The 170,728-nt window shown below is 71.4% G+C and carries 157 protein-coding genes, 1 tRNA gene and 1 riboswitch (1 of these 159 cut by a window edge); of the genes, 101 read left to right on the plus strand and 57 right to left on the minus strand.

Features of this window, described 5'->3' with window-relative positions:
- The 3 genes in view from BGO45_RS09425 to BGO45_RS09435 are tightly spaced (at most 48 nt apart) and all read right to left on the minus strand, a layout consistent with a single transcriptional unit that may run on beyond the window.
- Positions 1–1,750: the 5' portion of a glycosyltransferase gene (locus BGO45_RS09425; protein ID WP_292693315.1), read on the minus strand. 161 nt of this gene lie to the left of the window's left edge; the window shows 1,750 of its 1,911 coding nt (coding positions 1–1,750); its start codon is at positions 1,748–1,750; the stop codon falls past the left edge of the window.
- A 48-nt stretch (positions 1,751–1,798) separates the two neighbouring features.
- The gene (locus tag BGO45_RS09430; protein WP_292693318.1) at positions 1,799–3,130 is read right to left on the minus strand and encodes an O-antigen ligase; all 1,332 of its coding nucleotides are present in this window, start codon (positions 3,128–3,130) and stop codon (positions 1,799–1,801) included.
- On the minus strand, positions 3,127–4,527 hold the full coding sequence (locus BGO45_RS09435) for an O-antigen ligase (RefSeq protein ID WP_292693321.1): 1,401 nt from the start codon (positions 4,525–4,527) through the stop codon (positions 3,127–3,129). The genes BGO45_RS09430 and BGO45_RS09435 overlap by 4 nt, the downstream gene beginning before the upstream one ends.
- A 63-nt stretch (positions 4,528–4,590) precedes the next feature.
- On the opposite strand from BGO45_RS09435, the gene manA reads away from it, so the two are divergent.
- The 4 genes from manA (at position 4,591) to BGO45_RS09455 (ending at position 10,539) form a co-directional block, all read left to right on the plus strand.
- Complete coding sequence (manA, locus tag BGO45_RS09440) at positions 4,591–5,751, plus strand: mannose-6-phosphate isomerase, class I (protein ID WP_292693324.1); 1,161 nt, start codon at positions 4,591–4,593, stop codon at positions 5,749–5,751.
- 139 nt (positions 5,752–5,890) lie between these two features.
- The gene (locus BGO45_RS09445; protein WP_076491016.1) at positions 5,891–6,214 is read left to right on the plus strand and encodes a WhiB family transcriptional regulator; all 324 of its coding nucleotides are present in this window, start codon (positions 5,891–5,893) and stop codon (positions 6,212–6,214) included.
- A 93-nt stretch (positions 6,215–6,307) separates the two neighbouring features.
- The gene (locus BGO45_RS09450) at positions 6,308–9,145 is read left to right on the plus strand and encodes a glycosyl transferase (RefSeq protein ID WP_292693329.1); all 2,838 of its coding nucleotides are present in this window, start codon (positions 6,308–6,310) and stop codon (positions 9,143–9,145) included.
- Entirely contained in the window at positions 9,142–10,539 is a 1,398-nt protein-coding gene (locus BGO45_RS09455) for a DUF5719 family protein (protein WP_292693332.1), read from the plus strand. The genes BGO45_RS09450 and BGO45_RS09455 overlap by 4 nt, the downstream gene beginning before the upstream one ends.
- A gap of 16 nt (positions 10,540–10,555) precedes the next feature.
- Here BGO45_RS09455 and BGO45_RS09460 read toward each other — a convergent pair whose 3' ends face one another.
- Entirely contained in the window at positions 10,556–10,987 is a 432-nt protein-coding gene (locus BGO45_RS09460; protein ID WP_292693340.1) for a hypothetical protein, read from the minus strand.
- A 102-nt stretch (positions 10,988–11,089) separates the two neighbouring features.
- Here BGO45_RS09460 and BGO45_RS09465 point away from each other — a divergent pair, with 102 nt between their 5' ends.
- Complete coding sequence (locus BGO45_RS09465) at positions 11,090–11,296, plus strand: DUF3499 family protein (RefSeq protein ID WP_022878762.1); 207 nt, start codon at positions 11,090–11,092, stop codon at positions 11,294–11,296.
- A gap of 71 nt (positions 11,297–11,367) precedes the next feature.
- Here the strand turns inward: BGO45_RS09465 and BGO45_RS09470 are convergent, their stop codons facing one another.
- Entirely contained in the window at positions 11,368–12,201 is an 834-nt protein-coding gene (locus tag BGO45_RS09470) for an RDD family protein (RefSeq protein WP_292693349.1), read from the minus strand.
- Between the two features lie 16 nt (positions 12,202–12,217).
- Here BGO45_RS09470 and BGO45_RS09475 point away from each other — a divergent pair, with 16 nt between their 5' ends.
- The 3 genes from BGO45_RS09475 (at position 12,218) to katG (ending at position 16,000) form a co-directional block, all read left to right on the plus strand.
- Entirely contained in the window at positions 12,218–13,213 is a 996-nt protein-coding gene (locus BGO45_RS09475; protein WP_076491010.1) for a stage II sporulation protein M, read from the plus strand.
- 70 nt (positions 13,214–13,283) lie between these two features.
- A complete protein-coding gene (locus BGO45_RS09480; RefSeq protein WP_292693354.1) occupies positions 13,284–13,745 on the plus strand; it encodes a Fur family transcriptional regulator in 462 nt (153 codons plus the stop codon).
- A complete protein-coding gene (gene katG / locus BGO45_RS09485) occupies positions 13,742–16,000 on the plus strand; it encodes a catalase/peroxidase HPI (protein ID WP_292693357.1) in 2,259 nt (752 codons plus the stop codon). The genes BGO45_RS09480 and katG overlap by 4 nt, the downstream gene beginning before the upstream one ends.
- A gap of 178 nt (positions 16,001–16,178) precedes the next feature.
- On the opposite strand, the gene BGO45_RS09490 is transcribed toward katG, so the two are convergent.
- The 8 genes from BGO45_RS09490 to BGO45_RS09525 all read right to left on the minus strand — a co-directional run bounded on the left by BGO45_RS09490 (position 16,179) and on the right by BGO45_RS09525 (position 26,382).
- On the minus strand, positions 16,179–17,138 hold the full coding sequence (locus BGO45_RS09490) for an NAD(P)-dependent oxidoreductase (protein ID WP_292693359.1): 960 nt from the start codon (positions 17,136–17,138) through the stop codon (positions 16,179–16,181).
- On the minus strand, positions 17,135–19,777 hold the full coding sequence (locus tag BGO45_RS09495) for an alpha/beta fold hydrolase (RefSeq protein ID WP_292693362.1): 2,643 nt from the start codon (positions 19,775–19,777) through the stop codon (positions 17,135–17,137). Before BGO45_RS09495 ends, BGO45_RS09490 begins: the two co-directional genes overlap by 4 nt.
- Positions 19,774–20,796: a 3-oxoacyl-ACP synthase III gene (locus BGO45_RS09500; RefSeq protein WP_076491006.1), complete on the minus strand. Its 1,023-nt coding sequence runs from the start codon at positions 20,794–20,796 to the stop codon at positions 19,774–19,776. Before BGO45_RS09500 ends, BGO45_RS09495 begins: the two co-directional genes overlap by 4 nt.
- 145 nt (positions 20,797–20,941) lie before the next feature.
- A complete protein-coding gene (locus BGO45_RS09505; RefSeq protein ID WP_292693365.1) occupies positions 20,942–22,243 on the minus strand; it encodes a DUF58 domain-containing protein in 1,302 nt (433 codons plus the stop codon).
- Positions 22,243–23,172, minus strand: coding sequence for a MoxR family ATPase (locus BGO45_RS09510; protein ID WP_292693730.1), 930 nt, complete (start codon positions 23,170–23,172; stop codon positions 22,243–22,245). The genes BGO45_RS09505 and BGO45_RS09510 overlap by 1 nt, the downstream gene beginning before the upstream one ends.
- Positions 23,173–23,267: 95 nt before the next feature.
- Positions 23,268–24,434, minus strand: coding sequence for a DUF4350 domain-containing protein (locus tag BGO45_RS09515; RefSeq protein ID WP_292693368.1), 1,167 nt, complete (start codon positions 24,432–24,434; stop codon positions 23,268–23,270).
- Positions 24,431–25,102 (minus strand): DUF4129 domain-containing protein, encoded by a 672-nt coding sequence (locus BGO45_RS09520; RefSeq protein ID WP_292693371.1) that lies wholly within the window; start codon positions 25,100–25,102, stop codon positions 24,431–24,433. Before BGO45_RS09520 ends, BGO45_RS09515 begins: the two co-directional genes overlap by 4 nt.
- Positions 25,099–26,382 carry a glycerophosphoryl diester phosphodiesterase membrane domain-containing protein gene (locus BGO45_RS09525; protein ID WP_292693374.1) on the minus strand — a complete coding sequence of 428 codons (1,284 nt, stop codon included), beginning with the start codon at positions 26,380–26,382 and terminating at the stop codon, positions 25,099–25,101. Before BGO45_RS09525 ends, BGO45_RS09520 begins: the two co-directional genes overlap by 4 nt.
- A gap of 160 nt (positions 26,383–26,542) precedes the next feature.
- Here BGO45_RS09525 and mtrA point away from each other — a divergent pair, with 160 nt between their 5' ends.
- The 5 genes from mtrA (at position 26,543) to raiA (ending at position 32,105) form a co-directional block, all read left to right on the plus strand.
- Entirely contained in the window at positions 26,543–27,223 is a 681-nt protein-coding gene (gene mtrA / locus BGO45_RS09530; RefSeq protein ID WP_076491002.1) for an MtrAB system response regulator MtrA, read from the plus strand.
- A 7-nt stretch (positions 27,224–27,230) separates the two neighbouring features.
- Complete coding sequence (gene mtrB, locus BGO45_RS09535) at positions 27,231–28,916, plus strand: MtrAB system histidine kinase MtrB (protein WP_292693378.1); 1,686 nt, start codon at positions 27,231–27,233, stop codon at positions 28,914–28,916.
- Complete coding sequence (locus BGO45_RS09540) at positions 28,913–30,571, plus strand: LpqB family beta-propeller domain-containing protein (RefSeq protein WP_292693381.1); 1,659 nt, start codon at positions 28,913–28,915, stop codon at positions 30,569–30,571. The genes mtrB and BGO45_RS09540 overlap by 4 nt, the downstream gene beginning before the upstream one ends.
- Positions 30,572–30,664: 93 nt before the next feature.
- Complete coding sequence (locus tag BGO45_RS09545) at positions 30,665–31,348, plus strand: ComF family protein (RefSeq protein WP_292693383.1); 684 nt, start codon at positions 30,665–30,667, stop codon at positions 31,346–31,348.
- Between the two features lie 94 nt (positions 31,349–31,442).
- On the plus strand, positions 31,443–32,105 hold the full coding sequence (gene raiA, locus BGO45_RS09550) for a ribosome-associated translation inhibitor RaiA (protein WP_076490998.1): 663 nt from the start codon (positions 31,443–31,445) through the stop codon (positions 32,103–32,105).
- Positions 32,106–32,164: 59 nt separating this feature from the next.
- On the opposite strand, the gene BGO45_RS09555 is transcribed toward raiA, so the two are convergent.
- On the minus strand, positions 32,165–33,475 hold the full coding sequence (locus BGO45_RS09555; protein WP_292693387.1) for a hypothetical protein: 1,311 nt from the start codon (positions 33,473–33,475) through the stop codon (positions 32,165–32,167).
- A 181-nt stretch (positions 33,476–33,656) separates the two neighbouring features.
- On the opposite strand from BGO45_RS09555, the gene secA reads away from it, so the two are divergent.
- Together secA and BGO45_RS09565 are read left to right on the plus strand one after the other, a co-directional pair.
- Entirely contained in the window at positions 33,657–36,458 is a 2,802-nt protein-coding gene (secA, locus tag BGO45_RS09560; RefSeq protein WP_292693733.1) for a preprotein translocase subunit SecA, read from the plus strand.
- 114 nt (positions 36,459–36,572) lie between these two features.
- Positions 36,573–37,799, plus strand: a complete 1,227-nt coding sequence (locus BGO45_RS09565) for a pyridoxal phosphate-dependent aminotransferase (RefSeq protein WP_076490995.1) — start codon at positions 36,573–36,575, stop codon at positions 37,797–37,799.
- Between the two features lie 9 nt (positions 37,800–37,808).
- Here BGO45_RS09565 and BGO45_RS09570 read toward each other — a convergent pair whose 3' ends face one another.
- Complete coding sequence (locus BGO45_RS09570) at positions 37,809–38,240, minus strand: Rv3235 family protein (protein ID WP_292693392.1); 432 nt, start codon at positions 38,238–38,240, stop codon at positions 37,809–37,811.
- A 428-nt stretch (positions 38,241–38,668) separates the two neighbouring features.
- Between BGO45_RS09570 and BGO45_RS09575 the strand changes: the two genes are divergently transcribed.
- Positions 38,669–40,165, plus strand: a complete 1,497-nt coding sequence (locus tag BGO45_RS09575; RefSeq protein ID WP_292693395.1) for a sensor histidine kinase — start codon at positions 38,669–38,671, stop codon at positions 40,163–40,165.
- Positions 40,166–40,317: 152 nt separating this feature from the next.
- Here BGO45_RS09575 and BGO45_RS09580 read toward each other — a convergent pair whose 3' ends face one another.
- Positions 40,318–40,566: a WhiB family transcriptional regulator gene (locus tag BGO45_RS09580; RefSeq protein WP_013583608.1), complete on the minus strand. Its 249-nt coding sequence runs from the start codon at positions 40,564–40,566 to the stop codon at positions 40,318–40,320.
- Between the two features lie 217 nt (positions 40,567–40,783).
- On the opposite strand from BGO45_RS09580, the gene BGO45_RS09585 reads away from it, so the two are divergent.
- Positions 40,784–41,164: a histidine kinase gene (locus BGO45_RS09585; RefSeq protein ID WP_292693434.1), complete on the plus strand. Its 381-nt coding sequence runs from the start codon at positions 40,784–40,786 to the stop codon at positions 41,162–41,164.
- Positions 41,165–41,176: 12 nt separating this feature from the next.
- Here the strand turns inward: BGO45_RS09585 and bcp are convergent, their stop codons facing one another.
- The 3 genes from bcp to aroA are packed head-to-tail and all read right to left on the minus strand — an operon-like array spanning position 41,177 to position 44,055.
- Positions 41,177–41,650 (minus strand): thioredoxin-dependent thiol peroxidase, encoded by a 474-nt coding sequence (gene bcp, locus BGO45_RS09590; RefSeq protein WP_292693437.1) that lies wholly within the window; start codon positions 41,648–41,650, stop codon positions 41,177–41,179.
- Positions 41,647–42,708 (minus strand): ribosome small subunit-dependent GTPase A, encoded by a 1,062-nt coding sequence (rsgA, locus tag BGO45_RS09595; protein WP_292693440.1) that lies wholly within the window; start codon positions 42,706–42,708, stop codon positions 41,647–41,649. The genes bcp and rsgA overlap by 4 nt, the downstream gene beginning before the upstream one ends.
- A 3-nt stretch (positions 42,709–42,711) precedes the next feature.
- Positions 42,712–44,055 carry a 3-phosphoshikimate 1-carboxyvinyltransferase gene (gene aroA / locus BGO45_RS09600; RefSeq protein WP_292693443.1) on the minus strand — a complete coding sequence of 448 codons (1,344 nt, stop codon included), beginning with the start codon at positions 44,053–44,055 and terminating at the stop codon, positions 42,712–42,714.
- Positions 44,056–44,156: 101 nt separating this feature from the next.
- On the opposite strand from aroA, the gene BGO45_RS09605 reads away from it, so the two are divergent.
- Genes BGO45_RS09605 through BGO45_RS09625 form a run of 5 tightly spaced genes read left to right on the plus strand, consistent with a single transcriptional unit; the run spans position 44,157 to position 50,199 of the window.
- Complete coding sequence (locus BGO45_RS09605) at positions 44,157–44,750, plus strand: sigma-70 family RNA polymerase sigma factor (RefSeq protein ID WP_076490988.1); 594 nt, start codon at positions 44,157–44,159, stop codon at positions 44,748–44,750.
- Positions 44,747–44,989: a zf-HC2 domain-containing protein gene (locus tag BGO45_RS09610; RefSeq protein ID WP_076490987.1), complete on the plus strand. Its 243-nt coding sequence runs from the start codon at positions 44,747–44,749 to the stop codon at positions 44,987–44,989. The genes BGO45_RS09605 and BGO45_RS09610 overlap by 4 nt, the downstream gene beginning before the upstream one ends.
- A 48-nt stretch (positions 44,990–45,037) precedes the next feature.
- Positions 45,038–46,336 carry a GNAT family N-acetyltransferase gene (locus BGO45_RS09615; protein ID WP_292693448.1) on the plus strand — a complete coding sequence of 433 codons (1,299 nt, stop codon included), beginning with the start codon at positions 45,038–45,040 and terminating at the stop codon, positions 46,334–46,336.
- A 36-nt stretch (positions 46,337–46,372) separates the two neighbouring features.
- Positions 46,373–48,901, plus strand: coding sequence for a bifunctional lysylphosphatidylglycerol flippase/synthetase MprF (locus tag BGO45_RS09620; protein ID WP_292693451.1), 2,529 nt, complete (start codon positions 46,373–46,375; stop codon positions 48,899–48,901).
- Positions 48,898–50,199, plus strand: a complete 1,302-nt coding sequence (locus BGO45_RS09625; RefSeq protein WP_292693453.1) for an esterase — start codon at positions 48,898–48,900, stop codon at positions 50,197–50,199. The genes BGO45_RS09620 and BGO45_RS09625 overlap by 4 nt, the downstream gene beginning before the upstream one ends.
- Before the next feature lie 66 nt (positions 50,200–50,265).
- Here BGO45_RS09625 and BGO45_RS09630 read toward each other — a convergent pair whose 3' ends face one another.
- Positions 50,266–53,958, minus strand: coding sequence for a multifunctional oxoglutarate decarboxylase/oxoglutarate dehydrogenase thiamine pyrophosphate-binding subunit/dihydrolipoyllysine-residue succinyltransferase subunit (locus BGO45_RS09630; RefSeq protein ID WP_292693455.1), 3,693 nt, complete (start codon positions 53,956–53,958; stop codon positions 50,266–50,268).
- Positions 53,959–54,098: 140 nt separating this feature from the next.
- Between BGO45_RS09630 and BGO45_RS09635 the strand changes: the two genes are divergently transcribed.
- Entirely contained in the window at positions 54,099–55,553 is a 1,455-nt protein-coding gene (locus BGO45_RS09635) for a GuaB1 family IMP dehydrogenase-related protein (protein ID WP_292693460.1), read from the plus strand.
- Here BGO45_RS09635 and BGO45_RS09640 read toward each other — a convergent pair.
- A complete protein-coding gene (locus tag BGO45_RS09640) occupies positions 55,543–56,517 on the minus strand; it encodes a glycoside hydrolase family 76 protein (protein WP_292693463.1) in 975 nt (324 codons plus the stop codon). The genes BGO45_RS09635 and BGO45_RS09640 overlap by 11 nt on opposite strands.
- A gap of 150 nt (positions 56,518–56,667) precedes the next feature.
- Between BGO45_RS09640 and BGO45_RS09645 the strand changes: the two genes are divergently transcribed.
- Complete coding sequence (locus BGO45_RS09645) at positions 56,668–58,011, plus strand: hemolysin family protein (protein WP_292693465.1); 1,344 nt, start codon at positions 56,668–56,670, stop codon at positions 58,009–58,011.
- Positions 58,008–59,069: a hemolysin family protein gene (locus BGO45_RS09650; RefSeq protein ID WP_292693468.1), complete on the plus strand. Its 1,062-nt coding sequence runs from the start codon at positions 58,008–58,010 to the stop codon at positions 59,067–59,069. The genes BGO45_RS09645 and BGO45_RS09650 overlap by 4 nt, the downstream gene beginning before the upstream one ends.
- A 38-nt stretch (positions 59,070–59,107) precedes the next feature.
- On the opposite strand, the gene BGO45_RS09655 is transcribed toward BGO45_RS09650, so the two are convergent.
- The gene (locus BGO45_RS09655) at positions 59,108–60,166 is read right to left on the minus strand and encodes an NADH:flavin oxidoreductase/NADH oxidase (protein WP_292693470.1); all 1,059 of its coding nucleotides are present in this window, start codon (positions 60,164–60,166) and stop codon (positions 59,108–59,110) included.
- 29 nt (positions 60,167–60,195) lie between these two features.
- Here BGO45_RS09655 and BGO45_RS09660 point away from each other — a divergent pair, with 29 nt between their 5' ends.
- From BGO45_RS09660 to BGO45_RS09675, 4 genes are all read left to right on the plus strand, one after another.
- On the plus strand, positions 60,196–61,047 hold the full coding sequence (locus BGO45_RS09660) for an ADP/ATP-dependent (S)-NAD(P)H-hydrate dehydratase (RefSeq protein WP_292693473.1): 852 nt from the start codon (positions 60,196–60,198) through the stop codon (positions 61,045–61,047).
- A 112-nt stretch (positions 61,048–61,159) separates the two neighbouring features.
- Positions 61,160–62,464, plus strand: a complete 1,305-nt coding sequence (locus BGO45_RS09665; RefSeq protein ID WP_292693476.1) for a glycosyltransferase family 87 protein — start codon at positions 61,160–61,162, stop codon at positions 62,462–62,464.
- A 10-nt stretch (positions 62,465–62,474) separates the two neighbouring features.
- Complete coding sequence (locus BGO45_RS09670) at positions 62,475–62,798, plus strand: thiamine-binding protein (RefSeq protein ID WP_292693479.1); 324 nt, start codon at positions 62,475–62,477, stop codon at positions 62,796–62,798.
- A gap of 278 nt (positions 62,799–63,076) precedes the next feature.
- A complete protein-coding gene (locus BGO45_RS09675) occupies positions 63,077–64,357 on the plus strand; it encodes an MFS transporter (RefSeq protein WP_292693482.1) in 1,281 nt (426 codons plus the stop codon).
- A 152-nt stretch (positions 64,358–64,509) separates the two neighbouring features.
- Here BGO45_RS09675 and BGO45_RS09680 read toward each other — a convergent pair whose 3' ends face one another.
- Positions 64,510–65,715, minus strand: coding sequence for a homoserine O-acetyltransferase (locus BGO45_RS09680; protein WP_292693485.1), 1,206 nt, complete (start codon positions 65,713–65,715; stop codon positions 64,510–64,512).
- Between the two features lie 96 nt (positions 65,716–65,811).
- Here BGO45_RS09680 and BGO45_RS09685 point away from each other — a divergent pair, with 96 nt between their 5' ends.
- Positions 65,812–66,507, plus strand: coding sequence for an SDR family NAD(P)-dependent oxidoreductase (locus BGO45_RS09685; RefSeq protein WP_292693488.1), 696 nt, complete (start codon positions 65,812–65,814; stop codon positions 66,505–66,507).
- Positions 66,508–66,667: 160 nt separating this feature from the next.
- On the opposite strand, the gene BGO45_RS09690 is transcribed toward BGO45_RS09685, so the two are convergent.
- Positions 66,668–67,990 (minus strand): bifunctional o-acetylhomoserine/o-acetylserine sulfhydrylase, encoded by a 1,323-nt coding sequence (locus BGO45_RS09690; RefSeq protein WP_076490971.1) that lies wholly within the window; start codon positions 67,988–67,990, stop codon positions 66,668–66,670.
- A gap of 235 nt (positions 67,991–68,225) precedes the next feature.
- Here BGO45_RS09690 and BGO45_RS09695 point away from each other — a divergent pair, with 235 nt between their 5' ends.
- Entirely contained in the window at positions 68,226–69,008 is a 783-nt protein-coding gene (locus BGO45_RS09695; protein ID WP_292693492.1) for an SDR family oxidoreductase, read from the plus strand.
- 9 nt (positions 69,009–69,017) lie between these two features.
- Here the strand turns inward: BGO45_RS09695 and BGO45_RS09700 are convergent, their stop codons facing one another.
- Positions 69,018–70,517, minus strand: a complete 1,500-nt coding sequence (locus tag BGO45_RS09700; RefSeq protein ID WP_292693494.1) for an MFS transporter — start codon at positions 70,515–70,517, stop codon at positions 69,018–69,020.
- Positions 70,518–70,595: 78 nt separating this feature from the next.
- Between BGO45_RS09700 and BGO45_RS09705 the strand changes: the two genes are divergently transcribed.
- The 3 genes from BGO45_RS09705 (at position 70,596) to BGO45_RS09715 (ending at position 72,493) form a co-directional block, all read left to right on the plus strand.
- Complete coding sequence (locus BGO45_RS09705; protein WP_076490969.1) at positions 70,596–71,090, plus strand: phosphoribosyltransferase; 495 nt, start codon at positions 70,596–70,598, stop codon at positions 71,088–71,090.
- The gene (locus BGO45_RS09710; RefSeq protein ID WP_292693499.1) at positions 71,087–71,773 is read left to right on the plus strand and encodes a uracil-DNA glycosylase; all 687 of its coding nucleotides are present in this window, start codon (positions 71,087–71,089) and stop codon (positions 71,771–71,773) included. Before BGO45_RS09705 ends, BGO45_RS09710 begins: the two co-directional genes overlap by 4 nt.
- Before the next feature lie 108 nt (positions 71,774–71,881).
- The gene (locus BGO45_RS09715; protein WP_292693502.1) at positions 71,882–72,493 is read left to right on the plus strand and encodes a GNAT family N-acetyltransferase; all 612 of its coding nucleotides are present in this window, start codon (positions 71,882–71,884) and stop codon (positions 72,491–72,493) included.
- 66 nt (positions 72,494–72,559) lie between these two features.
- Here BGO45_RS09715 and BGO45_RS09720 read toward each other — a convergent pair whose 3' ends face one another.
- The 8 genes from BGO45_RS09720 to BGO45_RS09755 form a co-directional block, all read right to left on the minus strand.
- The gene (locus BGO45_RS09720; RefSeq protein ID WP_292693504.1) at positions 72,560–72,880 is read right to left on the minus strand and encodes a protealysin inhibitor emfourin; all 321 of its coding nucleotides are present in this window, start codon (positions 72,878–72,880) and stop codon (positions 72,560–72,562) included.
- Complete coding sequence (locus tag BGO45_RS09725) at positions 72,867–73,925, minus strand: M4 family metallopeptidase (protein ID WP_292693506.1); 1,059 nt, start codon at positions 73,923–73,925, stop codon at positions 72,867–72,869. The genes BGO45_RS09720 and BGO45_RS09725 overlap by 14 nt, the downstream gene beginning before the upstream one ends.
- 49 nt (positions 73,926–73,974) lie before the next feature.
- Entirely contained in the window at positions 73,975–74,766 is a 792-nt protein-coding gene (locus tag BGO45_RS09730) for an ABC transporter ATP-binding protein (RefSeq protein WP_292693507.1), read from the minus strand.
- On the minus strand, positions 74,763–75,569 hold the full coding sequence (locus BGO45_RS09735) for an ABC transporter ATP-binding protein (protein WP_292693508.1): 807 nt from the start codon (positions 75,567–75,569) through the stop codon (positions 74,763–74,765). The genes BGO45_RS09730 and BGO45_RS09735 overlap by 4 nt, the downstream gene beginning before the upstream one ends.
- Positions 75,566–76,435 carry an ABC transporter permease gene (locus BGO45_RS09740; protein ID WP_292693509.1) on the minus strand — a complete coding sequence of 290 codons (870 nt, stop codon included), beginning with the start codon at positions 76,433–76,435 and terminating at the stop codon, positions 75,566–75,568. The genes BGO45_RS09735 and BGO45_RS09740 overlap by 4 nt, the downstream gene beginning before the upstream one ends.
- On the minus strand, positions 76,432–77,382 hold the full coding sequence (locus BGO45_RS09745; protein WP_292693510.1) for an ABC transporter permease: 951 nt from the start codon (positions 77,380–77,382) through the stop codon (positions 76,432–76,434). The genes BGO45_RS09740 and BGO45_RS09745 overlap by 4 nt, the downstream gene beginning before the upstream one ends.
- Positions 77,379–78,890: an ABC transporter substrate-binding protein gene (locus BGO45_RS09750; protein ID WP_292693512.1), complete on the minus strand. Its 1,512-nt coding sequence runs from the start codon at positions 78,888–78,890 to the stop codon at positions 77,379–77,381. The genes BGO45_RS09745 and BGO45_RS09750 overlap by 4 nt, the downstream gene beginning before the upstream one ends.
- A 136-nt stretch (positions 78,891–79,026) precedes the next feature.
- The gene (locus tag BGO45_RS09755) at positions 79,027–79,944 is read right to left on the minus strand and encodes an alpha/beta hydrolase (RefSeq protein ID WP_292693514.1); all 918 of its coding nucleotides are present in this window, start codon (positions 79,942–79,944) and stop codon (positions 79,027–79,029) included.
- A gap of 106 nt (positions 79,945–80,050) precedes the next feature.
- On the opposite strand from BGO45_RS09755, the gene BGO45_RS09760 reads away from it, so the two are divergent.
- The 3 genes from BGO45_RS09760 (at position 80,051) to BGO45_RS09770 (ending at position 81,824) form a co-directional block, all read left to right on the plus strand.
- Complete coding sequence (locus BGO45_RS09760; RefSeq protein ID WP_292693516.1) at positions 80,051–80,584, plus strand: carboxymuconolactone decarboxylase family protein; 534 nt, start codon at positions 80,051–80,053, stop codon at positions 80,582–80,584.
- Positions 80,581–81,291 carry a tyrosine-protein phosphatase gene (locus tag BGO45_RS09765; RefSeq protein ID WP_292693518.1) on the plus strand — a complete coding sequence of 237 codons (711 nt, stop codon included), beginning with the start codon at positions 80,581–80,583 and terminating at the stop codon, positions 81,289–81,291. Before BGO45_RS09760 ends, BGO45_RS09765 begins: the two co-directional genes overlap by 4 nt.
- Positions 81,292–81,359: 68 nt before the next feature.
- The gene (locus BGO45_RS09770; protein WP_292693520.1) at positions 81,360–81,824 is read left to right on the plus strand and encodes an SIP domain-containing protein; all 465 of its coding nucleotides are present in this window, start codon (positions 81,360–81,362) and stop codon (positions 81,822–81,824) included.
- 7 nt (positions 81,825–81,831) lie between these two features.
- Here BGO45_RS09770 and BGO45_RS09775 read toward each other — a convergent pair whose 3' ends face one another.
- The 4 genes from BGO45_RS09775 to BGO45_RS09790 all read right to left on the minus strand — a co-directional run bounded on the left by BGO45_RS09775 (position 81,832) and on the right by BGO45_RS09790 (position 86,044).
- Positions 81,832–82,287, minus strand: coding sequence for a Fe-S oxidoreductase (locus BGO45_RS09775; protein WP_076490956.1), 456 nt, complete (start codon positions 82,285–82,287; stop codon positions 81,832–81,834).
- Positions 82,284–83,096, minus strand: a complete 813-nt coding sequence (locus tag BGO45_RS09780) for an arginase family protein (protein WP_292693523.1) — start codon at positions 83,094–83,096, stop codon at positions 82,284–82,286. Before BGO45_RS09780 ends, BGO45_RS09775 begins: the two co-directional genes overlap by 4 nt.
- Positions 83,097–83,155: 59 nt before the next feature.
- The gene (locus BGO45_RS09785; RefSeq protein ID WP_076490954.1) at positions 83,156–83,908 is read right to left on the minus strand and encodes a PspA/IM30 family protein; all 753 of its coding nucleotides are present in this window, start codon (positions 83,906–83,908) and stop codon (positions 83,156–83,158) included.
- A gap of 90 nt (positions 83,909–83,998) precedes the next feature.
- Positions 83,999–86,044 (minus strand): TPM domain-containing protein, encoded by a 2,046-nt coding sequence (locus BGO45_RS09790; RefSeq protein ID WP_292693526.1) that lies wholly within the window; start codon positions 86,042–86,044, stop codon positions 83,999–84,001.
- A gap of 123 nt (positions 86,045–86,167) precedes the next feature.
- Between BGO45_RS09790 and BGO45_RS09795 the strand changes: the two genes are divergently transcribed.
- The 8 genes from BGO45_RS09795 to BGO45_RS09830 all read left to right on the plus strand — a co-directional run bounded on the left by BGO45_RS09795 (position 86,168) and on the right by BGO45_RS09830 (position 94,052).
- Entirely contained in the window at positions 86,168–87,001 is an 834-nt protein-coding gene (locus BGO45_RS09795; protein ID WP_292693528.1) for a DUF3097 domain-containing protein, read from the plus strand.
- A 107-nt stretch (positions 87,002–87,108) separates the two neighbouring features.
- Positions 87,109–87,831 (plus strand): tRNA (guanosine(46)-N7)-methyltransferase TrmB, encoded by a 723-nt coding sequence (gene trmB, locus BGO45_RS09800; protein WP_292693531.1) that lies wholly within the window; start codon positions 87,109–87,111, stop codon positions 87,829–87,831.
- Positions 87,828–88,700, plus strand: a complete 873-nt coding sequence (locus BGO45_RS09805; RefSeq protein WP_292693532.1) for a CPBP family intramembrane glutamic endopeptidase — start codon at positions 87,828–87,830, stop codon at positions 88,698–88,700. The genes trmB and BGO45_RS09805 overlap by 4 nt, the downstream gene beginning before the upstream one ends.
- A 56-nt stretch (positions 88,701–88,756) precedes the next feature.
- A riboswitch (guanidine-III (ykkC-III) riboswitch) is annotated at positions 88,757–88,820 on the plus strand.
- Positions 88,821–88,830: 10 nt separating this feature from the next.
- The gene (locus tag BGO45_RS09810) at positions 88,831–89,154 is read left to right on the plus strand and encodes a multidrug efflux SMR transporter (RefSeq protein ID WP_292693736.1); all 324 of its coding nucleotides are present in this window, start codon (positions 88,831–88,833) and stop codon (positions 89,152–89,154) included.
- A 129-nt stretch (positions 89,155–89,283) separates the two neighbouring features.
- Entirely contained in the window at positions 89,284–90,609 is a 1,326-nt protein-coding gene (locus tag BGO45_RS09815) for a hypothetical protein (protein ID WP_292693534.1), read from the plus strand.
- Positions 90,610–90,742: 133 nt separating this feature from the next.
- Positions 90,743–91,924, plus strand: a complete 1,182-nt coding sequence (locus tag BGO45_RS09820; RefSeq protein WP_292693536.1) for a GAF domain-containing sensor histidine kinase — start codon at positions 90,743–90,745, stop codon at positions 91,922–91,924.
- Between the two features lie 152 nt (positions 91,925–92,076).
- The gene (locus BGO45_RS09825) at positions 92,077–92,580 is read left to right on the plus strand and encodes an SRPBCC family protein (RefSeq protein WP_292693539.1); all 504 of its coding nucleotides are present in this window, start codon (positions 92,077–92,079) and stop codon (positions 92,578–92,580) included.
- Positions 92,577–94,052, plus strand: coding sequence for an NAD(P)/FAD-dependent oxidoreductase (locus tag BGO45_RS09830; RefSeq protein ID WP_292693541.1), 1,476 nt, complete (start codon positions 92,577–92,579; stop codon positions 94,050–94,052). The genes BGO45_RS09825 and BGO45_RS09830 overlap by 4 nt, the downstream gene beginning before the upstream one ends.
- A 57-nt stretch (positions 94,053–94,109) precedes the next feature.
- Here BGO45_RS09830 and BGO45_RS09835 read toward each other — a convergent pair whose 3' ends face one another.
- The 3 genes from BGO45_RS09835 to BGO45_RS09845 all read right to left on the minus strand — a co-directional run bounded on the left by BGO45_RS09835 (position 94,110) and on the right by BGO45_RS09845 (position 95,236).
- Positions 94,110–94,262, minus strand: coding sequence for a hypothetical protein (locus BGO45_RS09835; RefSeq protein ID WP_292693544.1), 153 nt, complete (start codon positions 94,260–94,262; stop codon positions 94,110–94,112).
- A gap of 216 nt (positions 94,263–94,478) precedes the next feature.
- Entirely contained in the window at positions 94,479–94,826 is a 348-nt protein-coding gene (locus BGO45_RS09840; protein WP_292693547.1) for a hypothetical protein, read from the minus strand.
- Positions 94,823–95,236: a hypothetical protein gene (locus tag BGO45_RS09845; protein ID WP_366515011.1), complete on the minus strand. Its 414-nt coding sequence runs from the start codon at positions 95,234–95,236 to the stop codon at positions 94,823–94,825. The genes BGO45_RS09840 and BGO45_RS09845 overlap by 4 nt, the downstream gene beginning before the upstream one ends.
- A gap of 76 nt (positions 95,237–95,312) precedes the next feature.
- Here BGO45_RS09845 and BGO45_RS09850 point away from each other — a divergent pair, with 76 nt between their 5' ends.
- The 5 genes from BGO45_RS09850 to BGO45_RS09870 all read left to right on the plus strand — a co-directional run bounded on the left by BGO45_RS09850 (position 95,313) and on the right by BGO45_RS09870 (position 99,837).
- Positions 95,313–95,867 (plus strand): MarR family transcriptional regulator, encoded by a 555-nt coding sequence (locus tag BGO45_RS09850; RefSeq protein ID WP_366515012.1) that lies wholly within the window; start codon positions 95,313–95,315, stop codon positions 95,865–95,867.
- Positions 95,864–96,043: a hypothetical protein gene (locus BGO45_RS09855; RefSeq protein WP_292693549.1), complete on the plus strand. Its 180-nt coding sequence runs from the start codon at positions 95,864–95,866 to the stop codon at positions 96,041–96,043. The genes BGO45_RS09850 and BGO45_RS09855 overlap by 4 nt, the downstream gene beginning before the upstream one ends.
- A 75-nt stretch (positions 96,044–96,118) precedes the next feature.
- Positions 96,119–96,472 carry a hypothetical protein gene (locus BGO45_RS09860; RefSeq protein WP_292693551.1) on the plus strand — a complete coding sequence of 118 codons (354 nt, stop codon included), beginning with the start codon at positions 96,119–96,121 and terminating at the stop codon, positions 96,470–96,472.
- Positions 96,473–96,514: 42 nt separating this feature from the next.
- Positions 96,515–97,147 (plus strand): hypothetical protein, encoded by a 633-nt coding sequence (locus BGO45_RS09865; RefSeq protein WP_292693554.1) that lies wholly within the window; start codon positions 96,515–96,517, stop codon positions 97,145–97,147.
- Positions 97,148–97,389: 242 nt separating this feature from the next.
- Positions 97,390–99,837 carry a bifunctional lysylphosphatidylglycerol flippase/synthetase MprF gene (locus BGO45_RS09870; protein WP_292693556.1) on the plus strand — a complete coding sequence of 816 codons (2,448 nt, stop codon included), beginning with the start codon at positions 97,390–97,392 and terminating at the stop codon, positions 99,835–99,837.
- Between the two features lie 10 nt (positions 99,838–99,847).
- Here the strand turns inward: BGO45_RS09870 and BGO45_RS09875 are convergent, their stop codons facing one another.
- Positions 99,848–100,240, minus strand: a complete 393-nt coding sequence (locus BGO45_RS09875; protein WP_292693559.1) for a DUF5684 domain-containing protein — start codon at positions 100,238–100,240, stop codon at positions 99,848–99,850.
- Positions 100,241–100,345: 105 nt separating this feature from the next.
- On the opposite strand from BGO45_RS09875, the gene BGO45_RS09880 reads away from it, so the two are divergent.
- The 7 genes from BGO45_RS09880 to BGO45_RS09910 all read left to right on the plus strand — a co-directional run bounded on the left by BGO45_RS09880 (position 100,346) and on the right by BGO45_RS09910 (position 104,091).
- The gene (locus tag BGO45_RS09880; protein WP_292693561.1) at positions 100,346–100,786 is read left to right on the plus strand and encodes a hypothetical protein; all 441 of its coding nucleotides are present in this window, start codon (positions 100,346–100,348) and stop codon (positions 100,784–100,786) included.
- Between the two features lie 75 nt (positions 100,787–100,861).
- The gene (locus BGO45_RS09885) at positions 100,862–101,035 is read left to right on the plus strand and encodes a hypothetical protein (protein WP_175611028.1); all 174 of its coding nucleotides are present in this window, start codon (positions 100,862–100,864) and stop codon (positions 101,033–101,035) included.
- Between the two features lie 54 nt (positions 101,036–101,089).
- Positions 101,090–101,165 (plus strand) — tRNA-Arg (locus BGO45_RS09890).
- Between the two features lie 164 nt (positions 101,166–101,329).
- Positions 101,330–101,584, plus strand: a complete 255-nt coding sequence (locus BGO45_RS09895) for a DUF6458 family protein (protein ID WP_076490940.1) — start codon at positions 101,330–101,332, stop codon at positions 101,582–101,584.
- Between the two features lie 37 nt (positions 101,585–101,621).
- Entirely contained in the window at positions 101,622–102,758 is a 1,137-nt protein-coding gene (locus BGO45_RS09900) for a serine/threonine-protein kinase (RefSeq protein WP_292693567.1), read from the plus strand.
- The gene (locus tag BGO45_RS09905; RefSeq protein WP_292693570.1) at positions 102,755–103,237 is read left to right on the plus strand and encodes a hypothetical protein; all 483 of its coding nucleotides are present in this window, start codon (positions 102,755–102,757) and stop codon (positions 103,235–103,237) included. The genes BGO45_RS09900 and BGO45_RS09905 overlap by 4 nt, the downstream gene beginning before the upstream one ends.
- Before the next feature lie 44 nt (positions 103,238–103,281).
- Positions 103,282–104,091 carry a transglutaminase family protein gene (locus BGO45_RS09910; RefSeq protein ID WP_292693573.1) on the plus strand — a complete coding sequence of 270 codons (810 nt, stop codon included), beginning with the start codon at positions 103,282–103,284 and terminating at the stop codon, positions 104,089–104,091.
- 139 nt (positions 104,092–104,230) lie between these two features.
- On the opposite strand, the gene BGO45_RS09915 is transcribed toward BGO45_RS09910, so the two are convergent.
- Entirely contained in the window at positions 104,231–104,764 is a 534-nt protein-coding gene (locus tag BGO45_RS09915; RefSeq protein WP_292693576.1) for a hypothetical protein, read from the minus strand.
- Positions 104,765–104,902: 138 nt separating this feature from the next.
- On the opposite strand from BGO45_RS09915, the gene BGO45_RS09920 reads away from it, so the two are divergent.
- The 9 genes from BGO45_RS09920 (at position 104,903) to BGO45_RS09960 (ending at position 116,776) form a co-directional block, all read left to right on the plus strand.
- The gene (locus BGO45_RS09920; RefSeq protein WP_292693580.1) at positions 104,903–106,567 is read left to right on the plus strand and encodes an arginine--tRNA ligase; all 1,665 of its coding nucleotides are present in this window, start codon (positions 104,903–104,905) and stop codon (positions 106,565–106,567) included.
- A 2-nt stretch (positions 106,568–106,569) separates the two neighbouring features.
- On the plus strand, positions 106,570–107,340 hold the full coding sequence (locus BGO45_RS09925; RefSeq protein WP_292693583.1) for a DUF2993 domain-containing protein: 771 nt from the start codon (positions 106,570–106,572) through the stop codon (positions 107,338–107,340).
- Positions 107,341–107,487: 147 nt separating this feature from the next.
- Positions 107,488–108,918, plus strand: a complete 1,431-nt coding sequence (lysA, locus tag BGO45_RS09930; RefSeq protein ID WP_292693585.1) for a diaminopimelate decarboxylase — start codon at positions 107,488–107,490, stop codon at positions 108,916–108,918.
- Positions 108,915–110,246 carry a homoserine dehydrogenase gene (locus BGO45_RS09935; RefSeq protein WP_076490933.1) on the plus strand — a complete coding sequence of 444 codons (1,332 nt, stop codon included), beginning with the start codon at positions 108,915–108,917 and terminating at the stop codon, positions 110,244–110,246. Before lysA ends, BGO45_RS09935 begins: the two co-directional genes overlap by 4 nt.
- Position 110,247: 1 nt before the next feature.
- Entirely contained in the window at positions 110,248–111,330 is a 1,083-nt protein-coding gene (gene thrC, locus BGO45_RS09940; protein WP_292693590.1) for a threonine synthase, read from the plus strand.
- Positions 111,327–112,259: a homoserine kinase gene (gene thrB, locus BGO45_RS09945; protein WP_076490931.1), complete on the plus strand. Its 933-nt coding sequence runs from the start codon at positions 111,327–111,329 to the stop codon at positions 112,257–112,259. Before thrC ends, thrB begins: the two co-directional genes overlap by 4 nt.
- A 152-nt stretch (positions 112,260–112,411) precedes the next feature.
- Complete coding sequence (gene rho / locus BGO45_RS09950) at positions 112,412–114,481, plus strand: transcription termination factor Rho (RefSeq protein WP_292693593.1); 2,070 nt, start codon at positions 112,412–112,414, stop codon at positions 114,479–114,481.
- A gap of 18 nt (positions 114,482–114,499) precedes the next feature.
- Positions 114,500–115,576 carry a peptide chain release factor 1 gene (gene prfA / locus BGO45_RS09955; protein ID WP_292693745.1) on the plus strand — a complete coding sequence of 359 codons (1,077 nt, stop codon included), beginning with the start codon at positions 114,500–114,502 and terminating at the stop codon, positions 115,574–115,576.
- A 258-nt stretch (positions 115,577–115,834) separates the two neighbouring features.
- Entirely contained in the window at positions 115,835–116,776 is a 942-nt protein-coding gene (locus BGO45_RS09960) for a hypothetical protein (RefSeq protein ID WP_292693596.1), read from the plus strand.
- 94 nt (positions 116,777–116,870) lie between these two features.
- Here BGO45_RS09960 and BGO45_RS09965 read toward each other — a convergent pair whose 3' ends face one another.
- A complete protein-coding gene (locus tag BGO45_RS09965) occupies positions 116,871–118,274 on the minus strand; it encodes an amidase (protein ID WP_292693599.1) in 1,404 nt (467 codons plus the stop codon).
- Between the two features lie 39 nt (positions 118,275–118,313).
- Between BGO45_RS09965 and BGO45_RS09970 the strand changes: the two genes are divergently transcribed.
- Positions 118,314–118,718, plus strand: a complete 405-nt coding sequence (locus BGO45_RS09970) for a phage holin family protein (RefSeq protein ID WP_076490927.1) — start codon at positions 118,314–118,316, stop codon at positions 118,716–118,718.
- A gap of 6 nt (positions 118,719–118,724) precedes the next feature.
- Here the strand turns inward: BGO45_RS09970 and epsC are convergent, their stop codons facing one another.
- Together epsC and cysK are read right to left on the minus strand one after the other, a co-directional pair.
- Positions 118,725–119,294 (minus strand): serine O-acetyltransferase EpsC, encoded by a 570-nt coding sequence (epsC, locus tag BGO45_RS09975; RefSeq protein WP_292693603.1) that lies wholly within the window; start codon positions 119,292–119,294, stop codon positions 118,725–118,727.
- Position 119,295: 1 nt separating this feature from the next.
- Entirely contained in the window at positions 119,296–120,234 is a 939-nt protein-coding gene (gene cysK, locus BGO45_RS09980; protein ID WP_076490925.1) for a cysteine synthase A, read from the minus strand.
- A 98-nt stretch (positions 120,235–120,332) separates the two neighbouring features.
- Here cysK and prmC point away from each other — a divergent pair, with 98 nt between their 5' ends.
- The 16 genes from prmC (at position 120,333) to BGO45_RS10060 (ending at position 134,825) form a co-directional block, all read left to right on the plus strand.
- Entirely contained in the window at positions 120,333–121,217 is an 885-nt protein-coding gene (gene prmC / locus BGO45_RS09985; RefSeq protein ID WP_292693607.1) for a peptide chain release factor N(5)-glutamine methyltransferase, read from the plus strand.
- Between the two features lie 39 nt (positions 121,218–121,256).
- A complete protein-coding gene (locus tag BGO45_RS09990) occupies positions 121,257–121,997 on the plus strand; it encodes an L-threonylcarbamoyladenylate synthase (protein WP_292693610.1) in 741 nt (246 codons plus the stop codon).
- On the plus strand, positions 121,994–123,169 hold the full coding sequence (locus tag BGO45_RS09995) for an MraY family glycosyltransferase (protein WP_076490922.1): 1,176 nt from the start codon (positions 121,994–121,996) through the stop codon (positions 123,167–123,169). Before BGO45_RS09990 ends, BGO45_RS09995 begins: the two co-directional genes overlap by 4 nt.
- Positions 123,166–123,654, plus strand: a complete 489-nt coding sequence (locus BGO45_RS10000; RefSeq protein WP_076490921.1) for a hypothetical protein — start codon at positions 123,166–123,168, stop codon at positions 123,652–123,654. Before BGO45_RS09995 ends, BGO45_RS10000 begins: the two co-directional genes overlap by 4 nt.
- A 234-nt stretch (positions 123,655–123,888) precedes the next feature.
- Positions 123,889–124,680, plus strand: coding sequence for a F0F1 ATP synthase subunit A (gene atpB, locus BGO45_RS10005; RefSeq protein ID WP_076491882.1), 792 nt, complete (start codon positions 123,889–123,891; stop codon positions 124,678–124,680).
- Positions 124,681–124,725: 45 nt separating this feature from the next.
- Entirely contained in the window at positions 124,726–124,959 is a 234-nt protein-coding gene (gene atpE / locus BGO45_RS10010; RefSeq protein ID WP_043360904.1) for a F0F1 ATP synthase subunit C, read from the plus strand.
- A 34-nt stretch (positions 124,960–124,993) separates the two neighbouring features.
- Entirely contained in the window at positions 124,994–125,554 is a 561-nt protein-coding gene (locus tag BGO45_RS10015; protein ID WP_076490920.1) for a F0F1 ATP synthase subunit B, read from the plus strand.
- Entirely contained in the window at positions 125,554–126,345 is a 792-nt protein-coding gene (locus BGO45_RS10020) for a F0F1 ATP synthase subunit delta (protein ID WP_292693629.1), read from the plus strand. The genes BGO45_RS10015 and BGO45_RS10020 overlap by 1 nt, the downstream gene beginning before the upstream one ends.
- A gap of 61 nt (positions 126,346–126,406) precedes the next feature.
- On the plus strand, positions 126,407–128,038 hold the full coding sequence (gene atpA, locus BGO45_RS10025; RefSeq protein ID WP_292693632.1) for a F0F1 ATP synthase subunit alpha: 1,632 nt from the start codon (positions 126,407–126,409) through the stop codon (positions 128,036–128,038).
- Between the two features lie 24 nt (positions 128,039–128,062).
- Complete coding sequence (locus BGO45_RS10030; RefSeq protein ID WP_076490917.1) at positions 128,063–128,962, plus strand: F0F1 ATP synthase subunit gamma; 900 nt, start codon at positions 128,063–128,065, stop codon at positions 128,960–128,962.
- A 22-nt stretch (positions 128,963–128,984) separates the two neighbouring features.
- A complete protein-coding gene (gene atpD / locus BGO45_RS10035; protein WP_076490916.1) occupies positions 128,985–130,433 on the plus strand; it encodes a F0F1 ATP synthase subunit beta in 1,449 nt (482 codons plus the stop codon).
- Position 130,434: 1 nt separating this feature from the next.
- Positions 130,435–130,692: a F0F1 ATP synthase subunit epsilon gene (locus tag BGO45_RS10040; protein ID WP_292693638.1), complete on the plus strand. Its 258-nt coding sequence runs from the start codon at positions 130,435–130,437 to the stop codon at positions 130,690–130,692.
- Positions 130,693–130,758: 66 nt separating this feature from the next.
- On the plus strand, positions 130,759–131,508 hold the full coding sequence (locus BGO45_RS10045) for a peroxide stress protein YaaA (protein WP_292693641.1): 750 nt from the start codon (positions 130,759–130,761) through the stop codon (positions 131,506–131,508).
- Between the two features lie 120 nt (positions 131,509–131,628).
- A complete protein-coding gene (locus tag BGO45_RS10050; RefSeq protein ID WP_292693644.1) occupies positions 131,629–132,306 on the plus strand; it encodes a DUF5684 domain-containing protein in 678 nt (225 codons plus the stop codon).
- Positions 132,307–132,473: 167 nt separating this feature from the next.
- The gene (locus tag BGO45_RS10055) at positions 132,474–133,247 is read left to right on the plus strand and encodes a protein phosphatase 2C domain-containing protein (RefSeq protein WP_292693646.1); all 774 of its coding nucleotides are present in this window, start codon (positions 132,474–132,476) and stop codon (positions 133,245–133,247) included.
- A gap of 45 nt (positions 133,248–133,292) precedes the next feature.
- Entirely contained in the window at positions 133,293–134,825 is a 1,533-nt protein-coding gene (locus BGO45_RS10060) for an APC family permease (RefSeq protein WP_292693648.1), read from the plus strand.
- Positions 134,826–134,901: 76 nt separating this feature from the next.
- Here the strand turns inward: BGO45_RS10060 and BGO45_RS10065 are convergent, their stop codons facing one another.
- A complete protein-coding gene (locus tag BGO45_RS10065; RefSeq protein WP_292693650.1) occupies positions 134,902–135,885 on the minus strand; it encodes an asparaginase in 984 nt (327 codons plus the stop codon).
- A 55-nt stretch (positions 135,886–135,940) separates the two neighbouring features.
- On the opposite strand from BGO45_RS10065, the gene BGO45_RS10070 reads away from it, so the two are divergent.
- The gene (locus BGO45_RS10070) at positions 135,941–136,411 is read left to right on the plus strand and encodes an OsmC family protein (RefSeq protein ID WP_292693652.1); all 471 of its coding nucleotides are present in this window, start codon (positions 135,941–135,943) and stop codon (positions 136,409–136,411) included.
- Between the two features lie 28 nt (positions 136,412–136,439).
- Positions 136,440–136,919, plus strand: coding sequence for a hypothetical protein (locus BGO45_RS10075; protein ID WP_076490908.1), 480 nt, complete (start codon positions 136,440–136,442; stop codon positions 136,917–136,919).
- 88 nt (positions 136,920–137,007) lie between these two features.
- On the opposite strand, the gene glpK is transcribed toward BGO45_RS10075, so the two are convergent.
- The 3 genes from glpK to BGO45_RS10090 all read right to left on the minus strand — a co-directional run bounded on the left by glpK (position 137,008) and on the right by BGO45_RS10090 (position 141,200).
- The gene (gene glpK / locus BGO45_RS10080) at positions 137,008–138,519 is read right to left on the minus strand and encodes a glycerol kinase GlpK (RefSeq protein ID WP_292693656.1); all 1,512 of its coding nucleotides are present in this window, start codon (positions 138,517–138,519) and stop codon (positions 137,008–137,010) included.
- An 86-nt stretch (positions 138,520–138,605) separates the two neighbouring features.
- The gene (locus tag BGO45_RS10085) at positions 138,606–139,361 is read right to left on the minus strand and encodes an MIP/aquaporin family protein (RefSeq protein WP_292693750.1); all 756 of its coding nucleotides are present in this window, start codon (positions 139,359–139,361) and stop codon (positions 138,606–138,608) included.
- Between the two features lie 120 nt (positions 139,362–139,481).
- Entirely contained in the window at positions 139,482–141,200 is a 1,719-nt protein-coding gene (locus BGO45_RS10090; RefSeq protein ID WP_292693659.1) for a glycerol-3-phosphate dehydrogenase/oxidase, read from the minus strand.
- Positions 141,201–141,310: 110 nt separating this feature from the next.
- Here BGO45_RS10090 and BGO45_RS10095 point away from each other — a divergent pair, with 110 nt between their 5' ends.
- On the plus strand, positions 141,311–142,276 hold the full coding sequence (locus tag BGO45_RS10095) for a sugar-binding transcriptional regulator (RefSeq protein ID WP_022878079.1): 966 nt from the start codon (positions 141,311–141,313) through the stop codon (positions 142,274–142,276).
- Between the two features lie 14 nt (positions 142,277–142,290).
- Here the strand turns inward: BGO45_RS10095 and dhaM are convergent, their stop codons facing one another.
- The 4 genes from dhaM to BGO45_RS10115 all read right to left on the minus strand — a co-directional run bounded on the left by dhaM (position 142,291) and on the right by BGO45_RS10115 (position 145,469).
- On the minus strand, positions 142,291–143,016 hold the full coding sequence (dhaM, locus tag BGO45_RS10100; protein WP_292693665.1) for a dihydroxyacetone kinase phosphoryl donor subunit DhaM: 726 nt from the start codon (positions 143,014–143,016) through the stop codon (positions 142,291–142,293).
- Positions 143,013–143,648, minus strand: a complete 636-nt coding sequence (gene dhaL, locus BGO45_RS10105) for a dihydroxyacetone kinase subunit DhaL (protein ID WP_292693667.1) — start codon at positions 143,646–143,648, stop codon at positions 143,013–143,015. The genes dhaM and dhaL overlap by 4 nt, the downstream gene beginning before the upstream one ends.
- Positions 143,645–144,640, minus strand: a complete 996-nt coding sequence (gene dhaK / locus BGO45_RS10110) for a dihydroxyacetone kinase subunit DhaK (RefSeq protein WP_076490904.1) — start codon at positions 144,638–144,640, stop codon at positions 143,645–143,647. Before dhaK ends, dhaL begins: the two co-directional genes overlap by 4 nt.
- Before the next feature lie 127 nt (positions 144,641–144,767).
- Positions 144,768–145,469: a 1-acyl-sn-glycerol-3-phosphate acyltransferase gene (locus tag BGO45_RS10115; protein ID WP_254845552.1), complete on the minus strand. Its 702-nt coding sequence runs from the start codon at positions 145,467–145,469 to the stop codon at positions 144,768–144,770.
- 158 nt (positions 145,470–145,627) lie between these two features.
- Here BGO45_RS10115 and BGO45_RS10120 point away from each other — a divergent pair, with 158 nt between their 5' ends.
- Both BGO45_RS10120 and dxr read left to right on the plus strand, forming a co-directional pair.
- On the plus strand, positions 145,628–146,593 hold the full coding sequence (locus BGO45_RS10120; protein WP_292693671.1) for an FKBP-type peptidyl-prolyl cis-trans isomerase: 966 nt from the start codon (positions 145,628–145,630) through the stop codon (positions 146,591–146,593).
- 9 nt (positions 146,594–146,602) lie between these two features.
- The gene (dxr, locus tag BGO45_RS10125; RefSeq protein WP_292693674.1) at positions 146,603–147,685 is read left to right on the plus strand and encodes a 1-deoxy-D-xylulose-5-phosphate reductoisomerase; all 1,083 of its coding nucleotides are present in this window, start codon (positions 146,603–146,605) and stop codon (positions 147,683–147,685) included.
- Positions 147,686–147,736: 51 nt separating this feature from the next.
- Here dxr and BGO45_RS10130 read toward each other — a convergent pair whose 3' ends face one another.
- Positions 147,737–149,395, minus strand: coding sequence for a Mur ligase family protein (locus BGO45_RS10130; protein ID WP_292693677.1), 1,659 nt, complete (start codon positions 149,393–149,395; stop codon positions 147,737–147,739).
- Positions 149,396–149,482: 87 nt separating this feature from the next.
- Between BGO45_RS10130 and BGO45_RS10135 the strand changes: the two genes are divergently transcribed.
- On the plus strand, positions 149,483–150,799 hold the full coding sequence (locus BGO45_RS10135) for an RIP metalloprotease (protein WP_292693679.1): 1,317 nt from the start codon (positions 149,483–149,485) through the stop codon (positions 150,797–150,799).
- A gap of 62 nt (positions 150,800–150,861) precedes the next feature.
- Here the strand turns inward: BGO45_RS10135 and BGO45_RS10140 are convergent, their stop codons facing one another.
- On the minus strand, positions 150,862–152,763 hold the full coding sequence (locus tag BGO45_RS10140) for a chorismate-binding protein (RefSeq protein WP_292693682.1): 1,902 nt from the start codon (positions 152,761–152,763) through the stop codon (positions 150,862–150,864).
- 204 nt (positions 152,764–152,967) lie between these two features.
- On the opposite strand from BGO45_RS10140, the gene ispG reads away from it, so the two are divergent.
- Complete coding sequence (gene ispG / locus BGO45_RS10145) at positions 152,968–154,119, plus strand: flavodoxin-dependent (E)-4-hydroxy-3-methylbut-2-enyl-diphosphate synthase (protein ID WP_187288855.1); 1,152 nt, start codon at positions 152,968–152,970, stop codon at positions 154,117–154,119.
- Positions 154,120–154,185: 66 nt separating this feature from the next.
- A complete protein-coding gene (locus tag BGO45_RS10150) occupies positions 154,186–155,379 on the plus strand; it encodes a benzoate/H(+) symporter BenE family transporter (RefSeq protein WP_292693689.1) in 1,194 nt (397 codons plus the stop codon).
- 6 nt (positions 155,380–155,385) lie between these two features.
- Here BGO45_RS10150 and pcp read toward each other — a convergent pair whose 3' ends face one another.
- Positions 155,386–156,024: a pyroglutamyl-peptidase I gene (gene pcp, locus BGO45_RS10155; RefSeq protein WP_292693691.1), complete on the minus strand. Its 639-nt coding sequence runs from the start codon at positions 156,022–156,024 to the stop codon at positions 155,386–155,388.
- Positions 156,021–156,845, minus strand: coding sequence for an NADH:ubiquinone oxidoreductase subunit 4 (chain M) (locus tag BGO45_RS10160; RefSeq protein ID WP_292693694.1), 825 nt, complete (start codon positions 156,843–156,845; stop codon positions 156,021–156,023). Before BGO45_RS10160 ends, pcp begins: the two co-directional genes overlap by 4 nt.
- A gap of 105 nt (positions 156,846–156,950) precedes the next feature.
- On the opposite strand from BGO45_RS10160, the gene BGO45_RS10165 reads away from it, so the two are divergent.
- From BGO45_RS10165 to infB, 10 genes are all read left to right on the plus strand, one after another.
- Positions 156,951–157,481, plus strand: a complete 531-nt coding sequence (locus BGO45_RS10165; protein WP_292693696.1) for a sigma-70 family RNA polymerase sigma factor — start codon at positions 156,951–156,953, stop codon at positions 157,479–157,481.
- Positions 157,478–158,581 (plus strand): hypothetical protein, encoded by a 1,104-nt coding sequence (locus BGO45_RS10170; protein ID WP_292693699.1) that lies wholly within the window; start codon positions 157,478–157,480, stop codon positions 158,579–158,581. Before BGO45_RS10165 ends, BGO45_RS10170 begins: the two co-directional genes overlap by 4 nt.
- 33 nt (positions 158,582–158,614) lie before the next feature.
- Positions 158,615–160,411 (plus strand): proline--tRNA ligase, encoded by a 1,797-nt coding sequence (locus BGO45_RS10175; protein ID WP_292693755.1) that lies wholly within the window; start codon positions 158,615–158,617, stop codon positions 160,409–160,411.
- Positions 160,412–160,586: 175 nt separating this feature from the next.
- Positions 160,587–161,408, plus strand: a complete 822-nt coding sequence (locus tag BGO45_RS10180; RefSeq protein ID WP_292693701.1) for an aldo/keto reductase — start codon at positions 160,587–160,589, stop codon at positions 161,406–161,408.
- A gap of 37 nt (positions 161,409–161,445) precedes the next feature.
- Positions 161,446–163,284: an alpha/beta fold hydrolase gene (locus tag BGO45_RS10185; protein ID WP_292693704.1), complete on the plus strand. Its 1,839-nt coding sequence runs from the start codon at positions 161,446–161,448 to the stop codon at positions 163,282–163,284.
- Positions 163,285–163,382: 98 nt separating this feature from the next.
- Positions 163,383–165,887, plus strand: coding sequence for a glycogen/starch/alpha-glucan phosphorylase (locus BGO45_RS10190; protein ID WP_292693706.1), 2,505 nt, complete (start codon positions 163,383–163,385; stop codon positions 165,885–165,887).
- Positions 165,888–166,029: 142 nt separating this feature from the next.
- Positions 166,030–166,671: an HD domain-containing protein gene (locus BGO45_RS10195; RefSeq protein ID WP_292693708.1), complete on the plus strand. Its 642-nt coding sequence runs from the start codon at positions 166,030–166,032 to the stop codon at positions 166,669–166,671.
- Between the two features lie 51 nt (positions 166,672–166,722).
- Positions 166,723–167,712 (plus strand): transcription termination factor NusA, encoded by a 990-nt coding sequence (gene nusA / locus BGO45_RS10200; protein WP_292693711.1) that lies wholly within the window; start codon positions 166,723–166,725, stop codon positions 167,710–167,712.
- Between the two features lie 33 nt (positions 167,713–167,745).
- A complete protein-coding gene (locus BGO45_RS10205) occupies positions 167,746–167,997 on the plus strand; it encodes a YlxR family protein (protein ID WP_292693714.1) in 252 nt (83 codons plus the stop codon).
- A 93-nt stretch (positions 167,998–168,090) separates the two neighbouring features.
- Positions 168,091–170,728, plus strand: a 2,638-nt coding sequence (gene infB / locus BGO45_RS10210) for a translation initiation factor IF-2 (RefSeq protein WP_292693716.1), incomplete at its 3' end; no start/stop codon positions are given.

Genomic DNA, 170,728 nt, shown 5'->3' on the forward strand with positions numbered 1-170,728 from the left:
TGTAGATGTTCTTGCCCGATCCGTCGGCGGCGCTCACGAGGGCACTGTCGTACAGCGGCACGCGCCACCAGTGCGCGTCGCCCTTGCCGAACTCCACCTCGGGCTGGGCGACGTTCTCGGGACGCGGGGAGTGGAACCAGTGCGAGATCAAGGTGCGGACGGTGAAGGTGCGCAGCGCGATACCCGTCGGGCTGTCGAACTCGTTCTTCTTGAGTCGCTTGAAGACCTGCCGGCCGCGGCGGGACCGCAACGGCACCCCGGAGTCCTTGTGGATGCGGGTCTCGGGGTGCTTCTGGGCGATCAGGCGCGCCTCGGGCATCGCCCGATCCAACGTCTGGCGCATGTGCGCGGGGCCGGACAGGATGTCGCGCAGCGCCCGGTGACGCAGCTCGACGGGGTAGTACTGCATCATCATCAGGTGCTTCAGGTCGACCCGGCGGCTGTGGCGGATCAGGGTGCCCCCGAGCGGTGACTGCGAGTGCAGCAGCGCCGCGACGATCCGGTTGCGGGCGTGGAAGTAGGCCTGCCAGTCGATCGAATCGTCCTTGCCGACCCACGAGACGTGCCACAGCGCGACACCGGGCATCGACACGGTCGGGTAGCCGGCATCCCGGGCCCGGACGCAGAACTCCGCGTCGTCCCACTTGATGAACGCCGGGAGCGACAGGCCGATCTCGCGCAGGATGCTGGTGGGGATCAGGCACATCCACCAGCCGTTGTAGTCGGCGTCGAGCCGCATGTGGAGCATCGGCGTCTGGCGGAGGTTCGCGACGCTGAAGTCGTGGGGGAGACGCTCCTGGAACAGCGCACGCCACATGAACGGGGCGTCGTCGACGACCTCGGCCCACGCGTGGAGCTTGGGGCGGTCGAGCAGGTCGAACATGTGGGCGCCGACGATCGTCGGGACCGACGCGTAGCGTCCGAAGACCACCGAACGGCGGATCGACTCGGGCTCGATGCGCACGTCGTCGTCGAGGAGCTGGACGAAGTCGCTCTCGGGGCGAGCGAGGGTCTCGACCATCGCGCGGGCGAAGCCGCCGGAGCCGCCGAGATTGGGCTGTCGCACGATCTGCAGGGTCTCGCCCAGGCGCTCGGCGACCGCCGGGAACGCGGTCTGGTCGGCCACGAGGTCGGTGCCCTGGTCGATGAGGAACACGCGGTCCACGACATCGAGCACATCGGGGGCGTCCGCGAGGGCGGTCAGCGTCGTGACGCAGTAGTCGGGCTTGTTGTAGGTCGTGATCCCGATGCTGGCCTTGCCCGCGCGCACCGGCTCCTGCTCGGTGGTCCAGTCGGCGCCCTCGAACATCGCGTCCGTGCGGTCGGCGGCGACGTCGAACCAGATCCACCCGCCGTCGCTGTACTGGTCGAGCACGAGGTCGAACGACGTCGCGGCGTCGCCGCGGACCTCGCGGGTCTCGATCCGCTGCTTCGTGCCCGCTCCGTTCGAGCGGTACACCAGGATCGTGGCATCCCCGGACGTGCGAACGGTCAGCCGCACCTCGCGCACGGCGGTCCAGTGCTGCCAGTACGACGCCGGGAACGCGTTGAAGTACGTCCCGAAAGACACGCGGCGACCGGCGACGATGCGGGCGCGGTGGCGATCGAGGATGTTGCTGAGCTGCGCGACGTTGGTGACCCGCACCGGCTCCTCGTCGATCGTGGACCAGGTCTCGGGATCGACATACAGGGGGAGGAGGTCCGGATCGCGGTCGAGCGGGAGCACCGCGTTCTGCAGGGTGTACGTCACGAAGGGATCTTTCGTCGGAGGCGCAGGCCGTCGCGGCCAGCCCGCAGTCTACCCGCCGCTCTCGCGCCCGCCCTGAGTGGACGCCGGGCCGCCGAAGGGCTCGGAGCGACGCTCCAGGCGCTCGCGCCAGGAGCGCGACTGGCCGGCGCGGACCGCGCACAGGACGAGGAGCAGCAGGCCCGGCCCCGACAGCACCGAACTCTCGAACAGGGACACCGTCAGCAGGACCACGAGCGTCAACGGGGCCCAGGTGTGAACGACAGAGCGGCGCTCGCCGGCGACGAGCCAGCTTCGCGCGATAGCGAGGGCGCAGAGGGAGAGGAAGACCACGAGGCCCACCCACCCGAGCTGCAGGAGGACGTCGAGAGGGGCGTTCAACGCCGAGGCGTGTTGCTGGCCGAGGGTGAAGTTGGGCGTGCTGAAGGGTGCCTCGGCGGGATCCCAGGGGCCGAACCACCCGAATCCCATGACGGGCCGATCGTCGGAAAGTCGGAGGATCTCGCCCCACAGGTCGGTGCGCAGCGTCAGTTCGGCGCGGCCGTCGAGCGCGGCGGCGATCGCGAGGCGCTGCGCCCAGGCGACGGCCGAGAGGACGGCGACCGACAGTCCGAGCCCGACCTGGGCCGCCCGGCGTCGGCGCGGGGGGAGCGCCCGCACGAGGGCGAGCGCCGCGGCCGCGAGCGCCGTCACCACCGCGACGATCAGGACGGTCGGCGAGCCGCTCAGCACGGCCAGCAGCGCCGCGAGGATCACCGAGGCCGCCGCGGTCGCGGGCCGGACGGAGCGGGTGCGCCATTCCACCAGGAACGTCAGCAGGGCGACGACCGTCACGACGCCCAGATCGTTGCGGCTGCCGAAGAGACCCTGCACGGGGCCGAGTCGCGCGATGTCGCCACGGATGCCGAGGAAAGGGATGGGAGTGTCCCACAGGATGCCGCTGAGGATCTCGAGAACCAGGGAAGCCGCCAACAGCCAGCGCAGGACGTCCCCCAGTGCGCGCACGCTCTGATGCGCGTCGCGCACGTGCCCGACGACGATGCCGAGGAACGAGACGCCGAGGAGGGAAGCCCACCCGGTGCCACTGCGGAGCGCGTCCGTGCTCCACAGGATGCTCGCGCCGGCCCACACGACGAACAGCACGAGGGTCGTCGGCGCCAGGTGCAGGATCTCGACCTCGCGCCGCCGGGCGACGAGCATCGCCCCGCCGAGGAGGCAGAGGCCGGTGAGGATCGTGGCGTACGTGACGTCCCCCGCGGCGCCGCGGATCGCCGATCCGCCGAACGTCGCGACGAACACCGCGAGCGCGAATGCCCGCGCGAGTTCCGCCGAGGCCAGGAGGGTCCGCGGGTCCGGCCGCATCGCGGGCGGTGCGTCGCTCACGACCCCGATCTCTGGAACTCGCCGCGTTCGATGGCGATGCTCTGTTCGGCCGGGCCGACCCCCAGCAGGGGAGACTGCTTGATCTTCGACCCGAAGAGCACCACCAGCATCCAACCCCACAGCAGGAGGGGAGTCGACTCGGTGAGGCCCTGCACGACCAGGAGGGCTCCCACCAGCGTCGGGAGCAGCGTGAGGGGGGAGTACGGCCGGTCGGCGCGCAGGTCCCATCGCGGGCGGTCCACGGCGAAGAACCACGATCGCCACACGTAGGCGAGGAACACCAGGGCGAGCAGCACGACGCCGACCCCGCCGAGCTGGAAGTAGGCGTCGAGCCACATGCTGTGGGCCTGGATCACGGTCTGCCCGTGATCCACGATCCATCCGTCGATGAGCGGCTCGGACGAGATCCAGGGCGTGGAGAACCCCCACCCGAGGAACGGATGCTGATCGGCCCGCGCCAGCACGTCGGCCCAGATCCCCTCACGCCCGGTGAGATCGGCGTCGCGGCCGAGCGCGCCGAACACGCCGTCGCGGCCGAACCACAGTGCGGCTCCGCCGCCGAGTCCCACGATCGCGTACAGCACGTACCAGCGGGTGCGCTCGCCCGGACGACCCGCCGTGCGCATGACCAGCACCGTTGCGAGCACGAGCACGACGAACGCCGCGGCGATCACGGTGGTGGCGGAGCCGGCCCGGATGAAGAGGAAGGCGGCGACCGCGATCCAGCCCCAGAGCAGCGAGCGGCGCGGGGCCCGCGCGGCGTAGCGGATGGCGAACACGATGATCGCGAGGAGCATCGCCGCACCCAGCAGGTTGGCGTTGCCGAAGATGCCCTGGATGCGACCCCCGTCGAAGAGGTTGTCGCGGGACCAGTAGACGATGGGATCCATCCGGCCGGAGGGCGACTGGAAGCCGGGCAGGATCGGACCCCGGACGAAGATCGAGACGGCGAGCTCGAACAGCAGCGACAGCCCCACGACCCACTTGGCGGCCGAGGCGACGGCACCCACGACGTCGCGCCAGGTCAGCACGGCGCCGATGAACAGCCCCTGGAAGGTGGTCACCGCCAGCAGCAGCCAGGTGAGCACGGATGCCGCGGGCCAGGCGCTCCACAGGATCGACAGTCCCGCCCACGCGACGTAGCCGAACGCCAGGAACGGCAGACGCCGCACCGCGACCGGAGGGCGGACGACGATCCAGACGACGGTCGACACCAGCGCGGAGGCGACCGCGAGGATGCCCGTGACCGTGGAGCCGACGGCGTTGATCACGCCGACGCCGCCCAGGGCGAGGAACAGCACGAAGACGCACCAGGCGCGGAGGAGGAGGTGCCCGGTGGTCTCCCGCGGGGGAGGGGTCGGCAGCGCCGAGACCGGGTGACTGGTGTACATCGCCATCGTGCCCTCAGGCTACCGCCCGCGCGCACGGGAGCCGAGGGCGTCGCCGCTAGGCTGACGCCCGTGCTGATCGAGATCTCGAACACCCCCCGCGACTACGCCTGGGGCAGCTCCACGCTCATCGCCGGCCTCGAGGGGCGGACGCCGTCGGGCTCCCCGGAGGCCGAAGTGTGGTTCGGGGACCACCCGGGGTCCCCGGCGCTCGTGCACGACGGTTCCGACCGGACACTGGATGCCTGGCTGGGCGCGCACGCGGACGACTCGGGCGTCCCCGCTCGTCTGCCGTATCTGCTGAAGCTGCTGGCCGCGGGGGGACCGCTGTCGATCCAGGTGCATCCGTCGAAGGACCAGGCGGCCCGGGGCTTCGCTCGCGAAGAGGCCGCGGGCGTGCCGCGCGACGCCGGCCACCGCAACTACAAGGACGACAATCACAAACCCGAGGTCATCGTCGCTCTGAGCGACACGTTCACCGCGCTCGCGGGACTGCGCGACATCGAGGCGACGCGTCGTCTGATCGCCGCGCTCGGCACGGGCGAGGGCGTGCGGACCCTCGGGGGGTTGTTGGATGCCGATGACCCGGCCGCAGCTCTCCGGGCGGCGATCGCGTGGGTGCTCGACGAGGCCGACGCCGCCTCGATCGAGCAGATCGTCGGCGCCGCGGCATCCGCCCGGTCCGAGGAGTTCGCGGGCGAGCTCCGTCTGACGCGCACGCTCGAGGCCGCCTACCCCGGTGACCCGGGCATCGTCGTCGCGCTTCTGATGAACCTCGTCGAGCTGCGGCGCGGCGAGGCGATCTTCGTCCCGGCCGGCGTCTTGCACGCCTATGTCGCGGGGCTCGGCGTGGAGATCATGGCGGCCAGCGACAACGTGTTGCGGGGCGGTCTGACCACGAAGCACATCGACGTGCCGGAGCTTCTCGCGCTCGTCGACTTCCGCCCCGCGGCTCCGCCCGTGCTCGCCCCCCGCCGGGGCGAGGCGGGGGCGGAGCTCTTCGCCCCCGGCATCCCGGACTTCTCCCTCGCCCACGTGCCCGGCGACGCCGCGGGGGCCGTGGAGCTCGCCGGCGTCTCGATCGCCCTGGCGGTCGCGGGGGAGGCTGTCGTCACGGGTGCCTCGGGGACGAGCATCGCACTGACCCCGGGGCGCGCGGCGGTCATCACCCCCGACGAGTCGCCGTTGTCGGTCGAGGGTGGCGAGCTCTTCGTCGCGATGCCCGGGGAGTGACGCGACACGCCGACGGTGCGTCGTGAAGGTTCACCTCGCCCTTGAGGGTTTACGATCCGCGACTTGACCAATCGGAATGACACGGGTGTAATTACTCGTACGCGCCAGCGTCAGGGGATCGAACGAGGGGGAGGACGAGATGGCGACATCGCAGTACCGGTCCGGTGTCCCGGAGAACTGGTTCGTCGACCCGGTCGACCTGGGGGTCCCGGGCGTCCGTCGCGACATCGACGCCCCTGAGGAGAACACCCTCGCGTGGCAGACCGACGCGCTGTGCTCGCAGACCGATCCCGAAGCCTTCTTCCCGGAGAAGGGCGGATCGACGCGGGATGCCAAGCGCATCTGCACCTCCTGCGACGTGAAGTCCGAGTGCCTCGAGTACGCCCTGCAGAACGACGAGCGTTTCGGCATCTGGGGCGGTCTGAGCGAACGCGAACGTCGCAAGCTGAAGCGTCGCGCCTGAGGCCCGGCGCCCGCGCTGCGGTTCCTGAGGGATCCGTCGCGAACCGGCGCGGCGTACGACAACCCGGAGCACCCCGCCTAGGCTGACCACGCCATGCCCGCCCGTGTACACGCCGTCCTCGTGGTCCGCCCCGAAGGACGCATCCCCGCAGCCCCCCACCTCACGCGTACCCTCGAGGCGCTGGCCGCTCAGACGCGCCCCGTGGACGCGCTCACGATCGTGCTGTGCGGGAACGACCCCGCCCTGACCCGCATCGCCGCCGCCTCCGGTGCCGAGGGCGTCATCACGGCTTCCGCGGGAACGACCTTCGCGGCCGCGACCGCCCTCGCGACCCCGCGGTTGACGGGGGATGCGGTCTGGCTCCTCGCCCAGGACACCGCTCCCGACCCCGACGCGCTCCTCCGGCTCGCCGGTGCGCTCGAACTCTCGTCCTCGCTCGCAGTGGCGGCGCCCAAGCTCGTCGCCTGGGACGACCCGGCCGAGATCGTCTCGCTCGGGGTCAGCATGACGAGGTACGGCCGCACGGTCGAGCTCGCCGCCGGCGAACTGGACCAGGGCCAGCGCGACGGCGACGCGGACGTGCTGGGGGCGGACGTGCGCGGAATGCTCGTGCACCGGGAGTCGTGGCGCGCGCTCGGCGGGCTCGACGCCGCGCTCGGGGGCGCCGACGAGGGACTCGACCTCGCCGTGCGTGCCCGGCTCGCCGCCGACCGTGTCTCGCTCGTCCCCGCGGCGCGCGTCGCCGTCGCCGGAGACGGCGTCGCCGCCATGGCGCGCGGGCGCAAGCGCGCGCGGCGCCGGGCGTTCGCCGAGCGCACCGCCCAGCTGCACCGCCGTCTGGCGTACGCCCCCGCGCCCGCCGTCGTGCTGCACTGGCTCTCGTTCCTGCCGCTCGCGCTGTGGCGCAGCGTCGTCCACCTGGTGGGCAAGGTCCCGCACAAGGTCCTCCCCGAGTGGGGTGCGACGCTCCTGGTGATGGCGCGGATGGCCGCGGTCGCCCGCGCGCGGCGCCGCATCCGGACCGCCCGCACGGTGGGATGGTCCCGCATCGCCCCCCTCCGCGTCTCGCGGTCGGAGATGCGGCTGCGATGGGACGGCGACGCCGCCGAGAGCGACGCCCCGGTGCGGTCGGAGCTGCGCTTCTTCGTCGGCGGCGGTGCGTGGGTGGTCCTCGGCGCGCTGGCCGTCTCCGCACTGCTCTTCGCCCCTCTGCTCGCGTGGCCCGTCCTCGGTGGCGGGGGGCTGGCCCCGCTGCGCGCGACCGTCGCGGGGCTCTGGCAGGACGCCGCGTGGGGCGCACGCCCGCTGGGCCTCGACGTCGTGGGCCCCGCCGATCCCTTCTCCGCACTGCTCGCCCTCATCGGATCGCTGTCTCCCGCGGAGCCCTCCCGCGCGCTCGTCGTGCTGTGGATCCTCGCCCTCCCGCTCGCCGTCCTGGGCGGCTGGTTCGCGGCGACGCGCGTCACCGAATCGTCGCTGCTGCGCATCACCGCGGCGATCGCCTGGGCGCTCGCCCCCGCCTTCCTCGCCGCCCTGGTCGAAGGGCGCCCGGCGGCGCTCCTGCTCCACCTGCTGCTGCCGTGGCTCTTCTTCGCCGCGAGCGTGGCCCACCGGTCGTGGGCGCCCGCCGGGGCGGCATCCATTCTTCTCGTGGCCGTCCTCGCATGCGCCCCGTCGCTCGCCCCGGCGGTCGCGGTGCTGTGGTCGGCCGCGCTCGTGGTCGTCGCGCTGGTCGCGCCCCGGGGCATCGCCCGGGTGGTGTGGCTCGTGGTGCCGTCGATCGTGGTGTTCGCGCCGCTCGTCTGGACGCAGGTGCGGCTCGGCAACCCGTGGGGGCTGCTCGCCGACCCGGGCGTCCCGTTCGCGGGGGACGAGGCCACCGCCGACCCACTCGGTCGTCTGCTGCTCGCGGCCGGGTTCCCCACCTCCGACCCGGGAGGATGGACGGCCCTCACCGGAGGTCCGGTGTGGTGGATCGTGCTGCTCGCCGCGCCGCTCGCGGTCCTGGCGCTGCTGGCGGCCCTCACACCGCGGTGGCTGACCGCCGCCGGGCTGCTCCTCATCGCCGCGACGGGCCTGGCCACGGCGTTCGCGGCCGTCGGTGTGGCCGTGTCGTTCGATCACGCGACGCCCATCCCGCTCTGGCCCGGCTCGGGTTTGAGTCTGGCCTGGCTCGGTGTGGTCGGGGCGGCTGTCGTCGCGCTGGACGCGGGCGTCACCGCGCGCGTCCGAGTGCTCCGCCCCATCGGCGCCCTGGTGACCCTCGTCGCATTGACCGTCGCCGTCGCACCGTCGCTGACCGCCATGACGTCCGACGTTCCGCGCGCCGTGCTGACCAACGGCCCCGCATCGACGCTCCCCGCCTTCGTCGCCGCGGAGGGTCGGGGGTCGACGTCCGTGGGGACGATCGTGCTGGACCCCCGCGCGGACGGCCTGCGCGTCGACGTCGTCTGGGGAGGCAGCGCCACGCTCGGCGGGCAGAGCACCCTGGATGCCACGCGCACCGAGGCGCGCCCCGCCGATCAGGAGTTGGCATCCCTCGCCGCCGACCTCGTCACGCCCTCCTCCGAGGATGCGGTGGGCGCCCTGGCGGCACGCGGCATCGGTTTCGTCCTGCTCGAACCCGGGCCGGGAGGGGAGGACGACGTGATCCGCGGAGCCCGCCTGACGGCGGCGACATCGCTCGACCAGCGCGACTCGCTCGACGCGGTGGGAGCCACGGCGCGCGGCGACCTGTGGCGGGTCACCGCCGGCGTGCAGCCCCGCGCCGCGCTCGACGGCACCCAGGCCCGACTGCAGCAGCTCGTCGCGGCAGGGTGGATCGGCGTGCTCGTCGTCGCCGCGCTCCTCGCCGTCCCGACCGCCGCGTCGCGTCGCGTCGCGCGTCGCACCCCGCGCACCGTCGGCTTCGTCCGGGGAGGTACCCGATGAGCGATCGTCGTCTGGTTCGTGCGGCCACCACCGGCGCCCGCGTCCTCGTGGGGGGCGCCGTGGCCGCGGCGGTCGTCGTCGGGACGATCGCCGGGATCGCCGCGCCGTGGCCGGGTCTCGTCGCCGATCCGGTCCGCGTGGAGGTCACGCCCGCCCCGTCGGACACCGTGCTCGCGTGCGACGGCCCGGTGTTCGCGCTCGGGCGCACGGCCGAGTCGGCCGGCGCGGTCAGCGTCGCCGCCCCGCAGACCACCGTGTCGGGTCCGGACACCTCCGCGGCGGAGACCTCCGCCCTCTCGGGAGCGACCGCGGACGGATCGGGGGATGCCACGGTGTTCCGTGCTCCGCCGCGCGACCGCACCGCGACGGCGTACGCCGCAGCGGGCTCGGCGACGGTCGCGTCGCCCGACCTCATCGGCTTCAGCGCTTCGGCCTGCCGGCCGCCGCTCGCGGAGTCGTGGCTCGTCGCCGGTGCGAGCACGACCGGCGCGAACGACCTCGTGGTCCTCGGCAACCCGGGCGACGTCGCCGCCACCGTGCAGCTGACCGTGTACGGCGCGCAGGGCGTATCCGCCCCGGCATCCGGTGCGGGGATCGTGGTTCCCGCCGGCGGTCAGCGCGTGATCCCCCTCGCGGGCCTCCTTCTGGGCGAGGAGAGCCCGGTGGTCCGCGTCGTCGCCACGGGGGCGCCGGTGCGGGCGTCGCTGCAGGCGGGCCTCACACGCGTGCTGCTCCCCGGGGGGAGCGATCAGGCCGCTCCGCTCGCCCAGGCGTCCACGTCGCTCGTGATCCCCGGCGTCCAGGTCGTGACGGCATCGGCCGGGGACGCCGGGACGGTGCTGCGGCTCCTCGCGCCCGGGTCCGCCACGTCGGCGACCGTGACGATCACCCCGGTGGGCAGCGGCACGCCCGCGGAGAATCCGCGTACCCTCGACCTCCCCGCCGGGACCCCCACGTCCCTCGACCTCTCGAGCCTGGCACCCGGCGCGTACACCGTCTCGATCGACGCCGCCCAGCCGGTCGTCGGGGGCGTGTGGTCGACGACCGGTTTCGGGGCGGGCGCCGACTTCGCCTGGTATGCACCCGCCCCGAGCTTCGGGTCATCCGGTCTCGTGGCGGTCGCGCCGGGGGCGGGCGCTGCGCTCGTCGTCGCGACGGATGCCGCGCGAGGACCCGCCTCGGTCACGCTGACGCCCCCAGCCGGCGGCGCCCCGGTGACCGTGACGGTGCCGGCGGGCGGATCCGCGACGGTGCCGGTGGGCGCGGGGGTCTACGAGCTCAGCCCGGACCGTCCGGTCCACGCCGCGGTGTCCTACGCGGCACCGGGTGCGCTCGCCGGATATCCGCTGTGGCCGGCCGACGCGGCCGCGGGGGCCTTGACGGTCCTGCCCTGACCCGGGGCCGCCGGGCTCAGAAGAAGCGGAAGCGCTCGGGCCCGAGGTCCCACGGATCGCGATCGAGATACTCGGCGGCCGCGCGGAACACGGCGCCCTCGATCATCATGCGGCGGTGCAGATCGTCGTCGATGTGGGGATGTCCGAGACGCTCGATCGGCACCCGGTAGAGGATGATGCGTTTCTGCTCGCGCAGCACCTGCCACCGCGGGATCGCGCCGGTGGCGGCGGGCGGCATGATGCCGATCTCGAAGGACACATCGCGCAGGTCGCTCCACGCGGAGCGCAGGAATTCGGCGGCCGTGCTCACCGCGATGTCGAAGCGCTCGATGCGGGTGTCCAGCGGAGGCAGCGGCGGCCGGACGACGGGGCTGCGGTTCTCCCGACCGTGACGGCCGTGGCGCGAGGGGCGCGCGACCGGACGGGCCTCACGGGTTCGACGACGCATGCGCCCATCCTACGTTCGGCGTGGCGACGGGTCGGCCGCGCTCGGCCGTGCCGCGGCGCGGCGTCGCCGGCCCGGGCGGGCGTCGGCCTAGGCTGACCGGCGATGCGCGACAGACTCTGCTCGAAGGTGGGATGCGCCCGCGAGGCGATGAGCACCCTCACCTACGACTACGGCGACCAGATGGCCGCCCTCGGACCCCTCGGCCGTGCGGGCGACCCGCACGCCCATGACCTGTGCGCGCTGCACGCCGACCGCCTGTCGGTCCCGCGCGGATGGGTCGTCGTGCGGCACGAGACGCTGCGCGCCTGACCCCGCCGGGAGGCGCGAGTCGCCCACGATTCGTCGCCTGATCCCGTCGCGAGGCGACGGATCCCGGCGACTCACGCGCGTTCGGTGAGGGATGCCGCGCGCTCGTTCTCGAGCACCAGAGCGCGGTACTCGCGCTCGCGGCGCACCGCGGCCGCCGCCCGCACGAACGTCTCCGGGTCGGCGGCGGGGATCGGCGCGACGTAGGGCGTCACCGCTTCGGCGAGACCCGCCGCGACGCGTGCCCGCGCGGTCGGCTCGAGGGCCTCGGCGCCGCGGACGAACTGCGCCATGCGCGCGGCGAGGCGGTCGGGCAGACGGGAGACGTCGGCGACCGCGGCCCAGCCCTCCATTCCCGGCGGCACGCCGGGCGCCGCCGCGGGCAGTGGACGGGCGCGGGTGCGTTCGCACGCCGTCCCCGCCAACAGGTCGCCCAGGCGCTGGGCGCGCGGGGTGAACATCCCGACGATCGCGGCGATGCCGCCGAGCGTGAACCACAGCTCCAGCACGCCCACGAGCGCGCGGATGAACGCCTGCCGGAACCCGGCCGCTCCGCCGTCGACGCGGACGACGCGACCGCCGACCGCCCAGCGGCCGAGGCTGCGCCCGCGCGAGAGGGTCTCGACGGCCGTCGGGACCACGACCATCACGACGACGAGGAGGGTGATCAGTCCGATGCGGAAGGCGGAGTCGGGGATCGTGCCCCCCGCCACGAGCACGGAGAGGAACAGCGAGCCCCCGATCAGCAGGGCGATCCCCGCGACCATGTCGATGAGGCATCCCACCGCCCGGAGGAAGAAGCCGAGCGGCTGAACATCCAGCGCGACGGCCTCTCCGGTGAGCGTCTCGTCGGCGTCGAGGTGCGCGCGCGAGATCCGGGTCGCGGGGAGGGGCGCGGGGGAGGCCATGCGTACAGTTGACCACATGGACCTCGACGCCCTCACGGCGGCCCGTCGGCAGGAATGGGCGCGGCTCGACGAGCTGGGGCGCACGCGGCGGCTGAGCGGCCCGGAGGTCGACGAGCTCGTCACCCGCTATCGCGCGGCCTCGGCGGACCTCGCCGACATCAAGACCTCCGCCGGACGGACGCCCCAGGGCGACCACGTGTCGATCCTCCTCGCCCGCACCCGGCTGCGGCTCACCGGGGTCCGCGAGAACGTGCTCCGCCAGGCGCCCCGGTTCTTCCTGCAGCAGCTGCCCGCCGCGCTGTACCGCGTCCGGTGGACGACGCTGGCCGTCGCGGTGGCCTTCGTCGTGGTGGCCACGCTCGTCGCGGTGTGGATCTCGTCGGATCCCCGCGCCGTCGCGGCTCTCGGCGCGCGCAGCGAGCTGCAGAACTACGCCGACGAGCAGTTCGTGCAGTACTACCGCGAGAACCCGAACGCGATCTTCGCCGGAACGGTGTGGACGAACAACGCGTGGATCGCGGCGCAGTGCGTGCTGTTCGGCGTCACGGGCTTCTGGCCGCTGATGGTCCTGATGCAGAACGCCGTCGGCGTGGGCTCCTCGGCGGCCATCATGGTCGCGTTCGACCGCGCCGACGTGTTCTTCCAGTTCATCCTCCCGCACGGTCTGCTCGAGCTCACGGCGATCTTCGTCGCCGGCGCGGCCGGGCTCCACATCTTCTGGGCGTGGGTCGCGCCGGGCCGCCGGACGCGATCCGCGGCCCTCGCGGCGGAGGGGCGATCGCTCGCGACGGTCGCGGTGGGCCTCGTGTTCGCGCTCGGGCTCTCGGGTCTGGTGGAGGGCTTCGTGACGCCCTCGACGCTGCCGTGGCAGGTGAAGATCGCGATCGGCGCGGCGGCCCTCGGCCTCTTCCTCGCGTACATGCTCGTGTGGGGGCGTCGGGCGTTCCGCTCGGGCGAGACCGGTGACGTCACCGAGTACGAGGCCGGCACTCCGACGTTGACGTCGGGCTGAGGCATCCGCGATTCCGGACGTTCCCCGGCGCGTCATTTTTGATTCACTCAAAAATACGTAGGGTGGAACCATGCTCGACGATCGGACGGATGTCACCGCGGACGCGCTCCTGCGCGGCGCGGGGCTGCGGGTCACCGCGACCCGTGTGGCGGTGCTGGGAGCGCTGCGCTCCGGACCGCACGCCACCGCCGACGACGTCTTCGACGCCATCCGGGGGACGCTCCCGGGCACCAGCATGCAGTCGGTGTACAACGCCCTCGGCGATCTCGCCGACGCGGGGTTGGCTCGCCGCATCGAGCCGGCCGGGCACCCCGGCATGTTCGAGCTGCGGGTCGGGGACAACCACCACCACGTCGTGTGCACCGGCTGCGGCCGGGTGGACGACGTGGACTGCGTCGTGGGCGAGGCCCCCTGCCTGCACGTGCCCGAGGGCAGCGGTTTCCTCATCGAGACCGCCGAGGTGACGTTCTGGGGCGTCTGCCCCGATTGTCGAGCGACGTCCGAAGCCGAAAAACCGAGAGGATCCCGATGAGCGACGCTCTGAACGGGTGCCCCGTCTTCCACGATGGTGCCGCCCCCGACGACAACCGACTGCCGGTGGGCGAAGCACCCGCCGACAGCGAGCCGGCCGGCGCCCTGCCCCACCCGACCCGCGGGTCGGCCAACCGCGTGTGGTGGCCCGACAGTCTGAACGTGAAGATCCTCGCGAAGAACAACGAGAAGCGCGACCCGCTGGGCGGCGACTTCGACTACCGCGCCGCGTTCGAGACCCTCGACCTGGATGCCGTGAAGAAGGACATCCAGGAGGCGCTCACCACCTCGCAGGACTGGTGGCCCGCGGACTTCGGCCACTACGGCCCCCTCATCATCCGCATGGCGTGGCACAGCGCGGGCACGTACCGCGTGACCGACGGCCGCGGCGGTGCGGGCGCCGGCATGCAGCGGTTCGCGCCGCTGAACAGCTGGCCCGACAACGTCAACCTCGACAAGGCCCGACGTCTGCTGTGGCCCATCAAGAAGAAGTACGGCCAGGCGATCTCGTGGGCCGACCTCATGATCCTCGCCGGCAACGTCGCGCTGGAGGACATGGGCTTCCCGACGTTCGGCTTCGCCGGTGGGCGCGCCGACGTGTGGGAGCCCGACGACGACGTGTACTGGGGCCCCGAGACCACCTGGCTCGGCGACGAGCGCTACACCGGCACGCGCGATCTCGAGAAGCCGCTCGCGGCCGTGCAGATGGGCCTCATCTACGTCAACCCCGAGGGCCCGAACGGCAACCCCGACCCGCAGCTGTCGGCGCACGACATCCGCGAGACGTTCGGCCGCATGGCCATGAACGACGAGGAGACGGTCGCGCTGATCGCCGGTGGACACACCTTCGGCAAGACCCACGGGGCCGCGTCCGACAGCCACGTGGGTCCCAACCCCGAGGCCGGCGACATCGAGGACCAGGGCTTCGGCTGGAAGAGCGACTTCGGCTCCGGCAAGGGCGACGACACGATCTCGAGCGGCCTCGAGGTGACGTGGACCTACCACCCCACCCGCTGGGACAACGAGTTCTTCCACATCCTGTTCGCCTACGAGTGGGAGCTGTTCCAGAGCCCGGCCGGCGCCCACCAGTGGCGTCCGAAGAACGGCGCCGGCGCCGACATGGTTCCGCTCGCCCACTCCGAGGGGCGCCGCGAGCCGCGCATGCTGACGAGCGACCTCGCCCTCCGCGTCGACCCGGCGTACGAGAAGATCTCGCGCCGCTTCGCCGAAGACCCCGCGGCCTTCCAGGATGCCTTCGCCCGCGCGTGGTTCAAGCTGACCCACCGCGACATGGGCCCGCGTGCCCGGTACCTGGGCCCCGAGGTGCCCGCCGAGGTGCTCGACTGGCAGGACCCCGTGCCCGCCGTCGACCACCCGCTCATCGACGCGGCCGACGCCGCGGCGCTGAAGCAGCAGATCCTCGACAGCGGACTCTCGGTGCAGCAGCTCGTGACCACGACGTGGGCCGCGGCGTCGACCTTCCGCGGCAGCGACAAGCGCGGCGGTGTCAACGGCGCGCGGATCCGCCTCGAGCCGCAGAAGAGCTGGACGGTCAACAACCCCGAGCAGCTGGCATCCGTGCTCTCGGTCCTCGAGAACATCAAGGCCGAGTTCGACGCGCAGGCGGCGGACGGCAAGAAGGTCTCGATCGCCGACCTCATCGTGCTGGCCGGCAACGCCGGTGTCGAGCAGGCCGCCCGCGCGGGCGGTGTCGAGGTCGAGGTGCCCTTCACCCCGGGCCGCACCGACGCGACGCAGGAGCAGACCGACGTCGACTCGTTCCGGTGGCTCGAGCCGGCGGCCGACGGCTTCCGCAACTACGCCTCGCGCGAGTCGCGGCTGCCCGCCGAGTACCTGCTGCTCGACAAGGCCAACCTGCTCACGCTCACGGCGCCCGAGACGACGGTGCTCGTCGGCGGTCTCCGCGCGATCGGCGCGAACTGGGACGGCTCGGACTGGGGCGTGTTCACCGCGACTCCGGGCGCGCTCACCAACGACGTGTTCGTGAACCTCCTCGACCTCGGCACGACGTGGAAGCCGCTGGACGCCGGCAAGCACGCGTTCGAGGGCACCAAGGACGGATCGGGCGAGAAGGTCGGCATCGGTACCCGTGTCGACCTGGTGTTCGGCTCGAACTCGGAGCTCCGCGCGCTCGCCGAGGTCTACGCCTCGGACGACGCGAAGGAGAAGTTCGTGCACGACTTCGTCGCCGCATGGCGCAAGGTGACCGAGCTGGACCGGTTCGATCTGGTCTGAGCCCTGGCATCCCGAAGGCCCGTCCCCCCGCGGGGCGGGCCTTCTGCCGTGTTCGGCGCCGCGTGTGCGCGATGCCGCCCCTGCTGCGCGCTGCGGCGCGCAGCAGGGGCGGTGCGGCGCGCAGCAGGGGCGGTGCGGCGCGCCGCAGGGCCGGCGCCGGGGAGCCGGGGTGCCGGGCTCAGGCGCGGGAGAGGCGGCGGAGGCCCTCGTCGAGCGAGACGGCGGGCGTCCAACGCAGGTCGCGGCGGATCTCGGTCTGATCGAACCAGTGCGCGGTGGAGAGCTGCTCGGCGAGGAAGCGGGTCATGGGCGGTTCGTCGGCGCCCGGACGGACGGCCCAGACCCGCTCGACGAGTCCTCCGGCAGCGCGCGCCACGCCGGCGGGGACGCTGAACCGCGGCGGTCGTACGCCCGACGCGCGGCAGATCCCGGCGAGCAGGTCGCCCACGGGGCGCGGTTCGCCGTTCGTGAGCACATAGGCGCGGCCGCTGACGTCGTCGACGCGCTCCAGCGCGGCCACGATCCCGGATGCCGCGTTGTCGACGTACGTCGAGTCGATCAGCGCCGTGCCGCCGTTGAGCAGCGGCAACCGCCCTCGGCGCGCGCGGTCCACCACGCGGGCGATGAGCTGCGTGTCGCCGGGGCCCCACACGAGATGCGGGCGGATCGCGACGAGGGATGCCGACTCCCCGGCGCGGGAGAGGGCGAGGAGCTCGGCCTCCGCCTTGGTGCGGGCGTACTCGCCGCGGGCGCCGACGGGATCGGCGGGCTCGGCCCCGACCCCGGCCAGGGCATGCCCGGCGTGCGCGACCGACGGAGACGACACGTGCACGGTCCGCGTGACCCCCGCCGCGGCGGCGGCATCGAGCAGCGTCCGGGTGCCCTCGACGTTGACGGCGCGGAACTCGCCCGGGTCGCCCGCGAGCGACACCTTCGCCGCCAGATGCACGATCGCGTCGACGCCCTCGACGGCGGCAGCCGTGGCATCCGGGTCGGTCACCGATCCGAGGCGGTCGTCCGCACCGGGCACGCCGGACGGTCGCCGCTGCAGCGTTCTGACGTCGTGGCCGGCGTCTTGCAGCGCCCGGACGACCGCGCGCCCGAGGAAGCCGGACGCCCCGGTGGCGAGGACCTTCACGGCGCCGTCGGCCGCTCGCCCGCGAGCACCCGCCCGGCCCAGGCCGCGAGGCGCGAGCGGTCGATCTTGGAGTTGTGTCGGATGTCGGTCGGGAGCGCCGGCACCACGAGCACGGCCGCGATCGGCGAAGCCGTCGCCGCGCGCACGACCTCGGTCAGACCCGCGGATGCCACGCCCGCGCGCCGTACTCCCGGATCGCGTTCGACCACCACCGCGATGACCTGCCGCCCGACCGGTCCCACGCCGACGGCCGCCGCGCGCACCACGCCGGGAACCGCCTCGACGTCCTGCTCGATGCCGACCGGCGTGACCGGACCTTCGGCTGTCGTGATGACGTGGGGGAGCCGCCCCTCGATCCACAGGCGTCCGTCGGCGTCGAGATGCCCCACGTCGCCGGTGCGGTGCCAGCGGCCGCGGAGATCGCCCAGGTCGCGCGTCGCCTCGCGGTCGGTGAGGTGAAGTCGGAAGTAGCCGCGCTTGAGGTGCGGCGCGCTGATCACGACCTCGCCCGTGACTCCGGCGTCGGTCGTGGGGATGCCGGTGGCGCGGCCGTCCGCGTCGAGCGGCGCGATGCGCACCCGTCCGCGGCCGATGGGCGCCCCCACACAGACGCCGCGATCGCCGGAGGCGTCGGCCTTCTCGATCTCGGGCAGTGTGACGTCCGCGACGAGGAGGCACTCGGTCATGCCGTATGGCGTGTGCGCCGTCGCGTTCGGCATGAGCTGCTGCGCTCGCTGCAGCAGGGCGGTGCCCACCGGCGCTCCGGTCGAGAGGAAAGTGCGGACGCGGTCGAGCGCCGCGCGATCGTCGGACGCCAGCTCGCCGGCGGTCGCGACGACATTGCGGACGGCGGCGGGCGAGAGGAAGACGATCCCCGCATCCGACGCGCGCACCGCCGCGGCCACGGCGGACGCCGTGAGCGTGCGCGGTGCGGACACATCCATGTCGGGGGTGGCCGAGCGCGTGCCGAGCGCGGGACCCAGCAGAGCGAAGGGCGCGAAACCCGTGACGAGCCCCGTGTCCGGACCGACGTCGAAGTGCTCGGCGAGGGCGTCCCGCAGCGACGAGAGCTGGCGGTGCGTGTAGACGACGCCCTTCGCCGGTCCCGTCGAGCCGGAGGTGAAGAGGACCGCGGCGTCCGCGTCCGCGTCCGGAGGGACGGGCAGCGTCCGGCCGCGCCCCGCCCGGGCGATGTCGGCGAGGCTCGCGTCGACCCCGAGGGCGCGCATCGCGGCGGCGGGGAGAGCCGCGGTCGACACCCGACGGCCCGGCCAGCCGAGAGCGCGCGCGGCGGCGAGCCCGGCGACCTCGCCGATGACGACGTCGGGCACGGTCCCGCGGACGGCGCGGGAGAGACCCCGGATGCCGAGCCCCCGGTCGGCCACGACGACCACGGCGCCGATGCGCAGGCACGCGTACAGCACCGCGGTGAGCGTGGGACCCGGGGGGACGAGGAGGGAGACGCGGTCGCCCGCGCGGATGCCGAGGGCGTCCAGGCCCGCGGCGAGCTCGTCGACCCGTTCGGCGAGCTGCCGCCAGCTCACCCGCAGCGGGGTCCCGGCGGAACCCGTGGCCATGTCGATGACCGCGACGTCGTCGTCCGCGCGGCGCGCGTCGAGGGCCGCCCACAGGGGAGCGGGGGCGGGGGTGTCGTCCGCGGGCGCGGGCGTGCCGGCATCCGGAGCGCTCTGCGCGGCGAGCCAGTCGAGCACCGCCTCGGCGTACGGACGCTCCTCGGCCATCAGGTGACCGGCGCCCTCGTAGCGGTGGACGTCGGCGTGCGGCAGTCGGTCGACGAGGTCGTCGAGATGCGCCTCGAGGAACACGGGGTCCTTCGGGCCGCGCAGCAGCAGGGCCGGGACCTCGAGCTCGCGGAGGCCCGCGGAGAGCGCGCGCAGCGCCGGGGTGCTCTCGTCCGCGGCGGTGGCGGGGATGTCGGCGACGAACCCGCCGATCCCGCGGCGGCGCGCGGCCGTGGCGTACGGCGTGCGGAACGCCGCGCGTACCGCCGGGTCGAGGTCGGCGAGGGCCAGGGTCGTGTCGAGGAACGCGGTCGTCCCGGTCGTGCCCGCGGCGAGCACGCCGCGCGCGGTCGCCACGCGCAGGGGGAACGGCAGCGGCGCGTCCTCGGCGTGATGCACCGCGGTGTTCAACGCGATGACGGCGGCGAGCCGCTCGCGGTTCTGCACGGCCCATCCGAGCGAGACCGGCCCGCCCCAGTCGTGCCCGATGGTCACGATCGGATCAGGGATGCCGAGGGCGTCGACGAGGCCGCCGAGATCGGTGATGCGCTGCGCCAGCGTCCGGCGCAGGTCGGTGCGCTCGGAGAAGCCCATCTCGAGCTGGTCGACCGCGACGACGCGCCACGCGGGAGCGCCCGCCACGGCGCGGGCGAGCGACGCGTTCACGAGCGCGCGCCACAGGTACGACCAGGTCGGGTTGCCGTGGACGGCGACGATCGTGCCGACGGGGGTGACGCCGCGAGCGGTGAGCGCGGGACCGGTGTCCAGGACGTGCCATGTGCGGCGGCGACCGGCATCCGCGTCGGCGCCGTCGACCTCGACGAGGCGGGAGAGGGCGGGGTCGAGACCGGGAAGACCCGCCGGGGGAAGGGTCGCGGACAGGTCCGTGATCGTCACCAGGCCAGCTCCAGCATCCCGGTGTTCAGCCCGGAGCCCACTCCCATCAGCAGGACGCGGTCGCCGCGGCGCAGGGTCTTCTGCTCGTCGGCCAGGGTGATCGGGATGGAGGCGGGTCCCACGTTCCCCAGGTGGGGGTAGGTGACCGGGACCCGGCCGCGGTCGAGCTTCGCGGCGCGGACGATCGCGGAGGTGTGCACCGACGAGACCTGGTGGGTGATGTAGCGGTCCATGCCCGTCCACGAGAACTCTTCCCGGGCTTCCTTCCACGCCGAGACCACGAGGTCGAGGCCGCCCTTGAGCAGCGCCTTCGCGTCGGTGAACATGCCGTCGACGCTGCCGACGCAGAGGTCGTAGAACTGGGTGGCGGCGCGCGTGACGCCCCCGACGATCCGGTGGCCCTCGGGGTGGTCGCTCGCGCGGCCGAGCACCGCGGCCGCGGCGCCGGAGCCGAGCGTCAGCGACGCGAACTCCTGCATGAACGCGTCGCGGTCGAGGTCTTCGCGCACGAGCCGGTTGATCGTGTTGACCTGGATCTCGTCGGCGTCCTCGCCGTTGACGATGAGGGCGTACTTCACCTGACCCGACTGGATCATGCCCGCCGCGAGACTCATGCCGTTGATGAAGCCGAGGCAGGCGTTGGCCACGTCGAAGTTGATCGCCGAGCTCGGCAGCCCGAGGCCGTGGTGCAGGCGCACCGCGACCGAGGGCTCGAGGTGCTTGCGCGTCACCGAGGTGTTGATGATGAGTCCGACCTCGCTCGGGTCGACGCCCGCCTCGGCGAGCGCCTGCTTGCCGGCGGCGATCGTCGCCTCGTCGGACGACTCGCCCTCGGCCCAGTTGCGGCGCTCCACCACTCCGGCCACGCGGCGCAGGAGTCCCGGCTTCAGCTTCAGCCGCGACAGAGCGGGCGCCAGCCTCTCTTCGATGTCGTCGGAGGTGGTCACGCGGCTGGGCAGCACGCTGGCCACCGAGACGAGGGCCACATCGTCGAAGCGAGTGGTGGCGTTTCCTGGCAAGAGAGCTCCCGCATCCTGTGCGTAGACGGCCGAGCCGCGCGCGGAGGGACACGCCGGCGGCTGGAAGGGTACCCCCCAGGATAAGCCGCGACGTATGCGACCGGCTGCATGGGGAGTGTGAGAGGGGGGCCGTGCCACCGGGTGCTCAGAGGCGCCCGGCCGCCTTGAGCACGAGATAGCGGTCGGCGACCAGCGGCGGCAGGTCGTCGGCCGACGCCGAGATCGCATCGCCGCCGGCCCGTTCGACGGCCTCCCGCACGCGATCGGCGTCTGATCGGGCGCGCTCGACGGCGGCCGCGGCGTAGACGGCGGCGGCGTCGTCGAGCTCGGGGGCGTCGCCGGGGCCGTCCGTGGCCGTCGCGACGAGCAGACGCGAACGTGCCGCCACGGCGGGCAGCGACGCGAGGAACGCGCGCGCGGCCTCCGGATCGTCCGCGGCCGTCAACAGCACGACGAGGGCCGGGCGCTGCGTGAACCCGCGCACCTGGGTGAAGGCGGCATCCCAGTCGGTGTCGATGAGCTGCGGTTCGACGGAGGCCATCGCGTCGACGAGCGCGGGAAGCAGCCCCGCGCCGTCGACGCGCGTGACGCGCGCCCGGGTCACCCGATCGAACATCAGCAGGTGCACGTGGTCGCCCGCCCGTGCCGCCAGGGCGGAGAGGAGCAGGGCCGACTCCATCGCGGCATCGAGCCGGGTGCCGTCGCCCACCCGCGCCGCGGCGGTCCGGCCGGTGTCGACGACGATGACGACGTGTCGATCGCGTTCGGGGCGCCAGGTGCGCAGCATCGTCGTTCCCGCGCGGGCCGTGGCGCGCCAATCGATCGAACGCACATCGTCGCCGCGCACGTATTCGCGCAGGCTGTCGAACTCGGTGCCGGGACCGCGCACCTGCAGGGTCGTGTTGCCGTCGAGTTCGCGCAGACGCGCGAGGCGCGACGGCAGGTGGCGTCGCGACGTGAACGGGGGGAGCACGCGGAGTCCGGCCGCGGACGGGATCGTCGCCTGCCGCCCGGCGAGGCGCAGCGGCCCGTCCGAGCGCACGACCACGAACTCGCTGCGAAGCTCGCCGCGCCGGCGCGGCAGGAGCGGCAGGGGAGCGCCGCGTCGTTCCCCCGGCGGCACGACGAAGCGCAGCCGCTCCGGGGGGACGCCCGCGGTGGGCTGCCACGCGTCGCGCACCTGGGCGCGGAGCAGGCGACGGCCGAGGTTGCGCACCCGCAGTTCCCCCGCGACCGGCTCGTCGCGCAGGGCGCGTTCGGGCAGCCGCCGGCTGATCTCGACCGTCCGGGGACTCGCGGCGAGCAGCATGTCGACGGCGGCCAGCCCCGCGCACAGCCCGAGCCAGCCGCCCACCACGGCCCACGGCTCGGCCCCGGCGGAGGAGAGCAGGACCAGGGGGACGACGCCGAGCGCGACGAGCAGGGCCAGGCGGCCGGTGACGTGCATCAGAGCGGAACGCGGGTCTGCTGCAGGACCGAGGTGAGGACGGCATCCACCGAGACCCCTTCGATCTCGGCTTCGGGTCGCAGCCGGATGCGGTGCCGCCAGACGGGCACGAGCATCGTCTGCACGTGGTCGGGGGTGATGGCGGGGTAGCCGCCGAGCCACGCCCACGCCTTCGCCGCCGCGAGCAGACCGGTGGACGCGCGCGGGCTCACGCCCAGCAGCACGGACGGGCTCTGCCGGGTCGCCCGGGCGAGGTCGACGACGTAGCCGAGCACGTCGTCGGCGACGGCGACGGATGCCGCCGCGCGCTGCGCCGCGAGGATCTCGGGCGCCGTGACGACGGCATCCACCCCGGCGTCGGCGAGGCGCCGCGGGTCGAACCCGCCCGCGTGGCGGCGCAGGACGTCGACCTCGGCGTCACGGTCGGGGAGATCGACCACCAGCTTGAGGAGGAAGCGGTCGAGCTGGGCCTCGGGCAGCGTGTAGGTGCCCTCGTGTTCGACGGGGTTCTGCGTGGCCGCGACGAGGAACGGATCCGGCAGCGGTCGGCTGACGCCGTCGGACGAGACCTGGCGCTCCTCCATGGCTTCCAGGAGCGCGGCCTGCGTCTTCGGGGGTGTGCGGTTGATCTCGTCGGCGAGGAGCACGTGCGTGAACACCGGGCCGGCGCGGAACTCGAACTCGCCCGAGCGTGCGTCGTAGACGAGAGAACCCGTGACGTCGCCCGGCATGAGGTCGGGGGTGAACTGCACCCGTCGCGTGTCGAGCCCGAGCGCCCGGCTGAACGACCGCACCAGCAGCGTCTTGGCGACGCCCGGCACGCCCTCGAGCAGCACGTGGCCGCGCGCGAGGAGGGCGATGAGCAGCCCCGTGATGGTGCCGTCCTGGCCGACGACGGCCTTGCCCACCTCGGTGCGGACGCGGTGCATCGCCTGACGCAGCGCGGCGTCGTCGGCGTCCGCTCGAGCGGGCGCCGGTGTCGGGGCCGCGGTGGGGTGGTCGGGGGAGCCGAGAGGACTGTCGGTCATCGGGAGGTCCTTTCCGTTCGAAGGGTCGCGCGGACGCTCGTCTCGAGATCGCGCAGTCGATCGCTGGCCGCGACGAGCTCGCGGTCGGTGCGGGGGAGGTCGTCGATCAGGATGCCGTGCACGACCGCCCGGTCGGTTCCGAGCCGTTCCGCCACCGCGTCGGCGATCTGCTCCGCCGGCGTGCGCGCCGGCAGACCGAGCAGTCGCACCAGTCGGCGGCGGGCGGCACGGCGCAACTCGTCGAGTGCGTGCGCGGCGTCGCCGGAGGCGGCGTAGAGCCGGGCCCGTCCCTCGGTGGTCTCGTTCGCGCGCACCGTGACGGGCAGGCGTTCGGTCACGAGCGGGCCGAATCGGCGCCCGCGCCACACCGCGGCCGTGAGTCCGGCGATCAGCAGCAGCGCCATCGCCGGCGTCACCCACCCCGGGGTGAGGTCGCCGATCGTGGGGACGGCGCTGCCGGTGTCGGCGTCGGCGAGGGACGGCACATACCAGACGAGGGTCGCGTTGCGCCCGAGCAGCCCGAGGGCGAGGGCGGCGTCGCCGTCGAGCGGAAGGGCGCGGTTCGTGAGGACGGACAGCCCGTCGACCGCCGTGATCGACCGGCCACCGTCCTCGTGGACGAGGACGCCGAATCCGCCCTCCGCCGGGTAGCACCCGGTCACGCCGTCACCGGGTGCGTACAGCTCGCCCACATGGGCGGGGCCGGCCGCACGGGGTGCGGGAAGATCGCACATCGGGTCGACGGAGCGGTCGTCCACGACGTCGCCCAGCGTGGATCCGTTCAGCAGGACCTCGAGCGTCCGGGAGCGCGGCTCGACGAGCACGACATCGCTCGCCTTCGCCGTGAGACGCCGGAGCGTCGCGTCGGTGAGCATCGGCGCGTCGCGCAGGACGAGCGTGCTCGGCGCGGTGTCCAGGGCGCGTTCGGTGGCGGCGAGGTCGCGTGCGACGACGACCCGCACCCCCTGCTGCTCGAGGACGCGGACGACCGCGCGGGTGCCGTCCGGGGCGGGGGAATCGGGGTCGAGCGCATCGCGCGGCGTCCACTCGCCGGACACCAGCGTCGTGCCGAACAGCCCGACCACGGCGAGGCCGGCGACGAAAGCGATCCAGCCGACCGCGGTCCGGCGGCGGCGGGTCGTCGGCGCGGCGAGCGACGTCACGGCGCGACCGCCCCGGCATCCGGGAGTCCGACACGGGCGCGCACCGCGGTCTCGTCGAGGCGGCGGACGAGGGCGTAGGCGTCGGCCGTGCCGGGGCGTCCGAGATAGCGCACGTCATCGAACACGGAGGCCGCCGCGAGTGCGGGGCCCTCGAGAGAGGGGAGCGTCGCCCCGGCGGTTCGGGCGAAGGCGCGGGCGGTGGCTCCCGGCGGCGGGTCGACGATGCCGCGCTCGGACAGTCCGCGCGCGAACGAGCGGAAGCGGAGGACGATCGCGGCGTCCCAGTCGCCGCGGTCGGCCGCTGCGGCCGCGTCGGCGCGGAGCTCGTCGGCCGAGCGCCCGTCGTCGTCGTCGAAGAGGGCACGGGCGGCCGGGTGGGCGCGGGCGGTGCGACGGGGGCGGCCCCAGATCAGCAGTCCGACGACGATGGCGGCGACGGCGAGGACGGCCAGCACGACGAAGGCCCACGGGCCCCAATCGCCCGACACCGGTGCGGTGAACAGTCGCTGCAGGAAGTCGAGGACGGCCCGTGCCGCCCGGTCGAACGGTGTCGGCTCGGCCGCGCGGTAGATCGGGTCGGCGAGCTCGCGCTCGGCCCACTCCCGCGCCTCGTCGGCGTCGGGGAGCAGCGGAACGGCGCCGACCAGCGCCCGGAGGGCCGTGATCACGAACCCGCGGGCGGGGCGCCGGGGGCGGCCCAGGCGGTCGGGTCGGACGGTGGGGTCGCCGGCGCGGGCTGCGGGGTCGGTGCCGGCTGCGGCGCCGGTGCCGCGGTGGGTGCGGGATACGCCGCGGGGGACGGAGCCGGCGCCGCGGTCGGTACGGGCCACGCCGCGCCCGGGCCGCCGGCCGCGGGCTGTGCGGGCCAGGCCGCCGCCGGCGGCGCCCCCCACGCCGGGGCGGGCGCGAACCTGCGGCCGATGCCGGCACGGTACGGGTCGGCCTGCTCCGTCGCTCCCGCGTCGCGCGCCTCGACGTAGGTGGAGAGATCGTGGTCGAGGCCCTCCACGCGCATGCGCGCGTCGACGTACACCAGCACGGCCGAGGTCGATTGCACCACCACGGCGATGCACTGGACCAGCAGGATGCCGATCTGCCCGACGAACTGGATCACCACGAAGGCCACGAGCGCGCTCGGGTTCTCGGCTCCGGTCGGCGCGACGATCGCGGAGATCCCGCTCGAGAGCAGGCTCAGGGGGATCGAGATGACCTGGGCGACGAAGCCGAACGCGAGCGAGATGATCACGATCACGCCGAACGTCGACCAGAACCGCCGCCGCGTGAGCACCCACGACCGCGCGATGGCGCGTCGGATGCCGACCCCCTCGAGGATCATCGCGGAGGGGACGAGGAAGAGCTTGGTCGAGAGCCAGGCGTAGAGGGGGATGAGGCCGAGGGCGAACAGCACGCCCAGCACGATGCCGAGCGGGAGGACCGCCAGACCCACGAGGACCGCGATCCCGCCCAGCACCGCGAGGACGGTGACCGAGGCCAGAAGAGTGAGCAGCGCGTACCCGATCAGCCGGAGGAAGACGGGGCGCACCCGCCTCCAGGCCTCGCGCAGCGTCGGCTTCTCGGCGACGACCGCCGAGGCGACCTCGGTCACGACGACCGCCTGCACGAGGATGCCGAGCGCCCCGGCCAGGGCCCCGAGCACCAGGGCGGCGACGCCGGTCAGGGCGATGGACCCGGTCAGGACGGCGTCGAACGCGTCGCTGCCCTCCACGAGGGTGTCCAGGCGCGAGAAGCTCGCGATCGCCACGGCCGCGATGGCCGCCGTCACGACGACGTAGGCGACGGTCTGCACGATGAGGGCGAAACCCAGCAGGACGCGGGGGTTGTGGCGCAGCGCCACGAAGGAGCGCCCGAGGATGGTGCCGAATCCGTAGGGATGCAGCGGCACGATCCCGGCGCGCGAGGCCGGCGTCCAGGCGGGGTACGCGGTCACGATGACGCCTCCTCGGCGGTCGGCTGTGTCCTCATCGTGTCACACACCCCGGACAGGCTCGGCCTCATCGCGGGCACGTCGACTACGCTCGGGGTGATGCGCCCCACCCGCGGCGCGTTACCCGTTCCCGAACGGGGCCGAGACGGAAGACGTACACCCGATGACTTCACGGATCCTGGTTGTCGACGACGACACCGCGCTCGCCGAGATGATCGGCATCGTGCTGCGCACCGAGGGATTCGAGACCGTGTTCTGCGCCGACGGCGCGCAGGCGGTCGACGCGTGGCGCACCGAGCGCCCCGACCTGATCCTTCTGGACCTCATGCTGCCCGGTGTCGACGGGATCGAGATCTGCACCCGCGTCCGCGCGGAGTCCGGCATCCCGATCATCATGCTGACCGCCCGCACCGACACCGCCGATGTCGTGAAGGGGCTCGAGTCCGGCGCCGACGACTACATCGTCAAGCCGTTCAACCCGAAAGAGCTCGTCGCCCGCATCCGCACGCGGCTGCGTCCGGCGCAGGCCCCGGCCGACGAGATGCTGCGGATCGGCGACCTCGTCGTCGACGTCGCCGCACACGAGGTCCGCCGCGGCGACAGCCCCATCGCGCTGACCCCGCTCGAGTTCGAGCTCCTCGTGGCCCTCGCCGAGAAGCCGCAGCAGGTCTTCTCCCGCGAGATGCTCCTCGAGCAGGTGTGGGGGTACCACTACAAAGCCGACACGCGTCTGGTCAACGTCCACGTCCAGCGCCTGCGCGCCAAGATCGAGGCCGATCCCGACAACCCGCGCATCGTGACCACCGTGCGCGGGGTGGGCTATCGCGCCGGCGCGGTGGCTTGAGGCCCTCATGACGGGCGCGGTGCGCACGCTCCCGATCACCCGGGTGAGGCGGCCGATCGACTGGCGCGGCCTCCGCGACCGTCTGGCGACGCTCTGGCGTCGCTCCCTGCGGTTCCGCACGATCGTGATCGCCGTCGCGCTGACGGCCGCGACGATCCTCGTCACCTGCGTGGCGATGGCGCTCGTCATCCAGAACGAACTGTTCACCGCCCGCAAGGACCAGGTGCTCCTCGAAGCGCAGCGTGCGACCGCCGCGGCGCAGGCGACCCTGGATGCCGCGGTGGACTCCACCGACCCGGCCGCGGCGCAGACGCTGATGAACGGCATCGCCACGCGCCTGTCGCAGCAGTCCTCGAGCGACCTCATCGCGCTCTACCGCATCGGGCCGCCCTCCCCGCTGGCGCCGCAGCCGTTCATCTCCCCGGCGTTCGACTCCGCCATCGTCACCGACGCCCTGCGGACGCAGGTCCAGTCCAATCCCGATCTGCAGTGGTGGCAGTCGGTGGCGTTGCCGTCCGACGCGGGGCGCGACGTCCCCGGCATCCTGGTCGGTCATCAGCTGCGTTTCCCCGCGCAGGACGGCGTCGACTACTACGAGCTCTACATGGGGTACGACCTCACCAGTGCCGCCCAGACGCTCGCGTTCGTGCAGGTGCTGCTGTGGGTGGTCGGTCTGGTGCTCGTCGTGCTGATCGGCGCCATCGCCTGGGTGGTGCTCCGATCGGTGACGACCCCGATCGCGGATGCCGCCGAGACCAGCGCCAAACTGGCGGCGGGCGACCTGGGGGTGCGGCTGCCCGTCCGCGGAGAGGACGAGCTGGCCACGCTGAACCGCTCGTTCAATGCGATGGCTGACAGCATCGAGTCCCAGATCAAGGAGTTGGCCGACCTCTCGCTCGTGCAGCAGAGGTTCGTCTCCGATGTCTCGCACGAGCTGCGGACGCCCCTGACGACGATCCGCCTCGCCGCCGACATGATCAACGACCAGCGGGCGGAGTTCGAGCCGACCACGGCGCGTGCCGCCGAGCTGCTGCACGCCCAGGTGCAGCGGTTCGAAGTGCTCCTCACCGACCTCCTCGAGATCAGCCGGTACGACGCCGGCTCGGTGCAGCTCGAGCTCGAGCCCACGAGCATGGCGCACCTGGCCGAGGACGTCATCGCGTCGATGGAGCAGCTCGCCCACCAGCACGGCAGCGACGTGCGTCTCGTCGCGCCCGGCGGATACACCCCCATCGACATGGACGGGCGGCGCGTGCGCCGGATCGTGCGCAATCTCCTCGGCAACGCGATCGAGCACGGGGAGGGGCGGCCGATCGTCGTCTCCGTCGACAGCGACCGGGATGCCGTGGCCCTCAGCGTCCGCGATTTCGGTCTCGGGATGCGGGCCGACGACGTGGAGCGCGTGTTCGACCGCTTCTGGCGCGCGGACCCTTCGCGCGTGCGGACGATCGGCGGCACGGGGCTCGGGCTCTCCATCGCGCTGGGCGACGCGCGGCTGCACGGCGGCACGCTGTCGGTGTGGTCCGAGCTGGGCCACGGCTCGAACTTCCTGCTCACCCTCCCGCGCGACGGGCGTCCGCTCGGCGGATCGCCGCTGCCGCTCGTCCCGGACGACGAGCAGGGCGGCGCACTCGAAGCGCTGGGGCTGACCCAGCCGATCTCGCTCGGACGGACGGGGAGGACGCCGTCGTGAAACGCGCATTCGCGGGCCTGAGTCTGCTTCTCGTCCTGGTCCTCTCCGCCTGCACCGGGCTGCCGACGACCGGGTACGTCAACCCGGGCCGGGGACCGGAGGTCGACCAGACCCAGCAGTTCGCCTTCGTGCCGGACGGTCCGCTGGAAGACGCATCGCCCTCCGAGATCGTGGAGGGCTTCCTGCGCGCGGGATCGGGCCCCGCCGACGACTGGGCCACGGCGAAGCTCTTCCTCGCCCCCGGCACCCAGTGGGACCCGCGCGCCCGCGTGACGATCGACCGTCTCGCCGACCGGCGCGCGACGGCCGTCCCCGATGGGACGAGCGTGGGCGTGCAGCTCTCGACGATCGCCGGGGTGGATGCCGACGGCGCCTACTCCCCGGCGGTGAGCGGCGCCACCGAGACCCTCTCGTTCACCCTGGCGCGCGTCGACGACCAGTGGCGGATCACATCCGCGCCCGACGGCGTCGTGCTGTACGAGGAGGTCTTCCCGACCGTCTACCAGGCGGCATCCGTGGCGTACTTCGATCCCACGTGGAGCTACATCGTCCCCGACGTCCGATGGTTCCCGCGCCCGCTCGTGGCCAGTCGCGTCACGACCGCCCTCGTCGACGGGCAGCCCAGCGCGTGGCTCGCGGGCGCCGTGAAGAGCGCGTTCCCCGACGAGCTCTCGCTGGTGGGGCGTTCGGTGACCCTGTCCGCGAGCGGCGTCGCGCAGGTGCAACTGCCCCAGGCGGCACTGAGTCTGGATCGCACCACCCTCGACCGCATGCAGACGCAGTTGACCCGCAGCCTCGTCACGGCCGGGATCAGCGAGGTGCAGATGACGGTCGACGGGACTCCCATCGCCGCGAGCGAGCTGCCGGTGAAGGTCACCCGGGTCGATCCGTCGCCGGCCGTGCTCACCGCGGACGGGACCTTCGGGGTGCTCAACGGTGAGACCGTCGACACGATCCCCACGCTCTCGGATGCGGTGGAGTCGCTGGCGCCGACGAGTGTCGAGCTCGAAGCCGACCGCAGTCTCGCCGCGGTCCTGACGCAGCAGGGGGCGGTCGCCAGCGCGCTCGCCGACGGAGGCACCTTCCTCCTCGACGACCGCGCGGGTCTGCTGCCGCCGTCGATCGATGCCGTGGGGGAGATCTGGAGCGTTCCGCGCTCGTCGCCGTCGCAGTTGCGCGCGTACACGCCGCAAGGGGTTCCGCGCGAGATCGGCAACGCGTGGCCGGATGCCTCCGAGGTGGTGTCGTTCCAGATCTCGCGCGACGGCACACGTGTCGCGGCGGTCGTGACCGTCGCGGGGGTCCGAGAGGTGTGGCTCGCGGGCATCGTGCGCGAGGGCAACGCGGTCAGCCTCGGCCCCCCGCACGTCCTGTCGTTCTCGGAACCGGGTGCGTTCGATCTCGCCTGGCTCGACGACACGGTCGTCGGGGTGCTGACCTCCGTCGACGGGGCGGCACGACTCGATGAGCTCAGCGTCGGCGGTCGGGGCACCGTGGGATCCGTCCCCGAGAGCGCGAAGGCGATCTCCGGGGGCAGCGCGAGCGTGCGCATCCTCGACGACTCCGGCCGCCTGTTCAGCCGCCGCGGCAGCTCGTGGACCCTCGTGGCCACCGACATCCGCGTGCTGGCGGTGCAGCAGGGCACCACGTCCTGACCCCTCCTCCCCGGGGTGGCGCGACGGCGGCCTGGTCCACGGACCGCGACACCGGGTCGGCGGGCGGATGCCGCGCTGCTCCACGCTTCCGTCATGGCTTCCTCTTCTCCGACGGTGTGGCGGCGTGCGATCCGCGGCGCCGTCGGCGACGCGCTCGCGTTCTGGTTCCCGGTGGCGTGCGCGGGGTGCGGCGCGCTCGACGTCGACATCTGCGAGGGATGCCTCGCCGCCCTCGTCCCGCGCGTCGTGAGGCGTCGTCTCCGCGCCGATGTGGAGGTCTTCAGCGCGCTGGAGTTCGACGGCGTCGCCGCGCGCGTCATCCGCGCGATGAAGTCCGACGGGCGCACGGGCCTCGCCCGCGCCCTCGGTCCCGCTCTCGCGGCGGCTCTGGCGGCGGCTCCGGCGGACGCGACCGTGACGACCGTCCCCGCGTCCCGCGCGGCCGACCGGCGCCGGGGATACCGCCCCGTCGACCTCCTCGTGCGCAGCGCCGGAGCGCGGGCCGTGCCGCTGCTGCGGATGCGCCGCCGCTCCGCCGATCAGCGCGGTCTCACCCGTTCGGCACGGCAGGCCAACGTGGCCGGGCTGTTCGTCGCGCGCACCCCTCCTGCCGGGCCGGTCGTCGTGGTCGACGACGTCCTCACCACCGGCGCCACTCTCGGGGACGCGGTGTCGGCCCTGCGTGCGGCCGGAGCGCGCGACATCGTCGCGGTCGCGCTCGCGCACACGCCGCGACGCAGCGGATCCTCACGTGAATCCGAGGTGATTGACACGTGACAGGTCGGTGTCCATCCGACTACCGTGGGAGGGACTGAAGGCGACGGCTGTTCCGCCCTTAGACCGGGCGGAACCCGGAACAAGGAGGTCACGGATGGACACCAGCATCGTCGGCGTGGGAGTCGGTATCACCGATCGATTCCGCTCGGTGGTCGAAGAGAAGGTCAGCCGGATCGAGCACCTCGCGCCCCGCGCGAACACGCTCGAAGTCAAGGTGACGCATCGCTCCTATCGCAACGGCCGGATGGAGGACGATACCGTCGAGCTCACCCTCGATGGAAAGGGTCCCGTCGTCCGGGCGGAAGCGACCGACACCGACAAGTTCGCCGCTCTCGATCTGGCGGTCGACAAGATCTCCGAGCAGGTGCGCCGCGCGAAGCAGAAGCGCGTCGACGCCCGAAACCACCCGCGCGGGGCGAAGTTCGAGAAGGGGACGGGCGAACTCGCGGGCATCGACGTCGAGCCCGCCTCCGTCGACGTCCTGCGTGCCGTGGCGACGGGTTCCGTGCCCGTGCAGGCGGAGTCCGCAGAAGAAGCGGAGTACTGCCCGGTCGTCATCCGGCAGAAGGAGTTCGGCGCCGAGTGGATGACGGTCGAGGACGCCGTCGACCGGATGGAGCTCGTCGGCCACGACTTCTTCCTCTTCATCGACGCGCGCACCGACCACCCGAGCGTCGTCTACCGCCGCAAGGGCTGGGACTACGGCGTCATCGCGCTGGGCACCCAGGCCTCACCGGAGGTCGCGGTCGCGTCCTGACCATCGACGAAGAAGGGGCCCCGTCCATCGGACGGGGCCCCTTCTTCGTTCACGACGGATCAGCCGTCGAAGATGTCGCCCAGCAGCGAGCCGATGACGAGGCCGCCGAGCATGCCGCCGACCATGTTGCCGCCGCTCATCCCGCCGCCGCGACCGTAGCCGCCGCGGCCGTACCCGTTGCCGCCCCAGTCGTCGGGGCGGGACTGTTCGATGTCGCGCTGGGCCAGCTGCAGCGACTCGGACGCCAGGGCCCCGGCGCGCCGTGCCGTGGCGAGCGCGGTCTCTCTCTGGTCGTCGGCGATCGGTCCTAGGGGGAGACCGGCGCGCAGCCGCTCGGCCTCGACGAACCGCGTGCGCGCGTCCGCGCCGATCCATCCGCGGTGTCCCGTGATGAGGCCGCGGGCCACGGCGAGCTGGCGGTCGGCGTCGTCGATGGCGTGCTCGACCTGCTCCTGCGAGGGAACGGGTCGGGCCGCGCGCTCGCGGGCGAGATCCAGGTCGGCATTGGCTTGACGCAGCGAGGAAAGCGAGCTGAACGGGTCGGTGCGGGCGCCCGCCGCGGGCAGGGCGTGCAGCTCGCGCTCGAGCGTCGCCATGGCCTGGAGCACGGCCGGCGTCTGCGCACCTCGACGGGCATCGATCAGGTCGCCCCGGGAGTCGTCGATCACGGCCGCGAGCGTCGACTCGGCGCGCAGGGCCTCGATCTCGAAGGTGTCGACGGCGTCCAGGAGCGATTCGGCGCGCCGCACCGCCTCGGTCGCGGCTTCGAGCGCGACGGACGCCTGCTCGCGCTGACCGGCCTCTCGACGGCGCTCCGAGACGCCGGCGGTGTGCACCGCGAAGTCGAGGAGTTGTTGGACCTCTTCGGGGTTCCCGGCGATCTGCTGGAGCGCCGAGGGGCTGTACCGCTGGGCCAGCCGCTCGACGATCTCTCGGGCGTGGGGGACACGCTCGGCCAGACGGTCGCGGTCCGCGCGCACGCGGGCGAGCGTCTCGGGTGCGCGTCGTACCGCATCGATCTTGGGCTGCAGGACGAGAGTGCGTTCTTCGAGGAGATCTTCGGCCCACTCCGACAGCTGGATGATGCGGGCATTGCGCGTCCGCAGCTCATCCTTGGTGTCGGGGATCTCGTCGTGGTTGAGCTGGTGCAGCTGGAACGCCTCGGCCAGGTGCACCTTCACCGACTGCAGGGCCGCCGCCAGGTCTTCCGTGGCCTTGTCTCCGAGTTCGGCGCGCGCGAAGTCCAGCTCGTCCGAGGTCAGCCGCACGCGTTCGTCGGCGGCGACGATGGCGAGTTCGGCGCGGCGTGCCAGATCGGCATCCGCGGCGTCCTGCTCTTCGCGCTTCCTCTTACCCCAGAAACCGGCCATGCCTCGATCCTAAGCGGGGCTCTTCGGAGCGAGCCGGGTGTTCGCTACGGGCGCGCACGGCGAGCAGGAAAGCCAGCGGGCTCGCAGGTCACGAACGGATAACACCGATAACATGACCGTGTATGCCTGTGCGCAGGCCGGCGTCCACGAGGGCGCCGCACCCGATAGATGGAGATGCTTCGTGGCCAATCCGCTCGAGAAACTGCTGCGCGCCGGAGAGGGGCGCATCCTCCGCCGACTGCAGGGCGTCGTGAAGGCGACCGGTGCCCTCGAAGAGGACTACGAGCAGCTCACCGACGAGGAGCTGCGCAACGAGACGGTCGAACTGCGTGCGCGGTACGAAGCCGGCGAGACCCTCGACCAGCTCATGCCCGAAGCGTTCGCCGCCGTCCGCGAGGCGGCCAAGCGCACGCTCGGTCAGCGTCCCTACGACGTGCAGATCATGGGCGGCGCAGCCCTGCACCTCGGCAACATCGCCGAGATGAAGACCGGTGAGGGCAAGACCCTGACCGCGGCCCTGCCGGCCTACCTCAACGCGATCGCCGGCAAGGGCGTCCATGTCATCACGGTGAACGACTTCCTCGCGAGCTACCAGTCCGAGCTCATGGGCCGCGTGTACCGCGCCCTCGGCATGACGACCGGCACCGTGGTCTCGGGGCAGACGCCCGAGGTGCGCCGCGAGCAGTACGAGGCCGACATCAGCTACGGCACGAACAACGAGTTCGGCTTCGACTACCTGCGCGACAACATGGCGTGGCGCAAGGAGGACCTCGTGCAGCGCGGTCACTTCTTCGCCATCGTCGACGAGGTCGACTCGATCCTCATCGACGAGGCCCGCACGCCGCTCATCATCTCGGGCCCCGCGTCGGGCGAGGCCAACCGTTGGTTCACCGAGTTCGCCAAGCTCGCCCGCACGCTCGAGGCCGGTGTCGACTACGAGGTCGACGAGAAGAAGCGCACGATCGGTGTGCTCGAGCCCGGCATCGAGAAGGTCGAGGACTACCTCGGCATCGACAACCTGTACGAGTCGGCGAACACCCCGCTCATCTCGTTCCTCAACAACTCGATCAAGGCGATCGCGCTGTTCAAGCGAGACACCGACTACGTCGTGATGAACGACGAGGTCATGATCGTCGACGAGCACACGGGCCGCATCCTCGTGGGGCGCCGCTACAACGAGGGCATCCACCAGGCGATCGAGGCGAAGGAGAGCGTCCCGGTCAAGGCCGAGAACCAGACCCTCGCCACCGTCACGCTGCAGAACTACTTCCGCCTGTACGAGAAGCTCTCGGGGATGACCGGTACCGCCGAGACCGAGGCGGCCGAGTTCATGTCGACGTACAAGCTCGGCGTCGTGCCGATCCCGACGAACAAGCCGATGATCCGCAAGGACCAGCCCGACCTCGTCTACAAGAACGAGACGGCGAAGTTCGCGCAGGTCGTGGAGGACATCGCTGAGCGTCACGAGAAGGGCCAGCCGGTCCTCGTCGGCACCACGAGCGTCGAGAAGAGCGAGTACCTGTCGCGGTTGCTGTCGAAGAAGGGCATCCGCCACGAGGTGCTGAACGCGAAGAACCACGCGCGCGAGGCCGAGATCGTCGCCCGCGCCGGACGCCTCGGCGCCGTCACCGTCGCGACCAACATGGCCGGCCGCGGCACCGACATCATGCTCGGCGGCAACGCCGAGTTCCTGGCCGTGTCCGAGATGAAGGCCAAGGGGCTCGACCCGGTCGAGACGCCCGAGGCCTACGAGGCGGAGTGGGACTCGGTGTACACCGCCGTCCGCGACACCGTCGCCGAAGAGGCCGCGAAGGTGACCGAGGCCGGCGGCCTCTACGTGCTCGGCACCGAGCGCCACGAGTCGCGTCGCATCGACAACCAGCTGCGCGGTCGTTCGGGCCGTCAGGGCGACCCCGGCGAGAGCCGCTTCTACCTGTCGCTGACCGACGACCTCATGCGCCTGTTCCAGTCGGGGGCCGCCGAGGCGATCCTCGCGCGCACGAACTTCCCCGACGATGTCGCGATCGAGTCGGGTCTGGTCTCGCGCGCGATCAAGAGCGCCCAGTCGCAGGTCGAGGCCCGCAACGCCGAGATGCGCAAGAACGTGCTCAAGTACGACGACGTCCTCAACCGTCAGCGCGAGGCGATCTACGCCGACCGCCGTCACATGCTGCAGGGCGACGACATCGCCGACCGCGTGCAGCACTTCATCGAGGACGCGATCACGGCCATCATCGACGACCACACCGGCAGCGGGCACACCGAGTCGTGGGACTTCGATGCGCTGTGGACCGAGCTGAAGACCCTGTACCCCGTCAGCGTCACGATCGACGAGGTCGTCGCCGAAGCCGGCGGGAACAAGGGTCGCATCACCCCCGAGGGGCTCAAGCGCGAGATCATCTCCGACGCCCGCATCGCGTACGAGAACCGCGAGCAGACGCTCGGCGCCCCGGCGCTGCGCGAACTCGAGCGTCGCGTCGTGCTGCAGGTGCTCGACCGTCGCTGGCGCGAGCACCTCTACGAGATGGACTACCTGAAGGACGGCATCGGCCTGCGCGCCATGGCCCAGCGCGACCCGCTGATCGAGTACCAGCGCGAGGGCTACCAGATGTTCCAGTCGATGATGGGGCAGATCAAGGAGGAGTCAGCCGGCTTCCTCTACAACCTCGAGGTCGAGGTCCGGAAGGGCGACGGCGAAGAGGGCGCTCAGGTCGAGGCGAAGGGCCTGGCCCCCGCAGCGGTCGAGGGTCAGCGCCTGGAGTACTCCGCGGCGAACGACGCCGGCGAAGTCGAGGTGCGCAACGACCGCGGTCAGGTGCAGCAGGCGGCGACGAACCGTCTGCGCCAGGCCGGCCAGGCGGCGGCCCCCGCGGCCGAGGCCGCGCCCTCGGGTCCGCGCGGCGCCTTCGGGCAGCGCACAGCGGCAGCCGAACCCGCCGCGAACAACCGCGCCGATCGCCGCGCCGCCGGCAAGAAGAAGTAGCACGACCCCCATGGATGGCGTGTCCTCGCCGCCGCGCGGGGGCACGGCATCCATGCGTCGGGGCAGGCCACGGGTGGGTGATTGGCCGGTTCGGCCCGGGGATATCCTGAGGCGATGAGCCCGCTGCGCCCCCTCGATCAGTCGTCGAAGCTGAAGGACGTCCTCTACGAGATCCGCGGGGAGGCCCTCGTCGAGGCCGATCGACTCGAGGCCGAGGGGCACTCGATCCTCAAGCTCAACACGGGGAACCCGGCGATCTTCGGGTTCGAGGCGCCGCATCAGATCGTGCGCGACATGATCGCGTCGGTGCCGCACGCCCACGGGTACAGCGACAGCCGTGGCATCCTGTCCGCCCGCCGGGCCGTCGTGTCGCGGTACGAGCAGGAGCCTGGATTCCCGCACGTCGACCCCGACCACGTGTACCTCGGCAACGGGGTGTCCGAGCTGATCACGATGACCATGCAGGCGCTGCTCGACGAGGGCGACGAGGTCCTCATCCCCGCTCCGGACTATCCGCTGTGGACGGCGATGACGAGCCTGGGCGGCGGCACGCCGGTCCACTACATCTGCGACGAGTCGCGGGAGTGGCAGCCGGACCTCGAGGACATCCGCTCGAAGATCACGCCGCGCACCAAGGCGATCGTCGTGATCAACCCGAACAACCCCACCGGCGCGGTGTATTCGCGTGAGGTGCTCGACGGGCTCGCCGACATCGCCCGCGAGCACTCGCTGCTGGTGCTCGCCGACGAGATCTACGACCGGATCGTGTTCGACGACGCGGTGCACATCCCGATGGCCACGGTCGCGCCGGATCTGCTCGTACTGACCTTCAACGGCCTGTCCAAGACGTATCGCGTCGCCGGGTACCGGTCGGGCTGGCTCGTGATCACGGGGCCCAAGGAGCACGCCGAGGGGTTCCTGCACGGCATCAACCTGCTGGCATCCACGCGTCTGTGTCCGAACGTGCCGGCGCAGTTCGCCGTCCAGGCGGCGCTGTCGGGCGTGCAGTCCATCGACGCGCTGATCGCGCCGACGGGACGCCTGCACGAGCAGCGGGATGCCGCATGGCAGGGCCTCGAAGCGATCCCGGGCGTCTCGTGCGTCATGCCCCGCGGTGCGCTGTACGCCTTCCCCCGGTTCGACCCGGAGGTGTACGAGATCCCCGACGACGCGCAGTTCGTGCGCGACTTCCTCATCGCGGAGCACGTCCTGCTCGTGCAGGGTTCGGGCTTCAACTGGCCGACGACCGACCACGTGCGCATCGTGACGCTCCCCGAGGCCCGGGTGATCTCGGATGCCATCGAGCGTCTGGGCAACTTCCTCGCGTCGTGGCGGCCCTGAGGCGCCGCGTCACAGCAGTGCGAGGGCGGTGACGCGCCAGCGGCCGTCCAGACCTTCGATGCGGAGGGCGATGGCGCGCGTGCGCGTCCGCGCCGCGGCGATCACAGTGGCTTCGACGACCCCGTCGGCGGGGGAGGAGAGGTGTACGGACCGGATCTCGTGAACGTCGCGCGGTACGGGCATGCGCCGTGCGCTGCGCGCCCGGGCGGCGAGACCCGCGCGGACCACGACGGCGCGGTAGACGTCCTCCGTCGTCCACCTCGCGAGTTGCTCCGCCTCGCGGACGCCGGCGAAGACCTCGAGTGCTCCGCGCACGACGTTCCGGACGAAGATCTCCGCCGAGGGGAGGTGCGCGGCGGATGTGCGCTGCGGGGCGAAGAACGCATCGGTTCGGACAGCGGCTGAGGCGTGCTCCGAGCCGCGGAGGAGGGGAGCGGACATTGTGGGGGGACTTCCGTGTCTCGTATGTGCCAGGGGGTGTGGCACGACGGTAGGAGGTCCCGGACGGGGAGGCGAACCGCGCGCGGAGCGACGGAGAGGACGCTGCGAGGGTGAGGAGCGGGCGATTCCCGGGCCCGGATGCGGTCGTCGTCACGAGCGCGCCCCCGGCCGGAAGGTCGTTCCCGCGGAGGTGCGCGATCGATTCCGGCGCGCGAAAGGGGCGGGGGGTGACGGGGCCTCGAGCGCGCGATCATCATGTCCCCCGAGTTGCCGGGATCGCGGGTTCACCCGCGGTCTTCACCCGCGCGCGCCGCGGTCGCGACCCCGAGCCGCGTTCGCGGGGACGCCGGGACGGGGATCACGCGCGGGTATCCCGCCCTCGGCCCGGCGGGCCCGGACCACGGGGGTCGGCGGCCTAGGCTGAGGGGGTGTCGACACTCAGCGAACTCGTCTACGCCCAGGGCCGCTCCAGTGAGGCCGACGTCGAGTGGCTGCATCGGCTCGCCGGCGACGGCCAGCTGCTCGCCGACCTCGCCTTCGCCGACATCGTGATCTGGGTGCCGACCCCCGACGACTCTTTCGTCGCCGTCGCACACACCCGACCCGGAGGAGCGGCGACGCTGTTCTACCGCGACATCGTCGGCGACCGGGTGCGTCCGCAGTGGCGCACGCAGGTGCGCGAGGCGTTCCAGAGCGGACGCATCGTCGACTCGGCATCCCCCGACTGGTTCGAGGAGACGCCGACGCGGGTGCGCGCGGTGCCGATCGTGCGCACGCTCGCGCGCGACGGGCAGGCCGAGGTCACCGTGGGCGTCCTCACCCGTCACACCAACCTCGGCGAGACGCGGACGCCCTCGCGTCAGCAGATCACCTTCAACGATTGCGCCGACGATCTGTTCGGCATGATCGCCTCCGGCGAGTTCCCCGACCTGAAGGCCCCGACCTCCCCGCGACGTGGTGCGCCGCGCGCCTCCGACGGCCTCATCCGGCTCGACGTCGACGGCATCACGACGTTCGCCAGCCCCAACGCGCTCTCCGCGTTCAACCGCATGGGCTTCGACGACGAGCTCGAAGGGGAGTCCCTCGCCGAGGTCACCGAGCGCATCCTCCCCGCCAAGCGGCAGGACGTCGACGAGTCGCTCCCCATCGTGGTGACCGGACGCGCCCCATGGCGCGCCGACATCGAGGCGCGGGGCGTGCAGGTGTCGCTGCGCACCATTCCCCTCCGCGACCGTGGAACGCGCATCGGCGCGATCGTCCTCAGCCGCGACGTGACCGAGATCCGGCACCAGGAGCAGGAGCTCATCACCAAGGACGCCACGATCCGCGAGATCCACCACCGCGTCAAGAACAACCTCCAGACCGTGGCATCCCTCCTTCGCATCCAGGCGCGGCGGACGCATTCCGACGAAGCCCGGGATGCCTTGACCCAGGCCATGCGACGGGTGTCGGCGATCGCGGTGGTCCACGACACGCTGTCGGAGGGGCTCGCCCAGAACGTCGACTTCGACGACGTGTTCGCCCGCGTGCTGAAGCTCGTCGCCGAGGTCGCCGCCGCCCCCAACACCCGGGCGCGGACCCGCAGCACCGGGCGCTTCGGCACGCTGCCGAGCGAGTACGCCACGCCCCTCGCGCTCGCGCTGACCGAGCTCGTGACCAACGCCGTCGAGCACGGGCTCGCGGGTCAGGAGGGCGACGTCGAGATCGCCGCGGAACGCGGGGACGAGATGCTCGAGGTGCGCGTGCGCGACACCGGCGTGGGGCTGCCGGAGGGACAGGTGGGCCGGGGTCTGGGCACGCAGATCGTCCGCACGCTCATCCAGGGCGAACTCGGGGGAACCATCGACTGGCACACCCTGATGGGCAGCGGTACCGAGGTCACGATCGAGATTCCTCTGCGCTACATCGACCGCGTCACCGCCTGACCGCGGCGCACCCTCCGCGATCGGCGCGGACTCAGCCCGCCTTGGCCGGTGGACGCTGATTCTGCGCGGATCGCTGAGCGGGCGCCGCACCCGGCCGAGGGAACGAAGAAGCCCACCCCCGCGGGGGTGGGCTTCTCGACGGCGATGCGGTGTCAGGACGCGCGGCGGGCGCGCGCGGCGCGGCGCTTGAGCGCGCGGCGCTCGTCTTCGGAGAGACCGCCCCACACGCCCGAATCCTGGCCGGACTCGAGGGCGTACTGCAGGCAGACCTCGGTGACGGTGCAACGCGCGCAGACCGACTTCGCCTTCTCGATCTGGTCGACCGCGGGGCCGGTGTTGCCCACGGGGAAGAACAGTTCGGGGTCGACGGTCAGGCAGGCTGCTTTGTCGCGCCAATCCATAGGGGTGCTCCTTGTTGCAGAAAAATATTCGTTGGCGGGCACCGGGGTTCGGGTCCGGTACCCTGGTGGGATACGCGAGCGATTGCTCGCCCCACTTCGCTGTGGGAGCACACGGCTTTTTCCATGGTCCCACAGCGCTTCCGGCCGATCAAGAGGTAACCGGCAGGTTTCCAGGTTGCAACGCCGGGGAAACACTCGTCGGGAAGGATCGCGGGTCATGCCGGTTCGTCATCTGGCCGCGTTCGTCCTCGGGCTCGAAGCCATCGGCGTGCTGGCGCTCGCCGGCTGGCAGGTCGTCGCGCTCGTCGGCGGAGACACCGACTCGGTCGTGAGCTCGGTGGCCCTCATCGTGCTCACCGTGATCGGAGCCGCGATCATCGGCGCGTTCGCCGTCGCGACCGCCCGAGAGGTCTCGGCCGGTCGCTCGGGCGGCATCGTCACGCAGCTGCTGATCCTGTCGGTGGCGATCGGCGCGGTGACGGGGGAGTGGGCGGCACCCGGGATCGCGCTGCTCATCGCGGCGCCCGCGGTCGTGGGGCTGATCCTGTTGATCCTCGCCGTGCGGGCGTCCGCGCCGCCCCGCCGCGACGACGGCTGAGCGCGGACCGGATCAGGCGGTCGCGAGCCCCAGCGACTTGCGCAGGCGCGCGACGTGACCGGTCGCCTTGACGTTGTACTGCGCCTCGACGATGCGACCCTCCTCGTCGATCACGAAGGTCGAACGCAGCACACCGGTGACGGTCTTGCCGTAGTTCTGCTTCTCGCCCCACGCGCCGTACGCCTCGTGCACCGCGTGGTCGGGGTCGCTCAGCAGCGGGAACGTCAGGCCGTCGCTGTCGCGGAACGCCCGCAGCTTCTCGGGGGTGTCACGCGAGACGCCGAGCACGGTGTAGCCCGCGCCCTGGAGCGAGGCGAGACTGTCGCGGAAGTCGCACGCCTGCGTCGTGCACCCGGGCGTCTGCGCCGCGGGGTAGAAGTTCACGATCACGCGGCGACCGCGGAAGTCGCTGAGCGAGACGGGGTGCTCGTCCTGGTCGAGCAGGGTGAAATCGGGAGCGGCCTGGCCGGCTTCGAGAGTCGTCACCCCTCCAGCCTAGAACGCTCGATCGACTGGAAGGTGGTGAGCAGACGCTGCAGCGAGTCCAGGCGCGCCGCGGCGCCCGGACCCAGACGACCGGATGCCACGGCCTCCACGATCGCGCAGTCGGGGGCGTCGGGCAGGTGGGTGCAGCCGCGCGGGCACTCCTCGGCGATCTCGGCGAGGTCGGTGAAGGCCGCGAGGACGTTCGCGGGGTCGACGTGCCCGAGTCCGAACGAGCGGACGCCGGGGGTGTCGATGACCCAGCCGGATCCGGCGGGCCCGCGATAGCGCAGCGACACCGCGGACGAGGACGTGTGGCGACCGCGCCCCGTGACCTCGTTGACGTGCCCGATGGCGCGCTCCGAACCGGTGAGGGCGTTCACGAGCGTCGACTTGCCGACGCCCGAGTGGCCGACGAACACGGTCGAATGCCCCGCGAGGGCCTCGCCGATCCGATCGAGCGGCATGGCCTCGCGGCCACTCGTGAACACCCGCAGGTCGACGCCGGCGAAGTGCGAGAGGAACTCGCTCGGATCGGCGAGGTCGGTCTTGGTCACCACGAGCATCGGACGGATGCCGGCATCCAGCGCCGCCACGAGGTAGCGGTCGACGAGGCGCTCGCGCGGTTCGGGGTCGGCCGCGGCGACGACGATGAGCATCTGGTCGGCGTTGGCCACGATGACGCGCTCGACCTGGTCGGTGTCGTCGGCGCTGCGCCGCAGCAGCGACGTGCGCTCCTCGATCCCGACGATGCGGCCGAGCGTCCCCTCGCCACCGGAGAGGTCTCCGACGACGCGGGCGCGGTCGCCGTTGACGATGGGCTGCTTGCGGAGCTCGCGGGCGCGGGTCGCGAGGACCCGTCGTTCGTCGGGGCCGCCCTCGTCGATGAGCACCGTGTAGCGGCCGCGGTCCACGCCCAGCACGCGGGCGATCCGAGCGTCGGCGTGCGCGGGACGGCGTTTGGTCCGCGGGCGGTTCGCCTTCGGATTCGGGCGGACCCGGACCGACGACTCGTCGTATTCGAGGTCGTCGTCGTCGGCTGCGTCGTCGAGCCAGCTCACGCGTCAGTCCGTGGCATCCGGATCCAGCATCGTCGCCCACAGCGCCGCGAACTGCGGCAGGGTCTTCGCGGTCGTGCCGATGTCGTCGATGACGACGCCGGGGACGCGCAGACCGATCAGGGCTCCGGTCGTGGCCATGCGGTGGTCGTGGTGCGCCTTCCACTCGCCGCCGCGGAGCGGAGCCGGGACGATGCGGATGCCGTCCTCCAGCTCGTGCGCCTCGCCGCCGATCGCCCGGAGGTTGCCGACCAGGGCCGCGATGCGGTCGGTCTCGTGCCCGCGGATGTGCCCGATGCCGTGCAGCGTGGTCGGACCGTCGGCGAACGCCGCGAGGCCGAAGATCGTCGGGGCCAGTTCGCCCGCGGCCGACAGGTCGAGCTCGGCGCCCAGGATGGCGTCGCCCGCCGTGACGGTGAGCGTGCCGCCGCGGCGGCTCACGCGTGCGCCCATCTCGCCGAGGATCTCGGGGAGCAGTGCGCCGGGCTGCGTGCTGTGGGCCGGCCACCCCGTCACCGACACGGATCCGCCGGTGACGATGGCCGCGGCCAGGAACGGTGCCGCGTTGGACAGGTCGGGCTCGATCGCGACGTCCTTCGCGCGGATCGGACCGGCCGGAACGATCCATTCGCCGACCGCGGGGCGTTCGACGTGCACGCCGCGGTGGGCGAGGGCCTCCACCGTCATGTCGATGTGGGGCACGCTCGGCAGTCGCGACCCGACGTGGCGGAGGTGCAGTCCGACGTCGAAACGGGGGGCCGCCAGGAGCAGTCCGGAGACGAACTGGCTGGACTGGCTGGCATCGATCTCGACCTCGCCGCCGCGCACGTGTCCGTGCCCGCGGACGGTGAAGGGGAGCGTCCAGTTGCCCCCGTCGTCGATGTCGACGCCCACCTCGCGCAGGGCGGAGATCATGGCGCCCATGGGGCGATGCAGCGCGCTCTCGTGGGCCGTGACGAGCACGTCGCCGCGGGCCAGCCCGGCGACCGGCGTCACGAACCGCATGACGGTGCCGGCCTGCCCGCAGTCGACGGTGGTGGCGCCGGCGAACGACGACGGCGGGATCACCCGCAGGTCGGGGCCGAACGGCGACCCCTCGTCGATCTCCTCGATCTGGACGCCGAGCGTGCGCAGCGCGTCGATCATGCGCGCGGAGTCGTCGGAGTGCAGCGGGGCGTGCAGCACGCCGGGTCCGTCGGCCAGGGCGGCGAGGACCAGTTCGCGGTTGGTGAGGGACTTCGACCCGGGCACGGTGACCGTGGCATCCACCGCGGTGTCCGCCACGGGCGCAGCCCAGGCGCCGCGCGGCGCGGCGGTCGGGGAGAGGGGGGAATACCCGTGGTCGCTCATCGGTTCCTACCCTACTGAAAGGGGGACGACACGTGACCGCACTTCTCCAGCGCCCGGCGCTGCGATGGCCCGAACATACGCTCGACGTAGACTTGCCACCGATGGATGACACGGCAGATGCGACGGAGCCTCGCGCGCAGTTCGAAGAGCAGGCTCTGCCCTTCATGGACCAGCTCTATGCGGCGGCCATGCGCATGACGCGCAACCCGGCCGACGCGGCCGACCTCGTGCAGGAGACCTTCGTCAAGGCCTTCGGATCGTGGTCGACCTTCACGCAGGGCACGAACCTGAAGGCCTGGCTCTACCGCATCCTGACGAACACGTACATCAACACGTACCGCAAGAAGCAGCGCGAGCCGTACCAGAGCGCCATCGACGACCTCGAGGACTGGCAGCTCGGCGGCGCCGAGTCGACCACGGCCACGAGCGCCCGCTCGGCCGAGGCCGAAGCGATCGACCACATGCCCGCGTCCGTCGTCAAGGACGCGCTGCAGTCGATCCCCGAGGATTTCCGGATGGCGGTGTACCTCGCCGACGTCGAGGGCTTCGCCTACCAGGAGATCGCCGACATCATGAAGACACCGATCGGCACGGTCATGAGCCGTCTGCACCGCGGCAGGCGGCTGCTGCGTGACCTGCTGTCGGACTACGCGAAGGAGCGCGGCATCCAGGCCGCGACGGGAGTGAAGAAATGAGCGACTGCGGCTGCGAGAAGGCACGGCGCGACCTGGAGGAGTACCTCCGGAACGAAGTGTGCAAGACCGAGCAGAACGACATCCGCGAGCACCTCGAGAACTGCCCCGGATGCCAGGACGAGGCGCTCGTGGCACGCACCCTCACCGAGGTCGTGGCGCGGGCGTGCAAAGAGACCGCTCCCGACGAACTGCGCGACCAGGTGCTCGCACGGCTGCGCGCCGTGCAGGCCACGCACTGATCCCGCGTCGTCCGGCGCCGGAGCGCGTGCGTCCGTAGGCTGGGGTCCATGGCCCCATCGCAGACCTCGACCCTTCCCCTGGACGCCGAATCCTCGGCTGCGCTGGCCCGGACCGGGCTCGAGTACGCCCTCGTCGACCCCGACGGAGACGGGTTCGCGTCGTTCCTGTCCTCGGTGGCGCGCGGATTCCTCGGTGAGGAGCCGACACCCGAGCAGGTCGAGAGTTCGCGCTCGGCCCTGCGGACCCGCCGGCTCACGGGGGTGTTCGACCGGGCCGGAGACCAGCCCGACGTCCCCGTCGCGACCGTGGACTCCTGGGTCAGCGAGCTGACGGTGTCGCCCGAGCGCACCCTCCCGATCTGGTCGATCAGCGCCGTGACCGTCGCCCCCACCCACCGTCGGCGCGGCATCGCGACCGCGATGCTCACGGGTGAACTGCGCACGGCCGCCGCGGCCGGCTACGCGCTCGCCGGACTCACGGTCACCGAGGCGACGATCTACGGTCGCTGGGGGTTCTCGCCGGCCGCGTGGGCGTCCGACGTCGTGGTCGACACGCGTCGCGCGCGCTGGACGGGTCCCGTCGCCCCGGGCCGCCTCGACTTCGTCCCCAAGGAGAGCCTGCCGGAGCGGATCACCGCGGTGCACGAGCGGATGCGCGTGCGCCGGCCGGGCGCCGTCCCCGGGTGGGAGGGCCGCTGGCGCGGAATCGCCGGGCTCACCCCCGAGGCGCCGGATGCCAAGAAGGTCCGCGCCGTGGCGTACCGCGACCCCGCGGGGGTGGAGCGCGGCATCCTGGTCTACACGATCGCCGAGCGTGAGGAGTTCACGGCGCACGAGCTGCAGATCCGGGCGCTCTTCGCCGACGGAGACGACGCGCTCGCCGCCCTGTGGCGATTCGCCCTCGAGCACGACCTCGTCGGGCGGGTGACCGCCGAGCTGCAGCCGGCCGTGCCCCCGGTCCAGTGGATGGTCTCCGACCGGCGCGCGGTCACCGCGACGCTCACCGACCACCACTGGCTGCGGGTTCTGGACGTGCCGGGTGCTCTGGCATCCCGTCGCTATTCCGGCCCCCTCGACCTCGTCTTCGGAGTGAGCGACCCGCTCGGGTTCGCCGAAGGCGCCTGGCGGGTCCGCATCGACGGGTCGGGAGAGGCCGTCGTGGACCGCGTCGAGGCCGAGCCGGACGTGCGGATGCCCGTGGGGTCGCTGGCGTCGCTCCTCCTCGGGGGAGTGCGCGCGACCGAGCTCGCCACGGCCGGGCTCGTGCACGGCGCGGCCGCGCACCTCGGTGCCGTCGACGGGGCGTTCGCGCCGGCCGCGGCGCCGCTCCTGGACATCTGGTACTGAGTGTCGTCCACAGAGTCGCCGAGTAGCATCCCGCCGATGTCCGACGCCGCGCCCCCCTCCGCACCCGCCGCTCCGCGGCGTGCGCGGCGTGCCCGGGAGCGGGTCGGCGCGCTGTCGCGCGCGGCCCGTCGCTTCGTCGCGACGCATCCGGTCTCGGTCGCTCTGATGGTCGTCATCCTCTCGACGGCGGCGCTGACCGGCACCCTCTGGGGCGAGGATGCCTCGATCTGGGGCGCCGGCCCCCTCGCGACGTTCGCGGCGGGCCGGTGGTGGACGCTGCTCACCGCTCTCGTGATCCCCGACTCCACGATCGACGCGGTCGTCTCGGCCTCCCTCGCGATCTCGGTGCTCGCGTACGCGGAGCGCCTGCTCGGGTCGCGGCGGACCGCGCTGCTCCTGGGCGTCCTCGGCTTGGCGGGTCTGTTGACGGGCATCGGCTTCCACGCCGCCGCCTGGGCCCTGACCGACCTGCGTCCGGTCGTGGCCGCCGAGGTGCCCGTCCTGGATCCGACCACGCCGATCGCCGGCGTCGTCCTGGCGGCGACGGCCTTCGCGCCGACTCTCTGGCGCCGGCGCGTGCGCCTCGTCGGTTTCGCGGTCCTCGCGCTCTTCGCGCTCTACGCCGGCGACGCCGACTCGTGGTACCGCCTGAGCGCCGCGGTCATCGGTCTCGGGGTCGGCGAAGTGCTCGCCCGAGGACGGGAGCGCCGCGCGTGGCACCGCAGTTCCACGCGCGAGACGCGGACCCTGCTCGCGCTCGTCGTCGCCGTCGTCGGGAGCGGGCCACTGGTCGCCCTCATCAGCGGCGGGGGGCGCGGCCCGCTCTCGCTCGTCGTCGACGCCTACACGCAGTACGACGACGAACTGCTGGCGCGGTGCGCGCGGGTGTCGTCGTCGGTGTGCGACGAGCAGCTCGCCCTGCTGATGACACGGGGACTCGGGCCGGCACTCCTGGCCGTGACCCCCCTCGTGCTGATGCTGGTGGCCGCGTGGGGACTGCGTCTCGGGCGTCGTTCCGCTCTCTTCCTCGCGGTGTTCACGCTGGTGGCGACCGCCGTCATCCCCGTGATCTCGCTGCTCGACGGGCGGCTGCTCATCGATCCGTGGGTCGACGGCAGCGGCGCCGAGTACGTGCTGTGGGCGGTGGCGACGGTGGTCATCCCCCTCGCGCTCGCCGTGGTCCTCGTCACCGCGCGCGGCCGTTTCTCGGTACGGGCGACGCCGCGCGCAGCCCGCACCGTCGGCGCGGTGATCGGCGTCGCCTTCGTCGCCTGCGCGACCACGTTCTTCGCGATCGAGGCGCTGGGGCGTCGCTCCTTCGACCGTGACCCCTCGGTCGGCGACCTCGTGCTCCTCACTCTCCGACGGTTCCTGCCGCCGGCGTACACGAACCCGGCGGGGGTGGCGACCTTCCCCCACCACGGGCCGGCGCTGTTCGCCTACCAGTGGGTGGGCGTGCTGTTCTGGGCCGTGGTGATCGCCGCGATCCTCTGGCTGTTCCGCCGCGTGCAGCGCCCCGACGCCGGTGACGCCCGCCTCTATCGCGAGCTGCTGCGCCGGGGCGGCGACACCCTCGGATTCCTCGGCACGTGGGCCGGCAACCGGCACTGGTACTCCGACGACCGCGACTGCGCCGTGGCGTACCGGCTGGTGGGCGACGTCGCGCTCGCGGTGGCGGACCCCCTCGCGCCCGAGGGGCGCCGGCCCGAGACGCTGCGGTCGTTCTCGGACTATTGCGTGGAGCATGGGTGGATTCCGGCCTTCTACAGCGTCCACGAGGACACCGCCGCCGATCTGGAAGCCCTCGGGTGGCGTCATGTCCCGGTCGGCGTGGAGACCGTGATGGATCTCGCCGGCCTGTCCTTCGCGGGGAAGGCCTGGCAGAAGGTGCGACAGCCGCTGACACGCGCCGAGCGCGAGGGGTACACCGCGGTCTGGACCCGATGGCGTGAGCTCACCGTCGTCCAGGCCTCTCAGGTGGTCGCGATCGACGAGGAATGGGTCGCCGACCGTGCCCTCCCCGAGATGGGATTCACGCTGGGTTCGCTCGACGAACTGCGCGACCGCGACGTCCGCCTGCTCCTCGCGGTGGGTCCCGACGGCCGCATCGAGGCGGTCACGAGCTGGATGCCGAGCTGGACCGACGGCGCGGTCACCGGGTGGACGCTGGACTTCATGCGTCGCCGGACCGACGGCCCCAACGGCATGATGGAGTTCCTCATCGCCAAGGCGGCGCTGCAGCTGCAGGAGGAGGGGGCGTCGGTGCTCAGCTTGTCCGGTGCTCCGCTGGCCGAAGCTCCGGACGCGGCGGCGGACGGCGACCCGTCGGCTCTGCGGGCGCTGCTGCGATGGCTCGCGGAGGTGCTCGAACCCGCGTACGGATTCGCGTCGCTGTTCCGGTTCAAGGGCAAGTTCCGCCCCCGCTACCGGGAACTCGCACTGGCGTACCGCGACCCGCTGCACCTCCCGGCGATCGGGGCGGCGGTAGGACGCGCCTACCTTCCCGATGCGTCGCGCCGGGAGATCGTGGCCCTGGCCCGATCGGCCTGGGGAGGTCGTCGATGAACCGCTTCTTCCTGTCGTTCGAGCTCATCGATTCGCCGCTGCTGCTCATCAGTGCCCTGATCGCCGCGGTCGGTGTCGTCGCGGTCCTGTTCTGGCCCCCGCGCCATCTCCTCCGGGCTCTTCTCATCGGCGTCTCGGCGGGGCTGGTCACCTACATCGTGGTCCACATCCTCGAAGGCGGTGACGTCTTCCAGGGGCCGCTCCCCGTGCACGCGGCCACATGGGCCTCCGCCGGCGTCGCCGCGGCGGCCGTGGGCGTCGTGGGGATCTGCAGCCGTCCCTGGGGGCGGCGCATCGTCGGCGTCATCACCGTGCTCGCGTCGCTGTTCGCCGCCGCGCTGGGAGTGAACGCGTCCTACGGCGTGACGCACAACCTCGCCGCGATCCTGGGCGTGCAGGCGCTCGATCCCGCGACCCTTCCACGGCAGGATGCCACGGCCGGTGACCCGGCCACCCTCTACCAGACCTGGCAGCCGCCGGCCGACATGCCCGCGAAGGGGACGGTGAGCGCCCTCACCGGCAGCACCAAGATCCCCACGGGGCAGTACGCCGCACGGGACGCCTCTCTGTACCTTCCGCCGGCCGCGCAGGTCGCCAACCCGCCGGCGCTGCCCCTCCTCGTGTTCATGATGGGTCAGCCCGGTTCGCCGGATCCGACGGCGCTGGCGAAGGCCCTCGACGCCTTCGCGGCCGCGAACAGGGGCCTCGCGCCCATCGCGATCGTCGTCGATCAGCTCACCGCCCCCGACCGCGACCCCACGTGCGTGGACTCGGCCAAGTACGGCGCCGTCGCCACCTACATCAACCAGCTCGTTCCGCAGTGGGCAGAGAAGAACCTCAACATCGTCACCGACCACCGGTACTGGGTCATCGGGGGCTTCTCCAACGGCGGGTCCTGCGCAGCCATGTACGGCGCGAAGTATCCCGGAACCTGGGGGCAGATGCTCGACGTGATGGGCAACGAGTTCCCGGGGTCCGAACACGTCGCCCAGACCGTGGCGGACGTGTACGGCGGCGATGCCGCGGCCTTCCAGGCGAACAAGCCGTCGGTCATCATGGGCGCCGCCGCCCCGGACACCTACGCCGGACACACCGCGATCTTCACCTGGGGGAGCCTCGACACCACGTACGGACCCGGCCAGCTCGCGAACTCCCAAGCGGCTCAGGCGGCGGGATTCACCGTCCTGACCCACATCGTCGACGGAGCGGGTCACACCGGAGAGGCGCTCGACAAGAGCCTCGCCTTCGCGATCCCGGCGCTCGCTCCGGTCCTCGGCCTCGCCGCACCGGCATCCTGAACCTCCCCGACGCACAACGCGGAAGGGGCCCGGTCGATCGACCGGGCCCCTTCCTCGTGTCGCGGGTCAGCGCGCGAGCGCCGCCTTCATGATCTCGGCGTGCTCGTTCGCGTGGACCTTCGGCGAACCCGTCGCCGTCGAGGCCGCGGCAGCCCGGGAGATGACGCGGATGCCACGCCCGCCCAGCTGGTCGGCGACCTCGAGAGCGATGAAGGGCCAGGCACCCTGGTTCTCGGGCTCGTCCTGCACCCACACCAGTTCGGCGTCGGGGTAATTCTCCAGCACACGGTTCAGCTCTTCGACGGGAGCCGGGTAGTACTGCTCGAGACGCACCAGGGCGATCTCGGGGTTGGGGTTCTTCTCGAGCTCCGCCCGCAGATCCCAGTGGATCTTGCCCGCGTGCAGGAGCACGCGCTTCACGGCGCCGGCGTCGAGGCCGCGGTCGTCGTCCAGCACCGGTTCGAACCGGCCCTCGAGGAAGTCCTCCACCGGGCTCGTGGCACCGCGCAGGCGCAGCATGGCCTTCGGCGTGAAGACGATCAGCGGGCGGCGCGGGCGCTGGTAGGCCTGACGGCGCAGGAGGTGGAAGTACGACGCGGGGGTCGACGGTCGCGCCACGATCATGTTGTCCTGCGCGCACATCTGCAGGTAGCGCTCGATGCGGGCCGACGAGTGGTCGGGTCCCTGACCCTCGTAGCCGTGGGGGAGCAGCAGCACGACGCTCGACTGCTGCGCCCACTTCTGGTCGGCCGACGAGATGAACTCGTCGATGACCGACTGAGCGCCGTTCGCGAAGTCGCCGAACTGCGCCTCCCAGAGCACCAGCGCGTCGGCGCGCTCGACCGAGTATCCGTACTCGAACGCCATCGCCGCGTACTCGCTGAGGAGGGAGTCGTAGATCCAGAAGCGGCCCTGGTTCTCGCTGAGGTTGGCCAGCGGCAGCCACTCCTGGCCGTTGTCGCGGTCGTGCAGCACCGCGTGACGCTGCACGAACGTACCGCGACGCGAGTCCTGCCCGGCGAAACGGACCGGAGTGCCCTCCATCAGCACGGAGCCGAAGGCGAGCAGTTCGCCGAAGGCCCAGTCGATGTTGCCGTTGCGGCTCATGTCGAAACGCTTGTCGAGCAGCTGCTGCAGCTTGTTGTGCACGGTGAAGCCGTCGGGCTTGTTGACGAAGGCGTCGCCGATGTGGTGCACGACCTCGCGGGAGACGCCGGTGGTCTCGGGCGCGCCCACGACCGGCTCGTCGGAGGCGTCGGCCGTCACGACCGGGTTGGTGCCCGTCTCCGCGGCGTGCGTGTCGGCGAAGGCGACCTCGAGACGGTTCTGGAAGTCCTGCTTCGCCTGGTCGTACTCGTCTTCGGTGATGTCGCCGCGGCCGACGAGCGACTCGGTGTACAGGCGCCGCACCGAGCGCTTGGCCTCGATGAGGTTCGTCATCAGAGGCTGCGTCATCGACGGGTCGTCGCCCTCGTTGTGACCGCGTCGGCGGTAGCAGACGAGATCGATGACGATGTCGCGGTGGAACTCCTCGCGGTAGAGGAACGCCAGGTCGGCGGCGCGGACGACGGCCTCGGGGTCGTCGCCGTTGACGTGCAGGATCGGAGCCTGGATCGTCTTGGCGACATCGGTCGCGTAGACCGAGGTGCGCGCGTCGGTCGGGGTGGTGGTGAAGCCCACCTGGTTGTTGACCACGACGTGGATCGTGCCGCCGGTGCGGTAGCCGCGCAGCTGCGACATCTGCAGCGTCTCGACGACGACGCCCTGCCCCGCGAACGCGGCGTCGCCGTGCACGAGGATCGGGAGCCACGAGAACGTGCCGATGGGCTTGCGGTCCTGCTTGGCGCGGACGATGCCCTCGAGCACGCCGTCGACGGTCTCGAGGTGCGACGGGTTCGCGGCGAGGTACACCGGCAGCTCGTCACCGGAGTCGCCGATGAACGTGCCCTCGGTGCCGAGGTGGTACTTCACGTCGCCCGAGCCGCGCTTGCTGCCGACGGCGACGGCGCCCTCGAACTCGCGGAACACCTGACCGTAGGTCTTGCCCGCGATGTTGGTGAGCACGTTGAGGCGACCGCGGTGGGCCATACCGATCGCGGCGCCGTCCATACCCGCGGACGCGGCGCCCTGGAGGATCTGGTCCAGCAGCGGGATGAGCGACTCGCCGCCCTCGAGGCTGAAGCGCTTCTGCCCGACGTACTTGGTCTGCAGGAACGTCTCGAAGGCCTCGGCCTGGTTCAGCTTCGACAGGATGCGCAGCTGCTCGTCGTGGCCGGGCTTGGTGTACTTGACCTCGACGTTGCGCTGGAACCACTGGCGCTGGGTCGGGTCCTGGATGTGCATGTACTCGACGCCGAGCGTGCGGCAGTAGGAGTCGCGCAGCACGCCGAGGATGTCGCGGAGCTTGGCCACGCGCTTGGCGCCGAGCCCTCCGGTGACGAACTCGCGGTCGAGGTCCCAGAAGGTGAGCCCGTGCGATTCGATCTCGAGGTCGGGGTGCGTGCGCTGGACGTACTCGAGCGGGTCGATGTCGGCCATCAGGTGGCCGCGCACGCGGTACGAGTTGATGAGCTCCTGCACGCGGGCGCTCTTGTCGATGCGCTCGGAGAGGTCGACGCTGATGTCGGCGGCCCAGTGGATCGGGGCGTACGGGATGCGCAGCGCCGCGAAGATGTCGTCGTAGAAGCCGCGCTGACCGATGAGCAGCTCGTGGACCTTCTTCAGGAACTCGCCGGAACCGGCGCCCTGGATGACGCGGTGGTCGTAGGTGCTGGTGAGGGTGATCGTCTTGCCGATCGCCAGTTCGTTGAGCGTCTTCTCGCTCGCGCCCTGGAACTCCGCGGGGTACTCCAGCGCACCGGCGCCGATGATGGCGCCCTGGCCGCGCATGAGGCGGGGGACCGAGTGCACGGTGCCGATGCCGCCGGGGTTCGTCAACGAGATCGTCGTGCCCTGGAAGTCGCCCGGCGTGAGCTTGTTCGAACGCGCGCGGCGGACGAGGTCTTCGTAGGAGGCGAGGAATTCGCCGAACGACAGCGTGTCGGCGCGCTTGATGCTGGGAACGAGGAGCGCACGCGAGCCGTCGGGCTTGGGCATGTCGATCGCGATGCCGAGGTTGATGTGCGCGGGCGCCACGACCGAGGGCTTGCCGTCGATCTCGGCGTAGTAGACGTTCTGGCTCGGGAACTCCTTCAGCGCCTGGATGAGCGCCCACCCGATGAGGTGCGTGAAGCTGACCTTGCCGCCGCGCGTGCGCGACATGTGGTTGTTGATGACGATGCGGTTGTCGATCATCAGCTTGGCCGGGATCGTGCGCACGCTCGTCGCGGTGGGAACCGTGAGCGAGTCGTCCATGTTGCTCGCGAGCGCCTTCGGCATGCCCTTGAGGACGGTGACCCGATCCTCTTCGGTGCTCTCCGCGCCGGAGGAGGGCACCGCGTTGGGTGCCTGGGCGGGGATCGGCTGAGGCTTCGCGGGCTTCGCGGTCGTGCGGGCCACGGGCGCCTGGCCGACCACCGGGATGGGTGCCGTCACGGGCTTCGGCTCCGTCGGCGCGGCCTGCGCGGAGGGGGAGGGCGGCGGGGCGGCCGCGGCGGATCCGTCGACGACCGGGTGGTACGCCTCCAGGATCGGCCACCAGGCCTTGTCTACGGAGTGCTTGTCGACTTTGAACTGTTCGTAGAGCTCGTCCACGAGCCACTCGTTCGCGCCGAACTCGCCCTCGCTCGAAGTACCGACGCCCGTCACCTGGCTCGACACAGTCGATCGCCTGCTTTCCTCGATGAAGATTCCTGTGGATGCACGCAGTCGTCCTCGTTGCGCACTCTCTCCAGCCTAGCCGAGGATCCTGGGCGCCCTCGGGGGTCTTGCCATTGATCGGATGTGGTGAGGTGGATGCCATGGAGTTCTCCGGTGCACAGCCCGATGTCGACCTGACCTACTCGGACGTCTTCCTGGTCCCGCGCCATTCCGAGGTCGGCAGCCGGCTCGGAGTGGACCTCGCGCCCGGCGACGGGAGCGGGGCGACCCTTCCGCTGGTGGCCTCGAACATGAACTCCGTCACGGGGCCGCGGCTCGCGGCGACGCTCGCGCGGCGCGGCGGTCTCGGTGTGCTGCCGCAGGACATGCCGCTGCCGCGCCTGGTGGAGGCCGTGGAGTGGGTCAAGGCGCAACCGGTCCGGTGGGACGCGGCCCTGGTGTTCCCGCCGTCCGCGACGGTGGCGGAGGCGCGCCTCGTGCTCCCCGCGGTTCCCGGGCGCGGCATCGTGGTGGCGGAGCAGCGCGAGGGCGGCGACGTGCCCCTCGACGGCTACCGCGGGATCGTCCCGGCTCCGCGCCTGGCGACGGCGCTCCCGGATGCCACCCTCGGCGACATCGCCCGCACCGACGTCCCGCTGGTGGAGGTCGAGCGCATCGGCGACCCGCACGAGGTCTTCGCCCTCGTCGGTACGGCCGACATCGTCCCGGTCGTGGACGGCGATCGCATCGTCGGCACCCTCTCGGCACGCAGCTCCTTGCGCGACTCCGTCTACCGCCCGGGAGTCGATGCGGACGGTCGGCTCATCGTCGCCGCCGCCGTCGGGATCAACGGCGACGTCTCGGGCAAGGCGCGCGCACTCGCCGCGGCGGGGGTCGACGTCCTCGTCGTGGACACCGCCCACGGGCATCAGGAGCAGATGCTGCGGGCGCTCCGCGAGGTCGCGGCGCTCGACCTCGGGCTCCCGATCGCGGCGGGCAACATCGTGACCGCCGAGGGCGTGCGCGACCTGACGGCGGCGGGAGCCTCGATCCTGAAGGTCGGCGTGGGCCCCGGCGCGATGTGCACGACGCGCATGATGACCGCCGTCGGACGCCCCCAGTTCTCGGCCGTGCTCGAAACGGCCGAGGCCGCGCGCGCGGTCGGCGCCCACGTGTGGGCCGACGGCGGTGTGCGCTACCCGCGCGACGTCGCTCTGGCGCTCGCCGCGGGGGCGGCGTCGGTGATGATCGGCTCCTGGTTCGCCGGCACCATCGAGTCCCCGGGGCGGCTCCGCACCGACGAGGACGGGCGCATCTACAAGGAATCGTGGGGCATGGCCTCCACCAAGGCGGTGCAGGGCCGCTTCCAGGGGCTCGACGCCTTCGAACGCGCCCGCAAGGAACTCTTCGCCGAGGGCATCTCGTCGTCGCGCATCTACCTCGACCCGCAGCGTCCCGGAGTCGAAGACCTGCTCGACATGATCACGTCCGGTGTGCGGTCGTCCTTCACCTACGCGGGAGCGGCGACGGTGGGCCAGTTCCACGAACGCGCCCGGGTCGGACTGCAGTCGGCCGCCGGCTACGAGGAGGGCAAGGCGCTGCCGGTCAGCTGGTGAGGCCCGCCGAGGCCGTGACGTCGGCCTCGAACGTGATCCACGCCCCCACCTGGACCGAAAGGTCCCGATCGTCCCCGGAGGGGAGCGCGGGCCGGCGCGGGTCGGCCGGGGAGAACCCGCCGCGCCGCATCTCCCACAGCGCGTCGGCGTTGCGACGGATCAGGCGGCGCGCGCGGTCGGCGTCCTCCCCGTCGAGCCGGGCCGCGGCGAGACCGAGGTAGCGGGCCAGGATGCCGGCGAACAGGCCGCCGTCTCCGCCTCCCGCGGCGGGGAACAGGCCGTCGTCGGGCGCGCACCAGCGCTCGACCGCGCGCACCATGGCCCCGGCGCGTTCCGGGTCGTCGAGCGCGAGGGCGGCCCCGATCGCGACGCCCTGGTTGTACGTCCACAGGTCGGGACGGACCACGCCGTGCTCGATGCCGTCGCGGACGAGCCCCGTCGCCGAATCGTCGAGGACCGCGGCGATCCACGTCGCCAGCCGGTCCGCGAGATCGCGGTGGCGGCTGGGGGCGAGCACGATCGCCGCCGGTCCGTTCGCGGGGGCGTTGAACAGATCGCTGCGCGTGCGCCAGGGGAGCGCCCCCACCGTGGGATCGACGGCTCCGGCGAGCAGTCGCGCGATGCGCGCGCGGGCGCGGCCGTGCGGACGCGTCTCGGCCAGGGCGAGCCCCATCCACGCGATGTCGTCGTAGAACGGGGTGATCCAGGTCCCCGCGGTGCGCAGGGTGACTCCCCGGAGGAGACCGGCGATCCGTCGACGCCGGGTGCTCGACGGGCGATGCCGCTCGGCCTCGGCCAGCACGTGGACGAGATGCGCGTGCCACCAGTAGTGCCAGGTGCGGGCGCCGTCGCCGTCCGTCGCGGCGTGGGCCCACGCGACCGGGCCGTACCGGTGCACGTAGGCGGCGATCACCGCGTCCTCGGCGGCCGCGGCGCGTTGCTGCGCCGGGAGGGTGGCATCCATCCCCCCATCCTGGAGGGTCGGAACGGATGCCGTCGGGCCGGTGCCCGTGGGCGCGCGAGGCCCTAGAATCGGGGGCACGATGGACGACCCTCCCAGTTGTAGACCCGAGCCCCGACGACCCTCTCCCGCGCCGAGCGGGGGTGACGCGTGATGGACTACGTCATGTTGGGCGTGGGGCTGCTTCTCACGGTGGGCACCGGACTCTTCGTCGCGAGCGAGTTCGCGCTGGTCAACCTGGACCGCGCCGACCTCGAGTCGCGACGCGAGGCGGGCGAGACCCGGCTGTCGCTGACGATCGACGCCCTGCGGATCACCTCGACCCACCTCTCGAGCGCCCAACTGGGGATCACCCTGACGACGCTCCTCACGGGGTACACGATGGAGCCGGCCATCTCGAACCTCCTGCGGCCGGTGTTCCTCTCGTGGTCGATCCCCGAGGCCGTGGTCGGTCCGGTCGCGGCCGTCCTCGGCATCGCGATCGCGACGATCCTGTCGATGATCCTCGGCGAGCTCGTCCCGAAGAACTTCGCCCTCGCGGTGCCGCGTCAGGCGGCCAAACTCGTCATGCCCTTCCAGGTGGCCTTCACGATGGTGTTCCGCCCCGCGGTCGCCGTCCTCAACGGCAGCGCCAACGGTGTGCTGCGGGCGGTCGGCGTGGAGCCCAAGGAGGAGCTGTCCGGCGCGCGCACGGCCGAGGAGCTGTCGAGCCTCGTCCGGCGCTCCGCCAGCGCCGGCATGCTCGAGAAGGACACCGCCTCGCTCCTCGATCGCAGCCTCACCTTCGCCCGGCTGAGCGCCGCCGACGTCATGACGCCCCGGCCGAGCGTGCACGCGCTCGCCGCGGGCGAGCCCACCGACGCCGTCATCCAGCTCGCGCGCCGGACCGGGCACAGCCGCTTCCCCGTCTACGACGAGTCGATGGACGACATCATCGGCGTCGTGCACCTCAAGGCCGCGGTGGGCGTGCCCCGCGATCGCCGCGGAGACGTCCCCGTGGCCGCCCTCGCGACCGAACCGCTCCGCGTGCCCGAGACGGTCCACCTCGACACCCTCGTGGCGGAGCTCCGTTCGCGGGGCTACCAGATGGCGATCGTCGTCGACGAGTACGGCGGCACCGCGGGCGTGGTGACGCTCGAGGACCTGGTCGAGGAGATCGTCGGCGAGGTGCTGGACGAGCACGACCGCTCGCGCGCGGGCGTCGTGCGCACCGCGGCCTCCCTCACCTTCCCCGGCGATCTGCGCCCCGACGAGCTCCTCGACCGCGCCGGGGTGCGCGTTCCTGAGGGTGACGTCTACGACACCGTCGGCGGATTCCTCATGGCCGAGCTCGAGCGCATCCCGAAGGCCGGCGACACCGTCGAGATCGAGGAGGGGCTCCTGACCGTGCAGCGCATGGACGGGCGCCGCGTCGACCGCGTGCAGTTCACGCCCGCGCCCGCCGAGGAGGACGTCGACGACCTCGTGCGCGCCGCCAAGGGAGGTGACCAGCGATGAGCGACTGGGCCGGAATCGCGTGGCTGGTGGTGCTACTCGCCGCCAACGCCTTCTTCGTCGGGTCGGAGTTCGCCGTCATCTCGGCGCGCCGATCGCAGGTCGAGCCCCTCGCCGAGCGCGGCTCGCGATCGGCCAAGACCGCGCTGTACGCCATGGAGCACGCGACGCTCATGCTCGCGACGTGTCAGCTCGGCATCACGATCTGCTCGCTGCTGATCCTGAACGTCTCCGAGCCGGCGATCCACCACCTCATCGCCGAACCGCTGGGGCTGACGGGGCTCTCCGAGGCGGCGGTCGACGTGGCGGGCTTCATCGTCGCGCTGCTGCTGGTGTCGTATCTGCACGTCGTGTTCGGCGAGATGGTGCCGAAGAACCTCGCGTTCTCGCTGCCCGACCGTGCCGTGTTGATGCTCGCTCCGCCGCTCGTGGCGGTGTCGAAGGCGTTCTATCCGATCATCGTCGCGCTGAACTGGACGGCGAACCACATCGTCCGCCTGTTCCGGGTCGAGCCGAAGGACGAGGCGACCTCGACCTACACGCTCGACGAGGTCGCCACGATCGTGAACCAGTCGCGCCGCGAGGGCGTGCTCGACGACGCGGCCGGCACGGTGACGGCGGTCGTGGAGTTCACCGAGAAGAAGGCCGCCGACATCGCGGTGCCGATGGCCGACCTCGTCACGCTCCCCGAGACGACGACGCCCGCCGAGATCGAACGGGCCGTCGCCCTGCACGGGTACTCGCGCTATGTGATCGTCGATCCGCACGGACACCCGACCGGATACGTCCACCTCAAGGACGTCCTCCGCGTCGCCGAGGGACCGGAGGACGAAGCCCGCATGGCGCGGCCCATCCCGACCAAGCGCATCCACCACATGGTGTCGGTGCTGGAGTCGACGGACCTGGAGGACGCGCTCGCGCTCATGCGGCGCTCGGGCCGGCACCTCGCGCAGGTGCGCGACGAGAGCGGCGACGTGCGCGCCGTGCTGTTCCTCGAGGACGTCATCGAGGAGCTCGTGGGCGAAGTGCAGGATGCCACGGCCCGCCGTCGGTTCGTCTGACGGCGGGGCGCGGCATCCGGGTCGCTGAGTAGGCGCGCTCAGTACGCCCGCAGGTACTGCGCCGGGGCGGGGACCTCGGCACCGAGCTCGACCGCGGCGCGGAGCGCGTAGTGCGGGTCGCGCAGCCATTCGCGGGCGGAGAGCACCGCGTCGGCGCGCCCCTCCGCGATGACCGAATCCGCCAGGCGGGCATCGTCGATCATGCCGACGGCGGCGACCAGGATGCCGGTCTCCCGGCGCACCTTCTCCGCCAGCGGCACCTGGTATCCCGGGCCGGGCTGGATGCTCTGGTGCGGCACGAGCCCGCCGCTGGAGACGTCGACGAGGTCGGTGCCCGCCGCAGCGACGCGCGAGGCCGCGCGGACGGTGTCGTCGATGTCCCAGCCGCCGTCCGCGGCGTCCGTGCCCGAGAACCGCACGAACACCGCCGCGTCGGGCGCGGCCTCACGCACCGCCGCGGTCACGCGCTCGAGCAGGCGCACGCGTCCGTCGAACGACCCGCTGTACTCGTCGTCTCGGTGGTTGCTCAGCGGCGAGAGGAACTGGTGCAGCAGGTAGCCGTGGGCGGCATGGATCTCGAGCACCTCGAAGCCGGCCGCGACCGCGCGGCGGGCGGCATCCGCGAAATCGGACACGACCTTCTCGATGCCCGCTGCGTCGAGCTCTCGGGGCTCGGTGAAGCCGGGGTAGGCGATCGCCGACGGGGCGACGGTCGTCCAGCCGCCGTCCTCGACGGCCACGGATCCCCGGCCCCCGGTCAGCGGCGACGTGGTCGACGCCTTGCGTCCCGCGTGACCGAGCTGCACGCCCGCGACCGCACCGCGCGCGCGGATCGCGGCGACGATCGGCGTCCAGGCCTCGACCTGCGCGTCGTTCCACAGCCCGACATCGTCGGGGGAGATGCGACCCTCCGGTGAGACCGCGGTGGCCTCGGCGATCACGAGGCCGGCGCCACCGGCGGCGAACTGGGCGAGGTGCACGTGGTGCCAGTCGTTCGGGATGCCGTCGACGGCGCTGTACTGGCACATGGGCGAGACCCACAGGCGGTTGCGCATCTCGATACCGCGGACGGTCAGGGGAGTGAAGAGGGTGCTCACATCGACCTCTCTCGTTCTAGGGTGACGCCATGACGGCGAGGGACTGGACGGGGCACGAAGCGGCCCGCACACTTCGGAGGCCAACCGGCGCCGACGACAAGTATTCCCGCGGGGTCGTGGGGCTGCGCACCGGATCGACCCGGTACCCCGGGGCCGCGGTGCTCGGTGTCGAAGCCGCCTGGCGCACCGGGACCGGCATGGTGCGCTACCTCGGCCCCGCGCGGGCGCAGGACCTGGTGCTGCAGCGACGGCCCGAGACCGTGACCGCGGACGGCCGGGTGCAGGCGTGGGTCATCGGATCGGGCACGGATGCCGCCGAGCGCGACGCCGCGGAGACGGCGGCACTCCGCGGCATCCTGTCCGGCGGCGTGCCGGTCGTGGCGGACGCCGGGGCGCTCGATCTCGTCCCGGCGGCGTCGGCCCCGGTGATCGTGACGCCGCATTCGCGGGAACTGGCGAAGCTCCGCGCGGCGCTGGGGCTCGACGCCGTGGACGCCGCCGATGACGACGAGCGCGAGCGGGTGGCGGCCGAGACCGCCGAGGCGCTCGGCGCGGTCGTCCTGTCCAAGGGCGCCGTGACGATCGTCGCGGCGCCGGGCGGGTGGGCGCGGCGCATCTCGACGGGCACGCCGTGGTTGGCGACCGCCGGCACGGGCGACGTCCTGGGCGGGGTGCTGGGCGCGGTCGTCGCCGGGGCGGCCGCGGCGGGGCACACGGCCCTCGAGGACCTGGCGGCCTGCGCCGCCACGGCCGCCTGGGTGCACGGCGCCGCCGGCACCGCTGCGGCCGACCGGCACGGGCGCTCCGGCGGTCCGATCACCGCCCTCGACGTCGCGGAGGCGGTGCCGGGGGTGATCGCCGTCGCCCTCGCCGCCGGCTGAGGGACTCGATCGCATAACGGTTGCCGGGATCGTGCCCGCGGGGCGGGGTGTGCGGGCGGTCGACGGCATCCGGCGTCCGGGGCGCTCAGGCACGCCCGCTTAGGATGATCCGGTGGTGAGGCGTGTCGTCGTTCTGTTGCTGGCGTTCGTCGCCGTCCATGTGACCGTGGGGGTCCTCGGCTTCCAACAGCCCAACGAGCCCATGGGTGACGTGTATCTGGTGTACGAACCGTGGTCGCGCTGCGCCCTGTTCGGCGGTGTGGACGTGTCGTCCTGCACCCGGTCGGTCGGGTGGGAGTGGCCCGGCATCACCGAGAAGTGGATCTACCCCCAGCTCGCCTTCCTGCCGATGACGTTCGCGTGGCTGTTCGCCTGGGCCATCTCGTACACCCCGGCGTGGGCGCTCACCGTCTCGCTCGCCAACCTCGTCGCCTTCGTGGTGCTCGTGGGCTCCGGCCGTTCGCGCGGCCGCGTCCTCGCCGCCTGGTTCTGGCTCGCCGCGATCCTGCTCATCGGGCCCGTGGGGATCTACCGCATCGACGGCATCACCGTCCCGTTCGCGATCCTCGGCGGCATCTGGCTCGTGCGCCGACCGTTCGTGGCATCCGTGCTGCTCTCGATCTCGATCTGGATGAAGGTGTGGCCCGCGGCGATCCTGGCGGCCGGCGTCGTCGCCGTACGTCGTCGGTTGGCGTTGGTGTGGGGTGCGATCGCGGTCTCGCTCGCGACGATCATCCCGGTGGTCGCGCTCGGCGGCGCGCCGTACGTCTTCGGTTTCGTCGGGGACCAGACCTCCCGCGGCATCCAGATGGAGGCCCCGGTCGGCGGGCTGTACATGTTCCTCGCCTCGTTCTACGTCCCCGGCTCCGAGGTGTACTACGACGGCACCGTGCTGACCTTCCAGGTGACCGGTCCGGGCGCCGACGTCGTCATCGCCGCGATGACGCCGATCATGCTGCTGGTGATGCTCGCCGTGCTGATCGTCGGGGCCCGGAAGATGTGGCTCGGCGCGACGTTCCTGCGCGTGTTCCCGCCGCTGGCTCTGGCGCTGGTCACGGCGTTCATCGCGCTCAACAAGGTCGGGTCGCCGCAGTACTATGTGTGGCTCTTCCCCCCGGTGGTCATCGGGCTCCTCCTGGACCGGCGCCGTTGGTACGGCTTCGCCGCGCTGACCCTCGTGATCGCGGGCGTGACGCAGTGGGTATACCCGCTCGTCTACGACGGGCTCATGGCCACCCACCCGGCCCCCTTCCCGGTGTTCCTGCTCGAGGTGCGCAACCTCCTCGGTCTCGTGCTGATGGTCTGGGCCATCGTCCGCGTCCTTCGGGCGCCCACGCACCGCGTCGCGCGCCCCGCCGACCTGCGCGAGTGGGTGCTCGGGCGGCGCTCCGTTCCGTCCCGCGCCGTCGCGAAGTAGCCTCTCTCGCATGCTCATCGCTTTCTCGGTCGCCCCCTCCGGCGTCGGCACCGCTTCCGCGGAGGACGCCGACGGATCCGTGCACGACGCCGTCGCCGCCGCGGTGGCGGTCGTCCGCGCCTCCGGGCTTCCCCACCGCACGACCTCGATGTTCACCGAGGTCGAGGGGGAGTGGGACGAGGTGTTCGACGTCGTGAAGCGCGCGACGGACGCGGTCATGCCCTACGGCTCCCGCGTCTCGCTCGTGCTGAAGGCCGACATCCGCCCCGGGCGCACGGGCGAGATCGACGGCAAGATCGAGCGCCTCGAGCGCGCGATCGACGACGCGTCCTGAGGACACCGGGCTCCGCCGGGTAGGGCCGTGTCCCGGCGGGTCGTATCCGTCCGGCGCTGCGCCCTGGCATCCCGCCGCGGGCTGTGCGCCGGGCCGCGCCGGTGTCGCGTCCGTCCGGCGCTGCGCCCTGGCATCCCGATAAACGCGATTCACGACGAGACACGCGCTCTCCCGTCGTTTCTGGCCGTGGGTGGCGTTTATCGCCGCACTCGGGAGCCCGACACGCGGTGCGCCGAATCGATTCGCCACGGCCGGGCGCGGGCGACTACCATCGCGGAGTGACCTCTTCGACGACCTCGAAGGGCGCGGCGAAGCGGGCGCTCCTTTCTCTCGCCATCGGCAGCTTCGGTATCGGCATGACGGAATTCGTCGTGATGGGCCTCCTGCCCAACATCGCGCGCGACCTCCTTCCCTCCGCCTGGGCGGCGTCCCCCGATGACGCCATCGCGCAGGCGGGGTGGCTCGTCTCGCTCTACGCCCTCGGCGTGGTCGTCGGCGCGCCGACGATCGCCGGGTCGGTGGCCCGGTTCCCGCGGCACCGCGTGATGATCGTGCTCGCCGCCGCCCTCGCCTTCTTCACCCTGCTCACGGTGATCGCCCCGACGTTCGAGTTGGTCGCGGCATCCCGCTTCCTCGCCGGGCTCCCGCACGGCGCGTACTTCGGCATCGGCGCACTCGTCGCCGCCGACGCGCTGGGCCCCGGCAACCGCGCCAAGGGCGTGGCGTTCGTCCTCACCGGTCTCACGATCGCCAACGTCGTCGGCGTACCGCTGGGCACGCTCCTGGGCCAGCAGGTCGGGTGGCGCGCCGCGTTCGCGGTGGTCGCCGGCATCTTCCTGCTCGCGACGCTCTGCATCGCGTTGTTCGTCCCCGCCCATCCCGGGATGCCGGGGCGCCGGCTCCGCGACGAGCTCCGGGTCTTCCGCCTGGGCCAGGTCTGGTTCGCGCTCGGCATCGGCGCGATCGGGTTCGGCGGCTTCTTCGCGATGTACAGCTACATCGCGCCCATGGTCACCGAGGTCGCCGGTCAGCCGGAGTGGGTCGTCTCGCTCGTCCTGGTCATCGTCGGTCTGGGGATGACTTTCGGCAACGTGATCGGCGGGAGCCTGGCCGACAGAGACCTGCGCTTCTGGCTGCGCGTCGGTCTGATCTCGCTCGGCGTCGCATCCGTGGGCCTCGCCCTCACGGCCGGGTGGGTGGTGAGCCTCGTGGCTTTCGCTTTTCTCGTCGCGTTCTGCGGCTCGGCGCTGAGCCCCGCGATCCAGACGCGCCTCATGGACGTGGCGGAGGACAACCAGTCGATCGCCGCGGCCCTCAACCACTCGTCGCTGAACATCGGCAACAGCCTCGGGGCGTTCCTCGGCGGTCTCGTCATCGCCGCGGGGTTCGGGCTCGTCGCGCCCGCGTGGGTCGGTGCCGTGCTGGCGCTCGCCGGCCTGGTCGTCGCGATCATCTCGTACCGCGTGGAGGACCGCAGCGGTCGTCACGCCGCGCACCGGATGCCGGCGGCCGAGGCCGCGACCACCGCCATCACGGGATCGATCCCGACGCAGGGCTGAATCCGCACGCCGTCTCGCGCGGTGTCCGGCGCGCGGCGCCGTCCTCGGTGTCCAGGACACGCGGATGCCACGGGCTCGCGCCCGCGTGTTGTGGACACTCAGCGGATGGGGCCGGCGCGTGCCGAGGAGCGCCGCGTCCGCGGCATCCCCGGTCAGTCGGCGAAGAGCCGCCGCAGGTGGTGGTCGACCGCGGCGGTCTCGATGAGGAACCCGTCGTGCCCGAAGTCGCTCGTGAGGACCACGGCCTGGTCTCCGTCGAGCGTGTTCGGGATGCCGCGGGCGATGCGGTGCTGCCCGTCCACCGGGAACAACCGGTCGGTGTCGACCCCGAGCACCAGGGTCGTGGCCGTGACGCGGCGGAGCGCGTCCTCGACGCCGTCGCGGTCGCGCCCGACGTCGTGCGAGTTCATCGCCTCGACCAGGGTGAGGTAGCTGTTCGCGTCGAAGCGTCGCGTGAACTTGTTGCCGTGGAAGTCGAGGTAGGACTCGACGGCGAACCGCCCGCCGTGCCCGAGGGGGCTGACGCCCGACTGCCACGAGCGCTGGAACCGCTGATTGAGCTCGGTGGGGCTGCGGTAGTTCAGCAGCGCCATGCGCCGCGCCAGGGCGAGACCGCGGTGCGGGCCGTCGCCGTCCGCGGCGTCGTAGAACGCGCCGCCCGCGAACCGCGGATCCATCCGGATCGTGTCGGCCTGCACGGTGTTGAGCGCGATCTGGTCGGCGGTCGTGATCGGCGGCGACGACAGGATCGCCGCGCGCGCGACTCGATCGGGATGACCGACCGCCCATTCCAGCGCGTGCATCCCGCCCATCGAGCCGCCGACGACCGCGGCCCAACGCTGGATTCCCAGCGCGTCCGCCAGGAGCGCCTGCGCCCCCACCTGGTCACGGATCGTCAGGTACGGGAAGCGCGCGGCCCACTCGTAGCCGTCGGGCGCGATGCTCGCCGGTCCCGTCGAGCCCTGGCATCCTCCGAGCATGTTCGGGGCGACCACGAACCAGCGGTCGGTGTCGATCGCCGCCCCCGGTCCGACGAGGTCGCCCCACCAGCCCGCGGTGGGGTGGCCGGGACCGGCCGAGCCGCGCACGTGGCTGTCGCCGGTGAGGGCGTGGAGGATCAGGACCGCGTTGTCGCGTGCGGGGGAGAGCACACCCCACGTCTCGTAGGCCAGGCGGAAGCCGGGGAGGCTCTGACCGTTCTCGGTGCGGAACTCCCCGAACGCCGCGAAGCGCCGCTCGCCCACGGGGTCGCCGTCGCGCCAGGCGCCGGTCGCGGGCGGCCGCCCGAGGAGGGAGCGGGCGTCGGCCTCCGTGATCGGCGCCGACGGCACCGTGTCTTCGGAGATCTGCCAGTCCATGGCATCCATTCTCCCGGGTCGGGGACGGCGCATACCGACTGTTACGTGCTTGTCCAGCCCCGGCTTGCGTCCCCTGCCGGCGGAGACAATCCCGGCATGGCGAACTTCCTCCTCATCGCGGCCTCGAGCGACATCGGCGCCGCAACCGCTCGGCGTCTGCGCGACGCCGGCCACCGCGTGATCACGACCGCACGCGACACGTCGGTGATCGAGCCCGACATGATCCTGGATGCCACCGACTTCGACGCCGTCGACCGGGCGGTGGCGGAGGCGGGCGACCTGGACGGCATCGCGGTGTTCGCGGGGTCGATGCTGCTCAAGCCCGCGCACCTGACCTCGCGCGAGCAGTTCGACGACATCGTCGCCGCCTCGCTCACGACGTCCTTCGCTGCGGTGCGGGCGGCGGGGAAGCATCTCCGCGGAGGGTCCGTCGTCCTCACGTCGTCGGCCGCGGCGCTGGCGGGGCTGTCGAACCACGACGCCATCGCGGCGGCGAAGGCCGGGGTCATCGGACTGACCCTCTCGGCGGCGGCGAGCTACGCCGCGCGCGACCTGCGCATCAACGCCGTCGCGCCGGGACTGGTGCAGACGCGGTTGACCGAGGGCCTCACGTCGAGTGAGACGTCGCGCAAGGTGTCCGAGGCGATGCACCCTCTCGGCCGGCTCGGTGAGCCCGACGACGTCGCACGCGCGGTGGAGTTCCTCCTCGACCCGGCCAACGCCTGGATCACCGGCCAGGTGCTCGGCGTCGACGGCGGTCTCGGCAGCCTCCGCCCGCGGCAGAAGGCCTGACCGCGCGAGACCGACGGCGAGCGGAGGAGAAACGCGGAGGGGAGGATGCCCGGGCCGTGCGGCATCCTCCGTTCGCCGGATCTCCTCCCGCGCGTACCCCGCGAGCGAACGCGACGACGCCCCGACCCGGCGGACCGGATCGGGGCGTCGTGGGCGGTGCTCAGGCGCGAGCGGCCTCGGACAGGCGACGCGCGGCGGCGAGGGCCTGGTCGAGGTCGGCCTTGAGGTCGGCGATGTTCTCCAGCCCCACCGACAGGCGCACCAGGCCCGGCGTGACGCCGGAGGTGAGCTGCTGCTCGGGCGTGAGCTGCGAGTGCGTCGTCGAGGCGGGGTGGATGACGAGGGAGCGCACGTCGCCGATGTTGGCCAGGTGGCTGAACAGGTCGAGCGAGTTCACGAACTCGCGCCCGGCCTCGACTCCGCCCTTGAGCTCGAACGACAGCACCGCACCGACGCCCTTCGGGGCGTAGTTGTTGGCGGCGGCGTACCAGGGCGAGGTGGGAAGGCCCGAGTAGTTGACGCTCGCGACGTCGTCGTGCGACTCGAGCCACTCGGCGATCTCCTGCGCGTTCTGCACGTGACGTTCGATGCGCAGCGACAGGGTCTCGAGGCCCTGGATGAGCAGCCACGCGCTCTGCGGCGAGATGGCGGCACCGAGGTCGCGCAGCAGCTGGACGCGGGCCTTGATGATGTACGCCAGCCCATCGCCGACGGCGGTCGTGTACGAAGCGCCGTGGTACGACGGGTCGGGCTCGGTGAGGCCGGGGAACTTCTCGACGTTCTCCGACCACGCGAACTTCCCCCCGTCGACGATGACGCCGCCGATGGTCGTGCCGTGTCCGCCGATGAACTTGGTGGCCGAGTGGATGACGATGTCGGCACCGTGCTCGAAGGGGCGGATCAGGTACGGGGTCGCGATCGTGTTGTCGACGATGAGGGGCACGCCGCTCTCGTGCGCGACGTCGGCCACCGTGCGGATGTCGAGGACGTTGATCTTCGGGTTGCCGATGGTCTCGGCGAAGAAGAGCTTCGTGTTCGGGCGGACCGCCGCGCGCCATGCCTCGGGGTCGTCCTGGTTCTCGACGAAGGTCGTCTCGATGCCGAGCTTGGCGAGGGTGTACTTGAACAGGTTGTACGTGCCGCCGTAGATGGAGCTCGACGAGACGATGTGGTCGCCCGCCTGGGCGATGTTCAGCACCGCGAACGTCTCCGCCGCCTGACCGCTCGCGACCAGGAGGGCTCCGGTGCCCCCCTCCAGCGCGGCGATGCGCTGCTCGACGACGTCCTGCGTGGGGTTCTGGATGCGGGTGTAGATGTTGCCGAACTCGGCCAGCGCGAACAGGTTCGCGGCGTGGTCGGCGTTGTCGAACACGTACGACGTGGTCTGGTAGATCGGCGTCGCACGAGCCTTGGTCACCGGGTCGGGCTGCGCCCCGGTGTGGATCTGCTTGGTTTCGAAACGCCAGTTCTCGGGTGCGGACACGGCTGCTCCTCAAGTTCTCGGGGACCGCGACGGATGCCGTGGCCTGCAGCGAGCGTACGGACGCCCGGTCGGGCCGACAACAGGACGGACACGCGCCGTAACGTGGGCCCGCCGTAACATTCGGCGGGGCCGCCGCGCGATCCCGGGCCGGGGCGGGGTGCCGGGGGTCTCGCGCGTCGTCACACTCCCGACCGTGCCGCGGCCGGTGCCCCCGCCCGCCGGTAGCGTGGATGCCATGACCAGACGTGCGGTGGTGACCGGGGCGAGTTCGGGTATCGGTGAGGCGACGGCGCGGGAACTCCGTGCGCGCGGGTGGGACGTGGTGGGCGTGGCCCGGCGAGCGGAGCGTCTGGCCGCGCTCGAGGCCGAGACCGGGATCGTCGCGCACGTCGCCGACCTCACCGACGGCGACGCCGTCGCGACTCTCGCCTCCTGGCTGGAGGAGACCGGCGGTGTCGACGCGCTCGTCCACGTCGCCGGCGGTGCGCGCGGCACCGACCGCGTCGAGGACGGCGACCCCGACGACTGGCGCTGGATGTTCGAGACCAACGTCCTGTCGTCGCAGCGGCTCGTGGCATCCCTCCTCCCGCTCCTGCGGCGGGCGGCCGCGCGCGCCGGACACGCCGACCTCCTGTTCGTCACATCGACGGCGGCGCAGACGGCCTATCCGGGCGGTGCGGGGTACAACGCGGCCAAGGCGGGGGAGTCGATGCTCGTGGCGGCGCTCCGGCAGGAACTGAACGGCGAGCCGCTGCGCGTCATCGAGATCGCGCCGGGGATGGTCCGGACCGAGGAGTTCACCCTCAACCGACTGGGCGGAGACCGCTCCGGCGCCGACAAGCTGTACGAGGGCGTCGAGGCGCCGCTGCGGGCGGAGGACGTCGCGGATGTCATCGCCTACGCGGTGGACGCGCCCGGCCACGTCAACCTCGACCTGGTGACGTTGCGCCCGGTGGCCCAGTCCGCTCAGCATCTGCTGGCGCGCGGCCCGCTCCGCGTCCGGGACGCGCGGGACTGACCGGGCGCGTCAGGCGACGTCGCCGCGACCCGCTCCGGCCGCGGCCTCTGCTTCGGCGGTGTCGGCGAAGGCGACCTTCGGAACGAACAGCAGCAGCACCGCCGCGACGAACCCGCCCGCCGCGCAGATCGACCACACCGTGATGTACCCCGCCAGCGGTGCCGCGGTGGCGGCCACCGCCGCACCCGCGCCTCCGGCGAGGACGACCCCGAACACCGCGGACGACATCGTGCCGCCGACCGTCTTGGTCGTGTTCGTCAGCGCGGATGCCACACCCGTCTGTCCGCGCGGAGCCGCCGCCGCTGCCGCCGCCGGCATCGCGGCGACGAGCGCGCCCGAGCCGAGGCCGGCGATGGCGAGGCACAGCAGCACCTCCCACAGTTCGGTGTGGAGGGGGACGAGCAGCAGATAGCCGATGCCGACGAGGGCGGCGGCACCGATGAGCACCGCGCGGGGGCTCGCGCGCCGGGACGTCACCGCGAACAGCACCGCACCCACGATCAGCGAGACGAGGTACACGCCGATCACGTTGGAGCGGTCGGTGGCGTCCAGGCCCAGGCCGTAGCCGAGCGAGCGATCCGTGCCGGCGTAGGTCGCGAGGGGGCCCTGCGCGCCGAGCAGGCTGATGCCGACGAGGAACGACGTGACCTGAACGGGCCACATCTCCGGTCGGCGCAGCACTCGGATGTCGACCGCGGGGTCGGGACGGCGCAGTTCGTAGCGTGCGAACACGACGAGCAGGGCCGCGCCGACAACGAGCAGCGGGACGATGACGGCGGGCCCCGGGCCCGCGGGAAGCCGCACGAACGACAGCGCGCCGGTGAGGCACAGCAGGGCGGCGGCGAGCAGCACGAAACCGCCGATGTCCAGCCGTCGGGCCCCCGGCATCCGCTCCGACTCCGGCACCCCGAACCAGATCACCAGGCACACCAGCGTCACCGCGATCGCCGGGATCGTGAGCGACAGCCGCAGGTCACCCCCGGTGGCGGCGAAGAAGCGCCCCGCGGCGAGGGCGCCGAGGATCGCGCCGGCCTGCAGCCCCACGACGAGAAGACCCGCCGCCCGGCGCGTCTGCGAGACGCCGCGGCTCTGCCGCCGACCGCGGTCGAAGATGAGGGCGATCTCCAGCGGGAGCCACACGACGTAGAAGCCCTGGAGCGCCCACGCCAGGAGGAACGTCGGGAAGGAGTCGGCGAACACCAGCCACCAGCTCGCGGCCGCCGTCGCGATCGCCGAGGCGAGCAGGATGCGCTTGTGCCCGAACACGTCGCCGAGCTTGGCGAGGATCGGCAGGACCAGCGCGGAGAGCAGCAGCTGCGCCGCCTCGAACCAGTTGACGTCGGCATCCCGGATGCCGAGGTGCGCGACGATGTCGGGCAGCAGCGGCACGTAGTACCCCTGCAGGATGCCGCTGGCGAGCTCGACCAGCACGAACCACCCGATGAGTCCCGCGGTCACCCCGAGTGCGGACCCGCGCACCCGGCCGACCGCGCCGGAGACGCGCGACATGGCGCGAGGCTAGCACCGCGCGGGGCGGCATCCGGGAGACACCCTAGGGTGAAAGGCACACGAAGAGAGGGGATCCGCGTGGCGGAGACGACCGACGAGCGCGAGCGACTGACCTGGGACGACTTCGGGGACGCGACGCGCGACATCTCCCGCGCGATCGTCGCCGACGGATTCCATCCCGAGGTGGTCGTCGCGATCGCCCGCGGCGGGCTGCTGCCCGGCGGAGCGATCGCCTACGGCCTGGGAGTGAAGAACTGCGGCGCCCTGAACGTCGAGTTCTACACCGGCATCGGGACGGTCTTGGACGCCCCCGAGGTGCTGCCGCCCGCGCTGGACCTGTCGTACCTTTCGGGGCGTCGGGTGCTGCTCGTCGACGACGTCGCCGACAGCGGACGCACGCTCGACCTCGCGGTGAAGCTGCTCGACCGCCACGGGGCGGACGCGCGGTCCGCGGTGATCTACACCAAGCCGACCACGATCATCGCCCCGGACTATTCGTGGAAGGACACCTCGCTCTGGATCGACTTCCCCTGGTCGCACCAGGGATCGGTGCACGAGGAAGACGCCGCGTGACGGCGAAGTCGCTCGCCGAACTCGCCGATGCCGGCCTGATCGACTCCTCGTGGGTCGAGCCGCTGATGCCCGTGGCGGGCGACATCGCTGCGATCGGTGAGCGGCTGCGGGCGGAGGGTCAGCCTTACCTCCCCGCGGGCGACCTCGTGCTGCGGGCGTTCCGTACTCCGATCGACGCGGTGCGCGTGCTCATCGTCGGCCAGGACCCGTACCCGACCCCGGGCCACCCGATCGGACTGTCGTTCGCCGTGGACCCGCACGTGCGCCCGCTGCCGCGGAGCCTGTCGAACATCTATCGCGAACTGTCGGAGGATCTCGGTGTCCCGCCGGCTCCCCACGGTGATCTCTCGCCCTGGGCCGCGCAGGGCGTCATGCTGCTGAACAGGGTCCTCACCGTGGCGCCGGGGGCGCCCGCCTCGCACCGCGGCTGGGGATGGGAACGCGTCACCGAGCACGCGATCCGCCGTCTCGTCGCGCGCGGGACTCCTCTCGTCGCGGTGCTGTGGGGGAGGGATGCCGCGAACCTCACGCCGCTCCTCGGCGACACCGCGATCGTCTCCTCGGCGCATCCCTCGCCGCTCTCGGCGAGCCGCGGGTTCTTCGGCTCCCGCCCGTTCTCCCGCGTGAACGCGCTGCTCGAGGAGCAGGGCGCCGCGCCCGTGGACTGGCGCCTGCCCGCCTGAGCGGTCGGCGGGACGGGAGCTTCCGACAGCGGACGCCGCGATCCGCACCGCGGGACGAGGGCGACGCGGTTACGCGCCGGAAACCGGCGCCCCCGTAGAGTGGCGTCCGTGCTGGAAGAGGAGTACGAGAAGAGCCGCCGACGCTTGCCCGCGCACCTGCGGCGAGCCCCGGAGGTCGAACGGCCGTTCTCGTACGAGATCCGCCCCGCGACCGAGGCCGACATCCCCGACATCCGCGAGATCTACAACTACTACGTGCGCAACTCCGTCGTGACCTTCGACGAGAAGCCGTGGTCGATCGCGAAGTGGCGCGAGAAGTACACGAAGCTCAAGCAGATCGACCTTCCGTTCCTCGTCGCTCAGGCGCCGAGCGGGCAGATCCTCGGCTACGCGCTGGTGCAACCGTGGCAGTCCAAGTCGGCCTATCGCTACACGGTCGAGAACTCGATCTATCTGGGTCAGGCGGCCTCCGGGAAGGGACTCGGACGCGCCCTCCTCGAGGCGCTCATCGACGCGTGCGCGGAGAAGGGGATCCGCGAGATGGTCGCGGCGATCAGCGACAAGGGGGCGGAGGCGTCGATCGCGCTGCACGAGAAGCTCGGCTTCACGGAGGTCGGTCGCATGGGGCGCGTGGGCTTCAAGTTCGGCCGGTGGCTCGGCGTCGTCTACCTCCAGAAGAGCATCCCGTCGAAGAAGAAGCGCCGGAAGCTGTTCGGCTGAGCGAAGGCTCCTCGGGGCGGCGTGCCCGTCAGGCGTGGGGCGCAGCAGCGCGGTGGCCCCGCCGCATCAGTGCGGGCGCGTCGGCGCGGCGGACTGGCGCACCTCGTCGACGAGTTCCCGCCACGGGCCCGCCATCTGCCCGTCGCCGAGCTGTGCACGGTGGGCGGTGGACGCCCCGTCGAGCACTTCGATGCGCCACTGGAACCGGTCGGCGCCTCGAGTGGACGGTGGGGGAGCGTCCCACGGGCAGCTCTCGACGAGCCGACGCCAGTGTGGTCGAAGGTCGGGTTCGGGCTCGGTCCGCCACTGCTTCGTCAGACCGGCGAGGCCGCCCGAGCGCACCACGACGATGACCATACGGTCGTCTGCGGCCTCAGGCTCCGGCATCCTCTGCGACGCCCACCCCGGCCCACGCGGCGCGGACGGCGTCGACCTCCTCCGACTTCTCACCGTACTCCGCGGTCGCGGTGGCGACGGTGGCGGCCGCGAACGCCGCGAAGTCGGCGGTGGGGGACAGCGAGCCGGAGGTCAGCGTCCGGTACCAGATCAGCCCCGCGTGCTCCCACGCGAACCCGCCCAGCCGCTTCGCGACGAGGAAGAACGCGCGGTTCGGGATGCCGGAGTTGATGTGGACGCCGCCGTTGTCGTCGCTGGTCTCGACGTAGTCGCGCAGGTGCCCGGGCTGCGGGTCCTTGCCCAGCACGTCGTCGTCATACGCGGTGCCCGGTGCCGACATCGAGCGCAGGGCCGTGCCCTGCACGGCGTCGGCGAAGATGCCTGCGCCCACGAGCCACGTGGCCTGATCGGCGGTCTGGCCGAGGGCGTGCTGCTCGGCCAGCACCCCGAACACGTCCGACAGCGACTCGTTCAGCGCACCCGACTGGCCGTGGTACTCCAGGCCTCCGGCGGCCTCGGTCACCCCGTGGCCGAGTTCGTGCGCGATGACGCTGAGCGACCGGGTGAACCCGATGAACACGTCGCCGTCGCCGTCGCCGAAGACCATGCGCTCGCCGTTCCAGAACGCGTTGTCGTAGTCTTCGCCGAAGTGGACGGTCGCCAGCAGCGAGCCGCCCGCTCCGTCGATGCCGTCGCGCGCGAAGGCGTCCCAGAAGAAGTCGAACGTCGCGCCGAGCCCGTCGTACGCCTCGTCGACCGAGCGGTCGCCGGTGGCCGCGTCGTCTTCGGTGCGCACGCGGCGACCCGGCAGCCGCTCGGTGTTCGCGGCATCCGAGATCACGCGGTCGGGCGTCGGCGCTGCCTCGGCCACCAGCGCGCCGGCGTCGACCGAGAGACGCAGCCGCGTGCGGACGGGGCGCGCGGGTCGCGGGACGGTGAGGGTCTTGCGTGCGGCGGCGGCCGCGCGCGCGAGGCGTGGATCGTCGGTGGACGCGAGCCGATCCAGGAGGAAGGGGGGAACGATGCCGGGGGTCATGCGGCGAGGCTAACGCGGGCCACCGACACGCGGCATTCCTTGTGAAGAACTACCCGGGCAGCGTCGGGACCGACGCGAGCAGCTGCCGCGTGTAGGCCGCCTGCGGCTGCAGGAGCACCTTCTCGGTGGGCCCCTGCTCGACGACCCGACCATCCTTCATCACGACGACCTCGTCGCACACGTTCTGGACCACGCCGATGTCGTGGGACACGAGCACGAGGGTGAGCTGCTGCTCGGCGCGCAGCTCGGCGAGGAGACGCAGGATCTGCGCGCGCACCGTCACGTCCAGCGCCGACAGGGGTTCGTCGCCGACGAGGATGCGCGGACGGTGCACGATCGCGCGGGCCAGGGCGATGCGCTGACGCTGGCCGCCCGAGAACTGGTGCGGGAAGCGGTCGGCGGCATCCCGGTCCAGGCCGACCTGCTGCAGGACCTCGCGCACCCGCGCGCGCCGATCGCCCTCGATGCCGAGCGCCCACAGCGGTTCCCCGACGATGCGTCCGACGCTCATGCGGGGGTCCAGCGACGCGTACGGGTCCTGGAACACGATCCCGGTGCTCCGCCGCAGCCAGTGCAGCGACCGCGCCGAGCCGCGGGCGTCGACGGCGCGCCCCTCGACCTCGACGGTGCCGCCCGTGGGGATGTCGAGCCCGAGCAGAAGGCGCACGAGGGTGGACTTCCCCGACCCCGACTCGCCGATGATCCCGACCGCCGAGCCCGCCCGGACGGAGAGGTCGACATCCTGCAGCCCCGGGGTGCGCTCGGCGCCGCCGAACCCGCGGGAACGGGGCGTCAGGTAGGTGCGGGAGAGGCCCCGGGCGTGCACGATCACGTCGCTCACGGCGCGTCCTCCTCGTCGCGTCGGACCTCCGGATGCCAGAGCGTCGCGGTCGCGTCCCGCAGCAGCGCCCGCGTGACGGGCGAAGAGGGGGAGCGCAGCAGGTCTCCCACCGCGCCCTCCTCGACGACGCGCCCGTGCTCCAGGACGACCGCGTGGGTCGCGACCTGCGCGAGGACGGCGAGGTCGTGGGTGATGAACACCAGCGACATCCCGGCATCCTGGACCAGAGAGCGCAGGAGCGACAGGACGCCGGCCTGGATCGTCACGTCGAGGGCGGTGGTCGGTTCGTCGGCGATCAACAGTCGGGGACGGCACGCGAGCGCCATCGCGATCGCCACGCGCTGCCGCTGACCGCCGGAGAGCTGGTGCGGGTAGCGGGACACGATCCGCGCGGGATCGGGCAGCGCGACGCGGTCGGCCTCGGCGACGGCGCGTCGGAGCGCCTCACGCCTCGATACGCCCTCGTGGATGCGGATCGACTCGCCGATCTGGCGACCGACGGTGCGGATGGGGTTCAGGGCCGTCCGCGGCTCCTGGAAGACGATGCCGATGTCGTCGCCGCGCAGCCGCGCGAGTTCGCGGTCGGGGAGTCCGAGGATCTCACGGCCGTCCCACCGGATGCTGCCGGTCGCGGTCGCGGCATCCGGGAGAAGTCCCAGGAGAGCGAGCGCCGTCAGGGACTTGCCCGATCCGGACTCGCCGATGATTCCGACACGTGCGCCGTCCGGAACGACGAAGCTCACCCCGTCGACGACCGCTCGACCGCCGATCTCGATGCGCAGGTCCTCCACCTCGAGGCTCACGCGACCACCCCCGGAACGTGCGTGCGCGCCTGAGGTGCCCGCTCGGCGAGCGTCGGGTCGGCCGCTTCCCGCAGCGCGTCACCGAGGAGGTTCAGCCCCAGCACCGTGAGCGTGATCGCGAGGCCCGGCCACACCACCGTCAACGGGTGGACCGAGATGTACGCCTGCAGATCGCTCAGCAGCACGCCCCACGACGGTTGCGTGATCGGAGCGCCGAACCCGAGGTACGACAGCCCCGCTTCGGCGAGCACCGCGACGGCCATGCCCCACGACAGCTGCACGATGAACACCGGCGCGACGTTGGGAAGCAGGTGCCGCCAGAGGTTCTGCGCGGGGGTGAGTCCGCTCGCGCGTCCGGCGAGCACGAAGTCGCTCTGCAGCACCCGCCGGAGCTCCGGCCGCGTCACCCTCGCGATGTTCACGCCGAAGCCGATGCCGACCGACCAGATGACGACGGCCAGGGAGCCGCCCCAGACGGCGCTGATCATCATCGCGATGATCAGGACGGGGAACGCCACCAGGATGTCCACGAGCACCGCGACGCTCTCCCGCACCCAGCGGGCCGTCAGAGCACCGAGGGCGGCGAGGGCGAGACCGAGCAGCGACGCCACGACGCCCGCGCCCACGGCGACGACGAGGGTCGTACGTGCCCCGGCCATGAGCAGACTCAGGATGTCGCGGCCGTTCCCGTCGGTGCCGAGCAGGTGCGGCCACGACGGGTCGCTCCACCGGGCGCGCGCGTCGACGCTCGCGGGGTCGAACGGTGTCCAGACCAGCGACACGAGCGCCGTGAGCGCGATCGCGACGACCACCAGGATGCCGAAGCGCCCCGTGCCGATGCCCCACAGTCGTCGCAGCGTGCTCACGCGGCCTCCCTCTGCCGGGGGTCCAGGAGACGGTGCACGAGGTCGACCAGGAAACCGACGACCAGCACGAAGCCGGTGAGGGCCAGCAGCTCGCCCTGCACCTTCGGCAGATCCCGTGCCGAGACGTCGGCCACGAGCATCCGCCCGATCCCGGGCAGGGTGAACAGCTGCTCGATCACGACCGCGCCGACGATGATGCCGGCGATCTGCAGCCCGAGGACGGTGACGACCGAGAGCCCGACATTGGGCAGACCGTGGAACACGAGCGCCCGTGTGCGGGTGAGCCCCTTCGCGGCGGCGGTACGGACGTAGTCCTGGCCCATCGCCTGCAGCGTCGCGCTGCGGACGAAGCGCAGCAGCATCGCACCCTCGACGACGCCGATGGTGATCGCGGGGAGGATGAGCGCCCGGAATGCGGCGGCGGGGTCGTTCCACCCCGCACGGGGGAAGCCCTGCGGGGGGAGCCAGCCCAGCCACACGGCGAACACGACGACGAGCATCATGCCCGCCCAGACCACCGGGACGGCGGCGACGGCCTGGGCGCCGACGCTCAGGGCCGTGCCGTCGGTGCGCCCGCGCCGGAGCGCGGACAGCACGCCGAAGGGCAGCCCCACCGCGAGGGCCACCGTGAGCGACATCACGGCCAGCGGGACGGTGACCTGGGATTTGTCTGCGAGCTCCGTGCCGACCGAGACGCCGGTGATGAGCGACGTGCCGAGGTCGCCGCGGAGGACGCCGCCGATCCAGTCGCCGTACTGCTGCCAGAGCGGCAGGGTGAGCCCGAGCTTCTCGCGCAGCGCGTCGACCTGCTCGGGCGTCGCCTGCGTCCCCCCGATGAGGAGGGCGACGTCGCCGGGCAGCACCCGCAGCGACGCGAAGATCAGCACGCTCGACACGGCCAGGCCCAGCACGAGAAGGCCCAGCCGTGTCAGCGTGTAGCGGATCACTCCGACGTGACCGTCACGCCGGCCAGGGGCAGGCGCACGTTCAGCGAGTTCTTCGGGAAGTTCGCGACGTTGTCCGCGATCGCCGTGAGCGGCGTCGAGAGGAACAGCCAGTCGGCGGCATCCTCATCGGACACGATGCGCGCGGCCTCGGCGAGATAGTCGGACGACTGCTGTTCGTCGGTGGTCGCCAGCGCCTGCGCGTACAGGCTCTGCACCTGGGGGTTGTCGTAGCCGAAGTAGTACGCCGGGTTGGCGAAGTTGCCGAAGTCGCGCGCCTCGACGTGACGCACGAAGCTGAGGTCGTAGTCGTGGTTGGTGTAGACGTTCTTCAGCCAGGTGGGGAAGTCGACCGAGTTCACTTTGAGCGTCACGCCCACGTCGGCGAACGACGACACGAGGAACGTGGGGATCGAGGACGGATACACGCTCGGGATGGTGAGGGTGAGCGTCAGGTTCTCCGCGCCGGCCTCGGCGAGGAGCTCGCGTGCCCGGTCGGGGTTGTACGAGATGCTGCCGGAGAGGTCTTCGTAGCCCGGGTCGAGCGGCGGGATCGGGCCGGAGAGCGGCTGGCCGGCACCGAGGGTGTCGATGAGCGCCTGATGGTCGATCGACAGGCGCAGCGCCTCGCGCACCCGCTGGTCGGTCAGGGGGGCGCGGGCGTTGTTGAACGCCAGCGTCCCCTTGTCGGTGGTGAGGCCCGACTCGATGTGGAACCCGGCGACGCCGTCGACCTGGCCCTTGAGTTCGGGGTCGATCTCGAGCGCGACGTCCACGTCACCGCTCACCGCGGCGTTGATCGCGGCGCTCTGATCGGGGATGTAGTCGAGCACGACCTCGGCCACGCCCGCCTTCTCTCCCCAGTAGGCGTCGTTGCGCGTGAGAGTCAGGCTCTGGCCGGTGTTCCACGCGGACACCGTGAACGGACCCGTGCCGTTGGTGGCGGTCTCGAAGTTCGTGGTGTCGTTGTTCTTGAAGATCAGACCCGCGCGGCCCGTGAGGGCGAACAGGAAGTCGATGTTCGGCTGCGTGAGCGTGACGACGACCGTGGTCGGATCGGGCGAGCTGATGGATGCCACGCCCGCCAGGTCCGCGCTGTTCTGGATGGTGGCGTCGTCCTTGGCGGTCTGCAGCGAGGTCACCACGTCGTCGGCGGTCATCGCGGTGCCGTCGTGGAAGGTGACGCCCTGGCGCAGCGTGAAGGTGTACGTGAGTCCGTCGGCGGAGATGGTCCAGTCCGTGGCGAGCTCGGGCACGATCGCGTTGCCGTCGTCGCCGTTGCGGGTGACGAGGCCCTGGTACACGTTGTCGACGAGCGCCTGGTCGAGGGCGGCGCCGCTCGTGCGCCGGATGTCGAGGTTGGACGGCTCGAGCGACAGCCGGACGTTCAGGGTCGCGTTCGCGTCGGGCGCGCCGGTCGGGCCGGGCGTGGTCGACGTGCCGGTGCACGAGGTGAACAGGAGTGCTCCGAGGAGGAGGGCGCTCGTGGCGACGGCGGTTCGGCGCAGCATTGCGGGAGTGTCCTTTCGCAAGCCCCACGGCATCCGGGTGCTGTGCTGCCGTGGAGTGGGGTGAGGAAAGCCTACTTTCACCCGGCAGGGGCCACGCCGCGCGTGACACGGAGCGACACCGTCCGGCCGTGGGGCGTCAGACCGCGGTGAGGGTCTCTCGCAGGAGGGCGGCGAGTCCCGCGGGGTCTTCCTCCTGCACGTTGTGGGCGGTCGGAACGACCCGCACGCGTGCGTCCGCGGCTTGACGGACCAGCTCGTCCGCGTCGGCCGCGGTCACGAAACCGCGATCCGCGCGGACGAACAGGATCGGCGCCCGGACGGCGGCGATGTCATCCCACCCGGTCGATGCGAGCACCGCGCGCACGGCATCCGGTGTCGACGTGTCGGCCCCGGCGGCGGCAGCGGCCGCGGCGAGATGCGCGAAGTGGTGCTTCCACTCGACGCGGCCGTCGGGGCGGACACGGGTGTTGAGGAACACGCCGCGTTCGGCGGCGGACCGCGCACCGCCGAGTCCGAACGCCAGGGCCTTGTCGACGAGCTCGTCGCGCGTGGCCCAGTCGGTCGGACCCGCGAAGAACGCCCGCAGCTGCGCCGGGCCGCCACTCGGGTCGATCCCCGGCGTGATGTCGATGATCACGACCCTCTCCACGAGTTCCGGACGGGAGGCCGCGACGGCGGCGGCCGTGAGCCCGCCCAGGGAGTGGCCGACGAGCACCTGGGGCCGATCCGTCCAGGCCTCGAGCGCGGCGGCGACATCCGGCGCGAGGACGCGGCCGACGTAGGCGGCATCGTCCCGCCAGGAGGAGTCGCCGTGGCCGGCGAGATCCACCGCGAGCGCCGGCACCCCCAGGTGGAGCAGCGTGGTGTCCCAGGTGTGCGCGTTCAGCCCGGCGCCGTGCAGGAGCGTCACGCGCGGAGGTTCCTCCCCCCACCGCAGTCCGCTGAGCGTGCGTCCGTCCGGCAGGGTCAGGCCGACGCGCTCGACGCGGGGGACCTCGACGCCGGCGGCGGCGGCCTGAGCGGGCAGGAAGGAGAACTCGTCGGTCTCGGGCATGGTCCCAGCCTGTCACCGGCCACCCCGGGTCACCAGCGCGTGGACTCCGGCGGTCACACCTCGGCCTCCCGGATCCGGGGTCGGGGGTCCGCCGTAGGCTGTCGCCATGGGCGAAGAACGACGTGTTCACCTCTCCAGGAGTGCTCCCGAGGCCTACGCCGCGTTGCGGTCGTTGTCGAAGGTGGTCGGCGGGCTCGCGACGGCGGCCGGCATCGACGCGCGTCTGCGGGAGATCGTGCAGATCCACGCCTCGCAGCTCAACGGCTGCGCGTACTGCGTGCGCGTGCACGTCGACGGGGCGGTGAAGGCGGGGGTGGATGCCGATGTCATCGCGCAGATCGCCACCTGGCGCGAATCGGGCGTCTTCGACGAACGCGAGCGCGCGGCCCTCGAACTGACCGAATCGTTCACGTTCATCCACGACGAGGGCATCCCCGACGAGGTGTACGACCGCGCGGGCGGCATCCTGAGCGAAGAGGAGTACGTCGCCCTCAGCTGGATCCTCGTCGCCATCAACGCGTTCAACCGCGTGGCGATCGCGGGGCGGTACCCGGTCCCGCCCCGTGCCCCGGCAGCGACGCCGGGCGACGCCGCGTCGCCGACGGTCCCCGCCGCCCACGATCACGGGGGCGCCGCGTGAGGTCGCTCGTCTCCGGGGCGACCAACTTCCGCGACGTCGGGGGTCTCCCCGCCGGTGCCGGTCGAAGCCGCGCCGGGGTGCTCTACCGCTCCGGGAACCTCGTGCACGTCGACGACGAGGGCCTGCAGACGATGGACGATCTGGGGCTGCGCCGCATCATCGACCTCCGCGACGACGCCGAGGTGCGCCATGCGCCGAGCCGCGTCGACGGACTCGACGTCGAGGTGCAGCGCGTGCCGCTCTTCCTCGGATCCGTGGAATCCTTCTTCGCGCGCGACGTCAGCCTCGGCGAGCTGTACGCCGAGCTCGTCGAGGGCTCGGCCGCACGCATCGTCGACGCCGTGCGGGGGATCCTCGGCGCGCAGCCGGTCCTCATCCACTGCACCGTCGGCAAGGACCGCACCGGGGTCACCGTCGCCCTCGCGCTCGCCGCGGCCGGAGTCGACCGGGACGCCGTGATCGACGACTACGCCCGCACCGAGGGGCTGCTGCCCGCGGAGCGCAACCGGCAGGTGCTCGCCGGCATCCGGGCGCTGCATCCCGAGAACCGGCACGCCGAGGAGCTCGCCACGCGCTCGCCCGCGCCGGTGATGCGCGGCCTGCTGGAGCGACTCGACGCGGAGTACGGTTCGCCGGCGGACTTCCTGCGCGCCCATGGCCTGACCGACGCCGAACTCGCTCGTCTGCGGGCGGTCCTGATCGAGTAGCCCTCGGCCCATCCAGGGGCGCTACACAGGTTAGGCAACCCTTCATCGCGGGTATAGTGGATGCCATCATGTCCACCTCCGCCGAGCACAACGCCGCCGCCTGCCGCTCTTCGCGCCACACGCGGGTGCAGCACCTCATCACGGCCGACGAGACCTCTCTCGCCGAGCTCGAGGCTCTGCTGTCGACGTTGCCGATCTGCTCGACGGGGCGCCTCTTCGTCGAGGTTCCCGACGCGTCGTGGATCACGCCGATCGCGGCCCCCGCCCGGATGACGGTCACGTGGCTCGACCGCTCCCGCCGGGGCGGCGCCCCCGGCACCGGACGCGCGTGCGCGCCGGGCCAGGCGCTGACGCGCGCGGTCGCGGGATGGGCGGGCGAGATGCTGTGCTGCGACGACGACGCCACCCGCATCTTTCTGCTGGGCTCCTACCTCGGCACCGCGGAGATCGTCGACGACCTGACCTCCCGCCACGGGGTGGACGCGGCGAGCATCCACACGCCCGAGCGCTTCGGGATCACCGCCGCTCGCTGACGCGGCCTCACGCTCCGCGGGGGACGTAGTTCCCCTCGACGAGACCGGCTTCGATCTCGAATCGGTTGCGCAGCGGATCACGGCCCGCAAGGAAGTACAGCAGCGGCATGAGGAAGCCGTAGCGGCGCCACTGGCGCACGTGCACGGCCTCGTGTCCGAGGACCGCGTCGGTGGGGGGAACGTCACCGGTGAGGAAGCAGTCGCCCACGCAGACGCCGCCGCGGGGGAACGCCCACTGCGGGAGTCCGCGGAACACCCAGAGTCCGTTCCGACGCTCGATGCGGCCGGTGCTCCACAGCGAGCCCCACACCCACCCCACGGTGCGGCCGTACCAGAAGCCGACGCGACTGACGGGGGAGTCCAGCAGCACGGACGGGAGGAACCGGTCGATCCGGCGTCCGCGCGCGACCGCCCGATCGGCGCGTTCGCGCCAGCCGTCCGGTGGACGGGGGATCGGGCTCACGCGAGCGCTCCGACCAGGCGCAGGATCGTTCCGAGATCGTCGACGGCCGCGGCCGGCGACGAGGGGGAGAACTCGGTGATCGTGGCGCCCGCGAGGGGGACCCGTTCGCGAAGCCGGCGGACGGATGCCACGACCTCCGCCGCGGCGACACCGAACGGCACGGGGCTGGCGATGCCGCTGATCTCCGACGGGTCGAGGACGTCGAGGTCGATGTGGACGAACACGCGGGAGGCCCCCGTGGCCGCCACCGCCGCGGCGAGTACCTCGGCGTCGGCCAGGTCGCCCGCGCCGATCGTGCGGATGCCGTGCGCCGCGACGACCCGCTCCTCCTCCGCATCCCACGCCCGGGTTCCGGCCAGCACGATGCGGCTCGGGGCGATGCCCGGCGTGAGTCGCACCGTCGGTTCGCCCTCACCGAGGATGCTGCGCAGCACCATCCCTGTGAACGCCCCGCTGGGCGAGGACGCGGCCGTGTTCAGGTCGGGGTGCGCGTCGAGCCAGACGACCGCGAGGTCGTCGCCGGCGATCGCGGAGATGGCGCCGAGCGCGACGCCGCAGTCGCCGCCGATCGTCACGACGGGTTCGTCGGTGCCGCGGACGGCGTCCTCGATGCGGTCGCGCATGCGCACGACGGCACTCAGACGATGGATGCCGCTGCCCTGCGCGTCGCCGGCCTCCGTCGGGGCTTCGAGGGCGATCGTCGCTGCTCGCGGCAGGTCGCCCGCGATCGCTTCCGCGCCGTCGATGAGCTGCATCGCACGCGAGGACGATGACCCCTGCCACTGCGGGGCGATGACGAAACGCGTCATGACATGCCTGTCGGGTGGGGGAGCGCACTGCCCCGAGGGGACGGTGCGCTCCCGGGCGATCAGAGGTCGGGGCTCGGGGCGTCGATCGCGGCGCGCTGCGGGCCGCCGGTCTTCAGCGCGGCCAGCCGCGCCTCGACCTCGGTCAGCTCACCCACGTCTTCGAGCGCGTTGAACTGCGCGTCGATGCTCGACGCCGCCAGTTCCTGCTTGCCGGCGGCGAGGGCCTCTTCCCGACGGATCTTGTCCTCGAAACGTCCGAGCTCGCTGGTCGGGTCGAGGACGTCGATCGACTTCACGGCGTCGTGGACCTTGTTCTGGGCCTCGGCGACCTTGGCGCGGGCGAGCAGCTCGCTGCGCTTCGACTTCAGCTGCTCGAGCTTGGTCTTCATGCCGTTGAGGCCGTCCTTGAGCTTGTCGACGACCTCGGTCTGCGACGCGATCGTGGGCTCCGCGGCCTTCGCCTCGCTCTCCGCCGAGATCTGGCGCTGCAGGGCGATCTTGGCGAGGTTGTCGAACTTGTCGGCCTCGCCGGCGTTGCCGGCGGCGCGCAGTTCGTCGCCCTTGCGGCTGGCGGCGAGGGCCTTGTTGCCCCACTCCGCGGCGGCCTGCACGTCTTCCTGGTGGTCGCGTTCGAGCAGGCGCAGGTTGCCGATGGTCTCGGCGATCGCGGACTCGGCGTCGGCGATCGAGTTGGAGTAATCGCGAACGAGCTGATCGAGCATCTTCTGCGGGTCCTCGGCCTGGTCGAGGAGCGCATTGATGTTCGCGCGGACGAGGGTCGAGATCCGACCGAAGATGGACTGCTTGGCCATGCGGGATTTCCTTCCTGAGGCGACCCTGTCGAGTCTGGTGCCGATTTCTACGAGTTTTCTGTGACGAGCGTCAGGGGCCGGGCGGGGGAGTCAGAAGCGTCCCCCTCCGCGCCGCGAACGGGATCCGGTCGAGGACGAGCCGACCGAGCGTCCGCGGGACCCGACGGACCGCGAACCGCCGCCGCCGCCGAGTCCGCCCATTCCTCCGAGCATGCCCCCGAGGCCTCCGAGCCCACCTCCGCCGAAGCCCCCGCGGGAGCGCGAGCCCCCGCCCAGGAGGGCGTTGACGGCGATGCCCCCGAGGATGGCCCCCATCATGTCGCCGCCGCCGCCCCCGCCGCCCCCGCCGAAGGCGCCGACGTCGTTCTGGGCGAGCGAGGAGGCCTGGCCGGCGAGATCGACCGCGCGCTGGGCCGACGGGAGAGCGGATGCCGGGTCGACCGTGCGCAGCTGTTCGGCTTGCACGAGCGCGGCACCCGCCTCGGCGAGACGCGTACGGGCGGTCGGCCCGACCGCACCGCGGCGTGCCGAGATGAAGTCCTCGGTAGCGGAGACCTGGGCGCGCGCCTGCACCAGCAGGCCGTCCAGCTGTGATGCGGCGCGGCGACGTCTCTCGGCCTCGTCGTGCGCGGCGCTCAGGACCGCGTCGATCGCGGCGTTGCCCTGTTCGAGCGCGGAGAGGGCGCGGAGCGGGGAGGTGCGCGGCGGTGCGAGAGCCGCGCGCCCGGCGTCGAGGTGTGCGCGTGTCGTCGCCACGGCACCCGCGACGCGACCGTCGGGATCGGGCAGTGCCGCGGCGGCGGCGAGGTCGCCCTCGATCTCGGCCACGAGGTCCGCGGCGCGGCGCTCCGCGGCGGCGAGGTCGGCCGTCAGCGACGGGACGGCCGTCTCGAGGCTCTCCGCCTGAGCGACCGCGGCTTCGCCGGCACGGATCGCGACGGCGGCCTCGCCCGAGGCGCCGGCGGCGATCGCCTGATCGGCCGCCGAGAACTGTCGCGCGGCGAGGTCCAGCCGGTCGCGGGCCTGCGCCGGGTTGTCGGCCACGGGGGCGAGGGCGTCGTCGGTGTAGCGCTCGCGGAGAGCGGCGAGATCGCGCTCGGTCCCCTCCAGCGCTCCGGTCGCGGCGGTGTGCCGCTCGCGGGCGCGGGCCACTGCCGCGGGCGCATCGGACTCGAGCGCACGGAGCTGGTCGAACGCGGCCGCCTTGGCATCCAACGATTCGTCCGCCGACGCGCACAGACGCAGGATCTCGGCGTAGCCGGCCCGCCGCTGGTCATCGGTCTCGGGAACGTCGTCGTCGAGCTGCTGCGAGATGGTGAAGGCCCGGTCGAGGTCGGTCTTGGCCTGGGCGAGCGCCTCGGCGAACGGGGCGGCGGTCTCGTCGCCGAACTGCGCGCGCGCGAAGCCGAGTTCCTGCTCACTGGTCTTGATCGCGTCGTCGGTGGCGACGAGCGCGGACCCGGCGCGGCGGGAGAGGTCGTCGATGCTCTCGCCCGGTGCCGGTACGCCCGCGGCGGCGCCGCGTCGACGGCGCAGCCACAGCCACAGCAGACCGCCGCCGAGTGCGAGCACGAGGAACACGACGAGCGCGATGAGGGCCACGTCCGGTCCGGCGCCGGCCGGCTCGCGTGGCGGGGCGGGCTCGGCGGCGCGCGCCGCGGCGGTGATCCCCGTCGCCGCCGCGTCCGCGGCCCCGGCGTAGTCGCCGGCCGACAGGGCGGGTTGCACCCGCTCCTGCTCGATCGCGGCGAGCTGATCCGCGGTCAGCGCACCGTCGTCGACATCGCCCGAGAGGTAGTACGCGCGCCCGTCGACCGACACCGCGAGGAGGTACTGGTGCGGGCCGAGACTGTTGCGGTTGGCGGTCTCGTTGGCCCAGTCCGCGGCCGAGCTCGGCTCGCTGAAGTCGTCGACGAAGACGACCCACATGTCGAGCCCGGTCTGTTCCGACAGGCGGAGCATCCGGGACTGCACCTCGGCCTCTTGCGCGTTGGTCAGCACGTCGGCCTGGTCGAGCACGTAGCTCGAGCCGAGCGACGGGGGAGGCACGGCCCACGCCGGCGCCGCCAGACCGAGGACCGACGCCGCCGCGACCGCCAGGCCCGCCATGATCGCCGCCGTCTTCGGCTTTCGCATGCATTCCCCTTCGGCGCTGAGGCCCCCACTCTATAAAGCCCCCCGGACACGCGGGAAGGCTCGGCGCGTCCGCCCTGAGCGCACGCGCGCGGCGCATAGGCTCGGGCGTTCGGAGGTACCCCCATGGACGATCGCTACGGCACCGATGTGCTCGCCCGCGGCTGGCGCGAGGCCGGCCGCAAGAAGGCGGTCGAGGTCGCGGCATCCGCCGATCTCGTCGTCGAGGTGGCCGGTGACGGATTCTGCGGGGCGGTGACCCGCCTCGACGGCATGAACGTCGAGCTCGAGGACCGCCTCGGCAGACGTCGGCTGTTCCCCCTCGGCGGTGGGTTCCTCCTCGACGGCGAGCCCGTCGTCCTCGTCGCCCCCGCCGCCGCGCCGAAGGGACGCACCCGGACGGCCTCCGGGTCGTTCGCCGCCTCCGACCAGCGTGCCCGCACGGCGCGCGCGAGCCGCATCTTCGTCGAGGGCAAGCACGACGCCGAACTGGTCGAGAAGGTGTGGGGTGCAGACCTCCGGGCCGAGGGCGTCGTGGTCGAGTTCCTCGAGGGCGTCGACCTCCTCGAACAGACCCTGGATGCCGAGCCTCCGACGGCCGAACGGCGGTACGGCGTGCTCGTGGACCACCTCGTGCCGGGCTCCAAGGAGTCGCGCATCGCAGAGAAGATCGCCCGGGGCCGTCACGGAGCCCACGTGCGCATCGTCGGGCATCCGTTCGTGGACGTGTGGCAGTGCGTCACTCCGCGCGCCCTCGGCATCGCCGCGTGGCCGCAGGTCCCGCGCGACATCGAGTGGAAGGTCGGCGTCTGCCGCGCGCTCGGCTGGCCCGCCGAGGAGCAGGCCGACCTCGCCCGCGCCTGGCAGCACATCCTGTCGCGCGTGACCACGTTCCGCGACCTCGAGCCGGCCCTGCTCGGCCGCGTCGAGGAGCTCATCGACTTCGTGACCGTCCCGTGAGCGGCCGCAAACCCCGGGCCCTCTCGCGTGAGGAGACGGAATCCGTCGCTTCCGGCCCCGATGAGCGCCGGAAAGCGACCCCTGACGCGCCGGATAGCCTGGAGGGCATGGATGCCGCCCCCGTCTTCCGCGACAAGCCGGTGTCGTTCGTGCGCCGCAGCGGCCGCATGTCGGAGGCGCAGGACCGCGCGTGGGCCGAGCTCGCGCCGTTCTACCTGCTGCCCGTCGAGCGCGCCGCCGCGGCCACGAGCGTGCGGGCGGGATCGGCGATCGATCCGGCCGAGGTGTACGGGCGCCGCGCGCCGCTGATCGTCGAGATCGGCTCCGGGCAGGGCCACCAGATCGTCGCGGCGGCGTCCTCCGCCCCCGACACCGACTTCCTCGCCGTCGAGGTGTTCACCGCGGGCCTGGCCCGCACCATGCTCGACGCGGACCGCGCCGGCGTCCGCAACCTGCGTCTGGTCGAGGCCAACGCCCCCGAGGTGCTGGAGCACCTGCTGCCCGCGGGCGGCGCCTCCGAGCTGTGGGTGTTCTTCCCCGACCCCTGGCACAAGAAGAAGCACACCAAGCGTCGGCTCGTCGCGCCCGAGTTCGCCCGGATCGCCGCGCAGGCGCTGCGTCCGGGTGGGACGCTCCGACTCGCCACCGACTGGCAGGACTACGCCGATCAGATGCGCGCCGTCCTCGACGCCGCACCCGACTTCGAGCGCGCGTTCGCGGGGGAGTGGGCCGAGCGCTTCGACGGTCGTGTCCTCACCGCCTTCGAGCGCAAGGGCATCCGGGTGGGTCGGGACATCCGCGACCTGACCTACACGCGTCGCACGCCATGACCGCCCACGCCGCCGCACCCGAACGCGTCCGCCGCACCTGGACGCCCGCTCTGGTGCCGGCGGCATCGGTGTGTCTGGCGGCTCCGGTGATCTTCGTCGTCCAGGTCGTGTGGATCGGGTGGATCCTCCTGGCGGTGGCCGTGGCATCCGCGGTCGTCGTCGACCGTCGCGCGGGCGTCCCGATCGTTCCGACGCCGCGCGCGGCTCCCGTCCCCAGCCTGGCTCGGGACGTGTTCCTCCTCGCGCTCGGGCAGGTCGCCGTGAGCCTCATCCCCCTGAAGGCGGAGCTCGACGACGCCGCATTCGTGCGGTTCACCCTGGGGCTCGGCGGCGCGGTCGTCCTGCCCTACGTGATCTCGCGCTTCGTCTTCCGCGACCGGGCCATCCGCTTCCCCTGGCGCGGCGGCGGTCGGTGGGCGTGGTGGCAGTGGGTGTGGCTGGTCGGAGTGATCGTGCTGGGGTGGCTCATCCTGCCGTTCTACTTCGTGACCTCGGGCGTCTACATGAACTGGCCCGTCGTGGACACCCCCGAGCTCATCGGCCGCCTCTTCGTCGGCGTCGGCGCCGTGGGCATCTGGGACGAGCTGTTCTTCGTGTGCACGGTGTTCGTGCTGCTGCGGCGACACTTCCCGGACGTGACGGCCAACGTGCTGCAGGCCATCGTCTTCGTGTCGTTCCTCTGGGAACTCGGGTATCAGGCGTGGGGGCCGGCCCTGACCATCCCGTTCGCGCTCGTGCAGGGATTCCTCTTCCTCCGCACCCGCTCGCTCTGGTACGTGGTCACCGTGCACCTGCTCTTCGACGCCGTGGTCTTCGGCGTCCTGGTGCACGCCCACAACCCCGGCGCCGTCTCGATCTTCCTCGTCTGATCGGATGAACGGATGCCGTGCACGGCCGGTGCACAGGCGCGCTTGCTAGCGTGGCGGACGCGTGCGAACGGCACCACCGGACGAGGGATCAGTACCCGGACTGCGACAAGACTGGCCGATGGAGGTCGTCGTGTCGTGGATCGTTCTGGCCGTCTCGGGCGTCCTGGAAGCGGTGTGGGCCACGGCCCTCGGCCGTTCCGAGGGCTTCACGAAGCTGTGGCCGAGCGTCGTGTTCGCCGTCGCGCTCGTGGCGAGCATGGGCGGGCTCGCGTGGGCGATGAGGGAGATCCCCACGGGGACCGCCTACGTCGTGTGGGTGGGAATCGGTGCGGCACTCACGGTGATCGTCGCGATGATCGGGGGAGCCGAAACCGTGTCGGTGGTGAAGATCCTGCTGATCCTCGTCCTCGTCGGCTGCGTCGTGGGCCTCAAGATCGTCGGTGACGCCCACTGATCAGGGCATTTCCTGAATGTCAACCGGGAAGACCGTTGGCATCCATCCGGTACCATCTGGGCGAATGCACTTGTCCGGGCCGGACACCGTCGTCAGCAGCCCACTTCCTCCCTGTGTGAAAGGTTCCGAGTGAGCGCACCGCCGAGCGAGCTGGTCCCCACGGTACGGCCGGCCCCCACCGACGATCGTCTGGCGCCGCTGCGCGAGCGCGGGCGTCGCCTGCTCGACTCCCGTCCCGGACGGGCACTCCGTCAGTACGGCCGGGATGTCCTGCGCGCCCCGCAGGGCGTGGAGCCGATCGAGCGCGGCGCGTTCACCCGCGTCCTGCTGCTGTGGGCGATCGCCCGCGTGGTGAACTTCGGCCTGCTCTGGGGGTTCTACTCGATCGCCAAGGCGGCGCGCTGGGGCTTCGGACCCGACAGCGAGCGCCTCGGCACGTTCTTCGACTACCTCACCGGGTGGGATGCCGATCGCTACGGCCAGATCGCCGCGCAGGGCTATCCGATGTCGCTGCCCATGAACGTGTCGGGCGACATCCTCCCGAACAACTGGGCGTTCCTCCCGGTCTTCCCGTTCCTCGTGCGCACGCTCTCGGGAGCGACGGGAATCGGCTGGCAGCCCGTCGCCGTCCTGATCAGCCTCGCCGCGAGCCTGGGGGCGACGTGGATGCTGTTCCGCCTGCTGCGCACCGTCACCCGGCCGCGCGCCGCGTGGTGGTCGGTCGTCTTCTTCTCGTTCGCGCCGATGTCGTTCCTCTTCGCTCTCGGCTACAGCGAGGGCCTGTTCATGTTCCTGGTCTTCAGCGGCATGCTCCTCGCCATCAAGCGGAAGTATCTGTGGATCCTGCCGCTCGGAGTGATCGCGGCGTACACGCGGCCGGGCGTGCTCGCCTTCGGCCTGGCGCTCGGCATCCTGTTCCTGGTGCGCTTCTTCCGGCGTCGGGTCGACCCCTTCCCCGTCCGGGAGTGGGCGTCCCTCATGGCGTCCGGGCTCGTCATCGCGGTCGCGGGTCTGTCGTGGAGCCACATCGCCCAGGACGTCACCGGCACCAAGAACGCCTACATCCGGACCGAGCTCGGCTGGTGGCTCGACTACGTCGGCAACGACGAGTTCACGCCGTTCACCCCGTGGTTCCGACAGGCCGGCACGCACCTGGGTGTGGTGGGCATCATCCTCGTCGTCGCACTGATCGTCGCTTTCGCCGCGCTGCTGTGGTCGCGTCCCGTCCGCCGACTCGGCCTCATGGTCGTGGCGTACCTGTTCAGCTACGGCGTGTACATCTTCGCGGTCTTCCTCCCGCAGCAGAGCACCTTCCGCCTTCTCATGCCGATGGCCCCCATCCTCGGCGACGACCGGTTGTCCTCGACGCCGCGCCGTCGCACGGCGATCCTCGTCGGATGCCTGGTCCTGCAGGCGGTGGCGATCCTGCTGCTGTGGACGCGCGGCAATCCGTGATCCGACGGACATCCTGGAGGGGCGGGCACCGGTGTGCTCGCCCCTTCGTCGTTCCGCGGGCCTCACGGGTCCCCGCGACAGCGTCCGACCGGCGGGATAGGCTCGGTCGGGGAGACGATCGCGAGGGGATGCCGTGTCGACAGCTCACGAGGTGACGCGCCGCGACGCCATCGATCGGTACCGCATCGTCGGGGCGCTGCCCGAACCGGATCTCCAGGGGTTGGTCGAGCTGGCGGCGACGATCTGCGGTGTGTCCACCGCCGTCATCAACATCATCGACGACCGTGCGCAGCACCAGGTCGCCGCCGTCGGCGTGCGGGCGGCATCGTGCTCCATCGAGGATTCGATGTGCGCCGCGGTGCTCGTCGAGCCGGGCCGCGTGGTCGTCCCCGACGCGCGCGAGGACCCGCGGTTCCGCGACAACGCGTTCGTCACGGGGGTGGTCGCCTCGGTGCGCTTCTACGCGTCCAGCCCTCTCATCACGCCCTCGGGCGTCGCGATCGGCACCCTGTGCGTCTTCGACGACGAGGTCGGCGAGCTGACGGATGCCACGGCTCACGCCCTCGACCTGCTCGCGCACCAGGTCATCGATGTCCTCGAGCTCCGGCGCGTGAGCCGCGATCTCGCGGAGTCGAACACGCAGCTCGAGCAGTTCGCGACCCAGGTGAGCCACGATCTGAGGAACCCTCTGACGGCCCTGTCGGGCTTCCTCGAACTCGCGGCGGACAGCCCCGAGATGATCGATGCCCCGCGGGCGTCGCGGTCGCTGGCCCGTGCCGAGGCCGCCGCGTCGCGGATGACCTCGATGGTGACGGACCTGCTCGATTTCGCGCGCATGGGGGGAGCGCGACCGCACTTCAGTCGCGTGGACGTCGGCGAGATCGTGGACGAGGTGCTGGAGGACCTGGACGGCGCCGTGGTGGGCGCGGGCGCCGAGGTCGTGGTGGACGCGTCGATGCTCGTCCGCGCCGACGACACCCTCCTGCGCGTCCTCCTGCAGAATCTCATCGCCAACGCGGTGAAGTTCACCGTCGCCGCGGGGCGTGTGCCGCGCGTCTCGGTGACCGTGCGCGAACTTCCGGACGGATGGCGTCTGACGGTGGACGACAACGGCCACCCGGTCGATGCGGAGCTGCGGGATCGCATGTTCGAGCCGATGCAGCGGGGCCATGACGCCGAGGTGCAGGGACTCGGTATCGGATTGGCGACCTGCCGACGTATCGCGCACGCACACGGGGGCCACATCGGCCTCGACGAGTCTCCGGACGGCGGAACGCGCGCCTGGGTGGTGCTCCCCGCGGACGTCGCCGCCTGATCGGCCACGCCCTGGTGCGCCTAACGGTCTCGATGCGCCCGCGCAACCTTCGTGACCGGCGGGTGCACCGACCCGTAGCGTTGTCGGCATCCGGTCGGGAGTCCGGGCGCCCGGCCGAAGCCTCCCCGCCGACGACGAGGAGGTGCTCCCCGATGGCTCGCAACGTGCGACTTCTGCACTGCACACCCGAGGACGTCTTCCGCGTGCTCGCGAACGGGTGGCTGTATCCGCTCTGGGTGGTCGGGGCGTCCCGCATGCGCGACGTGGCCGAGGAATGGCCGCGCGAAGGGGCGGAGTTGCACCACTCGTTCGGGTCGTGGCCCGCTCTCGTCGACGACACCACGGTGATGCGCGTATGGGATCCGCCGCGCCACGCGGTGCTCGAGCCGCATGGCGGTCCGATCGGCATCGCGCGCGTCACCATAGATGTGAAGCCGCGAGGTGAGGCGTGCGTCGTCCGGCTCCAGGAGGAGCCCGTGACCGGGCCGACCACTTTGCTCCCCGACGTGGTGTTCGACGCGATCACACGGTGGCGCAACGCCGAGACCCTGCACCGGCTGGCGTACCTCGCCGAGGGCGGCGCCCCGAGGTCCGGCGGGGGAGCCGCCGCCATCGGCCACGCCTCCACCGCAGAGAAGGAACCGGTCCGGCGATGACCGAGCGATACGACGCGATCGTCGTCGGATCGGGACCCAACGGTCTCGCGGCGGCGGTCACCCTCGCGCGGGCCGGGCTGTCGGTGGCCCTGTACGAGCGACAGCCGTCGCTCGGCGGCGCGGCCTCGACCGGTGAACTCACTCTGCCCGGCTTCCGCCACGATCTTGGATCCGCGGTGCACCCGCTCGCCCTCGAGTCGTGGTTCTTCCGCGAGTTCGGCCTCGAACGCCGGGTGCCGTTCGTCGTTCCGGAGGTCTCGTTCGCGCACCCTCTGGAAGGCGGGCGAGCCGGTCTCGCCTACCGCGACCTGCCCCGCGCGGCGGAGGCGATCGGTCGCGACGGGGCGGCCTACGCCCGCCTGATGGGGCCGCTCGTCGCGCACCTCCGAGGTGTGGCCGACTTCACCGGCAACGCCCTGCTCCGCGTCCCGGGCGACCCCCTCGCCGCGTTCTACTTCGGCATCCGCTCGTTGGAGCAGGGCGGCCCGTGGTGGAACGCGAGGTTCCGCGAGGAGGTCGCTCCCTCGATGATCACCGGGGTGGCGGCGCATTCGATCCTCGCGCAACCGAGCCTCGCCGCCGGAGGTGCCGGCCTGGTGCTGGCCACCTACGCGCACGGACGAGGATGGCCGATCCCCGTCGGGGGCAGTCAGTCGATCGCCGACGCGCTGGCAGCCGACCTGCGCGCTCATGGTGGGGTCGTGCACACGGGCGTCGACGTCACCGACCTCCGTCAGCTCCCTGCCGCCCGCGCCGTGCTCCTGGACGTCACGCCGCGCGCTCTGGTCGGCCTGGTCGGTGACCGGATGCCGGGAGGCTACCGCCGCGCGCTCGAGCGGTTCCGCTACGGCGGGGGAGTGGCCAAGATCGACTTCGCCCTGTCGGATCCTGTGCCGTGGGCCGATCCGGAGGTCGCTCTCTCGGGAACGGTGCACGTGGGCGGCACACGGGCGCAGATCGCCGCCGCGGAGAACGCGGTCGTGCGCGGGGAGCTTCCGCACGCCCCCTATGTCCTGGTGTCGCAGCCCTCGCTGTTCGATCCGACGCGTGCTCCCGAGGGGCGACACGTCCTGTGGGCGTACACCCATGTTCCGGCGGGGAGCCGCGCCGACCGAGAGGCGGCGGTGGTCGCCCAGATCGAACGCTTCGCGCCCGGCTTCCGCGACACGATCCTGGCGACGTCGTCTCGGACTGCGATCGACATCGCGGGGTGGAACCCCAATTTCCCCGGCGGCGACATCTCGGCGGGCGCGCCGTCGCTTCCGCAGTTGATCGGGCGTCCGGTGTACAGCCCCGAACCGTGGCGCACCCCGATCCCCGGAATCTACCTCTGCTCGTCCTCGACGAGCCCCGGCCCCGGTGTGCACGGCCTCGCCGGCTGGCAGGCGGCGCTCAGCGCGTTGCGTCGCGAGTTCGGAACCCGTCTGCGCCCCGACCTCGCCCCGCGTCCCGACCAGATCGCGGCGACCTGATCGGCCCGCGGGCCCACGCGGCGGAACCTGGGGCGGGGAACGCCTCGCGGTGACGACTCAGTCGATCTTGCCCGTGGGGGAGGAATCGGTGTCGGCCGCCTCGTCGGCATCGTGCTGAGCCGCGGCCCCTTCCTCGGGCGATTCCGCCCCTGAGGGCGAGGTGTCGGGAGAATCGTCGTCGGGACGATCGGGTGCGGTGGGATCAGCCATGGGAGGCCCCCTTCGTGAGCGCCGGAGGTCGGCGATCCGGGTGACGCTGTCACACCCCGAGAGCGAAGTCCAGGGGGTGGTCGCAGATGCGTCGTGCGCTCCGCCTCCCCGCCCGACGTCAGATGGGGTGGACGCCGTAACGTTCCGCGAACTCGGCCCGAGCGGCATCCTCCACGTCGTCGGCCTCGTCGCGGAGTTCGACGATCGACACGGCGCTCACAGGTAGGGCGCGAGCGCGCCGGCGGTGAGGGCGAAGGCGAGCGCGGCGGTGCCGGCTGCGGTGGCGAGCACGACCGTCGCGTGTTCGGCGCGGACCCGCCGCGCCGTGTTGGCCGGATCGGCGGTGGACCGCAGGGAGGCTTTGGCGCTCTCGAGCGCGTCGTAGCGGCCGATGGGGACGCCGTGGGCGTCCCGCGAGACGAACCCGCCGGACACGCTGTCCACGCACCCGTAGTACTCGCCGCCCCGGTGGGCGACCCAGAATCCGGAGTCGACCTTGACCCAGAGGACCCGCACGCCGGTGAGCGGCCCGACGGCCGCGGTCGTCGACGAAGGCATGGTCACGCCGCCGTTCGCATCGCCGCGCGGCGCGCGGCGGGGGTGGGGGCAGGGGTGCGAGCCGCGACCGCGGAAGCGGGGATCTCCGCATCGAGCGCGATGACGAGACCGGCGGAGGAGTTGGCCATGTCGGCCATGTCCTTCAGCGTTCGGGCATCCAGCTGCTCGGGTTCCGCGCTGTCGAAGACGAAGCGCAACGGAATCGCGGGCTGCAGCCACAGGGTGGAGCGGCCGGGGGCGCCGTCGACATGGGTCCAGCTCACGGTGAAGCTCTCGCTGCGACGGAGTTTGGTCGCAACGACCACCTTGAGGTGCGAGAGGAGGCGATCGGGGATGCGGACGGGCTCGGGCGTGGTGCCGTAGTAGAGGTGGCCCATGAGGAACTCCCTTCGTCGTGTTAGCTGCTTGATGAACATACTCGGTTAGTAACTAGTTTGTCGAACTATTTGTTTCGTTGTATGATTTCGAGATCGACAGCAAGGGGCGTACACCATGACGGACATGCGTACGGTGTCGCAGAGCCTCTCTCCTGGCGGAGACCGCGACTCGGGCACCTATTGGTACGGAGATGAGCCCGCCGACCGCCGCGTGCGGAGCAAAGCGGTGCTCGAAGCCCTCCGCGTCTACCGGGCCGCCGAACTCGCGATGCGTCGGCGCACCCGCGAGTCGATGTCGATGGGGGAGAACGAGCTCCTCGTCCTGCGCTATCTGCTCCGTGAACCCGGTCGGAAGGTGCGGCCGGGCGAGCTGACCCGCTATCTCGGCCTGTCCACCGCATCGACGACGGCGATCCTCGACCGTCTCGAGCGCTCGGGGCACGTCACTCGAACGGCCAACCCCGACGACCGTCGCAGCATCTTCATCCAGGCCACCGATCGCGCGCACGCGGAGGTGCGTCAGACCCTCGGCAACATGCATGACCGCATGCTCGCCGCCGTCATCGACATGTCGGCGGAAGAGTCCGAGGTCGTGGTGAGGTTCCTGCACCGGATGAGCGACGCGGTGGACGGCGTCGCCGTGGACGCCGGCCCGTCAGCCTCACCGTGATCTACGTGCTCGTCGGCGGACCGCGCGACGGACAGCACGTGGACGACCTCCCACGCGGATACCGCCTCAGCCTCGACGAACCGGCTCCCGCGCGGTTCGCCGAGTTCGACACCGTGCGCGCGGTGTGGTTCGAATTGGATGCCGCGATGTTCCGTTCCGCGCAGCGGCGCGACTGACCCGCGCGTATCCCACCTCCCGCATCGCGCGCAACCCGCCACCCGGTCTCGCCGGCGGCGACCACGCTGGAACGCATGAGATGTGTCACCTACGCCGGAGAGACCGTGATCACCACCGACGACGTCGCGTCGTCGCTCGTGGAGTTGACCGCCGCGGTGGCCAAGGAGGGCCAGGCCGAGGCGGTGAGCATTCCGATCGTCACCGAGGACAAGACGGTCGGGCAGGCCGAACTCGTCATCGGGGTCGGCAACGATGTCCTGTCCGCCCCCGTGGAGTGGACGGGCGAGGAGCCCGACTTCGCCGCGTGGTCGGAGGACCTCCGCAACCACCGCCTCTTCCCGCGCTCGACTCTGCGGGCCGTCGAGCCGACCTCCTCGGGCGACGACGAGCCGATGGACTGGGACTTCGACCAGCCCACTCAGGCGTGACGCTTCTCGAGAGCCGTCGGCGCTCCACGTAGGGTGGAGCGCATGGGGAAGCGGAGCGCGACGTGGCGCGTCGGGGGCATCCTGCTCGGGGTGTGCGGTGTCATCGGACTCGGCGGAGCGCGCACGGTGGGTTCGCCCGTGGTCGCCCAGATCCTGATCGACGGGCTCTGGGCAGTCGGCATCCTGGTGTTCGCCGTCGGCCTCAATCGCGCCGGCAGCGTCGTGGCGCGACGCCCCCTGGGCCTCACCGCCCTGGTCGTGCTGGCCCTCGCGCCGCTGATCGTGAACCTGACCTCCACGCTCACCCCGGTGCAGGTCGTGTCGTCCGAACCCGCCACCGCCTGGCTGGCCTCCGCGGTCAGCGTGACGGCGTCGGCCGTGTCGATCGCCGCGGGCGCGGTCGCAGCGACGCAGATCGCGCGCCTGGGCGCCGTGCCCGCGCGATGGCGGCGGGCCCCTCTCTGGGCGCTGGCGATCAGCGTGGGCTGCGCGGTGCTCGTCCAGGTCGTCTGGGGCGTCCTCGGTGCCGCGGGCGCCGACCAGGGGGTCATCGCGGCCGTCGGAGTGATCGGGTGGATCGGTTATCTCGCCCCGACCCTCGGACTCGGCGTCGTCGCGCTGATCGCGGCCGCGACCGATGATCCCCGCAGCGTGCAGGTGTTCCGCTCCTCCTGAGCCACCCGTCGACAGGCCCCCGCCGCCCAGCGGGGGCGGATACACCCCGGGGTGGATGACGTCCGCCCGGCGGCGAGGAGACGATGAATCGTCGGATCGTTCTCCACGATCGACATTCACCCGATCGGAGCCCCATGCCGCCGACCGCCGTCGTCTCGCCCCCGCCCGTCGGAGACGCGCCCGCCCCGCCCCGCGCTCCGGAGCGCGTCGCCGCGTCGTCCTCCGTGCGACGGACCGTCCGGATGCCACGGGCCAGCATCGCGCTCGCCGCCGTCGTGCTGCTGGCCAGCCTCGCGCAGCTCCGCGGCAGCGTCCTCGTGGGTGACGGACCCTTCGATGTCCGTGAGCTGGCGCGGAGCCTGTTCACGGTCGACCAGCCGATGCTGCTGCCGATCGTGCTCCTTGCGATCCTCGTCGGCGGGGGTCTCGCCGAGCGCGTCCTGGGCCCCGGCCGTCTGCTCGTGGCGTTCATCGGCGGCGGACTCGCGACGTCCGTGGCCGGGTTGGTCATCGGCGCCGTCGAGAGCGTGTTCCTTCCCCGCCTCCCCTTGAACTCCGACGTGTTCACGGGGGCGCCTCCCGTCGCCGCGCTGCTGGTCGTCGCGATGACCGCGAGCGGCTTCGTCGGCGCGCTGTGGCGCCGACGCGTGCGGTGGGCCAGCGCGGTGATCGCCCTCACGCTGTTCCTGTACTCCGCGTCGGCGAGCGATCTCTACACCCTCGTCGCGCTGCCGATCGGACTCGCGCTCGGGCTCCTCCTCGGCGGTCGCCCGGTCACGCTGCGCGTCCACCGGAGCTCGCACCACGAGACCCGCGTCCTGCTGGCGGCCCTGACCGCCGTGACGGCGGTGGGCCCGGTGGTGGCGACGCTGTGGGGCAGTGGCGCCGGGCTGCTCTCGGTCTACGGGTGGCTGTCCTGGGATCCGCTCACGGTGGCGGACGGGCAGGTGTGCGTCGCAGGGTCCGCGTTCCTCGGATGCCCGGCGGGCGGATGGTCGATCGGGCCGCTGCAGGCGAACGCGGGGTGGATCGCCGCGCTCCCGTTGGCCGTGCTGCTCGTGGCATCCTGGGGCATCCTGCGCGGGCGTCGCGGCGCACTCGGCATCGCGATCACGGTGAACCTGCTGGTGTTCGTCGGCATGATGTACGTCTTCGCCGTCACCGAACCCGACACTCTGGCGACGCTGGCGATCACTCGTGACGCGGATGCCGCGTCGGCGTCGTGGCAGATCCTCGTCGGTGTGGCGGTGGGGGCGTGCGTGCCGCTCGCGGTCGCCGTCACGCTCTTCGTCTTCCGCCGCGCCGCGCGGATCGGGTCCGCTCCCGGGGCGCGGTCGTTGTTCCTGGGCACGGTGGGTCTCGCCGGGGTCGGCATGTTCGTCACGGCGCTCGTCGGCACGATGGCGTTCTCGCACCACTTCGCACCGGAGCCGGGCCCTGCGGCGATCCTCCGGGCCACCGTGCTGCGGCTTCTTCCGCCGTCGCTCCTGCCGGCCGAGTCGATCGCCTTCGTCCCGATGACCGGATGGGCGCAGGCGCTGTGGTACCTGCCGTCCACGGTCTTCTGGGCCGTGTGCGTCTTCGCGTCGGTGCGGTTCGTCCTCAGCCCGGGCGCGGCGGCGCATTCCGGAGATCGTTCGCGGGCGCGCGTGGTGCTGGAGCGAGGCGGCGGCGGAACCCTGTCGTTCATGACGACGTGGACCGGCAACGCCTACTGGTTCGCCCCCGACGCCGATGCCGCGATCGCCTACCGCGTCCGCGGTCGCATCGCCGTCACCCTCGGCGGACCGTTCGGACGCGATCGCACCGACCCGCGGGTCGCCCGGGCGTTCGTGGACTTCTGCGGCGAACGAGGCTGGACTCCGGTGTTCTACAGCGTCGACGATGCCGAGAGCGCCACCCTCGACCACCTCGGGTGGAGGAGGACGCAGGTCGCGGAGGAGGCGCACCTCGAGCCCGCGACATGGACCCCCGCGGGCAAGAAGCGTCAGGACGTGCGCACGGCCACCCACCGCGCCGCACGCGAGGGCGTGCGGGCGGTGTGGACCCGGTGGGCCGAGCTGTCGTTCCGCGACCGCGCGCAGATCCGCGAGATCTCCGAGGCCTGGGTCGCCGACAAGACGATCCCCGAGATGGAGTTCACGCTCGGGGGCGTGGAGCAGATGACCGACCCCGCCGTGCGGCTGATGCTCGCGCGCGACGCGCAGGACCGGGTGGTGGCGGTGACGAGCTGGATCCCGGTGTACGCGGCATCCTCGGTGAGCGGATACGCCCTGGACGTGATGCGCCGCCGGCACGACGCGATGAACGGCGTCATGGAATTCGTGATCGGCGCCGTCGTCGAGCAGCTGCGCGCCGAGGGCTGCACGGTGATGAGCCTGTCCGGCTCGCCCCTCGCGTGCCACCGGGACGAGGCGGATGCCGAACCGGATGCCGTGGAGCGCTTCCTCCGTCAGCTCAGCATCCTGTTGGAGCCCGCGTACGGCTTCCGGTCGCTGGCGAACTTCAAGAAGAAGTTCCAGCCGGAGTTCGCCCCGATGTGGATGGTCTACCCCGACCCCGCACAGCTGCCGGCCGTCGGGCTCGCCCTCATGCGCTGCTACGCGCCGGGGTTGACGGTCGCCCGGGCGGCCCGCATCGCCTCCGGGCTGCGCACGTCGGCGCGCGCGAAGGCGGCGACCGCCGGGTGAGGGCGGCGGATCAGATGCGCTCGGGACGGTACTCGTCGCGGCTGAACCCGACGATCAGGTAGCCGACGAACCAGATCCACGCGAGCAGGATCAGGGAGAAGAACCAGCCGTGGCCGAACGCTCGGCCGACACGGATCGAGACGATGATGTGGAAGATGAAGCCGACGATGGGGATGAGGTAGAGCAGCGTCATCCAGCCGGAGTACGCCGCGACCTTGACGAGGAAGATCGTGTTCACGATCGGGATGATCGCGAGCCAGCCGGGGTGCCCGGCCTTCGAGAAGACGCGCCACAGTGCGATCACGCTCAGCACGTACACGGCGAGGCCGATGAGCGACGTGGTCGAGTTCAGCGCGAAGATCGACGTCTGGTCGTAGATGGTGTTCGGCGACGAGGTCAGCATGCCGCTCATCGTAGGGGCAGCGCGGCTCCGGCCGAAGTGCCACGGACCGAGCGGCGGACGTTACGCTCGCGTCATGCCGATGACCGCCGCCTTCCCGGGGATGCCATGACCCGCGACCGCAAGTTCGAGTGGGGTGGCCTCAGCGCGGGGCGGGCCGATTTCGTCACCGCCGCCGAGGCTCTCGCTGTGCTCGAGCAGCTGATCGAGTCGTATTCCGACCTGTCGGCCGAGACCGGGCTCGCCGACGGCGACGCGTTCCTGCGGTTGTCGGCGGGGGACCGGTGGGCGGTGGTCTCGACCCCGGGCACCCGGTGGTTCTCGGTTCGCGTGGAGTCCGGGCACCGCGCGCGTCTCGACGATGCGACCTCCACACGCGACGAGGCGGTGATGCTGCTGGGAACATATGTCGCCGTCGGGGCGGCGTATGTCCGCGGCGAGGCGGTGGTGGACGGTGACCGACGGGTCGTCACGACGCACGGCCGCACGATCTCCCTCACGCGACCGCCGGCGGCCCGCGTGCGCCGGTGGCTGGCGCGAACGCGCTGAAGCGTCCGCCGTCAAGCCTCTCCGGCGCCCGCTGCGGCGCTGAGAGGCTGGGCACTCGCAAGCGAAGGGACGACCATGAGCGATCCGCAGGACAACGCCCCCGCCGACGACGCCGAGAACCTCGGCGACGATCAGACGGTGGCGCCCAGCCAGACCAACGACGTCGACGAGCAGTCGAAGGCGCCCTCCGGGGACGACCCGAACGCCGACCACCAGGCCACCGGCATCGGGGTCATCGGCGACGAATGACCCCGCCTCACCGGTCGGGGGCGCATCCCGCGCGATGCTAACCTTGACCGGTCCGCCTCCGTAGCTCAGGGGATAGAGCGTTGGTTTCCGGTACCAAAGGTCGCAGGTTCGATTCCTGTCGGGGGCACCACCGCAAGGCTCCGATCACTCGTCCACGAGGGTCGGAGCCTTCGTCGTCCGCCCGTCGGTGAGAGGCGAACCGATCGCCGCGACGGCCGCCCCCGCGTTGTCAAGACCTCCCATCGGTTCGGAGGGGGAGTGGCATCCTGACCTCACCCTCCCGAAAGGACTGTCATGAGCATCGGAGCCGGAATCGCGCTGATCGTCATCGGCGCCATCCTCGCGTTCGCCGTGGATCTTCCGAACGACTACGTCGACCTGACGACCATCGGCTACATCATGATGGGCGCGGGTGTGGTCGTCTTCCTCATCGGTCTGGTGCTTCTCGTTCGACGTCGGCAGACCGACACCGTGACCCGCACCGAGGGCGTCGGCGGCGCGCAGGTCACCCGCTCGACCACGCGGTCGTCGAACGACGACCTGGTCTGACATTTCCGCGGGGGGCGTTCGACCCCTGAGGACACGTATGACCGACACCGACACGACGCAACCGGCCGACCCCGCCACAGACGGCCTCTTCGACGGGCGCTACCGACTCGGCCGGGTGCTGGGCACCGGCGGATACGCGCGCGTCTATGAAGCCGTGGACACGTCACTCGGACGCACCGTCGCGCTCAAGGTGATGACCGGTGACGGCGCGGATCCGTCGGATGCCGCCCGCGTGCGGTCCGAGATCCGGCTCCTCGCCTCGCTGTCGCATCCGTCGCTCGTGACCCTCTACGACGCGCGCCTGTCGTCGACACCCACGTATCTCGCGATGGAGCTCATCGCCGGCCCCACGTTGACCGATCTGATCGAACGGGGTCCGATCGCGACCGCCGACGTCGCGCGATACGGCCGCGAGATCGCGGAAGCCCTCTCGGTGGTCCACTCCCGCGGCATCGTGCACCGCGACGTCAAGCCGTCGAACATCCTCCTGCGCCCGCCCGCCCACGCGGGGGAACGGGCGCGGGCGACATTGGCCGACTTCGGGATCGCCGCGCTCGTCGGCGCCACGCGCGTGACGCGGGCGGACACCGTCATCGGAACCGCCGCGTACCTCAGCCCGGAACAGGCGCGCGGGATGCCGGCCGCCCCGGCGAGCGACGTGTACTCCCTCGGGCTCGTGCTGCTCGAGGCCCTCACCGGGAGGCGCCCGTTCGGCGGCCGCACACCGCACGAGGCGCTCGCGGCGCGGCTGGTGTCGCCTCCGGACATCCCCGACGACCTGCCCGGACCCTGGCGTTCCCTCCTTTCGCGCATGACCGCGATCGACCCGGCGGAGAGACCGGATGCGGCGGAGCTCGGCGCTGAGTTCCGCTCGCTCCCCGGGGAGTCCGCGCCGGCCGCTCCGCTCGGTGCGACGGCGCTCATCGCGGGGCCGGCGCCCGACGAACTCACCCGCACGCGCGTGCTCGCTCCCGCGGAGGCGCCGCCGCGGCGTGCGGTCCGCCGTCGCGCGATCATCGCGGCCTCCGTGCTCGCGGCCGTCCTCGTCGTCGGTGGCGTCGCTGCGGCGGTCGGGGTCACCGCCGCGGCTCCGTCGTCCGACCCGTTGCTCCCATCGCTCCCGGCCCCGCTGGACCAGCACGTCGACGACCTGTGGAAGGAAGTGGGCCCGTGAGGCGCCATCGGGGTCTGATCCCCGTCCTCGCGTTGACCGCCGGGCTGGCGCTCGCGGGGTGCACCCCGCAGGCCGCCGCGCCGACCGCCTGGCAGGGCGTCGTGCAGACCCTTGCGAGCCAGGCGTCGGATGGGGACTACGCGTCCGCGACGGCGACGCTGGACCAGCTCGAGGCCGACGTCACCGCGCAGCGTGACGCCGGCGCGATCACGTCGGCCGAGGCGGAGGCGATCCTGTCCCGCATCGCGACCGTCCGAGCCGACCTCGCCTCGCTCGCACCGAGCCCGGAACCGGTGCCCGAGGTCACCCCCGCGCCGACGCAGAGCACGGTGGGCGACGACGGAGCCGTCCCAGACGAGCCTCAGAACCCTGCCGAGCCCGGTGACAAGGGGTCGGGGAACTCCGGCAAGGGCAACGGCGGCAAGGGCAAGGGCGACTCGGCCACGACCCCCGGCGGACCGGGCAAGAAAGACGGATGAGCGAGCCGCGTCCCACCCCTCCGCCGCCGTGCGAGGATTACCCGGTGCCGCGCCGAGTGACCGCTGAACTCGACCTCGATCTGGGGTCCTCCGTCGACCTCATCTTCCAGATCACCGCCGCTCAGGGAGTGCCGCTCGCGAGCGAGCAATTGACCTTCTCGAGTGGCGATCGCGTGTACACGCCGACCGAGATCGTCGACCAGTCCGGCAGTCGCCTGCACCGCCTCTCCGGCGAGCAGGGGCCGCTCTCGGTGCGGTACGAAGCGGTGGTCACCGGGGCGTCGCCCACGCTGCACACGAGCGACCTCGAGACCATCACCTACCTGCGACCCAGCCGATACTGCCAGTCCGACGAGGTGTTCGCCCAGGCGCGCCGGCAGTTCCGCGGGCTCGCCGGAGCCGAGTTGATCGCGGCGGTCTCGACCTTCGTGGCATCCAGCGTCACCTACACGCCCGGGCTCAGCCTCGGCACCGACAGCGCGGTGACGACGCTCATGACCGGCCAGGGCGTGTGCCGTGACTACGCCCACGTCGTGATCGCGCTCCTGAGGGCCATGGACATGCCCGCGCGCTACGCCGCGTGCTACGCGCCCGGACTCGAGCCCATGGACTTCCACGCCGTCGCCGAGGCCTACCTCGACGGCGCCTGGTACGTCATCGACGCGACGCGCCTGTCCGACCGGCGCTCGCTCGTGCGCATCGCGACCGGCCGCGACGCCGCCGACTGCGCGTTCCTCAGCTATCACGGCGGATACGTCGGCCTCGAGCGGATGTATGTCGACGCGGTCCTGGACGACGAGACGACGGATGCCACGACCCCCGACGACCACGAAGCCCTGGTGCAGATCGGCTGAATCCGGGCCGCGGGCAAAGATCACCCGGTGTGCCGGTGAGCCCGCAGCGTACTTCCGATACGCTGAGAGACACGGCGGGCAGTAGCCCTCGGAGCCTGGCAGTCTTCCGGACGGTATGACGAGCCAGGCTCACGTGTTCTTACAGGCGGGTGGTCCTGTGCCGAACTAGCGGTTCAACGCGGCGCACCCAATCTCCGCCTCGGGAATAGCACCAGGCGACAGCATCGCTCACCCACAGGAGCGGATGCTCGTGCGGAGCCGCATGAACGAAGGGAACGATTGCGCTCCTTCGGCGCAGCGTCTCCGTGATGATCCGACGGTCCGCTTTCTCCACCGACGCGTCGCGCTCGACGATGAGACGCGCCGCTCGGGCGCTGACCGCACTCTCCACCAATGCGCTCAAGGTCAACGGGCGCGCAGCCTTGTCCGGGAGGCCCTCCGCGATCCATACGGCGCAACGCACATCGAGTCGTGCCATGCAAGCGAGGAGATGGCGTCGCCGGGAGTCGCTCTCGTTCGTGAAATGGATGCGACGCTGTCCAGGTTTGACGAGTGAGCGAATCGCGCGCTCGCACGCAGGCACGAGCGCCGTCTGGACCCCGGTGCCGACGATGAAGTATCCCCGAGCTTTCGATTCATCGACGTAGATGCGGTCGTCGGCGCGGAATGTCATCGGGTCACCGTAGGGCGCGCTGTGTCGCCGCTCGCGTGGCCCGCGACCCGCGTCTCTCGGGTGACGGACGACCACGAAGCCCTGGTGCAGATCGGCTGAATCCGGGCCGCGGGCGCCTCGGCCTAGAATTGCAGGGTTATGGATCCCGCAGCCCTCTCCGCCGCCCTGCTCGCCGTCATCGCCCCGCTCGCGGAGGCGCGACGCGAGGGTTCGTCCGCGGGGATCACCGCTGCCGACCTCCCTCTCGAGCGGCCGAAGAACCGTGACCACGGCGACTGGGCGTCCAACGCGGCCCTGAAGCTGTCGAAGGTCGTCGGTGCCAACCCGCGCGAGTTCGCCGCCGAGATCGCGGCGGGCCTCGGGAGTGTCGACGGCATCGCGAGCGTCGAGGTCGCCGGACCGGGGTTCATCAACATCCGTCTGGATGCCGCCGCGGCAGGCGCCCTCGCGAAGACGATCGTCGAGCAGGGTGCGGCATTCGGCACGAACGACTCGCAGCGTGGCAACACGATCAACCTCGAGTTCGTCAGCGCGAACCCGACGGGACCGCTGCACATCGGCCACACGCGCTGGGCGGCCCTGGGCGACGCGATCGCCCGCGTGCTGCTGGCCAGCGGGGCCACGCTCGTGCGGGAGTTCTACATCAACGACGCCGGCGCCCAGATGGAGCGCTTCGGCCGTTCGGTCGTCGCCGCGCTCCACGGCGAGCCCACCCCCGACGACGGCTACGGCGGCGCGTACATCGCCGACCTCGCCGAGCGGGTCGCGGCCGCGCGGGCCGACATCCGCGAGCTCGACCGCGCCGAGCAGATCGCGGTCGCGACCGAGCTGGCCTACGGGTTCCAGCTCGGCGAGATCCAGGCCTCGCTCGAGCGCTTCAACGTGCACTTCGACGTGTGGTTCTCCGAGCGCACGCTCCATGCACGCGCGGACGGTCGGCCGAGCCTCGTCGACGAGGCCGTGGACCGCCTCCGCGAGCAGGGACACGTCTTCGACGACGAGGGTGCCGTGTGGGTGCGCACGACCGACTTCGGCGACGACAAAGACCGCGTGATCCGTCGGTCGAACGGCGAGTACACCTACTTCGCCGCGGATGCCGCGTACTACCTCAACAAGGGCGACCGCGGTTTCGCGCACAAGATCTACCTCCTCGGTGCCGATCATCACGGCTACGTCCACCGCCTGAAGGCGCTCGCGGGCGCCGCCGGCGACGACCCCGAGAAGGACATCGAGGTGCTCATCGGGCAGCTCGTGTCGATCAACGGCGCCAAGCTGTCGAAGCGCGCGGGCAACATCATCGAGCTCGACGACCTGCAGGAATGGCTCGGAACCGACGCGCTGCGGTACTCGCTCGCACGGTACCCCGCCGATTCGCCCCTGACGCTCGACCCCGAGATCCTGCAGAAGCGGACCAACGACAACCCCGTCTTCTACGTGCAGTACGCCCACGCGCGCACCCACAACGTCGCGCGCAACGCCGCCGACTCGGGCGTCGACCGGTCGGAGTTCGCTCCCGAGCTGCTCGCGCACGAGACCGAGTCCGCGCTGCTCGGCGCGCTGCAGGAGTATCCGCGCGTGGTGGCCTACGCCGCCGAGGTCCGCGAGCCGCACCGCGTCGCCCGCTACCTCGAGGAACTCGCGGGCCTCTACCACCGGTGGTACGACAACTGCCGCGTGATCCCGCTCGGCGAGGCCCCGGTCGAATCCGTGCACCGCACCCGTCTCTGGCTGAACGACGCGACCGGTCAGGTGCTGCGCAACGGTCTCGACCTTTTGGGCGTCGGCGCTCCGGAGCGCATGTAGCCATGGCGGATGCCACGCGCCCCCGCCGACGCGGCGGACGCACGATCGCGGTCGTGACGATCATCGTCGTCGTGATCGCGGGTCTGCTGGTGGCGGCGGAAGCCATCGCGCGATCGGCGGTCGCGAGCACCGTGCGGTCGCTCGTCGTGCAACAGGTCGGCCTCTCCGCCGACCAGCAGGTCGACGTCGAGGTACCCGGCATCGTGCTGCCCCAGTTGGTGAAGGGCCGCCTCGACCAGGTGGTGGTCTCCGCGGCCGACGTGGCGCTCGGCCCGCTGAACGGCGACGTCCGCGTCGACCTGCAGGATGTTCCCGTCGCGGGCGACGCCCCGGCGGCCGGGGGATCGGCATCCGTGCGTCTGAACCCCGATCAGCTGCGTGGCCTCCTCGCACAGATTCCCGACTTCCCGGCCGACACGGTCGACACCGCCGCACCGGACGTGACGCTGTCGACGCAGTTCTCGGTGTTCGGCGTGTCGATCCCGGTGGGGATCTCCGCAACCCCCGGGGCGGCCGACGGCGACCTCACGCTGACACCCACGTCGTTCGACCTCGGGGGCAACCGTCTCGATGCCGACGCCCTGCGCGGGCAGCTCGGCGGCGTCGCGGACGCGGCGCTGAAGACGTGGAGCCTGTGCATCGCCGACCGCCTCCCCGCCGGTCTGACGCTGGATTCGGTGAGCGTCCAGGGGCAGGACGTGGTGGCGACGTTCGCCATCGACGGTCGACTGCTCAGCGATCCGGCGCTGCAGCAGAACGGCACCTGCGGCTGACCCGGTCGGCCCGGCCGCACCGCATGGGACGGGGGCGGCATATGCCGTGCCCTAGACTGCAAGGACTGCCCGTCGCGTGACGCCCCGCGGGGGCAGGAGCCGTGATCCGCGGCCGTCGCGTCGCCGCAAAACCCGATTGGTTCCTCCGTGTCCGCCTCGCACTCCGCGCTCGTGCCCGAGTGGCTCACCGCCCCGGCCGAAGCGAACGAGCTCGTCGCCTCCGTCTGGCCCGCGTCGGCCCACCGCGTCGATGACGGCTCCGTCGAGATCGGCGGGGCGTCGGTGTTCGATCTGCGCGACCGTTTCGGAACGCCGCTGTACGTCCTCGACGAGGACGAGGTCCGCGCGCACGCCCGTCGCGCCCGCGCCGCGTTCTCCGCGGCGGCTGAGCGGCATGGCATCCGGTCCCGCGTCTACTACGCGGGCAAGGCCTTCCTTTCCACCGAGGTCGTGCGCTGGGTGACCGACGAGGGTCTCTCGGTCGACGTGTGCACGCGCGGAGAGCTCGAGGTCGCGCTGGCCGGCGGCGCGGACCCCACCCGCCTGGGATTCCACGGCAACAACAAGAGCGTCGCCGAGCTCGAGCGCGCCGTCGAGGTCGGCATCGGCTCGGTCGTCGTCGACAGCCCCGTCGAGATCGAGCGTCTCGCCGCGATCGCGGAGCGCCGCGGTGCGGTCCAGTCGGTGCTGGTGCGCGTGCGCACCGGAGTCCATGCCGAGACGCACGCGTTCCTCGCCACCGCCCACGAAGACCAGAAGTTCGGCTTCTCGCTCGAGGGGGCGGCCGAGGCCGTCGCTCGGATCCGCGAGCTGACGAGCCTCCGTTTCGTCGGCCTGCACGCTCACATCGGTTCGCAGATCTTCGACTCCTCTGGCTTCCGCGAGTCGGCCGCCCGTCTGGTCGACCTGCACGCCGAACTCCTCGCCGGGGGAGAGATCCCCGTGCTCAACGTCGGCGGCGGCTTCGGCATCTCGTACACCTCGGTCGACGACCCCCGTCCCATCGAGGAGATCGCCGACGGCATCCTCGACGCCATAGCTGACGAGTGCGCTGTGCGCGGCATCGACATGCCCGACGTCGCGTGCGAGCCCGGTCGGGTCATCGTCGGGCAGGCGGGCATCACGCTCTACGAAGTCGGGACCGTGAAGAAGGTCACCGTCGGGGACGATCTCGAGCGCACCTACGTCAGCGTCGACGGCGGGATGAGCGACAACGCGCGTCCCGCCCTCTACGGCGCCGACTTCTCGGCCCGGATCGTGTCGCGGACGAGCGCCGCGGCTCCCGCTCTCTCGCGGGTCGTGGGACACCACTGCGAGTCGGGGGACATCGTCGTGGATGCCGAGTACCTCCCCTCCGACGTCGTTCCGGGGGATCTCCTCGCGGTTCCGGCGACCGGCGCCTACTGCTTCTCCCTCGCGAGCAACTACAACTACACGCCCCGGCCGCCGGTCGTGGCCGTCCGGGACGGCCGGGCCCGCGTGATCGTCCGCGGCGAGACCATCGACGATCTGCTCGCCCGCGACGTCGGCGTCGCGGCATCCTCCTCGACCGCCACACCCCACGGAGACACCGAATGACCGACTACCGCACGCTGCGCGTCGCGCTGCTGGGCGCCGGTGCCGTCGGCTCGCAGGTCGCCGACCTGCTGCTCAAGCACCGAGCCGAACTCGCCGACCGCGCCGGGGCGAACCTCGAGCTCGCCGGCATCGCCGTCCGGAATCTCGACGGCAAGCGCGACACCGACCTGCCCCGCGAGCTGTTCACAACAGACGCCGAGACCCTCATCAACGGCTCCGACATCGTCATCGAGCTGATGGGGGGCATCGAGCCGGCACGCAGCCAGGTGCTGCAGGCCATCAACTCGGGTGCCGACGTCGTCACCGCCAACAAGGCGCTGCTGGCCACGCACGGCTCGGAGATCTTCGAGGCCGCCGACCAGGTCGGTGCCGAGGTCTACTACGAGGCCGCCGCCGCGGGCGCGATCCCGATCATCCGGCCGCTGCGCGACTCGCTCGCCGGTGACCGGGTCGTGCGCATCATGGGCATCGTCAACGGCACGACGAACTACATCCTCGACCGTATGGACACCGAGGGCGCCGACTTCGGCGACGTCCTCGCCCAGGCTCAGGCCCTCGGCTACGCCGAGGCCGACCCCACCGCCGACGTCGAGGGCTACGACGCCGCGCAGAAGGCCGCGATCCTGGCGAGCCTGGCGTTCCACACGACGGTCCCGCTGGATGCCGTGCACCGTGAGGGCATCACGCAGATCGACGCCGCGATGATCGAGTCCGCACGCCACGCCGGCTACGTGATCAAGCTCCTCGCCGTGTGCGAGCGTCTGGCCGCGGGCGAGGGCGAGTCGACCGAGTCGATCTCGGTGCGCGTCTACCCGGCGCTGGTCGACCGGACGCACCCCCTGGCCAGCGTCCACGGCGCCAACAACGCCGTGTTCGTGCAGGCCGAGGCCGCCGGAGACCTCATGTTCTACGGTGCGGGCGCCGGCGGCGTGCAGACCGCGTCGGCGGTCCTCGGCGACGTCGTCTCGGCCGCCCGTCGGCACATCGCCGGGGGAGTGGGCGTCGGCGAGTCCACGCGCGCCAACCTCCCGACGGTGCCGATCGGCCGCGTCATCACGCGGTACCAGATCACGCTCGAGGTGAACGACCAGCCGGGCGTGCTCGCCACGGTCGCCGGCATCCTCAGCGAGGGTCGGGTGTCGATCGCGACCGTCGAGCAGACCACCATCGAATCGGATGCCGAGAACCCCGCCGCCGGTGGTTCTGCGCGTCTGGTCATCGGAACACATCAGGCCCGTGAGCAAGATCTGAGCGAGACCGTCGAGCGTCTCGCCGCGAGCGGCGTCGTCGAGCGCGTGGTCTCCGTACTGCGTGTGGAAGGGAACTGACATGGCACACGTCTGGCGCGGAGTCCTCCGCGAGTACGCCGACCGTCTGGGCGTCACCGACGCCTCCACCGTCGTGACGCTGGGCGAGGGCGGCACCCCCCTCATCCCCGCTCCGGCTCTGTCGCGCCGCACGGGCGCGGACGTGTGGGTGAAGTTCGAGGGCATGAACCCCACCGGCTCGTTCAAGGACCGCGGCATGACGGTGGCGCTCTCGCGCGCCGTCGAGCACGGCGCGAAGGCCGTCATCTGCGCGTCGACCGGCAACACCTCGGCGTCGGCCGCGGCTTACGCCGCCCACGCCGGCATCACCGCTGCCGTGCTCGTGCCCGAGGGCAAGATCGCGATGGGCAAGCTGAGCCAGGCCGTCGCCCACAACGGTCGCCTCATCCAGATCCGCGGCAATTTCGACGACTGCCTCGAGATCGCGCGCGAGCTCGCCGACCACTACCCGGTGCACCTGGTCAACTCGGTCAACCCCGACCGCATCGAGGGACAGAAGACCGCCGCGTACGAGGTCGTCGAGCAGCTCGGCGACGCTCCCGACTTCCACTTCATCCCCGTGGGCAACGCCGGCAACTACACCGCCTACTCGCGCGGTTACCGCGAAGAGGCCGACCGCGGCGTGTCCACGCGCGTCCCGCGCATGTTCGGCTTCCAGGCGGCCGGTTCCGCGCCGCTCGTGCGCGGCGAGGTCGTGAAGAACCCCGAGACCATCGCCAGCGCGATCCGCATCGGCAACCCCGCCTCCTGGCACCTCGCCCTCGAGGCCCGGGATGCCACCGACGGATGGTTCGGCGCGATCGAGGATGCCGGCATCCTCGAGGCCCAGAAGATCCTCGCCGGCGAGGTGGGCGTCTTCGTCGAGCCCGCCTCGGCGATCAGCGTCGCGGGCCTGCTGGACCGCGCCGAGGCCGGCATCGTGCCCGCGGGCGCCAAGGTCGTGCTGACCGTCACCGGCCACGGCCTGAAGGACCCGCAGTGGGCTCTGCGCAAGGCCGACGGCACCGAGGTGCAGCCGACCGTCGTCGACGCCACCACCTCGGAGGTCGCCTCGGTCCTCGACCTGAAGCCGGTGGCCGAGTGACGACAGCCCTCGGACGCCGGGTCGCGGTCCGCGTCCCGGCGACCAGCGCCAATCTCGGCCCGGGGTTCGACACCCTCGGCCTGGCGTTGAGCGTCTACGACGAGCTCACGGTGGAGGCCCTCGAGCCGGGGCGCCTCGAGATCGAGGTCTCCGGTGAGGGGACGGCCGACGTCCCGCGTGACGCGTCGCACCTGGTGGTGCGTGCGATCGCCCACACGTACGCCTCGGTGGGGCGCGAGCTCCCCGGCTTGCGTCTCGTCGCGCACAACGTCATCCCGCACGGGCGCGGCATGGGCTCCTCCGGTGCGGCGGTCGTCGCCGGCATCCTGGCCGCGAAGGGCCTGCTCGACGGCGAGGTCGCTTTCAGCGACGTCGACCTGCTGCGCCTGGCGACCGAGATGGAAGGTCACCCCGACAACGTCGCCCCGGGGCTGTTCGGCGGCCTCACGATCGCGTGGATGGATGCCACCGGCCCCCAGCACAAGCAGCTCATCGTGCACCGCGGTGTCTCGCCGCTGGTGCTGGTGCCGGGGTTCACGATGTCGACCGCCGTCGCCCGGAGCCTGCAGCCCCTGCAGGTGCCGCGTGAGGACGCCGTCTTCAACGTCTCGCGCTCGGCGCTGCTGATCGCGGCGATGACCCAGAGCCCCGAGCTGCTGATGGCGGCCACCGAAGACAAGCTGCACCAGAACTACCGCGCTCAGGCGATGCCCGAGACCGACCGTCTCGTGCGGGCGCTCCGGGCCGAGGGGTACGCGGCGGTCGTGTCGGGCGCGGGGCCGAGCGTGCTCGTGCTCGCGGACGGCCCGGGTCAACGCGTCGCAGCGGCGGACCTTACCTCATCGATCGTCGACACCCCGTGGCAGGCGCTCATGCTCGCCGTCGACGTCAAGGGTGGTACAGTGAAGCCCGCAGAGGGTTCCGCCTAGCACGCGAATCTGAGCCTCTGCACCACCTGCGAAATCCGCAACACATCGCGAACCCGGTCTCGGCTGCAGTCTCCCGAACCGCTGGTGTCTCTTCGTCTGCGATCTGCATGGCGAAGCGCGATCTGATCACGTTTCATTTCTGAGGAGCACTCGTGGAGTCCATCTCCGAGACCCAGCCCGTCGACGCGCCCGAGGGCGCGGACATCACCCCCGAGGAGCAGTCCGCCGCTCCCGCCGACGAGACGCTGTTCGACACGCCCGCCGACACGGAGGGCGAGGAAGCCCCCGCCGACCCCGCCCCCGAGGCGGAGCCCGCGGCGGAGGAGCCCGCCCCGGTCGCTGACGAGGCATCGGTCGATGCCCCGGCTGAGGCCGCGGCCGAGGAGTCGGCGCCCGCGGACGAGCCGGCGCCCGCCGTCGAGCCGGCCGCCGAAGAGGCCGCCGCCGCACCGGCCGAGGAGCCGGCCGCCGAAGAGGCGCCCGCCAAGCCCGCTCGCGCCCCCCGCAAGCGCGCCCCGCGTCGGGCGAAGAGCGCCCCCGCCGACGAGACGCCGGCCGAGGAGGCAGCGGCACCCGCCGAGGTCGCCGCGCCCGAGGCGGCCGTGGACGCCGCGCCCGAGGCGTCGGCCGAGCCCGCCGCGGCCCCCGCCGACGAGACCCCCGCCGTCGCGGCTGAGACCCCCGAGGCCGGCGCGGACGCGCCCGCCGTGGACGCGGCCGAGCCGAAGACCGAGACCGCCGAGGGCGAGGCGAGCGCCGAGGCCGTGGCATCCGCCCCCGACGGCGAGTCGAGCGAGGAGTCCACCGAGACGCCGTCGCGCAGCCGTAGCCGGAGCCGATCGCGCAACCGCAACCGCAACAAGGCCGAGAACGCCGACGGCGCCGCTCCCGCGGCGAACACGCCGGCCGCCGCCGAAGAGGCCGAGGCGCCCGCGGAGAACGGCTCGCAGGCCCCGCAGCAGAACCAGGCGAACAGCCGCAACCGCCAGCGCAACAAGCGCCGCGGCCAGGGCACCACGGGCGATGAGTTCGAGGGCGAGATCGGCGAAGACGACGTCCTGATCCCGATCGCGGGCATCCTCGACGTCCTCGACAACTACGCGTTCGTCCGTACGACGGGCTACCTGCCCGGCCCGAGCGACGTGTACGTGTCGCTCGGCCAGGTGAAGAAGTACAACCTGCGCAAGGGTGACGCCGTCGTCGGCTCGATCAAGCAGCCGCGTGAGAACGAGCAGTCCAGCCGCCAGAAGTACAACGCCCTGGTCAAGGTCGACTCCATCAACGGCCTTTCCGTCGACGACGCCGCCGGTCGCGTCGAGTTCGGCAAGCTCACCCCGCTGTACCCGCAGGAGCGCCTGCGCATGGAGACGGCGCCCGAGAAGCTCACGCAGCGTCTCATCGACCTGGTCGCCCCGGTCGGCAAGGGCCAGCGCGGTCTGATCGTGGCGCCCCCGAAGGCGGGCAAGACGATCGTGCTGCAGCAGATCGCGAACGCGATCGCGCACAACAACCCCGAGGTCCACCTCATGGTCGTGCTCGTCGACGAGCGCCCCGAAGAGGTCACCGACATGCAGCGCACGGTCAAGGGCGAGGTCATCGCCTCGACCTTCGACCGTCCCGCCGAAGACCACACCACGGTCGCCGAGCTCGCCATCGAGCGTGCCAAGCGTCTCGTCGAGCTCGGTCGCGACGTGGTCGTGCTGCTCGACTCGATCACGCGCCTCGGCCGTGCGTACAACCTGTCGGCACCCACGTCCGGCCGCGTGCTCACCGGTGGGGTCGACGCATCGGCGCTGTACCCGCCCAAGCGCTTCTTCGGCGCCGCGCGCAACATCGAGAACGGTGGATCGCTCACGATCCTGGCGACCGCGCTGGTCGAGACCGGCTCGAAGATGGACGACGTGATCTTCGAGGAGTTCAAGGGCACCGGCAACAGCGAGTTGCGCCTGAGCCGTCAGCTCGCCGACAAGCGGATCTTCCCCGCGGTCGACGTCAACGCGTCCTCGACCCGTCGCGAAGAGATGCTGCTCTCGCCCGACGAGGTCAAGATCACCTGGAAGCTGCGTCGTGCCCTCGCGGGCCTCGACCCGCAGCAGGCCCTCGAGGTCGTGCTCGGCAAGCTCAAGGAGACGCAGTCCAACGTCGAGTTCCTCGTCCAGATGCAGAAGTCGATCCCGGCTCCCGCGCGCGGAGACAACGGGCACGACAACGGCATCCGCTGAGCCGTGTCGGATTCCGGCATCCTCGAGTCCGTCCGCGGACTGCTCGACGAGCACCGGCAGGTCGAGCTCGAGCTGAACGACCCCGCCGTGCACGCCGATGCCGCGCGTGCGAAGCGGGTCAACCGGCGCTACGCCGAGCTGAACCGCATCGTGCACGCCTACGAGGCGTGGCGTTCCGCTGCGGATGACCTGGATGCCGCGCGCGAGCTCGCCCGTGAGGACGAGGCTTTCGCCGAAGAGGTGCCCGCGCTCGAGCAGCGTCTGGATGAGAGTCAGGAGCGGCTGCGCCGCCTGCTGATCCCGCGCGATCCGGACGACGCCCGCGACGTGATCATGGAGATCAAGGCGGGGGAGGGCGGCGCGGAGAGCGCGCTGTTCGCGGCCGATCTGCTGCGGATGTACCTCCAGTACGCGGCATCGATGGGCTGGAAGACGGAGCTGCTCGAGCGCAACGAGTCCGACCTCGGCGGGTACAAGGACGTCCAGGTCGCGATCAAGGGCTCCTCGAGCGACCCCGCGCAGGGCGTGTGGGCGCACCTGAAGTACGAGGGCGGTGTCCATCGCGTGCAGCGCGTGCCGGCGACCGAGTCCCAGGGGCGCATCCACACCTCCACGACCGGTGTGCTGGTCTTCCCCGAGGTCGACGAGCCCGAAGAGGTCGCGATCGACCCGAACGACCTCAAGATCGACGTGTTCCGCTCGTCGGGCCCCGGCGGTCAGTCGGTCAACACGACCGACTCGGCCGTGCGCATCACCCACGTCCCCACCGGCATCGTCGTGTCGATGCAGAACGAGAAGTCGCAGCTGCAGAACCGCGAGGCCGGTATGCGCGTGCTGCGCGCCCGCCTGCTCGCCAAGCAGCAGGAGGAACGCGACGCCGTCGCGGCCGACGCGCGACGCTCGCAGATCCGCGGCATGGATCGTTCGGAGCGCATCCGCACCTACAACTTCCCCGAGAACCGCATCGCCGATCACCGCACCGGATACAAGGCCTACAACCTGGATCAGGTGATGGACGGCGCCCTCGGCCCGATCATCGAGTCGGCGATCACCGCCGACGAGGAAGCGCGTCTCGCCGCTCTCTCCGGCGAGTAACCCGCTCGCCCTCGTCGCGCGCCCGCCCGTCGTGTCCGCTTCCAGCGGTGACTAGCCGCATATGCTCGCGCGGTGATCGTAGCGGCGTACATACGCCCGAAGTCACGGAACCTGCTGCGTGGCAGAGGCCGGTGACTTCGGGGAAAGTCGCGGGTCCACAGCGGCGAGACGAACGTTCGCCCGAAGTCAGCGCCGATCGCGCGGACCGCCTGTGGACAACCTCGACGGGCCGATGCGCGGTATCGGCAGGATGTCGGGATGTCATCGAGCTCCGCCTTCACGACCCGCGACGCTCTCCGAGACGGTTCCACGCGGCGCTTCATCGACTCGCAGGTGTGGTGCCGACCATTCCACGGCGTGCGGATGCCGCTGCCGACCGAACACGGCGAACTCCATCCCGCGGCGCAGCGGGAGCGTCGTATCCGTGAACGCGTCGGCGCGTACCGCACCATCATTGGTCCCGGTGCCTTCTTCTCGCACAGCACGGCCGCGATCCTGTGGGAGATGCCGTTGCCGCCTCTCCCGGACGATGTCATCCATGTCTCCGTCCTCGCTCCGGCATGCGCGCCGGAAGGACGCGGGGTGCGCGGACACCAGCTCAAGCCGGATGGTGTCGCGGTCACGACCGGCGCCGAAGGGCTGTCCCTCACCGACCCGGCCACGACCTGGGCGCTCCTCGGGACGCTTCTCCGACACCCCTACGACCTCGTCGCCGCGGCCGACGCGGTGGTGACGGGCGTGCGCGTGGCCGGTCCTCGGGGGCGAATCGTCCAGGAGCCCCTCGCGACGATCGAGCAGCTACAGATGTCTCTCGACTCGGCGTACAAGCGCCGCGGCATCGTCGCGCTGAGAGACGCTCTCCCTCGCGTTCGAAGCGGTGCGGCGTCCCGCACCGAGTCGTGGACACGTCTCGTCATGGTCGACGGGGGGCTTCCCGAACCCGTCCTGAACCACGACGTATACGACGTGGACGGCTTCGTCGCCTGCGTCGACCTGGCGTATCCGGACCTGCGTGTGGGTGTGGAGTACGAGGGGGACCAGCATCGGACGGATGCCGTGCAGTGGCAACGCGACCTCGAGCGCTACGAACGTCTCGCCGCTGCGGGCTGGCGCATGATACGCGTGACCCGGGAGATGCTGTTCCGGCGCCCCGATCTGCTGGTGAGGCTGGTCACGGACGCACGCTCGCGCGCGCGCTGACTTCGGTCGAATGCGTGCGCGAATCCTTTCCTCGCGTGCATGTTCCCGAAGTCAGCGGGTCCTTCGGGGCCCCGAACCCTGGGAATCCCGCTCGTCACGCGTCCCACACCGGCGGGTGCGGGAGGGGGCCGCGGCGGTCCTCGAGCACCGCCCCGAGCGCGAGCAGGGTCGCCTCGCCGCCGGGACGGCCGATCACCTGCACCGAGACCGGGTGTCCGTTCGCGTCGGTGGTCACGGGGAGCGTGAGAGCGGGGAGCCCCGCCACGTTGACGAAGCTCGAGTACGGTGCGTACTCGACCTGCATCGCGAAGGTCCGCTCGGGATCGTGGCCGGCGTAGGCGCCCACGGGCTGCGGCGCCTGGGCGAGGGCGGGAGTCAGCACCGCGTCGAAAGCCGCGAAGTCGCTGATCGTCCGCCGTTCGAACGCGCGCGCCTCGGCGAGCCCACCGAGCAGATCCCTCGCGGACAGCGCGCGACCCTCCTCGACCAGCCAGGCGGTGAGCGGTTCGACCAGCGCCATGTCCTCCGCGCTCAACGGGATGCGCGCGGCGCTCGCGCGCCAGAGCACGCGGAACAGAGCGGCGTAGCCCACCGGATGCCAGTCGGCATCCGCCACGTCGTGTCCGGCGTCGTCCAGCCAGGCGGCCGCGGTCTCGAACGCCGCCCGCGCGGCCGGATCGAGCACGATGTCCTCGTCGTCGTCCCACGGCGACACGGTCGTCACGCCGATCCGGAGAGTCCGCGATCCGGCGCGGGCGGCGCGGACGAAAGGACCCTGCCCGGGGGCCGCGGTCGCGTAGGAGAACGGCGCGAGTCCCGCCAGCGCGTCCAGCAGCAGGCCCGCGTCCTCCACGCTGCGGGCGAGCGGGCCCGTGACCGACAGGCCGTCAGGGGAGTCGAAGCCCGAGCCGATCGGCAGTCGCCCCCGCGAGGGCTTGAGCCCCACGACGCCGACGGTCGCCGCGGGAATGCGGATGGAGCCGCCGCCGTCGGATCCGACCGCGGCCGGGAGCAGCCCCGCCGCGACGGCGACGGCCGCACCGCCGCTCGAGCCGCCGGCGCCGTTCCCGGTGCTCCAGGGGTCTCGCGCGGGGGCATGGATGAGCGGTTCGGTGAAGCCGGTGAGACCGAACTCGGACGTGCTGGTCTTGCCGAGGCTGACCGCTCCCGCGGCATCCATCGCCTCGGCGAGGGCATCCGACGTCGACGGCACGTGATCGACGCGGGCGCGGGATCCGTAGCGGGTGGGCACGCCCGCCCGCGCGACGAGGTCCTTCTCCGCCGACGGCACGCCCCAGAGCGCACCGTCGGGTCCTCCCGCTTCGAGCGCGGCGGCCCGCCGGAGAGCGGACTCGCCGGTCACCTCGGCGAAGGCGCCGAGATCGACGGCGTGGGCGATGCGATCGAGGTAGTGCGAGGCCAGTTCGACCGGCCCGATGGCGCCCTGCTGCAGCCCCGAGACCTGCGCGACGAGGGACAGATCGTGCGGACGGGTCATTCTCCGAGCCTAGGCCCGACGCTCCGATACCCTCACAGCATGAAGACCCGGTTGCTGCGCGTGCTCGTCTATCTCGCCTCCGCGGCGGCGGGACTCGTGCTCGCCGACCTGTTCGTCGCCGGGTTCCGGATCTCCTGGCTCGACTGGTGGGGCTTCCTCGTGGCCATCGTCGTCTTCGCGATCGTGCAGAGCCTCGCGACGCCCCTCGCCACGAAGCTCGCGACCAAGCGGGCGCCCCTGCTGCTGGGGGGCATCGGGATCATCGCCACGTTCGTCTCGCTCGTCGTCGTGGCGGTGCTGCCGTCGGCGGGAGTCCGCATCACGACGGTCGGCGCATGGGTTCTGGCCCCGCTCGTGGTCTGGATCGTCTCGGCCGTGGTCACCTGGGTTCTCACGGTCGTGCTCATCGACCGGCCCGCGCGGGCCGCCGCGAAGAAGCGCTGACGCGGATCAGATCCAGTATTCGGGGGCGGTGAGCAGCGCTCGGGTGTCGTCGCTCGAGCGGCGGGCCCGCGCCTTGGCCGGGACCCCGACGAGCACGCTCTCGGGCGCCGCGTCGCGGGTGACCACCGCGTTCGCGCCGACCAGGCTGTGGGCGCCGATCGTGATGGGGCCGAGGATCTTCGCCCCGGCACCCACGGCCACCCCGTCGTGCAGGGTCGGGTGGCGCTTGCCGCCCTCGCGCTGACGCCCCCCGAGGGTGACGCCGTGGTAGAGCATGACGTCGTCGCCGACCTCGGCCGTCTCGCCGATCACGACGCCCATGCCGTGGTCGATGAAGAAGCGTCGACCGATCGTCGCGCCGGGGTGGATCTCGATGCCCGTGAGCCACCGCGTGACCTGCGAGATCGCCCGCGCCGGGAATCGCAGGCCGCGCAGCCACAGACGGTGCGCCACGCGGTACGACCACGCGGCGTGCAGGCCGGGGTAGAGCAGCGCGATCTCGAGACCGCCGCGGGCGGCGGGGTCGCGGAACTTCGCCGCGGCGACGTCCTCGCGAAGGCGGGAGACGACTCCCACGTCAGTTGTCGCGCAGGTCTTCGTACAGCGCGGTGGAGAGGTAGCGCTCGCCGTACGACGGGATGATCACGACGATGTTCTTGCCCTCGGCCTCGGGGCGACGCGCGATCTCGAGCGCGGCCCAGATGGCGGCGCCCGAAGACATCCCGACGAGGATGCCGTCCTTGGCCGCCGTCTCGCGCGCCAGGCGGATCGCGTCGTCGAACTCGACGTCGATGACCTCGTCGATGATGTCGCGGTCGAGGATCGCCGGGACGAAGTTCGGGCCGATGCCCTGGATCTTGTGGGGCCCGGGGTGCCCCTTGGTGAGGATGGGGGAGTCCGCCGGCTCGACCGCGACGACCTTCACGCCCGGGACGCGCTCCTTGAGCACCTGACCGACACCGGTGATGGTGCCGCCCGTGCCGATGCCGGCCACGAAGTAGTCGACCTTGCCGTCGGTGTCGCGCAGGATCTCCTCGGCGGTGGTCTTGCGGTGGATGGCCGGGTTCGCCTCGTTCTCGAACTGGCGGGCCCAGACGGCACCGGGGGTCTCGGCGACGATGCGCTTGGCCTCTTCGACGGCGAAGGACATGCCCTTGGTGGGATCGGTGAGCACGAGCTCCGCACCGAAGGCCCGGAGCAGCACGCGGCGCTCCTTCGACATGGACGCGGGCATCGTGAGGATGACCTTGTACCCGCGGGCAGCGCCCACCATCGCCAGGGCGATGCCGGTGTTGCCGCTCGTGGACTCGACGAGAGTGCCGCCCGGCTTCAGCTCACCCGAGGCCTCGGCGGCGTCGACGATGGCGATGCCGAGGCGGTCCTTCACGCTCGAGGCGGGGTTGTAGAACTCGAGCTTGGCCAGGATCTGGCCCCCGGCGCCCTCCGCGACACGGTTGAGGCGCACCAGCGGGGTGTCGCCGAACGCGGAGGTGATGTCGGAGTGGATGCCGGGCATGGCTCGCCTTTCGCCGTCGGTCGGATCGCGACAATCCTAGGTGAGCGGAGACCCCGGCGTCCGTGTGTGACGGCGCGCGACTAGGCTCGGGAGCCGTCATGCCCGAGCCCGTACCCTCCGCCCCGTCCACCGTCGCCGACGTCGTCCGCGCCACCGCTGCGCGCTTCGCCTCCGCGGGCATCCCCGACCCTCACGTGGATGCCGAGCTCCTCGTCGCGCACGTCCTGTCGACGTCGCGCGGGGGAGTCCAGGCCGCGGTCGTCCGCGGCGACCGTCTGTCCGCCGACTCCCAGGCGGCCCTCGCTCCGCTGGTGGACCGGCGATGCTCGCGTGAGCCGCTGCAGCACCTGACCGGGCTCGCGCCGTTCCGCTCGATGGAGCTCGCCGTCGGACTGGGGGTGTTCGTGCCGCGGCCCGAGACCGAGATGGTGGCGCAGCTCGCCATCGACGCCCTGCGCGCGGCGGCATCCGCCTCCCCGGTCGCGGTGGACCTCGGCACCGGGAGCGGAGCGATCGCGCTCGCCATGGCGACGGAGGTTCCACACGCGCGCGTGTTCGCCGCGGAGAACTCCGTCGACGCGTTCATCTGGACGAAGGAGAACCTCGCCCGCATCGGCGCGCCGAACCTGACCCTCGCGTTCATCGACCTCGCCGAGGCGTTCCCGGAACTCGACGGAACGGTCTCGGTGGTGGCATCCAACCCTCCCTACGTCCCGGACGACGCGATCCCGCGCGATCCCGAGGTGCGGCTGTACGACCCGCCGGCGGCGCTCTACGGAGGACCGGACGGTCTGGATGCCGTGCGGGTACTCAGCCGCGTGGGCCTGCGTCTCGCGCACGCCGGCGGCACGATCGTCATCGAGCACGGCGAGTGGCAGGGGGCCGCGATCCGCGAGATCCTCACGGCGGACGGGTGGCGGTCCGCGGCGACCCATCCCGACCTCACGACGCGGGATCGCGCCACGACCGCTCTCCGCCCCTGAGCGTGAACCGGTCCGGGCGTCGGTAGACTGTCGCCCGACATGTCACCCGTCTACGACTGCCGTGACGAGTCGCAGCTGCTCTCCGGGATGCGCCACGCGCGTCAGGCGATCGGCCGAGGCGAACTCGTCGTGCTCCCCACCGACACCGTCTACGGCATCGCCGCGGACGCGTTCAACGCGCGTGCCGTCGCGGGCCTCCTCGAGGCGAAGGGCCGCGGGCGTCAGCAGCCGCCGCCGGTCCTCGTCCCGGGCGTCGGCACCCTGCGCGCCCTGGTCGCGGAGGTCCCCGCCGCCGTCGACGACCTCGTGCACGCCTTCTGGCCCGGCGGCTTGACGATCGTCCTGCCCGCGCAGCCGTCGCTCTCGTGGGACCTCGGCGACACGCACGGCACCGTCGCGGTCCGCATGCCCGCACAGAACCTCACGCTCGAGCTGCTCGAAGAGACCGGTCCGCTCGCGGTCTCCAGCGCCAATCGCACCGGCATGCCCGCCGCGGTCAGCATCGACGAGGCGCGCGACATGCTCGGCGACAGCGTCGCGGTCTATCTCGACGCCGGTCCGAGCGAGTGGGGCTTCGCCTCGACGATCGTGGATGCCACATCCCTCGTGGGCGGATCCGAGCCGCTGGTCCGCGTGCTCCGCGAGGGGACGATCTCGCGGGCGCGTCTGCGCGAGGTCCTCGGCGACGTGCTCGAGCCCGATCCCGAGGAGGGTCCCGCCGGAGACGCCGCGTCGTCGGAGCCGGACACCACCCCGGATGCCGAGGCGCCCGGTCCGTGACCCAGTACCTCCTCACCATCCTGTTCACGGCGGCGGTGACCCTCGCGCTGTCGTGGGTGGTGTGGAAGTTCGCTCTGCGGTTCCGCCTGTATCCCGGCATCCGGGATCGCGACGTGCACACGACGCCCACCCCGCGACTCGGCGGGGTCGCGATGTTCCTCGGAGTCGTCGCCGCCTTCGCGCTGTCGAGCCGGAACCCCTACTTCGCGATCTTCTGGACCGACCCGGTGCCGGTGCTGTCGCTGCTGGGCGCGGTGCTGCTCATCGTGGTCGTCGGAGTCGTCGACGACCTGTGGGACCTCGACTGGATGATCAAACTCGGCGCGCAGTTCATCGCCGCGGGCATCATCGCGTGGTTCGGGCAACTGCAGATCCTGTCGCTGCCGATGGGCGCCCTCACCGTCGGGTCGAGCTGGGTGAGCTTCCTCCTCACCGTCTTCGCCCTGGTCGTGGTCATGAACGCCGTCAACTTCATCGACGGCCTGAACGGTCTGGTGGCGGGCGTCTGCCTCATCGCCAACGGCGTCTTCTTCGCCTACTCGTACCTGCTCGTCCGCGACACCGGGGCGAGCACCTACTTCAACCTGGCATCCTTCATCGCCGCCGTCCTCGTCGGCGCGTGCCTCGGATTCCTGCCGATGAACTGGACGCCGGCGAAGCTGTTCATGGGAGACTCCGGAGCGCTCATGCTCGGTCTGCTGATGGCCAGTTCCGCGGTCGCCATCACGGGGCAGCTCGACCCGGCCGTGCTCGATCCGGAGCAGCTCGGCCGATCTCAGCTGCTCGGTGCGTTCATCCCGATCCTCTTGCCCGTGGTGATCGTGCTGCTGCCGCTGCTCGACTTCGGGCTCGCCGTGATCCGGCGCCAGTGGGCCGGACGTTCCCCGTTCTCACCCGATCGCAAGCACCTCCACCACCGCATGCTCGACATGGGACACAGCGACCGCGATGCGGTGCTGATCTTCTATGCCTGGACGGCCGTGGTGAGCCTGTCGTTCCTCCTGATGTACATCGGCACGCAGCAGAGCTGGCCGGGCGACTACTGGATCGGCATCGGTTTCGGCGCCCTGGGCGTCACGGCCTGCATCGTGTTGACCCTGCTTCCCTCTCACCGCCTCCTGCGTCGGCGCTCCCGCCGCGCGCAGCCCGCTTCCCCGGAGACTTCCTCATGAGCACCGCTTCCCCCGCCGCACGTCGACCGCTCTCGAGCACGCCGATCCTCCGTACGGCGTTGGCCTGGGGCGGCATCGTCACCGCGGTCCTGCTCGTCGTCGGCGCCGTGGTGGGCTTCGCCGTCGCCGGCGCCGGGGGACTGGGCAGTGCTCTGGCGGGCGTGGCGGTGAGCGCCGTCTTCCTCGCGGTGACGGCTTCGAGCATCCTCATCGCCAACCGGTGGTTCGGCGACCCGCTCTACGTGCCGATCTTCTTCGGCATCGTGCTGGGCGGGTGGCTGCTCAAGCTGGTGCTGTTCATCGTCGCGATCGTGATCCTGCGCGGCCAGGGCTGGGTCGACCCGGTGGTGTTCTACGTCGCGCTGGTCGTCAGCGTCATGGCCTCGCTCGCGGTCGATGTCGTGGTGCTGCTGCGTCTGCGCGTGCCCAGCGCGAGCGACGTGACGCTGCCGACGGATCCCGACGAAGGCGACCGCCGCGCCTGAAGGGCCCTATAACCCGAGGTTCGCGGGCGGCGGGCACGATAGTCCGTCGGCGAGACGAACGATCGACCGGCACTCATGGATCAGCCGGGAGTTTGATAGGGTGGGGTAAGTACCCACCCGCGACGGGGACTCTTCCCCAGACTCGCACTTCGGGTGCCATCACCGACCATCGTCGCAACGGTTCATACCGATGCCCCGAAGCTGGAGCCAGCGCTGTCCACTCAAGCTGCGACCCTGATCACGAACTTCGCGTCTGCGGGTGCTGAGTTTCACCCGCCCTCCATCAACGAGTTCTTCCCTGACGCGGTCCTCTTCGAGGGCACGATCTTCGCGATCACTCGCATCAACCTCACGCAGATGCTGGCGACCCTCGCGCTCGTCCTCTTCCTCGTTCTCGGCACCCGCCGGATGAAGGTCGTTCCCGGCCGCTTCCAGAGCATCGCCGAGATGGGTCTCGACTTCGTCCGCGTGAACATCGCCGAAGACATCCTCGGTCGCAAGGACGGCAAGCGGTTCCTGCCGATCCTCACCACGATCTTCTTCATGGTGCTGTTCATGAACATCACCGGTGTGATCCCGGGTCTGAACATCGCCGGCACGAGCGTCATCGCCGTTCCGATGCTCCTGGCGCTCGTCGCGTACGTCACGTTCATCTACGCCGGCATCAAGAAGAGCCCCGGCGGCTTCTTCAAGAACGCGCTGCTGCCCTCGGGTGTGCCGTGGCCGCTGTACATCATCATCGTGCCGCTCGAGTTCCTCTCGACCTTCATCATCCGCCCCGTCACGCTCACCCTGCGTCTGCTGATGAACATGATCGTCGGGCACCTGATGCTGGTCCTCTTCTTCTCAGCCACCCAGTTCTTCGTGATCGGCCTCAGCGGCTGGTGGACGGTCCTGGGCGCGGGTTCGCTCGCCTTCGGCTTCGCCTTCACCCTGTTCGAAATCTTCGTCGCCTTCCTCCAGGCGTACGTCTTCGCGATCCTCACCGCGGTCTACATCCAGCTCGCGGTCGCAGAAGAGCACTGAGCGGCCCGGCGCACGCCGAGCCACCCAACCGAAAGGAAAAAACCCGTGGACGCAACTACGGTTCTCGCCCAGGTCACCGGTAACGTCGCCACGATCGGCTACGGCCTCGCGGCCATCGGCCCCGCCATCGGCGTGGGCATCGTCGTCGGCAAGACGATCGAGGGCGTCGCCCGTCAGCCCGAGCTCGCGGGCCGCCTGCAGGTCCTGATGTTCATCGGTATCGCCTTCACCGAGGCGCTCGCCTTCATCGGTATCGCGACCGGCTTCATCTTCACCTGATCCGGCCGCTCTCGACTCACTGTAAGGAGACAGGATGCTGAACGCTCTTGTCACGCTCGCCGCGGAGCCCGCGGCGGAGGAAGCGCACAACCCGCTCTTCCCCGCCGTCTACGACATCGTCTGGTCGCTCGTCTGCTTCGTCGTCATCCTCGTCGTGGTCTGGCGGGTCGCCCTGCCCCGCATGGCGAAGCTCCTCGACGAGCGCAGTGCCGCCATCGAGGGCAACATCGCGAAGGCCGACGAGGCGCAGCGTCAGGCCGAGGCCGCGCTGGAGCAGTACACCGCGCAGCTCGCCGAGGCCCGCAAGGAAGCCGGCGAGATCCGCGAGGCCGCCCGCGAGGACGGCAAGAAGATCGTCGCCGAGGCGAAGGATGCCGCGTCGTCCGAGGCCGCGCGCCTCACCGCAGCCGCGCACGCGCAGATCGAGGCCGAGCGTCAGTCGACGCTGGTGTCGCTGCGCGCCGAGGTGGGCACCCTCGCGGTCGACCTCGCCGGCAACGTCATCGGGGAGACCCTCTCCGACGACGCCCGCGCGCAGGCCGTCGTCGATCGCTTCCTCGCCGAGCTCGAGGCATCCGAGAAGGCGGCTCAGTAATGGGCAGCGCGACCACTCAGGCGCGGACCGCGACGGCGGAGGCGCTCACGACCGCCTCCGGCGTCGACCTCGACGTCGCCCGCGAGCTGTTCGCGGCCGTCGGCGCCGTGAACGGGTCGGCGCAGCTGAGCGGCGCGCTCTCCGATTCGTCGGCGCCCGCCGCCGCGCGCGGCGCGCTGGTGACGGCCGTCTTCGGCTCCACGTACCGTGAGGCGACCGTCTCGCTGCTGCGCCGTGCGGCGGAGCAGCGGTGGTCGACCGCGGCGGAGTTCGTGGACGGGCTCGAGGAGCTGGCCGTGCGTGCCGCCACCGTCGCCGATGCGTCGGCGGACATCGAGGGCGAGCTGTTCCAGTTCTCTCGCACCGTCGCTTCGAACGGCGAGCTGGAGCTCGCGCTGGGCGGTCGCCTCGGCGACGCGTCGGGCAAGGCGTCGCTCGTCTCGACGCTGCTCGACGGCCGCGCGAGCGCCCCGACCGCGCTGATCGTGTCGTCGCTCGTGCAGAATTCGCGCGGTCGTCGCGTCCGCTCGCTCCTGCGCCGCGCCGAGTCGATCGTGGCCGACCAGCGGTCGAGCATCGTGGCCACGGTCTACGCTGCGGCAGCCCTGAACGGCGAGCAGCAGACGCGACTCCAGAACGCGCTCCGTGCGCGCTACGGGTCGGCGGTCACCCTGAACACCGTGATCGACCCGACCGTGGTCGGTGGACTGCGCGTGCAGGTCGCCGACGACGTCATCGACGCGAGCGTGTCCGCACGTCTCGCCGACCTTCGCCAGCGCATCGCCGGCTAAGACTTTCCCGCCCGAGCGGGTGGAGATCTGGGGGCTTGCGCCCCACGAACGAAGGAAGACAATGGCAGAACTCTCTATCAGCCCCGACGTCATCCGTGACGCGCTGAAGGACTTCGTCAACGCCTACGAGCCGACGGGCGCGGGTGCGACCGAGGTCGGCACCGTCGTCGACGCGGCCGACGGCATCGCCCACGTCGAGGGACTGCCCGGCGTCATGGCGAACGAACTCATCCGCTTCGCGGACGGCACGCTGGGCCTGGCCCAGAACCTCGACGAGCACGAGGTCGGCGTGGTCGTCCTCGGCGAGTTCTCCGGCATCGAAGAGGGCCAGAGCGTCACCCGCACCGGCGAGGTCCTCTCGGTCGGCGTGGGCGACGGCTACCTGGGTCGCGTCGTCGACCCGCTCGGCAACCCGATCGACGGTCTCGGCGAGATCGCGACCGAGGGTCGTCGTGCCCTCGAGCTCCAGGCGCCCGGCGTCATGCAGCGCAAGAGCGTGCACGAGCCGCTGCAGACCGGCATCAAGGCCATCGACGCGATGATCCCCGTCGGGCGCGGCCAGCGTCAGCTGATCATCGGCGACCGCCAGACCGGTAAGACGGCCATCGCGATCGACACGATCATCAACCAGAAGGCCAACTGGGAGTCGGGCGACGTCAACAAGCAGGTCCGCTGCATCTACGTCGCCATCGGCCAGAAGGGCTCCACGATCGCTTCGGTCAAGGGCGCCCTCGAGGAGGCCGGCGCGATGGAGTACACCACCATCGTCGCGGCCCCCGCCTCCGACCCCGCCGGCTTCAAGTACCTCGCGCCGTACACGGGTTCGGCGATCGGCCAGCACTGGATGTACGGCGGCAAGCACGTCCTGATCATCTTCGACGACCTGTCGAAGCAGGCCGAGGCCTACCGTGCCGTTTCGCTCCTCCTGCGTCGCCCGCCGGGCCGCGAGGCGTACCCCGGCGACGTCTTCTACCTCCACTCGCGTCTGCTCGAGCGTTGCGCGAAGCTGTCCGACGAGCTCGGTGCCGGTTCGATGACGGGTCTTCCCATCATCGAGACCAAGGCCAACGACGTCTCGGCGTACATCCCGACGAACGTGATCTCGATCACCGACGGCCAGATCTTCCTCCAGTCTGACCTCTTCAACGCCAACCAGCGTCCCGCGGTCGACGTGGGTATCTCGGTCTCGCGCGTCGGCGGTGACGCCCAGGTCAAGTCGATCAAGAAGGTCTCCGGCACGCTGAAGCTCGAGCTCGCGCAGTACCGTTCGCTCGAGGCGTTCGCCATGTTCGCCAGCGACCTCGACGCCGCGTCGCGTCGTCAGCTGGCCCGCGGTGCGCGTCTGACCGAGCTGCTGAAGCAGCCGCAGTACTCGCCGTACCCGGTGGAGGAGCAGGTCGTCTCGATCTGGGCCGGTACCAACGGCAAGCTCGACACGATCGAGGTCTCGGACGTGCTCCGTTTCGAGCGCGAGCTGCTGGACTACCTGCGTCGCAACTCGACGGTCCTCGACACGCTGCGCGAGACCAACGCGCTGGGCGACGACACGGTCGCCGAGCTCGAGAAGAAGATCGACGAGTTCATCCTCGAGTTCCAGCCGGGTGACGACCAGGGCGTCGTGGGCGCCGAGCAGGTCGAGGCCGCTGAGGCCGAGGACGTCAACCAGGAGCGAATCGTCAAGGGCCGTCGCTAACAGCGACGACACGAGAACGGAATCATGGGCGCACAACTGCGGGTCTACAAGCAGAAGATCAGTTCTGCTCAGACGACCAAGAAGATCACGAAGGCGATGGAGCTCATCGCGGCTTCGCGCATCCAGAAGGCGATGGCGCGTGTGCGCGCGGCGTCGCCCTTCGCGCGAGCCGTGACGAGCGCCGTCTCCGCGGTGGCCACGCACTCCTCGATCGACCACCCGCTGACGACGGAGCGTGAGAACATCCGTCGCTCCGCCGTGGTGATCTTCACCTCCGACCGGGGCCTCGCCGGCGCGTTCAACTCGCAGATCCTCCGTGAGGGTCTGGAGCTGGCCGAGCTGCTGCGGACGCAGGGCAAAGAGGTTGTGTTCTACCTCGTCGGACGCAAGGCCGTCGGCTACTTCCAGTTCCGCCGCATGCCGAGCGCAGCGCAGTGGGTCGGCGACACCGACACGCCGCAGTTCTCGACGGCGGAGGAGATCTCGGATGCCGTGCTCCAGGCGTACCGCGCCGGGGGAGAGAACGACGGCGTCGACGAGATCCACCTCGTGTACAACCGCTTCGTCAGCATGATGACGCAGTCTCCCGAGTCGGTCCGTCTGCTGCCGCTCGAGGTTCTCGAGGCGGATGACGCCCCCGCTCAGGCGGAGGTCTACCCCCTCTACGAGTTCGAGCCCGACGCCGAGACCGTGCTCGATGCGCTCCTGCCGGTCTACATCCAGAGCCGCATCTTCAACGCCCTCCTGCAGTCCTCCGCGGCGAAGCACGCCGCGACGCAGAAGGCGATGAAGTCGGCCAGCGACAACGCCGACAAGCTCATCACCGACTACACCCGCCTGCGCAACAACGCGCGCCAGGCGGAGATCACGCAGCAGATCGCCGAGATCGTCGGCGGCGCCGATGCTCTGTCATCCGGCAAGTAAGTTCCCAAGGAGAGAAGAAGCCATGAGCCTCACCGCCGAGAAGACCGACGCGGCTGTCGTCGGCCGCGTCGCGCGTGTCACCGGGCCCGTCGTCGACATCGAGTTCCCGCACGACGCGATCCCCGAGATCTACAACGCGCTGAAGACCACGATCACCATCGGTGACGACTCGACCGAGATCACCCTCGAGGTCGCGCAGCACCTCGGTGACGACCTCGTCCGCGCCATCTCGCTCAAGCCGACCGACGGCATGGTCCGCGGCCAGGAGGTGCGCGACACCGGCGGCCCGATCTCGGTCCCCGTCGGCGACGTCACCAAGGGCAAGGTCTTCGACGTCACCGGCGAGGTGCTCAACGCGGCTCCCGGCGAGACGATCGAGGTCACCGAGCGCTGGGGCATCCACCGCAAGGCGCCGAGCTTCGACCAGCTCGAGTCCAAGACCGAGATGTTCGAGACGGGCATCAAGTCGATCGACCTCCTCACGCCCTACGTGCAGGGTGGAAAGATCGGCCTCTTCGGTGGCGCCGGTGTCGGCAAGACCGTCCTCATCCAGGAGATGATCCAGCGCGTGGCGCAGGACCACGGTGGTGTCTCCGTGTTCGCCGGTGTCGGTGAGCGCACCCGTGAGGGCAACGACCTCATCGGTGAGATGGAGGAGGCGGGCGTCTTCGACAAGACCGCTCTCGTGTTCGGCCAGATGGACGAGCCGCCGGGGACGCGTCTGCGCGTCGCCCTCTCGGCGCTGACGATGGCGGAGTACTTCCGCGACGTCCAGAAGCAGGACGTGCTGCTGTTCATCGACAACATCTTCCGCTTCACGCAGGCCGGTTCCGAGGTCTCCACGCTGCTGGGCCGCATGCCCTCGGCCGTGGGTTACCAGCCCAACCTGGCCGACGAGATGGGTGTGCTCCAGGAGCGCATCACCTCCACGCGTGGTCACTCGATCACGTCGCTGCAGGCGATCTACGTCCCCGCCGACGACTACACCGACCCGGCCCCCGCGACCACGTTCGCGCACCTGGATGCCACGACCGAGCTCTCCCGTGAGATCGCGTCGAAGGGTCTGTACCCGGCCATCGACCCGCTCACCTCGACGAGCCGGATCCTCGACCCGCGCTACATCGGCGCCGACCACTACCGTGTGGCCACGTCGGTCAAGCAGATCCTTCAGAAGAACAAGGAACTGCAGGAGATCATCGCGATCCTCGGTGTCGACGAACTGTCCGAGGAAGACAAGATCGTCGTGTCGCGTGCGCGTCGCATCCAGCAGTTCCTCTCGCAGAACACCTACATGGCCAAGAAGTTCACCGGCGTCGAGGGCTCCACGGTCCCGATCAAGGAGACCATCGAGTCGTTCGACGCGATCGTCAAGGGTGACTTCGACCACGTCGCCGAGCAGGCGTTCTTCAACGTCGGTGGCATCTCCGACGTCGAGGCGAAGTGGGCGCAGATCCAGAAGGAGAACGGCTGACATGCCGCTGCGCGTGAACCTCGTCTCGGCCGACGCCGAGGTCTGGACCGGGGAGGCGTCGCTGGTCGTCGCCAAGACGGTGGAAGGCGAGATCGGCTTCATGCAGGGCCACGAACCGGTGCTCGCGATCCTCGCTCAGGGCGAGGTCCGCATCACGGGTGTCGACGGCACCAAGGTGCTGGCCAACGCCGAGGACGGGTTCCTGTCGATGGCGGGCGACGATCTCACCATCGTCGCCGGTCACGCATCCCTGGTCTGACACTTCTTCACGACGCGCGTCGTCCGGTTCGCCGGGCGGCGCGCGTCTTCGTTCCCCCGAGGTCGCATGCTCGTTCTTCTGCCCCCTTCCGAGACCAAACGGCCGGGCGGTCACGGTGCCCCGATCGATCTGGGCTCCCTCGCCCTCCCGTCCCTTCGCGCCGCCCGTGAGCAGGTCGTCGACGGGCTGGTCGCGCTGAGTTCGGACGAGGAGCTGTCCGCGCGTGTGCTCAAGCTGAGCCCGCGTCGTCTCGGCGAGGTCGCCGACAACGCGGCGTTGCGTTCCGCGCCCACCCTTCCCGCGGTCGACCGCTATACGGGGGTCCTCTACGACGCTCTCGACGCCGGCACTCTCGCCGCCGCCGAGCGGGCGTGGCTGGGTTCGCGGGTCCTGATCCACTCGGCGCCGTTCGGCCCGGTGGGTGCGCTCGACGGCATCCCGGTCTATCGTCTCGCGGCGGGCACCTCCCTGCCCGGACTGCCCTCGCCGCGGAGGGTCTGGGCCGATGCGGTCACGAGGGCGATCGCTGAAGCCGACCCGGGGTTCGTCCTGGATCTGCGGTCGGAGGCGTACGTCGCGCTGGGGCCGGTACCCGCGGACGTGGAGGGTGTCTACGTCCGCGTGGTCTCGGAGGGGGTCGACGGCACGGTCCGTGCACTCAACCACTTCAACAAGAAGGCGAAAGGGGAGCTCGCGCGCGCCCTCGCGACGACGGGCGCGCGGATCGAATCCCGGCGCGACCTCGTCGACTGGGCGGGCTCGAACGGGATCGTCGTGCGCGACGGGGGAGCCGGCGAGGTCGAACTGCTGGTCTGAGATCGCCGGGTCAAGGTACTGTCAGCCAACACTCAGCTTCGCTAGCATGACCTACGCGGGAGACACCCGTCGCTGATACGGGCGCGAGCTCGTATCCGGCCCGAGAGGAACTTCGTCATCATGATCCATCTGGCTTACAACGACTACGGCGCCAGTGACGCCGCATCGGCAGCCGCCTTCTTGATCCTCGCGCTCTTCCTGTTCCTGTTCGCCATCGTGGGCTACGTGATCAGCGCGTTCCTGCTGTCGAAGGTCTTCGAGAAGGCGGGCGTGCAGGGGAAGTGGCGCGCGTGGGTGCCGATCTACAACTACCTCGTCCTCGCCAAGCTCGGCGACTTCTCGCCGTGGGTGATCCTCGCGCTCGTGGTCGCCTCGGCCATCCCGGTCCTGCAGTACCTGTCGGGCATCGCGCTCTTCGTCGCGCTGATCATGATCGCCTACCGGGTGAACGCCAAGTTCGGCCGCGACTGGCCGATTCTCCTGCTGTTCATCCTGGGCCCGCTCGGACAGTGGATCTGGCTCGGCATCCTGGCGTTCGGCAGCAACCCGTGGAACCCGAACATCCAGCCGTCGCCCTGGGCGAACTCGTTCCTCGCGGACAAGACGGTGTGGAACGGAATCCCCGTGCAGCCGGGTCAGCCGGTGTCGGCAGCCCCCGCCGGAGGTCCCGCCGGCTACGCCCCGCCGGCCCAGCCGTACACGCCGCCGCCGGCACCGCCCGCTGCGGGCCCCACGCCGCCGCCGCCGGCTCCTCCCGCAGGCCCCACGCCCCCGCCGCCGGCGGGCCCGCAGGTCTGACGCCCTCACGATGACGAGCTCCCCGCGCCCGGCGCGGGGAGCTCGTCCTCGTTCCGCCCGGAGGCGCCGCGCCCGTGGCATCCCTGGGCGCAGTCCGCGCGTCGACTAGGATGACAGGGCCGCGCGGTTCCGCCGGCGAAGACGTCGGCCAACCGGAGGATCTTTTCGTGCCCGAGGTGACCACCCATACGCGTACCGTTCCCCTGACGGGCGGTGCGCTCGATCTCTCGTGGGCGGCGACCACCGACACCGGCAAGCGCCGTGAGGTGAACCAGGACGCGGTCCTCGCCGAGTTCCCCCTGTTCGTCGTCGCCGACGGAATGGGCGGCCACCTGGGTGGGGAGATCGCCAGCGCGAGCACCGTCGACCGCCTGCGCGCCGTCGTCGAGAGCGGCATCGTCTCGCCGAAGAACATCGAGAAGGCTCTCGCCCGAGCGGTGAAAGACATCGTCGCCCACCCCGAGACCACCGACGAGGGCACGGGGACGACCCTCACCGGCCTGTACCTCGAAGCCGCCGGGGACGAGCCCCACTGGGTGACGCTGAACATCGGAGATTCGCGCGTATACCTGCTGCGCGACGACGACATCGTCCAGATCACCACCGACCACTCCGTCGTGCAGGAACTCATCGCCGCCGGTCGTCTGAGCCCGGAGGAAGCCGAGAACCACCCGTACGGCAACGTGATCACGCGCGCCGTCGGCCCGAGCGACAGCGTCAAGCCCGACTACCTGCGCCTCGAGGTCCTCGACGGTGATCGCTTCGTCATCTGCTCGGACGGCCTGACGAAAGAGCTCACCGATTTCGGCATCCGGCACTTCCTGGAGGCCAACCCCGACCCCGCCGACGCGGTCGAGGCCATGATGGCCGCAGCCCTCGAGAACGGCGGCCGCGACAACATCACCATCGTCGTGCTCGACGTCGCCCGACGCGCCGCCTGACCGCGGTGCTTGACCCGGGGGCCCGCTGACTTCTACGTTCAGCAGATGACCACCGCACCCGAACGGACGGCCGGCAAGGGCCTCGCCGCGGGCACTCTCGGCCTCTGGGGATCGACCGTCATCGGTCTCGCCTCCACCGCGCCGGTGTACTCGCTAGTCGCAACCCTGGGCTTCGTCGTCCTCGCCGTGGGCGCCTCGGCCCCCATCGCCTTCATCATCGCCTTCATCCCGATGCTGTTCATCGCCTTCGCGTATCGCGAGCTGAACAACGACGTCCCCGACTGCGGCACCACCTTCACCTGGGGGACCAAGGCGTTCGGTCCGTGGGTCGGCTGGATGGGCGGGTGGGGCGTCGCCGTGGCAGGCATGGTCGTGCTGGCCAACCTCGCGCAGATCGCCGGAATCTATCTCTGGACCCTCATCGGAGACGGCTCGCTCGCCGAGAACGTGCCGCTCGTGACCGCGACCGGCGTCGGGTTCATCGCCGCGATGACCTGGGTGAGCTATCGGGGTGTGGAGATCGGCGAGCGGATCCAGAACATCCTCTTGGGCGTGCAGTACCTCGTGCTGGCGCTGTTCGTCATCGTCGCGCTGTGGAAGTTCTTCGACGGGACGGCTCCGAACCCGACGCCGTTCGACCTGGGCTGGTTCAACCCGTTCGGCTTCACCGACTGGAGCGGGTTCACCGAGGCCGTGCTGCTGGCGCTGTTCATCTACTGGGGCTGGGACACGTGTCTCGCCCTCAACGAGGAGACGAAGGACCCCAAGCGCATCCCGGGTCGCGCGGCGTTGCTGACCACCGTCATCCTCCTGGGCACCTACGTCGCCGTGACGGTGGCCGCGATGATGTACGCCGGCGTCGGCGAGGACGGAACGGGGCTGGCCAACCCCGACAACGCCAATGACGTCTTCCTGGCGCTGAAGGACGGCCTCTTCGGTCCCTTCGGCTGGATCCTCATCGTGGCTGTGCTGATCTCGGCCGTGTCCTCGACGCAGACCACGATCCTGCCGACCGCGCGCGGAACGCTGGCCATGGCGGCCTACAAGGCGCTGCCGCGCCGGTTCAGCACGGTGCATCCCCGCTTCCAGACGCCGTCGTTCTCGACGCTGGTCATGGGGATCGTCGCCAGCATCTACTACGTGGGCATGACCCTCATCAGCGACAACATCCTGCAGGACTCGATCCTGTCGCTGGGCCTCGCCATCGCCTTCTACTACGCGATCACGGGCTACGCCTGCGTCTGGTACTTCCGCCGCGACCTCTTCGCCTCGGCGAGGAACCTCGTCTACCGCGGCATCCTGCCCCTGCTCGGTGCGCTGATGCTGACGTACGCGTTCGTGCAGTCCGCCATCGACATGTACGACCCCGAGTACGGCTACACCGTGCTGTTCGGTATCGGAGGCACGTTCGTGCTGGGGATCGGCTCGCTCGCGATCGGCGTCGTCCTGATGGTGCTCTGGTACGCGTTCCCTCGATCCAAGCCGTTCTTCCGTGGGGAGAGCCTCAATCGCGACACCGAGGTGCTCGTGCCCGAGGAGCCGATCGCGTACCCGCGCTCGGTCGACGGCGGCATCTGATCCGCGTCGCGCCGGTCGCCTCACGCGGGCGATCGGCGCGCCTCGATCGATCGCGGGGCAGGCCAGCGGGGTCGGGTCAGACCGCGGCGCGGATCACTCCGACCGGCTGACCGCCCCCCAGGACGCTCAGCGGCAGGACCGCGAGGGTGTCGGCGACCGCGGCGGGTTCGAGGGCGCCGGCGCGCTCCAGCAGACGCAGGGCGACGGCGTGGGCGGCCCGGTTCGACCCGTCGAGCATCTTCAGCGCGACGGTGGTGCCGTCCTGCGCCGTCATGACCTGCACGCCCTCTGCGCCCATCTTGGCGAACACGCCCAGGCGCTCGATGACGACGGTGTCGGGGCGCCCCGGCCCGTCGATGGTCCAGGGGTTCTCACGGACGGCGCGCACCAGTGCGCCGGCGCTGCGGTGCAACGCGAAAGGGGACCGTTCGGACGAGGTCGCGATGCGCTGGATGGCCCGGGCGAGTCCGGTCAGGCTCATGGCGTACACCGGCGCGCCGCAGCCGTCGATCGCGGTCGTGGTGAGGCGCTCGCCGACGAGTCTCTCGATGACCTCGCGGATGTGGATCTGGAGCGGGTGCTGCGCATCGAGGTAGTCCGCCGTCGACCAGCCGTTCGTGACGCACGTCAGAAGCATCGCCGCGTGCTTGCCGGAGCAGTTCATCCGCAGCGGGGACGGAACCCCGTGGTCGCGCACCAGTTCGTCGCGGGTCTGGGGGTCGCTGGGCCAGGCCGCGGGGCAGCCGAGGTCGTCCTCGGTGAGGCCTACCGACTGCAGGATGCCGCGGGCCGCCTCGACGTGACGGTCGGTCCCGCAGTGGCTCGCCATCGACAGGGCGAGGCGTTCCCCGGTCAGCTCGGCGCCCGCCGACAGACATGCGAGGGCCTGCAACGGCTTCATGCTCGAGCGGGGCAGGAACAGGGCCGAAGGGTCGCCCAGGGCGAGATGCTCCGACCCGTCGGGGGAGAGGACCACGGCGACGCCGTGGTGGCGCGACTCGATGAATCCGTTGCGCTCGACGACGGCGAGTTCGACGGCATCCGGGGCTGTGAGAGGCATCCCTCCATCGTATCCGGCGGGTCCGGACCACGCGGGAGGAGGCAGGATGGGAGGCATGATCGGAGAGCACCAGTACCGTCTGCAGGCGACGTGGACCGGCGATCGGGGGACCGGCACGAGCGGATACCGCGACTACGACCGCTCGGTCTCGCTCGAGGTGGGGGGAAAGCCGCTTCTGGAGGCATCGGCCGACAAGCCGTTCCGCGGAGATCCGGCGAAGTGGAACCCGGAAGAGCTGCTGCTGGGCGCCCTCAGCGAGTGCCACTTGCTGTCGTACCTGCACGCGTGCGTCACGACCGGCGTGGTCGTGGTCTCGTACACCGACGACGCGACCGGCACGATGGTGGAGGACGGAAAGGGCGGGGGAGCGTTCACCGATGTCCTGCTCCGGCCCCGCGTCGTCGTGGCCGACGAGTCGATGGTGGAGGCTGCCGTCGCCGCTCACCGCCAGGCGCGCGAATGGTGCTTCATCGCGAACTCGGTGAACTTCCCGGTGCGTCACGAGCCGGTGGTCACCGCCGCCTGACGCCCGTTCGGCGTCGTACAGTGAGCGCATGCAGCTCGAACCCGCCCTGCGGCGCCTCGACCGCCTCGCCGGCGGCCGCCAGGCCGACCATCGCGTCGACGTCTCCCACGATCCCCGCGTCCGCCGTGCCTTCCGGGCGGTGACCGTCCTGCTCGGCGCCGGCTTCGTACTGGGGGTCGCGACGGTCGTGGTCGCCGCGGTCATGACCCTCGGCGGCGACGACGTCGGGTTCGCGGTGTGGATGCGCTGCCTCGTGGTGCTCGGCATCACCACGACCCTGTTCTACTTCCTCTGGCGGGCGCGGGCCGGCTGGTACTGGGCGTTCCGGCGCCTCCAGCTGTTCAGCCGGATCTTCCCGGTGGTCGCCCTCGTGCTCGCCGCCATCCCGGGTCTCTATCCGTTCTGGGTCGTCACCGAGCAGATCCTCTTCGCGATCCTCCTCATCGGTGTCTCGGACTATCTGCAGTCCGATGTCGTGCGAGCGGCGTTCCCCCGACCCGCACGCTGAGGCACCGGCATCCGGCTGCCACTCCTCCCCGGAACGACGGAACCCCGCCGGCACGGGGCCGGCGGGGTTCCGTTGCGAAGGGATGCGCTCAGCGCACGTCGTCGTCGACCCAGTCCATCGACTTGGTGACGGCCTTCTTCCACAGGCGCAGCTCGCGGTCGCGCTCGTCGGAGTCCATGTCGGGCTCCCAGCGCTTGTCCTCCTGCCAGTTGGCGCGCAGGTCGTCGAGGTTGTCCCAGAAGCCCACCGCGAGGCCGGCCGCGTAGGCGGCACCCAGCGCGGTGGTCTCGGCGACGACGGGACGCACGACGGGCACGCCGAGGATGTCGGCCTGGAACTGCATCAGCGCGTCGTTGGCGGTCATGCCGCCGTCGACCTTGAGCTCGGTGAGGTCCACGCCGGAGTCGGCGTTGACCGCGTCGAGCACCTCGCGCGTCTGGAAGGCCGTGGCCTCCAGGGCCGCACGGGCGATGTGCCCCTTGTTGACGTAGCGCGTCATGCCGACGATCGCGCCGCGGGCGTCCGGACGCCAGTACGGGGCGAACAGGCCCGAGAACGCCGGCACGAAGTACACGCCGCCGTTGTCGTCGACCGAGCTCGCCAGAGTCTCGACCTCCGGCGCCGAGGAGATGATCCCCAGCTGGTCGCGCAGCCACTGGATCAGCGAACCGGTCACCGCGATCGAGCCCTCCAGGGCGTAGCGCGCGGGCTGGTCGCCGAGCTTGTACCCGAGCGTGGTCAGCAGACCGTTCTGGGAGTGGACGATCTCCTCACCCGTCTGGAAGATGAGGAAGTTGCCCGTGCCGTAGGTGTTCTTGCTCTCGCCCGGGTCGAAGGCGGCCTGACCGAAGGTCGCGGCCTGCTGGTCGCCCAGGATGCCGGCGACGGGGGTCTCGCGCAGGAGCGAGGAGGACTCGACCTGACCGTAGACCTCCGAGGAGGAGCGGATCTCGGGGAGCATGGACTTCGGGACGCCGAAGTCCGCGAGGATGTCGTCACGCCACTGCAGCGTTTCGAGGTCCATGAAGAGCGTGCGGCTGGCGTTGGTGACGTCGGTCGCGTGCACGCCGCCGTCGATGCCGCCGGTGAGGTTCCACAGCACCCAGGTGTCGGTGGTGCCGAAGAGCAGGTCGCCGGCTTCCGCCTTCTCGCGAGCGCCGTCGACGTTCTCGAGGATCCAGACGATCTTCGTGCCCGAGAAGTAGGTCGCGAGCGGCAGGCCCACGATGCTCTTGTAGCGCTCGGTGTCGCCGTCGGCGAGGCGGTCGACGATCGACTGCGTGCGCGTGTCCTGCCAGACGATGGCGTTGTAGACGGGCTTGCCGGTGTTCTTGTCCCAGACCACCGCGGTCTCGCGCTGGTTGGTGATGCCGACCGCGGCGATGTCGTGGCGGGTGATGTCGGCGCGGCTGAGGGCCAGACCGATCACTTCCTGGGTGTTGCGCCAGATCTCGAGGGGATCGTGCTCGACCCACCCGGCCTTGGGGAAGATCTGCTCGTGCTCTTTCTGTCCGACGGCGACGACGCCGCCGGACTTGTTGAAGATCATCGCGCGCGTCGAGGTCGTGCCCTGGTCGATGGCGAGGACGTAGTCGGCCATGGATGGACTCCTTTGTCAGTGGTGGGTTGAGGTGGATCGGAAGGGGAGGAGGAGCGGGGGCGCCGTGCGGACGCCCCCGCGGGAGGTCACTTGCCCAGGTGCAGCAGGACGGGGGCGAGGACACCGGCGAGAAGACCGCCGACGAGGGGGCCGACGACCGGAACCCACGAGTAGCCCCAGTCGCTGGAGCCCTTGCCCTTGATGGGGAGGATCGCGTGCGCGATACGCGGGCCGAGGTCACGGGCCGGGTTGATCGCGTATCCGGTCGGGCCACCGAGGGAGGCGCCGATACCGACCACGAGCAGGGCCACCGGAACGGCGGCCAGACCGCCGATGCCCCCGGGGACGCCGATGTCGGCGACGCCGTAGTCGGCGAACCCGAAGATCACGAACACCAGGACGAAGGTCGCGATGATCTCGGTCACGAGGTTCCAGCCGTACGAACGGATGGCGGGTCCGGTGGAGAACACCCCGAGCTTCGCGGCGGGGTCGGGCTCGTCGTCGAAGTGCTGCTTGTACGAGGCCCACGCGAGGACGGCACCGACGATGGCGCCGAGGAGCTGCGCGGCGACCGCGACGAGGAACTGGACGAAGCCGATCTTGCCCGCGACGAGGAGTCCGATGGAAACCGCGGGGTTGAGCTGAGCGCCGGAGTACGCCGACACGATCACGCCGGCGAAGACGGCGAGACCCCACCCCCAGTTGACCATCAGGAATCCGCCGGCGTTGCCCTTGGTCTTGGCCAGTGCCACGTTCGCGACCACGCCGCAACCCAGCAGGATCAGCATGGCGGTGCCGACGACCTCCGAGAGGAAGTACAGCCCCAGATTCACTTCTTGCATGTCGTCATCGACCTTTCTGTTGTGCCCGGCCGCCATCGGCTCGGACATTTCGCGGCTCGGTTGTTCTGAACCTACGACCGCCGTGCGGGCGCGCAACAGACGGCGCGCCCGCACGTTCTCTCAGATTCGCGCGACTCCGGCCTCGGCCAGATCGACGCGGTGCGCGGTCCGCAGCGCCTCGGTCGTCGTCGCGATCTCCTCGTCGACGCGAGCGGAGTCCCAGCCGAGCGGAGCGGCGACGGCCTCGGCGACCTCGCGCAGCGTGCGCTCGCTCATCCCGCCGACGAAGGCGAGGTGCGTGCGGCGCAGCAGGACGTCGATGAGGTGGACGACCTGCTCGTGCTCCGCGATCCACACGAGCTCCTCGCGGTAGTAGCCGGGAGCGTGCTCGAGGGCCGTCGGCTCGGCCGGCAGCACGTCGAGGATCGCGTCGGCACGGGTGCCGTAGCGCTCGAGCATGGCCTCCACGACCGCGGTCGAATGCGCATTCGTGCGTGCCGACACCCAGCGGCGGCGCTCTTCGGGAGTGGTCGGGAAGCCCTTGCCGCCGCCGATCGGGAGTCCCTGGGTGCTCACGCGGTGCGGCCGGCGCAGCTTCTGCAGCGTCTTCATGCTGAGGTGCTCGGCGAGGGCGCGGAACGTGGTCCACTTGCCGCCGACCAGGCTCATGGCCGGGATGCCGCCGATCTCGTCGTCGACGATGCGGTAGTCGCGCGAGACGAAGCCGGGGGCGGTGTCGTCGTGGCGGGGGAGCGGGCGGATGCCGGAGAAGGTGTACACGATCTGCGAGCGGTCCACCGCGACGGTCGGGAAGACGTGTCCGATGAGGTCGAAGAAGTACTCGATCTCGTCGTCGGTGCACACGACCGGCTTCGACGGGTCGGCGTCGATGTCCGTCGTACCGACGAGGACGCGGTCCTTGAGCGGGTAGATCAGGACGATACGCCCGTCGGAGTGCTCGAAGAAGATCTCGCGCCCGCCGGTGGCGGCCAGCAGCTCGGGGTTGTCGAGCACGATGTGCGAGCCCTTGGTGCCGCCCATGAACTGCGTCTGCAGACCCAGGGCGCCGTTGGTCAGGTCGGTCCACGGGCCCGAGGTGTTCAGGATCACCTTGGCCTTCACGGAGAACTCCTCGCCGGAGACCTCGTCGCGGACGCGCACGCCGTTCTCGTCGGCACCGACGGCCGAGACGTAGTTGACGGCCTGCGTGCGGCCGCCGCCGGCGACGATGCCGTCGTGCAGGACGTCGAGCGCGATGCGCTCCGGGTCGTGCATGGAGGCGTCGAAATACGTGGCGGTGTACGCCAGGTCGGGGTTGAGGCGCGGCAGCTCGGCGAGCGACTTCTTCTTCCCGAGGAACTTGTGACGGGGCACCGAGCCGCCGTCGCGCGAGAAGGTGTCGTACATGATGAGGCCGACCTTGATCAGCAGGGCGCCGCGCTCGTTCGGCTTCCCGCGACCGTGCGTCACCAGGAGGCGGAAGGGTGCGGAGAGGATGCCGGAGAACGTCTTGTAGATCGGGATCGTGGTCTCGAGGGGCTTGACGTAGTGCGGGGCGGTCTTGAGCAGGTCGTTGCGCTCGGTGACCGCTTCCTTCACGAGACGGAACTCGCCGTTCTCGAGGTAGCGGATACCGCCGTGCACCATGTGGCTGGACGCCGAGGACGCGCCGGAGACGAAGTCCCCGCGCTCGACGAGGGCGACCTTCACTCCCTGCAGGGAGAGGTCGCGGAGGGTGGCGAGGCCGTTGATGCCCCCTCCGATGATGAGGACGTCGAGGTCTTCGGCGTCACGGAGCGCCTGGACACCGGCGCGGAGCGAAGAAGAGGGGGACGACATGTCGACTGCGACCTTTCGTTGTGGGTACCGAAGAAGGATGCGCGCGTCTGCACGTTGTTGCAAGCCCCTTGAACAAACGTGCAGAATGGGCAAGCGCAGAAAGGCGGGCCATGACGACGCAGACCGAAGAACGCTCCCGCGACGCGCTGCGCGCGGCGCAGCTGTACTACATGCAGGACCTCACGATGGATGCCATCGCGCACGAGATGCGCGTCTCCCGGTCCTCCGTCTCGCGACTTCTGCAGCACGCCAGGGACGTGGGCCTGGTCACGATCTCGATCAGCCCGCCGGACGACGCGCGCGGCCAGATGGCGCAGCGCATCGCCGATCGGTTCGGGATCACCGCCCATGTCGTGCCCACGCCGGCGCGCACCTCCGAGGCCGAACGGCTCGAGCGCACGGCGCTGACGGCAGCGCGCATCCTCGCCGAGCGCATCGAGTCCTCGATGACCATCGGGATCGCCTGGGGGTCCACGCTGTCGGCCATCGCGCGGCACGTCCCGTCGAAAGATGTGCACGACACCCACATCGTGCAGATGAACGGTGCCGCGAACCTCCGCACCTCCGGCATCCCCTACGCGGGCGAGATCCTGTCGAAGCTCGGGGCGGCGTGGTCGTCGTCGGTGCACCAATTCCCGGTTCCGGCCCTGTTCGACGACCCGCGCACCAAGCAGGCGATGTGGCGCGAGCGGTCGGTGCGCTCGGTGCTGGAGATCCAGCAGCGGGTCGGACTCTTCGTCTTCGGTCTCGGGTCCCCGCACGCCGACGTGCCGTCGCACGTCTACAGCGGTGACTACTTCGACGAACGCGACCGCGCCATCATCGAGCGCGAAGGCGTCGTCGGCGACTGCGCGACGGTGTTCTACCGCGTCGACGGGTCGTGGGACATCCCCGAACTCAACGCCCGGTCCAGCGGCCCCGACCTCGACACCGTGCGACGGATCCCGCGCCGGTTCTGCGTCGTGTCGAGCCTGTCCAAGCTCACCGCCCTGCGCGGCGCGCTGGCCGCCGGGCTCGTCACCGAACTCGTCGTCGAGGAGGCGCTCGCGCGTCGTCTGCTCAGCGTCACCCGCTGAGCAGACGACGCGCGTCAGACCTCGCCGAACCCGTCGTCGATGAGCGTGCGGAGTTCCTCGAGCGCCTCGCGGGCCTGCGCGCCCGTCGCCGTCACGCGCACCCGCGTCCCCTGACGGATGCCGAGGGCCATGAGCGCGAGCAGACTCCGCGCCGAGACCGGCGGCGTCTCGCCGCCGACCTCCGCGATCTGCACGTCGGCGTCGAACCGGGACGCCGCCTTGACGAACGTCGCGGCGGGGCGAGCGTGCAGGCCGGACGGATTGATCACCGTCGTCTCGAAGGAGAGCTCGTCGCCGGACGGCGCGCTCCCCGACTCCGGCGGGGGCGCATCGGCATCCACCGCCCCCAGCTGAATGCGCTTCGCCTCGGCCGCGCCGGCCACCTCGGCCGCGACCTGCGCGAGAGTCGCCCCACCCGCGGCCGTGACCACGGCGCTGACGAGGCCCTCCACGAACGGTGCCGGGCTCAGGACGACGCGGTCCGGTGCGGCGGCGAACTCCAGCGCCATCTCGGCGCTCAACAGCGCGGACCCGAGGTCCATCAGCACGAGGACGCCGTCTCCGGAGTCCGCCGAATCCAGCGCCTGCGCGATGGCCGCGGCATCCGTCCCCAGGTCGCCGTCCGGGCCACCCGCGGCGACCAGCACCGCAGGCGGGTCGCCGCCGCCCATTCGCAGCGCGAGATCCACGGCGGCCTCGGCGAGCGGACGGCTGTGCGAGACCGCGACGATGCCGATCACCCGCGCGCCGCCAGAGTGTCGCTCAGCGTCTGGAAGAGGAGTGCCGTCGAGGCCGAACCCGGATCCACGTGACCCGCGCTGCGCTCGCCGAGGTAGCTCGCCCGCCCCTTGCGGGCGACGAGCGGTTCGGTGGCGTCGCGGCCGCTCGTGGCCGCGGCGGCAGCGGCCGCCGCAGCCGTGGCCGCGTCCCCGCCTGCGGCCACCGCCTCGTCCCACGCGGCGACCGCGGGGAGCTGCGCGTCGACCATCGTCTTGTCGCCGGGCTCCGCCTTGCCGCGGGCCACGACCCCCTCCGCGCCGGCCCGCAGAGCCGCGCCGAGGGAGCCGGCATCCACGCCTTCCGCGAGGGCGGGACCCATCCGCAGGAAGAACGTGCCGTAGAGCGGGCCGCTCGCCCCGCCGACCGATGACACGAGGGTCATGCCCACGGTCTTGAACAGGTCGGCGGCGGAGGCCGGCGGCGCGTCGAGCTTCGCGACGACGGCATCGAGGCCGCGCGCCATGTTCGATCCGTGGTCGGCGTCGCCGATCGCGGCGTCCAACGCGGTCAGCTCATCGCGGTGCTGCTGCACGGCGTCACGGAACGCCCGGATCCAGGCGACGAGGTCGTCGGTCGAGACGGCCCCGCTCATGCGCCCCACCGGAGGCCGGGCGTGACGACCGGTGCGTCCCACAGGCGGAGGAACTCGTCGTCGGCCTTCACGACCGTGAGCGAGGCTCCCGCCATGTCGAGGCTCGTGATGTAGTCGCCGATCAGCACGCGCCGGACGTCGACGCCCGCCTCGGCCAGCAGCGGCGCGATCTCGCCGTAGAGCAGGTACTGCTCGATGAGCGGCGTGCCTCCCAGGCCCGACAGCAGCACGATCGCGGGGCCCACGGGCTCCGCGAAGTCGTGCACGATCGGATCGACCATGAGCCGGGCGATCTCGTGGGCCGTGGCGAGCTTGACGCGCGAGCGGCCGGGTTCACCGTGGATGCCGACCCCCACCTCCATCTCGTCCTCGGGCAGCTCGAACGTGGGATGGCCCACCGCCGGGACGGTGCAGCTCGTGAGCGCGACGCCCATGGAACGGCCGGCCTCGGACACGCGACGCGCGAGCGCCGCGACCGTCTCGAGGTCGGCCCCCTCCTCGGCGAGGGCGCCGACGATCTTCTCCAGGATCACGGTGGTGCCGGTGCCGCGGCGACCCGCGGTCCACGTCGAGTCCTGGACCGCGACGTCGTCGGCGACCACGACCGACTCGACCCGCACGCCCTCGGCCGCTGCGAGCTCCGCCGCCATCTCGAAGTTCAGCACGTCGCCGGTGTAGTTCTTCACGATGTGGAGGACGCCGGCACCGGAATCCACGGCCTGCGTCGCCGCCAGCACCTGGTCGGGAGTGGGGGAGGTGAACACCTCACCGGCGGCGGCGGCGTCGAGCATGCCCCGCCCCACGAAACCGCCGTGCATCGGCTCGTGGCCCGATCCGCCGCCCGAGACGAGCGCGACCTTGCCCTCGCGCGTGGGCTCGCCGCGCAGGATGACGCGGTTCTCGCTGTCGATGCGAAGCTCCGGGTGGGCGGCGTGGATCCCTCGCAGGGCTTCCGCCAGCACGTCGGCCGGGTCGTTGACGAACTTCTTCACGGGGTGCCTCCTCGTCGTGGCTGAGGCGGGTTCGGGCCCGCCTCTTCAGACCCTGCTCGTCAGGAGGCGCGGCGTCAAGGGTCTTCGGACCCTCCCCGTGGCGAGCCGCCGTGCATTCGGCGCCCGCTCAGATCCGCTCGTGCGGGAGCACCTGCTTGATGCGCTCGATCGGATTCTGCGCGGGAGCCTCGTTGTAGGCGTTCGCCAGCTCCTGCTCGCTCAGCGCGTGGATCGCCGCCATGATCTCGTCGGTCGCTCCGCGGCGAGCCCGGCCGGACGAGGCGGCACCGTGGGGGGACAGGTCCAGCGCTTCACCGAAACGCACGGTGATGCGCTCCTTGGTGGTGGGGACCTTGGCGCCCACGGGCATCACCTTGTCGGTGCCGATCAGACCCACGGGCACGACCGGCGCGCCGGTCTGCAGTGCCAGGAAGGCCACACCCGTGCGGCCCTTGTACAGGCGGCCGTCGAGCGAGCGGGTGCCTTCCGGGTACAGCGCCACCGCGCGTCCGTCCTCGAGGAGCGCGCGCTGCTGGTCCAGAGCGTCGAGCGCGGCCTGCCCGGCACCGCGTTCGACGGGGATCGCGCCGATGGCGGTGAAGAACTGTCGCGACGCCCACTTCTCGAAGTACGCCGACTTGGCCAGGAAGTGCACGGGGCGCGGAGACGCCACGGGGATCGCGATCGAGTCGATGAACGACAGGTGATTGCTGGCGAAGATCACCGGACCGGTGCGCGGCACGTTGTCGCGCCCTTCGACCCGGGGGCGGTAGACGGCACGCGCGAGCGGGGCGATCAGGAAGCGCCCGAGGCCGTAGGCCGCGCCCATCTGCTTCGGTGGGACGGCGGGGGTACCGCCCGGTTCGTCGGAACTCACCCATCGAGGCTACTGCGCGCCGCATGCGTCGCCGTGCATGGGGCTCTCAGCGGCACCAAAGCCGCATGGGGGATGATGGACCGATTCCCGTCGTCTCCGAGAGGTCTGCCGTGCGCATCCGCCCGATCGCTTCCCTGTCCGTCGCCGCCGCCGCGGTGCTCCTCCTGGCGGGGTGCACGGGTTCGTCCCCGGACAGTCCCACCCCGGATGCCAGCGGTTCGGCCGACGCCGGGGCGTGCCAGAGCGCGCTGTCCCAGGGAGAGGTGTCGAGCGACGTCCAGGTGTCGGGAGACTTCCAGGGCAAGGTCGAGGTGAAGCTCCCGGACGGGTACACGCCCGGTGGGCTCGAGCGCACCACGCTCGTCGAGGGCTCGGGTCAGCAGGTGCGGGCCGGCGACGTCCTGAAGGCGAACTTCACCCTCGTGGACGCCGCCACCGGTGAGGTGCAGCTCGAGACCCAGAGCACCGAGCCCGACGGGATGGACACCCTGATCTCGTCGCAGCAGATCTTCGGTGCGGCCCTGGAGTGCGCGACCATCGGTTCGCGCACCGTGTCCGCCTTCCCCGCGGGCGTGCTGGGCGAGGGATCGCCCGCGTTCCTCCTCGTCGCCGACGCCATCGAGGAGCTCCCCACCCGTGCCACCGGCACCGAGGTCGCGCCCGCCGAGGGCATGCCCACGGTGACCTTCGACGACAAGGGCGCCCCGACCATCACGATGACCGGTGCGCCGGCGCCGACGGAGACCCGTGTCGTCAACCTGCGCCAGGGCGACGGCGACGTCGTGAACCCCGGCGACCAGGTGATCGTCCAGTACACCGGCGCGCTCTACGACGACGGCACCGTCTTCGACTCCAGCTGGACCAGCGGGACCCCCGCGGAGTTTGCCACCACCGGCGTCGTCCCCGGCTTCCGCAAGGCGTTGGAGGGCCAGACGGTCGGTTCCCAGGTCCTCGTCGTCATGCCGGCCTCGGACGGCTACGGCGACCAGGGTCAGGGGAGCATCCCCGCGAACGCCCCGCTCGTCTTCGTCGTCGACATCCTCGGAGTCCAGCACGCGGCGGCCACCGGTCAGTAGGCTGAGCGGATGCGTCGCGTCGTCATCCTCGGCTCCACCGGTTCGATCGGCACCCAGGCGCTCGACGTCATCCGCGCCAACCCCGACCGCTTCGAAGTGGTGGGACTGGCCGCGGGGACGGACCGCGCCGGCGTCGATGCCCAGGCTGCAGAGTTCGGGGTCGACGACATCGCCCTGGGCGCCGTCGAGGCCGAGCAGCTCGTCCGCGACATCCCCGCCGACGTGGTGCTCAACGGCATCACGGGATCGGTGGGACTCGGCCCCACCCTCGCGGCGCTCGAGGCGGGTCGCACCCTCGCTCTGGCGAACAAGGAGTCGTTGATCGTCGGTGGCGCCCTCGTCACACGGCTCGCGGCCCCCGGGCAGATCGTGCCGGTCGACTCCGAGCACTCCGCCATCGCGCAGGCGCTGCGGTCGGGCGAACCCGACGAGGTGCGACGACTCGTCCTCACCGCATCCGGTGGGCCCTTCCGGGGGCGCTCGAGAGACGACCTCGCCGATGTCACGCCGGCGCAGGCGCTCGCGCACCCGACGTGGGACATGGGGCGGGTCGTCACGACCAACTCCGCCACCCTGGTGAACAAGGGTCTCGAGGTGATCGAGGCGCACCTGCTGTTCGATGTGCCGTACGAGCGCATCGACGTCGTCGTGCATCCCCAGTCGATCGTGCACTCGATGGTCGAGTTCCTCGACGGATCGACCATCGCGCAGGCGTCGCCGCCCGACATGCGCCTCCCCATCTCGCTGGGCCTCGACTGGCCCCACCGGATCTCGGGCGTCGGGGTGCCGCTGGACTGGACGACCGCGACGCAGTGGACGTTCGAGCCGCTCGACGAGAAGGCGTTCGGCTCCGTCGCCCTGGCCAAGCGCGTCGGGCGCGCCGGGGGCACCTACCCCGCGGTGTTCAACGCCGCGAACGAGCAGGCGGTGGACGCGTTCCACGAGGGGCGTCTGAGCTTCCTCGGCATCGTCGAGGTCATCGAGAGGGTCGTGGAGCGGCACGAGGCTCCCGCGTCGCTCACCCGCGAGTCGCTCGCGGAGGCGGAGTCCTGGGCCCGGCGCACGGCCGACGCGGTCATCGCCGCGCTCTGACCCGCCCCGCCGCTCGGTCGGCTGCCGTGGCCGCGAGTGCGGGGGCCGGGGTCAGGCGGGGAAGTCGACGGGGCGCTCGGGGTCGGACGACGGCGTCGAGTCGAGCGGATACGGCACGGGCCACTGCGGGTCGGGCACCGGCCACCCGGCGGCGCGCAGGGCACGACGCGAGAGCTCGCGGGCGGAGTACGGCGTACGCACCCCGCGGATGTCCCGGTAGTCCTGGTGGCCGGGTCCGGCCCACAGGATCGCGTCACCCTCGCCGACGAGCGCGACCGCCTCGAGGATCGCCCGCTCGGGCGGGGTGAACTCGTGGATCTCGGCGTCGGGCCGCGCGCGCCGCGCGCCTTCCACGAGCACCTCGCGGATGGCATCCGGATTCTCGTTCCGGGGGTGGTGGTCGGTGACGATCAGGACGTCGCTGCCCTCGACGGCGGTGCGGCCCATGTCGTGGCGCTTCGTCGCGTCGCGGTCGCCGTCGGCGCCGAAGAGCATCACCACGCGGCCGGGGGTGACGCGCCGCACCGCGGCGAGCGTCTTCTCGAACGCATCGGGGGAGTGGCCGAAGTCGACGTACACCGCCGGACCCTCGGGACCCGAGACCAGCTGCGTGCGACCCGGCAGGGATGCCGCGATCCGGCCGCCGTCGAGGGCGTCGGTCAGCGCCTCCCAGGGGTGACCGGCCTCCAGCAGCATGACGATCGCGAGGCCCGCATTGGCGGCCATGTGCCGACCGATCACGGGGACGACGGTCGTCAGCGCGCGTCCGTCGCGATCGCGCAGCGTGAACTCCGTGCCGTCCTGGCGCTCTTCGACGATGTCGACGGTCCAGTCCGCCTCGGCCGTCGGGTCCGCGGCGATCGCGGGCGTGACGATCGTGACCACGGGGATGTCGGCGCGCGCCGCGATCTCGGCACCCGCCGGGGAATCGAGGCACACGACACCGCGTCGCGACCGGTCCGACCGGAACAGCGGCAGCTTCGCCTCGAAGTACTCGCGCATGTCGGCGTAGTCGTCGAGGTGGTCGTGCGTGAGGTTGGTGAAACCGGCGACGTCGAACATCAGGCCGTCGACCCGGTGCCGGGTGAGCGCCTGCGCGCTGACCTCGACGGCGACGGCCTCGACGCCGCGTTCGCGCATGAGCGCGAGAAGAGCATGGAACTCGGATGCCTCCGGCGTGGTCAGCCGCGACACGATGACCTCGCCCGCGATGTGACGCTCGGCCGTGGACGACAGGCCCGTGACGACCCCGAGTTGACCCAGGATGCCTTCGAGCAGGTGCGACACGCTCGTCTTGCCGTTGGTGCCGGTCGTCGCCAGCAGCTGCGGCAGCTCGTCGTCGGGACCCGTGCCGTAGACCCACGCCGACAGGTCGCCCAGGAGAGCTCGCGGGTCGGCGACGACGACGATCGGGAGCCCGGCGGACGCGGCGATCCCGGCGCCCGCCTCGTCGGTCACGACGGCGACGGCGCCGCGCTCGGCGGCGGCGGCGGCGAACTCCGCGCCGTGCCGGTTGACGCCGCGGATCGCGACGAACGCCTCACCGGCGCGGAGATCCGCCGTGGCCAGCGTGATGCCGGTGAGGACGGTGCCCTCGACGTCGCCGATGCTGCGCTCGCCGAAGCGGCGGGCCAGCTCCGCGAGGGCGCGGCGCGGCGGGTGCTCCGGTCGGAGGACGGGCGGGAGATGGGAGGGAGTGTCGATCGGCATCCCCGTCATTGTCTCATCCGAGCCCGCACAGGCCCCGCATCGGCGCCGCACGGGAGGTTCCAAGGGCGGCGGCGGTATGGTCGGCGGGTGACCGCGATCGCCTTCCTCATCGGCGTGCTCGTGCTCGTGATCGGCCTGGCCGTCTCGATCGCCCTGCACGAGATCGGGCACCTCCTGCCCGCGAAGCTGTTCGGCGTGCGCGTCGGCCAGTACATGATCGGTTTCGGTCCCACCCTGTGGTCGCGTCGCATCGGCGAGACCGAGTACGGGTTCAAGCTGCTGCCGCTGGGCGGATTCATCTCGATGTCGGGCATGTACCCGCCCGCGCCGGAGGGGGAGGCCCCGCCCACGCGTCGCTCGCGACTGTTCGCGACGATGATCCAGGACGCGCGCGACGCCAACGCCGAGACGATGATCGCGGGCACCGACCGCGTCTTCTACAAACTCCCCGTCGGCAAGCGGATCATCATCATGCTCGGTGGCCCGGTGATGAACCTCATCCTCGCCTTCGTGCTGTCGGCGATCGCCGTGAGCGCCATCGGGGTGACGCAGGGCACCACGACCGTCGCGTCGGTCTCGCAGTGCGTCATCCCCGCGAGCGACGACCGCACGGACTGCACGTCGACCGATCCCGTCGCACCGGCGGCGGCCGCCGGCATCCTTCCCGGCGACGTTCTCGTGTCGGTCGGCGGCACCCCCGTCTCCACCTTCGACGAGGCTGCCGCGATCATCCAGCGCTCGCCGGGGCAGGCGCTGCCCGTCGTCATCGAGCGCGACGGCGCGCAGCAGACCGTGACGATCACCCCGGCGACGTCCGATCGCGCGGTGACCGACGCCAACGGCCGCCCGGTGCTGGACGCGTCCGGCGCCCCCGAGTTCGAGACGGTCGGTTTCGCCGGCGTGCGCCCGCAGGCGGCGCTGGTCCCGCAGCCGATCTGGGCCGGACCCGAGGCGACGGTCCAGCAGGTCGGCCAGGTCGCGCAGATCATGACGCAGCTGCCCGTGCGCGTCTACGACACCGCGGTGGACCTGTTCACCGGTCAGCCGCGCGACCCCAACGGCCCGCTCAGCGTCGTGGGTGCCGGACGCCTCGCGGGCGAGTTCGCCGCCGTCGACGCGCCGATCCTCGCCCGCGTGCAGTCGATCGTCGCCCTGCTCGCGTCGCTGAACATCGCGCTGTTCGTCTTCAACCTCATCCCGCTCCTGCCGCTGGACGGCGGCCACGTCGTGGTGGCGCTGTGGGACGGCATCAAGCGCTGGTTCGCCCGCGTGCGCGGCAAGGTCGCCCGACCGGTGGATGCCACCAAGCTCGTGCCCGTGACCTTCGTCGTGGTCATCCTGCTCGTCGGGATGGGCGGCATCCTGTTCCTCGCCGACGTCTTCAACCCGGTTCAGCTGCTGTAGCGCGCGGCACGACTCCCGCGGAAGCGCGGCGCGGCGTCGAGTGACGACGGAGCGGCCGGATCTTAGAGGGCGGCGGAGATCAGGCGTTCCAGCGTCCGCATGCCGTCGCGCGACAGGATCGACTCGAGGTGCCCCTGCACGCTCGAGACGTGGTCGCCGCGCAGCGCGTAGACGTCCCCGGTCTCGGGGTCCGCCGCGATCTCGACGCCGTCCGGCACGACCTCGGGCATCCGCGCCGTGAAGGTGTTGTAGAAACCGATCGACGCCGGCTCGCCGAACACGTCGACGCTCTTCTGCAGCCCCTGATGCGGCTGGGGGAGCGGTGCGAGCCCAAGGCCCAGCTGGTCGGCGAGGATCTGATGGCTCAGGCACACGGCGAGCAGCGGAGCACGCCGCGAGCGGCGTCGGGCGACCACCCGGTGCATGGCGGCGATGCGGGCGCTGTCGCCGTCGCGCGGGTCGCCGGGGCCGGGGCCCGCGACGACGAGGTCGGCGGCATCCACGTCCGCGTCTGCCGCTGCGGACCAGTGCACGATGTGGGCGTCCAGGCCCAGGTGGCGCAGCTGGTGCGCGAGCATCGTCGTGAAGCGGTCTTCGGCGTCCACCACGAGCGCGGTGCGGCCGGCGAACGGGCCGGAGTCGTCGGGGTCTTGCGGGTTCATCCAGAACGGCGCGAGACGTTCGTTGCGGGATGCCAGCAGCTCGGCGATGGCGGGGTCCTCGGCGAGCGGTCGACGCGGCGCGACCGGGGCGTCGGGGTCGGCGTCGGGCGCGGCGGCCGGGGCGGCGTCGCGGGGGATCGCCCCGATCGCACCGAGGACGCCGGCGGCCTTGCCGTGCGTCTCGCCGACCTCGCCGTACGGGTCGGAATGGCGCACGAGCGTCGCCCCCACCGGCACGCGGAGGCGCCCGTCGACGAGGTAGGCGGTGCGGATGAGGATCGGGGCGTCCAGGTCGTGCGTCGGGCCCTCGGTCGCACCGTTCGGCGTGAAGAGGGCGGCGACACCGGAGTAGTAGCCGCGCGGCGTCGTCTCGTGGCGGGCGATCACCGTGCACGCGTTCTGCATCGGAGAGCCGGTCACGGTGGGCGCGAACATCGTCTCGCGCAGGATGTCGCGGGGGTCGAGGGTGCTGCGCCCACGGAGCATGTACTCGGTGTGCGTGAGGCGCGACATCTCCTTGAGGTGGGGCCCCGTGATGCGGCCGCCGTCGCTGCAGACGGCGCTCATCATCTTCAGCTCCTCGTCGACGACCATGAAGAGCTCCTCGGTCTCTTTGGTCGACCGGAGGAACTCGGCGAGCGTCTCGGCGGTCGCGCCGCCCTGCGGATGACGGAACGTGCCGGAGATGGGGTTCATGGTCACGATGCCGTCGCGGGCGCTGACATGCGCCTCGGGGCTCGCGCCGACGGCGACATGCCCGGGCGTCACGACCGCGAAGGTCCAGTACGCGCCCTTCTCGTGCTCGAGCAGCGCCCGGAACCAGGTCAGCGCGGCGACACGGGGATCGGCGTCGACACCGGCGACGAAGTCGCGACGGATGACGAAGTTCGCCCCCTCGCCGCGGCCGATCTCGTCGGCGATCACCCGGCGCACGATGTCGGCGTACGCCTCGTCGTCGATGTCGAAACCGGCGGCCTCCAGCGCGACGGGAGTGGAGGGGAGGGATGCCATCACCTCGGCGCGGGGGAGTGGCATCCGTTCCTCGATCACGAGGCAGCGCAGCGGCGCTCCGTCGTCGTGGCAGACGAACCCGCGCTCGCGCACCTGACGGTAGGGGACGAGCGCGAGGACCTCGCGGGGTGCCCCGTCGGCGTCGACGAGCGGGATGTCGGCCAGCAGCTCGACGTCGACGACGGTGCCGGTGAGCACCTCGACCGTCGCGTCGTCGCGGGCGATCAACGCGAAGGGCGCGTCGCTCGCGAGGAGGTCGTGGATCAGGGAAGAGGGGTCGGGCCCGGTCATCGAAGTACTTCCGTCAGTGATCGAAGGTCCGGAGCGGCCGCCGGAAACACGAAGACCGCCCCGATCCCGAGGGAGGGCGGTCTGTCGCACGCGTGCTCACCGCCTAGACGGTGGGCCACCAGCCGGTATACGCGCGCATGGCGCCGAATTTATCACAGAGCGGCCCTCAGCCCCCGCCCGGGTGCAGCGGCGTAGGCTGGGCGCGTGCCTGCAGTGAACATCGGGATGCCCCGCGTGCCGGAGGTCCTCGCGCCTCGTCGCAAGACCCGTCAGATCAAGGTCGGCAAGGTGCTCGTCGGCGGTGACGCCCCCGTGAGCGTCCAGTCGATGACGACGACGCCGACCACCAACATCAACGCCACCCTGCAGCAGATCGCCGAGCTCACGGCATCCGGCTGCGAGATCGTGCGCGTGGCGGTGCCGTCGCAGGACGACGCCGACGTGCTGCACATCATCGCCAAGAAGAGCCAGATCCCGGTCATCGCCGACATCCACTTCCAGCCGAAGTACGTCTTCCAGGCGATCGACGCCGGCTGCGGTGCGGTGCGCGTGAACCCGGGCAACATCCGCAAGTTCGACGACCAGGTCGGCGCGATCGCCAAGGCGGCGAAGGATGCCGGGGTGTCGCTGCGCATCGGCGTGAACGCCGGGTCTCTCGACCGCCGCCTGCTCGAGAAGTACGGCAAGGCCACCCCCGAGGCGCTCGTGGAGAGCGCGGTGTGGGAGGCCTCGCTGTTCGAGGAGCACGACTTCCACGACTTCAAGATCTCGGTCAAGCACAACGACCCGATCGTCATGGTGAAGGCCTACCGCCTGCTCGCGGAGCGGGGCGACTGGCCCCTGCACCTCGGTGTGACCGAGGCGGGTCCCGCGTTCCAGGGCACCATCAAGAGCGCGACGGCCTTCGGCATCCTGCTCTCCGAGGGCATCGGCGACACCATCCGCGTCTCGCTGTCGGCACCCCCGGCCGAGGAGGTCAAGGTCGGTCACCAGATCCTGCAGTCGCTGAACCTGCGCGAGCGCAAGCTCGAGATCGTCTCGTGCCCGTCCTGCGGCCGTGCCCAGGTCGACGTGTACACCCTCGCGGACAACGTGACCGAGGGCCTGAAGGACATGACCGTGCCGCTGCGCGTCGCCGTCATGGGCTGCGTCGTCAACGGCCCCGGCGAGGCGCGCGAGGCCGATCTCGGTGTCGCGTCCGGCAACGGCAAGGGCCAGATCTTCGTCAAGGGCCAGGTCATCAAGACCGTGCCCGAGGCCGACATCGTCCAGACGCTCATCGAAGAGGCCAACCGTCTCGCCGACGAGATGGGCCCGAACGCCGCGCCCGGGACCGCGCAGGTCATCACGGCCTGACGGGTCCACCCGTGCGGCGGTGGCCCGCATCCGGCGCGCGCCGGACCCGATAGCGTCGGAAGCCGTATGACTGCTTCCCTCGCCGACGACGCGCCCGCGTCCCGCCCCCTCATCGCCGGGGTCGTCACCGCGCTCGTGGGGTTCACGAGCACGTTCGCCGTGGTGCTCACGGGCCTCCGTGCGGTCGGCGCGACCGCGGATCAGGCCGCCAGCGGGCTCCTCGCCCTGTGCGTCGTGGTCGGACTCGGATGCCTGTTCGTCGGGGCGCGATACCGGATGCCGATCACGATCGCGTGGTCCACGCCCGGCGTCGCCCTCCTCGCCGCCACCGGCGCGGTCGACGGAGGATGGCCGGCGGTCGTCGGCGGGTTCCTGGTGTCGGCGGCGCTCATCCTGCTGGCGGGCTTCTTCCCCCCGCTCGGCGCCCTCATCGCCCGCATCCCTCCGTCCATCGCGCAGGCGATGCTGGCGGGTGTGCTGCTGCCGTTGTGCGTCGCGCCGTTCACCGGCCTCGTCTCGGACCCGTGGGGCGTCGCCCCGGTGCTCGTCGTGTGGCTCATCGCGGCGCGGCTGCTGCCGCGATGGGCCGTGCCGCTGGCGTTCGTGGCCGCCACGGCGGTGATCGTCGTCGGGATCGTCCGCTCCGGCGCCCAGGTGGACCCGTCCACTCTGATCCCGCGCGTCGAGTTCGTGATGCCCACCCTGACCCTCGGCTCGGTCGTCGGCATCGGGTTGCCCCTGTTCGTGGTGACCATGGCATCGCAGAACGTGCCGGGCGTCGCCGTGATGCGCAGCCTCGGCTACACGGTGCCGTGGCGTCCGGCGATGATCGTCACGGGCGTCGGCTCGGCGCTCGGCGCCACCGCCGGAGCGCACGCCATCAACCTGGGGGCGATCAGCGCCGCCATCGCGGCGGGACCGGATTCGCATCCCGACCCCCGGCGCCGGTGGCTCGCGAGCATCTCGGCCGGCGGGTCGTACCTCGTGCTCGCGGCCCTGTCGTCGGCGTTCGCCGCGCTGGTCCTGCTGGCACCGGCCGGGGTCATCCCCGCCGTCGCGGGCGTCGCGCTCTTCGCCGCGTTCGGTTCGGCCGTGCAGCAGGCGATCGACGACCCCGGCGAGCGGATGCCCGCGGTCGTGACGTTCCTCGTCGCGGCCTCCGGCGTCGCGGTGGCCGGGGTGAGCGCGGCGTTCTGGGCGCTGTTGGCCGGTCTCGTCGTGCGCACGGTGCTGCACGTCGGGCGGCGGCACGCCGCCTGATCGCCGCTAGTGCAGCGCGCCGCCGGGCACAGCGGCGTCCACCGGGGTGTCGATCGCGGCACGGAGGGCCGCCTCGAGCCCGCACGCGATGTCCGCGAGGGGGAGCGATGTCGCGCCGTCGGGGGCGTGGCCGCTCGCGTACGGCACGTGGATGAATCCGGCCCGGACGCCGGGGGCGGCGGCCGTCTCGTGGAGGGCCGTGAACATCACGTGGTTGCACACGAACGTGCCGGCGGAGTGGGAGAGGGATGCCGGGATCCCCGCGGCGGCGATCGCCGCGGTCATCGCCTTCACGGGAAGAGTGGCGAAGTACGCGGCGGGGGCGCCCGCGACGACCGGGTGGTCGAGGGGCTGATCGCCGACGTTGTCGGGGATCCGCGCGTCCGCGAGGTTGATGGCGACCCGCTCCGGGGTGAGGGCCGTCCGTCCGCCCGCGAGGCCGACGGCAACGACGACATCGGGGGAGTGCGCGTGGATCAGCGCGCGGACGCGGTCGGAGGCCGCGGCGAACTCCACCGGCAGCACGTCGACGACGAGCCTCGCAGGCCCCGTCCACCGCTCCGCGATGAGGCGCACGGCATCCCCGGACGGGTTGGTCGCATCGCCGGCGAAGGGCTCGAAGCCCGTGAGGAGGATCGTGGTCACCCGTTCCTCCACACCAGGTCGAACTCCGCCCGGATGCGTTCGCGCGCGGAGGCGTATTCCGGCAGCGCGTCGAAGAAGGCGAACTTGCGCCCGATCACCGAGCCGATGGCATCCACGTCCGGTTCGATCACGTAGCCGGCGAACGTCTCGGCGAAGTCCTCGGAGACGTTCGTGGCGGCGTAGTCGCTGACGAAGTCCTCCTCGTGCGCCTGGTAGAAGTCCCACGCCACGTCGGCGTCGAGGTTGTCACGCGCGGGGGCGTCGGTGTACCCGGACCAGAACCGGTCGGCGAAGCGCTGCAGGTCGGAGTCGGGGAGCAGGCATCCCGCTCCCGCCCACTCGGTGTCGCAGTCCACGGCCGAGGCGTCCGTGTCGTCCGCGCCGAGGCTCAGCATGTGCGCGTACTCGTGGACGAGCGTCGTCAGCAGCAGGTCGCGATCGTCGGCGTAGGCGAGGTTCGCCGCGAACACCCACTTCGTCGGGTCCTCCGCGCTCGCGACGTAGGCGAGGGTGTCGCTGTCGGGGTCGTCGCCGGTCTGGTACTCGGTGATCATGGATGCCGCGAACTCCGGCGTCGTCACCCGGAGGAGCTCGTTCCAGACCCGGCTGGAGCGCCCGTCCGGTCGCGGCGTGAGCGTGGCGTCCGCCGCGACGGTGAAGGAGTCGGTCGTGGTGAACTCCGTCGAGGCCTCGGCGCGTTCCCGCCCGAGCCCACCGAGCGCATTCCCGACACCGACTCCGGCGCCGATCGCCGCCCACGTCATCACGCCGATCAGGACGGCGATCGAGGCGCTCAGCAGGGCGATCCAACGGGGACGCATCCCCTCACCCTAGGTCGTCGATCGCCGCCGAAGGCCGTTGTCGTTTCGTTATCGAATCGGCCCGGCGGGCGGGAACCGATCCCCGAGTCGCGGACACTACGGAGTGTGGAAGATGACGACGCCGGGCTGTGGGTCCGGGTGCGCCAGGGGGATGAGCTTGCGCTCGCCGGGTTGTTCGATCGGTACGAGGGGCGGTTGTTCCGGCATGCGTCGCGGTTGTTGACGCATCGGGAGGATGCGAAGGACGCCGTGACGGTGGCGTTCTTCGAGTTGTGGCGCAAGCGTGCGTCGGTGCGGCTGGTGGATGGGTCGCCGCTGCCGTGGTTGGTGAACACGGTGGCGCACTGCGCACGGAACCTGGAGCGGTCGGGGCGTCGGTATCGGGCGTTGCTCGATCGGGCACCGGCGGCGGAGCCGACGTCGCATGATCTGGACGACAGCGGCGTGTTGGCGGCGTTGAAGCGTCTGCCGGAGCGGGAGCAGTCGGTGATCGTGCTGTCGGTGCTGGAGGGGTACTCCGAGCGCGAGGTCGCCGAGGCTCTCGGCGTCCCCGCGGGCACGGTGAAGTCCCGTCTGTCGCGGGCGAAGGCCCGGTTGCGTGAGGATCTTTCGTCCCTGGAAGGGGCACGGGCATGAACGAGGAATTGACTCCGGACGAGCGCGCGGCGATGCGCGCACGGCTCGTGGACGGGGCGCGGAACATCGCCCCCGCCGGCGCGCATCGGAACGCGTGGATCGCGGGATCGATCGCCGCGGTCCTGGTCGTGGCGATCGCCGGGGGAGTGGTCGCGACCTCGACGCTGTCGGCGCCGCAGATCGCGAACACCCCGAGCCCGACGGCGACCGTCGCGCCGGTGGTGCCCACCCCGTCTCCGACGCCCACCCCGACACCGTCACCGACCACGGTCGTTCCGGCCATCGCCTTCGGCGGGGACTGCGGTGCCGTGCTCGACGATGACGCGGTCTCCGCGATCGTCGGGGTACCGATGGTGCTTTCGAACGGGGTGTCCGACCAGGACGCGGGCGTCCTCGGCGGAGTGCGGTGCCAATGGAGGGCCACGGGCGACGGTTACCAGGCCGTGGGGGTCTCGGTGTTCCCGTGGGAGGTGGTCCCCGCGGACATCGGGTCGCAGGCCGGCGTGGTGCCGGACTGCGCCCTCGACGGGTACTCCTGCCAGTACCTGCAGCGTTTCGGCGATGCGGCGGTCACGGTCTGGGGATCGACGACCGCTCAGCTGACCGCGCTCGCGGACGCGGTGGGGGAGCGTGCAGCGCTCTCCCCGGGCGCGGGACGGCCGCTGCCGGCCGCCGCCTGGGCCGTGCCGGAATGCGACGTGATCCGCGACGCGATCGACCTCGCCCGAGGGCGGAGCGACATCGTCGACCACCGGGGCGACTACTCCCCCCACGGCTTCGACTGGGACCTGCTCGTCGAACACGGTGCGGCCGCGTACTGCGCCGTGGACAACCTCTCCGCGCCCGAGGGGAAGGCCACGGTGGTCGATGTGATGTTCGGTCCGGGTTCGTCACCGGATCTCGACGCCATCTCCCGGTACGGCGGCATCCGCACGGACGTCGCGGGAGCGGACGCCGCGTGGTACCTGCCGGACTTCACCTCGACGGCATCCCTCCTGGTGGTCCAGTCGGGACCGAACACTCTGTCGGTGGGAACCGAGAGCATGACGGAGGAGGAGATGGCGCAGGTCGGGGCGGCGGTGATCGCCGCGCTCGGATGAGCCGTGGCATCCACCGCTCTAGACTCGATGATCGTGGTCACCCGTCTCTCGAACTACTTCCTCCGCACGCTCCGTGAAGATCCCTCGGATGCCGAGGTCACGAGCCACCGCCTGCTCGTGCGCGCCGGCTACATCCGTCGCAACGCCCCGGGTGTCTTCGCGTGGCTGCCGCTGGGACTGAGGGTCAAGGCGAAGATCGAGACGGTGGTGCGCGAGGAGATGGCGAACGCCGGGGCGTTCGAAGTGCACTTCCCGGCGCTGCTGCCCCGCGAGCCCTACGAGGTCACCGGCCGCTGGGAGGAGTACGGCGACGCGCTGTTCCGCCTGCAGGACCGCAAGGGCGCCGACTACCTCCTCGCTCCCACGCACGAGGAGATGTTCACGCTCCTGGTGAAGGACCTGTACTCGTCGTACAAAGACCTTCCGCTGACGATCTACCAGATCCAGGACAAGTACCGCGATGAGGCACGGCCCCGCGCCGGCCTCCTGCGCGGCCGCGAGTTCACGATGAAGGACGCGTACTCGTTCGACGCGACCGACGCGGGACTGGATGCCTCGTACCAGGCGCAGCGCGACGCGTACGAGCGCATCTTCCAGCGCCTCGGGCTCGAGTACGTCATCGTCGCGGCGGACGCCGGCGCGATGGGCGGGTCGAAGTCCGAAGAGTTCCTGCACCCGACGCCGATCGGCGAGGACACGTTCGTGCGTTCGGCGGGCGGCTACGCCGCGAACGTCGAGGCGTTCACGACCGAGGTCCCCGCGGCGCTGCCGATCGACGGCCAGCCCGCGCCGGTCGTCTTCGACTCCCCGAACACCCCCACGATCGCGACCCTCGTCGACCACGTCAACGCGCACCTGGACGCTCCGGCGCCCGGCATCGCGGGGCCGGCGACGGCGGATGCCACGGAGTGGACCGCCGCCCACACGCTCAAGAACGTCGTGCTCGCGCTCACGCACCTCGACGGCACGCGGGAGATCGTCGTCGTCGGCATCCCCGGCGACCGCGACATCGACGACAAGCGCGTGGAAGTGGCGTTCGCCCCCGCCGAGGTCGAGGCGGCCACAGAGGCGGACTTCGCGAAGCACCCGCTGCTGGTGAAGGGCTACATCGGCCCCTGGTCGCCCACGGGCCCCGTGCTCGGCGAAGAGTCGGCGACCGGCATCCGGTACCTGCTCGACCCGCGCGTGGTCGACGGGACCGCGTGGATCACCGGCGCCAACATCGACCAGAGGCACGTCCACTCGCTCGTCGCGGGCCGCGACTTCTCGGGCGACGGTGTCGTCGAGGCCGCGACCGTGCGACCCGGCGACCCGGCGCCCGACGGCTCGGGTCCGGTGGAGCTGGCGCGCGGCATGGAGATCGGGCACGTGTTCCAGCTCGGCCGCAAGTACGCCGAGGCCCTGGGCCTCAAGGTCCTCGACGAGAACGGCAAGCTCGCGACCGTCACCATGGGCTCCTACGGCATCGGGGTCACCCGCATCCTCGCGATCATCGCCGAGCTCAACAACGACGCGAAGGGTCTCATCTGGCCCGAGTCCGTCGCGCCGTTCGACGTGCACGTGGTGGCCACCGGACGCGACGCGGCGGCGTTCGAGCTCGCGGCATCCGTGTCGGAGCAGCTCGAGGCGGCGGGTCTCGACGTCCTGTACGACGACCGCCCCAAGGTGTCGCCCGGTGTGAAGTTCGGCGACGCCGAGCTCGTCGGCATCCCGCGCATCCTCATCGTGGGGCGCGGAGCCGCCGACGGCGAGGTCGAGCTGTGGGATCGTCGCTCGGGCGAGCGCGAGACGCTCCCGGTGGCCGAGGCCGTCGCCCGCCTGCAGGCCTGAGGCGCCCGGTCCGGGTCCGGCCCGGGCACCCGGCGTTCTGCGCGAGACTGCATCCCGCCGACAACTCCACTGCACGCTGCAGTGGGGATGTCAGGGGGATGCAGTCTCGCGGTCTCCCGGCGCCGCCCGGAGTCGCAGCGACCCCGCGGCCGCGGGCGGCGATAGCGTGGATGCCATGATCGCAGCGCCCCGCGTGCCCCTGTCCGACGGCTCCTCGATCCCGCAGCTCGGGGTGGGCACCTACAAGGTGCCGGCCGAGGTCACCGCCGACCTCGTCGCGGGAGCGCTCGCCGCCGGGTACCGGCACGTGGACACGGCCGCGCTGTACGGCAACGAGCGCGAGGTCGGCGAAGGTGTGCGGGCGTCCGGCCTCGCACGTGACGACGTCTTCGTCACGACCAAGGTCTGGAACGACGACCACGGGTTCGACGAGACGCTGCGGGCGTTCGACGCGAGCCTGGAGCGCCTCGGCCTGGATCGCGTGGACCTCTACCTCATCCACTGGCCGATCCCCAGCGCCGATCGCTACGTCGACACGTGGCGTGCGCTGGTGCGGCTGCGGGAGGAGGGACGCGCGACCTCGATCGGCGTGAGCAACTTCTCGCCGAAGCACATCCAGCGGCTGCGCGACGAGACGGGCGTGCTGCCGGTCATCGACCAGGTCGAGCTGCACCCGCGGTTCCCCCAGCGTGAACTCGTCGACTGGAACAGGGCGCACGGCATCGTCACGGAATCCTGGGCTCCCCTCGCGCGCGGCGGGCTGCTGGACGAACCCGTGCTCGCCGACATCGCGGCGCGCCACGGGAAGACGCCCGCGCAGGTCGTGATCCGCTGGCACCTCGATCGCGGCCTCGTCGTGTTCCCGAAGTCGGTGTCGCTCGACCGGCTGCGCGAGAACGGCGACGTGTTCGACTTCACCCTCGACGACGACGACGTCGCGCGGATCGCGACGCTCGAAACCGGAGAGCGTACCGGGCGCGACCCCGACCTCGACTGAAGGAGCCGGGCCGTCCGGCCCTGCCTATCATGGCCTGATGCCCGCGACCCGACGCCCGTCACCGCGCCGGTGGAACGCCCTCCCCGCGCTCGTGCGCGATGCGCCGCCGCGGGTGCTGCTGGTGGTCGGCGGGGTCGTGGTGGTCCTCGGGGCGCTCATCGTGTCGCGTCCGCTCACCTCGATCGTCCTCCTGGGGCTCTACGTCGGGGCGAGCGCCGTGGTGATGGGCGTGCTCGAACTGGTCGGGCGACCCGCGGGGTGGTGGGCGCGGGCGGTGTCCGCCGCGTGGATCGTCGCCGGCGTCGCCGTGCTGGTGTGGCTGGGGCGGAGCCTCGAGCTGCTGCCCCCGGTGCTCGCGGTCCTGCTGGTCATCGGTGGTCTGGCCTCGATCGGGCGGGCCGTCTCCCGCGGCACGGCGAGCGCGCGTGTCCTCTCGCTGGCCTGGGGAGTGGCCCAGGTCGCGTTGGGTCTGCTGTCGTTCACGTGGCCCGATGTCACGGTCCTCGTCCTCGCGGTGGTCTTCGGTGTGCGCACGATCGTCTTCGGCGTCGGCATCTTCGCCCGGGGGGTGGTGGGCATCCGTCGCCCGCGCCCACGAGCGACCCCGTTCGACCCCGAGCGTGCGGTTCGGCGTCGTCGCGCGCGTGCGGGATGGGCGGCGGCGGGACGCTACGCACTCTCGCTCGTGCTCGTCGCGACCGCGGCGGGCGGCTGGTGGCTCAACGATTGGCTCGACGACGGCGCCCCCGTGGTCGACGCGTTCTACAACCCGCCCGCCGAGGTGCCGAGCGGGCACGGCCGTCTCATCCGTTCCGACGCCTACTCGGGGCGACTGCCGGAGAACGGGGATGTCACCCGCATCCTCTACACGACGCGGGACGCCCTCGGCCGTCCGGCCGTGTCCAGTGCTCTGGTCGTCGTGCCGAAGGATCCGCCACCGGGCCCGCGCCCCGTGATCGTGTGGAACCACGGCACGACCGGCGTCGCCCAGGGCTGTGCGCCGAGCCTGCGCGACGCGTCGGCGACGAAGTGGTCGATCCCCGCGCTCGAACAGGCGCTGAAGGCGGGGTGGGTGGTCGTGGCATCCGACTTCTCCGGCCAGGGTGCGCCGGGCGCCTACCCCTACCTGATCGGAGAGGGCGAGGCGCGGTCATCGCTGGACGCGGTCCTGGCCGCGGGGGAGTTGCGCGCCGACCTGACCCTGTCGCCCGACACCGTCGTGTGGGGCCACTCGCAGGGCGGTCACGCGGCCCTGTGGACCACGGCGATCGCGCCCGACTACGCCCCCGGGATCGACGTGCTCGGCACCGCGGTCGTCGCGCCCGTCGCCGACCCGCCCGCTCTCGCACGGGAACTGCTGTCCGGGCCGCCGAACGCCATGCTCTCGGTCATCACCTCGTGGGTGCTCGTGCCGTACTCCCGGACCTACCCCGACGTGCACCTCGACGACTACATCGCCGAGGGTTCCCGCTCGATCGTGCTGGAGATGACCCAGCGCTGCCCCAGTGAACCCGGCGTCGTGGTGTCCGTCCTCACGGCCCTCGGGGTCTCGGAGGACCGGCCGCTCTACAGCGCCGACCTCACCGACGGAGCCCTCGGCCGCCGCCTCGCCGAGAACGCGATCACCCGTCCACTGGGGACACCCATGCTCGTCGCGTGGGGTGCCGACGACGAGGTCATCCCGCCGCGACTGCAACGCGAGTACGTCGACCGGCTGTGCTCCGAGGGGCAGCCGGTGCGGTGGGCCACCTACGCCGGGTACGACCACCTGCGCCCGATCCTGCCCAAGTCGCGGTTCCTGCCGGTGCTCTTCGACTGGACGAAAGACCTGATCGAACGGCGCAACCAGGTCGTCGACGGCTGCGGTCTGCGCTGACCACGGGGATGCGTCGGCCGTGCGGCGACCAGGTGAAGATCCTGTGTCGAAGCCCGTGCCTCTTGGCGCACGCGGTCGGTTCTCATTACGGTCGAACCGTGCCCGAGAACTCTTCCTCCGCGTCCGAGCTCCGCCCGACCCACCCGCTCGCGCTCGCGCCCGTGGCGGCTCCGCCGGCGTCGGTCGACGGCTTCGTCCGCCGTTTCCTGCAGAACCTCAACTTCGACCAGGGCGTCGCGCTGTCGGCATCCGACGACAACGACCGCTACCTGGCGTTGGCGGGGACCGTCCGCGACTACCTGATGGCCCGGTGGCTCGACGACCAGGCCCAGCAGAGTCGACAGCAGTCCAAGACCGTGTGCTACCTGTCGGCCGAATACCTGCTGGGGCGTCAGCTCGACAACAACCTCCTCGCCGCCCGTCTCACCGACATCGCCACCGAGGCGCTCGCCCAGTGCGGCATCGACATCGCCGACCTCCGGGCGCTCGAGATCGAACCCGGACTCGGCAACGGCGGCCTGGGGCGCCTGGCGGCCTGCTTCATCGACTCGCTGGCGACGATGAGCATCCCCACCATCGGCTACGGCATCCGCTACGAGTACGGCATCTTCCGCCAGGCGTTCGCCGACGGGCAGCAGGTCGAGCAGCCCGACGCGTGGCTCCGACTCGGCGCGCCGTGGGACTTCCCGCACCCCGAGGCCGCACAGACGATCTCGTTCGCCGGACACACCGAGACGTACGACGACGACGGCGTGAAGCGCACCCGCTGGGTGCCCGAGTGGAACGTCCTCGCCGTGCCGTACAACATGATGGTCCCCGGCTATCACAACGGGCGCGTCAACACCCTGCGTCTGTGGCGGGCGGTGGCGACGAACGCGTTCGACCTGCACACGTTCAACTCCGGCGACTACGTCGCGTCCGTGCGCGCGCAGACCTTCGCCGAGAACATCTCCAAGGTGCTCTACCCCGAGGACTCCACGCCGCAGGGCAAGGAACTCCGCCTCCAGCAGCAGTACTTCTTCGTCGCGGCCTCCATCGCCGACTTCGTCGAGAACGTCCTGCCGGAGGGCTTCGACCTCGAGAAGCTCCCCGAGCGCGTCATCTTCCAGCTCAACGACACGCACCCCGTGATCGGCGTGCCCGAGCTGATGCGCGTGCTCATCGACGAGAAGCACCTGGAATGGGATGCCGCGTGGGCGATCACGCAGAAGTGCTTCGCGTACACGTGCCACACGCTGCTCCCCGAGGCACTCGAGGTCTGGTCGGTCGACCTGCTGGGGCGCCTGCTGCCGCGGCACCTGGAGATCATCTACCGCATCAACGACGAGTTCCTGCTCGAGGTGCGCGAGCGCTTCGGCGACGACGAGATGCTGATCCGCGACATGTCGATCATCGGCGAGCACCCGTACCGCTCGGTGCGGATGGCCTACCTCGCCACGGTCGCGGGGTCGAAGGTCAACGGCGTCGCCGAGCTCCATTCCCAGCTCCTCCGCGACAACGTGCTGAAGGACTTCGCGAAGATGTGGCCGGAGAAGTTCACCAACGTGACCAACGGGGTGACGCCGCGCCGCTTCCTGCGCCTGGCGAACCCCGAGCTCTCGACGCTCATCACCGAGACCCTCGGCGCCGGGTGGACCGTCGACCTCGAGAGGCTGCGCGGCCTCGAGGCGTTCGCCGACGACCCCGAGTTCCGCGAGCGCTTCGCCGCGGTCAAGGCGGCCAACAAGCGTCGACTCAGCAGTGTCCTGGCCGCCCGCGACGGCACGACGCTCGACGACGGGCACCTGCTCGACGTGATGATCAAGCGCCTTCACGAGTACAAGCGCCAGACGCTCAAGGTGCTGCACATCGTCCACGCCTACGACGGCATCGTGTCCGGTCGGGTGCGCGTGGAAGACGTCCAGCCGCGCACGTTCCTCTTCGGCGCCAAGGCTGCGCCGGGGTACGCGATGGCGAAGCAGATCATCCACCTCATCAACGCCGTGGGCGAGGTCGTCAACGCCGATCCGCGCGTGCAGGGGCGCCTGAAGGTGCTGTACCCCGCGAACTACAACGTCACGCTCGCCGAGAGCATCATCCCCGCGGCCGACCTGTCCGAGCAGATCTCGCTGGCGGGCAAGGAGGCGTCGGGTACCGGCAACATGAAGCTCGCGCTCAACGGAGCCCTGACGATCGGCACCGACGACGGCGCGAACGTCGAGATCCGTCAGCTCGTCGGCGACGAGAACTTCTTCCTCTTCGGCATGAGCGAGCCCGAGGTCGAGGCGCTGTGGGCCGAGGGCTACCGCCCCGCGGACTTCTACCACGCGGACGAGCGGCTGCGCCGGGCCATCGACCTGATCGCCGCCGGGACGTTCTCGGACGGTGACCGGACGGTGTTCGAGCCGCTCATCTCCAACCTCCTCTACGACGACCGCTTCATGGCGCTCGCCGACTTCGGGTCCTACATCGACGCGCAGGAGCGGGTCGACCTCGCCTACGCCGATCAGGACGCGTGGGTGCGTTCGGCGATCCTCAACGTCGCGCGCAGCGGCTTCTTCTCCTCCGACCGGGCGATGCGCGACTACCTCGACCGCATCTGGCACGCCACGCCGGTCAGCTGAGAGCGGACGGATGCCACGGCCCCCGGGTCGTGGCATCCGTCGTTCTGCGGAGTTGGCGGGAAGGCGGCGGAAGTCGGCCGTCCCGCGCGGGTGCGCGGCGGGCTCGAGCGGCAGAGTGGGAACCCCCACCCCAGGAGGCTCCGTGCGCATCGCCGACATCCCCGTGCCCGACACCCTCGCCGCCCGCGGCGCCCGCGCCCTCGCGGAGCAGTACCAGTCGTCCGCGATCACCGCGCACGCCGTCCGCTCGTGGCTGTGGGCCGAGGCGTTCGCCCTGGTCGACGGCATCCGGGGCATCGACCACGAGCTGCTCTACGTCTCCGCGGTGCTGCACGACATCGGCACCGTGCCGGAGTTCGACAACCACGCGATCTCGTACGAGCACGCGGGCGGGCACGTCGGCGTCGCGCTCACGGCCGGCGCCGGGTGGGGGCGCGAGCGGCGCGACCGCGTCGTCGAGGTCATCGTGCGGCACAACTGGCCGAGCGTGGATCCGGACAGGGATGCCGAGGGCTACCTGCTCGAAACCGCGACGGGCCTCGACATCTCGGGGGCGCGGCCCGACGCGCTGCCGCCCGAGTTCGTGCGCGAGGTCGTGACCGCGCACCCCCGCGGCGCGCTGGCGGCCGAGTTCGGGGCGTGCGTCGTCGATCAGGCGCGGCGCAAGCCCGACACGGCGGCGCGGCGTCTGGTCGACGGGGGAGTGATCGACAAGCTGGCGGCGAACCCGCTCGAGCGCATCGCCGGGCACGGTCGCGGGGGAGCCGGCATCCGGGTATCGTAGGAGGGTTGTCGGCGCCGTTCGTGCCGACGAGAGCTGAATACGGAGGGTCTTGTGGACATCGATCTCGCACTTCTGAAGACGATCGAACGCGAGAAGGAGATCCCCTTCGACGAACTCGCGCGGATCATCGAGCAGGCGATCCTCACCGCCTACGCCAAGCACATCTCGTCCGAGGGCGAGATCCCTGCCGGGGCCCGCGCCGAACTCGACCGCAAGAGCGGCCACGTCGGCATCTACACGCCCGTCCTCGACGAGGAGGGCGCCGTGATCGGCGAGGAGGAGCAGGCTCCCGACGACTTCGGTCGTATCGCCGCCTTCGCCGCGAAGCAGGTCATCAGCCAGCGTCTGCGCGACATCGCCGACGACGCGGTGCTGGGGGAGTTCAAGGGCAAGGAGGGCGACATCGTCGCCGGCGTCGTGCAGCAGGGTCCGAACCCGCGCATGGTGCACGTCGACCTCGGCACCGTCGAGGCGATCCTGCCCCCCGAGGAGCAGGTGCCGGGCGAGACCTACGCCCACGGTTCGCGGCTGCGCGTGTACGTGACCAGCGTGTCCAAGGGCACCAAGGGGCCGCAGATCACGGTGTCGCGCACGCACCCCGGCCTCGTCCGCAAGCTCTTCGCCCTCGAGGTCCCCGAGATCGCCGGCGGTCTCGTCGAGATCGTGTCCCTCGCCCGCGAGGCCGGCCACCGCACGAAGATCGCGGTGAAGGCCAACGACCCGACGGTCAACGCCAAGGGCGCCTGCATCGGCGAGCTCGGCCGCCGGGTGCGCGCGGTGACCGAAGAGCTGGCCGGCGAGAAGATCGACATCATCGACTACGACGCCGAGCTGCCGAAGTTCGTCGCCAACGCCCTGTCGCCGGCGAAGGTCACGTCCAGCTTCGTCCTGGATGCCACGACCAAGGCCGTCCGCGCGCTGGTGCCCGACTACCAGCTGTCTCTCGCGATCGGCAAGGAGGGCCAGAACGCCCGTCTCGCCGCCAAGCTCACGGGCGCGAAGATCGACATCCAGCCCGACAGCATCCTCGAAGACAACTGAGCGTCCGTCGTCCGGACGACGGCGAGGTGTACGATGGAACCTGTACGAACGTGCGTCGGATGCCGCGCACGTGCCCCCCGATCATCGCTTCTGCGTGTGGTCGCGGACGGGTCGGTCCTCGTCAGAGACGAGCGGGCGGTCCTGCCGGGACGGGGTGCGTGGGTGCACGAGACGGACGCGTGCGTCGGGAAAGCTCTCGCACGCCGCGCCTTCGTACGAGCATTGCGTGTGTCAGGCCCGCTTGACACGCAGACCTTCGAATCAACCCTCCAGCGAAACGGCTGAACGGCTATGGACACGAAGTGAACGGCTCGAAATGAGACCCGTCCGCAACTAACGGTCTGCCCTGTCCGGGGTAGGCCCTCAGACAGGAGAATTGTGGCAAAACCACGCGTGCACGAGATCGCTTCCGAACTCGGCGTCGACAGCAAGGTCGCGCTTGCGAAGCTGAAGGAGCTCGGCGAGTTCGTCAAGAGCCCTTCGTCCACCATCGAGCCCCCGGTGGCCCGTAAGCTCCGCGCCGCCCTCGCGGCCGAGGGGTCTTCGGGATCCTCGGATGCCAAGCCCGCCGCGGCGTCCCGCCCCGGCGCGCGTCCCGGCCCGGCCCGCCCCGCGGCGACCCCCGGTGCGCGCCCGTCGGGCCCGACGCCCGGACCGGCTCGCCCGGCCGCGCCGAAGAGCGCCCCCGCCTCCGAGGCGCCCGCCGCCGCGGCACCGGCGCCGGCTCCCGCGGCGCCTGCAGCCCCCGCCGCGCCCGCAGAGCAGAGCCCCGCACCCGCGGCGCCCGCCTCGCAGGCCCCGAAGCCCGGTGGCCCCAAGCCCGGTCCCGCCGGCGCAGGCTCGCAGCCCCCGCGTCCCGGCGGCTCCCCGCGTCCCGGCAACAACCCCTTCGCCTCGGCGCAGGGCATGGGTCAGCGTCCCGCCGGCCCCCGCCCGGGGAACAACCCCTTCGCCTCGGCGCAGGGCATGGGCCAGCGCCCGACCCCCGGCAACATCCCGCGTCCCCAGGCCCCGCGCCCGGGTGCTCCGCGTCCCGGCGCTCCGCGCCCCGGCGGTGCCGGTCGTCCCGGTGGCGGCGGTCGTCCCGGTGCTCCCTTCCAGCAGCGTCCCGGCGGTCCCGGTCGTCCCGGCGGTGCCGGTGGCGGCTTCCAGCGTCCCGGTGGCGCCCCCGGTGCGGGTGGCGGCGGCTTCGCCGGCCGTCCCGGCGGTGGTGGCGGCCGTGGTCGCGGTCCCGGCGGTGGTACCGCGGGTGCCTTCGGTAAGGGCGGCGGCAAGTCCAAGCAGCGCAAGTCGCGTCGGGCGAAGCGGCAGGAATTCGAGATGCGGTCGGCGCCGGTCGTCGGCGGCGTCAACGTCTCGAAGGGCAACGGCGAGATCATCCGCCTGCGTCGTGGTGCCTCGATCGCCGACTTCGCGGACAAGCTCGAGGCCCTGCGCGGCTACACCGTGCAGCCCGGCACGCTCGTGACCATCCTGTTCAACCTGGGTGAGATGGCCACCGCCACCGAGTCGCTCGACGAGGCGACGTTCGAGGTGCTCGGCGCCGAACTCGGCTACAAGATCCAGATGGTCTCGCCCGAGGACGAGGACAAAGAGCTCCTCGAGGGCTTCGGTCTCGACCTCGACGCCGAGCTGGAGGCCGAGAGCGAGGACGACCTCGAGATCCGTCCTCCCGTGGTCACCGTCATGGGCCACGTCGACCACGGTAAGACGCGACTGCTCGACGCCATCCGCCAGACCAACGTGGTCGCGGGCGAGGCCGGCGGCATCACGCAGCACATCGGTGCGTACCAGGTCTGGACCGAGCACGAGGGCATCGAGCGCGCGATCACCTTCATCGACACCCCGGGTCACGAGGCGTTCACCGCCATGCGTGCCCGCGGTGCGCAGGTGACCGACATCGCGATCCTCGTGGTCGCGGCCGACGACGGCATCATGCCCCAGACGGTCGAGGCGCTGAACCACGCCCAGGCGGCGAACGTGCCGATCGTGGTCGCGGTCAACAAGGTCGACAAGCCGGACGCCAACCCCGCGAAGGTGCGCCAGCAGCTCACCGAGTACGGTTTGGTCGCTGAGGAGTACGGCGGCGACGTCATGTTCGTCGACGTCTCTGCCCGCCAGGGCACGAACATCCAGGAGCTCCTGGACGCCGTGCTGCTGACGGCCGACGCCGGTCTCGACCTGACGGCCAACCCGAACAAGGCGGCCCGCGGTGTCGCGATCGAAGCGAAGCTCGACAAGGGCCGCGGTTCGGTGGCCACCGTGCTCATCCAGTCCGGAACGCTGCGCGTCGGCGACGCGATCGTCGCGGGAACGGCGTACGGCCGCGTCCGAGCGATGATCGACGAGAACGGCGATGCGGTCGACGAGGCCTACCCCTCGCGTCCCGTCCAGGTGCAGGGCCTCAACTCGGTCCCGCGTGCCGGCGACGTCTTCATCGTCACCGAGGAAGACCGCACCGCGCGCCAGATCGCCGAGAAGCGCGAAGCCGCCGAGCGCAACGCCCAGCTGGCCAAGGCCCGCAAGCGCATCTCGCTCGAGGACTTCACCCGCGCTCTCGAAGAGGGCAAGGTCGAGTCGCTCAACCTCATCATCAAGGGTGACGTGTCGGGTGCCGTCGAGGCGCTCGAGGAATCGCTGCTCAAGATCGAGGTCGACGACAGCGTCCAGCTGCGCATCATCCACCGCGGTGTGGGTGCGATCACCGAGTCGGACATCAACCTGGCCACGATCGACAACGCGATCGTGATCGGCTTCAACGTCCGCCCCGACACCAAGGCCCGCGAGCGCGCCGCCCGCGAGGGTGTGGACGTCCGGTTCTACTCGGTCATCTACAACGCGATCGACGACGTGGAGCAGTCGCTCAAGGGCCTGCTCAAGCCGGAGTTCGAAGAGGTGCAGTCGGGTGTCGCCGAGATCCGCGAGGTGTTCCGCTCCTCGAAGTTCGGCAACATCGCCGGTGTCATCGTCCGCTCGGGCACGATCACGCGCAACGCCAAGGCGCGCGTCATCCGCG

This window comes from Microbacterium sp. 71-36 (assembly GCF_001898305.1).
Taxonomy (GTDB): Bacteria; Actinomycetota; Actinomycetes; order Actinomycetales; family Microbacteriaceae; genus Microbacterium.

Bases quoted from the DNA above. Each gene is read 5' to 3' on its own strand.
- BGO45_RS09435 (WP_292693321.1), bottom strand. From the start codon at position 4,527: ATGGCGATGTACACCAGTCACCCGGTCTCGGCGCTGCCGACCCCTCCC.
- BGO45_RS09445 (WP_076491016.1), top strand. From the start codon at position 5,891: ATGGCGACATCGCAGTACCGGTCCGGTGTCCCGGAGAACTGGTTCGTC.
- BGO45_RS09450 (WP_292693329.1), top strand. From the start codon at position 6,308: ATGCCCGCCCGTGTACACGCCGTCCTCGTGGTCCGCCCCGAAGGACGC.
- BGO45_RS09455 (WP_292693332.1), top strand. From the start codon at position 9,142: ATGAGCGATCGTCGTCTGGTTCGTGCGGCCACCACCGGCGCCCGCGTC.
- BGO45_RS09460 (WP_292693340.1), bottom strand. From the start codon at position 10,987: ATGCGTCGTCGAACCCGTGAGGCCCGTCCGGTCGCGCGCCCCTCGCGC.
- BGO45_RS09465 (WP_022878762.1), top strand. From the start codon at position 11,090: ATGCGCGACAGACTCTGCTCGAAGGTGGGATGCGCCCGCGAGGCGATG.
- BGO45_RS09470 (WP_292693349.1), bottom strand. From the start codon at position 12,201: ATGGCCTCCCCCGCGCCCCTCCCCGCGACCCGGATCTCGCGCGCGCAC.
- BGO45_RS09475 (WP_076491010.1), top strand. From the start codon at position 12,218: ATGGACCTCGACGCCCTCACGGCGGCCCGTCGGCAGGAATGGGCGCGG.
- BGO45_RS09480 (WP_292693354.1), top strand. From the start codon at position 13,284: ATGCTCGACGATCGGACGGATGTCACCGCGGACGCGCTCCTGCGCGGC.
- katG (WP_292693357.1), top strand. From the start codon at position 13,742: ATGAGCGACGCTCTGAACGGGTGCCCCGTCTTCCACGATGGTGCCGCC.
- BGO45_RS09505 (WP_292693365.1), bottom strand. From the start codon at position 22,243: ATGCACGTCACCGGCCGCCTGGCCCTGCTCGTCGCGCTCGGCGTCGTC.
- BGO45_RS09510 (WP_292693730.1), bottom strand. From the start codon at position 23,172: ATGCACCGCGTCCGCACCGAGGTGGGCAAGGCCGTCGTCGGCCAGGAC.
- mtrA (WP_076491002.1), top strand. From the start codon at position 26,543: ATGACTTCACGGATCCTGGTTGTCGACGACGACACCGCGCTCGCCGAG.
- mtrB (WP_292693378.1), top strand. From the start codon at position 27,231: ATGACGGGCGCGGTGCGCACGCTCCCGATCACCCGGGTGAGGCGGCCG.
- BGO45_RS09545 (WP_292693383.1), top strand. From the start codon at position 30,665: ATGGCTTCCTCTTCTCCGACGGTGTGGCGGCGTGCGATCCGCGGCGCC.
- raiA (WP_076490998.1), top strand. From the start codon at position 31,443: ATGGACACCAGCATCGTCGGCGTGGGAGTCGGTATCACCGATCGATTC.
- BGO45_RS09555 (WP_292693387.1), bottom strand. From the start codon at position 33,475: ATGGCCGGTTTCTGGGGTAAGAGGAAGCGCGAAGAGCAGGACGCCGCG.
- BGO45_RS09565 (WP_076490995.1), top strand. From the start codon at position 36,573: ATGAGCCCGCTGCGCCCCCTCGATCAGTCGTCGAAGCTGAAGGACGTC.
- BGO45_RS09570 (WP_292693392.1), bottom strand. From the start codon at position 38,240: ATGTCCGCTCCCCTCCTCCGCGGCTCGGAGCACGCCTCAGCCGCTGTC.
- BGO45_RS09580 (WP_013583608.1), bottom strand. From the start codon at position 40,566: ATGGATTGGCGCGACAAAGCAGCCTGCCTGACCGTCGACCCCGAACTG.
- BGO45_RS09585 (WP_292693434.1), top strand. From the start codon at position 40,784: ATGCCGGTTCGTCATCTGGCCGCGTTCGTCCTCGGGCTCGAAGCCATC.
- aroA (WP_292693443.1), bottom strand. From the start codon at position 44,055: ATGAGCGACCACGGGTATTCCCCCCTCTCCCCGACCGCCGCGCCGCGC.
- BGO45_RS09605 (WP_076490988.1), top strand. From the start codon at position 44,157: ATGGATGACACGGCAGATGCGACGGAGCCTCGCGCGCAGTTCGAAGAG.
- BGO45_RS09610 (WP_076490987.1), top strand. From the start codon at position 44,747: ATGAGCGACTGCGGCTGCGAGAAGGCACGGCGCGACCTGGAGGAGTAC.
- BGO45_RS09615 (WP_292693448.1), top strand. From the start codon at position 45,038: ATGGCCCCATCGCAGACCTCGACCCTTCCCCTGGACGCCGAATCCTCG.
- BGO45_RS09620 (WP_292693451.1), top strand. From the start codon at position 46,373: ATGTCCGACGCCGCGCCCCCCTCCGCACCCGCCGCTCCGCGGCGTGCG.
- BGO45_RS09625 (WP_292693453.1), top strand. From the start codon at position 48,898: ATGAACCGCTTCTTCCTGTCGTTCGAGCTCATCGATTCGCCGCTGCTG.
- BGO45_RS09635 (WP_292693460.1), top strand. From the start codon at position 54,099: ATGGAGTTCTCCGGTGCACAGCCCGATGTCGACCTGACCTACTCGGAC.
- BGO45_RS09640 (WP_292693463.1), bottom strand. From the start codon at position 56,517: ATGGATGCCACCCTCCCGGCGCAGCAACGCGCCGCGGCCGCCGAGGAC.
- BGO45_RS09645 (WP_292693465.1), top strand. From the start codon at position 56,668: ATGGACTACGTCATGTTGGGCGTGGGGCTGCTTCTCACGGTGGGCACC.
- BGO45_RS09650 (WP_292693468.1), top strand. From the start codon at position 58,008: ATGAGCGACTGGGCCGGAATCGCGTGGCTGGTGGTGCTACTCGCCGCC.
- BGO45_RS09660 (WP_292693473.1), top strand. From the start codon at position 60,196: ATGACGGCGAGGGACTGGACGGGGCACGAAGCGGCCCGCACACTTCGG.
- BGO45_RS09670 (WP_292693479.1), top strand. From the start codon at position 62,475: ATGCTCATCGCTTTCTCGGTCGCCCCCTCCGGCGTCGGCACCGCTTCC.
- BGO45_RS09680 (WP_292693485.1), bottom strand. From the start codon at position 65,715: ATGGACTGGCAGATCTCCGAAGACACGGTGCCGTCGGCGCCGATCACG.
- BGO45_RS09685 (WP_292693488.1), top strand. From the start codon at position 65,812: ATGGCGAACTTCCTCCTCATCGCGGCCTCGAGCGACATCGGCGCCGCA.
- BGO45_RS09695 (WP_292693492.1), top strand. From the start codon at position 68,226: ATGACCAGACGTGCGGTGGTGACCGGGGCGAGTTCGGGTATCGGTGAG.
- BGO45_RS09700 (WP_292693494.1), bottom strand. From the start codon at position 70,517: ATGTCGCGCGTCTCCGGCGCGGTCGGCCGGGTGCGCGGGTCCGCACTC.
- BGO45_RS09720 (WP_292693504.1), bottom strand. From the start codon at position 72,880: ATGCCGGAGCCTGAGGCCGCAGACGACCGTATGGTCATCGTCGTGGTG.
- BGO45_RS09725 (WP_292693506.1), bottom strand. From the start codon at position 73,925: ATGACCCCCGGCATCGTTCCCCCCTTCCTCCTGGATCGGCTCGCGTCC.
- BGO45_RS09750 (WP_292693512.1), bottom strand. From the start codon at position 78,890: ATGCTGCGCCGAACCGCCGTCGCCACGAGCGCCCTCCTCCTCGGAGCA.
- BGO45_RS09755 (WP_292693514.1), bottom strand. From the start codon at position 79,944: ATGCCCGAGACCGACGAGTTCTCCTTCCTGCCCGCTCAGGCCGCCGCC.
- BGO45_RS09760 (WP_292693516.1), top strand. From the start codon at position 80,051: ATGGGCGAAGAACGACGTGTTCACCTCTCCAGGAGTGCTCCCGAGGCC.
- BGO45_RS09770 (WP_292693520.1), top strand. From the start codon at position 81,360: ATGTCCACCTCCGCCGAGCACAACGCCGCCGCCTGCCGCTCTTCGCGC.
- BGO45_RS09780 (WP_292693523.1), bottom strand. From the start codon at position 83,096: ATGACGCGTTTCGTCATCGCCCCGCAGTGGCAGGGGTCATCGTCCTCG.
- BGO45_RS09785 (WP_076490954.1), bottom strand. From the start codon at position 83,908: ATGGCCAAGCAGTCCATCTTCGGTCGGATCTCGACCCTCGTCCGCGCG.
- BGO45_RS09790 (WP_292693526.1), bottom strand. From the start codon at position 86,044: ATGCGAAAGCCGAAGACGGCGGCGATCATGGCGGGCCTGGCGGTCGCG.
- BGO45_RS09795 (WP_292693528.1), top strand. From the start codon at position 86,168: ATGGACGATCGCTACGGCACCGATGTGCTCGCCCGCGGCTGGCGCGAG.
- trmB (WP_292693531.1), top strand. From the start codon at position 87,109: ATGGATGCCGCCCCCGTCTTCCGCGACAAGCCGGTGTCGTTCGTGCGC.
- BGO45_RS09805 (WP_292693532.1), top strand. From the start codon at position 87,828: ATGACCGCCCACGCCGCCGCACCCGAACGCGTCCGCCGCACCTGGACG.
- BGO45_RS09825 (WP_292693539.1), top strand. From the start codon at position 92,077: ATGGCTCGCAACGTGCGACTTCTGCACTGCACACCCGAGGACGTCTTC.
- BGO45_RS09830 (WP_292693541.1), top strand. From the start codon at position 92,577: ATGACCGAGCGATACGACGCGATCGTCGTCGGATCGGGACCCAACGGT.
- BGO45_RS09835 (WP_292693544.1), bottom strand. From the start codon at position 94,262: ATGGCTGATCCCACCGCACCCGATCGTCCCGACGACGATTCTCCCGAC.
- BGO45_RS09845 (WP_366515011.1), bottom strand. From the start codon at position 95,236: ATGTTCATCAAGCAGCTAACACGACGAAGGGAGTTCCTCATGGGCCAC.
- BGO45_RS09850 (WP_366515012.1), top strand. From the start codon at position 95,313: ATGACGGACATGCGTACGGTGTCGCAGAGCCTCTCTCCTGGCGGAGAC.
- BGO45_RS09860 (WP_292693551.1), top strand. From the start codon at position 96,119: ATGAGATGTGTCACCTACGCCGGAGAGACCGTGATCACCACCGACGAC.
- BGO45_RS09865 (WP_292693554.1), top strand. From the start codon at position 96,515: ATGGGGAAGCGGAGCGCGACGTGGCGCGTCGGGGGCATCCTGCTCGGG.
- BGO45_RS09870 (WP_292693556.1), top strand. From the start codon at position 97,390: ATGCCACGGGCCAGCATCGCGCTCGCCGCCGTCGTGCTGCTGGCCAGC.
- BGO45_RS09875 (WP_292693559.1), bottom strand. From the start codon at position 100,240: ATGCTGACCTCGTCGCCGAACACCATCTACGACCAGACGTCGATCTTC.
- BGO45_RS09880 (WP_292693561.1), top strand. From the start codon at position 100,346: ATGACCCGCGACCGCAAGTTCGAGTGGGGTGGCCTCAGCGCGGGGCGG.
- BGO45_RS09885 (WP_175611028.1), top strand. From the start codon at position 100,862: ATGAGCGATCCGCAGGACAACGCCCCCGCCGACGACGCCGAGAACCTC.
- BGO45_RS09895 (WP_076490940.1), top strand. From the start codon at position 101,330: ATGAGCATCGGAGCCGGAATCGCGCTGATCGTCATCGGCGCCATCCTC.
- BGO45_RS09900 (WP_292693567.1), top strand. From the start codon at position 101,622: ATGACCGACACCGACACGACGCAACCGGCCGACCCCGCCACAGACGGC.
- BGO45_RS09915 (WP_292693576.1), bottom strand. From the start codon at position 104,764: ATGACATTCCGCGCCGACGACCGCATCTACGTCGATGAATCGAAAGCT.
- BGO45_RS09920 (WP_292693580.1), top strand. From the start codon at position 104,903: ATGGATCCCGCAGCCCTCTCCGCCGCCCTGCTCGCCGTCATCGCCCCG.
- BGO45_RS09925 (WP_292693583.1), top strand. From the start codon at position 106,570: ATGGCGGATGCCACGCGCCCCCGCCGACGCGGCGGACGCACGATCGCG.
- BGO45_RS09935 (WP_076490933.1), top strand. From the start codon at position 108,915: ATGACCGACTACCGCACGCTGCGCGTCGCGCTGCTGGGCGCCGGTGCC.
- thrC (WP_292693590.1), top strand. From the start codon at position 110,248: ATGGCACACGTCTGGCGCGGAGTCCTCCGCGAGTACGCCGACCGTCTG.
- BGO45_RS09960 (WP_292693596.1), top strand. From the start codon at position 115,835: ATGTCATCGAGCTCCGCCTTCACGACCCGCGACGCTCTCCGAGACGGT.
- BGO45_RS09965 (WP_292693599.1), bottom strand. From the start codon at position 118,274: ATGACCCGTCCGCACGATCTGTCCCTCGTCGCGCAGGTCTCGGGGCTG.
- BGO45_RS09970 (WP_076490927.1), top strand. From the start codon at position 118,314: ATGAAGACCCGGTTGCTGCGCGTGCTCGTCTATCTCGCCTCCGCGGCG.
- cysK (WP_076490925.1), bottom strand. From the start codon at position 120,234: ATGCCCGGCATCCACTCCGACATCACCTCCGCGTTCGGCGACACCCCG.
- prmC (WP_292693607.1), top strand. From the start codon at position 120,333: ATGCCCGAGCCCGTACCCTCCGCCCCGTCCACCGTCGCCGACGTCGTC.
- BGO45_RS09990 (WP_292693610.1), top strand. From the start codon at position 121,257: ATGTCACCCGTCTACGACTGCCGTGACGAGTCGCAGCTGCTCTCCGGG.
- BGO45_RS10000 (WP_076490921.1), top strand. From the start codon at position 123,166: ATGAGCACCGCTTCCCCCGCCGCACGTCGACCGCTCTCGAGCACGCCG.
- BGO45_RS10015 (WP_076490920.1), top strand. From the start codon at position 124,994: ATGCTGAACGCTCTTGTCACGCTCGCCGCGGAGCCCGCGGCGGAGGAA.
- BGO45_RS10020 (WP_292693629.1), top strand. From the start codon at position 125,554: ATGGGCAGCGCGACCACTCAGGCGCGGACCGCGACGGCGGAGGCGCTC.
- atpA (WP_292693632.1), top strand. From the start codon at position 126,407: ATGGCAGAACTCTCTATCAGCCCCGACGTCATCCGTGACGCGCTGAAG.
- BGO45_RS10030 (WP_076490917.1), top strand. From the start codon at position 128,063: ATGGGCGCACAACTGCGGGTCTACAAGCAGAAGATCAGTTCTGCTCAG.
- atpD (WP_076490916.1), top strand. From the start codon at position 128,985: ATGAGCCTCACCGCCGAGAAGACCGACGCGGCTGTCGTCGGCCGCGTC.
- BGO45_RS10040 (WP_292693638.1), top strand. From the start codon at position 130,435: ATGCCGCTGCGCGTGAACCTCGTCTCGGCCGACGCCGAGGTCTGGACC.
- BGO45_RS10045 (WP_292693641.1), top strand. From the start codon at position 130,759: ATGCTCGTTCTTCTGCCCCCTTCCGAGACCAAACGGCCGGGCGGTCAC.
- BGO45_RS10050 (WP_292693644.1), top strand. From the start codon at position 131,629: ATGATCCATCTGGCTTACAACGACTACGGCGCCAGTGACGCCGCATCG.
- BGO45_RS10060 (WP_292693648.1), top strand. From the start codon at position 133,293: ATGACCACCGCACCCGAACGGACGGCCGGCAAGGGCCTCGCCGCGGGC.
- BGO45_RS10065 (WP_292693650.1), bottom strand. From the start codon at position 135,885: ATGCCTCTCACAGCCCCGGATGCCGTCGAACTCGCCGTCGTCGAGCGC.
- BGO45_RS10070 (WP_292693652.1), top strand. From the start codon at position 135,941: ATGATCGGAGAGCACCAGTACCGTCTGCAGGCGACGTGGACCGGCGAT.
- BGO45_RS10075 (WP_076490908.1), top strand. From the start codon at position 136,440: ATGCAGCTCGAACCCGCCCTGCGGCGCCTCGACCGCCTCGCCGGCGGC.
- glpK (WP_292693656.1), bottom strand. From the start codon at position 138,519: ATGGCCGACTACGTCCTCGCCATCGACCAGGGCACGACCTCGACGCGC.
- BGO45_RS10085 (WP_292693750.1), bottom strand. From the start codon at position 139,361: ATGCAAGAAGTGAATCTGGGGCTGTACTTCCTCTCGGAGGTCGTCGGC.
- BGO45_RS10090 (WP_292693659.1), bottom strand. From the start codon at position 141,200: ATGTCGTCCCCCTCTTCTTCGCTCCGCGCCGGTGTCCAGGCGCTCCGT.
- BGO45_RS10095 (WP_022878079.1), top strand. From the start codon at position 141,311: ATGACGACGCAGACCGAAGAACGCTCCCGCGACGCGCTGCGCGCGGCG.
- dhaL (WP_292693667.1), bottom strand. From the start codon at position 143,648: ATGAGCGGGGCCGTCTCGACCGACGACCTCGTCGCCTGGATCCGGGCG.
- BGO45_RS10115 (WP_254845552.1), bottom strand. From the start codon at position 145,469: ATGGGCGCGGCCTACGGCCTCGGGCGCTTCCTGATCGCCCCGCTCGCG.
- dxr (WP_292693674.1), top strand. From the start codon at position 146,603: ATGCGTCGCGTCGTCATCCTCGGCTCCACCGGTTCGATCGGCACCCAG.
- BGO45_RS10130 (WP_292693677.1), bottom strand. From the start codon at position 149,395: ATGCCGATCGACACTCCCTCCCATCTCCCGCCCGTCCTCCGACCGGAG.
- BGO45_RS10140 (WP_292693682.1), bottom strand. From the start codon at position 152,763: ATGACCGGGCCCGACCCCTCTTCCCTGATCCACGACCTCCTCGCGAGC.
- BGO45_RS10150 (WP_292693689.1), top strand. From the start codon at position 154,186: ATGACTGCTTCCCTCGCCGACGACGCGCCCGCGTCCCGCCCCCTCATC.
- BGO45_RS10160 (WP_292693694.1), bottom strand. From the start codon at position 156,845: ATGCGTCCCCGTTGGATCGCCCTGCTGAGCGCCTCGATCGCCGTCCTG.
- BGO45_RS10170 (WP_292693699.1), top strand. From the start codon at position 157,478: ATGAACGAGGAATTGACTCCGGACGAGCGCGCGGCGATGCGCGCACGG.
- BGO45_RS10180 (WP_292693701.1), top strand. From the start codon at position 160,587: ATGATCGCAGCGCCCCGCGTGCCCCTGTCCGACGGCTCCTCGATCCCG.
- BGO45_RS10185 (WP_292693704.1), top strand. From the start codon at position 161,446: ATGCCCGCGACCCGACGCCCGTCACCGCGCCGGTGGAACGCCCTCCCC.
- BGO45_RS10205 (WP_292693714.1), top strand. From the start codon at position 167,746: ATGGAACCTGTACGAACGTGCGTCGGATGCCGCGCACGTGCCCCCCGA.